This window comes from Pantoea sp. E956-1, assembly GCF_982223955.1.
Genome location: NZ_CEUYZP010000002.1, coordinates 283431 through 511978, shown reverse-complemented (window position 1 = coordinate 511978; position 228548 = coordinate 283431). Strand labels below are relative to the sequence as shown.

Genomic DNA, 228548 nt, shown 5'->3' with positions numbered 1-228548 from the left:
GTACCGAAATCATTCGAGGTGCTGCCCAGCGCCATCACCAGCTGGTCGTAGGCCACTTCACGCTGTGGCACCAGCACTTCGCCCTGCGCATTCAGCACTTCGGCCAGGCGGATTACTTTTCGGGTGCGATCGATATCGGTGAGCGAACCCAGCTGGAACTCAAAACCGTGATTGCGGGCATGAGCCAGATAGCTCAATGCATCAATGCCTTCGTCCATTGAGCCGGTCGCCACTTCGTGCAGCAGCGGCTTCCACAAGTGACTGTGGTTACGATCAACCAGGATAATCTCGGCCTTCTTTTTACGACCCAGTTTATGGCCCAGTTGCGTGGCCATTTCCAGGCCACCCGCTCCCCCTCCGACAATAACAATTTTCTTAACAGACGTAGTCAACAAAGACCCCCTCAAATTGTGAACCAAAAGTTAACCAAAGGTTAAATTAAACCTTAAGAAACATAGGGTTGGCGAAGTTAAAATCGCAATCTGCTGGGAGAATAGCATGGCGGGAAGAGGAGAACATAAGAATATTGATATACATCAAAGCGGGAAAATAAAACTCAGATAATTACGTAATAAAAACAGGCACCTTACGATGCCTTTTCTGCTTAACCTAATGTTTTAAAAGCTTTTATCCGCTTAAGATGTGGGGATATATTTTTGAATTTGTGCCCTTCCGTCTCATCCCAGACAATTTCATAAAACGGATGCAACTGCTCAGCAATGTGCTTGCTGTCAAGCGCCTCATCGTGACGGGAGAGAATGGTCAGACAGCGGTCACGATTACGCTCGCGAAAATCGCTGACGCACTTCGTTGCGATATCCTGATACTCCTCCGGCCGGTCGATCTTCCCTTCCATGTTCGCCTGCGGCGAAAGGTTGGGATTAAAAATCACCTGCCGGATTCCGCACAGAAATCCAATGCGCTCTGACCAGAAGCCGCCCAGTCCGACGCCGCAAATCAGCGGCCGGTCGTCGTCAGAAAGCGTCAGCATCTTATCGGTCTCTTTTAGCAGAAACTGCATGTCATGTTTCGGATGGCGGGTGCTGTAACTGATCAACCTGACATCAGGATCGATAAATTGCAGTTGCAGCACTTTTTCGTGATTGCCCGGACTGTTGGAATCAAAACCGTGCAGATAGATGATCATGATAATCCTCAAGGTAGTGATAGCGCCGGGCAGTCACTGCTTACCACGACGCCTTATGAGCCAGCCAGCGTTCCTGAAGCGCACTCAGTTGCTGAGCATTGTTTTTCCAGCGATGCGTTCCCCGCAGTTCATCGCGGGTAAACCTGCCCTGATGATACAGCTGTGTAACCCGCTCTGACCCGACCGGGATCAGGTTATCCAGTACACTGATGGCGCCCTGACGCTGATTGCAGACCAGAATCATGTCACAGCCCGCGGAAAGGGACTGCTGCGCCCGCTCAGGATAGCTGCCCATCACCGCTGCGCCCTCCATCGACAGATCGTCGGAGAAAATAACACCGTCAAAGCCCAGTTGCTCACGCAGCACGGTTTTAAGCCAGTATGGCGAACCACTGGCGGGCAGCGGATCAACTTCGGAGTAGATGACGTGTGCGGGCATGATGGCGTCCAGTGCCTGTTCGGTAATCAGCTTGCTGAAGATTGCCATGTCATGTTCACGCAGCGTCTTTTCGTCCCGCGGATCGCGTGGAGTCTCTTTATGCGAATCCGCACTCACCGCACCGTGACCCGGAAAATGTTTGCCGGTGGTCTTCATGCCGGCCTCGTGCATCCCCGCAATAAATCGGCGGGCGACGTCAAGGGCGATGGCCGGATCGGCATGGAAAGAACGGTCGCCAATCGCGGCACTGATATGACCAATATCGAGTACCGGCGCAAAGCTGATATCGATATCCATGGCGATCATCTCGGCCGCCATTTGCCATCCCGCCTGTTGCGCCAGTTCACCGGCGGTATCCAGGTCATGCAACGCAGCAAAAGATTGCATGGCAGGCAGTTGGGTGAAGCCGTCACGGAAACGCTGCACGCGACCGCCCTCCTGATCCACCGCCACCACCAGCCGGGTGTGAGAGGCGGCGCGGATCTGCCGCACCAGCTCTGTCAGCTGTGCGGGATCATGATAATTTCGGGCAAATAAAATTAAACCGCCCACCAGCGGATGCTGCAGGATGTCGCGCTCTTCGCCATCCAGTTCATAACCCTCGACGTCAAGCATCAGGGGGCCGGGTAAATCTGATCTCATATCATGAATCCTGTAGCGAAACGCACCTGCGTAACGCGATTAAATCTGTTGCCAGCTCTGTCGAGCCAGCTGTTGTAATGTGTCGTCGTCACGCTGACCGGCACGGAGCTGATACCAGCTGGCCATCAGTAACCGCAGCCAGGGCTGCCAGCGTCTGACCTGCTGCACCAGCGCGGTAAGCGGCAGCTGCATCGCCGCGGCATACTCAGCCAGCCAGTCGGCCTGGTGCTGCGGATCGCTGGCACAGAGAGTCGCCAGCTCCAGCGCCACGTCGCCATCGGCGGCATACTCCCAGTCGATCAGACGCAGACCTTCGGGACCTTGTATGACATTTCCGGCATGCAGATCCATGTGCAGCGGAGCCAGCCTCAGCGGCTGGGGTTCACCCTGCTGCGTCAGACGCCTGAGCGCCCGTAACCAGCGGTAATGCCGTTGTGGAGTGAGCTGCCAGTAGTGCCATAGCAGCGGCAGCAACTGCAGACGATAGCCGGTCAGCGGCTGCTGATGCAGTTGCTTTAGCAGTGCCACGATCTGTGGACGCTGCTGGCTGAAGCGCTGTTCATCCAGCGCATCACCTGCGCACCAGGTCAGGATGATCCCCTGACGATGGCCCGCCACGGGCTGGGGTGCCACTCCGCTGGCTCGCAATTTGCGTAACAGACGGAATTCGCGCTGCCGATCCACAAACGGAATAGCTGGTTGCGGTGCCGCCCGCGCGATATAGGTTCCGCGCGGGCTGACAATCTTCTGGCTGTGCCCGGTCAGACCGGCCAGCGGGATAAAGGATGTCTTTTCTGGTTCGCCGGTGACCTGCTGAATCATCCGCTGGAAAGCGGGATTAATTCTGTGCAATGCCGTTGCCGGACCAGATGATTTCGCCGGTCTGGACCAGCATCAGTTGCATTTGCAACGTCGGCGCTTTGACATCGCCACGCGCGTTGCTGTAGAGCACATACTGAGCATTAACGTTACGCGCCAGACCAATCGCTTTACTGCGCGAGTTCAGGCTGTCATCCGGCGATAATCCCAGCGTCTGCTTGGCCTGCGCCAGTTGATCAGCAGAAACCAGGGTGAATTTGCCGTTGTTATTCAGCGCATTCTGGATAGCCGCTGTGGCTTTCTCACTTTGCAGCGCACCGTTGGTGCTGTTTTTAATCCGATCCACCAGCAACACGCTCCCCGGCTCGGCGCTGGCGGCCTGTAACATCTGCGCCACCAGCGGCTGAACGCTGGCATCCCAGTTGATAGTGACCAGTTTCGGTGGCTGCGGCACTGGCTGCGGTTGCGGCACCGGTTCAGGTTGTGGAACGGGCTGTACCGGCTCCACAGGCTGGGTCGGTTCAACCGGTGCAGGCTGCTGCTGTTTCACGACACAGCCGGTCAGAATGAGCGCCATCAGGAGCGCTCCGGTACGATTAACACTGCGTATCACGTAAAAAATCCTTAAAGATAGAGATAAAGACGAACCTTGCTGGCCGTCAGGTTACCGAGTTGCGAGGTGGCGACAATGCTGCCCTGCGCCGGAACGGTAACGGTCTGCGCCGGTTCCTGCGGAGTGATTTCCAGCCCTTTGTCGTCATACCAGTAGTAACGATAGTGCACAACAACCGGTGTTTCGCGCTGATTATAGAGCACGCTGGTGGCACGCTTCAGTCCATCGTTCTCATCCAGCGTCGGTTCATCGGTAATGATCCCTGCCGACAGCACAGAGGACTCCATCACCAGAGACTGTGACGTATTGATCATCGGTTTTTCACTGCTGCAGGCCGTCAGGCAGAGCAGGATCGGCAGGCCAGTCAGCCAGGATCGCATAGCACGTTTCCGTTATCAGATCAGTTAGAGAGCATCGGTCCCAGCGGTTCACCGCCCAGCAGATGCATATGAATGTGATAAACCTCCTGACCACCATGTTGATTGCAGTTCACAATCAGACGATAACCATTTTGATCGATACCTTCCTGTCGGGCGATTTTCGCCGCGGTGGTAAACATACGTCCCAGCGCATGCTCATGCGCTGCTTCCGCCTCGTTGACCGTTGGGATCAGCACATTCGGCACGATTAAAATATGGGTCGGCGCTTTGGGCGAAATGTCGCGGAAGGCAGTGACCAGCTCATCCTGATAAACCACATCAGCGGGGATTTCGCGGCGGATAATTTTACTAAAAATGGTTTCTTCTGCCATGGTGCAATTCCTTTAGCTTTAGCCTGAGTCTTAATCAATCAGTATGCGGGAGAAATTTGTTTTCTTTCAACCTCAGTACCACTTTTCTTGCATTGTTCGCCTGCCTTTGCAGCAGCACCCTCTCTCTGTGACCAGAACGCCGTCCTGAATGCTGTCAACACACCTGCCACACCATAAAAATGAAACGCTGTTTTATAAATTAGAATTTCGCCACCCTTTTCTTTGTCTGTTTGCCACTTCAGCGCCAGCGCTTGCCAAATTGCGAAGGTTTAGCCGCCCCGTCAGTTCTACTTTGCTAACCAGTCCGGGTGAGATGACCGGCATCACCAGGGATAAACCGCCATAAACATCAAGGAGCATCAGACATGCGCTCACGTAAAATTGGTCTTGGCCACTATCTGGCTTACGGTTCCGGAGATTTTCTTGGAGCAGGCACCACGGCGCTGACCGCCGCCTGGTTGCTCTATTTTTACACTACCTTTTGTGGGTTAACCCCGATTCAGGCCACGCTGATCTTCGCCGCTGCGCGCGTGCTGGATGCGATAGTCAGCCCGCTGATGGGCTTTCTGACCGATAACTTCGGTTCGACCTGGCTGGGCAAACGCTTTGGCCGCCGCAAATTCTTTATCCTGCTCGGCATACCCTGTGTATTCAGTTATAGCCTGATGTGGGTCAGCGACATGAGTTTCTGGTGGTATCTCTGCACGTATCTGCTGTTTGATATCGTCTACACCATGATCCTGGTGCCGTATGAAACGCTGGTGCCGGAAATGACCGACGACTTCAAACAGAAAACCCGCTTCTCTGGTGCCCGCATCGGCCTGGCACAGCTGTCGGCCATTCTGGCTGCCTTTTTACCCGGTATTTTGCTGGGTATGCTGGGCAAAGATAATCCTCTCTCCTTCTTCTACGCCAGCCTGGTGTTCTCGGTAATCTGCGCGCTGGTGCTGACGCTGGTGTGGTGCTTTACCTGGGAGCGTCACCCGGATGACTTTTCCGCCGAGTCACGCCGTGCAGAGCAGGAAAAGCAGCAACTGACGCTGATGCAGAATCTCAAACGGCTCTATGTCGAGCTGGCTTCAACCTTACGCATCCGCATCTTCCGCCAGCACCTTGGCATGTACCTCGGCGGCTATATCGCCCAGGATGTGTTTAACGCCGTCTTTACCTGGTATGTGGTATTTGTGCTGATGCAGAGCGCTCAGGTTGCCTCCAGCCTGATGGGCACCATGGCGGTGCTGCAGTTTATTGCGGTGATGGCGATGATTCCGCTCTGCATCCGCATGGGACCCGCGCCCGCCTACCGTCTGGTGGCTGTGCTGTTTGGCCTTGCGGCGCTCTCCTACGCTGGACTGTGGTATGCCGGAATGAACGACAACATGTCACTGCTATTGGTGATCTCTGCCCTGGCAGGCTTGGGACGTGGCGGTATTAACTATGTGCCGTGGAATACCTATACCTATATTGCCGATGTGGATGAGGTGATCACCGGACAGCGCCGTGAAGGGATTTTTGCCGGCATCATGACCCTGACGCGTAAAGCGTCGCAGGCTGGCGCAGTCATGCTGGTCGGTATCGTGCTGCAGCTCTCTGGCTTTGTCTCTGGACAGGCGACCCAGGTACCCGGCGTCAGCCACACTATCCTGGCGATTCTCAGCGTCGGTACCGTGGCCGTGCTGGCCTGTGGCTTTATCGTGTCACTGCGCTTTAAGCTTAATCTGCAGACCCACACTGTGCTGCGCCAGGAAACGCTGAAGATGCGCGACGCGGGCCGCATCGTGCCGGAAAGCATCACGCCGGAAGCACGCGCAATTGTAGAAACGCTGGCTGGCATGCCTTACGAAAACCTTTGGGGCAATAACAACATTGGCTTCCTTAATCGTAATAAGCCAGCGCCGGAAAAATTGTCCGCACATCCCACTTTAAACCCTTCTTTAAACCCGACCTTAAAACGACAGGAATAAACCATGACTGTATTTCCCGTTAAACACAGCAAATTATTGTGCCAGCCCGAGCATCTGTTGCCACGCAGCGAACTGGTACAGCTGATTCAAAAGCTGACACAGAATCTGGTTAACATCACCGATGAGACAGGCGAATTTTTATTACGGCTGGACGATGGCCGGGTGATTGATACCAAAGGCTGGGCGGGTTGGGAATGGACACACGGCATCGGTCTGTATGGCATGCTGCACTACTATCAGCAGACCGGTGATCAGCAGACGCTGACCATTATTGATGAGTGGTTTACGCAGCGTCTGGCGGAAGGCACGCCGACCAAAAATGTGAATACCGTTTGTCCCTTTCTGACGCTGGCCTACCGTTACGAAGAGACCGGGAACCCGGCCTGGGTGCCGGTGCTGGAGCGCTGGGCAGAATGGGTCATGTATGAGATGCCGCGTACCGAACAGGGCGGCCTGCAGCACATTGTCTATAACAATGAAAACCCACAGCAACTCTGGGACGATACGCTGATGATGAGCGTGATGGCGCTGGCTAAAATTGGTCAGTTACTGAAGCGCGATGAGTGGATTGAAGAAGCGAGTTATCAGTTCCTGCTGCACACCCAATATCTGATGGATCGCAAAACCGGCTTATGGTTCCACGGCTGGAACTTTGACGGCCGCCATAACTTTGCTGATGCACGCTGGGCGCGCGGTAACAGCTGGGTGACGATTGTCATTCCCGACTTCCTGGAGATGATGAACTGGCCTGAGCATCACGCTACCCGCCGTTTCCTGCAGCAGGTGCTGGAGACTCAGGTTAAAGCGCTCAGGGAGTGTCAGCACAGCAGCGGATTGTGGCACACTCTGCTTGATGATCCGCACAGCTACCCGGAAGCCTCCGCTACCGCCGGGTTTGCCTATGGCATTCTGAAAGGGGTTCGCAAGCGTTATCTGCCCGTGGAGTATCGTGAGGTGGCAGAAAAAGCGCTGCGCGGCGTGATTGCCAATATTGATGATGATGGCGAGTTAAAACAGGTTTCCTTTGGAACCGCAATGGGCAAGGATCTGGATTACTACCGCACGGTTCCCCTGACCTCGATGCCCTATGGCCAGGCGATGGCCCTGCTCTGCCTGACAGAGTATCTGCGCGTTTACCTCTGAATCCAGGCCAAAAAAAAGCCCCGCTTAGCGGGGCTTTTTCATCGCTATAAATCATTACATGCTGCGGATGTAATCATCCATATCGGTTTTCAGGTTATCGGATTTAGTCCCGAAAATCGCCTGCACACCGGAACCGGCAACCACCACGCCACGGGCGCCGAGGTTTTTCAGTTCAGTCTGATCCACTTTCGCCACATCGGCGACGCTTACACGTAAACGGGTGATACAGGCATCCAGGTTAGTGATGTTCTCTTTACCACCAAACGCCGCCACCAGTTTGCCCGCCATCTCCGTACCGGTCGCGGTAGATTGCTCGCTGCTGCTGCTCTCTTCACGGCCAGGCGTTTTCAGATCCAGCTTCGCGATCAGTACACGGAATATCGTGTAGTAAACCAGACCATAGATGATACCAACAATCGGGAACAGCCAGATTTTACTGCTGTTGCCGCTCAGTACGATAAAGTCGATCAGACCGTGTGAGAAGCTGGTGCCATCACGCATCCCAAGCAGGATACAGATTGGGAATGCCAGACCCGCCAGCAGCGCATGGATCACATACAGGATCGGTGCCACGAACATGAATGAGAATTCAATCGGTTCGGTGATACCGGTCAGGAATGCGGTCAGCGCGGCGGAGATCATGATACCGCCCACTTTGGCGCGATTTTCAGGCTTCGCTGAGTGCCAGATAGCAATCGCTGCCGCTGGCAGACCGTACATTTTGAACAGGAAGCCGCCAGAGAGTTTACCTGCGGTCGGGTCACCCGCCATATAGCGCGGGATATCACCGTGGAACACCTGACCTGCCGCATTGGTGTATTCACCGATCTGCATCTGGAAAGGAACGTTCCAGATGTGATGGAGACCAAAAGGCACCAACGCGCGTTCAATTACGCCATAAATACCAAAGGCGACAACCGGGTTTTGATAGGCCGCCCACTGTGAGAACTCCTGAATCGCGGAACCTATCGGTGGCCAGATAAAGGAGAGCAGTACGCCGAGAATGATCGCTGCCAGACCGGAAATTATCGGTACAAACCGCTTACCGGCAAAGAAGCCCAGATATTCTGGCAGCTTAATGCGGTAGAAACGGTTGAACATGTAAGCGGCGATGGAGCCGGCGATAATACCGCCCAGTACCCCGGTGTCGGCGAGGTGTTTAGCCTCGATCTCCGCCGCAGGCACATGCAGTACCAGCGGGGCAACCACCGCCATGGTTTTCACCATGATGCCATAGGCAACAACCGCTGCCAGCGCCGAAACGCCGTCATTATTGGTAAAGCCCAGCGCCACACCAATAGCGAAAATCAGCGGCATGTTGGCGAACACCGATCCACCCGCTTCTGCCATCACATGCGAAACCACTGCAGGTAACCAGCTGAAATTGGCTGAACCGACTCCTAACAAAATACCGGCAATCGGCAGAACCGATACCGGCAGCATCAGCGATTTACCGACCTTTTGAAGGTTGGCAAAAGCATTTTTGAACATAGCGTGAAGCTCCTGAGTATGAGTGCATATTTGCGCAGAGCGCGTGGCAAAGAGGGAGGATTCTTTGCCGGGCTGGCGGTGACCGCCTTTTGATTTATTACGAAGGGTAAAATAAATCCCGATTTGTTACTTTGACGGGTATCACGTTTCGACAATCACAAGGGCGCACTTTACGAAATTTCTGACTGATCCGCACCAGTAATCGGCGATAAAAAGCTAACCCTGTCTGAAAAAACAGGGTCATATAAGCAGGTTACAGATTAATTACAGAGGCTGAAATAATAGCTGATCAGGCGCCCAGTTGGCTCATCGGAATATGAAACAGCGTGGAGAAGTTTTGGGTGGTGGTGGCTGCCAGCGTTTCTAAATCAACCCCTTTTAGTACAGCCAGATATTCGGCAACATCGCGCGTATAAGCGGGCTGATTCTCTTTACCACGGAAAGGCACCGGGGCCAGATAAGGCGAATCCGTTTCAACCAGCATCCGATCCAGCGGCACATAGCGTGCGGCTTCACGTAACTGCTCAGCATTGCGGAATGTGACGATGCCGGAAAAAGAGATGTAGAAGCCCATATCCAGCAGTTTAGCTGCGGTGGGCTGATCCTCAGTGAAGCAGTGCAGCACGCCGCCGCAACGTTCAACCTGCTCTTCACGCAGAATCGCCAGCGTATCTTCGCGGGCATCACGGGTGTGAACAATGATCGGTTTGTTCAGCGCAATACCGGTACGGATATGTTCGCGAAACGAGCGCTGCTGCTGATCTTTCGTTTCTGGCTGATAGTGATAATCCAGCCCGGTTTCACCCAGGGCCACCACCTGAGGATCGGCAGAGAGCCGACGAAACTCCTCAACATCATAGGCCTCTTCCTGATTCAGCGGATGCACACCGCAGGAGAGCGCTATATTTTTCCGTTCGCCGACCAGACTTTTAAGGGTATGAAAACCCGGCAGCGTGGTGGCGATTGCCAGCATAAATTTCACATCACGCGCCGCCGCTTTGGCGATCACATCATCCAGGTCACGATGGTTCTTTTCATAGTCCAGGCCATCAAGATGGCAATGGGAATCCACAATAAACATAATTACTCTCAGATAGGTTTAGCATACCTGCGCGGGCTTCTGTTTGTCCGCCCAGCTCAGAAGCTGATCGGTCAGCAATAATTCGCGATTTACCGATACCACATGCAGTAATTGCTCGCGACAGCGCATCCACTCCTGGAGGCTGCTGTTGAGCGCGCTGGCAGAAAAGTATCCGGCCAGCAACTGCACCACATCCTGACGATCGATATTACTCAGCCACTGACCTGCATGTTGCTGCCACTTCATTGCATCCAGCAGCAAAGAGAGCAGCCAGCCGATACGCGCTGCCGCGTCGTCGGCATTCAGCGCAGGCAGCAGTTGCAGGATGTCCTGCTGCAACGCAGCGGACAGCGCATCGCAGAGCTTCTGCCGGGCCTGCCACGGCCCGTTTTCCAGCAGGCTGAGCGCCGCACCCGGTGCACCTGCGCTCAGGCGCAGTGCCGCCAGCAGCATCTGTTCGTCTTGCGCAGCGTGCTTCTTCAGCCAGAGCAGACTTTGTCCCTCGTCCGGCGGCGTCAGATGCAGCGTCATGCAGCGGCTGCGTAACGTGGCCAGCAGCCGCGAGGGATCGCGGCTGCTGAGGAAGAACCAGCTGTTGGCTGGCGGCTCTTCCAGCGTTTTCAGCAAGGCGTTGGCCGCCGCTTCCGAAAGCTGCGCGGCATCCGGCAGCCAGACTACTTTCGCGCCGCCCTGCTGACCAAAGTGGTACATTTTTTCCGTAACCTGCCGCACCGCGTCGATGCCCAGGGTACTTTTGCCCTTCTCTGCCTCAAGCCGATACCAGTCAGGATGGGTATGGGCCTGCATCAGCTGGCAACCGTGGCACAGTCCGCAACTTTTCAGGCCATCCCGCTGCTGGCACATCAGCCAGCGGCTCATCCCCCAGACCAGCGCCTCATCGCCCATACCTGGCATCGCCTGGATCAACAACGCATGGTGAGCGCGATTCTCCTGATGCTGGCCAATCACCTGGCGATAAGGCTGATTCAGCCACGGATACCAGTTCATCACGCCTGCTCCGCCAGCCAGCCATCCAGCGCCGCCTTAAGCGACACTGTCACATCACCCAGGGATTGTGTGGCATCAATGGTAATGATAGTGGGATCCTCCGCTGCCAGCGCCAGATAGCGCGCGCGGGTGCGTTCAAAGAAGCGCAATGACTCCTGCTCAATGCGATCCAGCTCACCGCGCGCACGGGCGCGCTGCAGACCAATTTCAGGTGTTACATCAAGATAGAGCGTCAGATCGGGATGGAAATCGCCCAAAACGGTATCGCGTAGCGCCTGCATCAGATCGGCGTCAAGTCCACGTCCGCCCCCCTGATAAGCCTGAGAAGAGAGATCATGTCGGTCGCCGATCACCCAGGCACCGCGAGCCAGCGCCGGTTTAATGACTGTTTCCACCAGCTGAACCCGCGCCGCATAGAGCATGAGCAGTTCCGCTTTATCTGTGACCTGCTCGCCCTCAATACCCTGCTTAACCAGCACCCGCAGCTGTTCTGCCAGCGGCGTTCCGCCAGGCTCACGGGTAAAGACCAGATCGTGAATGCCACGGGCACGCAGCGTGGCGACGATGGCATCACGCGCGGTGGTTTTACCGGCGCCTTCCAGGCCTTCAATGACGATAAACTTACTGTTCATTTTTTTCCTTTAGCGTCTGCCGGTAAACCTGCACCGCCTTGTTATGGCTGGCAAGATTAGTCGTAAAGGTATGGCCGCCCTTGCCGTCCGCAACAAAGTAGAGATAGTTGGTTTTCTCGGGATGGGCCGCTGCCTGCAGGGAGGCTTTACCCGGCATGGCGATCGGACCAGGCGGCAGACCGTTAATGATATAGGTATTGTAAGCGCTGGCCGTTTCAAGATCTTTGCGGGTCAGCGTACCGTTATAGCTGTCGCCCATGCCATAGATGACGGTGGGATCGGTCTGTAACCGCATACCGGTGCGCAGGCGGTTGATAAACACCGAGGCAACGCGCGCGCGCTCTTCGCTGACGCCGGTCTCTTTCTCAATGATTGAGGCCATGGTCACCAGCTCCTGTGGGGTTTTATAGGGCAGATTATCCGCCCGTCCCTGCCACACCTCATCAATGGTTTTTTTCATCCGCTCATGAGCGCGCTGCAGCAGCGCCATATCGGTGGTGTTAGCCGTGTAGAGCCAGGTATCCGGGAAGAAGTTGCCCTCCAGCTGCTCAGGCTCCACTTTTAGTGCGCTGGCAAGGGTGGCGAACTGATCATCTTTCAGGGTATGCCGGATATAAGGCGCTTTGCGCAGCTCACTCAGCCACTCTTTCAGCCGCTGGCCTTCCACGAACCGCACCGGGAACTGCGCCTCTTTACCGCTGGCCAGCAGTTGTAGCAGTGAGCGCACCGTCATGGTCGGCTCAAGGCGATAGGTACCCGCCTTGAAGGTCGCCAGTTCAGGTTCCAGACGCAGCAGCGCGCCAAACCAGATACTGTGCGGAATAATCTTCTGCTCTTCCAGCTGCGCTTCAAGTGCGACCCGGCCCGTGCCGGCAGGCAGCGTGTAGATCGTTTCCTGCTGCAGAGTTAACGGGGTGGCCGCAAACCGCTTAACCTGCCAGTAACTCAGCACAGCCGCGAGACCCACGATCGCCAGCAGGCTGACGACGATTTTTTTGCTTCGAATCATGATGCATCCATTATCTTTTCACAGCTTGCGCGCAACTGATTAAACAGCGAGCGCTCAGTAAACTCTACCGCTTCTATCTGTCGGACCGGCAGGACCGGCATCAGCGCGTTACATATCACCACTTCATCGGCGGCCAGCAACTTCGCCGGTGCGCTTTTTATTACCTGGCAAGCCTGGCCTGCGGCAGCAAGTTGCGCCATCAGACTCCGCCGCATAATGCCATCCACGCCCGACGCTGACAGATCAGGCGTGAAAATTTGCGAGCCCCGACGCCAGAATAAATTGGCCGCACAGCATTCCACCACCCAACCTTCAGTGTCAAGCACCAGCGCCTCGTCGGCGTCTGTCTGGTCAAGATGAGCTCTGATCATCACCTGCTCCAGACGATTAAGGTGCTTGATTCCGGCAAACTGTGGATTACGTGCCAGACGGATCGGGCTGAGTCGGAGTGACGCGCCACGCTGCTGTAAATCGGCGTAGTGTTGCGGCCAGGGCGCCAGCGAGACGATCCGCGTGGGTTCACCACAGCCGCGCCGGCTGTAGCCCCGCCCGCCGCTGCCGGCACTGATAATCACTTTCAGCACCGCCTGGGTTTGTTGCTGCGCGGCCTGTCGCATTTCTGTCTCAAGCTGAAGCCAGTCGACGCCATCAATCCATAACCGCTCACAGCCCTGTCTGAGGCGCTGAATGTGGCTCTCCAGCAGCACGATTTTACCCTGACGCACGGCGGCGGTAGTAAAACAGCCATCCCCAAACTGCAGGCCACGGTCGCTGGCGGCCAGCGTCGATTGTTTTAACCCGTTAATCCACATGGTTCTCTCCTGAGCGTGACTCGTGATTTCAGCGCATTCTGCAGGATAAAAAAAGGCCCGCGATGCGGGCCTTTTTAGCAATCAACAACGATTACACTTTACGGAAGATCAACGAACCGTTGGTTCCGCCGAAACCGAAGGAGTTACACAGGGTGTACTCCAGACCGGGAACCTGACGCGCGGTGTGAGGCACGAAGTCGAGATCGCAGCCCTCATCCGGATTGTCGAGGTTAATGGTCGGTGGAACGGCCTGGTCGCGCAGCGCCAGAATCGAATAGATCGATTCAACCGCGCCTGCTGCACCCAGTAAGTGCCCGGTCATTGATTTGGTCGAACTCACCATCACGCTGCTGGCTGCTGCCCCAAAGACCGATTTCACCGCTCGCGCTTCCGCTTTATCACCCGCTGGCGTGGAGGTGCCGTGCGCGTTGACATAGCCGATCTGCTCTGGCGTAAGCTGAGCATCGCGCAATGCGTTGATCATTGCCGCCGCGGCGCCTGACCCATCTTCTGGTGGTGAAGTCATGTGATAGGCATCGCTGCTCATACCAAAACCTACGATTTCCGCGTAGATTTTCGCACCACGTTTCTTCGCATGTTCATACTCTTCGAGTACCACAATGCCAGCGCCGTCACCCAGCACAAAACCGTCACGATCCTTATCCCACGGGCGGCTGGCCGCTTGCGGGTTTTCATTACGGGTTGAGAGAGCACGTGCTGCACCAAAGCCACCCACGCCTAATGGCGTACTGGCTTTCTCTGTTCCACCCGCCAGCATCACATCAGCATCGTCATAGGCGATGATACGTGCGGCATGACCGATGTTATGCACACCAGAGGTACAGGCTGTCGCGATAGAGATGCTTGGACCTTTCAGGCCATACATGATGCTGAGATGACCCGCCACCATGTTAACGATGGTTGAAGGCACAAAGAATGGGCTGATTTTACGCGGGCCGCCGTTGACCAGTGAAGTATGATTCTCTTCAATCAGACCTAAACCACCGATGCCGGAGCCAATTGCTGCGCCCATACGGCTTGCATTTTCGTCGGTAACAACCAGACCACTGTCCTGCATGGCCTGCATACCGGCCACAATGCCGTACTGGATGAAGGCATCCATCTTGCGCTGATCTTTGCGCGAGATGTAGTCATCACAATTAAAATCTCTTACCAGACCTGCAAAACGCGTTGCATAAGCACTGGTATCAAAATGGTCGATCAGGGTAATGCCGCTCTGACCGGCAAGGAGAGCACTCCAGGTAGACTCTACGGTATTGCCGACAGGAGACAACATGCCAAGACCAGTCACAACTACACGACGCTTAGACACGTTCGTCCTCCAGGGAGGGGAAATAGGGAACTATGTGGGACAAACAAAAAAATCAGGCGGTCGAGCGACCGCCTGAAGATATTCATTAGCCTTTATGGCTATTGATATAGTCGATCGCTGCCTGAACGGTAGTGATTTTCTCAGCTTCTTCGTCTGGAATCTCAGTATCAAACTCTTCTTCCAGAGCCATCACCAGCTCAACGGTATCAAGAGAATCGGCACCCAGGTCTTCTACGAAAGATGCAGAGTTGGTGACTTCTTCCTCTTTCACACCCAGCTGCTCACTGATGATTTTCTTAACGCGTTGTTCGATATCGCTCATACTATTTAATTTCCTATCAAAACTCGCTTTCGCGATGGTTTTCGTAGTGTATAAAATGGTGAAAAAGATGCAACAAAATCCCGGCTGGTCGAACCACGATTTTGCGTTATTTTGCGGTTCTAACCGCAAATAAAGCAAATCATTTCGTGATTTATCAGACCATGTACATTCCGCCATTGACGTGCAGCGTTTCACCTGTGATGTAGGCTGCTTCGTCAGAGGCTAAAAATGCCACAGCATTGGCGATTTCCTGAGCATCGCCTAAGCGACCCGCAGGAACTTCCGCCAAAATACCGGAACGTTGATCTTCGTTCAGTGCCCGCGTCATGTCAGTCTCAATAAAGCCTGGAGCCACGACGTTGACGGTAATGCCACGTGACGCGATTTCGCGCGCCAGTGATTTGCTAAAGCCAATCAAACCCGCTTTTGCTGCCGCATAGTTTGCCTGGCCCGCATTACCCATGGTTCCAACAACGGAACCAATGGTGATGATACGGCCCACGCGCTTTTTCATCATGGCACGCAGGACCGCCTTGGAAAGGCGGAATACCGATGTGAGGTTGGTATCCAGGATGTCCTCCCACTCATCGTCCTTCATGCGCATGAGAAGATTATCACGCGTAATGCCTGCATTATTGACTAAAATATCCACTTCGCCAAATTCAGCACGAATATTCTCTAAAACAGTGCTGATTGAGTCAGCGTCAGTCACATTCAGTAACAGGCCTTTGCCCTTGTCGCCAAGGTAAGCACTGATGGCGTCGGTGCCACTCTGGCTGGTTGCAGTTCCTACCACTTTAGCACCGCGTGCCGCCAGTGTTTCTGCAATCGCACGACCAATGCCGCGACTCGCGCCGGTAACCAGCGCAACTTTACCTTCAAAGCTCATGATTTTCCTCTTATTCCTTACCGAGTGCAGCCGTCAGGGATGCAGTATCGTTAACGGCAGCCGCTGTCAGGCTATCGACAATACGTTTCGTCAGTCCGGTCAGGACCTTACCTGGCCCCATCTCCAGGAGCTGCGTCACGCCCTGTGCTGCCATCGCTTCCACGCTCTCGGTCCAGCGAACCGGGCTGTAGAGCTGACGGACCAGCGCATGGCGGATGGCTGCAGCGTCGGTTTCAGCTTTCACATCGACGTTGTTGATCACCGGTACCGCAGGCGCGTTAAAGGTGATGCTCTCCAGCGCCACCGCCAGTTTATCGGCCGCAGGCTTCATCAGTGCGCAGTGAGAAGGAACGCTGACCGGCAGTGGCAAGGCACGCTTAGCGCCCGCTGCTTTACAGGCGGCACCCGCACGTTCAACGGCTTCTTTGTTACCCGCAATGACCACCTGGCCCGGCGAGTTAAAGTTGACCGGTGAGACAACCTGGCCCTGCGCGCTCTCTTCACAGGCTTTGCGGATAGCCGCGTCATCCAGGCCAATAATCGCCTGCATCGCGCCAGTGCCTTCAGGCACCGCTTCCTGCATCAGTTTGCCGCGCAGTTCAACCAGCTTCACGGCATCAGCAAAGTTAAGCACACCCGCGCAAACCAGCGCTGAATATTCCCCCAGGCTGTGCCCAGCCATCAGGGCTGGCTGTTCACCGCCCTGCTGCTGCCAGACACGGTAGATGGCCACAGAGGCGGCTAACAGTGCAGGCTGAGTCTGCCAGGTTTTGTTTAGCTCTTCAGCCGGACCCTGACTCACTAATTGCCACAGATCATATCCCAGCGCGTCAGAGGCTTCACGGAAGGTCTCTTCTACCAGCGGATACGTTACCGCTAATTCAGTCAGCATGCCCACGGTCTGTGAACCCTGACCGGGAAAAACAAATGCAAGTTGCGTCATCTTTCGTTCCTGTCAATCAAAAGCGAACCAGCGCAGAACCCCAGGTGAATCCACCACCAAAGGCTTCCAGCAGAATAAGGTGTCCGGGTTTGATGCGGCCATCACGGACCGCTTCATCCAGTGCGCTTGGCACCGATGCGGCAGAGGTATTGCCATGACGATCCAGTGTGACGACCACTTTATCCATGGTCATGCCGAGTTTTTTCGCGGTGGCGCTGATAATACGCAGGTTCGCCTGATGCGGCACCAGCCAGTCCAGCATTTCACGATCGAGATTATTGGCCTGCAGCGTTTCATCAACGATGTGAGCCAGCTCGGTGACGGCAACCTTGAAGACTTCGTTGCCTGACATGGTGACATAAGCAGGCTGATCCTGATGCGCACGATCCTGATAAGGCAGCGTCAGCAGCTGTGCATAGCGACCATCAGCATGAAGATGGGTAGAGATAATCCCCTGCTCTTCGCTCTGACCCAGCACGACCGCGCCTGCACCATCACCAAACAGGATGATAGTGCCACGATCTTCCGGATCAAGGGCGCGTGCCAGGACATCAGCGCCAATCACCAGAGCATGCTTCACCGCGCCATTTTTGATGTATTGATCGGCCACGCTCAGTGCATAGGTGAAACCTGCACAGGCGGCAGCGAGGTCAAACGCCGCGCAGTCTTTGATCTCCAGCATTTGCTGGATCATGCAGGCAGAGCTGGGGAAGGCATGGCTGGAAGAGGTTGTGGCGACAATAATCAGCCCAACATCGTTCGCTTCAATGCCTGCCATTTCAAGGGCGCGTTGCGCCGCACTGAATCCCATCGTGGCGACGGTTTCGTCAGGCGCAGCAATACGGCGCTCGCGGATGCCGGTACGGGTAACAATCCACTCGTCCGACGTCTCCACCATTTTTTCCAGATCGGCATTGGTGCGGATCTGGCTTGGCAGATAACTGCCCGTACCGATAATTTTGGTATACATCTAGGCTTTGTCACTCCTGGCTAATACAGCATCAAGGCGCGCAGCAATTCGCTCGGGAATGTGCTGCCTCACCGCCTGCTCTGCCTGTTCTATCGCCACAGCGAAGGCGTGTTGATTTGCCGCACCGTGACTCTTGATCACTGTTCCGCGCAATCCTAACAGACAAGCGCCATTATACTGGTCAGGGTGGAGATGCCCGAAGCGCTTTGTCAGACGTTTCTGAATCCAGCGTCCCAGCAACTGAAGCCACCATGACCGTTTTTTACCTTCCCCTGATGATTTCAGCAGAGAAAGAAACATTCTTACCACGCCTTCCATCGTCTTCAGCGTGACGTTTCCGACAAAACCGTCGCAGACCATCACATCCGTTTTACCGGTGAGCAGTTCGTTACCTTCAAGGTAACCAATATAGTTGATTTGCGGTGATTCTCGCAGCACTGCCGCGGCGTCGCGGATCGTTTCCAGCCCTTTGGTCTCTTCATGACCAATATTGAGCAACGCGACACGGGGCCGTGCAATACCAAGCACATGCTCAGCCATTACCGACCCCATTACGGCAAACTGCACCAGCATTGCACTGTCTGAGCCCACATTTGCGCCCAGATCCAGCACCACGGTTTTACCCTGTTGCTGGTGCGGTAAAACGGACATCAACGCCGGACGTTTAATGCCATCCAGCGGTTTCAATAAGAGTGTCGACAGCCCCATCAGCGCACCGGTATTCCCGGCGCTGATGCAGGCCTGCGCACGTCCCTCTTTAACCATCTCCAGTGCCACACGCATTGAGCTGCCGCGACTGTTGCGGATGGCCTGAGCGGGCCGCGCATCACTTGCAATAACCGATTCGGCAGGGATGACCTGCAAACGCCCCATCAGGGAGGAATCCGCTTTGGCAAGCAATGGCATGAGAGTGTCGGGATGTCCGACCAGAAGAAGGAATAGTTCCGAATGAGAGGCCAGTGCCTGCAATGCTGCAGGCACTGTCACGCAGGGACCGAAGTCCCCGCCCATGGCATCAATCGCCAGGGTCAAACGTGTCAAGGTATCGCCTTGCTAAGCAAGAAACTTACTTAACGATAACCTTGCGACCGCGGTAGTAACCGTCCGCAGTGATGTGGTGACGCAGATGAGTTTCGCCAGAAACTTTATCTACTGACAGAGCAGCAGTGGTCAGCGCATCGTGCGAACGACGCATACCACGCTTAGAACGGGTGGGTTTATTCTGTTGTACGGCCATGGACCTTACTCCTATTACTTACGCTTTAAACTGGCTAATACGGCAAATGGATTTGGTTTCTCCACCTCTGCAGGCAGTTTACCAAAGACCATGTCCGCCTCGGACACTTCACAGTGTTCAGAATCGTGCACCGGAACGACCGGCAGCGCGAGAATAATTTCATCCTCGACAACCGCCAGCAGATCGATCTCACCAAACTCGTTGACATCGACCGGCTCGTACGCTTCCGGCAATGCCTCGGCCTGCTCTTCAGAAGAGACAGGGCTGAAGCAGTAACTCACTTTTACGTGATGAGGAAAGGTCTGGTTGCAGCGCTGGCAACGCAACGTCACTTGTACTTCAGCAGTACCCGTCAGTACTGCCAGACGTTGGTTATCAACCGCAAACGACATGGCACAATCCACATCACTGTCCACACTAACGACCGACTCGGCCACACGCTCCACCTGTACAGATGTGTAGACACCCTGATAATCAAGGCGCTTCTGAGCAGTGCGGACAGGGTCCAGCGTTAGGGGTAATTTTACCTTTTGCATAGGGCGCGCATATTAACTTTGTAATGTCATAGAGTCAAAGAAAAAGGCCGTTATACAGCATCTTTCAACCACTATTCGCATCCAGTGCGGCGCACAGTTTAAAATGACTGTCACCAATTCGCTATCACTATTGAAAAAAAATGACGCCATCGATTCTTTTAGCTTCAACCTCGCCCTTTCGGCAGGCATTACTGCATAAACTTGGCCTGCCTTTTATTACCGCCCCGCCTGAGGTTGATGAGTCACCTCAGCCCGATGAAACCGCTGACGCGCTGGTAACCCGTCTTGCCGTAGCTAAAGCGCAGGCGCTGGCAAAAACGTATCCCAGTCACTGGATAATCGGCTCCGACCAGGTTTGCGTGCTGGATGGCGCAATCGCCGGTAAGCCTCATACGGCTGAGAATGCGCGGGCGCAACTGCGTGCCGCCAGCGGTAAAGCCATAACCTTTTACACCGGCCTGGCGCTATTTCATCCGGTCAGTGGCACGCTGCTGCACTGCTGTGAGCCCTTTGTGGTTCATTTCCGCACGTTAACTGACGCTGAAATCAACGGCTATGTGGAAAAGGAGCAGCCGCTTCAGTGTGCTGGCAGTTTTAAAAGTGAAGGTCTGGGGATTTGTCTGTTTGATCGACTGGAGGGACGCGATCCCAATACGCTGGTCGGGCTGCCGTTGATCGCGCTCAATGAGATGTTGCAGCAGGCCGGCATCAATCCTTTAACGAACTGATGCCGGAGAGATTACGCTTTCAGTTGACGCAGCTTAAGCAGGCATTGCTTCAGGCCATCATCAAGTGGCGCTTCCACCCGCATGACTTCGCCGGTGCCGGGATGCGTAAAGGTCAGCGCCGCAGCATGCAGGAACAGGCGTTTTAAACCGGTTGCCGCCAGCTGACTGTCAAACTCACGTTCTCCGTAGCGATCGTCGAAGGCAATGGGATGCCCGGCATGCAGCGTATGGACGCGAATCTGATGGGTACGTCCGGTGACCGGGCTCGCTTTCACCAGCGTGGCAAACTCGAACCGCTCTTCTACTTTAAAGCGGGTTTCTGAGGCTTTGCCTTCGCTGCTGACGCGCACCACGCGCTCACCGCTCTGCAGGATGTTTTTCAGCAGCGGCGCCTGAACCACCTTCAGGTGTGACGGCCAGTTGCCACGCACCAGGGCCAGATAATCTTTCTGCATCCCCTTTTCACGCAGTTGCTCATGGAGGGAACGCAGCGCCGAACGCTTTTTTGCGACCAGCAGAATGCCGGAGGTGTCACGATCCAGGCGATGCACCAGCTCCAGAAAGCGTGCTTCCGGTCGCAGGGCACGTAACCCTTCAATGACCCCGAAGCTGAGTCCGCTACCGCCATGCACGGCTGTGCCGGAAGGCTTGTTCATCACCAGCAGCGACTCATCTTCAAACAGGATGGCATCGGCCAGTGAAGCCACTTTCGCCAGTTTGGGGGAAACGGCATCTTCATCGCGTTCCGCTACACGAACCGGCGGAATGCGCACTTCATCGCCCTCCTCCAGCTTATATTCTGGCTTGACGCGCTTTTTATTCACCCGCACCTCGCCTTTGCGAACGATGCGATAAATCATGCTTTTGGGCACACCCTTGAGCTGGGTGCGCAAAAAGTTGTCAATGCGTTGTCCGGCATTTTCAGCCGTGATGGCGACAAAATGTACGCCGGGATTCTCTGTTTTCATGGCGGCGATTCTAAATAGTGTCCCCTGATAGCGCCACCCCTTTTTCTGTGCTTAACTCTGGAGTTGATGTGACGGCAGGTCGCTTCTCTGCTGGCTTTTTCAGCAAAGCGCTGTTTTGTCCGACACATTAGCAATTTAAATGTAAAGAAACTTCACAAGCTGGCTAAAGTCGCCTTGCTATATGAAGGTTAGCAATGGAATAATGCTTGAGTTTCTTGCCTGTTGCATTTCAGGGCAGAAAAAGAGCGAAATTGTCATTTTGCCGGATTGAGCAGACACGCAGCAATGGCGTAAGACGTAATGCGAAATCAGGCACTTAGCGGGCTGCGGGTTGCGGCCTGGACAACAGTATGGGATGCACGGGTTTTCTTTATTCTCTCAGGCATTTCCACTATCTGGTGCTGTTTTCCCTTATGAAAAACAGGCCACCGACGTTATTTGCGCCCCTCGCGCGGTCGACAGCCGTGAGGTTGACGACATTGCACTAAGTCACGGGGCCATCGGTTGATACTCGTCCAGGATAACTATGCCCGCAGCTGTAATCACTCATGAAAGAATAACGAGTAAGTCACGATGAAAAGAATGTTAATAAACGCAACTCAGCAGGAGGAGTTGCGCGTTGCCCTGGTTGACGGTCAGCGTCTGTACGATCTGGATATTGAAAGTCCTGGACACGAGCAGAAAAAAGCCAACATTTACAAAGGTAAAATCACTCGCATTGAACCCAGCCTTGAAGCTGCGTTTGTCGATTACGGCGCAGAGCGTCACGGTTTCCTCCCGTTAAAAGAAATCTCCCGCGAATACTTCCCCTCCAGCTACAACGCGCATGGTCGTCCGAATATTAAAGACGTGCTGCGTGAAGGTCAGGAAGTCATTGTTCAGATCGATAAAGAAGAACGCGGCAATAAAGGCGCTGCGCTGACCACCTTTATCTCTCTGGCGGGCAGCTATCTGGTACTGATGCCGAATAACCCACGTGCAGGCGGTATCTCTCGCCGCATCGAAGGTGACGATCGTACCGAACTGAAAGAAGCCCTGTCGGCGCTGGAACTGCCGGAAGGCATGGGCCTGATTGTCCGTACTGCGGGCGTCGGTAAATCAGCCGAATCGCTGCAGTGGGATTTAAGCTTCCGTCTCAAACACTGGGAAGCGATCAAAAAAGCCGCTGAAAACCGCCCTGCTCCGTTCCTGATCCATCAGGAAAGTAACGTGATTGTGCGTGCCTTCCGCGACTATCTGCGTCAGGACATCGGTGAAATCCTTATCGATAACCCGAAAGTACTGGAACTGGCGCGTCAGCATATCGCTGCGCTGGGCCGTCCGGACTTCAGCAGCAAAATTAAGCTCTACACCGGTGAAATCCCGCTGTTCAGCCACTATCAGATCGAATCGCAAATCGAATCCGCTTTCCAGCGTGAAGTCCGCCTGCCTTCCGGTGGCTCGATTGTGATCGACAGTACCGAAGCGCTGACCGCTATCGATATCAACTCAGCACGTGCAACGCGCGGCGGTGATATCGAAGAGACGGCGTTCAACACCAACCTTGAAGCGGCCGATGAGATTGCTCGTCAGCTGCGTCTGCGTGACCTGGGCGGCCTGATCGTTATCGATTACATCGATATGACGCCGGTACGCCATCAGCGCGCGGTTGAGAATCGTCTGCGTGAAGCTGTCCGTCAGGACCGCGCCCGCATTCAGATCAGCCACATTTCACGTTTCGGCCTGCTGGAGATGTCCCGTCAGCGTCTGAGCCCGTCATTAGGTGAATCCAGTCATCACGTCTGCCCACGCTGTAGCGGCACCGGCACCATCCGTGATAACGAATCACTGGCGCTGTCGATCCTGCGTCTGATTGAAGAAGAAGCGCTGAAAGACAACACCAAAGAAGTTCACGCCATTGTTCCGGTTCAGGTGGCCTCTTACCTGCTGAATGAAAAACGTGAAGCGGTTAACGCTATTGAAACACGCCAGGGTGGCGTGCGGGCTATCATCGTTCCTGACGACAAGATGCAGACCCCACACTACTCCGTGCTGCGCGTGCGCAAAGGCGAAGAGACGCAGACCCTGAGCTATCATCTGCCGAAGCTGCATGAAGCCGAAATGGCGATGCCGTCGGAAGAGGAACACGCTGAACGTCGTCGTCCTGAGCAGCCTGCTCTGGCCGCGTTTGTGATGCCTGATGCGCCTCCGGCACCGGTAGAAGTTGAGCCAGAAGCGCAGCGCGCTGAAGCCCAGCCAGCCGCAAAAGCAGCACCCACTGTGGCTGCGCCTGCTACCGTCAGCACCGGCTTCTTTGGCCGTCTGCTTGGTGGCCTGAAAAAAATGTTCGCAGGCGAAGAAGCCCCTGCCGCCGCACCCGTGGCCACTGAGGTTGCAGAGCCGCAGAAAGCACCGGAAAGCGAGCAGGAAAACGGCAACGGCCGTGGCGAGCGCCGCAGCAACAATAACAACCGTCGTAACAATAATCGCCGTGAGCGTACGCCGCGTAACGGAGATAACGCGCAGTCGCGTGAAGGCCGTGAACCACGCGAAAGCCGTGAGCCGCGTGAAAACCGCGAACCTCGTGAAAGTCGTGAACCGCGCGAAAGTCGCGAGCCACGTGAGAATCGCGAGCCGCGCGAGGGCAACGATAATCGCCGCAATAAGCGTCAGTCCCAGTCTGGTGAAGTGCGTGAAGAGCGTCCGGCACTGAGCGAAGAAGCGCGCCAGCAGCGTGATGAGCAGCAGCAACAGCGCCGTGAACAGCGTGCTGAGCGTCAGCGTCGTCGTCAGGAAGAGAAACGCGCCGGTGAAGAAGCTGCCAAAGTGGCTGAGCAGCCGGTAGTGGTAGCCGACGTTCCGGACGTGACCGAGCCGCAGGATGATGAGCGCGTTCAGGTTATGCCGCGTCGCAAGCCGCGTCAGCTGAACCAGAAGGTGCGTGTTGATGATAACCGTCCACCTATGCCAGCCGAAGCCAGCGATTTTGCCCAGCCGGCTGAAATGCTTCAGCCTCAGCAGACAGACGTGGCTCAGCCGCAGCCTGAGTTCCAGGCACCGCAGGGTGAAGAGCAGGATGATAACGATAACCGTGATAACGCCAATATGCCGCGTCGTTCACGTCGTTCGCCTCGTCATCTGCGCGTCAGCGGACAGCGTCGTCGTCGTTACCGTGATGAGCGTTATCCGACTCAGTCAGCCATGCCGCTGGCCGCTGCAGCTGCATCACCAGAGATGGCATCCGGTAAAGTCTGGATCCGTTACCCGGTGAGCCAGGCCAGCGAAGAGCAGGTTCAGAATGTGACTCACGAGACGCCAGCGTACAACCGCGAAGAGACAGCAGACGCTGCCAGTGCGCTGCCCGTTGCTGCCGCAGTTGAATCTGTTGCTCAGGAAGCGCCAGTGCAACAGGCCGAGCCGCAGGCAGAAACGCCAGTGCCGGTCGTGAACACTGACGATACCCGTGCTATCGACGTGCCTGTTGACGAGCAGCCTTCCGTTGTTCCGGCGGCAGATGAAGCAAAAGCGGAAGCAGTAGCAGCCGAAGCCGTGCCTGCTGAGCCTGTCACTGAAACGCCGGTTGTGACACCAGCGGTTGAGACGGCACAGCCTGCAGCGGTTGCAGAAGAAGCACAGCCTGCAGAGGTTGCTGAGCAATCGGCTACCGACGTCAGCGAAGCGATCGCAGCAGAAGTTGAAGAAGTTCTGAATGCGCCGGTCGCTGCAGAAGCTGAAACAGTGCCTGTTCGTGAACCTCATGCTCCGGTAGCCGCACGCGATGTCGCCCCTGCAGCACCGGTGACTGCGGCCGAACCTGTTGTATCAGTGCCTGCAACGGCATCCGTGCCTGCAACTGCCTCAGTGCCGAATGACGGTACGCGCTGGAAGCATTTTGCCTCTGCGCCGATGACTAAAGCGCCTGCGCCAGTCTGGCAGTCAGAACCGGCACCGCACAGTGACTGGGTGCGTGCGCCCTATGAGTTCGACGGTCGCGGTTCTGCGGGTGGTCATAGCGCCACACATCATGCCACTGCCCCGGCGACCAAGCCGTAACGCATAAGCTGTTGTGAACTGAACCCCGGCCTGCAAGCCGGGGTTTTTTTATGCCTGCGATTCTGCCCGCCTGCTGACAGAGGATAATCAGCCTTCCCCTTCTCGTTTATCAGCACTCAGGAAAGTGCGTGTGGGGTGGCGTGTGTGAAAGCGTAAAGCGTGAAAGCAGGACTGCCATGCGAGCAGCCTGCGATGTAAATTAAGCCGGTTTAATTTCTATGGTTCCCGCCACCGGCTGAATCGCAGGCAAAAAAATCCCACCCTCCTTTAGCGGCAGGGTGGGAAAAAGTAAGCGTATCCGGTTAAAGTACGCTCAAAATTTCAGGTCAGACTACGAGTTCATCTGGAACAGCGACATCTTAGACATGTCGGTAAAGGTCTTATAAGACGCCTGTAATGCCGTCTGCTGCATGGTGTAGTTCGAAGCCGCTTCGGTTAAATCCACGTTAACCAGGTCACTCATCTGCGAGCTGTAAATCACACTACGGTCATCGCCCTGGGCATTCAGCGTATCGATCTCTGAAAGCTGAATACCAATCTCAGAACGCACGGTTAAGACATTATTCAGCGAGTTACCCAGGCCACGGTTGGTTTTATCCATCGCCGCCTGGAAGGTCTGTTTGGTTGCCGCGTCAGCATCATCCTGCGGCACTTTCAGTGCGGCAATGGCGCTATCCAGCATCGTAAACACGTTCGTTTCGCTGGCACTGCCATCCGGCTCTTTGGTGGCATTGCCGGAGATCGCCATAAAGACATTGTCACCGGTATGGCCCACGGTCATGGTACGGCTGGTGTCGACCTTCTGAGTGATCGCATCGGTGCCGCCTGCGTAGCCGACGCCGGTACCCGCCGCATCCACAAATGGCGGGCTGTCAGTTTTATAACCGGCAAAAATATAGCGGCCATTGGCATCCTGGCTGTTTGCCTGGTTCAGCAACTGGGCGCGGATACCCTCCAGCTGGGTAGCAATCGAACCACGGTCATCGTCGCTCAGCGTACCGGTTGAACCGTTGACGATCAGCCCTTGCGCCGCAATGATCCCATCGGTGACGCCTTTCAGCGTATTCTCTTCCAGTGACAGCCCCTGCTCGGCAAAGGTACGCGCCAGCTCATACTGCTTGCCCTGCTGCTGGGTTTGTGACAACACGACAGCACGAGAAGCGGCAATCGGATCGTCCGAAGGATTATTCACACGGCGACCGCTGGAAAGCTCCTGGCCTGATTTCAGCCAGGAGGCCTGTGAGTCAGTGATGCCGCGCACCTGCTGCTCAAAAATCATATTGGTACTGATTCGCATGTTATCTCCTGCCCTTAGCGAATATTGATCAATGCATTAAACACGGTGCTGGCAGTCTGCAGCACCTGCGCATTGGCCATGTAATATTGCTGATATTTGGTCAGGTTGGCGTACTCCTCATCGAGGTTTACCCCAGAGACCGATTGCTGGCGCTGGGTCAGCTGACTGACCACGCTTTTCTGAGTGGTGCTGGTGGTTTCCAGTGAACTGGTTTTGTTACCCACGCTGCTGACGATGGTGGCGTAGGCCTGAGACAGCGTGGCGTTGCCGCCGACCAGTTTCACATCCTGCAGATTCAGCAGTTTTTGCGCATTACGGTTATCACTCTCGCCGCCTGCTGCACCCGCGGCGGCGACCTGCGATTCACTGGTGATCGCGACTGACATATCGTTGATAGCGTTCTGGACCGGCTTCACAAGGAAACTGTCTTTGGCAGCAGGTGCAGGCGTGCCGGCGACGGTCAGTTTCAGGCCGTCAAAGCTCAGCGTGGTGTTGCCACTGGCATCGGTACCAGGCGTGATGGTAACAGCCGTACTGTCTGAGGCGCGGGTCGCGGTCCAGTTATTGCCGTCATAACTCACGGTGTAGTTGGACGCTTTCAGTGCACTGGTATCGGTCCACTCAGCGGTGACGGACGCGGCGGTGCTGTTTTTACTGTTGCCCACCACAATCGGGCTGCCGATATTAAAGAAATCGACGCCCTGATTGCCTTTGCTATCAAAGCCCTGCTTGTGGACATCGTTGAAGCTGGTGGTAAACGCCGCCGCTAACTGACCCAGCTGGTTCTGTGCCAGATCCAGATCCTGAGTACGGAACGCCAGCAGACCACCCAGCGAACCGGTGGTGATCAGCTTTTCCGGGATTTCGACGTTGCCCGCCTGTTTATCGACATAGCCGATGGTGGTGCGGGTCGGATCGCTGCTGGAGGGCATCGCCACCAGATCGTGAGATTTGTCGCCGTTCACCAGCGTCAGGCCATTGGCCATCGCGACCGTGTAACCGCCGCCATCCTGCTGCGATACCGTCACACCAACCACGTCATTCAGGGTGTTCACCAGCTGATCGCGCTTATCGAGCAGATCGTTAGGTGCAGCACCGTTTGCCGTGCTCAGTTTGCCAATCTGTTTATTCAGATCGGCAATCTGGCTGGTGAGGGTATTGACCTGCTTGATGCTGGAATCGACATCGGCATTGACGCTGTTCTGCATATTATTCAGGTATTGCGCTGACGTCTGGAACTGGCTGACCAGCCCCTGCGCATTGCTGAGCATCGACTGACGCGCCGACGGATCGTTGGCGTTGCTGACCACGTTCTGCAGGTTGGTAAAGAAGCCCTGCAGCGAGGTCGACAGGCTGGTAGTCGAGGTCGACAGCAGATCGTCAATGTTAGAAATCTGGCTGTGCTGGGTGCTTACCGCGCTGTAGTTCGCGCTGGAACCGCGCAGCTGTGTGGCAATAAATGCATCATATTCACGTTGTACACCGGTGATATTCACGCCGTTACCATAATAGCTATTGCCCTGCAGGGTACTGTTCGCCTGCGCCAGTACCGTGGTCTGACGTGAATAGCCCGCCACGGTGTAATTGGAAATGTTGTTACTGGTGGTGCTCAGAGCGGCCTGCGCGGCACTCAATCCGCTCATCGCGGAGTTAATTATGCTGGACATCTCGGTTCCTTACGTTCCCCGTCAACCGTGCGGGCAGACATCAGAGTGGGCGCCAGCAGGCGAAAACGCTTCTGGCTATAGGGATGTTATCGGCTTGCTAAAGTAAAACTTGAGGCGCAATGATCAGAACAGGTCACCCATATCCTGGCTGTACGCTTTGACGACTTTGTCGCCCAGACTTTTGAATTGCTGAATCATTCCCACCAGCTTTTGCGCATATTTTGGATCGGTGGCATAACCGGCCGCCTGTAAGGCCTGCGCTCCCTGCTCTGCGCTTGAGGCGTTCGTTACCGCCGCATAGCGAGGGTTTTTGGTCAGGAGTTTGACGTAGTCGGTCAGCGCCTCGAAATAGGAGTTATAGACGCGGAAGCTGGCACGCACTTTCTTCGCTTCACCCTGCTCATATTCGGTGGTCATGATATCGGTGGTGTCACCTTTCCAGTCGCCGCTGGCTTTAATCCCGAACACGTTGTAGCTCGGTTTGCCGTCGCGGGTGAGGATCTGACGCTGGCCCCATCCCGACTCCAGCGCAGCCTGCGCCAGAATCAGGTGATGAGGAATACCACTCTGCTGGCTGGCAGCCTGGGCCGGTTGCGTCAGCTGGGCGATAAACTCGCGGCTGTCACTGGGCAGACCCGTCGGTGAAGCGACCGGCGGCAGACGCGGCATTGCCTTACGCACAATCTGCTCCAGCTGCTGTGCGGGCAGTGGCGTTGCCCCGCTGGTGCTGAGAATAAAGCTGTTATCCAGCTTCATCGGCACCGTACCGGCTTTTTCATCCGGCGCGGTGGCGGGCTGCATCTGTTTGACGATGGTTTCCGCCAGGCCGAGGCCACGTTTCCCCATCTCCTGTGCAATCTGCTGGTCATACATAGAGGTAAAGAGTTTGGTCTGCTCGTTGCCCATAATGCCGTCCTGCGGCAACGCCTCGCGCATACTCTTCAGCATCATCTGTACAAACATCCCTTCGACCTGACGCGCCACCTGCAACGCTTGTCCTTTCGGATCGTTGCTGGCCTGGCGTTTCAGTTCATTCAGGGAACGGCTGTCGAAAGCCGAACTCGTCAGAGATTGCATATCAGCCATCAGATAATTTCCAGTTTGGCACGCAGACAGCCGGCACTCTGCATCGACTGCAGAATTGACATCAGTTCGATAGGTGACGCACCCAGCGCATTCAGCGCACGCACCACGTTGTTCAGGTTGGCGCTGGCGTTGACGCGTTGCAGCGCACCGCCGGTCTGGCGCAGATCGATCTGCGTCTGCGTCGTTGCCACCGTCTGACCACCGGCCAGTGGGGTATCAGGCTGACTGACGTTCTGCTGCTGGTTAACCGTCACCGACAGGTTGCCCTGCGCTACAGCACACTGATTCAGCGTCACTTCACGGTTCATGACCACCGAACCGGTACGGGAGTTGATGATGACTTTGGCATCTTCAACCGGAATCGACACATTAATGTTCTGGATCTCAGCCAGCAGACGCACCTGCGCACCATTATTAGGCGATACGCGGATCTGCACGGTACGGGCATCCAGCGGCTGCGCTGCGCCGTAACCGCCACGGGCGTTAATGGCATCAGCAATTCGCTGCGCCATCGAGAAATCTTCGCTGTTAAGCTGCAGGTTAATGGTGTTCTGCGTACCAAAGTTGCTCTGCAGTTCACGCTCAACGGTTGCACCGCCGGTGATACGGCCACCGTTCAGCTGGTTAACCTGAACACTGCTGCCGCCCGCTGACGCACCCGCGCCACCGACCAGGATATTACCCTGCGCCAGCGCATAAACCTGGTTATCGACCCCTTTCATCGGCGTCATTAACAGCGTGCCGCCGCGCAGGCTTTTGGCGTTACCCAGTGACGAGACCACCACATCCAGGTTCTGTCCCTGACGGGCAAACGAGGGCAGTTTTGCGGTGACCATGACGGCCGCCACGTTCTTCAGCTGCATGTTGGTCCCGGTGGGAACGGTAATACCAAGCTGCGACAGCATGTTGCTCACTGTCTGGGTAGTAAATGGCGTCTGGGTAGTCTGGTCACCGGTGCCATCCAGCCCCACAACCAGGCCGTAGCCCAGCAGCTGGTTATCACGAACGCCCTGTACCGTGGTTAAATCACGAATCAAATCGGCTTTTGCCAGCAGGCTGAAGCCTAGCAGCAGCGCCAGCCCGGCGCGTAACAGCGTTAACTTTTTCATTGAAACCTCTTACATCGGCGAGATGTTCAGGAAGAAACGCTGGAACCAACCCATGGTCTGCGCCTCATTGATGTAACCATTTCCGACGTACTCAATACGTGCATCGGCGACAGCGGTAGATAACACGGCGTTACTGGCGCTGATGGTGCGTGGGTTGACCACGCCCGAGAAGCGAATGAACTCCGTGCCCTGATTAATGGCGATCTGTTTTTCACCGACCACGTGCAGGTTGCCGTTTGACAACACCTGATCCACGGTGACGGTAATGGTGCCGGTAAAGGTGTTATTGGCGGATGCGCCGCCTTTACCTGCGAAATCATTTTTGCCTTCGGCGCTGAGGTTGGCTTTTTCACCACCTGCACCCACCAGGCCTGCCAGACCAGTCGGCACCGCGCTCACACCAAAGCTGTTGCTGCCATCGCGGCTGGCATTGGCTGAGGAGCTCTTGCTGGCGCTGACGTTTTCCTGCAGCGTAATGGTCAGGGTATCGCCAATGTTGCGTGGACGGCGATCTTCAAACAGCGGCTGATAGCCGTAGTTAAGCGGTGCGACGCCCTGGAATATAGAGCCGTTGACCACCGGTGGCGCGGACGGCATTGGTTGCGCTGTAGTTGCACCTTCGACCAGCGGGGTACGCGGGACCAGGGCACATCCGTTGAGAGTTAGCAGCAACGAGGCGACTAACCAATGTCCAGGCTTGAGAATCTGTTGCTTCGCCACGGCGTCACGACCTTATTAATGTCTGTCATTCAGGCCAGCACGCGCTGGCCCTGTTCGGGATTAAAGCTGAGTTAATTTCGCCAGCATCTGATCAGAGGTACTGATCGCCTTGCTGTTGATTTCGTAGGCGCGCTGCGTCTGAATCATGGTGACCAGTTCTTCCGCTACGTTAACGTTCGAGGTTTCGGTATAGCCCTGATAGAGCAGGCCCGCGCCGTTCTGGCCTGGCGTGCTGTCCGTCGGAGCGCCCGATGCCTGCGTTTCCTTGTAGAGGTTTTCACCCACGCTATCGAGACCGGCGTCATTCATAAAGGTGCTCAGGGTTAACTGACCGACCTGCGCGGCCTGAGCCTGGCCCTGCTGCGTCACGCTGACCACACCGTCACGCGACACCGTGATGCTGGTGGCGTTAGCCGGAATGGTAATGCCTGGCTGTACCGGGAAACCGGAGTTGGTCACCAGCTGGCCGTTCTGATCAACCTGAAACGCGCCGTCACGGGTATAAGCAGAGGTGCCATCCGGCATCTGAATCTGAAAATAACCCTGGCCGTTAATGGCGATATCTTTTGAGTTGCTGGTCTGCGACAGGTTGCCCTGCGTATGCAGACGTTCAGTGGTCACCGGACGTACACCAGTACCGATCTGCAAACCAGATGGCAGCGTTGTCTGTTCAGATGACTGGGTGCCCGGCTGGCGCATAGTCTGGTACATCAGATCTTCGAACACGGCACGCGAACGCTTAAAACCGTTGGTGCTGACGTTTGCCAGGTTGTTGGCAATGACGTCCATGTTCATCTGCTGCGCATCAAGACCGGTCTTAGCGATCCATAAAGAACGAATCATGTTGTTATCCTTGTGCCTTAGCCCATGCTCAGAAGCTGGTTGGCTTTTTGTTCATTTTCGTCGACGTTGGTGATGACTTTCATCTGCATCTCAAAACGTCGGGCGTTGGCGATCATATCGACCATGGTTTCTACCGGTTTGACGTTGCTGCCTTCCAGCACGCCAGGCATCACCTGCATAGTGGCATCAGCCTGCAGCGCGGCACCGCGGGTCGCCTGCGTCGACGCAGTAGGCCGGAACATGCCGTCATCACTGCGCTGCAGCTCCTGTCCGGTTGCCCTGACCAGCTTCAGTTTGCCCAGCTGAACCGTGGCGTTCGGCGAATCACCGGCATTCAGCCCGGTGATCGAGCCGTCGGCTGCAATGGTGATTTCAGTGCCCTGCGGGATCACAATCGGACCGCCATCGCCCATCACAGGATTGCCCTGAACCGTCAGCGTACCGGTCGGACTGATTTGCATATTGCCGTTGCGGGTATAGGCTTCGCTGCCGTCAGCGGTACGCACCGCCAGCCAGCCATCCTGCTGCACCGCTACATCGAGCGGACGCTCGGTGTAATCCATCGCGCCCTGACTCATGTCGGCGCCCGGTGTCGAGGCGGCGACCAGCGTACGGGTTGGCAGCGACCAGCCACTCACCGGCACAGCGCGCAGCGCATTCAGCTGCGCACGAAAACCCGGTGTAGAGGCGTTGGCGAGGTTGCTGGCGGTAACCGCCTGCTGATCCAGCGTCTGGCTGGCCGCGCCCATCGCGGTATATATCGCGTGATCCATATGGCAATCCTGTTAGCGAATTAACGTAAGTTAACCAGCGTGTTGAGAATCTGGTCCTGAGTTTTAATGGTCTGCGCATTCGCCTGATAGTTACGCTGCGCGACGATCATGTTCACCAGCTCTTTACTCATGTCGACGTTGGAAGATTCCAGTGCGCCAGCCGTCAGTGAACCAAAGGTGCCGGTATTCGCCAGACCGATTGCTGCCTGACCGGATGCACTTGACGCAGACCAGACGTTGTCGCCCTGAGACTGCAGACCTTCCGGGTTAGAGAAGCTCGCCAGGACAATCTGACCCAGCAGCTGGGTTTTCTGGTTTGAGTAGCTGCCGGTGATGGTGCCGTCATCATTGATCGCGTAGCTGGTCAGATCGCCAGGTGCATAACCATCCTGGGTCGGGCTGCCAAAGGTGGTGCTGCCGGTGTTCTGCTGCAGGCTGCCCAGCATGCTCAGGTTGATCGGCTGATTGGCGACTGCGCCATTCGCTCCGCCCACGTTCAGCGTCAGGCCGACGGTGCCATCGTTAGTCGTGCTGACGACAGCGCCGGTGGCATCCAGCTTAGAAACGCTGGTCAGCTTACCGCTGGTGTCAAACGCCATTCTGAAGTCACCCGCTGAACTGCCGGTGTTGCCATCAATGGTACGCACGGTCCAGCTGTTGCTGGTGGTGTCTTTCACGAAATACATGTCGAGCGCGTGATCATTACCCTGCGAGTCGAACACGGTTGCCGTGGTTTTCTTGTTGTAGCTGTCTGCGTTCGCCGTCGAGAAGGTGGTCACGGATGGTGTGGTATCCGTTGAGTTCAGGTTGGCAACCAGACCGGCGGTCGTGGTCGCGCGGGCTGGCATCTGCTCGGTAGGAATACGCAGTGCCACCGGGTTAGCACCTGCCTGGATAGTGGCCGGTGAACCGCTGGCCGGATAGCCGGTCACGTTCAGACCCTGGGTGTTGACCAGGTTACGGTTGGCATCCAGCGTTAACTGACCATTGCGTGAATAGAAGACGCCGCCGCTGCTGTCGGTCATACGGAAGAAACCGTTACCGCTCAGCGCAACATCCAGGCCACGGCTGGTCGTGGTGGTGGCGCCATCGTTAAAGTTCTGGATTACCGCAGCAACTTTGGTGCCGAGGCCGACGTTAGAACCGGCAAACATATCGGCAAACGCGATGGTGCTCGATTTAAAGCCCGCAGTGGCGGAGTTGGCAATGTTGTTACCGATGACATCAAGGTTACTTGAAGCAGCACCAAGGCCGCTGACCGCTTGGGAAAATGACATGTGTTTGTTTCCTGTCTACAGGTTAATCAGAGAATCTGACGTACGTCGTCAAGGGTGGCGGAGCCCATGGTGCCGAGATCCAGTTTTGTGGTGTTGTTCGCAGTACTCACCCCATTGACGTAGGCGTAGTTAAGCGGTTGTGCCACCAGTTGTGCGTTGCCATTGCTTGCAGCAATCGCAACGCTGTATTTACCATCCGGGGCGACAGAGCCATCTGTCAGCTTGCCGTCCCACGAGAAGGTGTGCACGCCAGCGCTCAGCGCGCCCAGATCGACGGTGTCGATCACCGTGCCACTGGCATCTTTAATGGTTGCCGATGTGCCGGTTGAGGCGGAGGCCAGCTCAACGCCAAATGGCGTTGTGGTGCCGTTGCCTACCAGAATCTGTCCGCCATTGACCATCACGCCATGCCCAATCAGCGTGGAGCTCTGCAGCGACTGGCTGGTGCTGATCTGGCCGGAGATCGATCCCAGCGTGGTATTCAGTTTTTCAATGCCGCTCAGGGTATTGATCTGTGCCAGCTGCGTGGTGAGCTGGCTGTTATCCATTGGATTGGTTGGATCCTGGTTCTTTAACTGCGTCACCAGCATGGTCAGGAACTGATTCTGCAGATCCTGCGCATTGTTGCCGGTGCCACTGGTGTTAGAAGAGCTAAGGACCGTGGGGTCCAGTCTTTCGTTAACGCCTACCGCGATAGCCATAATTTTTCTCCGTTATTGCCCGATCGTCAGGGTTTTCATCATCATCGACTTCACGGTGTTAAGCACTTCGACGTTGGCCTGGTAGCTGCGTGACGCCGACATGGTGTTGACGCTTTCAGAGACCACATCCACGTTCGGCATCTTCACGTAGCCTTTGGCATCTGCCATCGGATTGCCCGGGTCATAGACCAGCTTCGCGGGTGTAGGGTCATCCACGACTCTTGCCACTTTCACGCCGCCGGTCGCTGAGCCTGGCGCCGCATCGGTCTGGAAAACCACCTGCTTTGCCACGTAAGGCTTGCCATCGGGGCCGGTGACGCTGTCGGCGTTCGCCAGGTTACTGGCACTGACGTTTAATCGCTGTGATTGCGCGGTCATCGCTGAACCGGCAATGTCAAAAATATTCAGCAAGGCCATAATTATTGTCCTTGTAACACGCTCATCATGCCTTTGATCTGGCTACTGATGAGAGTGAGGTCGGTTTGGTATTTCAGGCTGTTATCCGCGAACTGCGTACGCTCACGGTCCATATCTACGGTGTTGCCGTCGGCAGAAGGCTGGTCAGGAATGCGATAAAGCATATCCATCGATGGCGCGCCGTTTGTCTGTGCTTCAATGTGGCGAGCTGACGTGACTTTTAACGCCATGCTGCTGCCTTCCGCACGACCATTGGACATCACCCGACTCAGCTCGCTGGCAAAGTCGATATCCCGGGCCTGATAACCAGGGGTATCGGCGTTGGCAATATTTGACGCCAGGATCTCCTGACGTTGAGCACGCAGGTTGAGGGCCTCCGTACCAAATTTCAGCGCCGCATCCAGTTTGTCGAGCATGTTTCCTCCGCGTATGAGAATTTCGAGTTCGCATCTTAATTTTAAAATGCAAGGGGTCATCGTCTGAATAAGGCCTCAAATGACCGCTATTTTGACAATTAAGGATTTTTCTTAAGGGGTACACTCGTCGCCATCATCAGTGAGGAAATGCACAATGCGTCGATATCTGACCCTGCTGACCAGTCTGCTGGTCGCGATCGCCCTGCCGGTTTCCGCCGGGGATCTCAATGCACAACTGAATCAATTTTTTAAAGCGCGTGACGCCCAGCATGCTGACGGCATGGTCGTGGTGGTACGCACACCGCAGGAACAGTGGCCAGCCTGTGAGGCGCCACAGTTCACCCTGCCCGGCAACAGCCGGTTGTGGGGCAATATGAGTGTGGCGGCAAACTGTGGTGAGAACCGCCGTTATATCCAGGTACAGGTACAGGTCACCGGTTCCTATCTGGTGGCGAACCGGCTGCTGAGCCAGGGCAGTAGCGTGAGCGAGAGCGATTTCACTCTGCAGACCGGCCGCCTTGATACTCTGCCCGCCCGCGCCCTGCTGAATGCAGACTCGGTCGCAGATGCTGTGGTGCTGCGCGATATCCAGCCAGGACAGCCGATTAATCCCTCCACGCTGCGTCAGCCGTGGCGTGTTAAGGCCGGTCAGAATGTGATGGTGATTGCCAGCGGTGACGGCTTTGACGCCAGCGGTGAGGGCAAGGCGCTGAATAACGCCGCCCGATCGCAGTCGGTCCGGGTCAGGATGGGAAATGGCCAGATTGTCAGCGGTAAGGTACGCGAGGATGGGAATATTCTTATAACGCTGTAAAGTGTTAAAGAAGACAGTAGTGCTGCCGATAGAAGAATCAACGAAGCGATAACGCTATTCTGATTCAGGTGGCAGACTTCCCCTGACCGTACAGGAGCCCGAACATGAGCATTGACAGAACGCAACCTCTGAAACCCGCCAGCACCGTACAGAGCCGCGACAACAGTGAGCCTGGCAACAACAAAGTGCGCCAGAGCGCCAGCCCGGTGGCAGCAGCCACGACCCCTGCAGCAGCCCAGGTCAGCCTGAGCAGCGCGCAGTCGCAGCTGATGCAGCCGAGCAGCAAAGATATTAACGTCGAGCGCGTTGAACAACTGAAAACCGCCATTCGTAATGGCGAACTGAAGATGGATACCGGCAAAATCGCCGATGCGCTGATTGCCGACACCAAGGCGTATTTAGAGGGTAATTAGTTCCCATGAGTAATTTGCAGACCACCTTAGATAAGATGCAGGACGTGCTGGCGTCGCTCTCAGCCGTGCTGGAAGAAGAGCAGCAGCAGCTGGCCGCAGGAAACATTAACAGCAATCTGCTGCAGCGCATTACCGAAGATAAAAGCGCACTGCTCAGTACGCTGAACTATCTGGATGAGATGCGCCGCACCGCTGAGCAGAGTCAGGCGACATCGGCACCTTATCGTGGTCAGAACGACATGGCGCGCCGCTGGGACACTATCCAGCAGCATAGCCGTCGTCTGCAGGATGCCAATGTTCATAACGGCCTGCTGCTGCAACACCAGATCCGCTACACCCAGGATGCGCTCAATGTGCTGAAGCCGCATCAGACCCAGGCCTTTTACGGCCCGGATGGGATGGGTAAAGGCCAGGCGACGTTAAGTCGCAAAGCCTGAACCGGATAGTAGCGAAAAAAATCCCGCCTGGTGCGTAATGCTGGTCAGTTAAGATTAGATTTGTAAAGGCTGTCTCGGTCAAACGTGGCAGCTTTTTTTCCGGGCGAGCGTGCCGCAGTGCGGGCCAGCGCACCTCTGCTGCTGCCGGGCCGTCCTCGCGCCGCTCACGCGGTTCCTTCGGCTTTGACGTCGTGCCGACGAACCGTTCGGGGCCCTGCCTGGCCGGCCCCGAACTGTCTACGCTTCCCGGCGTGGACTTCTGGCCCACCGTCACGCCTCAGCGCTGCGGATAGCCCTTTCAGCAGCAGAGGCGCTCAGGCCTTCACTCTCGTGCCCTTTTTAACAATACACACTGAAGTTTCAGAGCAGGCCGGTGCCGGGCAGGGGCAGGCAATCCGCAGCGCTGAACAGAATGAGTCTGCCAGGAGAGCCCGCAGGACGCGGGCGAAAGGCGGGGCGGCACAGGATGTGCCATCCCCGGCGGTCCGTCAGGCAGGCGAATGAAGTGAAGGGACCGCGCAGCGGCGCGAGGACCGCCAGCCCCTGTCCGGCACCAGACTGCGTTATCACCTGCCGCTTAACTGACTGGCATTACGCCTGATGCGGGATTTTTTTATGGCCTGATTTAGGCCCTCGGTTACGATTCGCTTTGAAATTGTGTTTTCACAGGGAGTTAAGTTTACTCATTGTGGCAAACCTTACACAGCGGTGCGACGCGCGTAGTCGCGCAGCCGGAAGCCCAGCAGCCCCAGCGCCAGGAAGTAGGCCCCGCCGCCCACACCACAGACCGCGGCCAGACGCAGCAGCCGCCACAGCATCGATCCCTGCTCCCAGTCTGGCATCCACTGCAGCATGGCAAACAGCGCGCCTGCCATCACCACTACGGCTATCAGCAGGCGGATCAGGAAACTGCTCCAGCCCGGCTGCGGCATAAAAATATTCTTCTTACGCAACTGCCAGTAGAGCAGCGACGCATTCAGACAGGCTGCCAGCCCAATCGACAGTGACAGACCGGCGTGTTTCAGCGGACCAATAAATGCCAGGTTCATCACCTGCGTCATGATCAGCGTGATAATCGCGATTTTAACCGGCGTTTTGATGTCCTGACGGGAATAGAAGCCTGGGGCCAGCACCTTGACCACGATCAGCCCCATCAGTCCGACGGAGTAGGCAATCAGGGCGCGCTGCGTCATCAGTGCATCAAAGGCGGTGAATTTGCCGTACTGGAACAACGCCACGGTCAGCGGGCCGGAGAGCATGCCCAGCGCCACCGCGCTGGGAAGCGCCAGCAGGAAACAGAGGCGCAGACCCCAGTCCATCAGCCGGGAATATTCATCATGGTTGCCGCTGGCAAAACTTTTGGCCAGCGACGGCAGCAGAATGGTGCCCAGCGCCACGCCCAGCACACCCGAGGGGAACTCCATCAGGCGGTCCGCGTAGTACATCCAGGAGACCGAACCTGAGACCAGAAACGAGGCGAAAATGGTGTTAATGATCAGCGAGATCTGACTGACAGAAACGCCCAGAATGGCTGGTCCCATCTGACGCATGACCCGCCAGACACCCGCATCACGCAGATTCAGGCGTGGCAGCACCAGCATCCCGAGTTTCTTCAGGTGTGGCAGCTGATAGCCGAGTTGCAGCACGCCGCCAGCCACGACGGCCCAGGCCAGCGCCATTACCGGTGGGTGGAAGTGCGGCGCGGCAAACAGCGCAAAGCCAATCATGCTGACGTTCAGCAGGGTCGGTGCAAAGGCCGGTACCGAGAAGCGGTTCCAGGTATTCAGCACTGCACCCGCCAGTGACGCCAGCGAAATCAACATAATGTAGGGAAAGGTCACCCGCAGCAGCGAGCTGGTGAGCGCAAACTTATCGGGACTGTCGGCAAAGCCGGGTGCCGTCACCATAATGACCCAGGGCGCAGCAATCATGCCCGCCACCGTGACCAGCGCCAGCGCCAGCGTCAGCAGGCCCGAGACGTAAGCCAGGAACAGTTTCGTCGCCTCTTCGCCCTGCTTGCTTTTATATTCAGCCAGAATGGGCACGAAGGCCTGAGAAAAGGCGCCTTCAGCAAAAATACGCCGCAGCAGATTGGGAAGCTTAAACGCAACAAAGAACGCATCGGTCGCCATTCCGGCGCCAAACACCCGCGCCACGATGGCATCACGGGCAAAGCCCAGTACGCGGGAAAACAGGGTCATAGAACTGACCGCTGCCAGCGATTTTAACAAATTCATAATTGACGGCGCATCCTGAAAAGAATCGGCAAAAAAGGAGAATTAGCGCGGGCACCCAGAAGATGCCCGGCGACAGTCTACTGCCACGGAGGGAAATGACCAGCACGGAGTGTTACAAGGCGTTATTCCTGCGTCGCCTCACGCCACAATTTTTCCACCACACGCTGCGCCATCAGCGCCTGCTCACCGCTGGTTTCAGGCTTCGTCTGATTTTGTACGCAGTCGATGAAATGGCGAGCCGCACCGCTGAAACCGCGCTGGGTCAGATGACTCTGCCACGCGGGCGGTGGCGTAATCAGCAGCCCGTCACGCCGTTCTTCCTGCCAGTCGCGCATTTCACTGATGTCGATGCACTTACTGTCACATACTGCGCTGACCCGCTCGCGCTGGCTGCCTGCGCGCCGGTGCATGCTGGTGGTAATCGACAAGCCCTCAACAGCGAAATGGTGCTCGGCATAGAGCATCTGCCCCTGTTCGTTGGTGTCGATGCGTCCCTGAACCTGGCGAAAGGGTTTCCCGCCCAGCCAGAGAGCGGTGTCCACCACATGCAGGTAGTCGTCGAGCAGAGTAAAGCGGAGATCCTGTGGCCCGACGCTGTCGCTACGGTGCTTTTCAATCCGCAGAGAAGCGGCGTCCGCCATCTCTGCCCGCAGCTGCTGATAGCGCGGGGCGAACCGACGGTTAAATGCCACCATCAGCTTACGCTGCCGTTTTTCCGCCAGCGCCACCAGCGCCTCAGCCTGCTCCAGGGTTTCAGCCAGCGGCTTATCGACGCAGACATCCTTTCCTGCCAGCAGCAGCGCCCTGACCACGTCATAGTGCGTGGCGGTGCTGCTGTGGACAAAGACCGCGTCGCAGGCAGCGGCTAATTCATTCAGCGAACCAAAACATGGCATGCGATAACTGTCACAGACCGGCCGGGCTTTGGCCTGGTTCGGGGAAAACGCCCCTGCCAGGGTCCAGTCCGTCGCCGCCGACAGCACCGGCAGCCAGGCTTTCTGCGCAATACCGCCTAATCCCACTACGCCAATACGTAAGGTCATCTCAGCTCTCCGGTTGCAGCAGTTGGGTGAGTTGTGTCTGAAGCGCTGCAACCTGCTGTTCCAGCGTTGCGACCCGCGCCGCCAGATCGCCCTGCTCTTCCGACGCGTCTGCGGCCTGCGACTGGTCTCGCTCATCGCCCAGCAGATGCATAAAGCGGCTTTCGCGCTTGCCAGCTTCACGCGGCAGGCGGATCACCTGAGCGCTGTCGTCGCGCTGCATCAATCCTTCCAGCGTGTGCTCAACTTCGCTGACATCACTGAACTCGTGCAGACGACCGCTGCGGGTACGCAGTTCGCCTGGCGTCTGGGGCCCGCGCAGTAACAGCAGCGTCAGCAGAGCGACTTCTGCGCTGTTTAGCTTTATCGTGCCAAACGCGGAGTTGCAGAAACGCTGCTCATATTTCACGACCCGCTGCCCGGCGGCGCTGCTGGCGGTAATCAGATGCCGTTTTTCCAGCTGATCGAGCTGATCCTGTACCTCACTTTCGCTCAGCTCCATCACCGGCTCGCGGTTCGATTTCTGGTTACAGGCAACCACCACGCCATTCAGTGACAGCGGATACTGTTCCGGCGTGGTGACCTGCTTCTCCAGCAGGCAGCCCAGCACACGCATCGCCTGCGCCGATAAAGTCATCTTCATGCTCACATCCTCAATATTATCCACGCCGGTCAGGCGTCCATTCCCGCAGGGTTAAGGCTGTCAGCACGTGATCCTGCCAGCGTCCGTCGATCAGCAGATAATCTTTCGCGTAACCCTCTTTCTCAAAACCGAGTCGCGCCAGCAGATCGCCGCTGCGCTGGTTGTGCGGCATGTAGTTAGCCATGATGCGGTGAATATGCTGCTGACGCTGCATATAGCGGATAGCCACCTGCAACGCTTCGAACATGAACCCCTGTCCCTGCCACTTTTCACCCAGAGAATAGCCGAGGTAACAGGCATGAAAGGATCCGCGCAGCACGTTGCTGAAGTTCGCCACCCCCCTCACTTCGGTTTCATTGTTGTCCATTAAAACGAAATAGAAGGCCGAACCCTGCTTATGCATGTCGGAAATCAGCCCGAGCCGCGCCTGCCAGCCTGAGGGATAGCAGTGACTGTCATCGCGCACCGGCTCCCAGGGTTTTAAAAAAAGGCGGTTTTCCGCGTAGTAATCTGCCATTCGCCAGGCATCACGCTCGTGAACCAGACGGACCACCAGTCGATCGGTGGTTAATCGCACCCTGGGCGCGGCAGAACGATAGCCAAACATCCTGACTCCTGAAATCAATGGCTGATAGAGATGAGCCGTCATAACCCGGCTTTCACTATAACCGCCGCCTGCGTTGCGGTAAAACGTTACAGCGGTCTGGCGATAAAGAGGTTGATTCTGCTCGGATAGCACAACGGATTACCAACAGTGCAGGCAGCTTCAGCAGCGGATCCTGCAGCGCGCCTGACAGCCAGGTTTGCCCTGTGAGGTAATCTCTTCCATACTTTTTATGAACCCGAAAACAGGGTGAGTCGATTCACTCTGTCAAACACTAAATCTGTAAAACCCGGGAGATCAGGATGAAGCTCTATATCTACGACCACTGCCCTTTCTGCGTTAAAGCGCGAATGATTTTTGGCCTGAAAAACAAGCCGGTTGAGCTGGTGGTCATGCTCAACGATGATGAAGAGACGCCGAAACGACTGATCGGACAGAAAATGGCACCCATTCTGCAGAAACAGGATGGCAGCGCGATGCCCGAGAGCATGGAGATCGTACACTATGTCGATCAACAGGATGGCGAGCCGCTGATCGTCGGCGCGCTGAATCCTGCGCTCGGCGACTGGCTGCGTCATATGAACAGCTATGTCAATAAACTGCTGCTGCCGCGCATTGCAGAGGCGGCGTTTGCCGAATTCGCGACGCCGGAGGCACGTGACTATTTCCGCAACAAAAAACAGGCGAGCATCGGTGATTTCGACACGCTGAAAAGTCATTCTGCCGGCCTGATTAAAAACGTCAGCGATGATCTGCGCAAGCTTGACAAACTAATCGTCCAGCCCAATGCGGTGAATGGCGAGCTGTCCGAAGATGATTTTAATCTCTTCCCGCTGCTGCGCTCTCTGACGCTGGTGGCTGGTATCGACTGGCCGAGCCGGGTCGCTGACTACCGCGATAACATGGCCAAACAGACCCAGGTGAATCTGCTCTCCTCCGTCGCTCACTGACCTCTCCCGATGAGAGACGCTGAGGCGTTTCTCATCTCTTTCCTGATGACACCCGCCACGCATTCAGGCAGGCTATGGCCTGTTTATTGGCTCTGATATTCAGGATAAAGATTGATGAAAAAGGCTTTTTTCGGGCTGACTGCCCTGTTGATCGCGCTGCTGGTGAGCGGCTGTAATCAACTGACGCAATACACCATCAGCGAACAGGAAGTAAACCAGGCGCTGCAGAAGCACAATAACTATGAGAAAGATATTGGCGTTTCCGGGCTGGTTAATGCGCACATCGTCCTGAACAACCTGACCAGTCAGATTGGCCGTGAAGAGCCAGGTAAAGTGACGCTCTCTGGCAACGCCAAAATCAACGTAACGTCACTGTTTGGTCCGCAACAGGCCGATATGCAACTGAAGATGCGTGCTCAGCCGGTCTATGACCAGCAGCAGGGTGCAATCTATCTGCGCGATCTGGAAATTGTTGATGCGCAGGTCGCTCCGGAAAAAATGGCCTCCATTATGAAAACGCTGACGCCTTACCTGAATCAGTCGCTGAAAAACTACTTTGATCAAAAGCCCGCTTACGTGCTCAGCGCTGACCGCAGTAAAGGCGAATCGCTGGCGAAGAAATTTGCCAAAGGACTGGAAGTGAAACCTGGCGAACTGGTTATTCCCTTTACGCAGTAACGCCGTTATCCGCGCCCCTGGCGCGGATTTTCTTTATCAGCATAAAAAGCAGGTGCAAACGGTTGCCTGAATCCTTATGCTTATACCCCGGCCAAAACACGCCTTTTGTTTCCCTTCTGCCGGAGCTTCACTGATGACAGCACAACCTCAGCAACTTACCCTGCGTCGCCCTGACGACTGGCATATTCATCTGCGCGACGATGAGATGCTTAACACGGTCCTGCCCTATACCAGCGCGGTGAATGGTCGTGCCATTGTGATGCCTAACCTGGTGCCGCCGGTGACCAGCGTGGCAGCGGGTGAAGCGTACCGCGATCGTATCCTGGCGGCGCTGCCCGCCGATCACGCCTTTACGCCGTTGATGACCTGCTATCTGACCGACTCGCTTGATCCTGATGAGCTTGAGCGCGGTTTCACCTCGGGTCTGTTTACCGCGGCTAAGCTCTATCCGGCGCACGCCACGACGAACTCCAGCCATGGCGTTACCGATATCGCCTCGATTGCCCGCGTGCTGGAGCGGATGCAGAAGCTCGGTATGCCGCTGCTGATCCACGGCGAAGTCACCGATGCGCATGTCGACATTTTTGATCGCGAAGCCCGGTTTATCGAAACGGTCATGATGCCGCTGCGCAGCCAGTTTCCGGCACTGAAAGTAGTGATGGAGCACATTACCACTCAGGACGCCGCGGAATATGTTGCCGCCGCCGATGAGACGCTGGGCGCGACCATTACCCCGCAGCATTTGATGTTTAACCGCAACCACATGCTGGTGGGCGGGATTCGTCCTCACCTCTACTGCCTGCCGATTCTTAAGCGCAACGTGCATCAGGAGGCGTTGCGCAAATTAGTGGCGAGTGGTCATCCGCGCGTCTTCCTCGGCACTGACACAGCACCGCATCTGCGTCATCTCAAAGAGGCCAGTTGCGGCTGCGCAGGCGTATTTAATGCGCCAGCGTCATTACCCGCTTACGCCACCGTTTTTGAAGAGCTGAACGCGCTGGAACATTTTGAAGCGTTCTGTTCAGAGAATGGCCCACGTTTTTACGGCCTGCCGCTGAATGAAGGGACGATTACCCTGGTGCGTGAGCCCTGGCAGGTGCCCGAGTCCATCGCGCTCGGCAGCCACTCACTGGTGCCGTTCCTGGCGGGTGAAACGCTGAACTGGCGCATCGCATAATTTTCCTTGCCTCCGGCCTGCTGATACTGTAAATATATACAGTATCTTAAACGGAGGCTGTTATGCGCGTTGAAATTACCGTATCAAATACCCGACCTCTTCCTGCTGGCGCGATAGAAGCGTTAAGCGATGAATTATCGCGCCGCATTGATGAACAGTTCCCTGACTCGACCAATCACGTCAAGGTACGTTATGCCAGTGCTAATAATCTCAGCGTGCTGGGCGGTGGAAAAGAGACGCGCGACCAGATCAGCGAAATCCTGCAGCAGACGTGGGAAAGCGCTGACGACTGGTTCATTACTGATTAACCGCCACTGTGCTTTTTTTCCGGGTGTCGCCACCCGGTTTTTTTATCTTTTCTCCCCTCTCGCACTTACCCCATCCTGCATCTAGACTCTTAATGATCAATGCCCTATCCTTGCGCTCGTCACGCATAACAGGAGGTGCGACACCATGACTACTGATAAACCGGAAGAGGCGATGACCTTTGGTGAGTTGTTAGCACTGATTGGTGATCAAAAGCGTCGTTTAACGGTGCTGGAAAATGCCTTTTCCAGTCTGATTTTCTGTCTTGACGATCGTGCCAGTCAGCTACTGGTACACAATCTGTCGCTGGAAGCCCAAAATCAAAACCATGATGAGCAGCTTCAGCAGCACTTTGCCCGTCTGGCAGAAACCCTGCAAAAACGCGGCGGCGGCGTAGTGCCAGAAACGCCGGCTCTCTGAGTTCCCGCTCACGCGGCATAGCCCGCTTTTTGCCTGTCTATTGACTGCTGATAAAAATGCCTGCCCGTCAGGCATTTTATTTTTTTACCCCCGTCTTTCAAACGCAAATATTCTGTGAGAAGCTGACTCACGGCATTTTTTAAACAGTGATGCCCCGGTTTACTGTTATAATTGTTTCGCTATTGGAATAAAAAAGCCGCATTGAACCTCATCATGCACTTCGTTTAACGAGTAATAAGGAGGTTATAATGGACAGAAGAAAAGATGTTATCCAGACTCACCCACTGGTGGGCTGGGATATCAGTACCGTTGATAGCTATGACGCCATGATGATCCGCCTGCACTCATTGTCGTCGCAGGATCAAAAAGAAGAAGAAGCGGATGTTGGCCCGACTTACTGGCTGACAACGGATGTGGCAAGGCAATTTATCTCGATCCTCGAAGCAGGCATCGCCAAGATAGAATCAGCTGAACAGATAGAACGACTCCTCAATAAGCATTAATTTCTGCCGCATCAAAGAGGCGCCCTCAGGGGTGCCTTTTTCGTTTCTGTTTCTGGTATGCTTTTGATTCTCTGTCTCTTAGAGCGTGGTTACCATGATTTATGATCTTATCGTCGTTGGCAGCGGTTCAGTGGGCGCGGCGGCAGGCTACTATGCCACTCAGGCGGGTTTATCGGTGTTAATGATCGACAGCGCCCATCCTCCCCATAATCAGGGCACACATCATGGCGAGAGCCGGCTGATTCGTCACGCTTATGGTGAAGGCGAACGCTATGTTCCCCTGGTTCTGCGGGCGCAAACGCTGTGGGATGAGCTGGAACAGCGTGCCGGTGAGCGCATCATGCATCGTAGCGGCGTACTTAACCTCGCTCCGAATCAGTCGCCGTTTATTCAGAACGTTATCGACAGCGCAACCCGCTGGCAGCTCAATATTGAGGTAATGCAGCCTGAAGACGTTCGCAGGCGCTGGCCACAAATCAACGTGCCTGAAGGTTATCTGGGCGTATTTGAGCCGCAGTCCGGCTATCTGAAATGTGAACAGGCGGTACGCAGCTGGATCCAGCTGGCGGAGCAGGCGGGCTGCGCGCAGCTGTTTAACTGCCCGGTTTCAGAGCTGGGTCGCGATGGCGATCTGCAGCAGGTCACTACCCTGGATGGCGTCTACCGGGGCCGCAAAATGTTGATCAGTGCAGGCACCTGGGTTGGCAAATTAGTGCCTGACCTGCCAGTTGCGCCCACTCGCAAGGTGTTCGCCTGGTATCAGGCAGATGGCCGCTACAGTGAGAATAATAAGTTTCCCGGTTTTACGGTGGAAATGGGCGATGGCAGCCAGTTTTATGGCTTCCCGGCGGATAATAATGCCCTGAAAGTAGGTCGTCATGATGGCGGTCAACTGATGCAGCAGCCGGAGGATAGTAAAGCTTTTGGCGCGGTGGCGGCCGATGGCAGTGAAGCTTTTGGTTTCCTCCGTCAGTTTTTACCTGGCGTCGGTGTCTGTCTGCATGGCGAAGCCTGCAGCTACGATTTTAGCCCGGATGAAGACTTTATTATTGATACTCTGCCAGGAGAACCTGACCGCCTGTTAATTACCGGGCTCAGCGGACACGGGTTTAAATTTGCCAGCGTATTGGGCGAACTGGCTGCAGAATTTGCCCAGCAAAAACCGTTCTCTTTTGATCTGACCCCCTTCCGCCTCTCACGTTTCTGACTCTGAAAAAGGGTGGTATCAGGTTGATGCCGCCCGATTCACAGACTTTGACAAAAACTGACTATTTCTGACATTAAGCCAGATTATATTTCGCCCTTATGGTTAATTCCGGCCCTTTTTAGTTGACGATCAGCGCGTCAGAAATAACTCATTCAGTAATATTGCGCATTTCACGCCCGGTTTATTCAACCTTTTCACAAAATAAAATTAAAGTTATAGAAGCGTAAGGATGATTGCTTTTATATTTCATAATGTGGATGCTTATTTCAGATTATTACTTCATGAAACCCCATTATGTTATTACGTAATTCATCTCATCAGTTTGGCCTGGTTGCCGTGCTGCTGCACTGGTCGATGGCGCTGGCGATTTATGCCATGTTTGCGCTGGGTTTATGGATGGTCGGCCTCGGCTATTACGATAGCTGGTATCACGACGCGCCTGAGATCCATAAAAGCATCGGCGTGATCCTGTTGCTGACGCTGATCATTCGCCTGCTGTGGCGCGTTATTTCACCGCCGCCAAAACCGCTTAGCAGTTATTCCCCGCTGGTACGCATCAGTTCGGTGGTGGCCCACCTGTTACTGTATACCCTGCTGCTGGCGATTCTGATCAGCGGCTATCTGATCTCCACCGCCGATGGCAAACCCATCTCAGTATTCAGCTGGTTCACCCTGCCCGCGCTGTTCAGCGGTGCTGGCGAACAGGCTGATCTTGCGGGCGACATTCACCTCTGGCTGGCCTGGACGGTTGTGGTCCTGTCACTGCTGCATGGTCTGGCTGCGGTAAAACATCACGTTATCGATCGCGATATCACCTTAAAACGGATGTCGGGTTTGCGTTTCACCTCTCCCTCTGAAAAGGATAAATAATATGTTTAAAAAGACCCTGCTGGCGATGACCGGTGCCAGTCTGCTGCTCGGCTCACTAACCGCCTCTGCCGCTGACTACAAAATCGATAAAGAGGGCCAGCACGCCTTTATTCAGTTCCGTATCCAGCATCTGGGTTACAGCTGGCTCTACGGCACCTTTAAGGATTTTGATGGCCGCTTCACCTTTGATGAGAAGAATCCTGCCGCAGATAAAGTCGACGTCACCATTAACACCAGCAGTATCGATACTAACCATGCTGAACGTGACAAGCACCTGCGCAGTGCGGACTTCCTGAACACCAGCAAAAACCCGCAGGCCACTTTTAAATCCACAGCGGTGAAAAAAGAGGGTGATGAGCTGAAGATTACGGGCGATCTTACACTGAATGGCGTGACCAAACCGGTAACGCTCGAGGCAAAAATGCTGGGTGAAGGTAAAGATCCGTGGGGCGGCTACCGCGCTGGCTTTGAGGCCGAAGGGGAAATTGCACTGAAAGATTTCAACATCACCAAAGATCTGGGGCCAGCTTCGCAGAAGGTTCAGCTGATGATCTCGGTTGAGGGTGTACGCCAGTAAAACAGCAAGCCGCCTGAAGCTGACTTCAGGCGGCCACGCTTATTTCTTCAGCGGCGAGGGAATGGTCATGTTTAACAGGCCACGCGACTTGTTAAAGATCTTGTTGCCATTTTCACGTCCTCCCCGACGCGCGCGCTGCTCTTCCGGTGAGAGCTTTGCCTCTTCCTGGCAGATCGGGCTACAGCAGTTCTCAAACTTCTCTGCGCAGCTCTTGCATTGAATAAACAGCAGATGACAACCGTCATTGACGCAATTAACGTGGGTATCACAGGGTTCGCCGCACTGATGACAGTTCGACAACACATCGTCAGAGATACGCTCACCCATCCGCTCATCAAAAACAAAGTTTTTGCCTTTGAAGCGTACCGGTAATCCCTGCTCACGGGCGCGTCGGGCATACTCGATGATGCCGCCCTCAATGTGATAGACATCCTCAAAGCCGTTATGCCGCATCCAGGCGCTGGCCTTTTCACAGCGGATCCCGCCGGTGCAATACATCACGATCTTTTTGTCTTTCTGATCCTGCAGCATCTCAACCGCCATCGGCAGCTGGTCGCGGAAGGTGTCAGCAGGCACTTCCAGCGCGTTGTCGAAGCGACCCACTTCATATTCGTAGTGGTTACGCATATCCACGAACAGGGCGTCAGGATCGTCCAGCATGGCGTTAACGTCTGCCGCTTTAAGATACTGACCTACATCACTGGCATCAAAACTGTCGTCTTCAATACCGTCCGCGACAATACGGTCGCGTACTTTCAGACGCAGCACCCAGAACGATTTTCCATCATCATCCAGCGCAATGTTCATCCGCAGGTTGTTCAGCGCCGGATCAAAGCCATATAGCCATTCTTTCATCTTTTCATACTGGCTGGCGGGCACGCTGATCTGCGCATTGATGCCTTCGTGGGCTACGTAGACGCGACCAAAGACCTTAAGAGCCGTCAGGCCAAGGTAAAGCGCGTCACGGAATGCTTTGGGATCGGCAATCTGGAAATATTTATAAAAAGAGACTGTGGTGCGCGGCTCGGTTTCAGCCAGCATGCGCGCCTTCAGCTCTTTATTGGAAACGAGGTTATGTAACACTGGCATGGTGTTCTTTCCTGTTATCAATAGAAGAAATTTAGCGCGCACATGATACCTGATTTCACCGGGATGCAAAGGCCAGTGACCCGATTGATCGCCTGTTGCCGTTTTTTCCAGCAACATTGGACTATTACCCTTTGTTCATTGATGGCACGTGCTGACAGTGATATTTAAGCGCACGTAAAAAACTGGCACAATGGCGTAAATCAACGAGATATCAGCACCGCACGGTGCGCGACGCAGGAAAATTAACCTTCACATGACTCAGTTGCCTCAGTTTTCACGAGAACTGCTTCACCCGCGCTATTGGCTGACCTGGCTGGGTGTCGCTTCTCTTTATCTTTTGGTGCTACTTCCTTATCCCCTGCTTTATGTTCTCGGCTGTAATATTGGCCGCATTGGGATGCGTTTTATGAAACACCGCGTCAGTATTTCCCGACGTAATCTGGAATTAAGTTTCCCTGATATGCCGGTAAATGAACGCGAAGCGATGGTCAAACACAATTTCGAATCGGTTGGTATGGGATTGATCGAAACCGGTATGGCGTGGTTCTGGCCTGACTGGCGCATCAATAAATGGCATACGCCGTCGGGGCTGGAGCATATTCAGCAGGCACGCGATAGCCAGCGCGGCGTATTGCTTATTGGCATGCACTTTCTGACACTGGAAATTGGTGCTCGTATGTTTGGTATCCATAACCCAGGCATTGGCGTCTATCGCCCTAATGACAACAAACTGATCGACTGGCTTCAGGTTAAAGGCCGGATGCGGTCAAATAAAAGCATGCTCGATCGTAAAGATCTAAAAGGAATGATCCGCGCACTGAAGCACGGAGATATTATCTGGTATGCACCCGATCACGATTATGGCCCGCGTAGCAGCGTCTTTGTGCCCTTCTTTGGCGTGGACAAAGCGGCAACAACGGTGGGAACCCATTTGCTGATCCGCACCGGTAAACCGGCTGTCATCCCTTTCGTACCGCGTCGTCTGCCTGGGGGTCGCGGCTATGAACTGATGATACTGCCTGACATCAGTAGCGAATTTACGCTGGAAAGTGATGTCGCAACCGCAACCAGAATGAATCAGGTTGTTGAAGAGGGTGTGCTGCTGGCGCCTGAACAGTACATGTGGCTCCACCGCCGCTTTAAAACACGCCCGGAGGGCGAACCTTCCCGTTATTAATCAGATTGCGCTAAATGGCCTTTGAGGACATTTAGCGCCTGCCCCACTCCCTGCTAAATAAATCAGTCACTCATCGCTGAGTAATCCCTTAAACGAACCCACAGGGCCATTTTTTAATGAGTCTCCGGATTGAGAATATAAACTCACTATGATTAAAGTTAAAGCGACTAAACAATACAAAGGCCGCCAGGCGGCATTGCGCCTTTTTCGCTTTTAATTAATTAATAATACAGTGAACTCTATTTAATTTTCTATGGCGCTGATTATTCTGCACGCCAGGCCTAATCCTATTTAGCCGGTCTTAATGATGTTTCACCGCTAATGAATTGGAGAAAATCAACTTACTTTACAAGCAATTGCCTTGATGATTTGGTTTATATTCCATTTTACATATTTTTAACAGCCCGATAGACCATTATGGCATTTGAAGTCATTAATGCTTATCGGTAATTTCGTTCGTAACAGTCAGACCTTTAACGGCTCTGGCCAAAATTATAAAAAATACAACACAGCAAACCTCTAACGGGACAGTTAATATGAACAAAGGTCTCTACTATTACGTTACAATCGGTACCGATCAGGAAAATTATCACTTTCTTCATCGTAAAGGCTGTAAACGGTTGCCTGATAAAGAAGAAGTCATATTTATCGGCACGTTATATAATTTGAGTCAGGCACTTTCCATCGCCAGAATTAATTTTAAAAAAGTTAAGCCCTGTATAAAATGTTGTATCCGTTACTCAGCACCCGTGATTCATGAGTCCGTTCAACCGGTTCTGCACTTTCCGCAAAAGATGATCTGACCCTGACTGGCGGGAAATGGTTTATTTCCCGCCAGTTGCACCGGCCTGCCCTTTCCCTCCTTCAGATTTCGTCTATCCTTCACTGAAATCAAATCAATCCATAGTCAGTGACCCGTAAAGGAGATGAGCGATGAGCATGTACAGTACTTTAGAGGAAGCCATCGATGCTGCACGTGAAGAGTTCCTCGCTAACCACCCAGAGTTTGAGGAAGGGGATGCGTCGATCAGCCAGTTTGGTCTGCAAAAGTATGTGATGCAGGATGGCGATATCATGTGGCAGGCTGAGTTCCTGGCGGAAGAAGGTGAAGCTGGCGAATGTCTGCCTTACCGAAGCGGTGAAGCGGCACAGGCCATTTTTGAGGCAGATTTTGACGAAGTCGAAGTGCGTCAGGAGTGGTTAGCAGAAAATACCCTGCACGAGTGGGATGACGGCGAGTTCCAGCTGGAGCCGCCGCTGGACACCGAAGAGGGTGAAGCTGCAGCACAAGAGTGGGAAGATGATAACAGCGATTCCGATCGCAGTTACTCGTAAGGACCGTGACTGGCATCCACCGGTAACAACAGGGTGTCAACCACCAGCGACAGCGGCAGGTCGAGGATCGTCAGGACCCGCCATCCGCTGTCGCGAACATCCCACTGTACGCCGGGATAGTACTGATTACCATGCCCCTGCCCGGGAATGGTACGACTGATAATACTGCCGCATCCGCTTAAGCAGAGCACAGCCGCGACGATAACACCCGCCTTTAAGTACCCTTTCACCACTCATATCCGCCATGAAGAAAAAGCCATTGAGATCGTCACGCGCTGCTCGCGGTGACTGCCAGCGATAAATTTATCAGCGAATCGCTGTTTTAATCCGATAAAAAAAGCGGCATCGCTGCCGCTTTTTCAGATTACGCGCTGTTTGCCAGCGCGTTGGGGTTGAGCGTGAGTTTCTGATAACTCTCCACCCACTGATGATACTTGTCCGCATCTTCCCACAGTCGGGTATGAACACGGGCCAGCACCACCGGATCGCTGATCAACTGCAGACGCTGTTCGCGACCCAGTTTATCCGGCGAATCGCTCAGCGCCTGATCCACACGACGGTCACGCGCATAGTCCAGTAACTGACTCTGCCTGTGGCGCGAGGTGGCCAGTGCCGTTGCCAGTGCGTTAAACGCAGGATGGAACAGAGCATGCATAAAGCCATTCTCCAGCGCGCGCTCACGGTTCAGCACCACATAGCGATCGGTATCCACCAGTTCCTGCGGCGGCGAGTACTCTTCCGGGATCAGGAACAGCTTCGCTTTCTTGCTCTTAATGCCCAGGGTTGATCGGCTCGACATGACCGAGACAAACGGCGACAGAATCAGTGAGAAGACAATCGGTGCCAGCCACCACAGGAAGTTAAGATCCAGCAGTCCCATACCAATCGCCCACACCAGACCCAATGCCATCTGCGAACCGTGACGTTTAAACGCCTCGCTCCACGGTGTTGCATCGTCATCACGCTGCGGTGAGTTCCAGACTACTTCCCAGCCGAGGAAGGCGCTGACCACAAACACCGTATGGAACAGCATACGCACCGGAGCCAGCAGCACTGAGAACAGCGTTTCCAGCACCAGTGATGCCAGCAGGCGCAGTGGGCCACCGTAGGCCTTCGATCCTTTAAACCAGATCAACACCACACTCAGCATCTTAGGCAGGAACAACAGCACCATAGTGGTTGAGAACAGCGCTATCGCCAGCTCCGGACGCCACTGCGGCCAGACCGGGAACAGCTGCCTTGGTTGCAGGAAGTAGGTCGGTTCCATCAGCGTATGCACCACCTGCAAGGCAGTGGAGAGCGCCAGGAACATAAACCACAGCGGAGCCGAGAGGTATGACATGACACCGGTCAGGAACACCGCACGGTGAACCGGGTGCATCCCTTTCACCAGGAACAGGCGGAAGTTCATCAGGTTGCCGTGACACCAGCGGCGGTCACGCTTAAGCTCATCCAGCAGGTTCGGTGGCAGCTCTTCATAGGAGCCCGGCAGGTCATAGGCAATCCAGACGCCCCAGCCGGCACGACGCATCAGCGCAGCTTCTACGAAGTCATGCGACATGATTGAACCCGCAAAGGAGCCCTCTCCCGGTAACGGTGCCAGGGCACAGTGCTCAATAAAGGGTTTCACGCGGATAATGGCGTTGTGACCCCAGTAGTGAGACTCGCCCAGCTGCCAGAAGTGCAGACCGGCGGTAAACAACGGACCGTAGACGCGGGTCGCAAACTGCTGACAGCGCGCATAAAGCGTATCCATACCCGATGCTTTCGGCGAAGACTGGATGATACCGGCATTCGGGTTGGCATCCATCATGCGCACCAGACCGGTGAGACACTCTCCGCTCATGACGCTATCGGCATCCAGTACAACCATGTAGCTGTAGTTGCTGCCCCAGCGACGGCAGAAGTCATCGATGTTTCCGCTTTTACGCTTCACGCGACGACGACGACGGCGATAGAAAATCTTGCCTGCCCCGCCAACATCCCGCACCAGTTCCATCCAGGCTTTCTGTTCGGCAATCGCGATATCCGCATCGTAACTGTCGCTGAGGATGTAGACGTCGAAGTGTTCAGCGTTACCGGTACGAACCACCGACTCCCAGGTCGCACGCAGACCGGCGTAGACACGCTCAACGTCTTCATTACAGATCGGCATAATCAGCGCGGTACGATGTTCCGGATTAAGCGGTTCATCTCCGACCGTTGAGTAAGAGATACTGTATTTGTCACGTCCAATCAGCAGTTGCAGGAAGCCCATCAGGGCCGTCCAGAAACCGGCAGAGACCCAGCAAAAGAGTATGGCGAACAGGAACAGGATGCCGGTCTGCAACAAATAAGGCAGGATCTGCATCACTGACTGCTGCCAGTTCTGATTGATCATCTCCATCGGATCCAGAAGCGTCCAGCCCTGATACGGCAGAATACTCTTCATGTACCAGGTGGCGACCACGGTCTGGAAAATGGTCAGGATCAGCAGAATGTAGCGTCGAATCGAACCGACATGACGCCACTTCTCCTCGGCACGCCGCTCTTCCGCATTGGCATAACGCGGCACCGATTTGTGTCCACGCAGTGAGTCCCAGGCACGGGCGACCGGGTTGGTGCGCCAGGCTTCCGGGAACATCAGTGAGCGTTTGACCTTCGGCATCGCCTTCAGCGTGGTGCGGTCGAGGTAATCTTTACCCAACTGCTGACCTTCGGCCAGCGAATCGGGCCAGGCCATTTCAACCCGCGATGAGACCGATTTTAACGGCGCATCGTCGGGACGGTCACTGGCTGCGACATCCCTGCCCAGCACATCATGGATGAAGTGGAACTCGCCGGCATTCTGCAATGAGACGCTCAGGCGGGCCTTCCCTGCCGCATCCAGCGGCAGAGATTCCACATAACGTTGAGGTGTAAAAGTCGATTTATTCATTGGCAGGTAACTGATAGCTCCAGGTTTCCGTCAATGTCTTGTCGCCGCTAACCAGGGCCGCACGCATTTCGGTGGACTGTTTGGCATCTTTCACACGCAGACGCAACACCAGACGCCAGCCTTTGGTGACCGGGTTATAACGTACGCTCTGCTCAACCACATCAGCATTTTTACCCACGCTGACCTGCGGTGCCACCTGACTGTTTTCCGCCATCTTGCTCATGTCTTTACCCACGAAGTCGATGGTGAAAGCCACGGTGCCATCCGGCTGACGCACCAGATTAGACTGCTTCACGTCACCCGCTGAACGCAGGGTATTTTTGACCCAGGCCGTATCATCGGAGTGCAGCTGGTTTTCGTCGCGCGAGAAGTGCAGACGATATTTGAAGTTCATCTCTTTGCCAGGCTCTGGCAGTGTCTCCGGCGTCCAGAACGCAACGATGTTGTCGTTGGTTTCATCTGCCGTCGGGATTTCAACCAGTTCAACCCGGCCTTTACCCCAGTCGCCTATTGGCTCAACCCATCCGCTTGGACGGAGGTCGTAGCGGTCATCAAGATCCTGATAGTTGTTAAAGTCACGCCCACGCTGCAGCAGACCAAACCCTTTCGGATTCTCGATGGTAAAGGTACTCACCGCCAGATGACGCGGGTTGTTCAGCGGACGCCAAATCCACTCCCCGTTGCCGTTGTGGATAGAGAGACCGTCAGAGTCGTGAAGTGCCGGACGGAAGTTGTTCACCGTCGATGGCTGGTTCTGACCAAACAGGAACATACTGGTCAGCGGTGCAATACCCAGTTTGCCGACGTTATCACGCAGGTAAACTTTTGACTGCACATCAACCGTTGAAGCGTCACCCGGATGCAGCACAAAGCGATACGCACCCGCCGCACGCGGCGAATCGAGCAGTGCGTAGATCACCAGCTGTTTGTCCTGTGGTTTAGGACGCTGAATCCAGAACTCTTTAAAGCGCGGGAACTCTTCACCGGACGGCAACGCCGTATCGATGGCAAGTCCACGCGCCGACAGGCCATAAACCTGACCGGCACCGATGACACGGAAATAGCTCGCGCCCAGGAAGCTGGCGATCTCATCGTTTTTACCCTTGTTGTTGAGTGGGTAAAGCACTTTGAAACCGGCAAAACCGAGGTTTTTTACCGCATCCGCGTCATGTTTTACATTACCGAAATTAAAATAATCGGGGTTGTATTTAATCTCGCGCACCGCGCTGGCGGTCACTTCATTGATCTGCACCGGGGTATCGAAATACATGCCCTGATGATAGAACTCCAGCTTGAACGGCGTGCGCAGTTTGCCCCAATACGCTTTATCGTGGTTAAACTGGATCTGCTGATAATCAGCAAATTTCATTTCACGAAATTGAGAGGGTAAATTGCTTTTAGGCGCTTCGAAGCTTTTCCCTGCCAACGCTTTGGCTTGTTTGGCAACATCGTCGATGTTAAACGCCCAACTGTTATTGGCGTACAACGCCAGCAGAACTGCAGTACCAATCCAGCGTACCTTCATCAGTCCGGCTTTATTTTTTTCTTTAGTCAGCACATCCCCCCCTTTCGTGTGCTTAAATCAAACCCGTTTATCTTAAAGGATTATTCGGTTTTCCGACAGCTTATGCGCAACATTGTTCCCGCATTTCGTCAGGCTCAACGCTACTTTTAGGACAATTAGACACTACGGATTCCACTGATAGTATACCTGGTTTATCCCAGGTAGAATTTTCACAGAGCATAATCCGGTTTCAGGGTGAAACCGGTCAAACGTACTAACGAACTGGAACTTTATGAGTACTGTAAAACCTGAACGTGAATACTTCCTCGACTCCATCCGCGCCTATCTGATGTTACTGGGGGTACCGTTTCACGTTTCCCTCATCTACTCCGCGCAGAAATGGGCAGTAAACAGTCATGAAGCGTCATTATGGCTGACGCTGCTGAATGATTTTATTCATGCGTTTCGTATGCAGGTGTTTTTTGTCATTTCTGGATACTTCTCCTACATGCTGTATCTGCGCTATCAGCCACGTCGCTTCCTGAAGGTGCGTCTTGAACGGGTAGGTATCCCGATGCTGACTGCCGTTCCGCTGCTGACGCTGCCGCAATTTTTTATGCTGAAAGAGTGGACTGATAAGCTGGCTGACTGGCCCCGTTTCACGCCCTATCAGAAATTTAATAACCTGATGTGGGAGCTGATTTCACACTTGTGGTTCCTGGTGGTGCTGGTGATGCTGACCACGCTGGGGATGGTGACGTTCCGCTGGCTGCGCGATCAGCATCGCACCATTGATTACACGCGGGTTGGCTGGGGTGCACTGACCGCTGGCGTGCTGGCGTGGGCGCTGATCTGGTGCGTGTTCCGCCGTCTGGTGTTTATTTACCAGCCTGCGTGGCTGATGGATGGCTTGTTTAGCATCATTGTCATGCAGACGCTCTTCTATCTGCCGTTCTTTATGCTGGGGGCGCTGGCGTGGAAACATCCGCCGCTGAAGCAGCTGTTTGTCCGCTTCAACCCGGTGATGTGGGTCGGTGCACTGCTGATGTTTGCGGCCTATTGCGCCAACCAGCGACTGAGCAGCGGTGAGGGTTGGTTGTATGAGCTGGATGCGATTATCTCAACGCTGATGGGTATTTGCATGCTGAACGTCTGCTTCTGCTTTGGTCATAAGCTGCTGAATTCACATTCGCCGCGCATTATGTATCTGGTCAATGCGTCACTGTTTATCTATCTGGTGCACCATCCGCTGACGCTGCTGTATGGCATTTACGTGACGCCGCGGATTGAAAACAACACGCTGGGCTTCTTCGTCGGTCTGCTGATGGTGTTTGGTATCGCGTTTCTGCTGTATGAGATTCACCTGCGCATCCCGCTGCTGCGGTTCCTTTTCTCGGGGAAATTTGAGCGTAAACAAGCACAATGACAGGCGATCAGTGACCTCGGGCCATAAGTGAGGTCAGGCTATAAATGATGTGTCTCACAGACAGCTTAAGAGTTTAAAGCGATGGGAGCATACGCCAGTAGCAAAGCATAGCGGGCCAGGGATGGCCCGCGCTGAGCCCGCCAGGGATGGCGGGTTTTGCGTCTTTGCGGAGGGCGTATGCTTCCTGAGCCAGCGCCTGTACCCAGGCAAGGTCCAGCTTACAGCAGCCACTCAATCGGCAGTCGCCACACCAGACGGACCTGCAGACGCTGCCACCAGGAGCAGCCCGGCTCGTGTTTATGCACAATCTGCTGCGGCTCATCCGGATACTCCAGCCAGTTTACCCTGCCCCACTTATCCAGCCGCAGCGTCCAGGCCCGATCGCGCATCGACTGGCTGAAACGCTGATGCGTCTCTCCGGCCAGCGCCGCACTCTCAATCACCAGTCCCATTTCCGTATTCAGCACCGCTGAACGGGGGTCGAAGTTAAACGAGCCGATAAACAGCGTCTGTTGATCTACTGAGAAGGTTTTGGCATGCAGACTGGAGCCGGAGTTACCGGTTAATCCCCGGTCGTGCGGGGCATCAGGCACGCCCGCCTGCGGTTTCAGCTCATAAAGCGAAATACCATGACGCAGCAGCTTTTTCCGCCACTTAGCGTAGCCAGCATGGACAATCGACACATCGTTAGCTGCCAGCGAATTGGTCAGAATGGCAATTTTTACCCCTTTGCGCTTCATTGCCAGCAGTTGAGCGACGCCTGCACGGGTCGGCACAAAATAGGCCGAGATGATGTCGAACTGCTTTTGTGGCGTGCCTATTACCTCCAGCATTCGCTGCGGCAGCAGGCTTCTGGCACGCGCTTTGCCTAATCCTTTACGCGGATCATCGCTCAGGAGGCGCGCTTTTGCCCAGGTCAGGGCCAGCGTGCCCTCTTCCAGCTCCTGCAACAGCGAAGAATTTTCCAGTCGCTGAAGATAGCGCTGCACCGGTTCACTGTGACGCCACTCTGCTGGCAGACTCACACTGTCCTCTTCCGGCGCCTCTTCATCCAGCACCTGCTGCAGCGGCGAGACCGGCTTACTGTGCCAATAGCGCTCAAAATCCTCGGCGACTTCTTTAACCACCGGGCCTATTGCCATCACGTCGAGATCGGCAAACAGCGGTTCATTACCGGTGCCGAAATATTCGTCGCCAACATTGCGCCCACCGACCACGGTCGTGACACCATCCACCGTAAAGCTTTTGTTGTGCATGCGGCGATTAAGACGGGCAAAATCGGTAAGGTAACCCAGCGCACGCAGGGTGCGAAACGAGAACGGGTTAAACAGCCGCACCTCAATGTTGGGATGGCGGTTGAGCTGGGACAGCGTGTCGTCCAGGCCCGGCGTATTGTTGTCATCCAGCAGCAGCCGCACTTTTACTCCGCGTCGGGCAGCTTCCAGCACGGCGCTGAACAGCAACCGGCCCGAGAGATCGTTTTGCCAGATGTAATACTGGATATCGAGTGAACGCTCCGCTTTTTGCATCAGCAGATAGCGGGCAGCAAAGGCATCCAGCCCGTCGCTAAGCTGATGGACGCCGCTCAGCCCCGGATGGCGCAGACATTCTGGCTCCAGCTGTGTTTCCAGCCAGCTGGACCGTTCCAATGGCTGGGAGAGCTCAAACGCTTCGGTCATGACATTTCCCTGTAAAATGCAGTTATTTTTATTATTCCCCGGTCCGGCCTCTGAGACTATTCCTCTGTTCCGACTCAGTAAGCGGTCACGGGCGTTTTTTAGTCTAGACTTAACCGGACGATCTGTGACCGGCATTAGTCCGGCAGGAGAGGAATATGTCTCATCAATCCCTTACAGATACCCGCCAGCGCTTCCATCCCAGCCTGTTTCGCAGCTTTTTTCAGGGCAGCTTCCCCTGCTCCACCGCCTGCCGTACGCCCGGAAAACGGCTGGATATGGTGATCAGCAGCGGACACGATATGCTGCTGGAAAAAGATTATGCCGCATTAGCTGAGCAGCATCTGCTCACCGCCCGCGACGGTGCGCGCTGGCATCTGATTGAAAAGATCCCTGGCCAGTATGACTGGCAGAGCTTTCTGCCAATGGTCGAGGCCGCGCGACGTCAGCAGATGGAGATCATCTGGGAACTGGCTCATTTTGGCTATCCCGATCATCTTAATATCTGGAAAGCCGAATTTGTTGACCATTTTAGTCGTTTCGCTCGCGCGATGGCACAACTGATGCGCGATCAGGGCATCGAACGCCCCTTCTTTACACCGGTTAATCAAATCTCATTCTGGTCATGGGCCGGGGCGGATGTGGCCTGGTTTAATCCTCATGCCGCGAATCGCGGTAAAGAGCTGAAGCGCCAGCTGGTCCGCGCCTCGCTCGCAGCAATACATGCCATTCGCGAGGTCTATCCGGAGGCGCGTTTTGTCCTGACTGACCCGCTGGTGCAGATCGCTCATCATCCTGATAATCCGGACAGCAAACCCTATGCCGATGCACAGCATCAGGCGCAGTTCGAAGCCTGGGATATGCTGGCCGGTCGCATCGATAAGGAGCTGGGCGGCAGTGAAGATTGCCTGGATATCCTCGGCCTGAACTACTATCCCGATAACCACTGGTTTTTCCCCGACCAGCCGATGTCGCTGGAAGATCCGGAGCGAGTACCGCTGCATATTCTGCTGGCGCAGTGCTGGCAGCGCTACCAGCGTCCGATGCTGATTGCTGAAACCGGCGCAGAGGGTGAAGCGCGTGCCCCCTGGCTGCAGGAGATCAGTGAAAACGTGGCGGTGGCGCTGGATCAGGGCATTGCAGTGGAGGGAATTTCGCTCTATCCGGTGGTGGAGTATCCGGCCTGGGCCGATGACCGGCGTTCGCCTGGCCCGCTGCTGGGATTAGCCGATCCCAATGGCAACCGTAATCTGCATGAACCGCTGGCACTGGTATTGCGCAGTCAGCAGATTAAGTTTGCGACGCGTAATCAGACGTGCTGAGAGGGTGGCTTTTTAGGGTAACAGGAGCGTACGTCGAGAGAGGGATCGGCAGGATGACGTACGTCGGTCAGCCAGACCATGGTAAACAGGAAGGTCACCCCGATCAGGCAGGCCGCCAGCAAACCGATAATTGCGATTAATTTGTCATCTCCGGAGTCCATCGCCTTCTCCTTATTCAATCCGTTGAATCCCTGTGCGTGTCAGCTCATCCAGAGCGTAATCATCAGGACAAAGATTATAAGCGTTACCGAGGTCACCGCAAGCACCACTATCGCAAAGTGCGCATCGTCAAGTGACTGGCGAATTGGCTCATCGTGATCGTCGGGTGGCAAGGGTAAAGACATAACTATCCTGTGAAAAACATGGGCCGCCGGGTTGTGATGCGGTGAGTGACAGTGTAGATGAAAGGCTGATTATCGTCCGGTTCTTTCGTCCGAAAAATAAACTGGCCCGTGCCAGCGCGGCACGGGCCTGAGATCAGACGCCGCGCCAGCGTTTGAAGATCAGTGAAGTATTAATGCCACCAAAGGCAAAGTTGTTGCTCTGGATATAGTCGGTTTCAAGCTCACGCGGCTCACCCATGATGTAATCCAGCTGGCCGCCATCTGCTGCCGGTTGCGTCAGGTTCAGGGTTGGCGCAAACCACCCTTCCCGCATCATCTCTATACTCATCCAGGCTTCCAGCGCCCCACAGGCACCCAGCGTATGGCCAAAATAGGACTTCAGTGAGGAGATCGGCGTCGTTTCGCCAAACACCGCCGCCGTCGCCAGACTTTCGGCCATATCACCCCGTTCAGTGGCGGTGCCGTGCGCATTTACATAACCAACGTCTGCGGCCGTGATACCGGCGCTTTGCAACGCCCGCTCGATGCAGATCTGCATGGTTTCCCGCTGCGGCTGAGTAATATGGGCGGCGTCGCAGTTGGTATGGAAACCGGTGAGCTCGGCGTAGATCGTTGCACCGCGTGCCAGCGCATGTTCCAGCGACTCAAGGATCAGCGTGCCCGCCCCTTCGCCAATAACCAGACCATCGCGCTGCTGATCGAAGGGGGCTGGCGTGGTGTGTGGCGCGTCATTACGCTGGCTGGTGGCAAACAGGGTGTCAAACACCGCGGCTTCCGACGGACAGAGCTCTTCTGCGCCGCCAGCCACCATCACTGTCTGATACCCGTGACGAATCGCTTCCCAGGCATAACCAATCGCCTGGCTGCCAGAGGTACAGGCGCTGGAGGTCGGGATGACCCGGCCGCGCAGGCCGAAAAAGAGCCCGGCATTGACGGCCGTGGTGTGCGGCATCATCTGCACATAGGTGGTGCCGGTGATATTGTTGGTGTGCTTTTCGGTCAGCATGGTGGCGAACTCGCTGACTGGCCCGGTGCTGCCGGTGGAAGAACCGTAGGCGATGCCCGTTTCTCCGCTGGTCAGCACCGGATGGTCAATCAGGCCCGCCTGGATCAGCGCCAGCTCGGTCGCGCGCGTTGCCAGCAGCGAAACGCGGCCCATGGCGCGGATACGCTTGCGGGTATAGTGCGCAGGCAGCACAAAGTCATCCACCGGTGCGCCGAGCAGCGTGTGCAGCCCGTCGTAGATCTGCCACTCCGGCATAAAGCGCACCGCATTGCGGCCCGCACGGATCCGTGCCGAAACCTCTGCCCAGGACTCACCAAAGGCGGTTACACCGCCCATACCGGTTACGACTACCCGCTGGATCACAGCATGCCTCCGTTTATAGAAATGACCTGACGCGTCACGTAGCCTGCGATATCGGACATCAGATAGCTCGCCAGTCCGGCGACCTCTTCAGCCGCGCCCATGCGCTTCATCGGCACGATCTTCATCGCTTCTTCAATCACCTGGGGTTCCAGCCCCTCCATACCGGTATCAATCAGGCCTGGCGCAATGCAGTTAACGGTGATTTTGCGTTTCGCCAGCTCAATCGCCAGCGCCTTAGTGGCACCAATAATGCCCGCTTTCGCCGCGCTGTAGTTCACCTGACCGCGATTGCCCATTATTCCCGACACCGACGAGAGCGTGATAATGCGGCCGCCGCGCCGCAGACCGATCATCGGCATCACGCAGGGCTGGATCACATTGTAAAAACTGTCGAGATTAGTGTGGATGACGCTGTCCCACTCCTGATCCGTCAGGGCAGGAAACGCCGCATCGCGGGTGATACCGGCGTTGCTTACCACGCCAAAATAGGCGCCATGCTGTTCAATATCCGCCTCCAGCGCAGCGCGGGTTGCCGCCCGATCGGCCACATCAAATCCCAGCACACGGCCGCTGCCGCCTGCGGTTTCGATCTGCTGCAGGCACTGCTCAGCGCCGGCGCGATCGCGGTTGAAATGGACGATAACCTGATAGCCATCCTGGGCGAGACGCAGCGCAATCGCGCGGCCAATCCCTTTACTGGCGCCCGTCACTAATACCGAATCTGTCATGGCTGATTTCCTTGCGACATCAATTGCTGTAATTCTGCTTCATTGGGCTGATACGTATTCAGACGACCGCTGGCAAGCCGCTGCGTGCCGTAACGAATGTCGCCCTCAAAGCTGCCCATGCGGTCATCGCGCATCAGCAGCGTCATTCGGATATCGAGCGTGACACGGGCGGGAAAGAGCGGCTGTTCTGCCCGCCAGCCGCGTCCGCCCAACAGCATGCCGGGCGGGATAAGGGTTGCGCCGCTCTGCTTTGCATGCCAGCCCGACCAGACGCCCACGGTCTGCGCCATCATCTCGACGCCAAACCAGGCAGGCAGTTCACCCTGAGGCGTCAGAAACGGTGTCAGTACGCCTCCGGCACAGGTCGACACCTGACAGTGAACCTGCTCATCATCAACGGCGATCAGCTGATCAAGCAGCAGCATCGGCGCAGCGTGCGGCAGCCAGCGTGCCGCGGGAGAATTAATAACCATGTTGGCGTCCCAGAATCAGACAGGTGTTGTTGCCGCCAAAGGCAAAGGAGTTAGAGGCAATGACAGGCCGTTGCAGCGCCTGCGGCTGTAATAACAATCCGCAATCAGGCAGCGTCTCATCCTGTGCCGTCTCACTGAAATCCTGCGCGGGCAGCGGCAGATTGTTTTGCAGGATCAGCGCACTGAGGGCGGCTTCACACACTCCCGCCGCGCCGAGCGTGTGACCGGTCAGATGTTTGGTCGAGCTGCACGGCACCGCATTGCCAAACAGGCGCTGAATCACGGCGGCTTCCATCTGGTCGTTAAGCGGCGTCGCGGTGCCGTGCAGATTGATATAACCCACCTGCTCTGGCAACAGGTTCGCCTGTTGCAGCGCCATACGCATCGCCCGTTCAGCACCCTCGCCCTGCGGATGAGGCGCGGACATATGCCAGGCGTCAGACGATTCGCCAGCCCCCAGTAGCGCCAGCGGCTGCGGTTCCCGCGTCAGCAGCATCAGTGCGGCCCCTTCGCCAATCGAAATACCGTCGCGATCGCGGCTGAAAGGGGCACAGCGACGTTCAGAGAGCGACTCCAGGCTGTCGAATCCGTTGATCGGCATCCGGCTCAGCGAGTCTGCACCGCCCACCAGCGCCACATCCACCAGCCCCGCCGCGATCAGCCGCTCACCACTGATAATGGCGCGGGCGCTGGAGGAGCAGGCGGTTGAAATGGTATAGGCCGGGCCATCCACGCGCAGATAATGAGCCAGGAAACGGGAGGGATCGCCCAGCTCCTGCATCTGATAGTGATAACCGGACTGACTGCCGCCAATCTGCTGATCGCCCTCATCCACGCCCGAGGTGCTGGTGCCCAGCACAATTGCCACTCTGCTGGCACCATAGCGCGCAATTGCCGCGTCGAGCGTCGGACGAATCTGCGCCAGCGCGGCCAGCAGCAGCTGGTTATTGCGAGTATTATGCGCGCTCAGGGCAGCAGGAACCGGTGGCAACTCGCCTTCAACCCTGCCGAGCCAGCAGGTGCGGTCACCGCTCAGCCAGCCCTGACGCAGCTGCATGCCGGGTGCCTCACCCATTTTCAGGCTGGCCGTAATCTGCTGAGGGTCATTACCCAGGGCATTCAGCATGCCAATGGCAGAAATGTAGATCATGAGGCGTCCAGATGTTGAATGCGGATCTGATAGCCAAACGCATGCTGCTGAATGCTGATGGGCTGTCGCTGATTACCGCGTTGCAGATAATCGATTTCGGTGACCAGCTGGTTATGGGCATCGATCAGCCGTCGCTTTAACCCCTGATCCTGCAGCGTCCAGCCAGGCGGCAGCTGTTTTTGCCACAGATCCCGTGGCCAGTAGCTGAGCATAATATCCGCCAGTACCTGACTGGCAGGTGGCATCTGCGGCAGCGGCATCAGCTGCTGGGTGTGAATACCGCTGGCATCGTAGCGCAGGCTGAACAGGCGAATACCCACCGAGGAGAGTCCGGCCAGATCAATTTGCTGTTCATCGGCGCTGAGCAGCACCAGCAGTGACTGACTCTGGCCTTTCACCTGTCCGGTCAGTAACTGCTGCTGCTGAAAGGCGGGACGGATGCCCGGCGGTGGCAGCGTCACCTTCACGCCCGGTTTCAGCCAGGCGGTGGGACGGCTGCTGTCGGGTGCAGGTCCGGCACAGGCGCTGAGCAGCAGAGCCGTCAGCAGAATAAGAACGGCGCGGATCATCGTTTACTCCTTGATCGGGTGGGTCGCATCGCCAGCGGCGACAGCAGGAAAGCGCTGAAGATGCCGCTGCATAACACTGTGCCAAAACTGGCAATCGCGCTGGTGCTGCTGAATACCAGCATACCCAGCGTCAGTAAGGTGGTAATCATCGCCAGCGACACCGCCAGCAACGAGGTCAGCGGCGTACCCTGCGGGTTGCTGAAAAAGAGCGTGTAATTAATGCCAATGCCCAGCACCAGAATCAGTGCCAGCAGCGCAAACAGATTCAGCGACGCGCCGATCCAGCCCAGCGTTGCCAGCGCCATCGCCAGCGACAGCACTGACGGCAGCGCGCTGCGTAAGCCCGCCTTTAACCCCAGTCGCAGGATAAAACTCAGGGTGATCAGCAGCAGCGCCAGCGCCAGTAACCCGCTCAGCAGGGTGCGCCAGAAGCTGAACAGCGAATCGTAACCTGATTTTCGGTCAATCCAGCTGACGCCCGGATGCTGTTTGGTCAGCTCCGCGAGTGCAGCGCTGTTTTTTACACCGCTGGTGGGGATCAAGACACCGCTGCGCCCGTCTGGCAGCGTCAGCCACAGCAGTCGCCAGCCTTCACTCAGCGGACTCGCCAGCCACGCCTCTGGTGTTACCGGCATCGGGGTCAGATCCGGTGCCGGTAACGTGATACCGGCCTGCTGCAGGCGGGCCGTAATATCCGGTGCTGCCTGTTTCAACAGCTGAAGATCCCGCTGTTGCTGCGCCAGCGACCTCAGCGGCAGCAGACGATAGTGCTGCAGCCAGCCCTGCTGCTGCGCCTGATGCAGATCCGGTGCCAGTTTTTCCAGCCGCTGCAGCGTCTGCTGCGCGTCATCGCCCCAGACCACAAACCAGGTCTGATCGGCGCGCTGTCCGGTCAGGGTTGCCAGCTGGCGATCCTGCTCCAGCAGATGCGCAGGTGCACTTTGCAGATGGGCGATGTCATCATCCACCTTTAACTGGGCGATACCGGCCAGCGCGAAGATCGCCATCGCCACCGGTAATCCGACGCGCAGCCCGCGCTGGCGACGCCAGGCGGCAAGCCAGCGCGCCAGCGGCACCATCAGCGGTACCGGACGCACCGGTAATCCGCGTACCAGCCACGGATAGATCAGAATCACCGTCAGACAGGAGGCCGTTAATCCGCTGGCGGCAAACACCGCCAGCTGCCGCAGCCCCGGAAAGGGTGCCAGCAGCATCAGCAGCCAGCCGATGGCGGTGGTTCCGAGCGCCAGCAGCAGCGTGCCGCGGATTTTTCGCAGGCTCTGCCACGGCGTCTGCTGATCGCCGTGAACCCTGCGCTCGGTGAGATAATAGAGCGTGTAATCCGCAGAGATCCCGACAATACTCAGGCTCATCACCAGCGTCATCAGATGCAGTTCACCGAAGCAAAGCAGCGTCATCACCGTGCCCGCCATCGCGCCGATGGCCACGGACGTGACCGTCAGCAACAGCGGGCGCAGTGAACGGAAGACCAGCAGCACCAGCAGGATGACGCCACCCAGCGTCACACTGCCCAGCGTTTTTACGTCATGCTGCGCACGCTGGCTGGCGTTGTCGCTGAAGAGCACCGTGCCGCGCGTCAGCAGTTTCGCCTGCGGCCAGCGGCTTTTAAGCTGTTGCTCCAGCGCGCTGAGCCGGGTCACCAGCGCATGACTTTGCTGCATACTGAAGGCATTGTTCGCCAGTTCGCCATGCAGAAAATACCACTGCTGACCCTGTGCATCTTTTACTGTCAGCCAGCCATCCTGCAGTGTCATGCGCCCGGCGTTCTGGGCCAGCGCAAGCTGTGAACCCCGCACCAGCATCAGAGGATCGCCCTGCAACTCTTTACTGCTGACGCCAGAGAAGGCCGAAAAGAGCTGCGCCAGCAGCCAGTCAGCCTGTGCCTCACCGCCGTTCTGCAACCGGCTGCGCGTCGCCTCATCAATCAGGCCGTTACGGTGTTGCCAGGCAAAACGGCCCCACTGCTGTTGCTGTTGCGCATCAAGATCGCCCTGCACCTGTTTCAGGTCAGGCAACGCACGCAGCTGCGCCAGCCACCAGGCGGCGACCTGCTGATCGTCCTGCTCGCCGGGTGAAACCAGCCACACCAGCTGGCGATCCAGCCGCTGCATAAAGCCCTGCTGCAGCGCAGGCGGTGCCGCCCCCAGATTCTGCTGCGGCAACAGCGCCAGCACACTGCTGTTGAGCTGGCTGCGCGGCAGCAGAAAGGCGAGCGCCGCCGCCAGCAGCAGACAGATAACCAGCCACAGGAGGGCCAGCAGCCGATCGTTACGGCCCGGCAAAACGCGCCTGCTCCTCGTCGCTTAACTGCGGCGGCTCAATCTGGGTGTTGCTGAGCTCTATTTGCGTTTTATCGCCCTGTTTATCATCCAGGTTGATGCTGTCCAGGTAGGCGCTGCCCGCCAGCGAGATACGGTTGAAGATTTTGTTGAGCGGCGCCGCTTTGGGCGTCAGCTCCAGCGTCCAGGCTCCGTTGCCGCGATCGCTGAAGGCCACGCTGAAGTTCTCGTTCAGCACTTTCTGGTCGGCCTGGAACAGCGCCCGCAAGAGATGGTTGAACTGGAACATCTGCGGGTTACTGTCGGCGGTGATCACCTGAGGCTTCTGGCCGCTAAGGCTCTGCACCATGCGTTTATCATCCAGCAGCAGCGTCATCACAAAGGGTGTCTGCTGATGCCACCATAAGCCCTGCTCGCGAGCGATCAGCATCTGCCCGTGCGAGACCAGCGGCTGACGCATGCCGGAAATGGTACGCGTCTGGATAAAGTCTGCCCGAATCACCGGCTGGCTGGCAAAACGCTGCTGCAGCTGATCCAGCGTGACCGCGCTGGCGGCACTGGCCCACAGCAGCAGGCTGGTAAGCACAATTTTCAGCATCCTTTCACTCCTAAACGTTCCAGTAAAATATCGGGTGAAACAAAGCACAACGCCTGACTCTCCTGCTCCACCGCCACCTGCAGAGTATGCGCTTTGGTGGTGATCTGGCCGGCAGCATTTCGCACTTCATAGTCGATGCGCAGACGGTTCTCATATTCCGTGATCCGGGCGCTGACGCGAATTGTCTCTTCGCAGCGCAGTGGCTGGCGGTATTTGACCCGGGTATCGACCACCGGCCAGACGTAGCCGCTGGCGGCCATCTCGGCATAGCTGTAGTTAATGCTGCGCAGCAGGGCTTCACGCGCCACTTCGAAAAAGCGGAAATAGTTGCCGTGCCAGACCACGCCCATGGGATCGCAGTCGTGGAATGAGACGGTCAGCACGACTTCAGCATGATGTTCAGTCATGGTCAGACTCCTTGTGGTGCGCCTGTTGATCAGGCAGCGTCCAGAAATCGAAAAAGTTAAACCAGTCGAGCGGCGCCAGCATTGCGTAATGGGCCAGCCGCGCTGCGTAACGATCCACCGCCTGTTGCAGCGCCTGCTGACGTTGCGCACGCGGCAGCAGCAGCGGATCGGCGAAGGGCTCACAGTGGATACGCAGTTTACCCTGTTGCTGCAGGGCGAACATCAGCAGCACCGGACAGCGCAACGCGGCCGCCAGTATAAACGGCCCCTGAGGAAAGGGTGCGACACGGCCCAGAAAGTCACTCCAGATCACCCGCCGCTCGCCGCCGCGCTGCGGATTGACCGCAGTGCGATCCCCGACAATCGCTACCCATTCGCCCGCATCCAGCTTCTGTTGCAGCAGGATAGCGGTCTCCGGCCCGATATCGCTCACCGGCATCAGATTCACCCCCGCCTGCGGGGCGATGGTTTCCAGCACCGCCCGAAAACGCCGGGCATTATCGGTAAACACCAGCGCATTAATCACCAGCCCGCTGACCTGCTGCGCCATCGCGCGACAGGCTTCAATGTCGCCAAGATGGGAAGCGAGAATCAGCTTGCCCTGAGGTGTGGGTGTGCGGATCACCGCTTCTGCGCCTGGCGCAAAATCGATATCACGTCCCCAGCGCAGATCGCCGCGCCAGCTGGCCACTTTATCCAGCATTGCCCCGGCGAACCGCAGGAAATGGCGGTAGCTGTTAAGCCGTGGCGGTAACGCAATCTGCTGCTGCTGCGCGGCGGTAGTGACCTGCGCCAGCCACTGCCGGGACGCGCGTCGCGCGCGCTGACCGCTCAGCCAGTAGACCGCTACTACCGGCCAGAGTAGCAGCGTAAAGGGCAGCCGCCCGCCGTAGCGATAGACCGCCAGCATAAAGCGTAATCCCCCCTGTCCGCGCCGCTCGGTTTCCACAGACCAGTGCGTCGGCGGTTTGCGCATCGCCAGCAGACGAGGAATGCGCGGCAGCATGCTGAAAAACAGCCGGGTATGCATCCAGGAGATGCGCAGGTTGTCGTAGAGCGCATCGAAGTGTGACAGCCCGCTGGCCGGATAGGTGACACGGGTCGGGATAAAGCGACTGCGGGTTCCCTGCCAGTAGAGTCGCACCATGATCTCGGTATCAAAATCCATGCGCTGACCGATGGCCCGGCGATCGCACAGCGCCAGCGTCGCGGCCAGGGGATAGACGCGGAAGCCGCACATGCTGTCGCGGATCGACAGCGACAGCGTTTCAATCCAGACCCAGAAATGAGTGATGTAACGACCATAAAGGCGTGATTTGGGGATCGAGTCATCATAGAGCGGCTGACCAGAGATCAGCGCATCGGGATATCGCTCCGCTTCCGCCAGCATCAGCGGCAGATCTTCCGCCTGATGCTGGCCGTCCGCGTCGAGCTGCACTGCATGGGTGAAGCCGCGTGCCGCCGCCACCCGCAGTCCATGGATCACCGCCGCACCTTTACCCTGATTGCTGTTGAGTCGCAGCAGGCTGAGCTGCGGGGCGTGCAGCGTCGCCAGCTGAAGCTGAGTGGCCGCATCGCTGCCATCATCCACCACGATTACCGGCAGATTAAAGGGCGCCAGCCGCGCCAGCACCGACGCCATCATCGCGCCGTGGTTGTAGCAGGGGATCACCACGCAGGGTGAAAACGGGGCGCTTAACACAGTGCGATCTTCCCGCTGCTGGCGGTCTGCTCGCCGTCGTCCTTCAGCAGGCTGTAACGGAAACTCAGACGCGATTTTTCAGCGTCCCAGTCAAGACGCAGTTGCAATAGCGAGTCGGGTAATACCGGCTGCTGAAATTTAATGTTATCAACGGCGGCAAACTGTTTGCCGGGCGCGAGCAGTGACACGCCGTAGTGCATCACCCAGTCGAGCTGAGCCACACCGGGCAGAATGGGCAGCTCCGGAAAGTGACCCTGAAACCAGAAGAGTCCGGCCTCAACCTGCAGGGTCAGCGTGACGCTGTCAGGCTGCAGATCCCGGCTGCGTTCAATCGGCAACATGAAAAAGTTCCTCTATTTGCGGCCAGGCGCGTTTGCTTTGGGTGGTGACCGGAATGGTGGCGACAATCCGCCAGTAGCGCGGCATCGCCAGCGGTTCCAGCCAGCGCTGCAACTGGCGTTTCCACTGCTGCCTGCGCTGATGCAGAGCCGCCTCATCCAGCGCGCTGTTCAGCGACAGCACGACGCCAATCGCCTGACGCTCATGACGCGTGACCACCAGCGCCACGGCATCCCCGATTTCCGGCAGGTCGATCAGACGGCGCTCTATCTCGCTTAATGAGATGCGCTTATCACCGATTTTTACGATGCGATCGTGGCGTCCTGCCAGCTGAAATCCGCCGTCCGGCTGTATAGTCAGCCGATCGTCCAGCGGCAGGCCGCTGTCACCGGCAATCAGCGGCGACCAGACCTGCCAGCGTTCAGGCGTGATCTGCTCCAGCCTGACCTCCGGAAAGCAGCGCCACGACGTGTCGGCCCGATCACACTGACGCCAGGCCAGAATGCCGGTTTCGGTGCTGCCGTAGATTTCACTGACCTGACAGCCAAAACGCTGCCAGACCTGCTCCGCATCCGACCCGCGCAGTACGCCACCGGCAGAGACAATCAGTTCACAGGCGGGCGCATTCAGTGTGCTGTCCAGCCGCGATAAAAAGGCCGGGCTGCTGATAAAGGCATAGCGACAGTCACGCGGAAGCTGGGCCAGCTGTTCGCCGTAAAACAGCGGCTGGGCGGAAAACGGCAACCTGAGCATCATCGGCAGGAAAAGTCGAAACGATAAACCGTAAAGATGCTGATGGCTGACCGAGGCGATGACCCGGCACCCCCGCAACTTTTCGCCCCACAGGGTACTGAGCCAGCGACTCTCCTGCTCCATCACCGCCAGCGACTTCACCACCTGACGCGGCGCGCCAGTCGATCCCGAGGTGAAAAGCACCAGTTCTGAAGACGCCGGCAGCGGCGGCAGTTGTCCCAGCGCGTCTGCGTCGTCGCACATCAGCAGTGGCAGGCTGACCGCCAGCGGTATGTCGCACAGCACGCCATCCAGCTGGTCCTGCATCTCATCCAGCAGGGCGGCGCGGCTGTGACCCGGCATCACCGGCGTTTTACCGGCATACCAGCATGCCAGAAGCGCCACACAAAACCGGTAGCTGTCATCACAGCAAAGTGCCCAGTGCGTGCCCGGCTGAGCCGCTACTCGCTGGCTCAGCGCCAGCACCTGACGATGCATCGTGCTGAGCATCAGCGGTTGATCGCCACGCCAGGCGACCTCGCGATCGTCTCCCGTCAGCCAGTCGGCCACCATCATGCTTTTCGCCTCACGCGCTGACGCACCAGCCATTCAGCCCCCATCAGCGCGGCGATTAACAGATAACTTATGCCGCCGTTCCACAGCGTCCAGAGCCGCAGATCGCCATTCAGACACGTATAGAGCGCCATGCTGCCGTTGCCGATAAAAAACAGGCACCAGATTTGGGTGACGCGGCGGGTATAGCGCAGTGCCGCAGGGGGAAGCACGGGCTCACGCAACCGGGCGATGCGTTCCACCAGCGGCATCGCGCTCCAGAGTGAGGCGCCAAACACCAGCAGCATCGCCAGATTGACCGCCACCGGATACCACAGCAGCAGATGCTGAGTGCGTAATAGCTGGCTGCTGACACAGAGCAATGCACCGAGCAGCGCCAGCCAGCCCATGACCGCGCCCATGGCGTTTTGCTGACGACGCAGCTGCAGCCAGCGCAGGCCAAACAGCAGCGCCAGCAGCCAGAAAAGTCCCTGCCAGCGTGGCTGCGTCAGCGCCAGCCAGACCAGCAGTGGCCAGGCCAGCAGCGTAAGCAGATTCAGCAGGCGAAGCATAGCAGCAGGCACGGCGGGATCAGGCGTCTTCGCGCATCAGTTGTTCCACGGCGTCCACCACATCCTGCACGGTGCGCACCGCGCGGAAGGTTTCCGGTTTAATTTTACGGCCGGTACGTTTTTGCAGATGAACCACCATATCAACGGCGTCTATGCTGTCGAGTTCGAGATCTTCATACAGACGTGCCTCGGGATGGATATCCTCAGGCGCAATTTCAAACAGGCTGGTCAGCAGCGAAGCCACTTCCTGATAGATCTGTTCTTTGTTCATCATAAGGTTGTCTCCGCTTTCAGCCGCGCTGTTGGTTGACGAACGCAGCCAGCGTCGCAACAGAGAAAAAGTGGGCGCGCAGGGTTTCACTCTCAGCGGACAGCGCTACGCCGTAGCGATTTTTCACTGCCAGGCCAAGTTCCAGTGCATCAATCGAGTCCAGGCCCAGCCCGTCGCCAAACAGTGCAGCGTCGGTCTCTATATCATCGGGACTGAGATCTTCAAGGTTCAGCGTGTCGATAATCATCTGTTTGATATCGTTAATTAATGAATCCATACCGGTTTTCGTCTTACCTGTTCTGGGGGACCAGCGCCTGCTGTAAATGGCGGGTCAGGCGACGCGCGGCCAGTGGCTGCGCATCGGGATTGCTTTCACAAAATGACTGACTGTCGATTCGCGTTTGTACACGCACGGTAAACAGCGGTTTAACCGGCGGAATCTGATACCAGCGGCTCTGTTTATCGAGCATACGCTGGCTACAGGTGATGTGAACCACGCGCAGATCGCATCCGGCGCGCACCGCGATATTGGCTGCCCCGCGCTGTAGCGTCAGTGGATGTCCGTAGCGGGTGCGGGTGCCTTCCGGAAAGATCAGGATATTGTCGCCGCGCGCCAGTCGCTGCTGACTGTCCGGCAACAACGTCTCCGCTTCACTGTTGATCAGATAGTCCGCGGCGCGGATCACCCCACGCATAAAAGGGTTCTTTTGCAGATCGGCTTTAACCAGACAATCCATCTCCGGCAGTACCGACGCGATCATTACGTAGTCGATCAGTGACGGATGATTGGCGACAATCAGGCATCCACGATCCTGTTGCAGAAGCTCTGCGCCTTCAATGCGGTAGTCATAGACCCCGGTCATCCGGCAGAAACGCAGAAAGCAGCGGAAGCTAAAGGCGATAGCGCGTCGGGCCAGCAGTCGGCGGCGCAGCGAATCGCGCTGTACCAGTAGCAGCAGGTTGAAGCCAATCAGCGACAGCAGCAGTCCGCCGAGGCCAAACAGCGTAAAACTCACCGCCGTCATCACCAGCCGCCAGCAATAGTTCATCCGGCTGCCGGTGTCGTGCGCCGGTTGTGAACAATCAGCCATGATGTCTCTCCCAGTGCCATGTCAGGCGTTCGCCCGGCAGGCTGAAGGTGGGCGATTCCGCCAGCCACTGCTGCAGAAAGCGCAGACTCTGCGGTAACCCTGTGTCTGCCCTCGCCTCTCTGCCAGCAAGGCCAGTGCAGTGCAACTGGTCGCCTGGGCGCAGCAGCAGCGCCACCGCATAGGGGAAATTCACACGCTGTTCCGGCAGCCAGGGCAGATAATAGTCAGGCACGATGCCGTCGAAATCGACCAGCAGTACCTGCTGATAACCCGCCTGATGCAACGCGCTGACTTCAATCAATCCCTGCTGAAACGAGTCGATGCCTGCCGCTATCGAGGTGGAGACCAGTGGCGCTTTGGCCGCAATGGTCAGGCTGCCAACCGCCGAATTGTGAACCGACATGGCAAAATCTGTGGGTGACATTGACTGCTTATCGGCCAGCGTGGTGAGGATACGCAGATTACGTTCCAGCTCACCGTGACGACTGGTGAACACGATAGCGTCAACCTGCTGACGCGCAATCAGCGCCAGCCCACACTCTACCGCCGCACGACTGCCGCCGCTCAGACGACGTGCTGTCATCATCGGTAAAAATTGCGGCTTCGCCATCGCCTCTTTAGGGTCTATGACGGTGCCCTGTTGCGCCCAGTGCTGCCAGCCCTCGCCCTCGTGTAATCCCGGAGCCAGAGCCTGCCAGTCGACCAGTGAGTAAGCGAGTCTCATCTCAACACTCTTTTTGTCATATGTGTGGCGTCGGCGTTCATCGGGGCGTCACCCCGGCCCTCTTCAAAAAAAGTGCGTCCGGGAAACCCTCTGCCGATTCCGCATCAGGCCTTCACGGTAGAGGGTTACTCAGTGGTTCAGCAATAGCGGCTCATCTGATTTGTCGGCCGGTTGCCGGAGATCTTTATGCTTTGATCGTCTGTCGACATCTCATTGCGACAGGACACGCATTACTGAGCGGCCAGGGCCGAGAGTCGTAACTGAATATCCTGATCGAGATTGGCAATCCAGCGGTTGTAGTTATTGTGGATCTCGCCCTGCCCCGCTTTCAGGTTCTCACTGCTGACATAATCGATGCGGTAGTTCTGGCTGGTATACGTGATGCGAATAGTCGCGACGAAATCACGCTGGGCCAGACGACCATTGATCACGCCAGGCGAAACGGGAGTCATCACCCATTTCCGGCCAATACCTGCTTCAATGATCGCCAGTTTCATCTGGTTGTCGCTGTAACGCTGAGTGAGCGTTTGATTCACGTTATGAATCGGCGCAGTGCGCGCACAGCCGGTTAATAACGCAGCGACCAGGGCCAGAGTAAAAACTGTTTTTATATTCATGGTGAATCCCTTCATTTATTTTTTATATCAGTAAGTTAAACGGATAGTGCGCCTCGCGCAGGCTAAGCTTTCAGTGCGATTTTCAGTCTGGCTGGCTTAAAACCCGCGCATGATACCACCGAATGTAAAGACAGGTAAGCAGAAGTATGCATAGGTTTTAGAGGGTTATTCAGGGGATTAAAGCGGGGGAATAGGCGCAGTCGCCGCGGCAACTCAGAGGCCGATCCCGGCCGCATAAACTCTGGCTGCGGCTGGATCGGTCTGAGGATTACTGCGTGGAGGCGGGTGTCCAGCCACCGCCCAGCGCGCGATAGAGATCGATCTGCGCCAGCAGCAGGTTATTTTTGACAGTCACCCGATTCAGCTGCGTTGAAAACAGGGTGCGCTGCGCATCGAGTTCATCCAGATAGGAGGCGTAGCCGTTCTGATAGCGATTGCGGGCAATGCGCAGCGCCTCCGTCACATAGGCTTCCTGCTTTTGCAGCTCCTGAAGTTGTGCCTCACGCTGCCTGATAGCGTCTATTGCATCGTTAACTTCCGAAAAGGCGTTGCGCACCACTTTTTCATAGCCATACAGTGCCTGATTTCGCGTCGCCATTGAGACATCCACCTGCGCCGTCAGCGCTTCACGGTTCAGCAGCGGTGCCAGGATGCTGCCGCCCACGCTCCAGAGCCGGAACGGATCATCCGCGAGCTGGTGCAGCACCGAACTCTGCAGAGTGCCGGTCGCGGTGAGGTTCAGTCCCGGCAGCAGCTTAGCCCGCGACGATGCCAGACTGGCATCTGCGGCCAGTAACTGACGCTGCGCCTGCACAATATCCGGACGGCGATTAAGCAGCTCTGATGGCAGCAGCGACGGCATCCGCTGCGGTGAAATCTGGTCAAACTGCTGACGACGGGCGATGCTGCGCGGGTTCATACCGACCAGCAGGCTCAGCGCATTCTCCTGCTGAGTGATCTGGTGCTGCAACTGGGGCATCTGCGCTTTGGCCGACTGATATTCCGAGGCGGCCTGCATCCACTCCAGCCTGGAGGTGTAGCCGGTTTCAAACTGACGCTGTGCCAGCTTCAGCGAATTGTTGCGGGTCGCCAGCGTCGCCTCTGTGACCCGCAACTGCTCATCCAGCGCGCACAGGTTGAGATAACCTGACGCCACCGAACTGGCGATGGTGAGCTCGGCGGCAGAAGCGGCGGCCTGCTGCGCCGCTAAACTCGCCTGCGATGCCGTGATGCTGCTGCTGCGTGCGCCCCAGAGATCAACCTCGTAGTTCGCCTGTAATAAGCCCTGAAAAATATCGGTTTCATACGGCTGGCCCGTCACTGACGAGAGCGTACGCTCCCGGGTCGCGGCCACACCGGCGCTCAGGGTCGGAAAATTATCGCCCTGCGTGGCGCGCAGCTGGGCGCGATACTGGTCAACCCGGGATCGCGCCGTGAGGATATCAGGGTTATTGCGCAGTGCCTGCGTCACCAGCCGGTTGAGATTTTCATCATGAAAAGCGCGCCACCACTCCGCTTCCGGCGCAGCAGATGGCCCGACACTATTGCGCCACGCGTCGGGGATCGGCAGAGAGGCCGGTGCCTTTTCAACCTGGGTGGCGCAGCCTGTCAGAAGGAGTGCCAGTGCACTTATCATTAAGCCACGCCGCATCATGGCGCGCCCTCACCAGCGGGTTGTGCGGCGGTGTCGATGTTTACTTCAACCGACATACCCGGGCGTAACTGATGCATATTCTGGTCATTGATGCGGATGCGAACCGGAATGCGCTGCGCAATTTTAACGAAGTTACCGGTGGCGTTGTCGGGCGAAATCGCGCTGAACTCTGAGCCTGCAGCCGGAGAGATAAATTCAACCTGACCCGTAAAGCGTTTGCCATCCAGCGCATCGACCCGAATCGTCACCGGCAGGCCAGGACGAATATTTGCCAGTTGCGTCTCTTTAAGATTCGCGATAATCCATTTGTGATTGGTCACTACCGAGGTCAGGCGCGTACCTGCCGTGACATAGGCGCCGGTGCGCACCGCCAGTTGACCGAGCTGGCCATCATCAGGCGCGGTAATCCGGGTATTCGCCAGATCGATCTCCGCCAGCTCCAGCGCGGCGCGGGCGCTGTCGACATCGCCTTTCAGCGCGTCGCGGTTAACAATGACGGTTTGCAGATTCTGTTGGGCGACGGCGATCTGCGCCGCAGCCTGACGCACCTGCGCCTGCGCCTGGGCGTTTGCGGCTCGGGCGGCGTCGCGCTCGCGGACCGACAGGGATCCATCCGCCGTGAGATTTTCGACGCGCTTCAGATCGAAGCCGCTTTTCAGCGCCTGTGCTTTAGCATTCTCCAGCGCCGCTTTATTGCTCTGGATGGTCGCTTCTGCGCTGCGCCGCTGCTGCTGGTTATTGTTCAGCGCCGCCTGTTTCATCGCCAGTTGTGCCTGCGCCTGATGCACCCGCTGGCGATAGATACGATCGTCAATCGTCATCAGCAACTGTCCTTTTTTCACCGGCTGCAGATCGATCACCTCGACTGAGGTGAGATAGCCATTGACCTGCGGACTGATAAAGGTCACCTGGCCGCGCACATAAGCATTCTCGGTACTTTGTATTGCGCTGGTGAAGGGCCAGAGTTGCCAGGCGTAAAGAATAACCAGTACACCAATCACCACAATGCCGCTGCCTGCGGCGATAGAAAGAATACGGCGGCGATTCGCGCGTTCGCGTTCCGCCGCCTGAAGCTCATCCTGCTGACTCATTGTTTCTCCGTTGATTCCTGTAATGCGGCCAGCTGTTGCTGCTCACGCAGGTTAAATTGCGCCTGACGCCAGTCAAGATAACGACGACGGGTCAAACGCCAGATCACCCACATCAGGGTGACCAGTGCCAGCGCAGCGGTTAACAGGTAGGTGTCGTTATAGGCGAGCACGTTGGCCTGCAGCGTGGCAATCGTCTGAAGCTGGCTGGTGCTTTGCGCACCGCGCAGAACGTCGTCACCCACCAGCGAATTAAATAGCGCATTGTACTGGCTGAGCCGTTCGGTGACGTTGGGATCGAGCAATGAGAGCTGATCGCCCAGCAGGCTGGAGTGATATTTTTCCCGCCAGACCTGAAACGTGCCAAGAATAGCAGAACCGATTAGCCCGCCGAGGTTCTGACTCATGCCAAACAGCACCACAAAACTTACCAGATTTTTCGGCTGAGTCACCACGCTGCCAATGCCCATCAGCATCGCAGGCGCCATGAAAAAGGCGCTGCTGAAGCCCAGCAGAAACTGGCTGAAATACATATTGCTGGCGCGGGTCAGCGGGCTGGATTGCGCATCCATCAGCGAGGCGATAATCATCACCACCAGCGAGGTGACAATCGGCCAGTTGAGATGATTGGGCTTGATAGTCAGCGCACTGGCGGCGATGCCCGCAATAACCCCGGCCATGATCGCCAGTGCCAGACCGCGCATCTGATCGTTCTGCAAGCCAATCTGCTGCAGAAAGCCGATTGCGCCGGTGTTCTGTTCCGCCAGTACGATGCGGATCATGATCATCACAATGCCCAGCCGTACCATCATGCCGCTGCTGAGCCAGCGGGTATTGATCAGCGGGTTGCGCCGGTTATGCTCAATGACGATCGCAGCGACAATCAGCGTCAGGGCGAGCGCGGTACAGATACCGAGCCACGGCGTGGTGAACCACCACTCAATACGGCCCAGCGTCAGTACGCCGCACAGCAGCGCCATACCGGGTGCCAGCAGGATAAAGGTGACGAAATCCATCTTTTCAAAGGTTTTGATGCGATCGCCCGGTGGCAATTTCACCAGCAGTACCCCGCCCAGCGCAATCAGCGCCAGACCGAGTTCAAACAGATAGAGACCGCGCCACTCGTTGAGCTGCAGCAATTCCGAAGAGAACAGGCGGGCCAGCGGGATAGCCAGTTGCGATACCGTCAGGCCAATTACCAGCGCTTTCAGGCGATGTTTCGCAGGCCAGGCCTGTACCTGATAGTAGATGCCCAGAGAGCTGAGCGCCGCAGCCACCATACCGTGAGCGGTGCGCACAATGATCGCCGAACTGAGATCGTTGGCGAAGAGATGGAAAAACGCCACCAGTACATACAGCACCAGAAACGCCTCGGTAAAGACACGCAGGCCAAACTGCTGACGGAATTTCACCAACAGCAGATTAATAGAGATGTTGCCCATCACGTAGACCGCAGGCAGCCAGGCAATCTCATTCGACCAGGCACCAAAGGTACCCTGCAGGTTGACCAGATTCGCCGTGACCAGCGCGTTACTCAGCGCACCGGTCAGCGAGATGAGTAAACCGATCAGGCCAAACGCCAGGCGTTTTGGCATCGGATGCAGCGGCGTCGAGGGCGATCCCGGCAGCATCGGTTTTTCGTGCGGCAACCACTCGCGTGCAGCGTAGGGATTTCGCTTTGCCACTGCTACATACTTCCCATGCGGCTCAGGAGTTGTTGCAATACGCGCTCGGTCACGGCCAGATCCTGAGGGTCAATATCGGCCAGCATTTCAGTACGGAGTGCGTCAGCCTCGGTTTTCACTTTGGCGAACGCTTCGTTACCCTTTTCAGTCAACACCAGATGACGCTTACGTCGATCTTCTGGCGGCTGTACCCGCATCAGCAGTGACTGTTTCACCAGCCGATCCACCAGCGGTACCATGCTGGCATCTTCCAGCCCCAGCAGCTGTGCCAGCTCGGTCTGGGTCATGCGTTGCGGCTCACTGGCAATCAGCCCGATGGCCATCCAGCTGCTCATGCTTAAGCCGCTATCTTTAAGGTGACGATCCACCGCCAGGCGCCAGGCATGTGCGGTCAGATGCAATAAGTGGGTAAAGGTACGCGTGTGCTGAGACAAATGTTAGCAGCCTAATAGTAAGAGTTCTAATTGAGTGGTGGCGTTATTATACGCAAAGCGAAACGCCAATGAAAAGCGCCGGTTCTGTTAAAAATTAGTGGATCGCGGCAGAATGTCCAGAGGCCGCAACCGGGAGCCGGATAACATGAAACAGGCATCAGCAAACTGGGTCGATCTGCGCCGTGACGCCGTCAGCGGTATTGAGGCGCTACGCGCCCATTTTACCGGACACGCCTATGATCCTCACTGGCACGACAGTTATCTGATTGGCGTGACCGAGCAAGGTGTACAGCAGTTTCATTCGCGGCGCAAACAGCATCAGAGCCGTCCGGGGACGGTCTTTATGCTTGAGCCGGAGGAACTGCATGATGGCGATGCCATCAACGACAGCGGTTTCACCTACCGGATGCTCTATCTTTCGCCGCAGCAGATTGCCCGATACCTGGCACCTGAGCAGGCTGATAGCTCCTCACCGCGCGAGCTACGTTTTGCCGCCACGCTGCGCGACGATCGCTCGCTGGCTTATGTCGTCTGGCATGCGTTTGATGCGCTGTGGCACAACCACCCCGCCATCATCAAAGAAGCGGCGCTGGACCGGATGTTTGGTCAGCTCACTCCGCACCGGCAGTGGTCGCTGCCCGCTCAGCCCCCGGATAAAGATGCCCGGCTGGCGCTGCAGGCGCGTGACTGGCTGATTGCCCATCATGCCGATAATCCCGGCCTGGAGCAGATGGCGCAGCACCTGCAGGTGAATCGCTTCCGGTTATCGCGTCTGTTCCAGGCTCACTGGGGTTTGCCGCCCCACGCCTGGCTGGTGCAGTGGCGGCTGAGCCAGGCGCGTCGTCAGCTGGCGCAGGGCCAGTCCGTCGCCGATGTGGCAGCCGCGCTGGGTTTTGCCGATCAAAGTCACCTTGGCCGCTGGTTTAAACGCGCCTGCCAGCTTTCCCCGGCACGTTATCAGCGCGCCTGCACAAATCTTCCAGACCTGAGTTAAGCCAGTTGCCACAATGCGCTTTTTTAATCAGGAGAAGCGCAATGCAAGACCCACGCTGTGTGATGATACTCAATGCCGCTCTGCCGCCAGGCAAAGCCACCAATGCTGCCGCCGTGATGGCATTAACCCTGGGACAGCGACATCCGGCGCTGGTTGGCGACACCCTGGAGGATGCTGAGAGGCGCCCTTCTCCCGGTTTGATCACCACCGGGATTCCGGTACTGGCTGCGACTGATGAACAGCTCAGTGCATTGCGGGAACAGTGCGAACAGGCTGAATACGATCTGGTGCTGTTTCCGGAAGAGGGCCAGACCACCACCGATTATCAGGCGCTGAGCGCCGTCCTGCGACAGCAACCACGTCAGCAATGGCGTCTGCTGGGCGTCGCCATCGTCGGCGATAAAAAAGCCCTGCGAAAGCTGACGGCAAAACTGGCGCTATTCAGCTGATTATTTTGCGGGAAGCGGGTCAACAGCTTCCCGTTTTTTCCCTTCTGCCCCACAGCGCCGCTGTTTGTACAGGTTATTTGTACAGATTTCGCTTCGGAATAGTCCTTATAACCTACTGATAACTGAAGAATGGCACAAATTGTTAAAGAATCCATTTGTACAGATTGGGTTTCATTGTATAAGTTTACTGCCACGAGTTGTCATGCGACTCTGTAACGAATGATGCATTTGCGTCGCCTCTGAAGGTGTCAGTGGATTTCCACCTTCAGAGGTTATTTTTTTCTGTTCAATTTGTGACACTGGTACCATCGCATCTGTCCATGCGGTGGTTTTTTTGATCGCTTTTGTCCTGACATCCGAACCGGAATCGGGCTGTTCTGAAGGGCTTACACATGCAATATATTCTTCCCCGGACCAATCAGGAAATTGCTGATTATTTTAACCCTGCCGCCAATAAACCCGCCAGCGAGATGGAGATGCTGGGTATCCTGGTTGCAGAAATTTTGCAGTCCGGCATGCCAGTGAACAATAAAGCGATTATCTCAAAGCTTATTCATCGGCTGGAGCTGGAAAGCGACAGGGAATTACTGGATATCTACCGACAGCTGCTTGAACTGGTGGTCCATAAAACCCCGGACGATTTTTCACTGTAACATCGATTCCATGGAAGGAGTCGCCCGCCTTTTTCTGGTATCTTCGCCGGTCGCCCGGTAGTATCTGCCCCTCACTTTTTATCCTGATCTTCCCGCCCCTCGCGCGGGAGCAAAATAACTAAAGAGCCTGCAATCTTCTATGACTCAAACCAATGATGTTGCCACAACCGACGTTGTGGCGGGCGATATCAGTGTAGGGCGCGTTCTCCGTTCCCCTGCGCTACTGACCCGAGAATGTTTGGCCGGGGTGATTACTGCGCTGGCGCTGATCCCTGAAGTGATCTCCTTTTCCGTTATTGCCGGTGTAGACCCGAAAGTCAGCCTCATCGCCTCGGTGGTGCTCTGTCTGACCCTGTCGATACTGGGCGGACGCCCGGCGATGGTAACAGCGGCTGCGGGTTCAGTGGCGCTGGTTATCGGGCCGATGGTTCATCTGCACGGCGTGGAATATATTCTGCCTGCGGTGGTAATGGGCGGCGTCATTCAGATTCTGTTTGGTGTGGCCGGCCTGGCGCGCATGATGCGTTATATTCCCCGTTCGGTGATGCTGGGATTTGTGAATGCGCTGGGCGTGCTGATTTTCTTTGCTCAGGTGCCGCACGTCTGGGGACAGTCATCACTGGTGTGGCTCTTCTTTGCCGTCACTCTGGCTATCGTGCTGGTGTTACCGCGTCTGATAAAAAGTGTTCCTTCACCGCTGGTTGCCATTGTGGTAGTGACTGCCGTCGCGCTGTTAATGGGCTATCGCATGCCGAACGTAGGCGATGAAGGGCCGATGAGTCCCGGTCTGCCCGGTTTTAACAGCCTGCTGGTGCCGCTTAACCTGCAGACCCTGCAGATTATCTGGCCCACGGCCCTGAGCATCGCCTTTGTCGGGCTAATGGAGTCACTGCTGACTGCCAAACTGGTTGATGATCTGACCGATACCCCCTCCAGTAAGCGTCGAGAATCATGGGGCCTGGGTGTGGCGAATATTCTGGCGGGATTTTATGGTGGTATCGCCGGGTGCGCGATGATAGGTCAGACCATCGTCAATGTTGAGCTGGGCCGGGCGCGCAGTCGCGTCTCCACCGTGGCCGCCGGTCTGGTGCTGCTGTTACTGGTGACCGGACTGAGCAGGATTATGGCGCAAATCCCGATGGTGGTACTGGCCGGGATCATGATGGTGGTGGCTGTAAAAACCGTTAACTGGCATAGCCTGCAACCCGCTACGATGAAACGTATGCCGTGGTCAGAGACGCTGATTATGGTGCTCACGGTAGCGGTGACGGTCTGGACAGGCAATCTGGCACTGGGCGTTCTGGCTGGGGTGATCCTGGCTATGCTGCTATTTGCCCGCCGTATTGCGCACGTTATTCATGCGGAGCGTCAGCTGAGCGAAAATGGCGAGTCGGTGCGCTATGTGGTGCGCGGCCCGCTGTTTTTCGCCAGCAGCAACGATCTGTTCGAGCATTTCGATTATGCCCATGACCCTAAAAAGGTCACTATCGATTTAACGCATGCGCAAATCTGGGATGCGTCCAGCGTCGCGGCGCTGGATGGCATTGAGTATCGCTATCAGCGTTATGGCGCAGAGGTAACCATTGAGGGGCTGGATCCACGCAGCACGGACTTCCATCAGCGCCTGACCGGTAATTTCGGCTAAAAACGCCGTTCTGCTGCCTCTCCGGCAGCAGAACTCACTCAGCCTGTTGCCGCCGCGCGCGGTAGCGGCCAACCATGGTAATCAGCGCCTGGTAGATTAAACCGGCGTAGAGACTTGTCAGAATCGCCAGACCCGGCTCTTTGCCCTGCTGATGCCATGACATAAACCACATGAATACGCCCCACAGTACAGAGAACACCAGCCACCCGCGGACGAACTTCATCATGCCATTCATAACGACTCCTCTTAAATGAAGCGCTACCTTAGCGCGCTCCGGCCTGAAACGCATTGCCAGCATGCACGAGTTGCGAAGCGTCTCAAATAATCGTCGACAATTTGCCATGCATGTTGATGATTTTGTCCTGTCCGGGCGATTTTGTTGCGATTCTCTATACTCAACGTTCCGCTTACCTGATCGGGGAATGATGATGAAACGTACTGCTTATCTGTTATCCACACTGGCTCTTCTCGCCACGCTTACGGCGTGTGCACCGCCACCACCGGGCAGAGATGCCCCACCACCGCCACCACCTGGCGGGCAGCAGCCGGTGGGCGCACCCGGCGGCAGCGGCCCGGCAGGACAACCGCAGGCCTGACAATATTCTGCCAGCCTGCGTTGCGGGCTGGTTAATGCCGGAAGGCGCAGCCGCAGGCTGACATCTCACCCGGCAGCACTTTGCCTGCGTGAGAGTGACGCTGCTGTAATTGCCCCTGCTCTTCAGCACTGCTGTTGCCTGCCTGCTGTCCCAGCCAGCGATCCAGCGCGCGGCCAGCGATCTGCCGGATGTCAGGTGACCAGCTGGTAAGATGCCAGGTTGAACTGCGGGCTTCCTCACTATCGCCAAAACCTGCCACTGCCAGATGGATGCCCTGGCCAAAATCCCGAATAGCCTGCATCGCACCAAAAGCCATCAGGTCGCTTTCACAGAAGAGTGCCTGGATACGTTCAGCAGCACGTGTCTTTTTCAGGTAAGACATCATCGCCTGATAAGCGCAGTCACGATCATCACTACCCACAGTCAGTTCGGCGTTCAGCGCCATGCCCGCCCCCAGCAGAGAGGTGCGATAGCCCTGTTTTTGCGCCAGTTCGCCTGGCTGAGCCTGCATAAAGCCAAACCGCTGATGTCCCTGTTTAAGCAATAATTCCGCTGTCACCTCACCCGCCCGCAGTGCATCCGCCTGCAGTTCAGGCTCAGCGTCAATCTGAAGCACCGGCAAATTGCAGGCATCAGTAACGCGGTTACCGGGGAGTAATAGCAAACCACGCAGCCCGAGCGGTGTAGCCTGCCGGATAAGAGCGGTCAGTGTGGCTTCAGTTTCGGCACTCAGTAGCAGCGTGATAACACCGCGCGCGTTAAGCTGCCGCATCACTTCGTCCAGCATTTTTTGTTGATACGGATTGAGCAACTGGCTGGCGACAACACCGATAACCGGGGGGGCCGCCGGTTCAGTTAAGTCAGGTGTGAAAGGTGTAATCATTGGCGTTAATTCTCTGCGACGGCAAACAATAGCCACTACGATACGGTAAACCACAACGTTTCAACAGGTTACAGAGTTCGACCCAGGCCGCAAAAATGAGTGAAATCGGATGTAATTGGGATGGATCGGCAGAACACCAAAAGGGATAAGGCTGGCATTTACGTAGATGCAGGAGAGGGACCGGGCAGCAGGAGTTGAACCCGCATCGTCAACTCATCAAGAGTTGCAGTAATACCTTTATACCATGCCCGAATGGCGTGCCTGTAAAAGCCGCGCTGTGTGAACAAGAAGCGTAGTACGACTCTCTGACCAGGCAAGCGCAAGCGGCAGGTATTTTTGCAACCGTCGTATGAAATCAAAAAAGAGGTGCCGCCGCCTGTAGGCATTGATTATTCAGCTAACCTTAAGTTTCAGGCAGCCTGTTCCGACCGGGACTTATGGCCAACATTATGCAGAGGTCAAGACTATGCCTTCAGGACAATTTTACGTGGTTGATCAACCCGAACTGAATTTTACCGCCAATTATCATATTGATACGGTCAATGATAAACCCTACCCCTCGCGGATGGTACTGGAGATCCGTAAGCAGTCACAGCCGACCGACGCCTTTGATGATATCAGCATCGGCCATGAAGTGACCTTTGTCTCTTCCAGCGGCGAGGCGCAACGAATGGTGCTGGTGAGTGATACTGATGATGAGCTGGTGTTCAGCTCCCGGGGCTGATGCCAGCTTATACCGCTAAACGGAGGTTGCACTAGTCGTATCCGCCAGATAGCAGGCACAAAAAAACCGCCCTTGGGCGGTTACGACATTACTGCATATTGCTTCTATTTTATTAGATTTTCTTCGGCAGAAATATGGTGCCCGGGGCGGGACCTGAACCCGGTAAATGCTGCCATTAGGCTTCAGCACTCGCCAGAACTCCGCCAGGCAGCAATCCAGCCACCGTAAGTAATCTTCATCCCCTTTCCACTGATTATCTCAACCTAGCGGCTTTACTTTGAAATACGGCGTGTCAGTAACAATCAGGTCAACTGAATCGTCTGCCATGGTTTTAAGCACGCGCAAACAATCGGCCTTGAACAATACAAGACCGGGAGCGGAGACTTTGTGCATTTCGCTAGTTCTATTTAATAGGGTGGGAAGAAACAATAGAGCTATCCTGATGACGGCCCTTAAATAGTTTAAGGCGCGATTTAATGACTAGCGATCATCTAAACAAAAAAGCCCCAGCAATGCTGAGACTCATTTATTGTGGTTGCCTGGCTAGAGGCCCGCCACTATCTGATAAGATATACGCCAGTTTTATGCAAAGTCAAAATTTTTAACTTTGAAAATTCTCAGCTCTTTAGTAAACCGTAGATAGTACTAAATCACGGTGACTTATCGGAGTTGATGTTATGGATAACTATCTGGACAAGAAAAGATTTAACAGTTATTACCTGCTTCAGGCAAATGACGCTGCTCACTATTTGCGGATGACTGCGCGCAGACTTTCATCTCAGCATCTCAAGAACCTTATCTCTCATATGAATTTCAATAATGAAATAGATCGCTTTATTGGAGCGCAGATTCAGGGGGTTAAGGGAGCAAAAAATGAGCATGAATGTAAGCTCTGCCTGTATAATTTACAGGAAGAAAAAAAATTACTTCACCAGCAGGATGCGGCTATCAGGACAGGTACAACTAAAATAGTTGTATCTGCTGAATTGGTAAATAATCACCTCGATACGTGGGGTTATTTTATTAATGGCGTTAGTATTATATTGGCAACCGGACAAGTCCTGGCAGGTGGGAGCATAGTATCTGCATCAATCTTTACCGGGAATATTGTCGGGGTTATTGCTGGGGCATCTCTGGTGCTGCATGGATTAAATAACATTCAGGAAAGTGCCTTCAACATCATCAATAATCGCGATAACACCTCCGGATTTCTTCGTGATGCGTATAGTGCCACTGCAGAATTTCTGGGACTTGAAGCTAAAACAGGAAGCATTGCCTTTAGCTCTATGGATCTAATGCTGTCAGGCTACGGGTCAGGTCGGATGGTATTGAAGCCTGATGCCTGGCGACTTTTTCGCTTTATACCAACTGACTATATTCGTAGTATAAAGACAATGGGTGCGCCTGCATTGGCGATTGAGGTGCTGGGTGACGGGCTGACGATCAAGTCTATTTATGAAAAATCATAATGGTGCCTGGCGTTAAAATTTAATTCTCTTTCTATTTACAATCAACTTAGCTCCTAATCTCATGGGAGCTATCATCATAAATATGATAACTGCTATTATGTACGCGATACAGTATGCATAAAAATATTCAATATCTTTTCTATAAAACTCCATAACGCCTATTGCTGTAGTCAAAGCAATCAGCAAAGCCATACCCAAAAATACACGAACAAGCCGCTTGCACGTTTCTGGAACACTCATTCCTTCCCGTTGAGCCAGCCCCGATATATAGGTTATATCCCGTTTTGTCAGACTATCAGTGTTTATATTATCCATAACTTACGCCCTCTTCGTTTCAACAATGGCAATATTAACCCGAATACGTTGCGCGATGTAGTATTTTTTGACGCCAACCAACTTCCGAAAGGAGTATCGCAGCCTTACGGAAGAAGTTAAAATAAAATCAGAATTATGCCCGAGCGATCATCTGAAAAGTTAAATCAGCGTAATTTTCTTCAATTTCACTCTTCGCCACCAGCTTATCAAAGAATGGTTTCCAGTTCCGCGAACAGGACGACTGCGTAAAGTCTGGCACCAGCACGTTGATAGCTCTGAATACAGTGCTGGATGGAATACGACGATACCCACGCCCGGTGCAGCGCTCACACTTTTTATCGACCGGCGCACCACAGCGAGCAGATTCCGACATGTCCCGCACGCGCCCTGTTCCGTTACAGCGGCAGCGTGCAGATTCCCGACCCTTCCCATCACAGTGATCGCATTTCTCTCTGACCAGCTCAGATTTAATTCGAGGCGGTATTTTTTCCTCACCATCCACCGAGCTGATATAGCCCGGATACTTAACAACGTCACGAATCACTTCTCGGATTCCGGTCCCTTTACAAAGTCGGCATGGTGCCGTTGATAATGCTCAACGAACATATTCATCAAATGCAAGTTTCGACAGAATGACCAGGCAGTTTTTCAACTTTGGCCCAGCCGCTTTACGGAGCATTTTCGGTGCAGTCAGGTGGCCATTAGTGAACGTCCCGTGAACTTTAACTAAGACACGCTTCGCCAGGTTCGCGAAGACAGAAATTGAAATTAAACATCGATAGGCCGTGACCTGTCACGGCTCAGCAGACCTGTTGCAGCAGGTTATGTGGAGAGAACGAGATGTCTGATATTGAAAACGTGATAATTTCTGATGCCGATATCGAAAAAATAATCGGCTATAAAATCCCCTCAAAACAATGCCAGTGCCTGAAACAAGCGGGTATATTTTTTGCGGTCCGCCGTGATGGTCGCCCCAGAACTACATGGCAGCATTTCAACGATCCTATTTCATCAAGAAAAGCCCCGGAAACTAATCAACATGAACCCAACTTTGGAGCGTTGGATTAATGGCACGCGTTCGCAAAAACGCTGCAGGTGCCTGGATGCTGCCACGCGTTTGTCGCGGTAAGTCAGCTTATGAGTTCCAGCCCAAAAACGGGGGTGCTATACGCCTCTGTGCGCTGGATGCTGCCCAGTCTTCTGTATGATGGGCAGCATATGAGGCGCTGATAAATGAGATACCTGATGACAGGCTGCTGGCGTCACTGGCTGAGCGTTTTTTCAGATCGGCTGATTTTTCGAATTAGCACGCGAAACACAGCGGGACTACCTGAAATATTCAAAAAATGTTTTAGCTGTTTTCGGGGCATTGCCATCTGATGCAATCCGGCCTGAGCACGTCAGAAAGTACATGGACAAACGCGGATTAAAAAGCCGGGTGCAGGCCAACCGGGAAAAAGCGTTTATGTACCGCTGGGGCTAAGAGCGTGGCATGTTCAAAGGTAATCCCACCAAAGGAGTTAAGAAGTTCAAGGAGGCGTCCAGGGATCGGTATGTGACCGATGCGGAGTACCAAGCTCTCTATTCATGCGCGCCTGATGTGGTGAAGATCGCTATGGAATTAGCCTACCTCACCTGCTCCCGTCAGGGTGATATTCTCGCAATGAAAAAGAGCCAGATCATGGATGAGGGCATACTGATCAAACAGAGTAAAACCAGTGTTGCTCAGATCAAGGCGTGGTCGCCACGGTTTGCAGCAGCAATCAAAATGGCTGCCGAATTGCCGCTCAAACCAGGGATGAGCAGTATTTTCATCATCCACCAGCCTAATGGTTCTGGCTACACCCGGGACGGGTTTAATAGCCGCTGGAGTGCTGCACGTGAAGCGGCAAAGCTCAAATTTCCAGAACTACTTTTTGATTTCACTTTTCATGATTTGAAGGCAAAGGGTGTGTCTGATCTGGAGGGGGATTTGTACGAGAAGAGAGCCATTACGGGGCATAAAAACGTGGAGCAGACTGCGACTTATGACAGAAAAATAGTGGTGGTTTCCGTAGTTGGCGGACAGGTGAAAGAGAAATAATATTAGGAGTGGATATTAGGAAGCTGAATTCAGGCACAAAAAAACCGCCTCTGAGGGGCGGTCATACGACACTGCTTATCATTGATTTTATTGGTAATTCGATATGGTGCCCGGGGCGGGACTTGAACCCGCACAGCCTTACAGCCGAGGGATTTTAAATCCCTTGTGTCTACCGATTTCACCACCCGGGCAGGGTGTAACTGGAGGCGCGTCCCGGAGTCGAACCGAGGTACACGGATTTGCAATCCGCTGCATAGCCACTCTGCCAACGCGCCTTAAACTGATGTGCCGTCAGGTTAACCTGACCTGCGAATCTGGAGCGGGAAACGAGACTCGAACTCGCGACCCCGACCTTGGCAAGGTCGTGCTCTACCAACTGAGCTATTCCCGCAATTCAGCAATTTCGTCGAACCTGCTGATTTTATTTATCTTCTGGCAGCCTGGCTGCCGTTCGATGCGATGCATTCTACTTAGATGACGCAATGAGTCAATAAAATTATCCTCACAGCGCGTCCGTTTGCTGCTTTTTAAATCGTATCGATCACGGTTCGAGCAGATCGCCGCGCGCGGCGCTTAAATACTGGAACATAGACCAGAAAGTCAGCACGGCAGCAATGTATAACGCTACCACACCTATCGCCACGACAGTGGCATCAGGACGCCACAGCAAGGCAAACAGTGAGAACATCTGGGCAGTGGTTTTCACTTTACCAATCCAGGAAACCGACACGCTGCTGCGTTTACCAATCTCCGCCATCCATTCACGCAACGCAGAGATAATGATCTCGCGTGCAATCATGGTGGCAGCGGGCAGCGTAATCCACCAGGCGTGGAAATGTTCAGCCACCAGCACCAGCGCAATGGCCACCATCACTTTATCCGCTACCGGATCGAGAAACGCACCAAAGCGTGTCGTCTGCTTCCAGCGGCGCGCCAGAAAGCCATCAAACCAGTCGGTGATGGCAGCAAAAACAAAAATCAGTGCAGTCGCCAGCGGCGCCCAGGTGAACGGCAGATAGAAAGCCAGCACAAAGAACGGGATGAGCACGACTCGAAACAGGGTGAGACACGTCGGGATGTTTAATTGCATATGCCGGTAACTGTCTGGATATAGGTAGAATTTAGCCTATGTTCCTACATTGCCCCCCCCGTTTCAATGCTAGTGTTTCAACGAGTAGTATATTTTTTCTGCCAGGGCATGTGAGATACCGGGTACATTGGCAATCTCCTCCACCGACGCATTCATCAGCGGTTGCAGGCCCCCCATGTACTTGAGCAGTTGCTGACGCCGTTTCGGCCCCACCCCTTCGATGCTTTCCAGTGCGCTGGTGTTCTTTACTTTGGCCCGTTTTTTACGGTGGCCTGAAATGGCATGATTGTGAGCGTCATCACGAATATGCTGGATCACATGCAGCGCAGGTGCATCGGGTGGCAACGAAACGCCCTCACCTTCCGCTTCAAAGAACAGCGTCTCCAGTCCGGCTTTACGATCGCTGCCTTTCGCTACGCCGAGTAAAATTGGCCGGCTTTTGTCCCAGGGTACATCCAGTTCCGCGAAGACCTGCTTCGCCTGAGACAGCTGGCCCTTACCGCCATCGATCAGAATCACATCCGGGATCTTATCTTCTTCAATCGCTTTACCATAGCGGCGGCGTAGCACCTGATTCATGGCGGCGTAGTCATCACCCGGCGTAATGCCGCTGATGTTGTAGCGACGATAATCGGCACGCAGCGGGCCATTCTGGTCGAACACCACGCAGGAGGCGATGGTCTGCTCACCCATGGTATGACTGATATCGAAACACTCCATGCGTTTAATTTTGTCCAGCTCAAGAAACTCCGCCAGCGCCATCAACCGCTGATGAATCGTGGAGTGCTGTGACAGCCGCGTGGTTAACGCCGTCGCGGCGTTGGTGCGCGCCAGTTTGAGATAACGGGCGCGATCCCCACGCGGCTTGCTCTGGATACTCACCCGACGCCCGGCCAGTTCACTGAGCGACTCAGCCAGCAGTTCACGCTCTGGCAAGGTGAAGTCCAGCAGAATATCGCCAGGCAGCGTGCGTGCCTCACTGCCCTGCAGGTAGAACTGCCCGACAAAGGTCTGAACGACCTCAGCCAGATCGGTATCGACGGGCACTTTCGGGAAGTAGCTGCGGCTGCCCAACACTTTGCCCTGACGGATAAACAGCACGTGGAGACAGGCCATGCCCGCTTCATAAGCCACCCCCATCACATCAAGGTCATCACCCTGATTCGAGACAAACTGCTTTTCGGTGATCCGTCGCACAGCCTGAATCTGGTCGCGCATGCGTGCCGCCTCTTCAAAGCGCAGGCCCGTGCTCGCCTCTTCCATCCGTTTGACCAGTTGGTTGAGAACCTGATCGTCTTTACCCGCCAGGAACAGACGTACGTAATCGGTCTGCTGTGCATATTCCTCCTCACTGACCAGCCCCGCGACACAGGGACCCAGACAGCGGCCAATCTGATATTGCAGACAGGGCCGGGAGCGATTGCGGTAGACGCTGTTTTCGCACTGGCGGATAGGGAAGACTTTTTGCAGCAGCCCCAGCGTTTCACGCACCGCATAGCCGTTGGGGAACGGGCCAAAGTATTCGCCTTTGGCATGCTTTGCACCACGGTGCATCGCCAGTCGCGGATGGGTATCGCTGCTAAGAAAGATGTAGGGGTAAGATTTATCGTCGCGCAGCAGCACGTTGTAGCGCGGCTGGTAGAGCTTGATGTAGTTATGCTCAAGCAGCAGCGCTTCGGTTTCGGTGTGGGTTACGGTGACATCGATGTGCTGGATATTGCTGACCAGCGCTTCGGTTTTGCGGCTGCCGACCTGAGCGCGGAAGTAGCTGGTGAGACGCTTCTTCAGGTCTTTGGCTTTGCCTACATAGATGACGGTGCCTGAGGCGTCATACATGCGGTAAACACCGGGCTTGCTGGTTACCGTACTCAGAAAGGCTTTGGAATCAAAAACGTCATTCACTACTGATTAACGGCTCCGCATTATAGAGGCCATGTCGAATGGCCAGATGCGTTAACTCTACGTCGCCACTGATATTCAGCTTACTGAACATCCGGTAGCGGTAGCTGTTAACGGTTTTAGGACTGAGATTTAACTGCTCGGAAATTTCCGTCACCTTTTGTCCACGGGTGATCATCAGCATAATCTGCAATTCCCTTTCCGACAAACAGCTAAAGGGGGATTCCGCTTTTTGTGGCTCTATCTGGCTCAGCGCCATCTGCTGTGCGATATCTGAAGCGATGTAGCGCTGTCCGGCATTGACCGAGCGAATCGCATTGATCACCTCCTGCGGCGCAGCTCCTTTACTGAGGTAGCCTGCAGCCCCCGCCTGCATCACTTTCGCAGGCAGCGGATTTTCCGTGTGAATGGTCAGCATGATGATTTTGATATCGGGATTGTAACGCACGATTTTGCGCGTCGCCTCCAGTCCACCAATACCCGGCATGTTCATATCCATGAGGATTACATCAACCTGATTGGCACGACACCACTTAGCCGCATCCTCGCCACAATTGACTTCTCCGACCACGGCCAGACCTTTGACATCCTCCAGGATGCGACGGATTCCGGCACGGACAAGTTCATGGTCATCAACAAGAAGCACACTGATCAACGGGGAAACTCCAGAGGCTAAAAAAAGAGGAAGCAGTTAACTCATGCAAGCGATAATCATACCCGCTTTTACCTCAAAAGCACATCAACAAAGCAAAACAGTCGCCGCTTTACATACCGCTTTTCAGCCCCATCCAGCCAGCAATAACAGAGATTTCTTACAACTGACAGACATGCTGAATAATCCGTAAACTCTTACTATTTCATGACATTAACACCAGACCTCGCTGCCCCTTACGGCTACAGAGACTTGTCATCTCTGGCCCGGAGAGACCTGTAATTACTCTCAACGATTGATTAGTTACACTGGACATACCAGCGTTTTATACCGAAGCGAACCGGCTGGATCAGCAACTTGCTGCCCCTGTGATATACTCACGCACTGCTGTTCGGACAGATTGCCGACACGTTGTCATTCACCAAGGAGAAACGCATGAGCGATGAAGATTTTGCAACTTCGCAGGAAGCCCGGAAACTAGCGGATGAAATCGCGGGTCTGAAGATGATGATCACCCTGATCCTGAAAGGTATGGGCCAGGCTGATGCCGGTAAAGTGATTATCAATATGGAACGCTATGTACAGACGCTAGGTGACAAGCCTCAGGCGGAAGTATTCAGCAATACCATTAAACAGATTAAAACGGCCTACCGTCAGTAAGCTTTTTTGCCCCCAGCGGCGGGGGCAAATTAATTAACTGTGTGCCTGCCAGTTGACCGAAACGCCCAGCGTAGGCAACACCTCTTCCGGACTAAAGCGACGTGTTCCCCGATACTTCTCAGCCAGCGCTGGCTGAACCACCGGAATACGGATCGCAAACAGATTATCCTCTGACAGAATAAGTCCCGGCGTCAGCGGCTCGTACACCACGTGATGCTGCTCAAACATCTTCTCCAGCATCGGCGTTGCCGAACTGATGATGTATTCCATTCCATGCAATTCCGCCAGCTGCACGGCGTGCCACAGAATATTCAGTGGCAGTTCCGCATCCACATCCAGCCGTGCCGAAAAGCGCGACATCTCCCACACTTTCTCATGGCTGAAAGGTAGCACGATGCCTTCACTCAGCTCAGGTTCGAACCAGGGCATCAGACGTGCGCAGCCGCTGATGCCCTCACGCGCATTCCATGCGATCAGCCAGGTGACATCTGAACGATCGTAGCGATCATATTCCTGTCCTGGCGTGCTAAGGCGTGGCGGAATTGACCACCCTTCGCCGCGCGCAAAGACGCTGTATCGGTAGCTGCCGAGCTCGGCAAGCAAAGAGGATGGCATATCCTTTAATTGCGTTTGCACTATTTTCATCATGCGCCTCTGACATCCCCATGTTTGCAATGATTTCTTTGCGCCAGCCTGGCAAAGTCCCGGCGCAGGGTAGACAACAGACTTGTACAAAGGAACTGCTAAATGTAGCAGTTGCTTTATGTTCAAATCAGTCCAATTGCCGCTGCATAGCAGGCAATCTGCGTTTTATTGGAAACATTGAAACGCTTTTGCATATTTTTTTGGTGAAAGTTAACGGTATGTTCAGAGATGGATAAAATAAGTGAAATTTCGACCGCCGTTTTTCCTTCGGCTGTCCATTTCAAAATTTCCAGCTCGCGCTGACTAAACCCTTTTTTTAGTACCATCATTGCATCATCGCTAAAGCGTTCCAGCGTATCCAGACCTAGTTCCGCTAAAAGGTGTAGTTTCGCCTCCAGCTCAGCATGGCAGAGCTGGACAGAAATGGGCTGTTGCGACGATATAGATAATATACCAATGACGCGATTTGGTGCCATTGCAGAGCAAGAAAATCCGCTCTGCAGCCCATATTCTCTTGCCTCATGCCACAGATTGCCGGCGTCAGCAAAGAGTTCCTGCGTCCACGCCATCCCCCTGCCCGGTCGCTGACACAACCTGAGCACCGGATCGACAGCGTAATAATTCTGCTTCTCATAGCGTTTTACCCATAATCTGGGATAGGTGCTATGTAAATGAATGCGTGGTCGGCTAAATGGCACCGGGTGCTGAATCAAAAAGGCAAAATAATCGAAGCCTAATGATTCCGTAAATTGTTGCAGTAACGGCTTCAATTCAGAAGAAACCGTTAATGCCTGAAATTGTTCTTTCGCCTCACGTCGCCAGGCGAAATAATTTTCAGTGCTCATATTGCCTCAGCGTTAATTTCACTCGCCCTTCCGGTATTATTCATTCGGATTCATCGGATAAAATAAATTAACAGAGGAAAATTAATTTATCGTTTGGGATGAATCTGTCGCAATCTACAGCGCTTTAACCCTTCACCGTTGGAGCGGAGTGAAAAAGTGTTCCTGCCTTTACAAGGTGAGGACGATCACAGCAATTTCAATCACCCCGGAAGAATAAGATTTTTCTGATAGGATTTCAATCCCTGACATCAACTGCAATTTAATTTCAGGCCTGAAAATTCTGCTGAAAATAGTGAATCGCGGTGTTTATTGTTAAGTAAATAATGCGTAAACAAAGCGTTAATTAGTGCCTTACAAGCGAAGCGGCAACGACAGTTTTCTGACATATTTTTCCGCAGAAAATAAGAATAGTTCTGCCACTGTAGCTTTTATGGCGGGCTACGTCAGACGACCCCGGAGCAACTGCGCCGCTCGATGAGACAGCTCATCAGTTCGCTGCCTGCATGCTGCGCTTCCCGTCTACAGACCAGCCTCGCTGTCCAGTGGGTATCTGTCACCGTACCGGTGCTCTGTTTAATAAAGACATTCTGCTCCCTCCTATCCGACGATCGTCTGTATCGGTCGATTCGCAACCTGCTGTGGTTTATCCACCTATCTGATTACAGGTTCCTGAATCAAGGACAGGCCGTCCGTGAAAATGACCTTTAGTTAATCTGCTGCTGAGCATACTGCCTGGCGAAGATCACTAATTGTGGCGCAGCACGTTCAACGCTGGCTCTGTTTTAATCAGTTAAATCACTTTACCGATTGTCACGCAACTAAATCATCTGAAAATAAATTTGCTGGAAAAAATTTCATCATTATTCATTGAGGCAATCTTTATTTATGCGATAAATTTCCCTTATTTCTTCAGGCGCAATCGTGAAAAAATTTCATCATACGGCCTGAAAAAGTGGAGCCTATGATGCTGAGAATGTGCACAATGGATTTATCCCGCCGGCATCACCTTATACATAACACTGGCACTCAAATCGGGTTCTTCATGCGTATCATGATCCGTTGTCAGGCTATTTCCATGCTGGATCAGGTTCAACGATGATAACGGGATTAGTTTTACTGGCACCATAAGAACATTTCTTAATCAGACACGGTATTAATCCTGTCTGATGATTTATCGGCAGTAGCCTGCGCCACGCATACCCAGATGAAAATGTGAGGCGTGAGCGGCGTTATAGTCCGGCCCCAGCGCATTGCCGAATACCTCACAGCCGCCACGCCACAGCGTATGAAGCATTGCCGCCTTTTCTTCTGGCTGTTGCCAGTGACGACTGACCTCAAGCCGCTGGCCATCAGCCAGCTGAAAGCCTGTCACATCCCAGGCATCGGCGGTGGCATGTTCACTGAGCCGCCCCTGGGCACGATGATAAATATTACGGCAGGCGTAACTGCCGACATGCGTAATTCGTACCAGTGGACTGTGCAACTCTCTGGCGGTCTGTTCACGACTGCGCAGAGCATACATGGTGCTGGCGACGGCCATAGGGCAGCTGGCCAGAAAGCTGCTGCTGAGGCTGACCGGGCCAAATTTCTGAACCCGCAGCGGATGACTGAGCGGACAGTGACCCGTGACGTCCGGACGCTCGCTGAAGCTGACCCAGCCCGCCTGTTGAGCGCGGCGCATCACCGCCAGACATGCGTCGGGATCGCTGGCCAGCCTTTTCATCTTAATCTGCGTCATCCACCCCGGCGGATCGGTGACAGAGAGTGGCGTAAAGGGATTGAACTGCGGCGGCAGATGCTGCTTAAGCCAGGGTAAGCTGACCCATGCCAGCGCAAGCAACAGCAAAAACAGGATAAGCGTGCGCATAGTCCCTCTCGCAGCGTGATGATTAGCAAACAAAAAGTGTAGAACCCCATCGCCCTTCACGCCGCCTGACTGACATAACGTGAGGAATAATTACCCAGGCTGACGAAGGTTTGAACAAAATCGCGCTTTATTGCCGCTTCCGGGACGGCTGGCATCACAAATGGTAAAAAAGCGTTACCCGATTCCGGCTCTCTTCCTCTATCTTATGCCGACTTGCCCTCAGGCAGACGCCTTGACTAACAGCCAGCAGAGCTGAACACAACATCACGACAGGAAAGACAATTCTATGGTTGATCAATCTAAAGAAACCGCATCCACCCACGAAACGCCCGATAAACTCCAGCGCAATCTCCACAATCGCCACATCCAGCTGATCGCCATTGGCGGCGCTATCGGTACCGGCCTGTTTATGGGCTCTGGTAAAACCATTAGCCTGGCTGGCCCTTCGATCATTTTCGTTTATATGATCATCGGTTTTATGCTGTTCTTTGTGATGCGCGCTATGGGAGAACTGCTGCTCTCCAACCTTGAGTACAAATCCTTTAGCGATTTTGCCGCCGATCTGCTTGGCCCGTGGGCCGGCTACTTTACCGGCTGGACCTACTGGTTCTGTTGGGTGGTAACCGGCATTGCCGATGTGGTGGCAATCAGCGCCTATTTCCAGCTCTGGTTTCCGGGCTTCTCAATCTGGATGAGCGCCCTGCTCTGCGTGGTGGTTTTTCTGGCGCTCAACATTGCCACCGTCAAGCTGTTTGGCGAGATGGAGTTCTGGTTCGCGATCATTAAAATCGTCGCCATTGTGGCGCTGATCGTAACCGGGATTGTGCTGGTATCGATTCACTACCCCTCACCGGGCGGCGGCACAGCGTCACTCAGCAACATCTGGGATCACGGCGGCATGTTCCCGAAAGGCCTCAGTGGTTTCTTTGCCGGCTTCCAGATTGCGGTGTTTGCCTTTGTCGGCATTGAACTGGTAGGCACGGCAGCGGCTGAAACACACAATCCGCATAAAGTGTTACCGCGCGCGATTAATGCAATTCCATTGCGAGTCATTATGTTTTACGTGCTGGCGCTGATGGTGATTATGGCGGTATCGCCCTGGACCCAGGTGATGGCCGATCGCAGTCCGTTTGTTGAGATGTTCGTTCTGATTGGTCTGCCTGCTGCTGCGAGTATCGTTAACTTCGTGGTGCTGACTTCTGCTGCCTCCTCAGCCAACAGCGGCATCTTCTCCACCAGCCGTATGCTCTATGGCCTGTCGCAGCAGGGTGTGGCCAGCCGCGCCTTTGGCCGACTCTCTGCCCGTGCGGTGCCGACTACCGGCTTGTTTTTCTCCTGCCTGTGCCTGCTGATTGGTGTGGCGTTGATCTACCTGATCCCGGATGTGATGAAGGTCTTCACGCTGGTGACCACCGTCTCGGCCATCCTGTTTATGTTCGTCTGGACCATCATTCTGTGCAGCTATCTGGCCTACCGTAAAAAGCATCCGCAGCGCCATGCGGAGTCGGCATTTAAGATGCCGCTGGGCAAATTCATGTGCTGGGTCTGCATGGCATTCTTCGCCTTTGTGCTGGTGCTGCTGACGCTGCAGGAAGATACGCGCCAGGCGCTGATGGTTACGCCACTCTGGTTTGCCCTGCTGGGTGTGGGCTGGATGCTGCGTAATCGTCGTAGCCGCTAATCGGTAATATCATGAACAAAGCCCGGTCATCTGACCGGGCTTTTTTTTACAGGCGATCGCCCAGCGCAGAGAAAATGGCGGATAAAGAGGGGCGTTCATAAGGTAAGCGCTGCGGCCGGGGATCGGGTTGCTGAGGCGTGCCCAGACCAAAGGTGAAGGTATACTTATCGCCTTCACCCATGCGCAGGTCGGCAATTGTCGTCTGCCCGTCCTGCTCACGCAGGGCGTAGAAGCCGTGGCTGAACCAGGCGACACGTTCTGCATACCAGCTGCCCCGAAAGGCGTCGAACAGTTCAGGATGACGTGGGTACCACGCTACCTGCAGTGGCCGTGAGGGCGACAATAGCGACCAGTAAACTTCGCCATAGCGATCCGGCGTCATAATCACGCTACGCCATACCAGCGTATTAAAGGCCGTGGGCGTCACCAGCAGTTTATTGTCCGGAATACCCTGCTCCGCCAGTGATGCTCTGATCTGCCAGCCTGCGACGCCCTGAATCACCACGCTCCAGACCAGATAAAGAGTACTCAGCGTCAGCCCGAGCCGGTTTCCGCGCAGCCCTTTATCACTGCGCCGCCAGAGCGCAACGCCCAGGCCTATCAGCAGCGGCAGCGTATAGAGTGGATCGATGATGTAGATACTGCCGATGGCATAAGGATAATCGGTGATCGGCAGGCCAAGCTGGGTGCCATACACCGTCATCAAATCGAGCAGCGGATGAGTAATCAGCGCCAGCCAGATGGCAGGCCACCATGCTGCCCACTTCACCCGCTGACGAAACAGCCCCGCCACCAGCCATGCAATCAGTGGCGAGAGCAGAGTGAGCCAGAGCAGCGCATGCGTTTCAGTGCGATGCAGGGTCATGTTGCGTATCGCATCGCCATGATCAAGAAAGACATCGAGATCGGGTAAGGTGCCGCAGACACCCCCCACCAGCGCGGCCTGCCAGACCGGTACCCGACGTCCCATCACTGCGACACTGACTGAGGCACCCAGCACCAGCTGCGAAACAGAATCCATTGATTAACTCCGTACCTGAACCGTGAATGTATCCTGCATTAGCGTACGCGAATCCCTTCGATGATCATGCGCTGAACGTTATCAACGGCCTGATCGAAAAACACCGGATCGCTGAGCGTCTGGCCCGTAACGGCCTCGACCTGAGTGGCAAAATCGGCGTAATGCTGCGTGGTGGCCCACAGCATAAAGATCAGATGCTGCGGCTGTACGCCCGCCAGGCGTCCTTCATCAATCCAGCGTTCAATAATCGCCGCTTTGTCATCCACCAGCTGCTTAAGATCCCCTGCCAGCTCCCCTTTCAGAAGCGGAGCACCCTGTAGCATCTCCAGACAGAAAAGCCGGGAAGCCTGAGGATGATCGCGCGACACTTCCAGCTTAAGCCGGATGTAGCGCCGAATCGCGACCAGCGGATCCTGATCGTGCGCCAGCGCGCGCAACGGGGCCAGCCAGACATCCAGAATCTGCTTAAGCACCGCCACATAGAGCACTTCTTTAGAGGGAAAATAGTAGAGCAGATTGGTTTTAGAGACATCGGCCCGCTCGGCCACCTTATCGAGGCTGGTGCCGTGAATGCCAAACTGTGAGAAGAAGGTTAATGCCGCTTCCAGTATGGCGGCCCGCTTCGCTGCGACCGCACGCGAACGACGCGTTGGCTTTTTTTCATCGGTATTCACACATTTACCTCATCCTTCTGGTGTCAGCGCATCATAGCAAAGGGATTCATCGCTGCCCAATCCGCGCCCTGCACCTTTTTTGCTCAGCCTGCATGGAAAACGTGCAGTGAATTTTGACCAGACGGTCTGAAATGGACCAGTCACTCCACTTACCTCTTTTGGGTTAATTTTAACTTACTGTTATTTAAAACAATAAAAAATGTGGCACACCGTTTGCAGAATTGTGACTGAGCGCGGCCCACACGGACGATGCAGGATGCAGTGCAGCGCGTGAAACACCTTTCCCCCATCGCAACGAGGTTTCACATGAAGATAGGCGTCTTTATTCCGATTGGTAACAATGGCTGGCTGATTTCGTCCAATGCACCGCAGTACATGCCGACCTTTGAACTGAACAAAGCGATCGTGCTGAAAGCAGAGCATTACCATTTCGATTTTGCGCTCTCGATGATCAAACTGCGCGGCTTCGGCGGAAAAACCGAGTTCTGGGATCATAATCTCGAATCGTTCACTCTGATGGCTGGCCTGGCCGCCGTGACATCGCGCATTGAGATCTACGCTACCGCCGCCACCCTCACGCTGCCTCCGGCGATTGTGGCGCGCATGGCCTCCACCATTGATTCCATTTCAGGCGGTCGCTTTGGCGTCAACCTGGTGACCGGCTGGCAGAAGCCGGAATATGAACAGATGGGAATGTGGCCTGGCGATGAGTACTTCAGCAGCCGCTACGCTTACCTGACCGAATACGTTACCGTGCTGCGCGATCTGTGGGGCACCGGAAAATCGGACTTTAAAGGTGAGTTCTTCACCATGAACGACTGCCGCGTGAGTCCGCAGCCGCAGCGCCCGATGAAGGTGATCTGCGCCGGACAGAGCGATGCCGGTATGGCCTTCTCTGCTCAGCACGCCGATTACAACTTCTGCTTTGGTAAAGGGGTTAACACGCCTGCCGCGTTCAGCTCTACCTCGATTCGTATGAAGCAGGCCGCTGAAAAAGCGGGCCGCGATGTCGGCTCCTATGTGCTGTTTATGATCATCGCTGCTGAAACGGACGAAGAAGCGCGGACGAAGTGGGAACACTACAAAGCCGGTGCGGATGAAGAGGCGCTCTCCTGGCTCACCACCCAGAGTCAGCAGGACACCAAATCGGGCAGCGACACCAATGTGCGCCAGATGGCGGATCCGACCTCGGCAGTCAATATCAATATGGGTACCCTGGTGGGATCTTATGCCAGTGTGGCGCGGATGCTGGATGAGGTCGCGCAGGTCGAAGGCACCCACGGCGTGCTGCTGACGTTTGATGACTTCCTGCAGGGTATCGAGAACTTCGGGCAGCACATTCAGCCGCTGATGGCCTGTCGCAGCGCCCTGCTCGACGCACAGCAGGAGGTGGCATGATGGCTACCGTTTATTGTGCTCACACACCGGATGTTCACCAGGTTGAACTGCCGGCGCGGCCAGAACCGATCGCCTTTCCGCCTGGCCAGACCGCGCTGATTGTCGTGGATATGCAGAACGCCTACGCCACTGAAGGCGGCTATCTCGATCTGGCGGGCTTCGATGTTTCTGCCACAAAGCCGGTGATTGCGAAAATCCATCAGGCAGTGACGGCGGCCCGTGCGGCAGGCGTTCAGATCATCTGGTTCCAGAACGGCTGGGACAGTGACTATGTTGAAGCGGGTGACGCCGGTTCCCCCAATTTCCACAAATCGAATGCGCTGAAAACCATGCGCAAACGACCTGAACTGCAGGGGTCGCTGCTGTCGAAAGGCGGCTGGGATTACGCGCTGGTCGATGAACTGGTTCCGCAACCCGGTGACATCGTGCTGCCTAAATCGCGTTACAGCGGCTTCTATAACACTCCGCTCGACAGCATGCTGCGCAGTCGCGGGATCCGGCATCTGATGTTTACTGGTATCGCCACCAACGTCTGCGTTGAATCAACGCTGCGCGACGGCTTCTTTCTGGAGTACTTCGGCGTGGTGCTGGAAGACGCCACGTATCAGGCCGGCCCGCCCTTTGCTCAGCAGGCTGCCCTGTTCAATATCGAAACCTTTTTTGGCTGGGTATCGGATGTCGATACCTTCTGCGAAAGCCTGAATGCCCGCTAATTCACGATAAGGACAACGCTATGCCGAAAAGTATCATTGTTCCGCCAGGCACCTCCACCCCCATCGCCCCGTTCGTTCCCGGCACGCTGGCAGATGGCGTGGTCTATGTCTCCGGTACGCTGCCGTTTGATGCTGACAACAACGTGGTGTATGTGGGTGATGCCGCAGCGCAGACCCGCCACGTGCTGGAAACCATCAAAACGGTGATTGAGACCGCCGGTGGCAGCATGGCCGATGTGACATTTAATTCGATTTTTATCACCGACTGGTCGAACTACGCCGCGGTGAATCAGGTTTACGCCGAATACTTTCCCGGCGAAAAACCGGCGCGCTTCTGTATTCAGTGCGGTCTGGTCAAGCCTGACGCGCTGATTGAGATCGCCAGCGTGGCGCACATCGGCAAAGCGGAGGTCTGATGCAGCTGGATATTCTGGGTCTGCAAAATCCCGATGCACCGACGCTGGTGCTCTCATCCGGTCTCGGCGGTGTGGCGGGTTTCTGGCAGCCGCAGCTGGCTGCGCTAACGGCACGCTATCGGGTGGTGATCTATGACCAGCGCGGCACCGGTCGCAGCGCTGACAGCCTGCCGGAAGGCTACAGCATGGCAATGATGGCGTCGGAACTGGCCGCCGCGCTGGCACAGCACGGCATCCTGCGCTTCAGCCTGATCGGTCACGCGCTGGGCGGTCTGATGGGGATGCAGCTGGCGCTGGATTATCCGGAACGGATCGAACGGATCGCGGTGATCAATGGCTGGCTGACACTGCATCCCCATACCCGTCGCTGCTTTCAGGTGCGTCAGGACCTGCTGCTCAACGTCGGCGTCGAGGCATTTGTCCGTGCTCAGCCGCTGTTTCTCTATCCTGCGGAATGGATGGCCGAGCATCAGACGCGGCTGGAGCAGGAAGATAGCCATCACGTCGCACATTTTCAGGGAATGGAAAATCTGATGCGGCGGCTGCACGCCCTGATGAGCGCCGACTTCAGCGCGCGAGCTGCTGCCATTCCACAACCGGTGCTGGTGATCGCCAGCCAGGACGATCTGCTGGTGCCGTGGAGCTGCTCAACTGAGCTGGCCGCGACCCTGCCCAATGTTACTGAAAAGATGATGGCTTGGGGCGGCCACGCCATGAGCGTCACCGCCCCCGAAAACTTTAATGCCCTGCTGCTGCAGTGGCTGGATCAGACTGATGACGTGCAGCCGCTGCAGCGCGTCGTCGGATAACCTTTTCGCGGAGAACACGATGAGCCTGGATACCCTTACCCCTGCCGTTGAGAAAACTGAATTTCGTCATGCAATGTCGCGGCTGGGTGCTGCGGTCAACATCATTACCACTGAAGGCCCGGCCGGACGCGCAGGCTTTACGGCCTCGGCGGTGTGCAGCGTCACGGATTCGCCGCCGACGCTGCTGGTCTGCCTTAACCGCTCTGCCTCGGTTTACCCGGTGTTCCGCGAAAACATGCAGCTCTGCGTCAATACGCTGGCGGCGGGCCATGAAACGCTCTCCAGTCTGTTCGGCGGTAAAACGCCAATGGCTGATCGTTTTATGGCCGCTGAGTGGTCAACAGCCGTGACCGGCTCACCGGTACTGAGCGGCGCCGTCGCGTCCTTTGACTGTCGCATTACTCAGATTGTCAGCGTCGGTACGCATGACACGCTGTTCTGCGAAGTCGTGGGCCTGGTGCGCAATGACGACACTCACGGTCTGGCGTGGTTTGACCGGGGATACCATCCCCTGTTGCGGCAGGATGCCTGTTAACGTTTCCCTGAATCCCACCGGCATTCATAACGCTCTGGAGTAGACGATGGCACGATCCTGGTTTCCGCAATGGCAAAAGAAGTCGGCATTAACAGAAAACGGTATTATCGCCCCGGATGAAACCCTGCCTCTGGGGCAGACGCTGGTGCTGGGTTTACAGCATGCGGTGGCGATGTTTGGCGCAACGGTGCTGATGCCCCTGCTGATGGGGCTGGATCCCAATCTGGCCATTCTGGTCTCGGGTATGGGCACGCTGCTGTTCTTCTTTATCACCGGCGGTCGGGTGCCCAGCTATCTCGGGTCGAGCGCTGCCTTTGTCGGCGTGGTGATTGCGGTAACCGGCTTCAGCGGTCAGGGACTGAACCCCAATCTCAGCGTGGCGCTGGGCGGCGTGATCGCCTGCGGCCTGCTCTACACGCTGATTGGTCTGGTGGTGATGAAGTCCGGCACGCGCTGGATTGAAAACCTGATGCCGCCGGTCGTGACCGGTGCGGTGGTCATGGCAATCGGACTGAATCTGGCCCCGATTGCGGTTCACAGCGTCTCCGCCTCGTCATTCGACAGCTGGGTTGCGGTGATGACCGTGCTCTGCATTGGTCTGGTGGCGGTGTTTACCCACGGAATGATTCAGCGACTGCTGATTCTGGTCGGCCTGATTCTGGCCTGGGCGATCTATGCGCTGCTGACCAACGTTCTGAGGCTGGGTAAGCCGGTCGATTTTACCCTGCTGTCACAGGCCGCCTGGTTTGGCCTGCCGCACACCACCGCACCCACCTTTGATTTGCAGGCGATGGTGCTCATCGCCCCGGTGGCGATCATCCTGGTAGCTGAAAACCTCGGGCATCTGAAAGCGGTGGCGGGCATGACCGGACGGAATCTCGATCCTTACATGGGACGCGCTTTTGTTGGCGATGGCCTGGCCACCATGCTCTCCGGCTCGATAGGCGGCAGTGGCGTTACCACCTATGCCGAAAATATCGGGGTGATGGCGGTGACCAAAGTCTACTCTACGCTGGCGTTTGTCGCCGCGGCTGTCATCGCCATCCTCGCCGGTTTCTCGCCGAAGTTTGGTGCGCTGATCCACACCATTCCGGCCCCGGTGATTGGCGGCGCATCCATTGTGGTGTTCGGGCTGATTGCGGTAGCAGGTGCCCGCATCTGGGTGCAGAACCATGTTGATTTAGGCCAGAACAGTAACCTGATCATGGTGGCGACCACACTGGTGCTCGGTGCCGGTGATTTCGCGCTGAAAATCGGTTCTTTCACACTGGGGGGTATCGGTACCGCCACCTTTGGCGCGATTATCCTCAATGCTATTCTGCGCCGACGCAGTGCGGCAAAGCAGGACAAGCCCCTGGCGCGACAGCAGGGTTAACTACTCCAGCGGTGTGGCAGCAGGCCGCACCGTTTTTTTTCGTTTCAGCCGCAACTCACTGACGATCACCCCGCAGACGATCAGCGCCCCACCCAGCAACGCCAGCGCAGGCAGGCGCTCACCCGCAATACGCCCCACGACGCCGGCCCAGACCGGTTCTCCGGCATATATCACCGTAGCGCGGGTGGGCGAAACGCTGCGCTGCGCCCAGTTCATGGTGACCTGAATCAGGGCGCTGGCCGCCCCCAGCCCCAGCGCGCTGAGCAGCAGCGGCGTTGAGATGGCAGGCACCGTTTCCCCATTGGGGATCATCAGACCAAAGGCGCACAGCGACGCCACCGCCAGCTGGATCAGGGTCACACGGCGCACATCAACCTTACCGGCATAGCGGCTGATTAAGATGATCTCGGCGGCGATCGCCAGGGTACTGAGCAGCGTGGCTATTTCACCCGCATTCAGAGTGATGCGACCATCCTGCGGCCCGGCCACCAGCAACAGGCCGGTAAACGCCAGTACAATCCCCAGCCACGACATCAATCCCGGCGGACGGCGTAGAAACAGCCATTGCAGCAACGGCACAACAGGGACATAGAGCGCGGTGAGAAAGGCGGACTGGCTGCTGGAGATGGTCTGCATTCCCCAGGTCTGAAGACCATAGCCCCCGGCGATCGACAGGCCAATTAGCGCGCCTGCTTTCACCTCCAGCCAGGTCATGCCTGTCAGATAGCGGCGGAAAAAGAGCGCCAGCAGCAGCGCGGCGGTGGCAAAACGCAGGCCGACAAAGAAGAACGGGCCGGAGTGCTGCATTGCACGATGCACCACCAGAAAGGTGCCGCCCCAGATCATGGTTATGAAAAGTAAAACCAGCTCCTGCCGTGTCAGGCGCAGGGTTAAACCGCGGAGTGTGTCCGACATAATTCACCTGATAATGTGTCCGGACAACATTGTGGGGAGAGCGGGGAGGAAAAGCAACGACGATAACCGCCGGTCTCAACCGGCGGCAGTATGGGGTTATGCGTCCGGTTTTTTAGGACTGCTGCGTCCCCCCTTCTCACCCGCGCGTGCGGCGCGCTGCGGATCATTTTTAAAATTACCGCCGCTGTTTTTCCCCCCTTTACGTCCCGCTTCTGCGGCACGTTCACGGTTTTCAGCAAAATTTCCAGAACCCCCACGATGCGTTGTCATGATTTGCTCCTGTCGCGTAGTGCGATAAGTAAGAATTAAAAACAGAGGGCTGATGACCCGAATCCCGAATTCAACCCATGGTTAAATAATAGCCAGATTTTACTTTGCCTCTTCCGACAGTCACATTTAGCAACAGAGTAATCACCAGAAATTTGGCTAAACAACGAATACTCTGCCGACTTACAACCGATTAGCTGCTGATTTATTGCCCGACTTCTCCGCTTCGGCTTCGGCATCGCCTGCGTAAAACGAAAGCTCTTCTATACTTTTTCTGGACGTCGAAATCACCTGGAGAGATCAATGGCCAAGATTCTGGTGCTCTACTACTCGATGTACGGACATATTGAAACAATGGCGAACGCAGTTGCAGAAGGCGCTCGTCGGGTTCCCGGCGCGGAAGTGGATATCCTGCGGGTACCAGAAACGATGGAAGCCGATCGCTTTGCACAGGTGGGCGGCAAAACCGATCAGCGGGCGGCAGAAGCCACGCCCGAGGTGTTGCCACACTATGACGCAATTATTGTTGGCACGCCGACCCGCTTCGGCAACATGGCCGGACAGATGCGGACATTCTGGGATCGCACGGGTGGTCTTTGGGCGTCTGGTGCGCTGTTTGGCAAGGTTGCCAGCGTCTTTACCTCAACCGGTACCGGCGGCGGTCAGGAACAGACGATTACGTCAGTCTGGACCACCCTGGCGCATCACGGCATGGTAATTGTGCCAATCGGCTATGGAACCAAAGAGTTGTTCGATATTTCTCAGGTTCGCGGTGGCACGCCTTATGGCGCCACCACACTGGCGGGCGGCGATGGTTCGCGTCAGCCTACGGAAGCAGAACTCAACATCGCCCGTTTTCAGGGTGAACATGTTGCCGGACTGACAGTCAAACTGCAGGACTGATTTAATCAAAGGAGAAAAGTATGTCTACTGAACAATCGAAAGCACATCACGTTGGCGAATGGGCCAGTCTGCGTCATACCTCCCCTGAAATTGCTGAGGCCATCTTCGAAGTGGCCAATTACGATGAAAAACTGGCAGAAGAGATCTGGCGTCAGCAAGGCAGTGATGACGTGCTGATCCGCGCCTTTGAAAAAACCGATAAAGATCTCCTGACCTGGGATGACAAGCCCGTAGAACGTAAGAACGTCTGATTCAGGGGCGGGATTTTCCCGCCCTTAATTTTTTAGATCACCAAGGAGTACGCTATGTCTTCCTATCAAAGCATTAATCCCGCAAACAACCAGTTGCTGAAAAGCTGGCCATCACACGATGAAGCCGCCGTCAGCCATGCCCTCGAAGTGGCCGATCGCCTTTTCCATTCCTCATGGAGCAAAGGTGATATTCAGCCGCGTCTGCAGGTCCTGAAAAAACTGGCTGACCTGATTGATAGCCGCGCGGAAGAACTGGCTACCATCGCCAGTAAAGAGATGGGTAAACTGATTGGTCAGAGCCGCGGTGAAGTGCAAATCTGTTCGCAGATTGCCCGCTACTACGCAGAGAATGCGGAACGTATTCTGCAGCCGCAGTCCTATCCCAGCGAGCTGGGCGAAGCCTGGGTTGAGTATCACCCGATTGGCGTTTTAGTCGCCGTCGAGCCGTGGAACTTCCCTTACTATCAGCTGATGCGCGTGCTGGCACCTAATCTGGCGCTGGGTAACCCGGTGCTGGCAAAACATGCCAATATCGTGCCGCACTGTGCCGATGTCTTTGAAAAACTGGTTCGTGAAGCGGGTGCGCCTGAAGGGGCCTGGACTAACCTGTTCATCTCCACCGATCAGGTCGCCGATCTGATTGCTGATGACCGGGTGCAGGGTGTCGCCCTGACCGGTTCCGAGCGTGCTGGCAGCGCCGTGGCTGAGCAGGCCGGTAAGCATCTTAAGAAATCAACGCTGGAACTGGGCGGCAATGACGTGTTTGTGGTGCTGGATGACGCCGATCTCGACGAAGCGGTCCGTCAGGGCGTGCAGGCGCGCCTCAGCAACTGCGGTCAGGTCTGTACCGCCGCAAAACGTTTTATCCTGCATGAGAAGATTGCCGATCGCTTTATCAGCCAGTTCAGCGCCGCGCTAAGTTCTGCCACGCTGGGCGATCCGCTGGATGAGAAGACCACCCTTGGCCCACTCTCTTCCGCTGACGCGCGTGACCGCCTGGTGAAACAGGTAGACGAAGCCGTCGCCAATGGCGCAAAACGGGTCACGGGCGGCAAAGCCGTTGAAGGTGCAGGTTGCTATTATCAGCCAACCATTCTCACCGGCATTACCCCGGATAATCCTGCTTATTATCAGGAGTTCTTCGGGCCTGTGGCGCAGGTTTATGTCGTGGGTGACGACAACGCGGCTGTGGCGCTGGCGAATGATTCTCACTACGGCCTGGGCGGCTCGGTCTGGACGCGTGATATTGCACGCGGTCGCAAACTGGCCTCCGCCATTGAAACCGGCATGGTGTTTATCAACTCCCAGAGTGACACCTCAGCGGAACTGCCCTTTGGTGGCGTGAAACGTTCAGGTTATGGTCGTGAGCTGTCTGATCTGGGCATCAAAGAGTTTGCTAACCAGAAACTGGTAGTCGTGGCGGGTTAATCACCTTGCTGCCATAAAAAAACCCCGTCTCGACGGGGTTTTTTATTATCGGCCGGTTAGCGCGATTACTGTGTCGCCACAGCCGCTGACTTTGATTCGTCGTTGTGCGCTGTTGCAGGCGTTTTCGGGGCGTTAGCCTGGTCAGCCGTGGCTTTATCGTCACTGGCTGATTTCGCTGCCGCGTTATCCGCTTTCGCTTTCTCAGCGGCAGCTTTATCGGCGGCTGCCTTATCTGCTTTTGCCTTCTCAGCGGCGGCTTTATCGGCTGCTGCCTTATCTGCTTTTGCCTTCTCAGCGGCGGCTTTATCGGCGGCTGCCTTATCTGCTTTTGCCTTCTCAGCGGCGGCTTTATCGGCTGCAACTTTGTCTGCTTCAGCTTTCTCTTTAGTCGCTGTTGCTTTGTCAGCCTCTGCCTTATCCGCGGCAGCATCATGGGTTGCTGCGGCTTTCGCACTGTCGTCGTCAGACTGTGCTGCCGGTTGCGGTGCCGCTGCTGGCTGCATTGGCGTGCCCTGCAGCGCAGTATTCAGCGTCTGAGAGAACTGCTCCCAGCTGCAATAGCCGTTGGCATCGGTCTCACAACCCGCCAGCTGCAGTGTCACGCGCTTTGGTGGGTTCTTCAGGCTCAGCACGTCCGCATTGCGCAGCTGATCGGCGGTCTGATAGACATACTCGACTTTAAGCAGGTCTTTATCATTTTTCGCATCATGCCAGCGTTCGAAAACAACCTGACCGCCAATCGGCGTTTTTTCGTAGGTATCAGGCAGCTCATAAGGCTTAACCTGCAACGCGCTCAGCAGCGAGGCGATGTTCGAGTCATGGCCGACCATCAGCGTGATTTTAGGCGCGTTGGCTTTATCCTGATCTACTAACTGACTGCGGATGTAATCCACCAGCGGTGCCGCCACCTCACGGGAAATGTCCGGGCTGGTAAACAGCGCATCCTGGTAACCATTTTTAATCGCTGACAGCTCTTTCCACTGCTCAGGCGTTTTGATCTGACCCCATGCAACCTGATCCAGCGGGAAACCTTCGTAATATTGCAGCGTAAACGCATCCATCAGGGAGTTACCCACTTTCAGCGGGCCACTGACGTTCGGTTCTTTACCGTTTTCAGCGCTAAAGGTGTTCTGGCCGCTGCTAAGATCACACTGCTTTTTATTGTTGCAGGCAGGCGATGCTTTGTAGTCGACAATCTTTTCCAGGCGCTGGAAGGCAGGCTTCAGCGACAGTTTTTCATTCGCAGCAGCCATCGCGGTCAGTGCTTTCTTGTTGAATGCGTCACTGCCGTCTGTGATGACAGGATTAAAGATAGGATCCATGGAACCCATTTCATCCTGATGAGTGACAGCGACGTCACAACCCGGGAAGGCGCCATTAACAAAGAACTGGGCGGTGGCCACGGTGCGCTGCAGGCTGTTGGCGTACACAAAGACGTTCTTGTTGTCAGGACAGCTGCCGTTCTTCACCAGGCCCTGCTGTGCCAGCCACTGACGGGTGTAGTTACCCATGTAGACTTCCAGCACCCCGCCTTTAGTGGTCAGCTGTCCGCCGGGAACATCCCACTGCGGCCAGCTCTTTTTGGTCGCCTGCGCCAGCACGCTGCCATTATCAGCCAGCGGTGCACGCAGATTGTGGCGACTTAACATCAGCACCTGTTGCAGCTGCATATCACTCTCAGCAGCAAATGCTACCGTTCCGACCGGCAATGCAGCGAGCACTGACAATGCGCAAAGACTCAGTTTCTTGATCATTGTGCCTATTCCATTCATTCAGTAAAGAAACACTCTGGCTATCAACCGATTAGCTCGCCTCAGAGCGATGTAATCAACAGTGTAACTCAGCTCGCCTCAGAAAAGCGCCAGATGTTTGCAAAAACGGTGAGTGGACTATAGCAGAGATGCACCGGAGAGATGAATGCGCAGCCACGCGTCACAGAGAGAGTCACGCTTTTTTCGGACAGGAAGAAGAAACAGTAAGGGCAGAAACGAAACAGGCCAGCACTAAGTGCTGGCCTGTAAAATGTGGCGGAGGAGGAGAGATTCGAACTCTCGGATGGTTTCCCATCGGCGGTTTTCAAGACCGCTGCCTTAAGCCGCTCGGCCACCCCTCCGTTTTAAAACTGTACTACATTGGCAAAATAGGTATTTTTGCCGCTTTATTGCCCAGGGCAGATAAAGTGGCGGAGGAGGAGAGATTCGAACTCTCGGATGGTTTCCCATCGGCGGTTTTCAAGACCGCTGCCTTAAGCCGCTCGGCCACCCCTCCGCAATGACGCGCACTATAAACACCCCGTTTAGGGATGTAAAGCACCTATCTGTCTATTCGCCTGAAAAACAGCCAGATTGTGATTTTTCGGTGTCAAAATCGCCACTCTGCTCAAACAATTAGCAGTTTAGCGCGTAAAGAAGGGTAAAACGCCTTTTCCCTCTTTAATGGCCTGCGTATTCTCGGCACATATTTGGTGTTCTGCTTAAAGGAGCGCAACATGGAAAGAATTGTCACCTCATCGCAGTCCTCACTGCTGTCTACGCACAGAGTTCTGCGCAATACCTATTTTCTTCTCGGACTGACCCTGGCCTTCTCGGCCGTTACGGCTACCGCCAGCACCCTGCTGGCCCTGCCTGCACCGGGTTTAATCCTGATGCTGGTTGGCTTCTATGGCTTGATGTTTTTAACCTACCGTCTGGCTAACAGCCCGATGGGCATCCTGGCCGCTTTTGCCTTTACCGGCTTCCTGGGTTATTGCCTGGGGCCTATCCTGAGCTCATTCTTAACCGCAGGCATGGGTGACGTGATAGCGCTGGCGCTGGGCGGCACGGCGCTGGTGTTCTTCTGCTGTTCGGCTTACGTGCTGACCACCCGTCGTGATATGTCCTTCCTCGGCGGCATGATGATGGCAGGTTTCGTCGTGTTGCTGGTTGCTGTCGTAGCCAATATTTTCCTGCAGCTGCCTGCATTGCATCTGGCCATCAGCGCCCTGTTCATTCTGTTTTCAGCCGGTGCGATTTTGTGGGAAACCAGCAACATCATTCACGGTGGCGAAACCAACTACATCCGGGCGACGGTCAGCCTCTATGTTTCGCTCTATAACATCTTTGTCAGCCTGCTGAGCCTGCTGGGATTTGCCCGCAGTAACTAATCCGCAGTGACAGTAGCCTTTAAAACCCCGCTTCGGCGGGGTTTTTGCTTTTACTGCCCGCCAGGTTTGATAAACTGCGCCGTCATTTACTAAGAGGATGTCACGTGAATTTTAACGGTAACGAAATCGCCGTCGATGCCGAAGGCTATCTGAAGCATCCCGGCGACTGGAGTGAAGCACTGGCTGTCCACATCGCCGAGCAGGAAGGCCTGACCCTGACCGAAGCACACTGGGAAGTGGTCCATTTTGTGCGCGCCTTTTATCTGGAATATAACACCTCCCCTGCCGTGCGAATGCTGGTGAAGGCGATGGCGCAGAAATATGGCGAAGAGAAAGGCAATAGCCGCTATCTGTTCCGCCTGTTCCCTGAAGGGCCGGCTAAACAGGCGACGAAAATCGCCGGCCTGCCTAAACCGGCGAAATGTCTGTAATTAACCGGTCGTAAAATCGCGGGGCGGCTCTGCAGGCTGGTGCGGCTCCACCAGCACCTTATCAACGCGCGCGCTGCGTGGCCCGCCCGCTTTAAGCCAGGCGATCAGCGCATCGACCTGCTCCGCCTCACCCCAGGCCAGCACCTCGACACTGCCGTCATCCAGATTCCGCGCGTAGCCCAGTACACCCAGCGTCCTGGCTTCTGCCTGAGTACTGTAACGAAACCCGACGCCCTGGACGCGGCCATGAACCCATGCTTTAAAACAGGCTGCTGACATTATTCTCTCCTGCTGCTGTTCGTTGCAATTTCCCGTTATCCACCGGACAATGGCGCCTCATTTTTTCAGGTAAGCATAGCAAACTATGACAGTCAGATTGATTCTCGCAAAGGGACGTGAAAAGTCCTTGCTCCGTCGCCATCCCTGGGTCTTTTCAGGTGCCGTTGCACGTCTGGAAGGTAAAGCGCAACTGGGTGAAACCATAGACGTTTGTGACAGCAACGGTAAATGGCTGGCTCGCGCCGCTTATTCACCCGAGTCGCAGATCCGCGCCCGCGTCTGGAGCTGGCAGGCCGATGAATCCATCGATATCGCCTTCTTTGTCCGCCGGTTTGAACAGGCGCAGCAGTGGCGCGAATGGCTGGCGGCCCGCGATGGTCTGGACAGCTATCGCCTGATCGCCGGTGAATCTGATGGTTTACCGGGCGTTACCATCGACCGCTTTGGCAACTTTTTAGTGATGCAGCTGCTCTCAGCAGGCGCAGAATATCAGCGAGCACCAATCATCACCGCCCTGCAGCAGTGTTTCCCTGGCTGCGCCATCTATGACCGTTCTGACGTCGCCGTGCGTAAGAAAGAGGGTCTGGCGCTGACGCAGGGCACCGTTACCGGTGAACTGCCGCCGCCGCTGCTGCCGATTACCGAACATGGCATGAAGCTGTTGGTGGATATTCAGGGCGGTCACAAAACCGGCTATTACCTTGATCAGCGTGACAGCCGTCTCGCCACGCGTCGTTACGCGCAGGACGCCAGCGTCCTTAACTGCTTCTCTTACACCGGTGGATTCGCGGTTTCTGCCCTGATGGGTGGCTGTAAAGAAGTGATAAGCGTGGATACCTCACAGGAAGCGCTGGACGTTGCCCGTCAGAACGTTGAACTGAATGAGCTGGATCTCTCCCGCGCACGCTTTGAGCGTGATGATGTTTTCAAACTGCTGCGCCGTTATCGTGACAGTGGCGAGAAATTCGATCTGATCATTATGGATCCGCCAAAGTTCGTCGAAAACAAAAGCCAGTTGATGGGTGCCTGTCGCGGCTATAAAGACATTAATATGCTCGCCATTCAGTTACTGAATCCAGGCGGCATATTAATGACCTTCTCCTGCTCCGGTCTGATGGCCACCGATCTGTTCCAGAAGATCATCGCCGATGCCGCGCTGGATGCGGGCCGCGAAGTACAGTTTATCGAACAGTTCCGCCAGGCTGCGGATCATCCGGTGATCGCCAGCTATCCGGAAGGACTCTATCTGAAAGGTTTCGCCTGCCGCGTCATGTGACTTGAAAATTCTGCTCCTGCCCCCATATTGGTAAGAGAGCTTTTTTTTCGGAGGTCACAATGATTGCCAGTAAATTTGGTATTGGTCAGCAGGTTCGTCATCGTCTGTCCGGCGTACTGGGCGTTATCGTCGATGTCGATCCTGAAGACTCGTTAGATGAGCCTAAAATTGAAGATGTTGGCGCGGAAGAGAAAATGCGCACCGCGCCCTGGTATCATGTGGTGATGGAAGATGAGGAAGGCGATCAGGTACATACCTATGTTGCTGAGATTCAGCTTTCCGGCGAAACCAGCATTGAACACCCTGAGCAGCCTTCAATGGATGAGCTGGCAGCATCGGTACGTCAGCAATTACAGGCACCTCATCTGCGACACTAATCTGTGGCGGCACGCTCTGCCGCCACACTCATCATTTCTGACGCGTTATTCCCAGACGCGGAATTTCAATCTTCGGGCAGCGATCCATAATTACCGTCATGCCCGCATCCTGTGCCAGTACCGCCGCCTGCTCATTAATCACACCCAGCTGCAGCCATAATGTTTTTGCCCCCACGGCGATAGCCTCCTGGGCCACGCCCCACGCGGCTTCAGAATTGCGGAAAACATCCACCATATCAATGTTGCCCGATACATCCGCCAGGCTGGCATACCCCTGCTGCCCCAGCAGCGTTTTCCCTGCCAGTTTCGGGCTGACCGGGATCACCTCGTACCCCTGATCGAGCAGATATTTCATCACACCGTAACTGGGACGTTCGGGGCGATCGCTTGCTCCGACTAAGGCGATACGTTGGGTGCGCGTCAGCACTTCACGAATTGTCTGATCGTTCATATTTATCTCCTTTCAGGCCAGTGTTGAGTGTAGATTGGCGGGCCCTCTAGCGGGTAAGTCCTCAGCGAAATTAATTGAACCCGCGCACGAATAAATATGTTTAAATGTAAATTAACTGCCATAATGTAAGAATTTGCTACACACCATCCTTTGTGTCTTCAGTTACCGGAGTTGAAATGAAGCTGTCGCTGGCTGTAACGGGGTTACTTACTCTCCTCGTTTCGGCGTCCTGTTCTGCCATCACATTAAAGCTTGATCCACAAATTGATCTGCTGGTGCTGGATGGTCGAAAAATTTCAGGCTCCCTCCTCAAAGGCGCAGACAGCCTGGAGCTGGACCGCGGTCAGCATCAGTTTCTGTTTCGGGTAGAGCAGCAGCGCAAAGGTCAGAAAGAGGACGTCATCGCTTATCAGTCGGTGCCGATGATCGTCACGTTCACCGCGGTTGCCAAAACCATTACCATCCGGTTGCCTGCGCTGGAGACAAAACGCGAGCGTTATCATTTTGACCGCAGCCTGAACTTTCAGCTGGTGGATGAAAAAGGCACGGAGATTACCAGCGTGCGCGATCACCTGCCGGTCACCACATCCGCAGATATGGAAAAAGCGATGCTGAATTATAATCGCACCCGCCAGATTGCCTCTGTGCCCCGGTTTGCAAATACCACTTCTGCTACGCCCTCTTCTGTCCGGCTTACCGCCGATCTGGACTGGACCACTCAGGCCGAACTGCCTTCGCTGCACCGCTGGTTTCACCGCTTCGATGAAGCCACGCGTCAGCAACTTCTGACGCTGGTCAAAATGCTACGTACGAGTTGATAGAGTCGAAAGGCCAGAGGTACACTCGTGCTCTCTCTTCTTGCGCATGAGCCTTACCAGGACGCCTTTATGGAACAGACTGTTCGTACCCTTAGCACTACAAAACATATCGCGCTGGTCGCCCACGACCACTGCAAAGCCGCCCTGCTTGACTGGGTGAAACAAAACCAGCCCGCGCTGGAATCGCACATCCTCTATGCTACCGGCACTACCGGGAATCTGATCAATCGCGATACCGGTCTGAATGTGACAGCCATGCTGAGCGGCCCGATGGGCGGCGATCAGCAGGTGGGTGCGCTGATTTCGGAAGGGAAGATCGATGCACTGATTTTTTTCTGGGATCCGCTCAACGCAGTGCCGCACGATCCGGATGTCAAAGCGCTGCTGCGTCTGGCTACCGTATGGAATATCCCGGTAGCCACTAACCGCTCCACGGCTGACTTTATCATTCAGTCGCCACTGTTTGCACAAAGCGTTGAGATTATGATCCCCGACTATCAGCGCTATCTGGCCGATCGTCTGAAGTAACTCAGGCTTTACGCAGCACCGGCACACCCAGCTCACGGAAGTGATCGACAAACGGTGACGGCGCTGCCTTATCGAACATCAGAAAAACCTGCTGACGCGCGCGCGTCAGTGCCACATAAGCCAGACGGCGCTCTTCTGCATCCGGGAACGCTTCTGGCTGCGGTAACAAGCCCTGTTCAATAATCGACTCGCGCGCTTCTGCCGGGAACCCCTCTTTACCCTGCTGTAATCCCAGCAAAATGACGTAATCTGCCTGCTGACCTTTGCTGGCATGAATCGTCATAAATTCCAGATTGAGCTTCGGCCAGCGGGTTCTGGCTTTATCCAGTAAATCCGGCCGCAGATAGTGATAACGCGCCAGCAGCAGAATTCGCTCATCAGGCTTCGCGTAACCGCTGAGTTTGTTCAGCAAGGCTTCCAGCTGATCCTGCGCCAGCAGCGAAATCGACTTTTTATTGCCTCTGGTAATGCTGTTCAGCGGTTTTGCCAGCTGCTGCGGATTCTGTTGTATAAACCGGTTGGCAATGTCGCCAATGCGATCGTTAAAACGGTAGGTTGTGTCCAGTACGCAGCGGTCTCCCTCACCAAAATAGTGATGGAATGCCGTCGTCAGCGTCATCTCCGCCCCGCTAAAGCGGTAGATAGCCTGCCAGTCATCACCAACAGCAAACAGTGCGGTACGCTTATTCTGCTGGCGTAATGCGCTCAGCAACGCGGCACGCTGAGGCGAGATATCCTGGAATTCATCCACCAGAATGTGTTTCCACGGACTGATAAACCGTCCTTTTTCCAGAATGGCAATCGCCTGGTGAATCAGACCCGAAAAATCGACCGCGCCCTCCTCTTTTAATGCGCTCTTCCACGCTTTCAGCAACGGTGCCATTAGTTTGATGCGCTTACTGAAGAGATCGCGGATTTCTTCGGGCACGTCGGCGATCATCGCTGCCTGCGCACCGCCATGCATGCGCATCAGACCGAGCCAGCGCTCCAGCCGTGACGCCAGCCGGTTTGCCAGCCTGTCGTCTTCCCAGAATGGCCCATCAGGCAACTCCCACGCCAGTTCATCACGCAGCCACTGACGCCAGCCGTTTGCCTGTGCCTTCTTCTCATGACACTGCTGCCGCCACTGCTGAATCAACAGCGTGCGACGCGCATCGGCATCACTCTCAAGTTTGCTGATAACCGGCTGCTTATTACTGCCTTCACGAATAATATGCAGCGCCAGCGAATGGAAGGTCCGCGCCTGGATCTCACTGGCGGAGAGCCGCGACTGGATACGTGCGTTCATCTCTTCAGCCGCCTGTCGGCCAAATGCCAGTAACAGGATTTGATCGGCGCTGGCCAGCTTGCGCTGCATTAACCAGCCTGCACGCGCCACCAGCACCGAGGTTTTACCGCTGCCCGCGCCTGCCAGCACCAGCAGAGAATTCTCACCATTGACCACCGCCTCACATTGCGATTGATTAAGTGGCGTGCTCTCGACACTGGCAAAAAAATCCTGATAGCGGGTGAGCATGGCGGCCGTCCAGTCGCGGTTTCGCTGCCGCAACGCCGTTTCGCCCTGCTCCAGCCAGCGCTGACAGAATTGCCAGTTATCCCGGCAGTCAGCAAAATCTTTTAAGCGTGAGAGCGGCATCGGCAACGCATCGAACTGTTTGAGGATGTTGGTTTTCAGCGCCTGCAACTCGTGCCGGTTCAGCCAGCGATCCTGCGCGCCAAACGCCTCGATTTCGTCGCGTAGCGCCTGCAGCACCTCGCGGCACACTGCACTCATCTCCAGACTCCAGCTTTGCCAGGCCTGCAGCAGATAGTGGTGAAAGCGCTGCGTTTCCTGCCATTCCGTGCCATGCAGGCGGACCACTTTTTCATCGGCCAGCAAAAACTCCAGCTCGCCCCACACCAGCCCGCGCTTGCAGGCGATATCCAGTAACTGGTTAAAGGGGATCAGATACTCATGCTTATCGCCGCTGACTTCGACGCCTGCTGCCATCAAACGGACACGATTATAAGGATGCTGGGCAAGCCGTTTGCCCATCGAGGTTGCTTTCAGTTCCACGCCGACACCAACGTCAGAGAATAGGATTAGGGGGAGTTTACCTGTCAGACCCTTAGCGCTCCAGCCTTAAAACAGGCTAAACTTGGCGTCACATCTTGCGGAATGCAAAAGGAAAAGAAGATCATGCGCACCGTTTTAAATATTCTTAATTTTGTTCTGGGCGGTTTTTTCACCACCCTGAGCTGGCTGTTTGCCACGTTAATCAGCATCGTGCTGATTTTTACCCTGCCGCTGACCCGCTCCTGCTGGGAAATCACCAAACTCTCGCTGCTGCCGTTTGGCAACGAGGCGGTGCATGTTGACGTGCTGCGTCCGGAAAGTAAGAGTCATGTTCTGAATACCGGCGGCACCTTTCTGAATATCTTCTGGCTGATTTTCTTCGGCTGGTGGCTCTGCCTTTCGCATATCTCCGTGGGAATTGTGCAGTGCATCAGTATCATCGGTATTCCGGTAGGGATTGCGAACTTTAAGATCGCCGCTATCGCGCTCTGGCCGGTTGGCCGTCGGGTGGTGTCAGTGGAAGAGGCGCGCGCCGCGCGCGAAGCCAATGCCCGCCGCGACTAATATGATGTCGGATGCCGTGCCAGGCTGGCGCAAATATCTGTTTAACAGTACATGGCGCTATCTGCTGCGGATCCTGTTTGCACTGAGTGGCTGCGCCGCCATTCCCTGGTGGCTGCATCAGATTGAGTGGACGATCCCTCTGACGCTGGGCGTGGTCGCTGCTGCGCTGGCCGATCTCGATGATCGCCTGGCCGGTCGCCTGAAGAATCTGCTGATTACCCTGCTCTGCTTCTGCATCGCCTCGGTTTCAGTCGAATTACTGTTTCCCTATCCGTTCGCCTTTATTATCGGGCTGGCAATCTCGACCTGGGGCTTTATTCTGCTGGGCGCCCTTGGTCAGCGCTATGCGACTATCGCTTTTGGTGCTCTGCTGATTGCGGTCTATACCATGCTTGGCATCGGACTGTTCAGCCAGTGGTATATGCAGCCGATGCTGCTGCTGGTCGGCGCGCTGTGGTACAACCTGCTGACACTGCTGGGTCATCTGATGTTTCCGGTCCGGCCGGTGCAGGAACAGCTGGCCGGGAGTTTTTCACAACTGGCGCGTTACCTTGATGCCAAAGCGAATCTTTTCGATCCGGATGCGGGCGATCAGGATGATGCCGCGTTTATCGATGCGGCGATGGTCAACAGCCAGTTAGTGGCGCAACTTAATCTGACCAAGACCACACTGCAGAGTCGTCTGCGCGGCGATCGCGGGTCGCGCGGCACCCGCCGCAGCCTGCACTACTATTTTGTGGCGCAGGATATTCATGAACGGGCCAGCTCTTCCCATCTGCAATATCATCTGCTGCGCGGCGACTGGCGCTATAACGAAATTCTGTTTCGCTTTCAGCGTCTGTTGAATATGCAGGCTCAGGCCTGTCGCCAGCTGGCGCATTGTATTCTTATGCGTCAAAGATGGGTGCATGACAGCCGTTTTGAGCGTGCATTTGAACGATTACAGAAAGCGATAGAACGTCTGGAGCAACATGATCCTGACGCTACGCATACCCGTGCGCTTTTCTGGCTGCTGCGCAACCTGCGCGCCATTGACGCACAGCTTGCTTCGATCGAATCAGAACAGACGCTGGCCGGTGAAGATCCTCAGCACAGCGACAATCTGCTGTCACGCGAAGGATTGAGTGGCTGGAGTGATATCCGGCTGCGCTTCAGCCGCCATCTCTCTCCCTCCTCGGCGCTGTTCCGGCATGCGGTTCGCATGTCCGTGGTGCTCTGTATTGGATACGGTTTTATTCAGGTAACCGGGCTGGAGCGGGGATACTGGATTTTGCTGACCAGCCTGTTTGTCTGTCAGCCCAACTACAATGCAACGCAGCGACGACTGGCCTTGCGCATCGGCGGAACGCTGGCGGGGATTGCGATTGGTCTGCCCGTTTTATGGCTGGTGCCGTCGATTGAAGGTCAGTTAATCCTGATAGTGATTACCGGCGTACTGTTCTTCGCTTTCAGGCAGGTGCAGTATGCACAGGCTACGCTGTTTATCACTCTGCTCGTGCTGCTTTGCTTTAACCTGTTAGGTGAAGGGTTTGAAGTTGCCCTGCCGCGGGTAGTGGATACTTTACTGGGCTGTGGTCTGGCCTGGCTGGCTGTCGCGTTTATCTGGCCTGACTGGCGTTTTCGTCAGTTACCTGCCGTGGCAGAACGAACGCTGAAAGCGAATTGCCGCTATCTGGATGCGATCATGGAGCAATATCATCAGGGCAAAGATAACCGTCTTGCCTATCGCATTGCACGCCGTGATGCGCATAACGCGGATGCTGAACTGGCGTCAGTGGTCTCCAACATGAGCAGTGAAAGCCGCACCAGCCAGAAGCTGCGCGATTCGGCTTTTCAACTGCTTTGCTCCAACCATTCGTTTCTGAGTTACATTTCTGCGCTGGGCGCCCACCGCGATAAAATTACCGCACCCGAGCTGCTGACATTGCTGGATGATACGGTTTGCTATGTTGAGGATGTGTTGCAGACGGAAGTTGTCAGCGATGAGCACGTTGAAACGATGCGCCATCAACTGGCTCAGCGAATCAGCCAGCTGGCCGCAGATGCGGATACGCGTGCGCCGCTGGTGCTCCAGCAACTCGGTCTGCTGGTGGCATTGATGCCCGATGTGGCTCGCCTGCGCCGCACGCTAATCACTGATTAGCCTTCGCCGCTTCTGAGATTGGGGTTTGATAAAAGCGTGCGCTGGAACCATGCATTCAGCTCCGCCCGTGTCGCCTGCGGCAACGCGGCAGCATGGTGGCCTGTGATGGCACCCTGCAGCGCAAGTAACGTCTGGAATCCAACGTGCTGATTGATCGCTTTTAGCTTCAGCCAGCACTGTTTGGCTCCCATCTGATAGAGATGATTGACGCTCATGACACCCGCCTCATAGAGCATCATCTCCATACGTACGCTGAGATTAGGCAGATCTTTTAACCGCGGAGAGGATTGTCTGTCCTGCAACTCCAGCTGCGCCGTTTCTAAAGAGGCGGCGGAGAGCGCCAGAAGATGATCAGGATCGCGCCATAACACCTCATCGACCCGAAAGTAATTGAGGCTCACCAGTTTGCCCCGTTTGCGAAAAATCAGAGGTTGTAGTGGACGATCTGTAATGTATTCCCGCAGAGGTTCACTGGCCCGCAGATAGAGCTCGTCTTTATTAATTAAGGCAAAAACCACACTTTCAACAGCCAGGGCATAGCCACCAAACTGGGTGCGGGACTCTATTGTTCCCAATGCGGCCAGACGCGCTCTGGAGCGCTCTACAACCGGATTCACCTTTTTCATTGCACCACCTCCATGTAAGAAATATATCGTAAATTACCTTGAGTATCAGGTAATTAGAAGATAAAAAAAAGCGTCAACGGGTTCAATGAATAAATAGCGTTTCAACTAATCTTGTCGCGATTTTGCGAGGCGTTTTCCGAAATTTGGGTTGATCTTTATCCAGGATGACAGTACTGTATATTCATACAGTCCACTGCTGGTGATTAACTTATGCGAACACAACATCCTAATAATGCACGCTATGCTCATCATTATGCGTCCTCTTCCGTTCCGGCCTCTCAGGGCGGTGGAATTACTGAGTTACGCTACAGCGAACAGCCCGGTATGATGCAGATGTTGCTGTTGCCATTATTGCAGCAGCTGAGTCAGCAATCGCGCTGGCAGTTGTGGTTAACACCAGCACATAAACTGAATCGCACCTGGCTACAGGAATCAGGATTACCACTGGATAAAAGTATGCATATCGCCGATTCTGAACGTCTGAATGCGGTTGAAGCGATGGTCAAAGCATTACGTACGGGAAATTACAGTGTCGTTTTGGCATGGATTCCCTACGATCTTGACGAAGATGAGCGACGTCAACTTGAAAATGCGGCCGCAGAGGGTGAAGCGCTGGGTTTGATTTTGCGTGCAAGTGGGATATCTGGGGCATCAGAAGCGCCTCTCAGACCGCAAACTGCGATAAAAATTCAGTCGGATTTGTTTCATTAAGTAAAAATCAGAAGTTTCCCAAGCTATTTTTCTTATCTGTCGCTGCTAAGCCACTGATTCTGTTAGTTCGAGCGTTGACAATGGCTTAGCAAGATTTTTGGGCTTTTTGCCGCGACAATACTACCAGTCTAATTGTTAGAAATTGTGTATAAATCGCTGTTTTTTTACATAAGCGCCTCACATCATACTTGTAAGTTTCCAATCTCGTTGTAGACTTTAGCTCGCCAGGGTGCTCAATAACCTCCGTTTTTTGCGGTAGAGTCATAAGCGAGCGTTTTGACCCGGCGAAGGATTTAAACCAAGAGCAACCTTTTTGCTCATTGCCTATTTGGATGATAACGAGGCGCAAAATGAAAAAGACAGCTATCGCAATTGCAGTGGCACTGGCTGGCTTCGCTACCGTAGCGCAGGCCGCTCCGAAAGATGACACCTGGTACACCGGTGCTAAACTGGGCTGGTCTCAGTATCACGACACTGGTTACTACGGTAACGGTTACGAGAACAATGACGGTCCAACTCATGAAAGCCAGCTGGGTGCAGGTGCATTCGTTGGTTACCAGGCGAATCCATACCTGGGCTTCGAGCTGGGCTATGACTGGCTGGGTCGCATGCCTAACAAAGGCAACGTGACTAACGGCGCATTCAAAGCACAGGGCGTTCAGCTGGCTGCTAAACTGAGCTACCCAATCTATGACGATCTGGACGTGTATACTCGTCTGGGCGGCATGGTATGGCGTGCAGACTCAACGCAGACTAACCCAACTACTGGCCGCATCAGCGACCACGACACCGGCGTATCTCCGCTGGCTGCTGTTGGTGTTGAATATGCGCTGACCAAAAACTGGGCTACCCGCCTGGATTACCAGTGGGTTAACAACATCGGTGATGCACAGACCGTTGGTACTCGTCCAGACAACGGCATGCTGAGCGTAGGCGTTTCATACCGCTTCGGTCAGGATGACGTCGCTGCTCCGGCGCCAGCTCCGGCTCCAGCACCAGCTCCAGTTGTTGAAACCAAGCGTTTCACTCTGAAGTCTGACGTTCTGTTCACCTTCAACAAATCTACCCTGAAGCCAGAAGGCCAGCAGGCTCTGGATCAGCTGTACAGCCAGCTGAGCTCAATGGATCCTAAAGATGGTTCCGTTGTCGTACTGGGCTTCACCGATCGCATCGGTTCAGAGCAGTACAACCAGAAACTGTCTGAGAAACGTGCTCAGTCAGTCGTAGATTACCTGGTATCTAAAGGTATTCCTTCTAACAAGATCTCTGCACGTGGCATGGGTGAATCTAACCCAGTTACCGGCAACACCTGTGACAGCGTGAAAGGCCGTAATGCCCTGATCGACTGCCTGGCGCCGGACCGTCGTGTAGAAATCGACGTTAAAGGTATCAAAGACGTTGTAACTCAGCCACAGGCTTAAGTTTACACGTAATAAAAAACCCCGCTAAGGCGGGGTTTTTTTATGCCGGTAATAAAACCGGACTGAAGGATAAAAGCTCTGATTGCCCTGCCCGATTATTCGCTCTCTGAACCAGAGTTACCCAGAATCGCCTGCAAATCCTGCTTCAGACTCGACATCTGAGTGGCATATTTCTCTTTACGTTCTGCATCTTCTATCAGCTGAACAATCGTTTCAGAGAGCGTGCAGCCGCGCCGCTGTGCCAGACCTGCCAGTCGCTGCCAGACCAGATACTCCAGGTCTATCGATTTTTTTCGCGTATGCTGATGTTCAGCGTTGAAATGGCGTTTTCGTCGGGCACGGATGGTCTGCTTCAGTCGGTTATCAAGATCAGCGTGAATATGTTCCGCGATCCATTCATTTACTGTAACCGGATTATTTTCCATTGCCAGCAGCTTATCCACTGCTGCCTGCGCCGCGCTTAACTCAAGGTGACGCGTGATCAGTTCACCTTCCCGATGTTTTTTCACCAGGTATTTCCACTTCCATCCACATTCAAGATTTTCGAGTTGCTGGTATTTCATCGGAATCTCATCGTGATCACGTAACGAACTAAGAATAACAGCTTTTTTCCCGGATGCAGCAACGAAAAACATGCTGTCACCATCACATCTTCAACAGGAAGTCTGCAGTGCTTAACAAGGGTGAATCCTGTATAATCTCGCTTTTCTTAAAACAGACAAATGCGATTATTTTGACCAGCACTCAACTTACGTGGCAGACCTTACAGCCAGATAGCGCGCAATACCAATCCGTTTTCTCCCGAATTGCTGATGAAGAAACTGATGCTCTGGCAACGGTACAGCCCCGGTTGCTGAATGCACTGGCGCATTTACACCATCAGACGCAGGGGTTCCCGTTACTGCTGGTTCGTAGCCAGGAGAATCGCGATTATCTGACATTCATTGCCCAGGCCGCAGAGCGGTTTATGGCCGACAGTACCACTCTATTCGGCGGTGATTACCATATCATGGCCGACAACGTCACGCTCCAGCCCCCCTCCGATCCTCAACGCCCGTTCACCAGTCAGGGTGGTATTCACTTTGCTGAATGGATTGAGATGGAGCAGTTATTTGGTTGCGTGCGCCAGTATAAAGATCGCATCCAGCTGGAACCGGGCCTGATCCATCGTGCTAATGGCGGTACGCTGCTGCTTTCACTGCGTAGCCTGATGACGCAGCCGATTCTCTGGTTGCGCCTGAAAAAGTGTATTGAGCAGGGTTATGTTGAGTGGACATCTCAGGATGAACGCCGACCGCTGCCAGTTTCGATTCCTCCTTTGCCGCTCAATCTGAAACTGGTCCTGTGTGGCGATCGGGAAGCGCTGGCAGATTTTCAGGAGCTTGATCCTGAAGCTCACGAAATGGCCATCTATACTGAATTTGAAGAGAATATTCAGATTCTGGATGAAGATGACATGCTTGCCTGGTGTCGCTGGAACCTCGAACTGGCGCAACAGGCGGGTCTGCCCCAGCCGGAAGCGGACTTCTGGCCAGAGCTGATCAAAGAAGGCGTCCGCTACAGCGGCGATCAGGAAACGCTGCCACTCTGCCCCCGCTGGCTTCAACGCCAGATGCGCGAATCGGCCCTGATGGGCGATGAACTGAACGCTGAAGCGCTGCGTGATGCGCTGGAAGCGCGTTTGTGGCGCGAGAATTATCTCAATGAGCGGATGCGTGACGAGATCCTGCTGCGACAGATTCTGATTGAAACCGAGGGCGAAGTTGTCGGTCAGATTAATGGCCTGTCGGTCGTTGAATATCCTGGCCATCCCCGTGCCTGGGGCGATCCATCGCGTATTACCTGCGTGGTACATCCCGGCGATGGTGAATTCATGGATATCGAGCGCAAAGCGGAGCTGGGCGGTAATATTCATGCCAAAGGCATGATGATTATGCAGGCTTACCTGATTGCCGAGCTGGAACTCGATCAGCAACTGCCCTTCTCGGCCTCAATGGTCTTTGAGCAATCTTACTCCGAGGTGGATGGTGACAGTGCTTCACTGGCTGAACTCTGTGCCTTAATCAGCGCGCTGGCTAATCAGCCCATCAATCAGCAAATTGCGGTGACCGGCTCGGTTGATCAGTTCGGCAATGTACAACCGGTGGGCGGACTGAATGAAAAAATCGAAGGTTTCTTTGATATCTGCCATCAGCGAGAACTGACAGGTCAGCAGGGTGTGATTATTCCCGCCAGTAATGTCCGTCATCTCAGTCTTAGCCAGGCGGTTGTCAGTGCAGTTGAACAGGGTCATTTCCATATCTGGGCAATTGACCGTGCCGATGAAGCGCTACCGCTGCTGACCGGTAAAATCTGGAGTACCGAGGATGGCCTGGGCGATTGCCTGCTGAATACCATCCAGGAACGCATTAGCCTGTTCAACCAGCCGGACGGTCCGCAACGTCCCTGGGCGCTGCGCTGGCTTAACTGGTTTAACCACCGTTAATCCGATTTGCTCAGCGTACAACTGTTCGCTAATATTCGTGATTCACTAAAACAAGGCTTATTGAAAACATGGTAGATAAACGCGAATCCTATACCAATGAAGATCTGATTCTGTCAGGTCGTGGTGAACTGTTTGGCGAAAATGGTCCGCCGCTTCCATCCGGCAACATGCTGATGATGGACCGCGTGGTCAAAATGACCGAAGACGGCGGCAAATACGATAAAGGCTTTGTTGAAGCGGAGCTGGATATCAATCCTGATCTCTGGTTCTTCGGCTGTCACTTTATTGGCGATCCGGTGATGCCGGGTTGTCTGGGCCTTGATGCCATGTGGCAGCTGGTTGGTTTCTATCTGGGCTGGCTGGGCGGCGAAGGTAAAGGTCGTGCGCTGGGCGTGGGTGAAGTGAAATTCACCGGTCAGGTCCTGCCAGATGCGAAAAAAGTGACTTACCGCATTCACTTCAAACGCGTTATTAACCGCAAACTGGTTATGGGCGTGGCAGATGGTGAAGTGCTGGTTGACGGTAATCTGATTTATACCGCCAGCGATCTTAAAGTCGGCCTGTTTAAAGATACTGCCGCGTTCTAAGCGTTTCCCGCTGGAAACAAAAACCTCCGCGCATGGCGGAGGTTATATTCCCTTTTCAGTGACATCCGGTTATGCAGCTACCGACCTGTCCTCCATGGCTTGTCGCCAACCTCCCAACCAGTGAGACTTAGCGTCAATCAACTGATACGGACACATCTCTTTTGAGCGTCCAGTAATGCCTGCCTGATAACCACGTGAATGGGCGCGTTCGAGGCGGTCTCGTTTCTGTCTCTTCATACTCCGTGTCCCTCATGTAAGGTCTGTGGAATCTGGTGGAAAGAAAAGTGGTGAATTAATGTTCAACCACCCTTATGTTCTACCCCCTGCGCACCCAAAGATCAATGCCCAATCTTCATGCCAGTGTCATAAATGTGACCTTAATCGGTAAAAATAACCCCGTTTTGTGATGAATCCGACAACACTATCTTTCTGATTAAGCTAATAAAAAAGCCCCTGACCCCTGTCGAAAAAGCACGACAAGCGGTCAGGGGCTTAGCTTATTTATTCACATCAATCTTAATTTAACGCAACCACACTATTGGCAATCTTCTGCGCCGTCTGTTGCCAGCCCGCCGCCAGCGTTCTGACCATCGCATCGTAGCCATCTTCGGTCTGCGGCAGTACCAGGTTAAACGCCTGTTTGGTCAGCCGGCCCTGATGTTCCAGCGTCCATTCGCCACTGACGATTGCTTTGCCATCATAGCGTCCCTGGAAGCCTGTCACGGTCACATTCAGCGTATCGTGCTGCGCGCCTAAAGGTGAACCTGCTACCAGCCGGCCTGGCAGCGCCTTGCTCAGGTTCGTGATCAATGTCTGCTGCAACTGCTGATCGAGCGGGCTGGCCCAGAGATTATTCGCGGCGATAACGTATTTAACATCGCTGGTCTGATAAACCAGCCCGTTGCCTGCCAGATAGTCCGGCACCGTCACCTGCTGCACCCACAACATCGGTTGCGCTTCATTCAACTGGCTGCTGCTGACCTGCATGGAAGCCGCCCCGGAGGGCAGCTGATACCAGGTATTGTCAACGCTGCTACTGCACGCACTCAACACCAGCGCGGCACAAAGTATCAATCCTTTATTCACTGTTTCGCCCTCTTCGGCTGGGGATCCTGTCCCGGTTTTGCCTCAAATACCAGCGCATTGCTCTTAGTGTTAAGCGTTCTTAACACCGGCTGGAGTTCACGCAGAACCTTATCCAGGCGCTGCATATCCCCCACCAGCTTGCTGTAGGCTGGTGAACCTGGCTGCAGGCCCTTCATGCTGCGGTTCAGCTCGCGCAATGTCTGCTGCAGGTCTTCCGGCAGCGTTTTCATAGCCGGACTGGCGGTGACTTTGTTGATGTTGTCGATGGTGCGTTGCAGATCACGCATCGTTTTCTGGCTCTCTTTCAGCGTACCTGTCGCTTCATTGACCATACCGTTCAGTGGCAGACTGTTGATTTTATCCAGCGCCGCCATCAGCTTCTGCTGTATCTGGCTCAGGCCACCGCTAACCGTTGGGATCACTTCATAGCCAGAGACTTTCTGCGGACCTTTGTAAGGCGGCGCATTGTCATAAAAGTCGAGATCGACATAGAGCGCACCCGACAACAGGCTGCCGGTTTTCAGCGTCGCACGCAGGCCACGTTTTTTACCATCCTGCAGATGCTGTTGCAGATCGAAGTTCTCACCCAGTCGGCTGATAAAGCGATCCGGCTCGATGCGAATCAGCACCGGCACGCGGTAATCATTATTCAGCGCCTGGTCCAGACCGGCTTTCATCAATGGCGCTTCTGAGACGGTACCCAGACGAATACCACGGAACTCAACCGGCGCACCCGCCTGCAGACCACGGATGGAGTCGGTGAAGAACATCAGGTAATCAATATGGTTGGTGTAGAGCGAGTCCTGAATGCTGCGCTGATCGTCAAACAGATGATAATCAGACTGATTCTTCGCAGGCTGACCCAGCTCCCAGCCATCCGGCACGTCAAAACTGACGCCGCCACTGAACAGCGTGGTCAGCGATCCCATTTCCACCCGCATTCCTGAAGCGGACATATCCACGGCGATGCCGCTGTCCTTCCAGAAGCGAACGTTGGTTGTAATCAGGCGATCGTAAGGCGCAGCGACGAACAGCTGATAAGTCATCATGCGTTTTTCGGTATCAAACGCACTGGTCTCGACCGTACCGACGCGATAGCCGCGGAACAGCACCGGATCCCCCGGATTGAGTTGACCCGCTTTCTTGCTGTCCAGCACGATGCGGATACCTTTGGCATCCGGTGGCGCTAACGGCGGCGCATCCAGCAGCTTAAACTGCTCGGGTGCCTGGCTTTTAGTGCCAGGCTGCAATTCGATATAGGCACCGGATAACAGAGTACCGAGACCGCTGATCCCTTCGCGACCCACCTGCGGTTTCACTACCCAGAAAACGCTGTCGCTGTGCAACAGTTTTCCCATGCCGGCATTCAGGCGCGCTTTGATTTCCACATGGTGGAGATCGTCGCTTAACACCGCGCTTTCCACCACACCGACATCCACGCTACGGCTTTTAATCGTGGTTTTACCCGCAACAATGCCTTCGGCGTTTTCGGTGATGAGGGTGACTTCCGGCCCCTGGTGGCTGAAGTGATAGAAGAGGATCCATCCGCCGATTAACAGCGTAACGATGGGGACAATCCAGACCGGCGACCAGCGCTTAATCTGTTCAACCTTTGCATGGCCGTGGTTAGTTTCCGTCAAGGCGCGACTCCTTCATATTGTTTTCGCGTACACGATCCCAGGTTAATCGCGGGTCAAAGGTCATGGCAGCAATCATGGTGATAATCACCACCATTGCAAACAATACTGCCCCCCACGCGGGATAAACATTCATCAATTGCCCCATACGCACCAGCGCAGAGAGCACGGCAATCACAAACACATCGATCATTGACCAGCGGCCAACAAATTCGACCACTTCATAAATTTTGTGCATCCTGTGGCTGTCACGCTGTCCGCGTCCGCTGGCATCCCAGCAAAGCCAGCCAATCGCCAGCATTTTCAGCGTAGGCACCATGATACTGGCAATAAAGATCACCAGCGCCACCGGATAGGAACCATCGCCCCACAGCACAATCACTCCCGCCATAATATTGGAAGGGTAGGCTGTGCCGAGGGTTTCCGTCACCATGATCGGCAACAGGTTGGCCGGGATATAAAGCAGTATTGAGGTGAACAACAGCGCCAGCGTCCACTGCAGACTATGTTTACGCCGTGCCTCGGCTGTGACGCCGCAGCGAGTACATTTATGCTCTGCTTCGGGCAGGATAGCGGTACAGCAGGGACAGGAGCGCAGGCCCTGCTCTAAACCACTGATGCCCACTTCGGGCGGATGGGGCAGCGCCGGTCGGGGTGACAGACTGTCCCACAAGCCGCGCCGATCAACGCACTGAAAGGCCCGCAACTGTAACAGACAGAACAATACCCACGGCCAGAAGCTGGTCTCAAGGCCGATCTCGCCATAAGCCATCAGCTTGACGAAGCTGACCAGCACGCCCGCCATAAAGATTTCTGACATGCCCCAGTTACGCAGCTGAAACAGGATGCGTGCCAGACCGATTTTGAGGTGCGTCGGCAAGGGTACAGGATTGACCAGCAGGATAATGGTAACCATGCAGAAGGCCGGAACCGCCTGCACAAAGAGAAGGAACAGCGTCGCCAGACTGCTGTAATCTTCCGTCACCATCACCTGAGGGATCTGCGCCAGGGTGATCTGGCTGGTCAGCCCGGCCACCTTCATTGAGACAAAAGGAAACAGATTCGCCAGCAGCAGCATAAATAGCGCTGCCAGCGCATAGCCCGTTGGCCGTTTACGCGGTTCGTGCCAGTTGGCCGTCAGGGAGGTGTGGCAGCGCGGGCATGACGCACGGCTGCCAACGGGAATGTCCGGCAGCTTAATCATTAAATCGCATTGTGGACAGAGCATCCACGCGTTACTTTTCACTGCTGAACACATCCGTTAACCCTGCCCTACGCGCCGTTTTTCAGTGACTCTAGCTCTTCCCAGCGCGCAAAAGCGGTTTCCAGCTCCTGCTCAGCCTGAGCCAGATTATCCAGCACCGGTTGCGTCTGATCGTGTGCCTGACTGAAGAAGTCCGGGTGACTCATCTTCGCCTGCAGTTCACCGATACGCGCTTCCAGCTGCTCCAGTTTTTGCGGCAGCTGTTCCAGCTCACGCGCCAGATTGTAGCTGAGTTTATTCACGCTACGCTTCGCATCACCCTTCTCTGCTGCAGGCTTAGAGGCGTTGCCCGTCGCTTTCGCCGGTGCTGCCGCCTTGTGCTGCCGGTAGGCGGCGCGCTGCTGCTGAGCATCGTGATAACCACCAACAAAGGTACCAATCTCACCGTTGCCTTCAAAAATCCAGCACTCGGTAACAGTGTTATCGACGAACTGACGATCGTGGCTCACCAGTAAGACGGTGCCCTGATAACCATCAATCAGCTCTTCCAGAAGTTCCAGCGTTTCGACGTCGAGGTCGTTGGTCGGTTCATCCAGAATCATCAGGTTGCTGGGACGCAGGAACAGGCGTGCCAGCAGCAGACGGTTACGCTCACCGCCCGAAAGGGCGCGCACCGGCGTCATGGCACGTTTCGGGTGGAACAGGAAGTCCTGCAGATAGCCCAGCACGTGGCGCGGTTTGCCGTTGACCAGCACTTCCTGCTTGCCTTCGGCCAGGTTGTCCATCACGGTGCGATCCGGATCCAGTTCAGCGCGATGCTGATCAAAGTAGGCCACTTCCAGCTTGGTGCCGGAATGCACACGGCCATGATCGGCTTTCAGTTGCTGCAGCATCAGGCGCAGTAAGGTGGTTTTCCCGCAGCCGTTCGGTCCGATCAGCGCAATTTTATCGCCGCGCTGCACCTGGGTTGAGAAATCCTTCACCAGCACTTTGCCATCGACGGCGTAGTCGACATTTTCCAGCTCAAAGACAATCTTGCCGGAACGGGACGCTTCGCCCACCTGCATATTGGCTTTGCCCATCACTTCGCGGCGTTCTGAATGTTCACGACGCAGCGCTTTCAGCGCACGCACACGGCCTTCATTACGGGTACGACGGGCTTTGATGCCCTGACGGATCCACACCTCTTCCTGCGCCAGTTTGCGGTCGAATTCGGCGTTCTGCATCTCTTCAACGCGCAACGCTTCCTCTTTGCCTTCCAGATAGAGATCGTAGTTGCCAGGCCAGGAGACCAGCTTGCCACGGTCCAGATCGACAATGCGCGTCGCCATGTTGCGGATAAACGAACGGTCATGGGAAATAAAGATGATGCTGCCGGTGAAGTTCTTCAGGAACGTTTCCAGCCAGTCGATGGTTTCGATATCGAGGTGGTTGGTTGGCTCATCCAGCATCAGGACGCGCGGGTTACTCACCAGCGCACGGCCCAGCGCCGCTTTGCGCAGCCAGCCGCCCGAGAGCGACGACAGCTCGGTATCGGGCTGCAGACCAATCTGCTCCAGCACATCATGGATGCGGCTCTCCAGCTGCCACAGATTCTGATGGTCAAGAATGCTCTGCAGACGCGCCATCTCGTTGAGGTTTTTATCGCTGGGATCTTCCATTACCACATGGGAAATGGCGTGATAGGCTTTCAGATGCTCAGCCTGCTCTTCAACGCCCTCGGCCACGAAGTCATACACCGAACCGGTAATATTGCGCGGTGGATCCTGTTGCAGACGCGCCACGACCAGATCGGTTTCATAAATAATGCGGCCATCATCCAGTGGCTGTTCGCCATTGATGATTTTCATCAGCGTGGATTTACCCGCACCGTTACGGCCCACCAGACAGACGCGTTCGTTCTCTTCGATGTGCAGTTCGGTATTGTCTAACAGCGGCGCATCGCTGAAGGAGAGATAAGCGCCGTGGATACTGATTAATGACATGTAATCTTATTCCTTACCGGCGTGAGTGATCAGCCAGCAGTTGTGAATTTGACGGTTACGCGCGAAGTCCTGCGACTGCGTTTTCTGGGTAATATCCTGCGCCTGCAGGCCCAGTGCTTTCAGGCCATCCATGTCCATTTTGAAACCACGTTTGTTATTGGAGAACATGATGGTGCCGCCGCGACGCAGCAGGCGCTTCAGGTTGCGCATCAGCATCATATGATCGCGCTGAACGTCGAAGCTCTCTTCCATACGTTTGGAGTTGGAGAAGGTTGGCGGATCGATAAAGATCAGGTCAAAATTCTCGTCACTCTCATTCAGCCAGCTCAGGCAGTCCGCCTGCATCAGACGGTGCTGACGACCGGTCAGTCCGTTAAGACGCAGGTTGCGCTCCGCCCACTCCAGATAGGTACGCGACATATCTACCGTGGTGGTTGAACGCGCGCCACCCAGACCGGCATGCACACTGGCGGTGCCGGTATAGGCAAACAGGTTCAGGAAATCTTTGCCCTGACTCATCTGGCCCAGCATTTTACGGGCAATGCGGTGATCGAGGAACAGGCCGGTATCGAGATAGTCGGTCAGATTCACCCAGAAACGCGCATTAAACTCTTTAACTTCGAAATAGTCGCCCTTCTCGCTGAGCTTCTGATACTGCGCTTTGCCTTTCTGGCGTTCACGCGTTTTCATAATCAGACGATCGGCAGGCAGTTGCAGCACACTCAGCGTCGCGCTGATAACATCGAACAGACGCTGACGCGCTTTATCAGGATCGATGGTTTTTGGTGGCGCGTACTCCTGAATAATTACCCAGTCACCATAGCGATCGACAGCAACGTTGTAGTCTGGCAGATCGGCATCGTAAATGCGGTAGCATTCAATGCCTTCCTGACGCGCCCACTTCTCCAGTTTTTTCACGTTTTTACGCAGGCGGTTAGCGTAATCTTCCGCAATCTGTCCGGCGCTTTCATGACTGTTAACCGCCAGCTTATAGTTTTTCTGCACGCAATCCAGCGGACCGTTCTTCGCTTTAAACTGGCGATCGGCACGCAATTGCAGGCAGCTCAGCAGTTCTGGCGAGGCGCTGAACAGCGACAGGTTCCAGCCGCCAAAATGCTGCTTCATCAGACGACCGAGCTGGCTGTGCAGCGCAATCAAGGCTGGCTCGCTTTCCAGACGCTCACCATAAGGAGGATTACTCAGCACCGTGCCGTGAACCGCCGGATCGACCGGATTAGTCAGCTTCAGCAGATCCTGCTGGCCGAAGGTGAAAAGTTCAAAGACGCCAGCGCGGCGGGCATTCGCCTGCGCCCACTCCAGCACCCGACTATTATTGTCGTAGCCAAAGAAGCGCGCCTGGGTGGCGGCCGTACCAGCACGGGCACGCTCCTGCGCCTCGGCCTTCACGTCCTGCCAAAGCGCAGCGTTAAACTGGTTCCATGCGGTAAAGCCCCAGTGCTTGCGCAGCAGGCCAGGCGCACGGTCGCAGGCGATTAGCGCAGCTTCAATCAGCAGCGTACCGGAACCACACATCGGGTCGATCAGCGGTGTGGACGGCTCCCAGCCTGAACGCAGCACAATCGCCGCCGCCAGGGTCTCTTTTAACGGAGCCTGACCGGTCTGCTGGCGATAACCGCGCTGATGCAGCGAGGTGCCGCTGAGATCCAGCGCAATGCTGGCGCGATCATCATTCAGCCAGACGTTGACACGGATATCCGCCTGCTCACGATCGACGTTCGGCCGTTCGAGATTCTGGCGGGTAAAGCTGTCCACGATGGCATCTTTCACTTTCAGCGCGCCGAACTGGCTGTTACGGATCGAATCGTTAGTGCCGCTGAAATGGACGACAAAGGTTTTGTCGCTGCCAAACATCGTCGGCCAGTCCACGCTCTGCACACCCAGATAGAGATCGAGATCGCTGTAGACGCCAAACTCTCCCAGCGGCAACAGGATGCGTGATGCTAAACGACTCCACATCAGGCTTTGGTACAGGGTGCGATCGTCGGCTTCGTAATGAACGCCTCCCTGCACCACTTGCAAATCCTGCGCGCCCAGCGCGTCCAGCTCACTTTTTAACAGCTCTTCGAGCCCACGCGCCGTGCTGGCAAACAGAGAATTCATATCGTCACTTTTTAACTCTTGAGAAAATTGTCGCGCATTATAGCGAATCGGAGACCTATGTCATAAAGTTAGCTTCTTTTGTGTCGCGCGTCGGGTTCAAGGAGAACACCATGATCACGCTTTCCCGCTTATTTATTCATCCTGTGAAGTCAATGCGGGGATTAGCATTATCCCACTCGCTGGTCACTGACAGCGGACTGGCGTTTGATCGTCTGTTCATGGTGACCGAACCTGATGGCACCTTTATTACCGCCCGGCAGTACCCTGAGATGGTGCGCTTTACGCCCGCGATTCTGCCGGATGGTCTGCTGCTGGCTGCCCCGGATGGCAGTCAGTCCCTGATCCGCTTCAGCGATTTCGATGAGCAGGATCATCCCACCGAAGTCTGGGGTAATCATTTTACCGCGCGCATAGCGCCGCGTGCGATTAATCAATGGCTGAGCCAGTTCTTCCCGCGTGAAGTTCAGCTGCGCTGGGTCGGGCCGCAGCCCAGCCGCCGGGTCAAAAAGTTTGATCATATTCCGCTAAGCTTTGCCGATGGCTTTCCGTTTTTGCTCATTAACAACGCGTCGCTGCATGATCTGCAACAGCGCTGCCCGGCCAGCGTCCGAGCGGAACAGTTTCGCCCGAATCTGGTAGTCAGTGGCGCTGCCGCGTGGGATGAAGATAGCTGGGCGGAGATTCAGATTGGCGACGTGATATTTGAGGTGCCTAAGCCATGCAGTCGCTGCGTGCTCACCACGGTCAGCACCGAGACCGGCGTTAAGCATCCTGCCGGTCATCCGCTGACCACGCTGCAGACCTTCCGCACTGCACAGGATGGCAGTGGTGATATTGATTTCGGTCTGAACTTAGTGGCGCGCAACAGTGGCGTAGTGCGCGCCGGTGATGAAATGATCATCCTGAAACGCCATACACCCCGCAGCTATGGTGCCGGTGACGTGGTCGAAACGTTAAAACCGCAGCAGCAGGCACCTGATGCCGTGACCATTACTTTTCAGGGGCATGCATTCACCGGGGATAATCAGCAGGTATTACTGGATCAGCTGGAGATGCAGGGCTTCCGGATCCCCTACTCCTGTCGGGCGGGACTGTGCGGCAGCTGCAAGTTGAGTCTGGTCGCGGGTGAAGTGAAGGCGCTGAAACAGAGTGCCCTGCGTCAGGACGGCACGCTGTTAAGCTGCAGCTGTATTCCGGCTGGTGATGTCGAATTAAGGTAATCAGACTGCGCGGGCGTAGCGCGGTGCGACATCCTGATACAGGGGCTGCAGGCGATCGTTCATCACCTTAATGGCATCACCCAGCACCATGTTTTTTCCGGCCAGGGTCAATCCCGGCTGCGCCAGCAGGCAGAGCGCCGCGTTATCGCCACTCTCAACCACCAGCAGACGCGCCTGCGTTCCCTCTTGTGCCAGCGTAACCTGTACCATTTCACCGGGACGGGGCTGCATTGCCGGGACATAAGAGGTGAAATGCCAGCTTTTCGGCATCAGTGGCTTGAGGAAGCGTGCAGCGACCAGCGCATTTAACACCAGTTCAGCGCGATGGCTGCCACTGAGTTTGCACTGACGGCAGGTCTCTTCAAAGGTGTAATAAAGGGCGGCATCATCGACACAAAAACCCGATTCAGTGAAAGCATCCGGCGTGAGCATTTTGCGGGAATAACGGGAACGAAAAAGCATACCGTCTGCCAGGTCGAGCATCATTCGGTCGTGGCTGCTGTCAAAATACCAACGCCAGTTATCATCGGGTTTAATTTTCATCGTGTGCCCTGTATTTACCGCTGCGCCAAAAATCACGCAGAATTCAGCGAAAAAAGAAACATAAGGAAAAGCTGAAAAAGCGTGCAACAGGACAAAATATAAACGAGCCGAGGGGATAAATAAACCCCCCGGTCAATCATTGTGAGAATTGTCTTAGAGATGGGTGACGATATCTTTAATTAAACCTGGTCCCTGATAAATAAAGCCTGAATAAATCTGAACCAGTGTTGCCCCGGCGGCGATTTTTTCACGCGCTGCCGTCAGAGAATCGATCCCGCCTACGCCAATAATCGGCAACCGTCCCTGCAGTTCCTGAGAGAGGCGCTGGATCACCGCCGTACTGCGCGACTGAACTGGCCGTCCACTTAACCCACCCGCTTCCTCAGCATGCTTAAGACCGCTTACAAGCGAACGATCGAGCGTGGTATTGCTGGCAATCACGCCATCAATCTGATGACGAATTAAACTGTCCGCGACCTGAATTAACTCTTCTTCAGAGAGATCGGGCGCAATTTTTACGGCCAGCGGAACATATTTAAGATGACGCTGTTCCAGCTCTTTTTGTTTCTGTTTGATGGAAGAAAGCAGATCATCCAGCGCCTCGCCATATTGCAGCGAACGCAAACCTGGGGTGTTAGGGGAAGAAATATTGATGGCGATATAACCGGCGTGGGCATAGACCTTCTCCATGCAGATCAGATAATCATCTTTGCCCTGCTCGACCGGCGTATCTTTATTTTTACCGATATTGATCCCCAGCACGCCGTTAAAACGCGCTTTCTTCACGTTCTCAACCAGGTGATCAACACCGAGATTATTAAATCCCATCCGATTGATAATTCCGCCCGCTTCGACCAGACGAAACATGCGCGGTTTATCATTTCCTGCCTGAGCGCGTGGTGTGACGGTACCGACTTCAACAAAACCAAAGCCCATCGCCGCAAACGCATCAATACACTCTGCGTTCTTATCCAGACCCGCTGCCAGGCCCAGGGCATTCTTAAAGGTCAGTCCCATACAGGTGACCGGACGCGACGGCAGATTCTGGCGATAAAACATCTCCAGCGGCGTGCCATTCATAAAACGCAGTTGCTGAAAGGTGAGTTCGTGTGCGCGTTCGGGGTCGAGTTTAAACAGCGCCGGTCGGACGATAGGATAAAACATGCACTCTCCTGAAGGACGGAAGCGATCGTGGAAGTCGGTGCACGGGAAAATGTGCGCCAGAATGGTAAAGTGCTCTGGCGCAAAAGTAAATCGAACAGCAGGGATGCATCAAACTATCTGAAAATGCTTTGATCTTACGCGGCGGAATCGTTTACGGGGTGATTTTTCACCTCAGAGGGAAACAGATATTCCCGCAGGATGCCGTGACGTTGCATGATGCCAAAAATACCAAGGCAGACAAACGCTTCAGCCCCGACCATCGACCATGCGGCACCAATGGCACCAAACTTCCACGCCAGGAAACAGCACAGCGGCACGTTAACCACACCAGCGGCCATCATCACCCACATACGCTGGCGGGCCAGACCATGTGGGATCAGAATCTGCAAGCCAGCCGGATAGGCAATATTGCCAAACAGGAAGCAGAGCACAAAGACGCGCAGCACATCCGCCGACGGGATAAAGTCTTTTCCCAGTAAGATTGAGACCACCAGGTCAGCAAAAAACCAGGTAAAGATCACAATTGACAGACTCAGGGAGAACGACAGCAGCAGGCTTTTGCGTGTCGCTGCAATCGCGGCCCGTTTATCCCGGCCGAACAGGTGACTGACGCGCGGGAAGAAGGCGCTGCCGATCTGCTCCGGCACAGAGTTAGCCGCTTTACGCAGGCGATCGGCGCCGTTGTAAATCCCGACCATGTAAGTAGAAGCAAAGGAGGCGAGAATCACCACGTTGACGCTGTTGAAAAGGTTAGCTCCGGCAATGGCGATAAACACGTCCATGCTGTCGGTGATGCGCTGTTTGATTTCGCGAGGTTCAAAGCGATAACGGCCAATGACTTTCATCTCCAGCACGAACTTCAGCGTAATCGCCGCACTGATAATGGAGACCGCGCCAGGGATCAGGGCCGCCAGCCAGGTGTCCTGCGGAGATTTCACCAGCAAAAAGGTCAGCGGAATCGCACAAAAGTTACCGAAGGTGGCGATCATCGCCGTCTTACCCAGCTTCTCAAAGCCCTGCATCAGCCAGCCAAATGAAAACAACGAGCCGACCAGCGTGGTGCAGTTCGCCAGAATAATGAAGAACAGAGGGTGCCAGGAGGGATTGAACCAGGTCGCGGTCAGCAGCGTGCCGCTGGTGACCACCAGCAGCATCAGCTTGGCGTTAAACGTTGACCAGAAGAGCTGACTGACGCGTTCTTTGTCATCACGATGGTGAGCAATATCTTTGGTCGTAAAGACATTGAATCCCCAGTCGGAGATGGTGCTGCAATAGAGGACGCAGGCGATCGCCAGCGCCAGCGTACCCATCTGCTCTACGCCCAGAACGCGGGCAAGGTAGGGCAGCGTTGCGAGCGGAAACAGAAACGACGCGCCGCGATAAGCCAGCAGCGAGAAAATATTAATAACCAGACTTTTATCGAGTACTTTTGCCATGACGCAACAACCTTATACACATTGCATGTCTCACCTTCTCATTTCGCTAAGGCATAAACAATATCGCTTCACATTTTTCAGAATCAGGCTGTTTTTCAGAATCAGGCTGCGTTTTTCAGCTCTTTTTTAACCTTGTAATGCTGTAGCGCTATAAACAGTTCAGGACGATTAAACAATAACCATTCTTTAAAGTTCTCTTTTTTTACATTACGTCCCATAAAGCGAATAGCATTAAGTACATATTCCGGCACAGGGGTAAGATTATAGAGCGACAAATAAATCATCAGGCGAAACGAGTGCACTAAATAGGCTTTTTCCAGCGTATCGCGCCACGCTGATTTAACCTGAGAACCGGTTAACGTATTGTAGGCGTGCATAAAGGCGTCATAACGCTGATAGAAAAACTCATTACTTTTGGTACTGTTTGTCAGTGAACCGTTGCGGATACGCTGTTTATAATAGACCTGATGACTGACCCAGGCCTGCCGGCTTTTCATAAAGCAGGAAAGGGTAAAATTGTGGTCTTCATGAACGCGTTTAACAAAGCGTAATTTATGTTGTTCAATAACGCGTTTGCTGATGACATAGCTCCAGGCCGCCGAGGTATAGCTGCCGTTACGCAGCAGGCCCAATAAGACTTCCTGCGGTTTTTGCTGGCCAAAATATTCATGTCTGACTTTTGGCGATGTGATGTCAATCTGACCATCACGGTAGACGCAGGAGTTAAAACAGAACAGGTCCGTCTCAGGGTGTTTTTCCGCCACCATCGCCAGTTCGGCCACCAGCCCATCCGCTACGACGTCGTCCGGGTCACAGAAAAAGAGAAACTTGCCCTGCGCCTGCGCAATACCCACATCCCGTGCATGACCGGCTCCCCCATTTTCAGTGGTAATTATTTTCACCTGAGAAAGATGCGCATAATTCTGTTCAAGTAAGGCTAATGTTCCATCGGTGGATCCATCATTCACAATGAGTATTTCATTGGGCGCTTTAACCTGACGTAATAATGAATCGACGCACTCCACAATATATTTTTCAACATTGTAGGTGGGAATAATTACTGATAACAACGTGTCAGACATAGCAATTCTCTGCTGTTAGAAAAAAGACAATACGATTCACCCGCCAGATGCAGGGCATGACCAGAGGTAAAACGTCGAAAAGGGTGACGCGCTAATATTATGATGGCTTTCATTTAGCCTGATTATCTTAAACCGGTAAGGCGAAAAAAGACCAGTCGTAAAAATTCTCTTAACGTTTCACGGGAGAATCACTGTTAACGAAAGTGCATCTATAGCCCGGGTTAATGTTAAAACCGTTGATGATCGATTTAAAATAGCCCTGTAAAGCAGACGTAACCAGATTCAGGAATCTGTAAGCGAACATCTGAAACGATGTATAAATTCAGCATTCCTTCATTTTTATTACAGTTTTCTTTCTGCAACTAATCCTAATCTCTGGCAGTCGTTTACCGCAGACAAGCTGATTCTGTGCTGCTTTGCCACGCTGTTTTGCCAGCCGTTTCGCTTTATTGTCGTGCCACTCTCAGGAAAAATGATTAAGCAATCAGACGAAAGATATTTTTTCTTCTTAATCGGCTCATTTTGACGATCTCGTATCATCACCCTTAATGAATTATCCCGCTGCCAGCGCTTAATTTAAGAATTATCGGAAGCGGTCAGCCTCCCTTCTGCCGCTACGGCTTCTATTTGCAGATTTCACCCTTACTTTGCCGGATAAATCATTTAAGCCCGCTCCCCTGCTCTGACAGTATGAAGACATAAGTTCTCAACATTTGATAATCAATAACTTTTAGTTATAAGGAGTAATGATGCGAGTTATTACGCTGGCAGGCAGCCCACGATTTCCCTCCCGCTCAACCTCACTGCTGACGCTGTGTCAGCACAAGCTGGAGGCACGTGGCGTTGAAGTCATTCCGTGGAATATTCACAACTTTCAGCCTGACGATCTGATCAATGCGCGTTTTGATGCGCCCGCGCTACTGGCGCTGCGTGACGATCTGGCGTCGGCAGATGGCGTAATTGTTGCGACACCTGTCTATAAAGCGTCGTTTTCGGGTGCGCTGAAGACCCTGCTCGATCTGCTGCCTGAGCGCGCACTGGAACACAAAGTGGTATTGCCGCTGGCCAGCGGCGGCAGTGCTGGCCATATGCTGGCGCTGGACTATGCCCTGAAACCGGTGCTCAACGCCTTAAAGGCGCAGGAGATCCTGCAAGGCGTTTATGCCGAGGATCACCAGATCAGCCATTACGACCGTCAGCCCGAACTGCAGGATTCACTGTCACAGCGCCTGGATGAAGCCGTCTCCGCCTTCTGGCTGGCGCTGACCCGTCACCATCATCCTGTTGCGCAAGCGGTATAAGGAAGCAATCGATGAAACAGAGATTAGGAAAGTGGCTGGTGGCCGGACTTCTGCTGGCCGGCCTCCAGGTACAGGCCGCCGAATCCGATCCAACTGAGATTCGCATCGGCTATCAGAAAGGTTCGGTCAGCATGGTGCTGGCAAAGTCACATCAGTTACTGGAAAAACGATTTCCTCATACCCGGATTAAGTGGATCGAGTTTCCTGCAGGTCCGCAAATGCTGGAAGCGCTGAACATCAACAGTATCGACCTGGGCAGTACCGGCGACCTTCCCCCGCTGTTTGCCCAGGCCGCGGGCGCGGATCTGCTTTATGTCGGCGCGGAACCGCCCAAACCTAAAGCGGAAGTGATTCTGGTGCCAAAAAGTAGCCCCCTGAAACAGGTTGCGGATCTGAAAGGCAAGAAAGTGGCTTTCCAGAAAGGCTCCAGCTCTCACAACTTACTGCTGCGCGCCTTACAGCAGGCGGGTCTGACCTTTAAAGACATCACGCCGGTCTATCTCACCCCCGCCGATGCGCGCGCCGCCTTCCAGCAGGGTGACGTTGATGCCTGGGCAATCTGGGATCCTTACTATTCATCAGTGCTGCTGCAGGGGAATTCGCGCCTGCTGATTGATGGCAGCTCCCTTAACCTGACCGGCTCCTTCTATTTAGCGACCCGCAGCTACGCCGAAGCCCATGGCGCGTTTATTCAGCAGGTGCTCGACACCTTCAGTTCTGCTGACGCGCTGACAATCAGCCAGCGTCAGCAGAGCACCACGTTACTGGCGCAGGCGATGGGCTTGCCCGAACCGGTTATCGCCAGCTACCTCAGCCATCGGCCACCTACCCGGATTTCGCCGGTCAGTGCCGAAACCGCAGCCGCCCAGCAGCGCACCGCTGATCTGTTCTATGCCAATCATCTCTTGCCAGTAAAAGTGACGATTCAGGATCGCATCTGGCATCCGCATACCGTGACGCAATAAGGAGCAACAATGAGCGTATCCATTTTCTGGTTCCTGCCGACGCATGGCGACGGCCACTATCTTGGTACTGCCGAAGGGGCGCGACCGGTTGATCACGCCTATCTGCAACAGGTGGCGCAGGCCGCTGACCGCCTCGGCTTTGGCGGCGTACTGATCCCCACCGGCCGCTCCTGCGAAGATGCCTGGCTGGTTGCCGCCTCGCTGATTCCGGTGACGCAGCGCCTGCGATTCCTGGTGGCGCTGCGTCCTGGGGTGATTTCACCGACCCAGGCAGCACGTCAGGCCGCCACGCTGGACCGTCTTTCTAACGGACGTGCGCTGTTTAATCTGGTGACCGGCGGCGATCCGGAAGAGCTGGCGGGCGACGGCGTGTTTCTCGATCACCGCGAGCGTTACGCGGAATCCGCCGAGTTTACCCGCGTCTGGCGTCGGGTGCTGGAAGGCGAAACCGTCGATTATGAAGGCAAGCACGTGAAGGTTCGCGGTGCGCGTCTGATGTTTAAACCGGTGCAGCAGCCTCGTCCCCCGCTGTGGTTTGGCGGCTCTTCTGAACCCGCCCAGGAGCTGGCGGCCGAACAGGTCGATGTTTACCTCACCTGGGGCGAACCCCCTGCGCAGGTTAAAGAGAAGATTGAGCAGGTGCGCGCGAAAGCGGCAGCCCAGGGACGCACCGTCCGGTTCGGCATCCGTCTGCATGTGATCGTGCGTGAAACCAATGAAGAGGCCTGGCAGGCCGCCGACAAACTGATTGCCAATGTGGATGACGCCACCATCGCCAAAGCGCAGGCGGCGTTCCAGCGGGCAGATTCTGTGGGGCAGCGCCGGATGGCCGCACTGCATGGCGGTCGCCGCGACAAGCTCGAAATCAGCCCTAACCTGTGGGCAGGCGTCGGCCTGGTGCGCAGCGGAGCCGGGACCGCGCTGGTCGGCGATGGCCCGACCGTGGCCGCACGCATCAAAGAGTATGAGGCGCTGGGCATTGAGACCTTCATCCTGTCGGGTTATCCGCACCTGGAAGAGGCTTATCGCGTCGGCGAACTGCTGTTCCCGCATCTTGATCTGCAGGTTCCACTGGTGCCCCAGCCGCGCGTGGTTCAGGCACACGGTGAAGCGGTAGCCAACGATTTTACCCCTGAGAAAAAAGTCGCCCGGGGCTGAGGAGAGCATGATGACCAGAACCCGAAAACGCCTTGCTGATACGCTGGTGCCCTGGCTGCTGCCGACGCTGCTGATCGTGGTGTGGCAGACTGCCTCGCAAGCCGGCTGGTTGTCGACCCGCATTCTGCCCGCACCGGAGAAAATTGTAACCACCTTCTGGCAGCTGACTGCCAGTGGTGAACTCTGGCAGCACCTGGCGATCAGTAGCTGGCGGGCGCTGATCGGCTTCAGTATCGGCGGTTCTATCGGCCTGCTGCTCGGGCTGATTACCGGCACCTCCAGAACCGGTGAACGACTGCTGGATACCTCGGTACAGATGCTGCGCAATGTGCCGCATCTGGCGCTGATCCCGCTGGTGATCCTCTGGTTCGGTATCGATGAGTCCGCCAAAATCTTTCTGGTGGCGCTGGGTACACTGTTCCCGATCTACCTGAATACCTATCACGGCATCCGCAACATCGATCGCGGGCTGGTTGAGATGGCGCGCAGCTATGGCCTTTCCGGCTGGAGCCTGTTTATTCAGGTGATCCTGCCCGGCGCGCTGCCCAATATCATGGTCGGCGTGCGTTTCGCGCTGGGCCTGATGTGGCTGACGCTGATTGTCGCAGAGACCATCTCTGCCAACGCGGGTATCGGCTATCTGGCCATGAACGCGCGTGAATTCCTGCAGACCGATGTGGTGGTGGTCGCCATTATTCTTTATGCCCTGCTCGGCAAACTGGCGGATGTCGCCGCGTTGTTGCTTGAACGCGTCTGGCTGCGCTGGCATCCCGCTTATCAACTGAAGGAGGAGAACGCATGAGTCAGACTCTCTCACCGGCGCGCCTGAACACCGGCACGCCGGTTGGCGTTAACGGCGTCAGTAAACAGTATGGCAGCCGCACCATTCTCAATAAGATTGACCTGCATATTCCCTCAGGTCAGTTTGTGGCGGTTGTGGGTCGCAGCGGCTGTGGCAAAAGCACGCTGCTGCGCCTGCTGGCCGGTCTCGAACAGAGCTCCAGCGGTGAACTGCTGACAGGCAATGCGCCGCTGCAGTCGGCACACGAAGATACCCGCCTGATGTTTCAGGATGCGCGACTGCTGCCGTGGAAAAAAGTGATCGATAACGTCGGGCTGGGTCTGCGTGGACGCGAATGGCGCAGCGCGGCGCTGGATGCACTGGCGGCGGTAGGCCTCGCCGATCGGGCAGATGAGTGGCCGGCCGCCCTCTCCGGCGGTCAGAAACAGCGTGTCGCACTGGCCAGAGCATTGATTCACCGGCCCGGTTTACTGCTGCTGGATGAACCGCTGGGCGCGCTGGATGCCCTGACACGCATTGAAATGCAGGGATTGATTGAGTCCCTGTGGCAGCAGCATCACTTTACCGTGCTGCTGGTTACGCATGATGTGAGTGAAGCGGTGGTGATGGCAGATCGGGTGCTGTTGATCGAAGAGGGTCAGATCGGGCTGGATCTGCTGGTGGATTTGCCCCGTCCCCGCCGTCGCGGATCGGCGCGGCTGGCAGAGCTGGAAGCGGAGGTACTGGATCGGGTCATGCAGCGTACGGAGCGACCGCAGACGGTTCGTTACGCGCAGCAGCGCTAAAAAAGGGGAGTGTCTCAGACGCTCCCCTTTTTCATTATCAGGCGTTCAGTGCCCGGGTAATTTTCTCGTAGAGGTCGCCAGAGAGTTTATCCAGCTCCAGCAGCTGCTCCAGCGCCTGGCGCATCATCGCCTGACGGCCTTCGTCATAACGTTTCAGGCGAATCAGCGGCTCCACCATCCGTGCCGCAACCTGCGGATTGCGGGTGTTGAGGTCGGTAAGCATCTCCACCAGGAACTTATACCCGCTGCCATCCCTGGCATGGAAGGCGGCCGGGTTAGCCGAGGCAAAGGCACCCACCAGCGAGCGAACACGGTTCGGATTACTCATGGTGAAGGAGCGATGATTCAGAAGCTGACGCACGTTGCGCATTACGTTAGCGGCCGGACTGGTCGCCTGCAGCACAAACCATTTGTCCATCACCAGACCATCCTGATGCCAGCGCTCATCGTAAGCTGCCAGCAGCGCATCACGGCACGGTAACTGTGCCGCAACAGCAGCAGAAAGCGCCGCCAGCGCATCGGTCATGTTGGTCGCCTGGTGATACTGGGTCTGCACCAGTTTATCCGCCAGCTGCGCATCGCTGAAGGCGAGATAGGTCAGGCAGATATTTTTCAGGCTGCGCTGACCAATCGCGTCATGCTCCACGCGGTATTCAGGCTGCTGATTGGCGTTGTAGATCGCAAAGAACTCATCGGCCAGTTCGCGTGCCAGCGTGCGTTGCAGCGCGTCACGCACCAGCGCAATCGCCTGCGGATCGATAGTATCAAACAGCTCGGCAATCTCATTTTCCGACGGCAGCGTCAGGATCAGCGCGGTCAGCGCCGGGTCACAATCGGTATCCAGCAGCACCGCGCGGAAGGCGTCGGCCACATGCAGCGGCAGTGACAGATGCTGACCCTGCTGATAGCGGGCGACATTCAGACGGATATAGGTCGCCAGCAGGCTCTGAGCCGCATCCCAGCGGGAGAAGTCGTTGCGTGCATGACGCATCAGGAAGGTGAGCTGAGCATCACTCCATTTGTAATCGAGCTTCACCGGGGCAGAGAATTCACGCAGCAGCGACGGCACCGGCTGGAAGTAGACGTTATCGAAAATAAAGGTCTGGAACTCCTCGGTGACATTCAGCACATGATGCACCGGATGACCATTATTCTGCAGCGGGATCACCTTGCCTTCGCCATCATAGAGTTCAATATCCAGTGGGATATGCAGCGGCAGCTTCTCTTTCTGATCGGCAGTCGCAGGCGTGTGCTGCGTAACGTGCAGCGTATACTGCTCCAGCTCCGGGTTGTAATCGTCGCGCACCGTCAGCACTGGCGTACCGGACTGGCTGTACCAGCGGCGGAACTGCGACAGGTCAACATTTGAGGCATCTTCCATCGCCTGAACAAAATCATCACAGGTGGCGGCGCTGCCGTCGTGGCGATCAAAATAGAGCTTCATGCCCTTCTGGAAGTTCTCTTCACCCAGCAGGGTGTGCATCATACGGATCACTTCTGACCCTTTTTCATACACCGTCAGGGTATAGAAGTTGTTCATCTCGATGACCTGATCCGGACGGATCGGGTGTGCCATCGGGCTGGCATCTTCGGCGAACTGTGCACCGCGTACGATCCGCACGTTATCAATGCGGTTCACCGCGCGTGAACCCAGATCAGAGCTGAACTCCTGATCGCGGAACACCGTCAGTCCCTCTTTCAGGCTGAGCTGGAACCAGTCGCGACAGGTCACGCGGTTACCGGTCCAGTTATGGAAATATTCGTGACCGATAACCGCTTCAATGCCCAGGTAATCTTTGTCCGTCGCCGTTTCCGCTTTAGCCAGCACATATTTGGCATTGAAGACGTTAAGACCTTTGTTCTCCATGGCACCCATGTTGAAGAAGTCCACCGCCACGATCATAAAGATGTCGAGGTCATACTCCAGACCGAAACGCTCTTCATCCCACTTCATGCTGTTTTTCAGCGAGGTCATCGCCCAGTCGGCCCGGTCGAGGTTACCGCGATCGACGAAGATCTCCAGCGCCACATCACGTCCTGAACGGGTGGTGAAGCTGTCGCGCAGCACGTCGAAATCGCCCGCCACCAGCGCAAACAGGTAGCAGGGTTTCGGGAACGGATCCTGCCACTTCACCCAGCTGCGACCCTGCTCATCCCGGCCGCTGTCAATGCGGTTACCGTTGGAGAGCAGGAAAGGATAGCGTTCACCGTCGGCATAAATGGTGGTGGTAAAGCGCGCCAGCACGTCGGGGCGATCGAGATACCAGGTAATATGACGGAAGCCTTCAGCCTCACATTGGGTGCAGAGCGCCTCGCCCGATTTGTACAGCCCTTCCAGCGCGGTGTTCTGGTCCGGGTGAATATCGTTAATAATTTTCAGGGTGAAGCTGTCCGGCAGCTGGCTGATGACCAGTGCGCCCTCTTCTTCACGGAAGGCCGTCCAGGCTTGCCCGTCGACCTCCAGCGCAATCAGCGTTAACGCTTCGCCGTCCAGTCGCAGCTCAGCCTGGCTGTCGCCCAGTCGTTTAACCTGGCTGATGGCCGTTACGCGGGTGGTGGACGCATCCAGTTCAAAAGTTAAATCGATATCGGTAATGGTGTACTCAGGCGCACGGTAGTCGTGGCGATACTTGATTTGGGGCTGTTGCGTCATATTGCGTCTCGCGTTGTTATAAGTTTACCGGCAAAGTCTAAGCTTGTTACTACAAGCTTGCCACGCACAATGCACCTAAAGGGTGAAATGGCTACACTTTGTTAACAAAGGCACAGATTGGCCTCGACCCGCCCGTCTGAAATATGCTGTGATCGGCTTCAGATAGTGAATTATACTTTTGCGTCTTTATGACTGTGTACAACACCGGGCTCTGCGCCACCGAACAGGATGCTGAAACGCGCCATGACAGGACATGCTTCCCCGATACTGACCTCGCTGCTGGATACGGACGCCTATAAGCTCCATATGCAGCAGGCCGTTTTCCACCGCTATCATGACATAACGGTGGCGGCGGAGTTTCGCTGCCGCGGCGACGAACTGCTGGGTCTCTACGCTGACGAAATTCGTGACGCGATAACCGCCATGCAACACCTGGCGCTGACTGATGATGAAGCGACCTGGTTGTCTCACCTTCCCTTCTTCCGGCAGGATTACCTCAGCTGGTTACGCCAGTTCCGCTATAACCCGGATCAGGTTGAGGTGCGCAATCATCATGGCAAGCTGGAACTCCGTATTCAGGGGCCGTGGCGAGAAGTGATCATGTGGGAGGTGCCGCTGCTGGCGCTGATCAGTGAGATTGTGCATCGTCATCGCACGCCGCAGGTCACTACTCAGCAGGCACTTGACCACTTACATCAGAAACTCGGCGACTTTAAAGCCCAGGTGGCTGACCTTGATATGTCACGCTTCCGCCTGATGGATTTTGGCACCCGTCGTCGCTATTCGCAGGATGTGCAGCAGTCGATCGTCTCAACGCTGAAACAGGATTTTCCGTGGCTGATTGGCACCAGTAATTATGATCTGGCGCGCCGTCTGTCACTGACGCCGGTGGGTACTCAGGCGCACGAGTGGTTCCAGGCCTTCCAGCAGATCAGTCCGGTACTGGCCAACAGCCAGCGCGCGGCGCTGCAGGCGTGGCTGGATGAGTATGACGATAAGCTGGGCATCGCCCTGACCGATTGCATCGCCATGGACGCCTTTCTGCGCGATTTTGGTCCGGTGTTTGCCCGCCGCTACCAGGGACTGCGCCACGACTCCGGCGATCCGGTCGAATGGGGCGAGAAAGCGCTCGCCCACTACCAGAAGCTGGGTATCGATCCGCAAAGCAAACATCTGGTCTTTTCTGACAACCTGAATCTCGACAAAGCGCTGGCGCTTTACCGCCACTTTGGCCAGCGGACGAACGTCGTGTTCGGCATCGGTACCCGCCTCACCTGCGATATTCCGGGCGTGACGCCACTGAACATCGTTATCAAACTGGTGCAGTGCAATGGCAAGCCGGTAGCGAAACTCTCAGACAGTCCGGGCAAAACTATCTGCCAGGATAAAGCCTTTGTCAGAGCCCTGCGTAAAGCTTTTGATCTGCCGCTGGTGAAAAAAGCGAGTTAATCCTCTTCTTATCGGGGCGTTGATGCGCCCCGCCTCTGCTGTAATAAATCTGCTTTCCCCCTGAATTTTGCTTGTTTCCTGAAGGCTCGCAAGTAACATAGCAAAACCCCGGATGGGGCAACTTTTTACTCACTTCTTCTATATAGAGAGATATTTATGAGCGTAGTGCCTGTAGCGGACGTACTGCACGGTCGCGTCGCGGTTGACAGTGAAGTCACCGTACGTGGTTGGGTGCGTACCCGAAGAGATTCCAAAGCCGGTCTTTCCTTCATCGCTGTCTATGACGGCTCCTGCTTTAATCCCGTTCAGGCTGTCGTCAATAATTCTCTGGATAATTATCAGGATGAAGTGCTGCGTCTGACCACGGGCTGTTCCGTTATCGTCACCGGTAAAGTGGTGGCCTCGCCGGGTCAGGGCCAGGCGTTTGAGATTCAGGCGACCCACCTTGAAGTCGTGGGCTGGGTGGAAGATCCCGACAGCTACCCGATGGCGGCGAAACGCCACAGTATCGAGTATCTGCGCGAAGTGGCTCACCTGCGTCCGCGCACCAACCTGATTGGCGCGGTCGCCCGCGTTCGCCACACCCTGGCGCAGGCGCTGCATCGCTTCTTCCATGAAAATGGCTATTTCTGGGTCTCGACGCCGCTGATTACCGCCTCCGATACCGAAGGTGCCGGCGAAATGTTCCGTGTCTCTACGCTGGATATGGAAAACCTGCCGCGTAACGATCAGGGCAAAGTTGACTTCAGCGAAGATTTCTTTGGTAAAGAGGCGTTCCTGACCGTTTCAGGTCAGCTGAATGGCGAAACCTATGCCAGCGCCCTGTCGAAGATCTACACCTTCGGTCCGACGTTCCGCGCAGAGAACTCCAACACCAGCCGCCATCTGGCGGAATTCTGGATGCTGGAGCCGGAAATTGCGTTTGCGTCACTGGATGATGCCGCTGCACTGGCCGAATCAATGCTGAAGTATGTCTTCAACGCGGTGCTGGAAGAGCGTGCCGATGACATGGCCTTCTTTGCTGAGCGGGTAGATAAAGAAGCGGTTGAGCGCCTGCAGCGTTTCATCACCACCGATTTCGCGCAGGTGGATTACACCGATGCGGTTGAGATCCTGATGAACTGCGGTCAGACCTTCGAAAACCCGGTTTCCTGGGGTATTGACCTCTCCTCTGAACATGAGCGTTACCTGGCGGAGAAACACTTTAAAGCGCCGGTGGTGGTGAAAAACTATCCGAAAGACATTAAAGCGTTCTATATGCGCCTGAATGACGATGGCAAAACCGTGGCGGCGATGGATGTTCTGGCGCCAGGCATTGGTGAGATCATTGGCGGTTCACAGCGTGAAGAACGTCTGGATGTCCTGGATGCGCGTCTGGAAGAGATGGGTCTGAATAAAGAAGATTACTGGTGGTATCGTGACCTGCGTCGCTACGGTACCGTGCCACATTCTGGCTTTGGATTAGGCTTTGAACGTTTAATCGCCTATGTCACCGGCGTACAAAATGTCAGGGACGTAATCCCCTTCCCGCGCACCCCACGCAACGCGAGTTTCTGATATTCGGCATTAAATATAAGAAATTCATATATATAACGAGGTCGGCACTGCCGGCCTTTTTTTATTTTTGTAAATTTTGAGTTCTCTCACAAAGTTCCGTGTTTTTTACATTTTGTAATACATATTTTCTTACTGAAACAAGATTACGAGTTTAGTAGCATTTAAGCGCTAGAATTACGGCGGGTGGGATGGAAAGATGCGTGCAGACACAGGAAGACACCAAACTTCGTTCAGGGTTCTGTAAAGATTTCCTGACGGCAGTGGCAGGTGTACAAATAACTCCAATGAGGGTAATGAATAATGATGAAGCGCAATATTCTTGCAGTGGTTATCCCTGCTCTGTTAGCCGCCGGCGCAGCAAACGCTGCAGAAATCTATAACAAAGACGGCAACAAACTGGACCTGTACGGTAAAGTCGATGCACGTCACCAGTTCTCTGACGACGATGGCAGTGATGGCGATGAGTCTTATGTTCGCTTCGGCTTCAAAGGCGAGACCCAGATTAATGACCAGCTGACCGGTTACGGCCAGTGGGAATATAACATTCAGGCGAACAACTCTGAAGGCGATGACGCACAAAGCGGCAACAAAACCCGTCTGGGCTTTGCCGGTCTGAAATTCGGTGATGCAGGTTCAATCGACTACGGCCGTAACTACGGTCTGGTTTACGATGCAATTGGCTGGACCGATATGCTGCCAGTATTTGGTGGCGACTGGGGCGGCTCAGACAGCTTTATGAACGGTCGTAGCACTGGCCTGCTGACCTACCGCAACACCAACTTCTTCGGTCTGGTTGATGGCTGGGACTTTGCTGCTCAGTATCAGGGTAAAAACGAACGTACCGCAATCGATCGTGCTAACGGTGACGGCTATGCATTCTCAACTTCATATACCTTACCAATTGGTGTAGGCATTGTTGGTGCGTATAGCAGCAGCGACCGTACAAATTCGCAGGCAGCGGGTGTTGCTGTGAATGGTAACGTAGTTGGTCAGGGCAAACGTGCTGAGAACTGGGCAACCGCGCTGAAATATGATGCGAACAACGTTTACCTGGCAGCGATGTACGGTGAGGGCCGTAACTCTTCCGTTATCGGCATCCCTGTAGCTAACACTACCGACTCAGTGACTGCATTTGCCAATAAGAGCCAGACTATTGAATTAGTTGCTCAATACCAGTTCGACTTCGGTCTGCGTCCATCCGTTGCATACGTGCAGCAGAAAGGCAAAGATATCGAAGGTATCGGCGATGCTGACCTGTACAAATACATCGACGTTGGCGCGACTTACTACTTCAACAAAAACATGTCTACCTATGTTGATTACAAAATCAACCAACTGGATGACAACAACCCACTGGGTCTGAACACAGACGACGTGGTTGGTGTTGGCCTGGTTTACCAGTTCTAATCCTGCTTAAACATGTTGAAAAACGGGGCTACGGCCCCGTTTTTTTATGGCTGCCATTCCCAACAGGTGCGTTTTTCCCCGCGCCGTTACCCCGCTTTAATCACTACCTTTCCTCGTCGCGCAATCCACGCTGCAAAATGTATGAATTTGTCTCGCAAACGGTTGGCATTTGCCTGGCCGGACGCTAACCTGAGAGCTCTTTTCGCTAAAGTTCACGCTAATGGACCTGACACATGTTTGAATCGATCTCTGCTGCACCCGCCGATCCTATTCTTGGGCTGGCCGATCTGTTTCGTGCTGACGACCGCCCGGAAAAAATCAATCTGGGTATCGGCGTCTATAAAGACGAAACCGGCAAGACCCCGGTGCTGACCAGTGTTAAAAAAGCTGAGCAATATCTGCTGGAAAATGAAACCACCAAAAACTATCTCAGCATTGATGGTCTGGCTGATTTCGCCCGCTGCACGCAGGCCCTGCTGTTCGGCAACCAGAGTCCGCTAATCACCGCTGGCCGCGCTCGCACGGCTCAGACACCGGGTGGTACCGGTGCGCTTCGCGTTGCAGCCGATTTCCTCGCCACGCAAACATCGGTAAAGCGGGTCTGGATCAGCAATCCGAGCTGGCCGAATCACAACAATGTGTTTAACGCTGCCGGTCTTGAAGTCTGTGAATACCACTATTATGACGCGGCAAACCATACGCTCGATTTCGATGGCATGGTGGCGTCACTTAAACAGGTTCAGCCAGGCGACGTGGTGTTGTTCCACGGCTGCTGCCATAACCCGACCGGTATCGACCCGACCGCTGAGCAGTGGCAACAGCTGGCGGAGCTGTCACAGGCCAACGGCTGGCTGCCGTTGTTCGATTTCGCTTACCAGGGTTTTGCCCGTGGTCTGGAGGAAGATGCAGAAGGCCTGCGTATTTTTGCCGCCTCGCATCAGGAACTTATCGTCGCCAGCTCTTACTCCAAGAATTTTGGCCTGTATAACGAGCGTGTCGGTGCCATCACGCTGGTTGCCGCCGAAGCGAGCGTGGCAGATACCGCGTTCAGTCAGGTGAAGTACACCATTCGCGCCAACTACTCCAATCCGCCGGCACATGGCGCCGCCATCGTCGCCACCATTCTGGGCAACGATACCCTGCGTACCATCTGGGAGCAGGAGCTGTCGGATATGCGTCAGCGCATCCAGCGCATGCGCCAGCTCTTCGTAAATACCCTGGCGGAAAAAGGCGCACAGCGCGACTTCAGCTTTATTATTAAGCAGAACGGTATGTTCTCGTTCAGCGGCTTAACCAAAGACCAGGTCATTCGCCTGCGTGAAGAGTTTGGCGTCTACGCGGTGAACTCAGGTCGGGTGAATGTGGCGGGCATGACGCCAGACAATATGTCGGCGCTGTGCGAAGCGATTGTCGCCGTACTGTAAGCAGGAAGAGTGAACAGAAAAATGGGCCTGCTGGCCCATTTTTTATTGCAGAAAAGGATTGCTGATGCGTTCATGCCCCAGCGAAGAAATCGGGCCGTGACCGGGCAGAAAAGTGACATCATCGCCCAGCGGCAGCAGTTTCGTGCGGATAGCATCGATTAACTGCTGATGATCGCCCTGCGGGAAGTCTGTGCGTCCAACGCCGCCATTAAAAATCACGTCACCTGAGATCAGTAACCGTCCTGAACGATCAAAGAACACCACGTGGCCAGGTGAATGGCCCGGACAGTGCAGGACTTCCAGCGTGGTCAGCCCTACCTGTACGCTCTCCCCCTCTTCCAGCCAGCGATCAGGGGTAAAAGGCGCGCACTCATCAAGTCCGAACATCCGGCTCTGGGTAGGCAGTGCTTCCAGCCAGAATGCATCACGTTTTTGCGGCCCGACAATCGGGATCTGCCAGAAGGCAGCCAGTTCAACGGCAGCCCCGACGTGATCAAGGTGTCCATGGGTCAGCAGAATCAGGGCAGGTTTGAGTCTGAGCTGTTCCAGCGTCTCTTTGATCAGATCGGCATCGCCGCCTGGATCGACCAGCGCGGCTTCACGAGTAGACTCGCACCAGATAACTGAACAGTTCTGGGCAAACGCGGTAACAGGAATAATGTGGTAATTCATAACGCTCCATGACCGGCTCACGCAGCGTTGCCGGTGTCATTACCAGTGCCTGATCGGCCCGGTATCAATATGTACAAAGTTACTGCGGGGATAATATCCTACACCACCCGCACGCAGAGATAACGCCGCTTTGCGTACATTGGCCAGAGAAACCCCTTCGATATGAAAATCCATTGCCTGGCCTTTGGTGTGATAGCTGTGCTTTGCCACCCCAGGACCGCTCTCACGTAACATGTTGTTGGTTGCCAGTGAACGGTAGCCCGAAACCAGCTGTATCGGTTTACGCATTCCCAGCAGCGCCTGCAGGCGGAAGATTTGATCAAACAGGTGTGGATCGATGCTTTTCACTTTATTGGCGCGATAGTCCCGGAAAAAGTGATTTAATCGTGACAACTCATCCTTGTCGTAACTCTTACCATTAAAAAACTCAGTTTTAAGGGTTTCACCGGTATGAAGATTATTAAGCATCAATACACGCGGGCGAGAGGTAGAGAGCGAGGCCCTTGCAGAAGCGGGTAATAATGCCAGACCGGCGGCGGCGCTACCGCACAGCAGTAGTTTGCGACGAAAAGAATCAATAGTAGACATGTAACGATTTACCTGAGAGTGAAGCCATAGAAATGTGCAAAAAGCGCACAGCCCGAACCATAACTTTCTCTCAGTAGAGCGTCAACCCATCTGCGTTCTGTTTGCGTGACGATCCCGCCAGGGATCGTCATTTGATAAGATTTATGTGAGTAACCGGCACGCCGCTAACGATTTAAAATCAATCACTAGAGCAGCAGTTGCTCAGCCCGACTCAGTGCCTGACTGCCCGAACGGGCGGTGTCATCATAATTGTAAATATCTGTGCGGAACTGTGGTTTGCCATCATCAGCGACCCACGCCGTCAGATAATAGAGATTGACCGGGATGCGATGGCGAATGGGCACGTATCGGGTGTCACCCTCTTTTAACGTGCTGGAGATGCGGGCATCGTTCCAGCCAGCATCCTGCAGTAATAAACCTGCCAGTTCGGACGCTTTATTTACCCGGACGCAGCCTGAGCTGAGCGCGCGGATATCACGCTGGAACAGGTTATGGTTCGGCGTGTCGTGCAGATAGATCGCATCTGAGCTGGGCATATTAAATTTATAGCGGCCCAGCGCATTCGCCACACCCGGTGCCTGAATCAACCGATAGGGGAACGATGAAGCGGTGACCATGCGCCAGTCGATCATGCTGGGATCGATCACTTCAGCATCAGCGCTCCAGCCCGACAGCAGGGTATAACCGTGCTTATAGAGATAGGTTGGATCCTGCTTCACTTTCGGAATGATATCTTTACGCACCAGCGTCGTCGGCACATTCCACGGCGGATTCAGCACCACATTATTCAGTGCGCTGCGCATCAACGGTGTTTTGCGATCGGGACGCCCGACGATGACCCTGGATGAGAGGATCTTGTTGCCGTTGTTGTAATAAATCAGCGAGTAGTTGGCGATGTTCACCATGATGCCATTGTGCATATCGTCCGGCAGCAGGCGTAGTCGCTGAATGTTCAGCGCCAGCAATGAAGCGCGCATCTGCGGAGAGACGTTAAGCCACTGCCGCGTTCTGGCCCCGATAGCACCGTCGCCATCCAGTCCCTGCCACTGCTGGAAACGCTTCACACCCGCCACCAGCGTCTCGTCATAGACATTGGCGGTGTTCCCTTCCAGCGTCTGACTCTGAACGTTACCCGGCGATTGCAGTGAAGGCGCAGACAGATCGGTGACTGGCGCGGCAGAAGGGCTGACCGCAACCGGCTGGTCGCTGTGGGTCACTGGTGAGGCGGCCACCGGCACCGCATCCTCATCCGGTGCAGGCGCATTAACCTGCGACGTTAACATGCCGCTGCGCTGCAGGATTTCACGCAGCGCCGGCACATCGTCACTGACCTGTCCCGGACGCAGCGTTTCACTGCTTTTCAGCTGCGGCCAGGGCTGCTTATCGCCTAGCAGGGTTTTCAGCGCGGCGTGCATCGGCTGATACTGCGGGTGCTGCGGCTGCAGTGACGCAATAAACGTGTTGCCCGATCCTGCATTGACCGCATTCTGCCACTGATTCACGACCGCCACCGACGGCTGCGTCAGCCGGTAGGGAACATTGCTGTAAAGCCAGATTTCACCCTGCGTCGGCACATTCGAAACAAATTGCAGATAGCCCAGCATCGCATCGGACAGCGCGACATCCCGGGCAAAGCCGGTGATCGCCGGGTTAGTCAGACGCTCAATCCAGCGCGTGAACTGAGGCTGAACCCCGGAAAGTGCCACTTCAGCCAGCTGCTGCTGAAATTTTTGCACCGCCTGGGGATCCTGCCAGAGCGGTTGCATATGGCGGGATGCATAGAGCGTCGCCAGCGGTGCCAGATAAAACGGCTGATCGGCGCTGGAAAACGCCTGCCGGATGCGTTGCTGACTTTCGGAGACGGAGGTGACCGCCTGCATTGTCCCGGGCAAAGCGGCGATGACAGCGGCCTGCGGTAGCGTAAATGGAACAACGGTTAGCGCCAGCGCTAACAATGATAGAACGCGATGATGATTTAATTTTTTTACCAGCAACATCCCTGCCCCCTTGTTTTTCAACTTCGCAGTGTTCCCTGTATCCACTGCGACCGCGCTGTGACTCATCATGTGAGTATACAAACAAAAACGGCATTTGCCTCATGCGACAAATGCCGTAACCAGATTAACGAATGGTTCAGTTTTTGACTACGTTTCCGCCTGCGAATTTTCAGCGGTTAAATCGGGCAGCGCATCTGCGTCGCTTCCCGCCCGCACCGGCGAAGGATCGGCAGCAAAACCACGCAGACCGACCACATGCACATGTTCGGTGTTATTAAACACCTTACGCACCAGTTTGTAGGTCGTGCCTTTTTCCGGACTGATATTCTCCGGTGCTGCAATCACCAGCTGCATCTCCAGTCGCTCACACAGTTCGAACAGCGTGGCGATGGAGCGGGCATCCAGACGGGCCGCTTCATCAAGGAACAGCAGTCGGCATGGCGAAATATCTTTGCCGCGCAGACGACGAGACTCTTCTTCCCAGCTCTGCACTACCATCACCAGAATGGACATACCGGTACCGATCGCTTCACCGGTTGAGAGCGCCCCGCTCTCTGCGCGCAGCCAGCCATCGGAACCGCGGTTGACTTCCACTTCCATCTCCAGATAGTTGCGGTAGTCCAGCAGCTCCTCACCGATGGTCTGCGGCGTACGCTGCCCCATATCGATGTGCGGATTAAGACGCTGATAGAGCTTCGCCAGCGCCTCCGAGAAGGTCAGGCGATTGCTGTTAAAGAGATCCTGATGCTGCTCGTGCTCTTCCGACAGCGTATCCAGCAGCATAGCGTGGGTTTCACGCACGTTCACGTTGAGCCGCACGCTGCGTACCTGACCAAAGCTGACGGTCTGCAGACCCTGGTTGAGCTGGCGGATGCGGTTCTGTTCACGTTGGATCGTTTTACGGATGATGTTGGCCGCACTGCGCGAACTGATTGCCAGCATCTGCTCACGCGCCGTCAGCTCTTCCGTCAGACGGTTCAGTTCGATTTCCATCTGCTCAATCGCTTCGACCGGATCGTCAGTACGAATAATATCCTGACGAATACGCTCGCGCAGATGCTGATAAACCGCAATAAAGAACTGAATTTTACGTTCCGGACGTTTTGGATCTTCCGACAGTCGCAGCACGTCACGCAGATGTTCGTTGTCCGCCACCGCCAGACGCAGCGCACCCAGCGCTTTATCCGACATAGAGCGCAGCTCATCGCCGCTCAGGTAGGCCAGTTCACGGCGATGCAGACGACGCTCAACGCCATTCTCTTTTACCAGACGCAATACGGTACACCAGCCCGCTTTGGCGCTGACCACCTGTTCGCGCACCTGATGATACTGACGCTCCAGCTGACGCAGTCGCTTCTGCAGGTTATCCATCTCCGCTTCGCAGAAGGTGAGCTGTTTCTCCAGCTGATTGCGGCGGGCGCGATTGTGGCTCAGTGCCGTGTAGAGTTCGTCACGGCGAACACGCGCGCGTTCTTCCGCGCTGCTGTCAGCCTGGACGCCAATATCCTGCATCTCCTGCTGCAGCTCTTTCAGCATGTCGCGTTTGGCGTCATAGGCGCTTTTCAGCGAGGCCAGCACCTGGGAGTATTGCGTCAGCTGCGCCTGATGTTCACGCAGGCGATCACGACTGCGACTGCGTTCGCCCTCAGCCTGTTCCAGACGCTGGCGCAGCTTATCGCTGAGGTCGCTGTTGCCATTGAGCATGCTGGCCGAGTCGTCGTAGCTGAAGTGGGCGCGACGCTGCACCACCTCTGTCAGGGCAAAGGCCTGCTGACGCGCGTTGCGCTGCTGCTGCTGCGCCTGCTGATAATCCGCCTGTAACTGCTCATGCTGTTCCGGATCGCTCTGCAACACGGCGATAATCGGTTCCAGTTTCGCCAGCTTAGCGCCATGCTGATGCAGGAAGCGCGCCGCTTCCTGTGCAGCATCGACCTGCTCGCGGATCTCTTCACAGCGATCGCCCAGCGTGTCGTCCAGCAGCAGATTGATACGTGGCAGCAGCCGGTTTAACTGTGATACGCCCTCTTTGGCCAGCTCATACTGCTGACGCTGCTGCTGATTGTTGCTCTCATGCTGATTCAGCGCGCGTTCCAGCTCACCCCGGCGTGCACCGAGCTGACGGATCTGCGCTTCCGGATCGGCGTCAAAGGCGACAGCCAGATGACTGCCGATGAAGCGGCTGAACGACTGATGCAGACGCTGCGTTTTCTGCACGTCGAACGACAGCGTGGCGTAGCGTTCTGCCAGCTTGTCGCGCTCAAGGTGCAGCAGCTCCAGCTGATTCTCACGCGCCGCGCGGCCAAACAGCGGTATTTTCGGGAAGCGGGAGTAGCGCCACTGACGCTCTGCCACCTTCACCACCACCGCATTCTGCAGTTCATCGACGCTGAAGACGCTGTCATCGAACGACTGCGGATCACCCTCGATCAGGTAGAGATCTTCCGGACACTCTTCCAGACCATCCAGCAACTCACGAACGCGGGAGAGATCCGGCACCACAATCGCATGACGTGACGGACCGTAGAGCGCCGAGAAGTAAGGCGCATCATCCAGCGTCACATCATCGTAAATCTCTGACAGCAACACGCCGCCAAACCGTTCGGCAAGCTGGGTCAGGCGCGCATCTTCGGCACCGCCCGGCTGGCTGAGCCGTTCAATCTGCTGCTCGATATCACGTTTACGCGCCGCCACTTCGTCGCGCTCGACGGTGGTTTCACGCTCACGCTCCAGCAGCTGCTGCATATATTCGGTCACGTCCTGGCTGCTGTTCAGCGCCTGGCCGGTCTGTTCGCTAAGCTGGGTCAGGATCTCCTGCGCCGCCAGCCAGTGTGGCGCACGGGCGGTCAGGCTGGTGATGCGTTCACGCAGCTGCTCCAGCTCCTGGCGCATCATCATGCGCTGCTCACCGGCGTCGGAGACGCTGCTGTTCAGCTGTTCAATCTGCGCTTCAAGCTCCTGCTGCAGGCCTGCCAGCGCATCCGCTTCATAATGCTGCCCCTGACGCTTGCAGAATTCCGCCAGCAGACGCTCCGCCTCATGCTGTTCGCGCAGACGCTGTTCCAGCTCATTAAGGCGCAGACGCAGAGAAGAGAGCTGTTCGGCGTGATGACGCTGGTTGCTGGCATCACGCAGCAGTTCGCGGCCGGTTTGCCAGGCGTCCTGACGGGTCACGTCACCGGCAATGCTGGTGACCAGCGCCAGCGCCTGTTCAAACTGACTGTGCGCCGCTTCCGCTACGCTCAGCTTCTGCTCCAGGCGCAGCAACCGTTCTGTCGCCTCTTCCTCTTTGGCCTGGAAGCTTTCCTGCCATTCAGCCGCATTGTCAATGCTCAGATCGGGCAGCTGGCAGAGCGTGCGGGCGCGTTCCAGCGCCTGCAATGCCTGCTGATACTGGATGGCGCGGGTTTGCTGCACGTCGAGCGCCTGCTGGAAGTCGGCCAGCTGGCTTTTCAGCTCATCCACTTCAAGTTCAGCCGCTTCGGCCCGCGCTTCATTCTCTTCCTGAATTTCACGCGCTTCTGCGACCACTTCGGTCTGCTCTTCCAGCCGCAGCGTCAGATCTTCGATATCCGCATCGTAGCGCTCAATCTTCTCCTGCTGACGCATCGCCGTCTGTACCAGGTTCAGGTGATCGCTGGCGGCCTGATAATCGACTTCAAGATCGTTTTCTGCACCACTGTGCTCGGCCAGTTCGCGCGCCATCTCAACATGACGATACTGCTCGGTGGCGAGCTGCTTACGGCTGCTGAATAACTCATTGCGCAGCTGTAACGCGCTGTCGAGGTGTCCCCGACGCTCGTTGGCGTGGCGCATATAGTCAGCCGAAACGTAGCTGGTCGCCTCGGAGATCAGATGCTTGAAGAGATCGCGGTCAGACTGGGTAACGCGGATCGCCTCCAGCGTCATGCGGTTCTCGCGCAGCGCGGCCTCCATATCCTGGAATGCTTTGCGCACGCCACTGTTTTCTGGCAGCAGGTAATCACGCAGCGATCGGGTGATGGCGCTGGAGATACCGCCATACAGCGAGGCTTCAATCAGACGATAAAACTTGCTGCGATCGCTGGCAGAGCGCAGACGACGCGGCACCACGCCAAGATCAAACAGCATGGCGTGATAATCGGTGACTGAGTTATAGGCGCGGAATTGTACCCCTTCCTGCGCCTCAACCCGCTCTTTGACTTCGTTCAGCGGTAATACGCGTGCCTGACGGCTGTTGAGCACTTCCGTCAGCATATCGGTTGGGTTGGTGTCGGTGGGCAGGCCATGGATACTGAATGGCTTGATATCGACCTTTTTATCACGTCCGGCGACCTGTTGCAGACGGACACCGACCACGACACGCTGATGGCGTGAGTTCACCACATCGAGCATGGAGTAGCAGACGCCGGCCCGCAGTTTACCGTGCAGACCCTTGTCACGGGATCCTGAAGTCGCGCCCGCTTCGGTGGTGTTACGGAAGTGCAGCAACGTTAAATCGGGGATCAGCGCGGTGACAAATGCCGCCATCGTGGTGGACTTACCCGCACCGTTACCGCCTGACAGCGTGGTCACTAATTCATCGAGATCAAAGGTACGGGCAAAAAAGCCGTTCCAGTTGATCAGCGTAAGCGAACGAAACTTTCCGCGCTCAATCATGCCTGTTCTTCCTCTGCGTTCTCACTCGCGTCACCTTCCTGCCCTTCACCTTCATCGGTGTCGACCGGTGCTGTCGCGTTTTCCAGTAGCATGGCTTCGCCATCACGAATCAGACGAAGCTGCGCTTCACGGGCATCATCACCGCCGCGCACGTCGGCACCAAAGCGGAACACCGATTCCGTGATGCGGAACTTGCTGCTGTCGTTGCCGAAAAACCACACCATGCCAAGACGGCGCAGGCGGCTCAGAGAGGCGCGCACTTTCTCCTGCAGTTTGGTGCGATCCAGATCCGAACCGGTTGAACGCTGGTTGACCAGCTTCAGCAGGCGGTTCTCATCGGCCAGAGAGAGCAGTTCGTCGTAAAGCTCCTGCTGGGTGAAGATTCCTTCATTGGCCAGTCGTTCCGGGCTGAGATAGAGATAGCAGAGAATTTTCCCGACCATCATGTCCAGCTCAGAGAGCACGGAACGCGGAATCAGCGTGGTTGAACGCGGACGCAGATAGAAAAAGCCCTCCGGCGCACGGATTAACTCAACGTTATAGCGGCTGTAAAACTCTTCGAGAAACGACTGGTAGTCCATCAGAAAAGCGTGATTATCCAGCTCTTCGATACCGATATGGCGTCCGGCGCGTAACTGGCTGTCCAGCGCGGGAAAAATCGGGTTGGCCAGTGCCTGTGCCAGCTTAACTGGCATCACTTGTTCAATATTTGTCGATGACATGTGCCTGCACCTTGGCTCCGTAATCATTGATGGCTTGCCATTCCACAGGCAAACCGGCTAAATCAGCTTCCGCTACGCCAAGGCGCACCGCCTGATCCACCACAATACGCGCCAGATCGAAATGGCGGGCTCGGGGATACTGGGCCAGGTAGTCGCGCATCACTGACGCGAGGTTGAGCGGTTTTTGTTGCGATTTGTAGACCTGCAGCGCTTCTTCAATCATCGCTGCCAGCTGTTCGCGGATTTCGTTGATCTCTTCGTACTCCATCTCCGGCGGCAGTTCGCCCATCACTTCGTCGTTACGCAGCGTCAGCGCCTCATCACGCATGTCATACAGGCGGTCGGCGTTGGCATGGGTCAGCGCCCAGGGCGCGTCGAAGTAATTCTGCACCGAGACCCGCAAACGCTGCGCAAAGACGCGGTTTTTATCCATGTCGATGGCGGTACGAATAAATTTATGGACGTGGCGGTCATAGCCGATCCAGAGGTCAATCGCCTGCTGGCCCCAGCTGGTAATACGGTCGAGTTTGCTTTGCAGATCAAACACCAGCTTATCGACGAAGCCCAGATCGGGACTGTCCAGCGTGGCATCCTGAATGCGCAGCAGATTTTCCTGAAGTTTGTCGCCCGCGGCTTCCAGCGTATCCTGCAGTTCACGCAGCGTCCCTGAGGTTTCAGAAAGCAGCATTTCACAGCTGGAGATGGCCGCGCGCCAGTCTTTGTTCAGCAGTTCGGCGATATCATTTTTAACCGCCTGCTGCTGTTCATCCATCAGACGCTGGGTCATATCGATGCTGTCGAAGATCTCCGCCACGGAATATTTCAGCGGCGCGAAAACATTGCGGTGCCAGTGAAACTCATCGCCGTTTTCCTGCGCGGCATCGGCTGCCCGCTTAAGCTCATTGGCCACAATCGACAGCTGCATCGACAGGCGCAGGGTCGAGAACTCACGCTGGCGGATGTAATAGTCGGTGATGCCGATCGCCAGCGGCGTCAGGCGATAGATAGCATTGCCTTCCGTGAGTTCACTGGTAAAACGGTTGAGCAGGCGCTGTCGCACCATGTCGTTGATGGCGTTGTTGGCACGAACCAACACGGTTTCATGGGTTTGTTCGAAAGCTTTACTGACGTGACGGAAAGCATCAATCAGATCGCCTTCGCTCATTTCGCCATCCATCCGCTCACCGTTGAGGGTGGCGATAGCCAGCAAAAAGGCCAGACGTTCCACTGGCAGCGCAAGGGAAAAGTCATTTTTGCGCGCCCAGGAGACCAGTTCAGGTACCGTCTGGGAAAATTCACTCATAATTCGTCCTTCTGCCCGGGTTTACGCGCGGTCACGTGGATGTAGCGCCCTAAGCTCAAAAAGGGTTCCTGACGGCAGTAACGCCGCTCCATCTCAATAATTTCGTCGTCGCTTTTTGGCTCGCCCTTCGGCGGCTTCATGTAGTCACTGAACACCCGGATCCCGGCACGCTGCTCAATCACAAAGCCACACGCCTCCAGCCAGCGATAGACCTGCTCGGGGTCGCGCGGATAGTCAGGCGACAGCGTTCGCTTTTTGCGTTTGGTCAGGTTGGTGCGCAGATAGCCAAAGTTACCCAGCGTTAAGGTGCGCAATGTCAGGCCGTGCAGATTGTAAAACATCAGCGACATGACGCCCCCCGGACGCAGCAGATCGAACAGCGCTTTCAGTACCGTCTCTGGTTCAGCGACCCACTCAAGCACAGCGTGGAACAATACCAGATCCACCGGCTTATCCAAATGTTCACCCACCTGCTGAGCGCTAATTTGTCTGAATTGCATGTTGTGGCTCACACCCTGCGCCGCCGCATTTTCCGCGGCCCGGCGCAGCATCTCGCTGGAAAGGTCGCACAGCAGAACCTGATGGCCCTGCGCAGCAAGCCCGCTGGAAACCTGACCGACACCGCCGCCAGCATCCAGCACCGACAGCGGGTGCGGTGACAGATCGGGCACTATCTTCTCCAGCTCATCCCAGAGGATGGCCTGGCGTATCTTCCCTTTAGTGGTGCCGTAAATATTTTGCGAAAATTTATCCGCGAGATCGTCAAAGTTACGATCCTGCATGGCATGCGCTCCGGTATGCTGCGGTGAGACTTGTGCTATTTTGTCACAGGCACCAGAAGAATGAACCTTTCATCCCCATCTTCCCTTCCGGGTGCTCTATTTTCGGACAACAGGACTCTTTTTTGATGTTATTTACCCTTAAAAAAGTTATCGGCGGGCTGCTTTTACCCCTGCCGTTTCTGCTTTTGCTGATGGCGCTTGGCATTTTACTGCTTTGGTTTACTGGCTGGCAGAAAAGCGGCAAAACCGTGATCTCCGTCAGCTGGCTGTTACTGCTGCTGCTGAGCCTGCAACCGCTGGCTGATCGTCTGCTTTTGCCACTCGATAGCCGCTATCCGACCTGGAACGGCTCAGAGAAGGTGGACTACATTGTGGTGCTGGGTGGAGGCTACACCTTTAACCCGGCGTGGGCACCCAGCTCGAACCTGCTGAATAACAGTCTGCCGCGCGTGGCAGAAGGCGTTCGTCAGTGGCAGCGGAATCCGCAGTCGACGCTGATTTTTACCGGCGCAGCGGGTGGCACCAATCCAAAGAGTAGCGCCTGGGTAGCGGCACAGGTGGCGGAGAGTCTGGGCGTTCCGCGTGAACATATTCAGATTCTCGACCAGCCCCGTGACACCGCAGACGAAGCGCAGGCAGTTAAAACCGTGGTGGGCGATCGCCCGTTTCTGCTGGTCACATCCGCGAATCATATGCCGCGGGCAATACGCTTTTTCCACGCGGTCGGGTTGAAGCCGATGGCCGCTCCCGCGAATCAGCTGGCGATTACGTCACCGCTGAATGGATGGGAACGGGCGATCCCCTCATCGATCTGGCTGAGTCACAGCGAACGTGCGGTCTACGAAACACTTGGCACACTATTGCAATAGCTGAAAGGCAAGGAATCGGACTCAGCCGAGCCAGGGAAGTAATTGCGCACGTGCATGGTCAAAACGCACACGATTAAACGTGCCGGTCTGTACCAGATGATCAATGCAGTCCCACAGTTGATAAACCCACCGACGCCAGACAAAACCTTCTGAAACTGGCGCCCGTTGCAGGTAATTGTGCAGCAGCGCCGTTTCGGCAGGCGAGGTATCCAGATGGATAAGATCGTATTCACGGGGTGCCCAGAGGATGGTGCCAGGCTGTGTCATCGCGATTAACTGGTCACTGCGGCTATCTTTCAGCATGCTCTGCAGCTGCACGTTGCCGTGAACCATCACACAGGGATCGTCGAAGCCGCGAAACAGATGCGCCAGTCGTGCCCGGCAGCGAAACAGAATCTGGCGATCTTCCAGCGTAAAGGCTGGCGGACGCAGATAGCACAGGGTCGCCCATAGCACCTCAACCCGTTGTGCATACCAGGCGGGCCAGCTGTTCTGCTGCGTGCTGTCCACTGTACCGACCAGGCCATGGCTGTCGAGCCGGTGCCAGGCCAGCACGCCCTCGACCACCTGTTCGCAAAACTGTTGCCAGCGCTGAGCATCCCGCGCAGGCGCTTCCGCCGTCACGCCATTCAGTCGCGCCAGCAGGAGCATTTCATGCACCGGCGGCTGCTGGCTCATCACCAGACCATAGACTGCCGGCACTGCAATCAGACCGGCCTGGCCCAGCAGCGCCAGCTTTCTGGCTTCCATCGCGGCCCGGCCCTGATGACGAAAATATTTCGCCACCACCGGCATAGGGCGCCCGTCCCGATCGTATAACGCATAGAGCCGGGTGGGTGGATGTTCACTGATCATTTCGAGGCGGCTGATGGTTTCACCCAGCGCCAGCGTGAGTTCCGATTTAAGCTGTTCCATGCGGCATCCTCCTCAGATGAGTATCACAATATCCTGAAGGAAGTGTTGGAGATAAGTTTAGCGGCGGATCAAGAACGTTGCGCTGAAACGGGGAGACAGGCTCCCCGTTTGTCAGGCCTGCATGGCATCACGAACGCGTTGCAAATCGTCTGGCGTATCCACACCCACACTGGGAATGGTTTTCGCGACGGCGACATGAATTTTTTCGCCGTACCATAAAACCCGCAGTTGCTCGAGCAGCTCAATCTGTTCCAGAGGACAAGGCGCCCAGGCGACATAGCGGCGAATAAAACCAGCACGGTAGGCGTAGATGCCAATGTGGCGCAGCAGCGTATCACCGATCTGCTCGCGCGATGCGGCGTACCGTTCACGATCCCAGGGGATGGTCGCCCGTGAAAAATAGAGCGCGTAGCCATTCACATCCATGACGACCTTCACCGCATTCGGATTAAAGGCTTCTTCAACATCGGTGATCGGCACCGCCAGCGTCGCCATCCCGGCCGCCGACCCCGCCAGATTGGTCGCCACCTGGCGCACAATCTCAGCCGGAATCATCGGCTCGTCGCCCTGCACGTTTACGATGATTTCATCATCGGCAAACTGATATTTTTCGATCACTTCCGCCAGCCGCTCAGTGCCAGACTGGTGATCGGCGCGCGTCATGCAGACTTCGCCGCCTGCCGCTTCTACTGCCTGCGCCACGTCGGGATGATCGGTGGCAACAATGACCCGGCTGGCACCCGATTCACGGGCCCGCTCCATTACATGCACGACCATCGGTTTACCGTGGATATCGAGCAGCGGCTTGCCAGGTAAGCGGGTTGACGCATAACGCGCAGGAATGATAGCGGTGAAACTCATGGATGAATCTCTTCAACTGACAGCGTGCGGGCTTCGGTTTCCAGCAGCACCGGAATGCCGTCCCTGACCGGGAAGGCCAGGCCGTCGGGTTTGCAGATCAGCTCCTGTTGAGCATTGTTGAAGTAGAGTTTGCCATTGCAAACCGGGCAGGCAACGATTTCGAGTAAACGATGATCCATATGTCCTCCATCAGGGACCGAATGCTTAAGGATTCAAGCATACCATAGCGCGGCTCGTGCGGGATGGGGTAAAACGCCATCCCGCAGCGGCTGCCGCAAAATTGATTAATCCAGCGTCCACAGGGCTGGCCACTGATCGTTAAGCGCGTCGGGTGCCTGCAGGATAGCGACGCTTTCAGCACCCTGCCACGCCGCAAAACTTTCAATTGCACGCCGGATATCCACCAAAAATCGCGCCGTAACGCGGGTCTTCTCCTCCAGCCAGATATTTTTAATCTCAAGCTGTTTTGCCTGACGCAGCATGCGGGCATCCAGTCGCCCTTTTATCTGACCACGATGGAGGATGGGCAAAACAAAGTAGCCAAATTTGCGTTTTTCCTCCGGGGTATAGCATTCAATACGATAGTCAAAATTGAACAGCTCCCGCGCGCGCTTGCGATCCCAGACCACCGGATCAAACGGCGACAGCAGCGCGCTGTGCGTCGCCTGCAGCGGCGTCTCCAGTAACGGCAAAGAGTCGCGATGCAGCCACATTGCGCCCAGTCCCTCTGTATTGACGGCGACCAGATCGCTCGCAGCCTGGGCGTCAGCGATAAAGTCATTCACGGGTGCCCGCTTCAGGCGGTAGTAATCCGCCAGCCAGGCCGCGCGGAAAACCCCTAAGCTGCGGGCGCTGTTCATCAGCATCTGACGGGTTGCCTCCGCTTCACTGATGCCATGTATCGCATCCTGCCAGTCGGGCATTACGCGGCTGCGCAGATCGTAGACACGCTGAAAATTACGGCGTTCGGTGACCATCAGCTCACCGGCACTGAACAGATTTTCCAGATGACGTTTGTGCGGTTTCCATGCCCACCAGCCTGACTTCGGGTTATCGGCGTGGGTAAAATCGGCGGCGCGTACCGGGCCATTGTCTCTGATCTGCTGCAGTAATCCGGCAATGGCCTGCTGGTGCTCAGCGACCCATTGCGCATTGTATTTCCAGCCCAGACGTTCCGGCGACAGCATGCGATGACGAAGAAGTCTGTAATCGGCACGGGGAATAAAGCAGGCTTCGTGCGCCCAGTACTCAAAGAGTTCGCCCTGGGCCAGAGCCTGTTCCAGCCATGCCTGAGGATAGTTCCCCAGGCGACTGAACAGCACCAGATAAGGACTGCGGGCCACTACATGAATGGTATCGATTTGCAGCAGCGACATGCGGGAAATGCAGTTAATCAGATCCTGATAAACAGCGCGTTTTGCCGGAGCTCGCAGCAGGCCCTGCGCGGCGAGATGAATGTGGCGTGCTTGCTGTAACGAAAGTGAATGCGTACTGTTCATCCTCTTCCTTATCAGGCTTCACCTGAACGGGGGCGGGTATCAGGAAATATGGCGGCAGAGTTGTTCAATGTCGTCCAGTAACGGCGTCACGGCGTTACCGGTTAAATGGGCATCGACCGGCAGATACCACCAGTCAGGCTGGGCAAAGTGACGGCATTTCACCGCATCCTTTTCGGTCATCAACAGTTGCTGACCCGCCTGGAGTAATCGGGTCAGTTCATCTTTGCTGTAGGCGTGATGATCGGCAAAGGCGATCTCTGCGACCGGCGTTATACCCTGCTGTTTCAGCGTGGTGAAAAAACGCGGGGGATGACCAATACCGCCCATGGCGACTACCGCACCCAGTTGCTCAGCCGGGCAGGTTTCACCGGTGAGCAGATTGGTGGCCAGCCCGGGCTGAAGTTGCATGGCAATCTCGTCGGGCTGTGCATCGCCGCCGTTAATGATCACGGCATCGACCTGCTGCAGACGATCGGCACGTTCACGCATCGGTCCGGCAGGCAACCACCAGCCATTACCAAAACGACGGACCCCATCAACCACGACGATCTCGCGATCGCGCTGCAGGGCGTAATGTTGCAGGCCATCATCCGTGATGATCACATCCAGCGAACCCTGTTTCAGTAACGCCTCAATCGCCCGGCGCCGTTGAGGCGCGACCGCGACCGGTGTTCCGGTGCGCTGGGCGATCAATACCGGCTCATCCCCGGCCTGTTCGGTGGGGGTCTGCGCCGTGACCAGCAAGGGATAGTGGTCCGCCTTGCCGCCATATCCTCGGGAGACCACGCCAGCGCGCAGGCCGCGCTGCTGTAACGCCTCGACCAGCCAGATGACCACCGGCGTCTTTCCATTCCCGCCAGCAGTCAGGTTACCTACCACCACGACCGGCAGAGGCGCACGCCAGCTTTTACGCCAGCCACGCCTGTAACTGAAGCGTATCAGGGCCGTGATCGCACCATACAGCAGGCTGAATGGCCATAGCAGTAGCCATAGCGGTGAGCGACCACTCCAGATACGTTCAATCATTGGCCGAATTGCATCTTGTGCAGCTGTGCATAGGCGCCGCGTTCTGCTAACAGCACCTGATGCGTACCGCGTTCAACAATCTGGCCATCTTCAATTACCACGATTTCATCCGCTTTCTCAATGGTAGAGAGTCGGTGCGCAATCACCAGCGAGGTACGGTTCTTCTGCAACTCATCCAGGGCAGACTGAATCGCGCGTTCTGACTCGGTATCCAGCGCCGAGGTGGCTTCATCGAGGATCAGGATCGGGCAATCACGTAACAGCGCACGGGCAATGGCAATACGCTGACGCTGACCGCCAGATAACAGCACGCCATTCTCGCCAATCATCGTATCCAGGCCTTTATCCATTTTATTGATAAAGTCCATGGCATGCGCCATGGTGGCCGCCTGCTCGATCTCTTCACGGCTGTATTGCTCACTGCGGGCATACGCGATGTTATTGGCAATGGTGTCGTTGAAGAGATGCACATTCTGCGACACCAGCGCCACCTGATTACGCAGCGAACGCAGGCTATACTCACGCAGATCATGACCATCCAGCAGGATTTCGCCCTGCTGGATGTCATAAAAGCGGGTCAGCAGGCTCGCCATCGTAGACTTACCGGAACCGGAACGGCCCACCAGCGCCACCGTTTTTCCTGCCGGCAGCGACAGATTGATATTACGCAGTGCCGGAATTTCACGACCAGGGTAGGTAAAGGTCACCTCACGGAATTCAATATCCCCTTTAGCGCGGGTGATTTCGCGCGTACCGTTATCCACTTCCTGCTCACTATCCAGAATAGAGAAGAGTGTCTGACAGGCCGCCATCCCACGCTGGAACTGGGCGTTGACATTGGTCAGAGACTTCAGCGGGCGCATCAGGGCAATCATCGAGGAGAAGACCACGGTGATGGTACCGGCTGTCAGGGTATCCATGACGCTGGGGAAGCTGGCGGCATAGAGCACAAAAGCCAGTGCCAGCGACGCGATCAGCTGAATAATCGGATCGGAAATGGAGGAGGCTGAAACCAGCTTCATTCCCTGCTGACGCATCCGGTTACTGACGCGGGAAAAGCGCTCCGATTCAATGTCCTGTCCGCCAAAAATCAGCACTTCTTTGTGCCCTTTCAGCATCTGCTCGGCGCTGGTTGTCACCTGCCCCATCGTGTTCTGCATACTTTTACTGATGGTGCGGAAGCGCTTAGAGACGGTGCGGATAGCAAAGGAGACGATAGGTGCCAGTACAATCAGGATCAGCGACAGCTGCCAGCTGTAGTAGAACATCATGATAAACAGGCCAATAATGGAAGCCCCTTCACGCACGACGGTGACCAGCGCGCCCGAAGAAGAGGAGGCGACCTGCTCAGAATCGTAAGTAATGCGTGACAACAGGGTGCCGGTTGACTGCTGGTCGAAAAACGAAACCGGCATGCCCATCATATGGCTGAACAGACGACGGCGGATGTTCATCACGACGTTGCCAGAGACCCAGGAGATGCAGTAGCTGGAGATATAACTGGTGACGCCGCGTACCAGCATCAGGCCAATAACCACTAACGGCAGCCACAGCATCACCGATCTGTCAGCTTTACCAAAACCATCATCCAGTAACGGTTTCAACAGTGAGAGCATTAAGGCGTCGCCCGCAGCATTAATAATCAGGGCGACTGAGGCCGCAATTAATCCCGCTTTATTAGGCGCGATCATCGGCCAGAGTCGGCGAAACGTCTGCCACGTAGAGAGATCTTTATCTTGATGCATTATTTATTCACGCTGTTGGAAATAGCCGGCCATTCTACCTGGATTCGCGTTTGACGCCAAACCACTGATGGTACCAACGGGGCATTAATTGATCCCGCAAGGTGGAAACCTGCACTCTGCCCTGTTCTATTCTGATACTGATTTGTCCTGACTGGCCCGTATCCAGCCAGTGAAAACCAGCCGTTTGATAGTTTTCCAGCACATTTTTCGCGGGCATACGCCATGCATTGTAGCGTGCCAGCGAGGCGATAGCGGTGTGGCCTGCGGCTTTTCGCAGCAGCAATGAGGTCGACGACGTTCGGCTACCGTGGTGCGGGACCTGCAGGATATCGACCTTCAGCCCCTGCTTCTCCAGCGCCACCAGCTGGCGTTCCGCTTTCGCTTCAATGTCACCGGTTAACATCAGACGAACCTGACCATCATCAACGATCACCACACAGGAGTCATTATTCCCGCCCGGCAGGGGTGACGTCAGCGGCCAGACCACCCGAAAGTGGAGTTTCCGCCAGCGCCACTGCGTGCCCCGTACGCAGGGTAAGTGGGCTTCATCAGCCAGCGCACTTCTGACTTCAACCGCTGGCCAGCGTTGAGTAATCGCCTCCAGCCCGCCAGTATGATCCAGATGTTTATGACTCAGGATGACCTGTTTTAACCGTAACTGCCTGCGCTCCAGCCACGGAATGATCACCCGACTTCCCGCATTATCGTTCTGCCAGCGCGGGCCGGTATCATACATTACCGCCTCGTCGCCCTGGCTGATCACCAGACTCAGACCGTGGCCAATATCCAGCATATCGATTCGCCAGCCCTGCTCCTGATTTGGCTGGCGACTCAGTATCATTGCCAGCGTTAAGGCGCCGCTGCTTAACGGCAGAGAGAAAAAGAGTTGCGCACGCCAGAGAATCAGACCGCCCCATACCATGACCGTAAACCAGGTTGTACCACTCAGCGGCCACCAGCCTGGTGGCAGCAACGTCAGGCAATGAAACAGGGCACGTAATGAGAGATCGGCCGCTCCCCAGAAGAAGCCGGATAAATGCGCTACCGGCAGCAGCAGGGCGAGCGTCACCAGAGGCATGGTAATAAACGAGACGACCGGAATCGCGACAACATTTGCCACCAGCGCAGTCAGGCTGATGCCGTTAAAAATCGCCACCTGCAACGGCACCATTAAAATCATCATGCCCGCCTGTAAATGCAGCAACTGTACCGGAATCCAGCGCCGTTGCTGACGGAACGACGCGGGCAGCGGGAACCAGTGATACCAGACCAGCAGCATGCCGACAGCCAGTACCGAGAGCCAGAAGCTGTCAGAGAGCACGGTCAGCGGGTCGGTTACCAGCAGCAACGCAATACAGAACGTCCAGACCTGCCAGCTATTCAGCTGAACACCCGCAAACCGTGTTATCGCCCATAGCGTCAGGGCAAGCAGTGAACGCTCAGCGGGAGGCTGTGCACCGGAAAGCCAGGTATAGATTGCAGCAAACAGCCAGCTCACGATGAGAGGAAAAACATAGCTGATATAACGGGCTGGCAAGATAAATTGCACCCCACGCGCAATCATCCAGCCGGTGCTGGCTGCCAGGGCGATATGCATACCCGATATCGCCATCAGATGAGCGGTACCGGTATCCCGCAGTAGCTGACGCGTCTGCTGGCTCATCTCATCCCGAATGCCAAAAGCCAGTGCCTCCAGCGTTGCACGTGCAGGCATTGCACGGGTCCTTTCACGATGCCATAAAATAAATCGCCAGCGGCTATCACAGCGATCGCTTACCACTGCCTGTTTAAGGATTCGTCCCTGAAGCGGCGTATTATTAGCCAGTGCAAAACGCTGCGCATCGAAATCACCCTCATTAAGGCGGGCATGTACCGGTCGCAGACGCAGTTTCATCGTCCAGCGTTGTCCTGGACAGTAGATCTCCGGATCAGCATCAAACCAGAGCCAGGCAAAGCGAGGCGGAAAAATCATCCTGCCCTCCTCTTTCAGCAGACGAACCCGGATTTGCTTCCGCTCTTTCCGCAGTTCACTAATCTGAAGGGTGTAGGTGGCAGGACGCGCCGAGAACTTTTCGATATCCCGTACCATCAGACGGGCGTCGTTACAGGCCCATGCCAGAAACAGCAGAGTAATACTGGTCAGACGGACGGGTTGGTAAGGGCAATGCAGCAGAGCCAGTCCGGTGAGGAGGAAGCCCCCCATCACCTCACCGGAAGGCAGCCGGGCAATCAGCAGTAGTGGTAACGTTGCAACGATCGCCAGTCGCGCCAGAACGGTCCATGTCAGCATAATCGTATCCATTGATTCAGTTCGATTATTCTGGGCAAAGGCGGTGAAAATAACAGCGGATAATCAGGCAGGCTTGAGCGGTCTCGCAAAGAGAGTGCGGCGTTGCAGTGTTGATGACACCTATCTGGATGTCAGGTCTGAGCCTGAATCGCAGGCAAAAAAAAACGACATCCGGAGATGTCGTTTATCTGGTTCGGTATCAGCTTAGCCGTAGATATTTGCGCGATCGCGCAGTTCTTTGCCTGGCTTAAAGTGGGGAACGTATTTACCTTCCAGATCCACTTTGTCACCCGTTTTCGGGTTACGTCCAGTACGCGGAGCGCGATAGTGCAAAGAAAAGCTGCCGAATCCCCGGATTTCGATGCGTTCGCCCTGTGCCAGCGTAGTGGCCATGTGCTCAAGCATCTCTTTTACCGCATCCTCAACGACTTTCGCCGGTATATGAGTATGCTGTCCCGCCAGTCTTTCGATCAGTTCTGACTTGGTCATGTAACCTCCGGTTTATCCCTGTGGGAATGTATGACAGCTTTTACCGAAACCGGGTGGTTGCCCACCCGGTGCTTCAGGCCGATTACTCGCCTTTAGCCGCTTTGAACGCTTCAGCCATAGCGCTAGAGAAATTGCCTTCTTCCTGTTTGGTGTTAACAGTATTGATAGCTTCTTTCTCATCAGCCTGGTCTTTCGCACGGACAGACAGGCTTACGACACGGTTTTTACGATCAACGCCGGTGAACTTAGCTTCAACGTCGTCGCCAACGTTCAGAACCAGAGTTGCATCTTCAATGCGGTCCAGTGAAGCTTCAGAAGCGCGCAGGTAACCCTCAACGCCGTCTGCTAATTCAACTGTAGCACCCTTAGCATCAACTGCAGTCACTTTACCGGTGACGATGGCACCTTTCTTGTTCAAAGTGATGTAGTTGTTGAACGGATCTTCTGCCAGCTGTTTAACGCCCAGAGAGATACGCTCGCGCTCTGCATCAACCTGCAGTACAACGGCAGCGATTTCGTCGCCTTTTTTGTACTCACGAACGGCTTCTTCGCCAGTCGCGTTCCAGGAGATGTCAGACAGGTGAACCAGACCGTCGATGCCGCCATCCAGGCCGATGAAGATACCGAAGTCAGTGATTGACTTGATTTTACCTTCAACACGATCGCCTTTGTTGTGCGTCTCAGCGAACAGCTGCCATGGGTTAGATTTACACTGCTTCAGACCCAGGGAGATACGACGACGCTCTTCATCAATGTCCAGAACCATAACTTCAACCACATCGCCTACGTTAACAACTTTAGACGGATGGATGTTTTTGTTGGTCCAGTCCATTTCAGACACGTGTACCAGACCTTCAACGCCTTCTTCGATTTCCACGAAGCAGCCGTAATCAGTCAGGTTGGTAACACGACCGGTCAGGCGGGTGCCTTCCGGATAGCGTTTAGCGATAGCAACCCATGGATCTTCGCCCAGCTGCTTCAGACCCAGAGAAACACGGGTACGCTCGCGGTCGAACTTCAGCACCTTAACGGTGATTTCGTCGCCCACGTTGACGATTTCGCTTGGATGCTTAACGCGTTTCCATGCCATGTCAGTGATGTGCAGCAGGCCATCAACGCCGCCCAGATCAACGAATGCACCGTAGTCAGTCAGGTTCTTAACGATACCTTTGACTTCCATGCCTTCCTGCAGGTTTTCCAGCAGCTGATCGCGCTCTGCGCTGTTTTCGGATTCGATAACCGCACGACGTGAAACCACGACGTTGTTGCGTTTCTGATCCAGCTTGATCACTTTGAATTCAAGCTCTTTGCCTTCCAGGTGCAGCGTATCGCGCACCGGACGCACATCTACCAGTGAACCTGGCAGGAACGCACGGATACCGTTGAGCTCAACTGTGAAGCCGCCTTTAACTTTGCCGTTGATAACACCGGTAACAGTTTCAGCGTCTTCGTAAGCTTTCTCCAGCGTGATCCATGCTTCATGGCGCTTAGCTTTCTCACGGGACAGCAGGGTTTCACCGAAGCCGTCTTCCACTGCATCCAGAGCAACATCAACTTCGTCGCCTACCTGGATTTCCAGTTCGCCGGCTGCGTTCTTGAACTGCTCTGCAGGAATTGCAGATTCAGATTTCAGACCCGCATCAACCAGAACGACATCTTTGTCGATAGAAACGACGATGCCACGAACGATAGAACCCGGGCGGGTTTCGATTGTTTTTAAGGATTCTTCAAATAGTTGAGCAAAAGATTCAGTCATATTGATAATCTTCAGGATTCTTCAATTTAACGTCCATCTGACTTCATGTCGGATGGGGTTGTTTCACATGCCCGGCACCGGATCCATGGTACAGGGTGGTAGATTCAGTTAAGCCGTAATACCCAGCTTTTCGCGGGCATATTGTAGCGCTTTTTCAATGACCTGGTCGATAGACATCTCAGTAGAGTCCAGAACCAATGCATCGCCAGCGGCTACTAAAGGCGCAATTGCGCGGTTACGATCGCGGTCGTCGCGTTCTTTTATCTCGGCTAAAAGGCGGTCAAAGTTAACATTAAAGCCATTATCCTGCAACTGTAGCATACGGCGCTGAGCACGCTCTTCCGGGCTGGCATCAAGGAAAATTTTCACTGGCGCATCCGGGAAAACCACGGTGCCCATATCACGACCATCAGCAATCAGGCCCGGCATCTCGCGGAAACCGCGCTGGCGGCGCAATAACGCTTCGCGTACCCGGGGAAAAGCGGCGACACGTGAGGCGGTGTTGCTGACCTCCTGAGTACGGATTTCTCCGGTGACATCTTCACCTTCAAGGATGACCTGCATTTCACCATTTTGTGACACAAAGCGCACATCCAGGTGAGCGGCAATCGGCACCAGCGCTTCTTCAGATTCAATCTCCACCTGATGATGCAACGCGGCTAACGCCAGCACGCGATAAATAGCACCGGAGTCCAGCAGATGCCATTGCAGCGATTCCGCCATCGCTTTGCACAGGGTTCCCTTTCCCGCTCCACTTGGCCCATCAATAGTTATGACCGGGGCAGTTACTGTCATTATTCCCTCCTGTTGCTGCGTGCTTCCTGACCTTTCGGTCACCATTAATGACTAGCATTATACGCTGCCTAGCACGGCTTGGTTACCCTTTCGCACTGATCGGGTTCGTAATCTTAGTCAATTCAGAGGATCTCTGGCCTGTTACAGCCAGATAAAATCAGGGGAGTTCCGGTGCGAAACCGCACCGGAAAGGGAGATATCAGGCGCTCTGGCTGATTTTAGCCAGCTGAACGAAATAGTCCGGAAAGGTTTTTGCCGTACAGCCAGGATCGAGAATGGTCACCGGGGTATCAGAAAGTGCAACCAGAGAGAAACACATCGCCATACGGTGGTCATTGTAGGTGCCAATATCCGCATGAATCAGCGTCGCTGGCGGCGTAATACGGATGTAGTCATGACCCTCTTCAACTTCCGCGCCAACTTTACGCAGCTCTGTGGCCATTGCGCTCAGTCGATCGGTCTCTTTTACCCGCCAGTTATAAATATTGCGTAACCGGGTGGTGCCCTCTGCAAATAGCGCCGTCGTAGCGATGGTCATTGCAGCATCCGGAATATGGTTCATGTCCATATCGACTGCCTGCAGTTTACCGGCCGTGCAGGCAATATAATCATCGCCCCACTCAATCGTCGCGCCCATCTTTTCCAGCACGTCAGCAAACCGGATGTCACCCTGCACACTCTGGCGTCCAATCCCGGTGACACGAACCGTTCCGCCTTTTATAGCGGCAGCAGCCAGGAAATAGGAAGCGGAGGAGGCATCGCCTTCAACCAGGAAATCACCCGGCGACTGATACTGTTGCTGTCCCTTGATCAGGAAGCGCTGATAGTTCTGATTCTCAACGTCGACGCCAAAGCACTGCATCAGATTGAGGGTAATATCGATGTAAGGTTTCGACACCAAATCACCTTTGATGGTGATGCAGGTATCCTGCTGTGCCAGCGGCGCGGTCATCAGCAGCGCTGTCAGGAACTGGCTGGAAACGCTGCCATCCACACTGACTTCCCCCCCGATAAAACCACCGCGTAAACGCAGCGGCGGGTAGTTTTCGTTTTCCAGGTACTCAATGGTTGCTCCGCCCTGACGAAGTGCGTCAACCAGATGCCCGATGGGTCGCTCTTTCATGCGGGGTTCACCGGTCAGTTCGATATCGTGCTGGCCCAGACAAAGCGCCGCGGCCAGCGGACGCATTGCGGTTCCGGCATTGCCCAGAAACAGCGACAGCGGTTGAGAGGCGTGCAGTGGCCCGGCATTTCCCGTCACTTCACACTCGGTGCGATCGCGGGAAAGCGTATAGTTTACGCCAAGCGCGGTCAGCGCATTCAGCATGTGCTTAACGTCGTCGCTGTCGAGCAGGTTGGTGAGACGGGTTGTACCTTTAGCCAGAGCAGCCAACAGCAATGCACGATTGGAAACGCTCTTTGAGCCGGGCAGATTTACCGTGCCGTTGACGCGCGCAATCGGTTGGAGAGTCAGGGAGTCCTGCATGTGAAACGAAATCCTCAAAAATACAGAGACCTCGCCGTGTGACGAGGTCTGGCATCAGCATCAGTGCTGATATCTTAATAATCAGCCGTGACGGCGTTCAAAATCGACCATGAAATCGGTCAGGGCCTTCACACCTTCCAGCGGCATCGCATTATAAATAGAGGCGCGCATACCGCCCACTACACGATGGCCTTTAAGCGCGTGTAATCCCGCTTTAAACGACTCCTCCAGGAACAGCGCATCGAGTGATGCATCAGCCAGCTGGAAAGGAATGTTCATGCGTGAGCGGTTTTCTGTCGCCACATCATTACGATAGAAGCCACTGTGGTCGATTACGCCATAAAGCAGGTCAGATTTTGCCTGATTAATACGATCAATTTCAGCCACACCGCCCTTCTCTTTCAGCCATTTAAACACCAGACCTGATAGATACCACGCAAAAGTCGGCGGGGTGTTAAACATCGAATCGTTATCGGCCAGCACTTTGTAATCGAGGATTGAAGGCACGGAGGTATGCGCCTGACCCAGCAGATCTTCGCGAACGACAACCAGCGTTAATCCGGCCGGGCCCACATTTTTCTGCGCACCCGCATAGATTACACCGTAACGACTCACATCGATCGGGCGTGACAGAATGGTAGATGAGAAATCAGCAACAACGGTTTTACTGCCAAAGTCGGGCTGTTCGTCAATCGCGATGCCATCAATGGTTTCATTCGGGCAGAAATGCAGGTAAGCGGATGTCTCACTTACTTCCCATTCGCGCATCGGCAGGATGGCACGTTTACCGTCGCGCGTTGTTTTGACATCCAGCGTACGTGGGGAACAATACTTTTCCGCTTCTTTTATTGCGCTTTGCGCCCAGTAACCGCCATCAACGTAGTCGGCACTGGTTGCTTTACCCAGCAGATTTCCCGGTACGGCAGCGAACTGCGCACGTGCCCCGCCATGACAGAATAAAACTTTGTAATTGGACGGTATTTTCAGCAGATCACGGAAGTCCTGCTCCGCTTCTTCAGCCACCTGAATAAACTCTTTACTGCGGTGGCTGATCTCCATTACAGAGGTACCCAGACCGCGCCAGTTCGTCAGTTCCTGTTCTGCACGACGAAGCACTTCAACCGGTAGCATCGCCGGGCCAGAGCTAAAATTATAAACTTGCGTCATTTCCCCTCACCACTGTCATATCGAACGGTTATGAATAACCATCCGGTTTTATCACTGCATTCTGATAGCTGCAATCATAAATCAGGGCGCGGTCACATTTTCTGAATCCGGCTCGCCGGAGGTTATGTTACCAATGCAAACCTGCGCGGAATTTTGTGAGGCTACGTCCAGCGCCATTAATCCGCGTTTGGCCTGAGAGCGGAAGTGATGAAAAGTAAGCCGGTAAAAATGTTCCGCCCTGATAGCGGTCTGTTACCAAAATCCGTATCATTGCGCGCTTTACGCACCCTATGACAACTGAGAGAGCGGCACTATGACGCAAACATTTATCCCGGGCAAAGATGCCGCACTGGAAGACTCCATTGCGCGTTTCCAGAACAAGCTGCAGGATCTTGGCTTTAACATTGAAGAAGCGTCCTGGCTGAATCCTGTCCCCCATGTCTGGTCAGTGCATATCCGCGACCGCGATTGCCCGCTCTGTTTTACCAACGGCAAGGGCGCCAGTAAAAAAGCGGCGCTGGCCTCCGCGCTGGGCGAGTATTTCGAGCGTCTCTCAACTAACTATTTTTTTGCTGACTTCTGGCTGGGAAAAAAGATCGCTAACGGCGATTTTGTTCACTATCCCAATGAAAAATGGTTTGCGTTACCTGATGATGAGTCCTTACCTGAAGGTATTCTGGATCCGCGCCTGCGCGCATTTTACGATCCCGACAATGCACTGACGGCTTCCGGCCTGATTGATCTGCAATCTGGCAATGCTGAGCGCGGTATCTGCGCCCTGCCGTTTACCCGTCAGTCCGACCAGCAGACTGTCTATATCCCGATGAATATTATCGGCAACCTCTATGTCTCAAACGGCATGTCGGCAGGTAATACCGCGAATGAAGCACGTGTTCAGGGCCTGTCCGAAGTGTTTGAGCGCTACATTAAAAACCGCATTATTGCTGAAGCGATCAGCCTGCCTGCGATTCCTGATGAGGTGATGCAGCGTTACCCTGAAGTGATCGAAGCGATTGCCCGCCTTGAAGCGGAAGGCTTCCCGATTTTCGCTTATGACGCCTCTCTCGGCGGTAAATATCCGGTTATCTGCGTGGTGCTGTTTAACCCAACCAACGGAACCTGTTTTGCCTCATTTGGTGCTCACCCTGATTTCGGTGTGGCGCTGGAGCGTACTGTTACCGAGTTGCTGCAGGGCCGAAGCCTCAAAGATCTGGATGTGTTTACCCCACCGACCTTTGATGACGAAGAAGTGGCTGAGCATGCCAACCTTGAAACACACTTCATCGATTCAAGCGGCCTGATCTCCTGGGATATGTTTAAAGAAACTGCGGATTATCCTTTTGTCGACTGGTCATTCGCGGGCAGCACCGAACAGGAATTCGCCACGCTGATGGCAATCTTCGCCTCGGAAGATCAGGAAGTCTATATTGCAGACTACGAGCATCTGGGTGTCTATGCCTGCCGCATCATCGTGCCAGGCATGTCTGATATCTACCCGGCAGAAGATCTGTTCCTGGCGAACAACAGCATGGGAGCGGGCATGCGTGAAACCCTGCTGGCCCTGCCTGACAGCAACTGGAATCCGGAAGAGTATCTGGATCTGATTGGACAGCTTGATGATGAAGGCTTTGACGACTTCACTCGCGTTCGTGAGCTGCTGGGTCTGGCGACCGGTAAAGACAATGGCTGGTACACGCTGCGTGTTGGCGAATTAAAAGCGATGCTGGCGCTGGCGGGGGGCGATCTGGATCAGGCATTGATCTGGACAGAATGGACAATGGAATTTAACAGCTCAATCTTTACGCCAGAGCGCGCTAACTACTATCGTTGCCTGCAGACTCTGCTGTTATTAGCGATGGAAGATGAGCGCGATCCGCTGCAGTACCATCACGCTTTCATGCGTATGTATGGAGAGCGCGCAATGGAAGCAGCCTCAGCCGCCATCAGTGGTGAGAATCCGTTTAACGGCCTTCAGGCTGTTGATGATGAGCTGCAAGCCTTCCCGGCCCATCAGTCTCTGCTTGCTGCCTACGAAAAACTGCAGACCGCTAAGCGTCACTACTGGAAAAACGCGTAAGCCATAACGCGTCAGACTGGAAGCAGACGGCTAAACATGGCACTGGAATTATCTGGTGCCATAATTCTCTACTTATTCTATGAAACATTAGCCGCATTAAAATTCCTTCCCATTACATCACATCAATTTAGTTAACATATAATCCATTAATTAATAACAAAGTCCGTACTAAAAGCGTGACTCATTAATTCACATTAAAATATTTTTGTATTTTTAAAATATATTTAATCTTTTTATTTCAGTTACTTAACTCATTATTTTTTTATTGGCCCGCTATCCACTGGTTAGCGCTTCGGCAAACATGATCCATATCAATTACTGACCTATACTCCTTTGTTAGTATTTTTTCAGACAACTTCAGGAGTAAGTTAGTGTGAAAACTGACAACCCTTTTAATCTTTTATTACCCGCCGCAATGGCGAAAGTGGCCGAAGACGCGGGTATCTATAAAGCAACCAAACATCCCTTTACCACCTTCTTTCTGGCAATAAACGCTGGCGTATTTATCTCAATCGCATTCGTTTTTTATATTACAGCGACCACCGGTAGCGGCGCGATGCCCTATGGCATAGCCAAACTGATTGGCGGTATCTGCTTTTCACTCGGCTTAATGCTGGTCGTGGTATGCGGTGCCGACCTTTTTACCTCTACTGTATTAATCGTTGTCGCCAAAGCCAGTGGCCGCATCAGCTGGGGACAGCTGGCCCGCAACTGGATTAACGTCTACGCCGGTAACCTTGCAGGTGCACTCTTCTTTGTCGCCCTGATGTGGTTTGCCGGACAGCACATGGTCGCGAATGGCGCCTGGGGATTAAATGTCCTGCAAACCGCCGACCACAAGATGCATCACACCTTCATAGAAGCGGTTTGTCTGGGTACATTGGCCAATCTGCTGGTCTGTCTCGCCGTCTGGATGAGTTACTCAGGCCGCACCCTGACCGATAAGCTGGTGGTGATGATTCTGCCTGTTGCGATGTTTGTCGCCAGCGGTTTCGAACACAGTATCGCCAACATGTTTCTTATCCCCTATGCCATTGCTATTCGTGACTTCGCGACACCTGAATTCTGGCAGGCAGCAGGCACCACGGCGGCACAGTTTCACTCGCTGACTCTCAGTAACTTTATTATCGACAACCTGATTCCCGTGACGATCGGAAACATTATCGGCGGCGGCGTTCTGGTTGGGTTGACCTACTGGGTTATCTATCTCCGTAAAGGTGACCAGGTTCATTAAACGCATTTTTGACGGCACAGGAAGTTGGCTGTGCCCGACCGTAAAGTCTCCTCATATAAGGCAGGTATATTATGACCGAACTTAATGCAAAACTGGCTTCAGCATGGGAAGGATTTGCTGAAGGCGAATGGCAGAATAGCGTCAATGTGCGCGACTTCATTCAGAAAAACTACACCCCATATGAAGGTGACGAGTCATTCCTGGCGGGTGCCACCGAAGCGACCACCAAACTGTGGGAAAGCGTGCTGGAAGGCATCAAAATTGAGAACCGTACCCACGCGCCAGTCGACTTCGATACCGATCTCGCCTCAACCATTACCTCGCACGACGCGGGTTACATCATCAAGCCACTGGAAAAAATTGTTGGTCTGCAGACTGAAGCGCCATTAAAACGCGCCATCATTCCTTATGGCGGCATCAAAATGGTCGAAGGGTCATGCAAAGTGTATGGCCGTGAACTCGACCCTTCACTGAAAAAAATCTTCACCGAATACCGCAAAACGCACAACCAGGGCGTGTTCGATGTTTATACCCCGGACATTTTGCGCTGCCGTAAATCAGGTATCCTGACCGGCCTTCCAGATGCTTATGGCCGTGGCCGTATTATCGGTGACTATCGTCGTGTGGCGCTGTACGGCATCGATTTCCTGATGGCGGATAAATTCGCTCAGTTCGCCTCACTACAGGCAGATTTAGAGAATGGCGTTAATCTGGAAGCGACCATTCGTCTGCGTGAAGAGATTTCTGATCAGCATCGTGCGCTGGCCCAGATCAAAGAGATGGCAGCAAAATATGGGCATGACATCTCCGGTCCGGCTACCAATGCGGTTGAAGCTGTACAGTGGACTTATTATGGCTACCTGGCTGCCGTTAAATCACAAAACGGTGCTGCCATGTCATTTGGCCGTGTCTCAACCTTCCTTGATGTTTACATCGAACGTGACCTTAAAGCCGGTAAACTGACTGAAGAGCAGGCTCAGGAACTGATTGACCATCTGGTGATGAAACTGCGTATGGTTCGCTTTCTGCGTACACCTGAATATGATGAGCTGTTCTCAGGTGACCCAATCTGGGCAACCGAATCCCTGGCAGGTATGGGCGTTGATGGCCGTACCCTGGTCTCAAAAAGTACGTTCCGCTTCCTGAATACCCTCTACACCATGGGGCCTTCACCTGAGCCGAACATGACCATCCTGTGGTCAGAAAAACTGCCGATTAATTTCAAAAAATATGCCGCTAAAGTCTCTATCGATACCTCATCTTTGCAGTATGAGAACGATGACCTGATGCGTGCTGATTTCGACAATGATGACTACGCAATCGCCTGTTGCGTGAGCCCGATGATTGTCGGCAAACAGATGCAGTTCTTTGGCGCACGTGCCAACCTGGCGAAAACGCTGCTTTACGCAATCAACGGCGGCGTGGATGAAAAGCTGAAAATGCAGGTTGGACCGAAAGGCGACAAAATCAGCGACGACGTGCTGGATTTCGACACCGTCATGGAGCGTATGGATCACTTCATGGACTGGCTGGCAAAACAGTATGTGACTTCGCTGAACATCATTCACTACATGCATGACAAGTATAGCTACGAAGCGGCACTGATGGCCTTACATGATCGGGATGTCTATCGCACCATGGCCTGTGGTATCGCGGGTCTCTCCGTCGCTGCAGATTCACTTTCTGCCATTAAATATGCCAAAGTGAAACCGATCCGTGACGAAGATGGTCTGGCCATCGACTTCGATATCGAAGGCGAATATCCGCAGTTCGGTAACAACGACTCACGGGTAGATGACCTGGCCTGCGATCTGGTTGAACGCTTCATGAAGAAAATTCAGCAGCTGAACACCTATCGTAATGCCGTGCCGACTCAGTCTGTTCTGACCATTACCTCGAACGTGGTTTATGGTAAGAAAACCGGTAACACACCCGATGGACGTCGCGCTGGCGCACCGTTTGGACCAGGTGCTAACCCGATGCATGGTCGTGACCAGAAAGGTGCGGTTGCCTCACTGACTTCCGTCGCGAAACTGCCGTTTGCCTATGCGAAAGATGGTATCTCCTACACCTTCTCAATCGTACCCAACGCACTGGGTAAAGATGATAACGTGCGGAAAACCAACCTTGCCGGTCTGATGGATGGTTACTTCCATCACGAAGCGAGCATCGAAGGCGGTCAGCACCTCAACGTCAACGTAATGAACCGTGAAATGCTGCTGGACGCGATGGAGCATCCAGAGAAATACCCGCAGCTGACCATTCGCGTTTCCGGTTACGCTGTACGCTTTAACTCACTGACTAAAGAGCAGCAGCAGGATGTGATTACCCGAACCTTCACTCAGTCGCTGTAATTACTGCTCAACCCGATAAAAAAGGCTCCTCGCGGAGCCTTTTAATTAAAAGTCTGTTCTGGTGGTCATCTCCATCAAGGTTCCCACCAGAATCGATTTCCTGCCCTGAGCGCAACAGAGATTGCGCCGTCTGTCCCGGCAGACTCACTGGAGAAAACATCGCAATGTCAGTTAACGGTCGTATCCACTCATTTGAATCCTGCGGCACCGTCGATGGTCCCGGTATCCGTTTTATCACCTTCTTCCAGGGCTGCCTGATGCGCTGCCTCTACTGTCACAATCGCGACACCTGGGATACCCACGGTGGCAAAGAGATCAGCGTCGAAGCGCTGATGGCGGATGTGCTCTCCTATCGCCATTTTATGAATGCCTCTGGCGGCGGCGTCACGGCCTCAGGCGGTGAAGCCATTCTCCAGGCTGAATTTGTGCGCGACTGGTTCCGGGCCTGCAAGGCCGAAGGTATTCATACCTGTCTCGACACCAACGGCTTCGTACGCCGCTATGATCCGGTGATCGATGAACTGCTCGACGTTACCGACTTAGTGATGCTCGACCTGAAACAGATGAATGATGACGTGCATCAGATTCTGGTGGGTGTCTCGAATCACCGTACGCTGGACTTTGCCCGTTACCTGCAGAAAAAAGGCAAACGCACATGGATCCGTTTTGTCGTGGTGCCCGGCTATTCCGACGATGATGACACCGCGCATCGGCTGGGGGAATTCACGCGTGACATGGAAAACGTTGAGAAAATTGAATTGCTGCCCTATCACGAGCTGGGTAAGCATAAATGGATTGCGATGGGTGAAGAGTACAAGCTGGACGGGGTGAAACCACCGGGCAAAGAGACAATGGAGCGCGTGAAAAACATTCTCGCCAGCTATGGCCACGAAGTGATGTACTAAAGAATCTGCCACAAAAAAGGGAGCTTAACGCTCCCTTTTTGCTGTTCAGCGATCAGGCATGTGCCACTGGCGTAGCCTGATGATTCGCTTTGCGCAGCAGCATCACCAGATAAATCAGCGCCACAGCAGCGATCATCACGAACAGTAGCTGGTCAGAATAATTCTGCATCAGAACAGAGGTCATTGCCGGTCCAGCCAGACTGCCCACGGTATAACTCATCAGCAGCGCCTGATTCATCGCAACCAGTTCATGATGTGCAACCGTCTCGCACGCCCAGGACATCGCCACCGGATAGAGTGTGAAGCCCGCCAGTCCCAGAACAAAAAGCGCTGGGGCCATCGCGGCATTGGTTAACATGGCCATCGCACCCAGGATAACCACAAAGACCTGGACTCGCAGTACCAGCATGCGACCAAAACGATCGGCCAGACGGCCAATTGGCCACTGGCCAACAATGCCTGCGCTGACCAGCAACGCCATCCAGTAACCCACATTGGCATCACTCATTCCCTGATGTGACAGGTAAAGCGGCATCAGGCCATAAAGCGAGCCCAGAAGGATGCCAGAGATAATACAGCCATTGATGCCCAGACGTGAGCTACGGCGACGCAGCATCGGCCAGATGCGGGCCGGCGCGGCTTCTGTCGCTTCACCGGTGGCGGAGACGCGAGTAAAGACCAGCGGCAGCACGGCGCAGAAGACCAGCGATGTCACCCACGGAATCACGCTGAGTAATTCCGTAGACAGTTTGCTGACCAGCAACTGGCCTGTCACAGTGCCGATGTAATAGACAACCATGTAGGCCGCCAGCAGCTGTCCCCGATTACGAACCGTTCCGCTGCACAGCAGTGCGCTCTCAACCACCACCCACATCAGCGCACAGCCGACACCTGCGATGAAACGCATTGAGCTCCATGCCCAGAAACCCGACATCATTGCCAGGCACAGGGTCGCGACGGCAAACATCACGGTAGCCAGGTAGTAGCTGCGATTAAACCCGTACTGCCTGATTAACCAGCCAGCCAGCAGCGTTCCTGCGAGGTTACCGGTGTAATAGGAGGAGCTTACGATGCCCACCTGCCAGGTTGTCAGTAAATCATGCGTCAGCCACAGTGGAACGAGCGTATTCAGCACGGCAATTGCGACCGTCATTAACATCAGGCCGCAAAGCAGCAATATCACGGGGCGTGACCAGGTTGACATAGGGGATAGAAACCAGAGCAAATGAAGGAAATTGCGCGCAGTTTGCCACTGGCTTTTTTAAAGTCAATGGGCGGATTTTGACGGCAGCACATTTTGCTGCGCGACAATTTAATTTACTAATCTTCAGTGGGTTACAATTGTAAAAAGCGTCAGGTCACTAAATGCTATCTCTATGAAAAACTAGGTTTTTAGCCATTCCGACCTGGCTGATATCGATAACGTTTATTTGTGATCAAATTGAGGCCTGACAGAACAGTTTTTCCGGAGCAATAACATAAAAAAACCCGGCCATGGCCGGGTTCAGAGAGTCACTGTTGCTTAGCCGATAATTTCGACGCCATTCATATAGGGGCGTAAAATCTCAGGCACAGAGATGCGGCCATCTTCCTGCTGATAATTTTCCAGCACCGCGACCAGGGTACGGCCTACGGCCAGCCCTGAGCCATTCAGGGTATGAACCAGACGCGGTTTCTTATCCTGTTTGTTGCGGCAACGCGCCTGCATACGACGCGCCTGGAAATCACCCATGTTGGAACAGGATGAAATTTCACGATAGGTATTCTGCGCCGGTAACCAGACTTCCAGATCGTAAGTTTTAGTCGATCCAAAGCCCATATCGCCGGTGCAGAGTAAAACCTTACGATAGGGCAGGTTCAGCAGCTGCAGCACTTTCTCAGCGTGCCCGGTCAGCTCTTCCAGTGCATCCATTGACTGCTCCGGAGTAACGATCTGCACCATCTCAACTTTGTCGAACTGGTGCATACGGATCAGGCCACGCGTGTCACGACCGTAAGAACCCGCTTCAGAACGGAAGCACGGCGTATGCGCGGTCAGTTTAACCGGCAGGCTATCCTCTTCGAGGATCTCATCGCGCACCAGGTTAGTCAGCGGCACTTCCGCAGTAGGAATCAACGCATAGTTGCTGCTGTCTGACTCCTCTTCCAGCGGACGGGTGTGGAACAGGTCTTCGCCAAACTTAGGCAGCTGTCCGGTACCGTAAAGCGTTTCGTGGTTAACCAGATATGGCACATAGGTTTCAAGGTAACCATGCTGCTCGGTGTGCAGGTCAATCATAAACTGACTCAGTGCACGGTGCAGGCGGGCAATTTGCCCCTGCATGACCACAAAGCGTGAACCGGTCAGTTTCACGGCGGACGCAAAATCCAGGCCTTTAGCCGCTTCACCCAGCTCAACGTGATCTTTAACCTGGAAGCTGAACTCGCGCGGTGTACCCCAGCGGCTCACTTCCTGGTTTTCGCTGTCATCTTTGCCCAGCGGCACTTCATCGGCCGGAATGTTCGGCAGTGCCAGCGAGAAGTCACGGATTTGATTCTGCAGTTCATCCAGTTCTGCTTTTGCGGCATCCAGGCGTTCGCCCAGCGCGTTCACTTCCTGACGCAGCGGCTCGATGTCTTCCCCACGTGCTTTGGCCTGACCGATGGATTTGGATCGGGAGTTACGCTCTGCCTGCAGATTTTCTGTTTCCACCTGCAGCACTTTGCGACGCTCTTCAAGCGAACGCAGCGTTTCCACATCCAGTTTGTATCCCCGGCGTGCCAGTTTTTCTGCGACTGCGTCTGGCTCGTTACGCAGCAGATTGGGATCGAGCATGCTTATCCTGTGTATAAAAAGTTGGTTGAAAGAAGGGACGCATTCCAGTGGAATGCGTTGAAAACATTGCCCACATTACCGTAACGTCTGTTTCAGCGGTAGCGTTTTGTCGGGCTATTTTGATCCTGCTCAGCCAGCCAGCTTAGCTTTTCACCAATCTTACCCTCAAGCCCGCGCTGGGTTGGGGTGTAATAGCGCGCGCTGGCCAGTTCCTGCGGAAAATAGACTTCACCAGCAGCATAGGCGTTGGTTTCGTCATGGGCATAACGGTACGCTTTACCCAGGCCCATCTCTTTCATCAGCTTAGTCGGGGCATTGCGCAGATGTTCCGGCACATCGTAATCGGGATGGTCGCGCGCATCACGCATAGCGGCTTTAAACGCGTTGTAAACCGCATTACTTTTAGGCGCGCAAGCCAGATAAACAATGGCCTGGGCAATCGCGCGCTCCCCTTCTGCCGGCCCGACGCGCGTGAAGCAATCCCAGGCCGCAATCGCTACCTGCATACCGCGCGGATCGGCATTGCCGACATCTTCGGAGGCGATTGCCAGCAACCGACGAGCCACATAGAGCGGATCGCCGCCCGCCGTGATAATGCGTGCATACCAGTAGAGCGCCGCATCCGGTGCGGAGCCGCGTACCGATTTGTGCAGGGCGGAAATCAGATCGTAAAAACGATCGCCTTTATTATCAAACCGCGCGGATCGCTCACCAGAGACTTCGTTAAGCAGCTGCGACGTCAGTTCTCGCTGACCTGATGCGGTGATTTCGGCCATATCAGCCATCATCTCCAGCGTATTCAGCGCCCGACGTGCATCACCATTAACCAGTTCAGCGATCATCCTGCGTGTGTTGTCCGGCAGCACGATGTCACTGTCGCCATAACCTCGCGCTTTATCCTGCATCGCCTGGTCCAGCACCTGCTCAATATCTTCCAGAGTCAGTGATTTCAGCAGGTAAACGCGGGCGCGTGACAGCAATGCGGAGTTAAGTTCAAAAGAGGGGTTTTCAGTGGTCGCACCAATAAAGGTAATGGTGCCATCTTCGATATGGGGCAGAAAGGCATCCTGCTGGCTCTTGTTGAACCGATGAACCTCATCCACAAACAGGATAGTGCGCCGCCCGGCATGTTTATTCTGACGGGCCCGCTCAATCGCCTCACGGATCTCTTTTACGCCAGAGGTGACGGCCGAAATACGCTCCACATCGGCGTTACCGTAATGGGCAATGATCTCAGCCAGCGTGGTCTTGCCGGTCCCGGGAGGTCCCCACAGGATCATTGAATGCAGGTGCCCTGCTTCAATCGCGCGCGGCAGAGGTTTGCCTGCGCCCAGCAGATGTTGCTGGCCAATGTACTGTTTCAATGTTTCTGGCCGCATACGCGCGGCCAGAGGTTTGAAATTTTCGGTGGAAAAATCCAGGGACAGGTTACTCACCGTGACCTCACTGACGTTGGTCGTCCACCGTCACGCCTTTTGGCGGTGTGAACGTGAATTTATCCGGACTGATAGCGCCATTCTGCTGGCTTTTCAGCTGGTAATCGCTGCGCTGGCCATCCTGTTCAATAGCGCTGAAGCGGTTAATGGTCCCGCTGGACGTTACCTGGATGGTGAACTGTTTCAGGTTGCCGTCACTGTTCTTCGGTGTCAGTTCAAAATTGTCACCCTGCTGTTTGATATTGTACTGCTTCCAGTCATTTGACTGGTTGCGGGCAATCAGCATAAAGGGCGTGTTACTGGTCGCATTCTGCAACAGGCTGACTGTTGCCTGCTCAACAAACGGGTTGTAGAACCACAGCGATTTACCGTCGGAGATGATAATGCTTTCGTCCGGCGCGGTCATATGCCAGTTAAACAGGCTGGGACGTTTTACCCACAATTCACCTTCACCGTCCTGCACATTCGCGCCGCTGCTGTCGGTCACTTTTTGGGTGAAGCTGGCGTGGAAGCTGCTGACCTTGTTCAGGCGCTGTTGCAGATCACTGGAAGCATCAGCCAGAACGCTGGCTGAAGAAAAGGTGGCCAACAGGCCCAGAGCGATTACGCGTAATTTCATCTGCTTCAATTCCTTATTTAAACGTTCCCATCGATAACTGCATTAAGCCTGGTCGCCGTTCCGCCATCAGAACAGGAGAAAAAACCGAAAGCTGATTCAGATATGGGGGTTAACCGCATAAAAACAATGAGCCAGTCGGAACTGGCTCAGTGAGTCGTGTTTCAAAACATGTAGCTGCTACATATCATGTGGCGGTGGCGACAGCACTTCACGGTTACCATTGTGACCAGGTGAAGAGACAATACCCTGCGCTTCCATCTGTTCAATGATACGTGCCGCGCGGTTATAACCGATGCGGAACTGCCGCTGAACGCCTGAAATCGACGCACGGCGCTTATCAACGACAAAGCCGACCGCCTGATCGAACAGTGGATCGAGCTCTTCATCACTGTCGATACCACCGGCACTTTCACTCTCTTCACCCGCCGTAATGCTGTCGATATATTGCGGGCGCCCACGCGCTTTCCAGTCCTGAACCACTGCATGCACTTCCTGGTCACGAACAAACGCTCCGTGAACACGAATCGGCAGCGAGGAGTTCGGCGGCATGTAGAGCATGTCACCCATACCCAGCAATGACTCCGCGCCGCCCTGATCGAGAATGGTACGTGAGTCAATTTTGCTGGAAACGGTAAAGGCGATACGCGTCGGAATATTCGCTTTGATCAGGCCGGTAATAACATCCACAGACGGACGCTGTGTCGCCAGTACCAGATGGATGCCGGCAGCACGGGCTTTCTGTGCCAGGCGCGCAATCAGCTCTTCCACCTTTTTACCGACGGCCATGATCAGGTCAGCAAACTCATCGACCATTACCACGATGTAAGGCAGCTTCTCCAGAACCGGCGGCGTCATATCCATGCTGTCGCCCGGCTTCCAGAACGGATCGGGAATCGGACGACCCATCGCTTCGGCCTGTTCCACTTTTTCGTTGTAGCCCGCCAGATTACGCACGCCCAGCGCCGACATCAGCTTGTAGCGACGCTCCATTTCACCGACGCTCCAGCGCAGCGCATTGGCTGCATCCTTCATGTCTGTGACAACTTCGGTCAGCAGGTGCGGAATACCTTCATAGACCGACAGCTCCAGCATTTTCGGGTCGATCATGATGAAGCGAACTTCTTCTGGCGTCGCCTTATACAGCATGCTGATAATCATGGCGTTCACGCCCACAGATTTACCGGAACCGGTGGTACCGGCGACCAGTAAGTGAGGCATTTTCGCCAGATCGGCCACTACTGGCTGACCGGCAATGTCTTTACCCAGCACGACGGCCAGCGGTGAAGGATTGTCGCGGAATTTAGGGCAATCCAGCACTTCACGCAGATAGACGGTCTGACGATGTTTGTTTGGCAGTTCCAGACCCACGTAGGGTTTGCCTGGAATCACTTCCACCACACGAACCGCTACCGTCGACAGTGAACGCGCCAGATCGCGCGACAGGTTAGAGATACGCGCCGCTTTCACGCCCGGCGCCAGGTCGAGTTCGAAACGGGTGATAACCGGGCCTGGCGAGATGCCGACTACCTCCGCTTTGACGCGATAATCGCCTAAGCGCGACTCCACCAGACGGGCAGTCTGCTCCAGCGAGAACATATCAACCGGCTCTTCCTCTTCAGGTGGTGCGGTCAGCAGATCCAGCGAAGGCAGTGGCGTGGAAGGTTTCTCCAGCGGCTGCTCGTGACGCATCAGGAATGGATGAATCAGGCTGTCATGCAGTGAGGGTTTCGCCTCTTCCACCGGCTGAACCGGCGCTGCCGCTGGTGTGCCATAGGCAGGCGCAGCGTAAGCCGGAGCCTGAGGAGCCGCGGGGGCACCATAAGCGGGCGCAGGGGTTGCCGCAGGCGCAGCATAGTCCGGTTCAGACGATGCTGCCGGCGCGCTATAGGCAGGCTCTGCCGGGGCAAAGCTGGCTGGTGCAGGAACCTGAGCCGGAGCCTGAGGTCTTGAAACCTCACTCACCTGCTGCCAGGGTTCGTGCGAAACCGCCGGGGCTTCAGGTTCTGGCGTCGCCGCAATGGTAAACAGCGGTTCAGAAGGACCGTCATCCACCAGATCTTTCATCGGTGAAAAATCAAACGCTGAAGCGGTATCAATATTGAATACCGGCTCTTTTTTCACTTCTGGCTCATAGCGCTGCTGTTGCTGCTCGGCGAACTGACGCGCCAGTGCATCCTGCTGCTGTGCACCCTGTTCATCTTCCTCGTCCTGCTGCCAGCTGGTGCCGTAGCGCTGCTGCTGTTCAGACTGGAAGGCCTGACGCAGTTCAGCCTGCTGCAGCGCCTCTTCAGCATCCGGAGCAGCGGAAACGGAGCCAGCACTGACCGGTTCGGTCTCTTCCGTTTTCGCTTTCTCTTCTGCCATGCGCTGAGAAGGCAGCTTAATGCCATAAGAGGCCAGCTCACGACGGGTTGGCAGTTTTACCGGGTTAGGACGCGGCAGTGCCGGGCCAATACCCTGTTTAACCTGCGGATTGAGATTGGTTTCAGGAGCTAAATCAAAAACAGGCGCAGTACGCGTTGTTGCCTGGGCTGCCGCTGCTGCAGATGCCGCTGCTGCAGATGCCGCAGGGATGACCGACGTATCCCGCCAGTTACCCATTTTAGGTTCATCATCGTCGTAAGCATTGAACGACGGCGTAACCGGAGCGTCGTCTGGCATTTCAAAGTGATAAAGCGGTGGTGAGTCTGCGGGTGCAGAAGCACTCTGCGCCGGCGTCGGGGAATTCGCCACACTCTGCGGAGCTGGCGCGCTCTGTGCGTACGCAGGCGCAGGTTGTGCAGACGGCGATGCAGGGATGGATGTCGCTGATGCGGCAGGCGCCGAAGCTGTAACCGCAGCAGCAGCAGGTGCAGCAACAGATGCAGGCGTTACTGTGGCTGCCGGGGCGAAGGTCACCTCGGCGGCTTCAGCGGTAGCCGCGACTGCCGCACTGGTGGCTGCTGCAGCTTTAGCCAGCAGCGGATCCTGCTGTGACGCCGCAGGCTCAGCAGCTGCACGTGGGGCAGAAAGCAGCACATCATCATCCTGATCGGCGGCATGAAGCTCAGGCACATCCGCGTATTCACGCGCATCCCGCTCGTCATCCTCTTCCTGCCAGGGTTCATCATGACGTGAGCGATTGCTGGCAAACGTCAGCACGCCCATGACTACGCCACCAATTCTTTCTGCAATGGTGAGCCATGACCAGCCGGTGTAAAGGGTAATACCCGCCGCCCAGACGCAAAGCAGCATCAGCGTGCCGCCCGCCGGACTGAACCAGGGTGCAATAGCATTACTGACCAGGCTGCCAATCACACCGCCCGAGGCAAAGTACCAGATATCATCGGCGTTCAGCGCCGCCATACCACAAGTCGTCACCACCAGCGCAAGGACGCCAATTAAGCGCAGCCCGACGGCAAAGTAGTCAAAATAGTCCTGGCTGTCGCGCTGACGGAAAGCAATCCAGCACAGACCCAGGATGACGGGCGGAATGGCATACGCCATCACACCAAAGATGAAGAGTAAGGTGTCAGCCAGCCAGGCACCGACGCTGCCGCCGATGTTGTGGATAGGTTCATGCCAGGCCGTTTGCGACCAGCTCGGGTCGGAAGGGTTAAAACTGACCAGAGAAACCATCAGGTAGATGGCAAACAGCGCCACCAGAATGAGCATTGCTTCCAGCAGACGACGTCCACTGCTCATCGATTGTAACGAAACGTCTTTATCTTCTGTGTATTCCTGGCTCAAGAGGACTCTCCAGGTGCCTGTAAAGTAAGAAGCAACAGCGTCGGGCGAGCCCGACGCTGATCCTGTATGAATGCACAGGAGTGTACCGAAATCTCACAGGTTTTGCACCTGCCCCGCATCAGCGAGTTTTGATCACCAGTCGATTGCTCTGTTTAACCTCTTCCATCACCACATACGTACGCGTGTCGTTTACGCCCGGCAGCCGCAACAGGGTTTCACCCAGCAGCTTACGGTAGGCAGACATGTCAGGTACGCGCGTTTTCAGCAGGTAGTCGAAATCGCCGGAAACGAGATGACACTCTTGAGTTTCTTCAAGTTTTTGCACAGCGGCGTTAAATTGCTCAAACACATCCGGTGCACCACGATTCAGAGTAATCTCAACGAATACCAGCAGAGATGCATCCAGATAGTGCGGGTTCAACTGCGCGGTATAGCCAAGAATAAATCCCTGACGTTCGAGACGACGCACACGCTCAAGACAGGGCGTAGGCGATAAGCCTACGCGTTTGGAAAGCTCTACGTTTGAAATGCGACCATCTTTCTGAAGTTCATTCAGAATATTCCTGTCAATTCTGTCGAGATCTTTCCCGGGGCGCTTCTTATTGTCTACCATTATTATTGTCTCTCTTAATTCCTTCCCTTTACCTGCCACGCCCTGAAAATGCTCATTGTTCGGGGCATTTCTGAAGTGAGCTAACAGAGCCTGTGTTCTGACACCTATCGATATGACGCATGTTGTCTGTCCACATCATGCGTCATTATCCATATCAGGCTGCTTTTATTCGGCGTTACCTGCAAAACGGGCGATGAAAACCTGCTTTGTTCCGATAAATGTTATTCGCTTCTGATAATGTTTTCGCAAAAGCGCAGGCGATTGTCAAAGTAAAATCACCAAATTCAGGACAAGATGCCAGACAGTTAGCTGTGTATCTGTTTTTAAATGACTATTTTTCCACTATTGCACCCCTCTGACCCGAGTTTTGCCCCCTTTTGGCGCATTGGCCAGGCAAAACCGTCGCTCATCGTCTACGCCGTTTGCAGCTATCGTTAACAAAATTGCCGAAGCCTTGTCATTGTCGCCGGATATTCCCTACAATCGCAGGCTATGTCAGCCGAATGAAACTGAGGAACGCATGAGTACGGCCAAACACAGTAAGTTACTCATTCTGGGCTCTGGCCCAGCGGGTTATACCGCAGCCGTTTATGCTGCACGCGCCAACCTGAACCCGGTACTGATCACGGGTCTGGAAAAAGGCGGACAGCTGACCACCACCACCGAGGTGGAGAACTGGCCGGGCGACCCGCACGATCTGACAGGTCCATCGCTGATGGAGCGGATGCATGAGCATGCCGAAAAATTTAACACTGAGATCATTTTCGATCACATTCACACCGTCGATTTGCAGAACCGTCCGTTCCGCCTCACAGGCGACAGCGGCGAATACACGGCAGATGCCCTGATCATCGCCACCGGTGCGTCAGCGCGTTACCTGGGTCTGCCCTCTGAAGAGGCTTTCAAAGGCAAAGGCGTCTCTGCCTGTGCAACCTGTGACGGCTTTTTCTATCGCAACCAGAAAGTCGCGGTGATTGGCGGTGGCAACACGGCTGTGGAAGAGGCGCTCTACCTGGCGAATATTGCGGCTGAAGTGCACCTGATTCACCGTCGTGACAGCTTCCGCGCAGAGAAGATCCTGATCGACCGCCTGATGGAAAAAGTGCGCAATGGCAATATCGTGCTGCACACTCATCGCACACTGGAAGAAGTCGTTGGTGATCAGATGGGCGTTACCGGTCTGACGCTGCGTTCTACCCAGAACAGTGATGAGACAGAAGCGCTGGAGGTGGCGGGTCTCTTTGTTGCTATCGGACACAGCCCGAATACGGCCATTTTTGAGGGTCAGCTGGCGCTGGAGAACGGTTACATCAAAGTTCAGTCAGGTCTGCACGGCAACGCCACCCAGACCAGCATCCCTGGCGTCTTTGCGGCAGGCGATGTGATGGACCATATCTATCGTCAGGCGATCACCTCTGCGGGCACCGGCTGTATGGCCGCGTTAGATGCTGAGCGTTTTCTTGACGGACTGGTTAAAAACGATCAGTAAGTTGTTAACCCTCTGATCTCAAATGTTCCAGGCGACGGTTTTTCCGTCGCCTTTTTTATTGCTCTCATGCTAGATTCTTGCGCCTGAAGAGATGGAAATGTCTTTCCATTTTCACCCGTCATCGACATTCATCATGGTCTCGCATGGACAAATCGCGGCAGCAGCATCTTACTCGCTGGCTTCGTCAGCAACGTCATTTCGCCGGTCGCTGGTTGCGCCTCAACACGCTGCTGGGTATGGCAAGTGCACTTCTGATCATTGCCCAGGCGGGTTTACTGGCCTCGCTGCTTCAGGCTCTGATTAGTGACCATCAGCCGCGTGAAGCCCTGACGGTCAGCATCCTGCTGTTACTGCTCTGCTTTGTGCTCCGCGCCCTGATTAACTATGCCCGCGAACTGACCGGTTATCGTGCCGGGCAGGCTATCCGTCAGGCTTTACGTCAGCAGGTATTAGACCGGTTGTCTGATCTGGGGCCGGCGTGGATTCAGGGAAAGCCAGCCGGCAGCTGGGCGACGCTGCTGCTGGAGCAGATCGAAGAGATGCAGGAATACTACGCGCGCTATCTGCCACAGATGACCCTGGCGGTGCTGATTCCCTGCTGCATTCTGCTGACTATTTTTCCGCTCAACTGGACGGCGGGTCTGATCCTGTTTGCCACCGCGCCACTGATTCCGCTGTTTATGGCGCTGGTCGGGATGGGTGCGGCCGAGGCCAACCGCCGGAACTTCCTGGTGCTGGCGCGCCTGAGTGGTAACTTTCTTGACCGCCTGCGCGGCAGAGAGACGCTGCGTCTGTTTCATCGTGGCGCAGCGGAGCAGCAGGCGGTTGCCGCCGCCACCACCGATTTTCGCCAGCGCACTATGGAAGTGCTGCGCTTAGCGTTTCTTTCCTCCGCCGTGCTGGAGTTTTTTGCCTCGTTAGCGATTGCCGTGGTGGCCGTTTACTTTGGTTTCTCCTATCTGGGCGAATTGCATTTCGGTGACTACGGCCAGGGCGTGACGCTGTTTGCTGGCTTTCTGGTGCTGATCCTTGCCCCGGAGTTTTTCCAGCCGCTGCGCGATCTCGGCGCTTTCTATCATGCCAAAGCCCAGGCTGTAGGCGGTGCCGATGCCCTTGAAGCCTTTATGCAGGCAACACCCACCACCGCGCCGCAGGAAGGTCAGTTGCCTTTCACTGCCGATCGATCAATCGCACTTACCGCCGAAGATCTGCGTGTCTGTGCGCCTGATGGTCAGGAATTGTGCGGCCCGCTCTCTTTCACTATCGCCTCTGGCGAACAGATTGCACTGGTCGGTCAAAGCGGGGCCGGTAAAACGGCCCTGATGAATGCCCTGCTCGGCTTTCTGCCTTATCAGGGCTCGCTCAAAGCGAATGGCGTTGAACTCCGCGATATACAACGAAGTGACTGGCATAAACAACTCAGCTGGGTAGGACAGAATCCTCAGTTACCGGCCGCCACCTTGCGCGACAACATCGTGATGAATGCGGCCTGGGATGACGAGCGTTTTGCGGCGCTGCTGGAGTCGTGCGGCATTAATGAGTTTCTGCCTCGACTGCCCCAGGGCATTGACACCCAGCCCGGCGATGGCGGTAATCAGCTGTCGGTGGGTCAGGCGCAGCGGGTCGCGGTCGCGCGCGCACTCTATAAATCCTCGCATTTTTTGCTGCTCGATGAACCCGCAGCCAGCCTGGATGCGCTCAGTGAACGTCATGTGATGCTGGCGCTGAACCAGGCGGCAGCCCGCCAGACCACGCTGATGATAACCCATCAGATTGATACGCTAAGTCACTGGCAGACTCTCTGGGTAATGGAAGCCGGTAAGCTGGTGCAACAGGGTAACTGGCAGCAGCTGTCGCAACAGCCGGGTGCTTTCAGTGAGATGCTGAAGCATCGTCAACAGGAGATTCGCTGATGTCTGCCTTGCGTCCTTTTCTTCGTCTCTGGCTGCGCCACCCTTATCGCCTGGCGCTGGGCATCGTGCTGGCGATTGTTACCCTGCTGGCCAGTATCGGTCTGCTGACGCTTTCAGGCTGGTTTCTGGCCGCCTCGTCAGTGGCAGGCGTAGCCGGTCTCTATACCTTCAACTATATGCTGCCTGCGGCAGGTGTGCGTGGCGCCGCCATCATTCGCACTGCCGCACGCTATGCTGAACGTCTGGTCAGCCACGATGCGACATTCAGGGTTCTTCAGCATCTGCGTGTCCACACCTTCAGTCGGCTGATGGCCCTTTCGCCAGGCCAGCTTTCGCGGTTCCGGCAGGCTGACCTGCTCAACCGCTTCGTGGCCGATGTCGATACGCTGGATCACCTCTATCTGCGCGTCATCTCGCCGTTGATCGGCGCACTGGTGGTGATTGTCGTGGTTACCTTTGGAATGAGTTTCATCGATGTTCAGCTGGCATTGACGCTGGGCGGCATCATGCTGAGTACGCTGGTGGTGATGCCAGCGCTGTTTTATCGTCTAGGATCACCTGCAGGCATCGCCATTGCCCGCGGCCGCGCGCGCTGGCGCTTACAGCTAATGCAGTGGCTGACCTCTCAGGCTGAACTCACCCTGTACGGTGCCTCGCGGGGCTGGCGTCAGCAACTTGATGAAGATGAACAGCGCTGGCAGCAGGCTCAGAGCCAGCAACAGCGCTTGCAGGCTGCGGCACAAAGCCTGCTGCTGCTGATTAGCGGCGTAACCGTCACACTGTTGCTCTGGCTTAGTGCGGCGACAATCAGCCAGCAGCATTTGCCCGGCTCGCTGATTGCACTGGTGGTGTTTTGCGCGCTGGCGGCATTCGAGGCGCTGGCACCGGTTGCAGGGGCCTTTCTGCCCATGTCGCAGGTGAACAATGCCGCTCAGCGGGTCAATGACATTATCGATCAGGCACCCGCTATCCCCTTTCCGGCAGCTTCAGACGCCCGGCCAGGACGTCTCGCGGTCGATATCGATCAGCTCGACTTCAGCTATCCCGACCGCCCGGATAAAGTGCTGAACCGCTGTAGCCTTAAGGTGGCTGCTGGTGAACACATTGCACTGCTGGGGCCGACTGGCTGCGGCAAATCCACTCTGCTGGCGCTGTTGACCCGTGGCTGGGATAGTCAGCACGGTGTTATCAGCCTGAATGACCTGCCAATCACCGCATGGTCAGAGCCAGCGCTGCGTCAGCGCATCAGTGTCGTGACTCAGCGGGTTCATCTCTTCAGTCAGAGCCTGCGCGATAACTTACTGCTGGCCTGTCCCGATGCTACTGATGAGCAGTTACGTCGCGTGCTGAATGACGTCGGCCTGCAGCGCCTGCTTGAGAGTCCGGAAGAATTAAACGCCTGGATGGGAGAAGGCGGTCGCCCGCTGTCAGGCGGCGAACTGCGTCGACTGGCGCTGGCGCGTGCATTACTGCATGACGGCGATCTCTGGCTGCTGGATGAACCCACCGAAGGGCTGGATGCCACCACCGAACAGCATATTCTTACCCTGCTGCAGCGGCTGACCGCTGGCAAGACCGTAATAATGGTCACCCACCGGCTCAGCGGACTGGAGCAGATGGATCGCATCTGCGTGATGGATAATGGCGTAATTGTTGAACAGGGAAGTCATGCCGAATTAATCTCAAAAGCAGGTCGCTACTGGCGTTTCCGGCAACGGATTGCGCTATAGTCTTAGCGAAATGCTGATAGGTAACATAACGCGATGAGACTGGTACAACTGTCACGGGAATCTTTGCAATTTCCCCCACCGGAAATGGCGCTGCGCGAGCCAAACGGCCTGCTGGCCATGGGAGGTGACCTCTCCCCCGCCCGGTTACTTAACGCATATCAGCGCGGCATTTTTCCGTGGTTTTCTTCTGGCGACCCGATTCTCTGGTGGTCGCCCGATCCTCGCGCAGTCCTGCTGCCTGAGCAGTTTCATCTCAGCCGGAGCATGAAGCGTTTTCACAGCCGTTCGCCCTATCGGGTGACGATGAATGAGTCGTTTGCCGAGGTGCTCGAGGGTTGTGCCACCGGTCGCGAGGAAGGCACCTGGATTACCTTTGAAATGAAGCGCGCCTGGTTGCGATTGTATGAACTGGGCCACGCCCATTCCATTGAGGTGTGGAACGAACATCAGCTGGCAGGAGGCCTGTATGGGCTGGCGATGGGGCAAATCTTCTGCGGCGAATCAATGTTCAGCCGTCAGCAGAATGCGTCAAAAACCGCACTTTGGGTGTTTTGTCAGCATTTCATCAGACATCAGGGCCGTCTGGTGGATTGTCAGGTACTTAACCCTCATACGGCCTCTTTGGGGGCGCAGGAGATCCCGCGCGCCGACTATCTGCAATATGTACAAAGCCTTGCATGCCAGCCTGTCAGCGATGGCTGCTGGCAGACACAAACCCTTTTTTAGTCGCACAGAGATGTTTTGCACACATAAAGGCGTATTAAGTGGTATAATGGTCGAGTTTGGTATGTCGTCCGCGCTTCGCAATAACGAGCCGGAATTGCCAGGCTGGGAATCTCAACGCACTCTCGGAACTGTTTTCAATCGTGCGCGTGTAACCGGTTGATACAGATTCTTAGCCCGCTAATCCCCCGCAGACGTCACATAAACACCCTAATTTTACCGGATGCGCGCGACTGACGTGCACCCCGGCAAAGCGTTGGCAAAATCGCCGACGGTTCTTTACATAAATCGTTGAATTGGGCATTATCTTGCCGGTTCAACTGAAAGGTAGTACACCCAGAGGATTCGATGGCCAAAGAAGACAATATTGAAATGCAAGGTACCGTACTGGATACGTTACCTAACACCATGTTCCGCGTAGAACTTGAGAACGGACACGTGGTTACTGCTCATATCTCCGGTAAAATGCGCAAAAACTATATCCGCATCCTGACGGGTGACAAAGTGACCGTTGAGCTGACCCCGTACGACCTGAGCAAAGGCCGCATTGTCTTCCGTAGTCGCTAATTTGCAGTAATCTCATCGCCCTGCAATTTGCAGCGAAAAAAAGGCCGGATTTTAATCCGGCCTTTTTCACATCTGCAGCAGGTGATTAATGCACAGTGCCTTCGGTTTTGCGTTTTTCAGCACTCAGGAAGTGATAGGTCAGTTCACCTTTCTCACGATCCAGCGCCACTGACACCGAGCCGCCATCCACCAGCGAACCAAACAGCAGTTCATTGGCTAACGGTTTCTTCAGGCTGTCCTGCACGGTGCGCGCCATCGGACGAGCGCCCATCGCTTTGTCGTAGCCTTTCTCAGCAAGCCAGTCGCGTGCTTCATCGCTGACTTCCAGCGACACGCCTTTGGCATCCAGCTGCGCCTGCAACTCGACAATGAACTTGTCGACCACCTGATGGATCACCTCTGGTGACAGGTGACTGAACCAGATAATGTTGTCGAGACGGTTACGAAACTCTGGAGAAAACATCTTTTTGATCTCTTCCATGGCATCGGTGCTGTTGTCCTGATGAATCAGGCCAATCGACTTACGTTCGGTCTCGCGGACACCGGCGTTGGTGGTCATGACCAGCACCACGTTGCGGAAGTCCGCTTTGCGACCATTGTTGTCGGTCAGCATACCGTTATCCATCACCTGCAGCAGCAGGTTGAAGACATCCGGGTGTGCTTTTTCTATCTCATCCAGCAACACCACCGCATGAGGATGCTTAATCACCGCATCCGTCAGCAGGCCGCCCTGATCAAAACCGACGTAACCCGGAGGCGCACCAATCAAACGGCTGACGGTGTGACGCTCCATATACTCGGACATATCAAAGCGCAGCAGTTCAATACCCAGCGCTTTCGCCAGCTGCACGGTGACTTCCGTTTTACCAACACCGGTAGGCCCGGCAAACAGGAAGGAACCGACCGGCTTACGATCCTGACCCAGACCTGCACGGCTCATTTTGATCGCTTCCGTCAGCGCCTCAATGGCGTTGTCCTGGCCAAACACCAGCATCTTCAGACGATCGCCCAGATTTTTCAGCGTATCGCGGTCGCTTGCTGACACGCTTTGCTCAGGAATACGGGCAATACGGGCCACCACAGTCTCAATGTCAGAGACGTTGATGGTTTTCTTGCGCTTACTGGCTGGCATCAGGCGCGCTCGCGCACCCGCTTCATCAATCACATCAATCGCCTTGTCAGGCAGATGACGGTCGTTGATATATTTCACCGCCAGTTCCACCGCTGCGCGCACCGCTTTCGCGGTATAGCGCACATCGTGATGCGCTTCGTATTTGGTCTTCAGGCCATTCAGGATCTGCACGGTCTCTTCAGATGAAGGCTCCGTGATATCAATCTTCTGGAAGCGACGTGCCAGGGCACGATCTTTTTCAAAGATGTTGCTGAATTCCTGATAGGTGGTGGAACCCATTACCCGAATCTTGCCAGAGGAAAGCAGAGGTTTGATCAGGTTCGCAGCATCGACCTGGCCGCCGGACGCGGCACCCGCACCGATAATGGTATGGATCTCATCGATAAACAGAATGCTGTGTTCGTCCTGCTCCAGCTGCTTCAGCAGCGCTTTGAAACGTTTTTCAAAGTCACCACGGTACTTGGTGCCGGCTAATAACGAACCGATATCCAGCGAGTAGATCGTGCAGTCTTTCATCACTTCCGGTACATCGCCCTGCTCTATGCGCCAGGCGAGACCTTCAGCAATGGCGGTTTTACCCACACCCGACTCACCCACCAGCAGCGGGTTATTTTTACGGCGACGGCATAGCACCTGAACGGTACGTTCCAGCTCTTTATCGCGACCAATCAGTGGATCAATACCACCGACGCGAGCAAGCTGATTAAGATTGGTGGTGAAGTTTTCCATACGCTCCTCCCCGCCTGCCTGCTCTTCGTTAACCGGATTTTCTGCGCCTGGCGCCTGGCCGGGCTCATCTTTGCGCGTACCGTGAGAGATGAAGTTCACCACATCAAGGCGGCTCACTTCATGTTTGCGAAGCAGATAGGCCGCTTGCGACTCCTGCTCGCTGAAAATGGCGACCAGCACATTCGCACCGGAGACTTCGCTGCGACCGGATGACTGGACATGGAAAACCGCACGCTGCAGGACGCGCTGGAAGCTGAGCGTGGGTTGTGTATCACGCTCCTCTTCGCTGGCAGGCAGCACGGGCGTGGTTTGTTCGATGAAGGCTTCGAGTTCCTGCCGCAGAGCCACAATGTCCACCGTACAGGCTTCCAGTGCCTCTCTGGCCGACGGGTTACTGAGCAACGCCAGTAACAGATGCTCGACGGTCATAAACTCATGACGGTGCTCACGCGCTCTGGCGAAAGCCATATTTAAACTGAGTTCCAGTTCTTGATTGAGCATTAGGCACCTCCCCCAATTATCGCCCTTACCTGTTTCCTATATGGAGACGGGTTCAGGCCTTTTCCAGCGTACACAGCAACGGATGATGGTTTTCCCGTGCATAGTTGTTCACCTGGGCCGCTTTTGTTTCGGCGACTTCTGCAGTAAATACACCACAGATCGCCTTGCCGTGATAGTGAACTTTCAACATCAGCTGCGTTGCACGTTCAACATCATAAGAAAAGAACTTTTGTACAACGTCAATAACAAATTCCATAGGTGTATAATCGTCATTATTCAGAATGACTTTATACATAGAAGGCGGCTTTAACCCTTCACGTACTTTATCGTCGGCCAGATGTTCAAAGTTAAGCCAGTCGTTTGTGTTTGCCATAGTGTTCCGTTGAGATTTTGCTTTTAGCCTTTAAGTGGCTACATATTGAGAGTTTAACATGCCTGTCAAGCCGCAGGCCGCTGCTGAAAATTTATTCAGAAATTCCCGTGCGCGACCTGTATCACAAAATTTGCAATAGCGTTAACTGCTTCAAATTTTGATGATTTTTTCCCCACCTGGCCCGGTGGTTTGCTTGACGTCAGCCGCGCTTTCTCTACATTCTACCTGCACAGGCTGATTGAGTTTTAATCAAATCCGACTCACAGCTTCAATGACCTCACCTACTTATAAAATGTCTTGCGAGGGAAGTAAAAGCATGGAGACGGGCACAGTTAAATGGTTCAATAATTCCAAAGGCTTTGGCTTTATCTGTCCTATCGGCGGTGGTGAAGATATTTTTGCGCACTACTCCACCATTCAGATGGAAGGCTACCGCACGCTGAAGGCAGGCCAGCAGGTTCAGTTCGATGTCCACGAAGGCCCGAAAGGTAATCACGCCAGCCTGATCGTGCCGGTCGAGGTGCAGGCTGTGGCCTGACACGCATTTCCTTTCTGAACAGAGACTCAAAAATGCCAGCCAGTGACGCTGGCATTTTCATATTCGATATGACCTCAGTCCGCCTGGCCCTGCGCCAGTCCAATCACCCGGGCAAACATCTGCCGCATCAACGGTGGGATGGCCTCTTCACCACGTTCCGCCGCCGACGTAGCCACTGCGATTGCCAGTTCCGGCTTGGAGCTCTGGTGAATCGCTTTAGTAATAATACGCCTGGAACTCATCGGAACGTTTAACGGCAGGTGCGCCATCTGGTGATAGACATCCTGAAAACCGTGCTGATAGAGAAAATTTTCCATATCCAGCGCCGGTAACTGCGTAAGAAAACGTGGCTCCGGTTCACCCGGCTGTAACTGCGTGCGTGCCGTGCTGGCATATTTATTCCCCGCCTGATCACCGTCAGTCAGGACATGCCAGGCGATACCCATGCGCCGGGCAAACTTCAGTAGCGGTTTTAACCCCGACTGCGCAAACTCGATCACCTTTACCCCTTCAGCGGCGAAGTTGTAACCGCACTGCTGCGCCAGCTCATTCATGATCCAGACTTCGGTTTCCCCCTCCACCAGCAGCCAGCAACGGGCGAAGAGCGCCGCAGGCCGGTTGACCCGAATATGGAATCCGATGCGCCGGCTCTCTTCGGCACTCAGTCCCTCCGGACCGATGCGCCAGGCCGCGACACGCGAGGGTTCACGCACCAGACGGCAGACATTTTCGACCGGCACCTGAGAGAGCAGTTCCGGCGAATTAGTGGTAGCGATTTTTTGCAACGGCAGCAGCCTCAGCAGATTCCATGTTACCGACAGCATAATCGGATGCAGCCGGGTTTCCGGATCTTCAATCAGCAGCAGCGGGCGGGCACCGGCGGCCAGCGGGACATCACCTCTTGCTTCTATCAGCAGGGTAAACATCTGCAACAGGATCAGCTGACGGCTGCGGGAGTCGGTTCCGGCAATCAGTTGATTCAGGTGATCCAGCGCCCGCCATCCCTGTTCCCCCTCGCGCGTCTGCGGATCCCGTAGCCTGACCTCGTTGCCCGCATCAGGCGGCTGCACCAGAAAGTAGTGCTGCATCAGTTGCTGCATGGTCTTCAGCCCCTGCCGCAGTACCTCATCGCTGAGCTGTTGCGGATGGTGCTCCAGATCGCGCGCCAGCGTCTCCATACCCGCCAGTAGCTCAGGATGTGCGGCGGGCAGCGGCGCACTGTTCCGCGTCCGCTTGCTGAAACGCGCATCGCGCAATCGCAGCACCGGATAACGCTTCAGCAACAGGTCGATTGCCGCCGCACAGTTCTGCTCAGGCAACAGCTGATAGTTCAGGTCAACAAAACGGCGGCGGGTTTCGATACCGCCGTCACGCCAGGTGGCGCTGACGCTATAACAGAGCCGACGCTGGCCCTGAGCATCAGGCTGCCAGAAAGTCGAGAGCACTGCTTCCGGGTCGCTACCGTCATCACGAAAGTGGAACACGACTGAAAGTCGACGCATCGTGTCGGTCACATCGCCCGGGGTGAAATGGAAATCAGCCTCAGTAAAAACATAAGCTGGTTCGTGAGGCGAAAGTAACAGGCTCAGGGCATCCAGCAGGCTGGATTTGCCCCAGGCATTTTCACCAATCAGCAGATTGGTCTGGGTTAAAGGCAGTGAGAGCTTATTGATGCCGCGGAAACCGCGAATGTCGATATGTTCCAGAATCATAGGCGTCCATCCTCAGGTTATAAACAGCATGGTTGTCGCCAGCGAGCCGGTCAAGCCGCTTTCTCAGGGTTTACTCCGTTACGCTTTTTCGCTAGCGTGTGGCCTCTTCCCCCATGGATGGCCCATATCGCTATGTACTCCGGACTCCTGATTATTCTGCTGCCGCTGATCGCCGGCTGGCTGCTACCGTTCCGTCAAACCGCAACCCTGCGCCGGGTCAATCAGCTGCTGGGCTGGATGGTTTACGTCATTCTGTTCTTTATGGGCATCAGCCTGGCCTTTCTCGACAACCTGAGCAGCAATCTGCTGGCGGTATTTTACACCGCGCTGGTCGCGGCATTCTGCATTCTGCTATGCAACCTGCTGGCGCTGCGCGGGCTGGAAAAATATGCCCCCTGGCAGCATGCGCATCGGCAGGAGAAACTGCCCTCGCGGCTGCATATGGCACTGGACTCCCTGAAGCTGTGCGGCGTGGTTATCATCGGTTTTCTGCTTGGCCTGACCCAGTGGCCTCTGCTGCACCACGCCTCGACGGCCAGCGAATATGCGCTGATTTTCCTGCTGTTTCTGGTGGGCATTCAGCTGCGGGGCAGCGGCATGACGCTGCGTCAGATTATCCTGAACCGTCGTGGCATGCTGGTCGCCAGCGTGGTGCTGGTCAGCGCGCTTATCGGCGGCATGATTGCGGCGTTGCTGCTGGGCGTGTCGCTGAAAACCGGTCTGGCGTTAGCCAGCGGTTTTGGCTGGTACTCTCTCTCCGGCATTCTGATGACCGAAGCTTATGGTCCGGTCATCGGCAGCGCCGCCTTCTTCAACGACCTGATACGTGAACTGGTGGCAATCATGCTCATTCCGGCGTTGATTGGCCGTCATCGCTCCAGCGCACTGGGCCTGTGCGGCGCCACCTCAATGGACTTTACCCTGCCGGTGCTGCAGCGGGCGGGCGGTAATGAGATCGTTCCGGCCGCCATTGTGCACGGCTTTGTGATGAGCCTGCTGGCCCCGATTCTCATCGCCCTCTTCTCCGCCTGAGTCCTGTCTGATATGCGCTGAGCTCTGCCAGCGCATTTTTTCACGCCTGCTTTTCTGCCGTGTCGTCTACGCTTCTTTTTTCGGTTCTGGTCACGTCACTCTTCAGGGCGGGCCGACAAAGGAGAAGAGCATGAAACAAACCGTCGCGGCGCTGGTCGCCAAAACGCTGGAAAGCGCGGGCGTAAAACGCATCTGGGGCGTCACCGGGGATTCACTTAACGGCCTGAGCGACAGTCTTAATCGCATGGGCACCATTGAATGGATGCCGACGCGCCATGAAGAAGTCGCCGCATTCGCAGCGGGCGCGGAAGCGCACATCAGCGGTGAACTGGCGGTCTGCGCCGGCTCCTGCGGGCCAGGCAACTTACATCTCATCAACGGTTTGTTCGACTGCCATCGCAACCGCGTCCCGGTTCTGGCAATTGCGGCACATATTCCCTCCAGCGAAATCGGCAGCGGCTATTTTCAGGAAACCCATCCGCAGGAGCTGTTCCGCGAATGCAGCCACTACTGCGAACTGGTTTCGAACCCTGAGCAGCTACCGCAGGTGCTGGGCATCGCGATGCGTAAAGCGATTCTGAATCGTGGCGTCTCGGTGGTGGTGCTGCCTGGGGATGTCGCGCTGAAACTGGCGCCAGAAAGCGCCAGCGCGGAATGGTATCCACCACAGTTGCCGCAGGTCCTGCCACAGCCCGCCGAACTGGCGCAGCTGGCGCAGACGCTGAACGAAGCCAGCGATATTACGCTGCTGTGCGGCAGTGGCTGCGCCGGAGCGCATCAGGAGGTGGTAGCGCTGGCAGAAGCGCTGAAAGCCCCTATCGTCCATGCGCTGCGCGGCAAAGAACACATCGAATATGACAACCCTTATGATGTCGGCATGACCGGTCTGATCGGTTTCTCATCCGGTTTTCACGCCATGATGAATGCCGGGACGCTGGTGTTGCTGGGCACGCAGTTCCCCTATCGCGCCTTCTATCCGGAAAAGGCAAAAATCATCCAGATCGACATCAATCCAGGCAGCCTTGGGTCACATTGTCACGTCGATCAGGCCTATGTCGGCGATGTAAAAAGCACACTGCAGGCGCTGCTGCCGCAACTGACGCACAAAAGCGATCGCAGCCATCTCGACAGCGCGGTTAAGCACTATGTCGAGGCACGTAAAAGTCTGGACGAACTGGCGCAGCCCAATGACAAGCAGCCGATCCATCCGCAATATCTGGCACAGCAGATCAGCCACTACGCCAGTGATGACGCCATCTTTACCTGCGATGTCGGGACACCGACCGTCTGGGCGGCGCGCTATCTGAAGATGAACGGCAGACGTCGCCTGCTGGGTTCGTTTAACCACGGCTCAATGGCGAACGCGATGCCACAGGCGCTGGGCGCGCAGTCGATCGATCGCAATCGTCAGGTAGTGGCACTGTGTGGCGACGGCGGCTTCAGCATGCTGATGGGGGATTTTATCTCGCTGGCGCAACTGAAAATGCCGGTCAAACTGGTGATCTTTAACAACAGCGTGCTGGGGTTTGTGGCGATGGAGATGAAAGCGGGTGGCTATCTCACCGATGGCACCGAGCTGGAGAATCCTGACTTTGCCGCTATCGCCGAGGCCTGCGGTATCCGGGGTATCCGGGTCGAAAAGGCATCTGATCTCAATGGCGCGCTGGAGCAGGCGTTTGCCCACGATGGCCCGGTGCTGGTGGATGTCATTACCGCCAAAGAGGAACTGGCGATGCCGCCGGAGATCAAAATGGAGCAGGCTAAAGGCTTCAGTCTCTACATGCTGCGCGCCATCATGAATGGTCGCGGTGATGAGGTGGTAGAACTGGCGAAAACCAACTGGCTGCGGTAAAACAGGGGTTCTATCCAGGCGGGCGCGATGCCCGCCTTTTTTTTCTTTCGCCACGTTCAGGAGCATAGGGTGATCGATTTACGCAGTGATACCGTAACCCGGCCCAGCGCCGCCATGTTAAGCGCGATGATGTCTGCCGAAACCGGTGATGACGTCTACCGTGACGACCCCACCGTCAATGCGCTGGAGGCGGAAGCCGCACGGCTGAGCGGCAAAGCAGCGGCGCTGTTTTTCCCGACCGGCACCCAGGCGAACCTGGTGGCGCTACTCAGCCATTGCGAACGCGGCGATGAATATATCGTGGGTCAGCAGGCGCACAACTACAAATATGAAGCGGGCGGTGCCGCGGTGCTGGGCAGTATTCAGCCGCAACCAGTGCTGGCCGCCGACGATGGTACGCTGCCGCTCGACGTCGTAGCGGCCGCCATCAAGCCGGACGATATTCACTTTGCCCGCACCCGCCTGCTGAGTCTGGAGAACACGCATCACGGTAAGGTGCTGCCGCTGGCGTATCTGGAACAGGCATGGACGTTTACCCGCGAGCACCAGCTGGCGCTGCACATTGATGGCGCACGCATTTTCAATGCGGTGGTCGCGCAACAGACCACGCTGGCAGCGATTGCCCGCTACTGCGATACCCTGACCATCTGTCTCTCTAAAGGTCTGGGCACGCCTGTCGGTTCTCTGCTGTGTGGCGACACGGCGCTAATTGAGCGCGCACGTCGCTGGCGTAAAATGACCGGCGGCGGCATGCGCCAGGCCGGTATTCTGGCGGCGGCGGGTCTCTATGCGTTAGAACACAACGTGGCGCGGCTGCAGGAGGATCATGATAATGCGGCCTGGCTGGGACAGCAGTTGCATGAGCTGGGCGTTCAGGTCATCGATCAGCAGACCAACATGCTGTTTGTGGCGGTGCCGGAAGCCCAGGTCAAACCATTAGGTGAATGGATGAAGGCGCGCGGGGTGTTAATCAGCGCAGGAACCCGCACCCGGCTGGTCACCCATCTGGATGCAGATCGTGCGGCGCTGGCGCAGGTCGTCGCCCACTGGAAGGCGTTTTTACACCAATAATCCGCTATTGCGCCGCGCCATATTTATCCAGTAGCGCGGCGGCTATCGCGGCGGTTTCTGCATCGGGCTGCCCGCGATAATCCGCAGGCCGGAAATGCATCTGAAACGCGGCGATCACCCTCTGCTGTTCACGATCGCTCATCCCTGCCGTCACCGGATAGCCGTAGCGCTGCAGACTTTCCAGTAGTGGCTCCACAGGCACCGCCGCGTGCGGATCCTGACCCGCTAAATGAAACGCGACCTGCCGGGCATCGGGCCAGGCACCCATTCCGTGCCGGGCCAGCTGTTGCCACGGAAAGAGTGGGCCGGGATCCTGCTTACGCTGCGGCGCGATATCACTGTGACCGACGATGTTTTCCGGTGCGATGCCGTAGCGCTGTGCAATATCGCGCAGCAGCGCCTCCAGCGTGGTGATCTGCGCGGCGATAAACGGCTGCCATTCAAGACCCGTCAGGGTCCGGCGATAACCCTGGTTCACCAGTTCGATACCAATCGATGTGTCATTGATGCGGCTGGCTCCGCGCCAGAAGCTTGGCCCGGCATGCCAGGCGAGCTGCTGCTCCGGCACCAGTTGCCAGATAACGCCTTTCCCGGCGCGCTGTGGCGGCTGGCGGGGGATAAGATAGTGGGCGCTGACTTCCCGATCGGTCAGGGTCGCCAGCGACGAAGAAAAATCTTCGGCGGTGTAGTGGATCACTATCACCTTAACCCGCGGTCGCGCGCCCTGCGCCGGATGCCGCAGATCGGCCCAGTAGCCGTCACGGGATTCTATCCCGGACTGGCAGCCCGCCAGCAGCAGCGCCAGTATCAGCCACAGCCACCGTTTCAACGAATGATCACCGCCGTGCCGCTGACGCTCACCATCAGCATGCTGCCATCTTTGCCGACCGTTTCGTAATCAATATCGATACCGACTACTGCGTTGGCGCCCAGCGCTTTTGCCTGCTCCTCCAGCTCTTCAAACGCGATCTCTCGCGCTTTACGCAACTCTTTCTCGTAAGCACCGGAGCGGCCACCGACCACATCACGGATGCCGGCAAAAAAATCACGGAAGATGTTGGCACCCAGAATCGCTTCACCGGTGACGACGCCGCAATATTCGCTGATGCTGTGACCTTCCAGCGTTGGGGTTGTTGAAAATTTCATCGCATTCTCCTTGTTGAAAACCAGGCTAAGGCTCTTTCGACTAAAAAGCACGGCTATACTCTATGCTAAAAAGGGCACCTTGCCAGAGAACCATAAGGAAATCGAGATGAGAAACAACGCGTTTGCGCTAATGATCCCGGCGGCCCTGCTGCTCAGCGCCTGTACCACCGTTGAGCCAGTGATTAAGGATAATGGCCCACGTACCGCACCGTGCATTGAAGGCGGTCCTGACCAGGTGGCCCAGCAGTTTTACGACCTGCGTATCGAACAGCCTACGCAGGGTCTGCCCGACAGCAACACCCTGGCAAAATATCGCCCTTACCTGAGTGATGCGCTGTACCACTCATTGCAGGCGGCCAGCGGCAGCAATGCAGGCGCACAGTGGCGCAATGGTGATCTCTTCTCCAGCCTGTCACAGGGTCCGACCGCTGCCAGCGTTGCTGATGCCTCCACCATTCCGAACCGCGATGCACGCAACATCCCGCTGCGGGTCGATCTGAGCCGCGACGGCAAGCAGTGGCAGGATGAAGTGCTGATGATCCATCAGGGCAGTTGCTGGGTGGTGGATGATGTGCGCTACATGGCCAACCCTGCGCATGCCGAGGGTGGCAGCCTGAGCCAGATGCTTGAGAAATCGAAAAAATAACCTCAGGCTTAACCGTCAAGAGAAGCGCAGTCGCCCCCGGGCGCTGCGCTTTTTTTATTTCCGCCGCCCGGCCCGCTGCAGCGGGCTGACGCCAGGCAGCGCATGATATTGTGCTAAGCTTTTGCAGTTACCCTGCTGTTTTACAAATTTTAACCCGCCTTATTTGCATAACTATTCTGGTGACGTTAAAATCCGCGACACTAATAGCTATTCAAATCTGGCGCATGAGTATTCAACTAAACGCAATAAACTGCTTCTACGGTGCTCATCAGGCGCTGTTCGACATTAACCTTGAGTGTCCGCAAGGCGAGACCCTGGTACTGCTGGGTCCCAGCGGTGCGGGTAAGAGTTCGCTGCTGCGGGTGCTTAACCTGCTGGAGCAACCCCGTTCAGGTCAGTTGCAGATTGCCGGTAATCAGTTCGACTTCAGCCAGAAACCCTCCGATGCGGCGATTCGTGAACTGCGTCAGAACGTCGGTATGGTGTTTCAGCAGTACAATCTCTGGCCGCACCTTACCGTGCTGCAGAACCTGATTGAAGCGCCCTGCCGGGTACTGGGCCTCAGCAAAAGCGACGCCCGCGCCCGCGCCGACAAGCTGCTTGACCGGCTGCGCCTGACGCCCTACAGCGATCGCTTTCCGCTGCATCTCTCCGGTGGTCAGCAGCAGCGTGTGGCGATTGCCCGCGCGCTGATGATGGAGCCGCAGGTGCTGCTGTTTGATGAGCCGACTGCCGCGCTGGACCCTGAAATTACCGCACAGATTGTCAGTATCATTCGCGAACTGGCCCAGACCCGCATTACCCAGGTGATTGTGACCCATGAAGTGGAGGTGGCACGTAAAACGGCCAGCCGCGTCGTCTATATGGAGAACGGTCATATTGTGGAACAGGGCGATGCCAGCCGCTTTACACAGCCGCAAACCGAGGCGTTTGCTCACTATCTTTCGCACTAAGTCAGGATGCTAAAAATGAAAAAAATGGTACTTGCTGCACTGCTTGCTGGTTTTAGCCTGAGCGCTACGGCGGCACAGACGATTCGTTTTGCGACCGAAGCCTCTTATCCTCCTTTTGAATTTGTGGATGCGGACAACAAGATTCAGGGCTTTGATGTCGATCTGGCCAATGCGCTGTGTAAAGAGATTGACGCAACCTGCACCTTCACCAATCAGGCGTTCGACAGCCTGATCCCGAGTCTGAAATTCCGTCGCTTTGATGCGGTGATGGCGGGCATGGATATCACGCCAGATCGTGAAAAACAGGTCCTGTTCACCAAGCCTTACTACGACAACTCCGCGCTGTTTGTTGCCCAGAAAGGCAAAGTCGCCAGCGTCGAAGCGCTGAAAGGCAAGCGGGTTGGCGTCCAGAACGGCACCACCCATCAGAAATACCTGACTGAGAAACACAGCGAAATCACCACCGTTCCTTACGACAGCTATCAGAATGCGGTGCTGGATTTGAAAAATGGCCGTATTGATGCTGTGTTCGGTGACACCGCAGTCGTCAACGAGTGGCTGAAGCAGAATGCCGCGCTGGCTGCCGTCGGCGACAAAGTCACGGACAAAGCCTACTTTGGTACCGGCCTGGGCATTGCGGTACGTACCGGCAACACCGATCTGCAGACCAGATTCAATGGCGCGCTGGATAAGATCAAAGCAGACGGCACGTATAAAACCATCTACAGCAAATGGTTCCAGCAGTAATCTCTGATGAATGAAATGATGACCCTCGCAAGCGCCGCCGGCATGACCGTCGGCCTTGCTGTTTGTGCTCTCATCGCTGGCCTGGTGCTGGCGATGATTTTCGCTGGCTGGGAGTCACTGCGCCTGAGACCGCTGGCGTGGATTGGCACCGGCCTGGTGACGCTGATCCGCGGCCTGCCGGAAATTCTGGTGGTGCTGTTTATCTATTTTGGCGCCTCACAGCTGCTGCTCACCCTCTCTGACGGCTTCACCCTGAATTTCGGCCTGTTTCAGTTACCGATTCAGGTAGAAATTGAAAACTTCGACGTCAGTCCGTTCCTGTGCGGTGTGATAGCGCTGGCGATGCTGTATGCCGCCTACGCCTCGCAGACGCTGCGCGGCGCGCTGAAAGCGGTGCCGATGGGCCAGTGGGAGTCGGGTCAGGCGCTGGGCATGAAAAAATCGGCCATCTTTCTCCGGCTGATTATGCCGCAGATGTGGCGTCACGCCCTGCCCGGTCTGGGCAATCAGTGGCTGGTGCTGCTGAAAGATACCGCGCTGGTCTCGCTGATTAGCGTCAACGATCTGATGCTGCAAACCAAAAGTATCGCCACCCGCACGCAGGAGCCGTTTACCTGGTTCCTGGTAGCGGCCGCTATCTACTTAGTGATCACGCTCTTCAGCCAGGCGGTGTTACGCCGCATCGAAATGCGCACCACCCGCTTTGAACGGGGGAACAGCTAATGCTGGCCTATCTGCCTGAACTCCTGAAAGGGTTGCATACCAGCCTGACGCTGACGGCAGCCTCGCTGGTCGTGGCCCTGCTGCTGGCGCTGCTCTTCACCGTGGTGCTGTCGCTGAAAACGCCGGTGTTCAACCCGCTGATCAAAGGCTTTATTACGCTGTTTACCGGCACACCGCTGCTGGTGCAGATCTTCCTGATCTATTACGGTCCGGGACAGTTTCCCTCGATCCAGCAGATCCCCTGGCTGTGGCATTTACTGTCGCAGCCCTGGCTGTGCGCGATGCTGGCGCTGTCCCTGAACAGCGCGGCTTACACCACGCAGCTGTTTTACGGTGCGGTGCGTGCGATTCCTTCCGGACAGTGGCAATCGTGTGCCGCGCTCGGCATGAGCCGCAAAGATACCCTGCGCATTCTGCTGCCGTATGCATTTAAACGCGCCCTCTCCTCCTACTCCAATGAAGTGGTGCTGGTGTTCAAAGGCACGTCGCTGGCCTACACCATCACCCTGATGGAAGTCATGGGCCACGGCCAGTTGCTCTATGGCCGCACCTACGACATCACGGTCTATGCCGCGGCGGGTCTGGTTTATCTCTGCGTTAACGGTTTGCTCACGCTGATGATGCGGCTGATCGAAAAGCGCGCCCTGGCTTTTGAACGACGTAACTGATATCCGGGCGAGGCTCCTCGCCCTTTTCGCCTGAAAAATCACGCTAATTGCATGAAAATTCATTTTATGGCAGGGTATTGCCTTCTCTGGCTGACCACATCACAGGATCATAAAATGAAAAAATGGATTGTTGCCGCGGCGCTGGCTTCGCTGGCACTTACCGCCCAGGCAGCGGAAAAGATTCGCTTCGCCGCCTCAGCGACTTATCCGCCGTTTGAATCCCTGGACCGGGAAAATAACCTGGTGGGATTTGATATCGACCTGGCCAAAGCGCTGTGCCAGCAGATGAAAGCGGAGTGTACCTTTACCAACAATGCCTTCGACAGCCTGATCCCGTCACTGAAGTTCCGCCGCTATGACGCGGTGATTTCCGGCATGGACATCACCACTGAGCGCAGCAAGCAGGTCGATTTTACCCAGCCTTATTATGCTAACTCCGCCATCGTGATCGCCCGTAAAGGCCAGTTCAGCAGCTTTGCTGAGCTTAAGGGCAAGCGCATTGGCGTGGAAAACGGCACCACTCACCAGAAGTACCTGCAGGATAAGCATCAGGACGTGAAAGTGGTGGCATATGACAGCTATCAGAATGCGATTCTGGATATGAAGAGTGGCCGGCTGGATGGCGTGTTTGGCGACAGCGCGGTGGTGAATCAGTGGCTGAAGACCAATGCGGATCTCGCCACTGTCGGTGAACATGTTACGGATGCGGACTACTTTGGCACCGGTCTCGGCATTGCCGTGCGTAAAGGCAATACGGCGCTTCGCGATCAGTTCAATCAGGCACTGAACGAACTGAAAGCCAACGGCAGCTGGCAGCAGCTTAATCAGAAGTGGTTCCCGGAGTAATTACCGGCTGAGGCTGCCTCTGCCGATGCTTTCCCGGACTGGTGCTGACGGCGGCTTAACAGCGTCAGCACTTCAAAATGGGCGGTGTGGGGAAACATATCGAACAGTTGCACCTTCGTCACCTCATAGGCACTGAGTCGGGCAATATCCTGCGCCATGGTCTGCGGATTGCAGCTTGAATAGAGCAGATAATCCGGGGCCATCTGGCTGAGATAGTCACACAGCGCCTCACCAATCCCACGACGCGGTGGATTAACCAGCACCAGCTGCGGTACCGCGTCGCGTCCGGTCGCAAACGCCGTAGAATCCAGCGCCGCAAACTGCACGTTTTCCAGCCCCAGCATCTCAGCGGAACGCCGGGCGCATTTTATCGCCTCGGCGCTGATCTCAATGCCCGTCAGTTCCATCTCCGCTGTCGCGCAGTGCAGACCAAAACCGCCTACGCCGCAGAAGAGATCCCACATACTGTTGACCGGCAGCGCCCTGACCCAGTTGCGCGCGGTGGCATAGAGTGCGCTGGCAACCTGCGGGTTGGTCTGGAAGAAGCTTTGCGGGCGGATCCACAGCGGCACGCCGTTGAAATTCTCTGCCAGCGACTGCGCGGGCGTCAGCGCAATCTCCTCTTCTCCCTCCAGAATCGCCATATGCACGGGCTGAATATTGGCAGAGATCACCGCCAGCTGCGGCAACTGCTGTTGCAGCCACGGCAATGCGACGCGCAGCTGTTCCAGTTTCGCGGTTGAACGCAGGACAAAGCGCAGCATCACGCCGCCCTGCTGGCTTTCGGTTATCAGCAGGAATTTGAGTTCGCCGCGTTTGCGCGCCACGTTATAGGGCGTCAGTCCGGCACGGGCAATAAAGGGCTTAAGTGCAGCGAAAACCGGCTGGAAGCTGGCGGGATAGAGTGGACAATCGCACAGATCGACAGCTTCACCATCACGATGGATTAATCCCAGCACCGGACGCTCGACGCTGCCACTTACCACCATTTTGGCTTTATTACGAAATGCCTGCTGCGGTGAGGTGACCGGCGGCAACCAGGCCGCGACCGGCTGCTCAGCCAGTAACTGTTCCAGCATCGACTGTTTGTCGTTCAGCTGAGTGGGATAGGGTTTTTCCAGCCACTGACAGGAGCGGCAACGGTTAGCGTCATAAAGCGCGCAGTGCATGGTAAAGCCTTAACGATCGGGTCGGGCGGAGCGCGATTGTATCATCGCTTCCTGAAAAAAGCGCGGCTGCTGGCAGGCAGAAACAGCAGCAGGAGCACCAGCAGATCGGGGATTTTCTGCGACAGGGTATGGTGAATAATCTGGACGTTGTTGTCGCCATCAATGCTGAAAATCTCAGGGTAGATCCAGCCCAGCGAGGCGACCAGCATATAGCTGAGCACAATCACCTGCGTCGCCACATAGCCCCAGCGTCCACGGTTACTGCCGCGCATCAGGGTAAAGGCGCAGCGCAGTTCGAACAGGAAGATCAGCTGGCTGGCGACAAAGATGAGTGTCGCGTCCCAGGACTGGGCGCTGCGGTGAACAAAGTTGGCGAGTTCACTGTAACCCAGCTCATTTGCCAGCATCAGGACGCTCAGGCAGCGGGTCGCAATAATAGCAATACCCGCAACCGTCACCGGAACCGGCGCAATTGAAAGCGTGGCACTGCTTTTGAAGATTTCTGACATTGTCCCTGACTCCACCTGATCGAAAAACGGGCCGGTCAGACCGGCCCGTTCATATAGTGGCAAAGGTTACGGATTTCAGCCACGTTTAGCTTTCTGAATATCGCTTAAACGTTGTTTTTCTTCGTGTGCCATCACCCGCCAGGCGATAAAACCGACTAAACCCACCACAAACAGGATCAGCGAAGCCAGCGCATTGATTTCCGGGTTAACGCCGCGTCGCACAGTGGCGAAGATCGCCATCGGCAATGTAGTGGCACCCGGCCCGGTCACGAAGCTGGCGATCACCAGATCGTCGAGTGACAGGGTAAACGCCAGCAGCCAGCCGGTCACAATAGCCGGTGCAATCATGGGCACGGTAATCACGAAAAAGACTTTCAGCGGCGTAGCGCCTAAATCCATCGCCGCCTCTTCGATGGAGCGGTCCAGCTCACGCAGACGCGAGTTAATCACCACGGCCACATAGGCGGTACAGAAGGTGACGTGGGCCAGCCAGATGGTCAGCATGCCGCGCTCGCTCGGCCAGCCAAAGGCGTTGCCCATTGCCACAAACAGCAGCAGCAGCGACAGGCCAGTGATGACGTCGGGCATCACCAGCGGCGCGGTCAGCATAAAGGCAAAACCGTTGTGGCCGCGGAAGCGACCAAAACGCACGATAATCACCGCCGCCAGCGTGCCCAGCACCACCGCCATGGTGGCGGAGAGACCGGCAATGCTCAGACTCAGCAGCACGGCGTCAATCATCGCGCTGTCCTGGAAGAGCACCCTGTACCAGTGGAACGAGAAACTCTCCCACACCGTCACCAGCGGTGAGCTGTTGAAGGAGTAAACCACCAGCAGCAGCATCGGCGCATAGAGGAACAGGAAGCAGCAAACCAGAATCCCGGTACGCCAGGGTGAGCGAATGGTGGGCAAATTATTCATGCCTTCTCTCCCATTTCACGGTTTTGATGCTTGTGGAACCAGATGATCGGCAGAATCAGGATCAGCAGAATGATAACCGCCAGCGCGGAGGCCACCGGCCAGTCACGGTTGTTAAAGAACTCCTGCCACAGGATACGGCCAATCATGATGCTGTCCGGCCCACCCAGCAGTTCAGGAATTACGTACTCCCCCACCGCCGGGATAAACACCAGCATCGATCCAGCGATAATGCCCCCTTTGGTCAGCGGGACAATCACGCTGAAAAAGGTCTTTAGCGGACGCGCGCCCAGATCCAGTGAGGCTTCCACCAGCGAGTAATCAATGCGGGTCAGCGCGGTGTAGATCGGCAGCACCATAAACGGCAGGTAGCAGTAGACGATACCGATATAGACCGCTGTATTGGTGTAGAGGATCACCAGCGGATGATCGATCACCCCCAGCCACAGCAGGAACCGGTTCAGAATACCGTTGTTGTTAAGCAGCCCCATCCAGGCGTAGACGCGCACCAGAAATGAGGTCCACGACGGCAGGATCACCAGCAGCAGCAGAATAGTGCGCATAGAGGGCTTGCTGTGCGCCACGGCCCACGCGAGCGGGTAGCCAATCAGCAGACAGATCACCGTGGAGATCGCCGCCACTTTCAGCGACTGCAGATAGGCATCGACGTAGAGCGGATCGTCGGTCAGCGTCAGGTAGTTGCCGAAATTGAGCACAATGCTGAACTGATCATCAGCCCAGCTCACCAGCTCGGTGTAGGGGGGAATCGCACGCGCAATGTCCGCGAAGCTGATTTTCAGTACCGTCAGAAACGGCAGCAGAAACAACAGCACCAGCCAGACATAAGGCAAGGCGATCACCAGCTTGCGGCCATGCTGCATTTTTATCCGCGTGGCCCAGCGTTGCAGCGGCGTGCCGACCAGTCGGGCAGGCGCTTTAGCGCGTTGGAAAATCTGGCTCATAGCCGCTCCTTAAACCGTCAACACCACGCAGCTGTCGCATTCCCAGCAGAGGCGGACTTCATCACCCCAGGTCGGCAACCCTTTGCGGTAGCGATGTGCGTTTTGCAACTGTGCGCTGATCATCTGTCCGCTGTGCAGACGGACATGGAAGATAGAAAGGTCGCCGAGATAAGCGATGTGGACCACTTCACCCACCGCAAAGTTGCAGCCGTCGGCAGGCACCTCATCGCACAGCATCACTTTTTCCGGGCGCAGCGCGACATGGACCGGCACGTTATCCACCACCGAGACATCGGAGTCGACTTTCAGCGGATGCATCAGGCCGGGACTGTCAATCACCAGGCCATCCGCCTGACGTTCACGCAGTAAGCCTTCGAAAACGTTAACCGAACCGATAAATTCCGCGCTGTAGCGGCTGGTAGGATGCTCGTAGATCTCCTCCGGTTCACCAATCTGCACGAACTTGCCGCGATTCATAATCGCGATACGGCCCGCCATGGTCATCGCCTCTTCCTGATCGTGCGTCACCATCACGCAGGTCGCGCCAACACGCTCCAGAATATCGACCACTTCCAGCTGCATCCTGTCGCGCAGTTTCTTGTCCAGTGCCCCCATCGGCTCATCCAGCAGCAGCAGTTTTGGCCGTTTCGCCAGGCTGCGGGCCAGCGCCACACGCTGACGCTGACCACCGGAGAGCTGGTGCGGTTTGCGTTTAGCAAACTCCTGCATATGCACCAGCGCCAGCATCTCTGCTACCCGGCTGGTGATCTCCCCTTTCGGCAGCCGATCCTGTTTCAGACCAAAGGCGATATTCTGCTCCACCGTCATGTGGGGAAACAGCGCGTAGGACTGGAACATCATGTTGATCGGGCGCTGATAGGGAGCAACGTGGGACAGATCCTGACCATCCAGCACAATCTGCCCGCTGGTTGGCGGCTCAAAACCGGCCAGCATGCGCAGCAGCGTTGATTTACCACAGCCCGATGCGCCCAGCAGGGCAAAGATCTCACCTTTATAAATAGTCAGGCTGACATCATCCACGGCGTGTTGCCCGTCAAAGGATTTGGTCAGATTGCGAATTTCCAGCAGTGGCGTTAACGCCTTTGCGGTTTTATTTTGAGGACGGGGAATGGCATCGTTCACAAAGGTTCTCTCCGGAGCCAGGCGGAACATGGCGACAAAATATGCCGCTAAAAATGGCACAACAGAGGCCGACACCGCGCCTCTGTTGCTGATACATGACAGGTCAATCCGTTAAGGACGAATTACTTACCACTTTTTACTTTAGTCCATGCGCGCGTACGCACACGATCCAGTTTTGGATCCTGGACTTTCAGCACAAACAATTTCGACATCGCTTCAGGCGTCGGGAAGATACCCGGGTTGTTGCGGACATCGGCATTGATCAGCGGCAGCGACGCTTTGTTGCCGTTGGCGTAGTTCATTTTGTTGGAGACATCGGCGATCACTTTCGGATCCATGATGTAGTTCAGCCAGGCGTAAGCGCCATCGAGGTTTTTCGCATCTTTCGGGATCGCCATCATATCGAAGAAGGCCAGTGCGCCCTCTTTTGGAACGCTGTAACCCAGATGCACGCCGTTTTTCGCTGCATCAGCACGGTTTTTCGCCTGCAGAATATCGCCCGACCAGCCAATGGCGACGCAGATATTACCGTTGGCCAGATCGTTGATGTACTGCGACGAATGGAAGTAGCGGATATTCGGACGCAGTTTCAGCAGCAGGTCAGTGGCCGCGCCGGAATACTCTTTGGCATCAGAGGTGTTAGGATCTTTGCCCAGGTAGTTGAGCACCGTGGCGAAAATCTCTTCTGGCGCATCCAGGAAGGAGACGCCGCAGCTTTTCAGCTTCTCCAGGTTTTCCGGCTTCAGCACCAGATCCCAGCTGTTGACCGGCGCATCAGCGCCCAGTGCGGCTTTGACCTTGTCGACGTTGTAGCCGATACCGGTGGTGCCCCACAGATAAGGAATGGCATATTTGTTACCCGGATCGTGCTGCGCCACTTTTTCCATCAGCGCCGGATCGAGGTTTTTGTAGTTAGGCAGTTTGCTCTTATCCAGCGGCTGGAATACCCCGGACTGCAGCTGACGCGCCAGGAAGCTGGAGGATGGCACCACCACATCATAACCGGTGCTGCCCGCCATCAGTTTGCCTTCCAGGACTTCGTTGGAGTCAAACACATCGTAGACCACTTTGATGCCGGACTGCTTTTCAAAGTTCGGCACGGTGTCTGGCGAAATATAATCGGACCAGTTGTAGACGTGCAGCGTTTTATCTTCCGCCATGCTGCTGGCCGATGCGGCCATCAGCGCAGCAGCTACCACAGCTGACAGCCATTTCTGACGTGAGTTGAACATATTTTTCCATCCTCCTGAGCGGGTCATTACAACGCTGCAAACCAGAGATCCCTGCATTGCGTTCTGTACAAGACGTCAGTGACACAATGAATCATTATTCAGCGGGAGTTTAATAGCAAAAACCTATAGCTGAGGCGCAGTTACGCGCCTGTTACAGCCCCGCAAGCATAGCCCCCCCGGTCAGGCTTCACCAGACCCCAGCGTAAAAAACGCCTGAAACCGATATTTTATGCATGTTTGAGCTATGAGGTTCGGCTTTGATGGCATAAACCACGACAAATATCTGGCGTTAAAGGGCAAAATGCAGAATAAAAAATTATCGCGGCAGCGGATGGCGGGCATAAAAAAGCCGTCTCAGGGACGGCTTAGTGTGTGACCATGTCGGGCTTAGTGCAGCACAGAATGAACGCTGGTCACCGGAACGTGCTCTTCTTCTTCGCCCACAATCAACAGATTGTTGGCAAAGGCTTCCAGGATCACCATTGAGATCTGCTCTTCACTCTGTTTCATAAAGTGCGAGAACTGACCAAAGGTTAACCCGGCGGTAGTTATCATTGACTGACAGACAATGAGTTTCGGCAGATTATCATCCTGAATGTCGATAAATGCTTTCACCGTCAGCGAACTGGCATTGATCTGCGACAAATCGCCAACCAGTGGAATCAGCGCCGTCGGCTTCACTTCAGCCAGCGCCGAAAACAGAATGACGTTGTCGACCAGATCGATTTTGGCGTCAAACACCCCATCGAAGTTTTGCATGTGCGGCAGATGAAGTGCCTGACAGGCATCGCATTCGAACCAGGTGATATTTTGCTGATCCAGCCAGCGACGCAGCAGGTCGATATCCGGAACGACAAGAGAATCCATCGTAAAATCCCAGTGGGGTGATAAACAGGCGACTTAGCTTACGGAAAAATGCGCGACGATGCCATGAAAACCGCTGAAAAGCGCGTGTCAGCCAGCGGTTTTAGGACGGAGCCCGGGGATGGCCTGCTGCTCAATCCGCGCAATCATCAGGGCGGCGATGTTAAGGTCACTGCTGGTTTCAATGCCTTCAAGACCGGGCGAGGCGTTAACTTCCATCACCAGCGGGCCGCGATGGGCGCGCAGAATATCGACGCCCGCCACTTCGAGCCCGAGTGTGGCCGCCGCTTTCACGGCGATCTGCCGTTCCTGTGGCGTAATGACGACCGGATAAGCTTTGCCGCCGCGATGCAGATTAGAGCGAAAGTCGCCCTCTTTCGCTACCCGCTCAATCGCTGCCACCACCTGATTGCCAATCACCAGACAACGAACATCACGACCCTGCGCTTCTTTAATAAACTCCTGCACCAGGATATGGGCATTCAGGCCGCGAAAGGCATCGATAACGCTTTCCGCCGCCTGCCGCGTTTCCGCCAGCACCACGCCAATGCCCTGGGTACCCTCCACCAGCTTGACCACCAGCGGCGCACCGCCGACAAGGGCGATCAGATCAGCGGTGTCATCGGGTGAGGAGGCAAAGCCGGTGACTGGCATATCGATGCCTTCCCGTGCCAGCAGCTGCAGCGAGCGCAATTTGTCACGGGTGCGGGTAATGGCGGCAGACTCATTCAGCGGATAGCTGCCACACATCTCAAACTGTCGCAGCACGGCCGTGCCATAAAAGGTGATAGGGTTGCCGATACGCGGGATAACCGCATCGAAATGGCCCAGCGGTTCACCACAGTAGTGAACCGCCGGTGAGGCGGGATTAATATTCATATAGCAGGAGAGCGGATCGATGATTTGTACCTCGTGGCCGCGCGCGGCGGCCTCCTCACGCAGTCGCCAGCTGGAGTAGAGCGTCTCATCACGTGACAGGATAGCTATCTTCATCGCTGCTCTCCCTTGCTGATTTAACGCGTGGCCCAGCCCTGCTGATGCAGATAATCGAGCATAAACGGACGCGTCTCTTTAATGATCAGGCGCTGGATCAGTTCACTCCAGGTTTCGCTGCGCTGGTTGCTGTCGCGCTGCTGATAATAGAGCTCTGTGCGGCTATCGTATTCGGACAGTACCGCCGGATCCAGCGGCTGATAGCGGTTCTCATGCACCAGCATCGCGTGCGGCATACGCGGTTTGACGTCCGGCTTTGACTCCGGATGACCCAGGCAAAAACCAAACAGCGGCAGGACAAATTTCGGCAGGCCCAGCAGTTCGGTCACTTCCGCGATACTGTTACGGATTCCGCCGATAAAGACGCCGCCCAGATCCAGCGATTCCGCTGCGACCATAGCATTCTGACCCATCAGCGCGGTATCGACGCAGCCCAGCAGCAACTGCTCGGCACGACCCAGCTGCGCATCAGGGCAAATCTGCAGATGGCGATTAAAGTCAGCGCAGAAGATCCAGAACTCAGGCGCATCCGCGACCCAGGTCTGTCCGCCCGTCAGCGTCACCAGCTTGTCGCGCAGCGCTTTGTCGGTGATACGGATAATGGAAGAACACTGTAAAAAACTGGATGTGGACGCCGATTGCGCCGCAGTAATAATCGCTTCACGCTGTGCTTCGCTGACCGGCTGGTCAGTAAAGGCGCGGATTGAACGGTGGCTGCACAGTAAATCAATGGTCGGTGTCATAAAGTCTCCAGCAATATTATCTTTTTTTGTCTATCTGATTGAACAGCTGTGGTGCTATCGCTTTCGCGGTGCGCCACATTAACAGCCAGGCAGCAGGCAGCATCAGAATCACGCCAGCGATGAACAGCACAGTCGCCAGCGTTTTTACATCCGCCAGGAATGGCAGCGTAAGCCAGTGGTTGATCAGCAGCAGCGCGCCCAGGATTAACAGGCCGCCAGCCGCCTCCAGCACCACCACAAACCGGGGTAATCTGGCCACACTCTGCATAAGATCCTCCTGCCTTAGTGGCTGACTGAGCGTCAATTATGGTCAACAACCCAAAAATTGCGCGGGATACATGGGCTGCCGGCGCGAAAAGCCTCTGATTCAGAGGCTTCCTGACCGGGCGGCAATAGCGTGCGGGCATCAGACTAACAGGCAAATCCTGCTTTCCTTAAGCGATACGAGCGGGCATCATGGTCGCCATTCTCTGTTTCATTGTGTGATACACATCACATAATAGTCGCTGCAAGGAGTTCTCAATGATTGCTGTTATTTTTGGTCGTCCGGGCTGTCCCTACTGTGTGCGTGCCCATGAACTGGCCGACAAACTGACCGCTGAGCGTGATGATTTTAGCTACCAGTATGTCGATATTAACGCAGAAGGCATTACTAAAGCCGACCTGGAAGCGAGCGCCGGTAAACCGGTCAGCACCGTGCCACAGATTTTCGTCGACGAAAAACATATCGGTGGCTACACCGAGTTTGCGGCCTGGACCAAAGAGAATCTGGGATTTGCCGCGTAATTACAGATAGCCGGAATGAAAAAGGCGAGCCAGGATTTACCTGTCTCGCCTTTTTGCGCTCTGCCTGATACCCGTCACCCGGCACGGTTTAATTGAGTGACGCCATCACAATCTGCATCAACCGCACCAGCAAGGCACCGCAACCCGCCCAGAACAGCGCGCTGAGGCTCCATGCACCGACGAAGAGTGCGCTGCTGTGGATAAACAGGCTGTTATTCAGCAGCAATGCTGCCAGTAACGTTCCCCATAGCCCCATCAACAGGGTGCTTTTTAACGGGCTTTCCACCTGCACCAATGCCATCACAATACCGGGCAACATAAAGAGCAGTAATTCGGGCTGACCGCGAAGCGGGCCGGGACCGACCTGCCAGAAATGACAGGTAAACACAAATACCAGACTATATAACACCACGCCGCACAGGCGGGTAGTCCAGAGATAAGAACGCTGCGGCATACCACCCCACTGATTAAAAGTAACCCCGACAATAACCTGCTGATAACCCTGATGCGTTCAGATGGAAATAAAAAGAAACAGTTCGCTGTGGCAACGAATGAAAACAGCCAATGGCTGTGAAAGATATTTGTGATTAGAATAGCGCCGCGATAAAGGTTCCATTTGCAGTGTTGATACAACAGTTCCTCAACGGCCTGCTCACGATAGCGAAAAACAGGCTACTCTTCAATAGGTTACATGTAAACAAGAAGTTAAACAGTGAATATTAACGTCGCAGGATTGTTAAGCGGAAATGACATTTTGTTATTGTTTGTCGTTTTAGCGCTCGGCCTCTGTCTGGGTAAGTTGCGCCTGGGCTCGGTTCAGCTGGGAAATTCGATTGGCGTATTAGTGGTTTCGCTCTTATTAGGCCAGCAGCACTTTACGATCAATACCGATGCATTGAGTCTGGGATTTATGCTGTTTATTTTTTGTGTCGGCGTCGAAGCCGGTCCCAACTTTTTTTCTATTTTCTTTCGCGACGGCAAAAACTATTTCATGCTCGCCATCGTCATGGTGGTCAGCGCGCTGCTGCTTGCGCTGGGGCTGGGCAAACTCTTTGGCTGGGATATCGGTCTTACCGCTGGCATGCTGGCCGGATCGATGACCTCAACGCCGGTGCTGGTCGGGGCGGGCGATACCCTGCGGCAAAGCATCAGCGATCCGAAGCAGCTTGGACTGATGCAGGATCAGCTGAGCCTCGGTTATGCCGTGACCTATCTGATCGGCCTGGTCAGTCTGATTTTCGGCGCACGTTATCTGCCCCGTCTGCAACATCAGGATCTGCCCACCTGCGCCCAGCAGATCGCCCGGGAACGCGGTCTGGATGCCGACAGCCAGCGCAAAGTCTTCCTGCCGGTGATCCGTGCCTATCGCGTCGGTCCGGAACTGGTGGCGTGGAGTGGCGGCAAAAACCTGCGTGAGCTGGGTATCTATCGCCAGACCGGTTGCTATATTGAGCGCATCCGCCGCAACGGTATTCTCGCCAGTCCAGACGGTGA

Annotated in this window: 221 protein-coding genes, 6 tRNA genes and 2 pseudogenes (2 of these 229 cut by a window edge); 85 read left to right on the top strand and 144 right to left on the bottom strand. The window is 55.3% G+C overall.

What is annotated here, in order from left to right:
* The 7 genes from AC0T7J_RS09950 to hinT form a co-directional block, all read right to left on the bottom strand.
* A protein-coding gene (locus AC0T7J_RS09950; protein ID WP_074399296.1) for an NAD(P)/FAD-dependent oxidoreductase crosses the window boundary here: on the bottom strand, window positions 1-392 show its beginning. 913 nt of this gene lie to the left of the window's left edge; only the first 392 of its 1305 coding nucleotides appear in the window; the start codon lies at window positions 390-392; the stop codon falls past the left edge of the window.
* A gap of 212 nt (window positions 393-604) precedes the next feature.
* The gene (gene ycfP, locus AC0T7J_RS09945) at window positions 605-1147 is read right to left on the bottom strand and encodes an alpha/beta hydrolase YcfP (RefSeq protein ID WP_473793797.1); all 543 of its coding nucleotides are present in this window, start codon (window positions 1145-1147) and stop codon (window positions 605-607) included.
* Between the two features lie 40 nt (window positions 1148-1187).
* A complete protein-coding gene (gene nagZ, locus AC0T7J_RS09940) occupies window positions 1188-2228 on the bottom strand; it encodes a beta-N-acetylhexosaminidase (RefSeq protein ID WP_473793795.1) in 1041 nt (346 codons plus the stop codon).
* 39 nt (window positions 2229-2267) lie between these two features.
* Window positions 2268-3050 (bottom strand): thiamine kinase, encoded by a 783-nt coding sequence (gene thiK, locus AC0T7J_RS09935; protein ID WP_473793984.1) that lies wholly within the window; start codon window positions 3048-3050, stop codon window positions 2268-2270.
* Window positions 3051-3066: 16 nt separating this feature from the next.
* Window positions 3067-3660, bottom strand: coding sequence for a penicillin-binding protein activator LpoB (lpoB, locus tag AC0T7J_RS09930; RefSeq protein WP_161733749.1), 594 nt, complete (start codon window positions 3658-3660; stop codon window positions 3067-3069).
* An 11-nt stretch (window positions 3661-3671) separates the two neighbouring features.
* Window positions 3672-4040 carry a YcfL family putative periplasmic lipoprotein gene (locus AC0T7J_RS09925; protein WP_033732268.1) on the bottom strand — a complete coding sequence of 123 codons (369 nt, stop codon included), beginning with the start codon at window positions 4038-4040 and terminating at the stop codon, window positions 3672-3674.
* Window positions 4041-4060: 20 nt separating this feature from the next.
* Complete coding sequence (gene hinT / locus AC0T7J_RS09920) at window positions 4061-4411, bottom strand: purine nucleoside phosphoramidase (protein WP_009090851.1); 351 nt, start codon at window positions 4409-4411, stop codon at window positions 4061-4063.
* Window positions 4412-4776: 365 nt separating this feature from the next.
* On the opposite strand from hinT, the gene AC0T7J_RS09915 reads away from it, so the two are divergent.
* Both AC0T7J_RS09915 and bglB read left to right on the top strand, forming a co-directional pair.
* Complete coding sequence (locus AC0T7J_RS09915; protein ID WP_031592476.1) at window positions 4777-6375, top strand: MFS transporter; 1599 nt, start codon at window positions 4777-4779, stop codon at window positions 6373-6375.
* 3 nt (window positions 6376-6378) lie between these two features.
* The gene (gene bglB / locus AC0T7J_RS09910) at window positions 6379-7518 is read left to right on the top strand and encodes a beta-galactosidase BglB (RefSeq protein WP_473793791.1); all 1140 of its coding nucleotides are present in this window, start codon (window positions 6379-6381) and stop codon (window positions 7516-7518) included.
* Window positions 7519-7572: 54 nt separating this feature from the next.
* Here the strand turns inward: bglB and ptsG are convergent, their stop codons facing one another.
* The 14 genes from ptsG to yceD all read right to left on the bottom strand — a co-directional run bounded on the left by ptsG (window position 7573) and on the right by yceD (window position 19781).
* Window positions 7573-9009, bottom strand: a complete 1437-nt coding sequence (gene ptsG, locus AC0T7J_RS09905; protein ID WP_473793789.1) for a PTS glucose transporter subunit IIBC — start codon at window positions 9007-9009, stop codon at window positions 7573-7575.
* Between the two features lie 289 nt (window positions 9010-9298).
* Entirely contained in the window at window positions 9299-10090 is a 792-nt protein-coding gene (locus AC0T7J_RS09900; protein ID WP_033757273.1) for a metal-dependent hydrolase, read from the bottom strand.
* A gap of 18 nt (window positions 10091-10108) precedes the next feature.
* A complete protein-coding gene (holB, locus tag AC0T7J_RS09895; RefSeq protein WP_473793982.1) occupies window positions 10109-11098 on the bottom strand; it encodes a DNA polymerase III subunit delta' in 990 nt (329 codons plus the stop codon).
* Window positions 11098-11730, bottom strand: coding sequence for a dTMP kinase (gene tmk / locus AC0T7J_RS09890; RefSeq protein WP_473793787.1), 633 nt, complete (start codon window positions 11728-11730; stop codon window positions 11098-11100). Before tmk ends, holB begins: the two co-directional genes overlap by 1 nt.
* Complete coding sequence (gene yceG, locus AC0T7J_RS09885; protein ID WP_031592470.1) at window positions 11720-12739, bottom strand: cell division protein YceG; 1020 nt, start codon at window positions 12737-12739, stop codon at window positions 11720-11722. Before yceG ends, tmk begins: the two co-directional genes overlap by 11 nt.
* On the bottom strand, window positions 12736-13551 hold the full coding sequence (gene pabC, locus AC0T7J_RS09880; protein ID WP_473793786.1) for an aminodeoxychorismate lyase: 816 nt from the start codon (window positions 13549-13551) through the stop codon (window positions 12736-12738). The genes yceG and pabC overlap by 4 nt, the downstream gene beginning before the upstream one ends.
* Before the next feature lie 91 nt (window positions 13552-13642).
* The gene (gene fabF / locus AC0T7J_RS09875) at window positions 13643-14884 is read right to left on the bottom strand and encodes a beta-ketoacyl-ACP synthase II (protein WP_473793784.1); all 1242 of its coding nucleotides are present in this window, start codon (window positions 14882-14884) and stop codon (window positions 13643-13645) included.
* A gap of 85 nt (window positions 14885-14969) precedes the next feature.
* On the bottom strand, window positions 14970-15206 hold the full coding sequence (acpP, locus tag AC0T7J_RS09870; protein ID WP_003849865.1) for an acyl carrier protein: 237 nt from the start codon (window positions 15204-15206) through the stop codon (window positions 14970-14972).
* A gap of 154 nt (window positions 15207-15360) precedes the next feature.
* Window positions 15361-16095, bottom strand: a complete 735-nt coding sequence (gene fabG, locus AC0T7J_RS09865; protein WP_473793782.1) for a 3-oxoacyl-ACP reductase FabG — start codon at window positions 16093-16095, stop codon at window positions 15361-15363.
* Window positions 16096-16105: 10 nt separating this feature from the next.
* A complete protein-coding gene (fabD, locus tag AC0T7J_RS09860; protein WP_473793780.1) occupies window positions 16106-17038 on the bottom strand; it encodes an ACP S-malonyltransferase in 933 nt (310 codons plus the stop codon).
* A 16-nt stretch (window positions 17039-17054) separates the two neighbouring features.
* Complete coding sequence (locus AC0T7J_RS09855; protein ID WP_031592468.1) at window positions 17055-18008, bottom strand: beta-ketoacyl-ACP synthase III; 954 nt, start codon at window positions 18006-18008, stop codon at window positions 17055-17057.
* Window positions 18009-19049, bottom strand: a complete 1041-nt coding sequence (plsX, locus tag AC0T7J_RS09850; RefSeq protein WP_473793778.1) for a phosphate acyltransferase PlsX — start codon at window positions 19047-19049, stop codon at window positions 18009-18011.
* Between the two features lie 25 nt (window positions 19050-19074).
* Window positions 19075-19245 (bottom strand): 50S ribosomal protein L32, encoded by a 171-nt coding sequence (gene rpmF / locus AC0T7J_RS09845; RefSeq protein WP_003849870.1) that lies wholly within the window; start codon window positions 19243-19245, stop codon window positions 19075-19077.
* Window positions 19246-19259: 14 nt separating this feature from the next.
* Window positions 19260-19781, bottom strand: coding sequence for a 23S rRNA accumulation protein YceD (gene yceD, locus AC0T7J_RS09840; RefSeq protein ID WP_010246346.1), 522 nt, complete (start codon window positions 19779-19781; stop codon window positions 19260-19262).
* A 140-nt stretch (window positions 19782-19921) separates the two neighbouring features.
* Here yceD and AC0T7J_RS09835 point away from each other — a divergent pair, with 140 nt between their 5' ends.
* The gene (locus AC0T7J_RS09835; protein ID WP_473793775.1) at window positions 19922-20509 is read left to right on the top strand and encodes a Maf family protein; all 588 of its coding nucleotides are present in this window, start codon (window positions 19922-19924) and stop codon (window positions 20507-20509) included.
* 11 nt (window positions 20510-20520) lie between these two features.
* On the opposite strand, the gene rluC is transcribed toward AC0T7J_RS09835, so the two are convergent.
* The gene (rluC, locus tag AC0T7J_RS09830) at window positions 20521-21477 is read right to left on the bottom strand and encodes a 23S rRNA pseudouridine(955/2504/2580) synthase RluC (protein ID WP_010246350.1); all 957 of its coding nucleotides are present in this window, start codon (window positions 21475-21477) and stop codon (window positions 20521-20523) included.
* A gap of 573 nt (window positions 21478-22050) precedes the next feature.
* Here rluC and rne point away from each other — a divergent pair.
* Window positions 22051-25509, top strand: a complete 3459-nt coding sequence (gene rne, locus AC0T7J_RS09825; RefSeq protein WP_473793773.1) for a ribonuclease E — start codon at window positions 22051-22053, stop codon at window positions 25507-25509.
* Window positions 25510-25840: 331 nt separating this feature from the next.
* Here the strand turns inward: rne and flgL are convergent, their stop codons facing one another.
* The 11 genes from flgL to flgB form a co-directional block, all read right to left on the bottom strand.
* Window positions 25841-26806: a flagellar hook-associated protein FlgL gene (flgL, locus tag AC0T7J_RS09820; RefSeq protein ID WP_473793771.1), complete on the bottom strand. Its 966-nt coding sequence runs from the start codon at window positions 26804-26806 to the stop codon at window positions 25841-25843.
* A 14-nt stretch (window positions 26807-26820) separates the two neighbouring features.
* Entirely contained in the window at window positions 26821-28473 is a 1653-nt protein-coding gene (flgK, locus tag AC0T7J_RS09815) for a flagellar hook-associated protein FlgK (RefSeq protein WP_473793769.1), read from the bottom strand.
* Between the two features lie 123 nt (window positions 28474-28596).
* On the bottom strand, window positions 28597-29559 hold the full coding sequence (gene flgJ, locus AC0T7J_RS09810; protein ID WP_473793767.1) for a flagellar assembly peptidoglycan hydrolase FlgJ: 963 nt from the start codon (window positions 29557-29559) through the stop codon (window positions 28597-28599).
* Window positions 29559-30668 (bottom strand): flagellar basal body P-ring protein FlgI, encoded by a 1110-nt coding sequence (locus tag AC0T7J_RS09805; RefSeq protein ID WP_031592460.1) that lies wholly within the window; start codon window positions 30666-30668, stop codon window positions 29559-29561. The genes flgJ and AC0T7J_RS09805 overlap by 1 nt, the downstream gene beginning before the upstream one ends.
* Window positions 30669-30677: 9 nt before the next feature.
* The gene (locus AC0T7J_RS09800) at window positions 30678-31388 is read right to left on the bottom strand and encodes a flagellar basal body L-ring protein FlgH (protein WP_029518984.1); all 711 of its coding nucleotides are present in this window, start codon (window positions 31386-31388) and stop codon (window positions 30678-30680) included.
* A 60-nt stretch (window positions 31389-31448) separates the two neighbouring features.
* Window positions 31449-32231, bottom strand: coding sequence for a flagellar basal-body rod protein FlgG (gene flgG, locus AC0T7J_RS09795; RefSeq protein WP_003849881.1), 783 nt, complete (start codon window positions 32229-32231; stop codon window positions 31449-31451).
* Window positions 32232-32248: 17 nt separating this feature from the next.
* Complete coding sequence (locus AC0T7J_RS09790; RefSeq protein WP_010669843.1) at window positions 32249-33004, bottom strand: flagellar basal body rod protein FlgF; 756 nt, start codon at window positions 33002-33004, stop codon at window positions 32249-32251.
* A 20-nt stretch (window positions 33005-33024) separates the two neighbouring features.
* The gene (gene flgE, locus AC0T7J_RS09785) at window positions 33025-34281 is read right to left on the bottom strand and encodes a flagellar hook protein FlgE (RefSeq protein ID WP_473793764.1); all 1257 of its coding nucleotides are present in this window, start codon (window positions 34279-34281) and stop codon (window positions 33025-33027) included.
* Between the two features lie 26 nt (window positions 34282-34307).
* Complete coding sequence (flgD, locus tag AC0T7J_RS09780) at window positions 34308-34982, bottom strand: flagellar hook assembly protein FlgD (protein WP_031592458.1); 675 nt, start codon at window positions 34980-34982, stop codon at window positions 34308-34310.
* Window positions 34983-34994: 12 nt separating this feature from the next.
* Window positions 34995-35399 (bottom strand): flagellar basal body rod protein FlgC, encoded by a 405-nt coding sequence (gene flgC, locus AC0T7J_RS09775; protein WP_013357440.1) that lies wholly within the window; start codon window positions 35397-35399, stop codon window positions 34995-34997.
* Window positions 35400-35401: 2 nt separating this feature from the next.
* The gene (gene flgB / locus AC0T7J_RS09770; protein ID WP_003849889.1) at window positions 35402-35815 is read right to left on the bottom strand and encodes a flagellar basal body rod protein FlgB; all 414 of its coding nucleotides are present in this window, start codon (window positions 35813-35815) and stop codon (window positions 35402-35404) included.
* Between the two features lie 154 nt (window positions 35816-35969).
* Between flgB and flgA the strand changes: the two genes are divergently transcribed.
* The 3 genes from flgA to flgN all read left to right on the top strand — a co-directional run bounded on the left by flgA (window position 35970) and on the right by flgN (window position 37479).
* The gene (gene flgA, locus AC0T7J_RS09765) at window positions 35970-36629 is read left to right on the top strand and encodes a flagellar basal body P-ring formation chaperone FlgA (protein ID WP_010246373.1); all 660 of its coding nucleotides are present in this window, start codon (window positions 35970-35972) and stop codon (window positions 36627-36629) included.
* A 104-nt stretch (window positions 36630-36733) separates the two neighbouring features.
* A complete protein-coding gene (gene flgM / locus AC0T7J_RS09760; protein ID WP_473793760.1) occupies window positions 36734-37042 on the top strand; it encodes a flagellar biosynthesis anti-sigma factor FlgM in 309 nt (102 codons plus the stop codon).
* 5 nt (window positions 37043-37047) lie between these two features.
* Entirely contained in the window at window positions 37048-37479 is a 432-nt protein-coding gene (gene flgN, locus AC0T7J_RS09755) for a flagellar export chaperone FlgN (protein WP_473793758.1), read from the top strand.
* A gap of 698 nt (window positions 37480-38177) precedes the next feature.
* On the opposite strand, the gene murJ is transcribed toward flgN, so the two are convergent.
* The 4 genes from murJ to rimJ all read right to left on the bottom strand — a co-directional run bounded on the left by murJ (window position 38178) and on the right by rimJ (window position 42006).
* Window positions 38178-39716, bottom strand: coding sequence for a murein biosynthesis integral membrane protein MurJ (murJ, locus tag AC0T7J_RS09750; RefSeq protein WP_473793756.1), 1539 nt, complete (start codon window positions 39714-39716; stop codon window positions 38178-38180).
* 122 nt (window positions 39717-39838) lie between these two features.
* Window positions 39839-40759, bottom strand: a complete 921-nt coding sequence (locus AC0T7J_RS09745) for a Gfo/Idh/MocA family protein (RefSeq protein ID WP_473793754.1) — start codon at window positions 40757-40759, stop codon at window positions 39839-39841.
* 1 nt (window position 40760) lies between these two features.
* Entirely contained in the window at window positions 40761-41399 is a 639-nt protein-coding gene (locus tag AC0T7J_RS09740) for a YceH family protein (RefSeq protein ID WP_473793752.1), read from the bottom strand.
* A gap of 16 nt (window positions 41400-41415) precedes the next feature.
* Window positions 41416-42006 carry a ribosomal protein S5-alanine N-acetyltransferase gene (gene rimJ / locus AC0T7J_RS09735; protein WP_473793750.1) on the bottom strand — a complete coding sequence of 197 codons (591 nt, stop codon included), beginning with the start codon at window positions 42004-42006 and terminating at the stop codon, window positions 41416-41418.
* Between the two features lie 299 nt (window positions 42007-42305).
* Between rimJ and grxB the strand changes: the two genes are divergently transcribed.
* The 9 genes from grxB (at window position 42306) to AC0T7J_RS09690 (ending at window position 48691) form a co-directional block, all read left to right on the top strand.
* Window positions 42306-42953, top strand: coding sequence for a glutaredoxin 2 (grxB, locus tag AC0T7J_RS09730; protein WP_473793748.1), 648 nt, complete (start codon window positions 42306-42308; stop codon window positions 42951-42953).
* A gap of 114 nt (window positions 42954-43067) precedes the next feature.
* On the top strand, window positions 43068-43631 hold the full coding sequence (locus tag AC0T7J_RS09725) for a lipoprotein (protein ID WP_010246390.1): 564 nt from the start codon (window positions 43068-43070) through the stop codon (window positions 43629-43631).
* Between the two features lie 133 nt (window positions 43632-43764).
* Window positions 43765-44808 (top strand): dihydroorotase, encoded by a 1044-nt coding sequence (gene pyrC, locus AC0T7J_RS09720; protein WP_473793746.1) that lies wholly within the window; start codon window positions 43765-43767, stop codon window positions 44806-44808.
* A 62-nt stretch (window positions 44809-44870) separates the two neighbouring features.
* Complete coding sequence (gene dinI, locus AC0T7J_RS09715; protein WP_003849907.1) at window positions 44871-45116, top strand: DNA damage-inducible protein I; 246 nt, start codon at window positions 44871-44873, stop codon at window positions 45114-45116.
* Between the two features lie 145 nt (window positions 45117-45261).
* On the top strand, window positions 45262-45534 hold the full coding sequence (locus AC0T7J_RS09710; protein ID WP_010246397.1) for a hypothetical protein: 273 nt from the start codon (window positions 45262-45264) through the stop codon (window positions 45532-45534).
* 248 nt (window positions 45535-45782) lie between these two features.
* A complete protein-coding gene (bssS, locus tag AC0T7J_RS09705) occupies window positions 45783-46037 on the top strand; it encodes a biofilm formation regulator BssS (RefSeq protein WP_003849911.1) in 255 nt (84 codons plus the stop codon).
* Window positions 46038-46131: 94 nt separating this feature from the next.
* A complete protein-coding gene (solA, locus tag AC0T7J_RS09700) occupies window positions 46132-47244 on the top strand; it encodes an N-methyl-L-tryptophan oxidase (protein ID WP_473793742.1) in 1113 nt (370 codons plus the stop codon).
* A 294-nt stretch (window positions 47245-47538) separates the two neighbouring features.
* Window positions 47539-48114 carry a cytochrome b gene (locus AC0T7J_RS09695; RefSeq protein WP_473793740.1) on the top strand — a complete coding sequence of 192 codons (576 nt, stop codon included), beginning with the start codon at window positions 47539-47541 and terminating at the stop codon, window positions 48112-48114.
* 1 nt (window position 48115) lies between these two features.
* Window positions 48116-48691 (top strand): YceI family protein, encoded by a 576-nt coding sequence (locus AC0T7J_RS09690; RefSeq protein ID WP_010669831.1) that lies wholly within the window; start codon window positions 48116-48118, stop codon window positions 48689-48691.
* Between the two features lie 39 nt (window positions 48692-48730).
* Here the strand turns inward: AC0T7J_RS09690 and trhO are convergent, their stop codons facing one another.
* A complete protein-coding gene (trhO, locus tag AC0T7J_RS09685) occupies window positions 48731-49780 on the bottom strand; it encodes an oxygen-dependent tRNA uridine(34) hydroxylase TrhO (protein WP_473793738.1) in 1050 nt (349 codons plus the stop codon).
* 253 nt (window positions 49781-50033) lie between these two features.
* Here trhO and AC0T7J_RS09680 point away from each other — a divergent pair, with 253 nt between their 5' ends.
* The 3 genes from AC0T7J_RS09680 (at window position 50034) to AC0T7J_RS09670 (ending at window position 52292) form a co-directional block, all read left to right on the top strand.
* On the top strand, window positions 50034-50957 hold the full coding sequence (locus AC0T7J_RS09680) for a Kdo(2)-lipid IV(A) acyltransferase (RefSeq protein ID WP_473793736.1): 924 nt from the start codon (window positions 50034-50036) through the stop codon (window positions 50955-50957).
* A 536-nt stretch (window positions 50958-51493) separates the two neighbouring features.
* Entirely contained in the window at window positions 51494-51760 is a 267-nt protein-coding gene (locus AC0T7J_RS09675; RefSeq protein WP_473793734.1) for a hypothetical protein, read from the top strand.
* Window positions 51761-51890: 130 nt separating this feature from the next.
* Complete coding sequence (locus AC0T7J_RS09670; RefSeq protein ID WP_473793732.1) at window positions 51891-52292, top strand: MysB family protein; 402 nt, start codon at window positions 51891-51893, stop codon at window positions 52290-52292.
* Here AC0T7J_RS09670 and AC0T7J_RS09665 read toward each other — a convergent pair.
* From AC0T7J_RS09665 to AC0T7J_RS09655, 3 genes are all read right to left on the bottom strand, one after another.
* Entirely contained in the window at window positions 52283-52522 is a 240-nt protein-coding gene (locus AC0T7J_RS09665) for a YceK/YidQ family lipoprotein (RefSeq protein ID WP_473793730.1), read from the bottom strand. The genes AC0T7J_RS09670 and AC0T7J_RS09665 overlap by 10 nt on opposite strands.
* A 134-nt stretch (window positions 52523-52656) precedes the next feature.
* Window positions 52657-55209 (bottom strand): glucans biosynthesis glucosyltransferase MdoH, encoded by a 2553-nt coding sequence (mdoH, locus tag AC0T7J_RS09660; RefSeq protein WP_473793728.1) that lies wholly within the window; start codon window positions 55207-55209, stop codon window positions 52657-52659.
* Entirely contained in the window at window positions 55202-56737 is a 1536-nt protein-coding gene (locus tag AC0T7J_RS09655) for a glucan biosynthesis protein G (RefSeq protein WP_181815149.1), read from the bottom strand. Before AC0T7J_RS09655 ends, mdoH begins: the two co-directional genes overlap by 8 nt.
* 268 nt (window positions 56738-57005) lie before the next feature.
* Here AC0T7J_RS09655 and mdoC point away from each other — a divergent pair, with 268 nt between their 5' ends.
* On the top strand, window positions 57006-58139 hold the full coding sequence (gene mdoC / locus AC0T7J_RS09650; RefSeq protein ID WP_473793727.1) for a glucans biosynthesis protein MdoC: 1134 nt from the start codon (window positions 57006-57008) through the stop codon (window positions 58137-58139).
* A 218-nt stretch (window positions 58140-58357) separates the two neighbouring features.
* Here mdoC and AC0T7J_RS09645 read toward each other — a convergent pair whose 3' ends face one another.
* Complete coding sequence (locus AC0T7J_RS09645; RefSeq protein WP_473793725.1) at window positions 58358-59818, bottom strand: phospholipase D family protein; 1461 nt, start codon at window positions 59816-59818, stop codon at window positions 58358-58360.
* Window positions 59819-59973: 155 nt separating this feature from the next.
* Here AC0T7J_RS09645 and AC0T7J_RS09640 point away from each other — a divergent pair, with 155 nt between their 5' ends.
* Window positions 59974-61137 (top strand): glycoside hydrolase family 1 protein, encoded by a 1164-nt coding sequence (locus tag AC0T7J_RS09640; protein WP_473793723.1) that lies wholly within the window; start codon window positions 59974-59976, stop codon window positions 61135-61137.
* On the opposite strand, the gene AC0T7J_RS09635 is transcribed toward AC0T7J_RS09640, so the two are convergent.
* From AC0T7J_RS09635 to AC0T7J_RS09525, 23 genes are all read right to left on the bottom strand, one after another.
* Window positions 61125-61298: a hypothetical protein gene (locus tag AC0T7J_RS09635; RefSeq protein WP_010246427.1), complete on the bottom strand. Its 174-nt coding sequence runs from the start codon at window positions 61296-61298 to the stop codon at window positions 61125-61127. The two genes, AC0T7J_RS09640 and AC0T7J_RS09635, sit on opposite strands and share 13 nt — an antisense overlap.
* Before the next feature lie 39 nt (window positions 61299-61337).
* Window positions 61338-61481, bottom strand: a complete 144-nt coding sequence (locus tag AC0T7J_RS09630; RefSeq protein ID WP_010246429.1) for a hypothetical protein — start codon at window positions 61479-61481, stop codon at window positions 61338-61340.
* Window positions 61482-61614: 133 nt separating this feature from the next.
* Window positions 61615-62850, bottom strand: a complete 1236-nt coding sequence (locus AC0T7J_RS09625; RefSeq protein ID WP_473793720.1) for a beta-ketoacyl-ACP synthase — start codon at window positions 62848-62850, stop codon at window positions 61615-61617.
* Window positions 62847-63578: a 3-ketoacyl-ACP reductase FabG2 gene (locus tag AC0T7J_RS09620; protein ID WP_473793718.1), complete on the bottom strand. Its 732-nt coding sequence runs from the start codon at window positions 63576-63578 to the stop codon at window positions 62847-62849. The genes AC0T7J_RS09625 and AC0T7J_RS09620 overlap by 4 nt, the downstream gene beginning before the upstream one ends.
* The gene (locus AC0T7J_RS09615) at window positions 63575-64051 is read right to left on the bottom strand and encodes a hotdog family protein (RefSeq protein ID WP_473793716.1); all 477 of its coding nucleotides are present in this window, start codon (window positions 64049-64051) and stop codon (window positions 63575-63577) included. Before AC0T7J_RS09615 ends, AC0T7J_RS09620 begins: the two co-directional genes overlap by 4 nt.
* A complete protein-coding gene (locus tag AC0T7J_RS09610) occupies window positions 64041-65201 on the bottom strand; it encodes a beta-ketoacyl-[acyl-carrier-protein] synthase family protein (RefSeq protein WP_473793714.1) in 1161 nt (386 codons plus the stop codon). The genes AC0T7J_RS09615 and AC0T7J_RS09610 overlap by 11 nt, the downstream gene beginning before the upstream one ends.
* Entirely contained in the window at window positions 65198-65770 is a 573-nt protein-coding gene (locus AC0T7J_RS09605; RefSeq protein ID WP_473793712.1) for a DUF3261 domain-containing protein, read from the bottom strand. Before AC0T7J_RS09605 ends, AC0T7J_RS09610 begins: the two co-directional genes overlap by 4 nt.
* Entirely contained in the window at window positions 65767-68073 is a 2307-nt protein-coding gene (locus tag AC0T7J_RS09600) for an MMPL family transporter (RefSeq protein ID WP_473793710.1), read from the bottom strand. The genes AC0T7J_RS09605 and AC0T7J_RS09600 overlap by 4 nt, the downstream gene beginning before the upstream one ends.
* Entirely contained in the window at window positions 68060-68668 is a 609-nt protein-coding gene (locus AC0T7J_RS09595) for a LolA family protein (RefSeq protein ID WP_473793708.1), read from the bottom strand. The genes AC0T7J_RS09600 and AC0T7J_RS09595 overlap by 14 nt, the downstream gene beginning before the upstream one ends.
* Window positions 68662-69075: an acyl-CoA thioesterase gene (locus AC0T7J_RS09590; RefSeq protein WP_031594668.1), complete on the bottom strand. Its 414-nt coding sequence runs from the start codon at window positions 69073-69075 to the stop codon at window positions 68662-68664. Before AC0T7J_RS09590 ends, AC0T7J_RS09595 begins: the two co-directional genes overlap by 7 nt.
* Window positions 69068-70777 (bottom strand): glycosyltransferase family 2 protein, encoded by a 1710-nt coding sequence (locus AC0T7J_RS09585; RefSeq protein ID WP_473793706.1) that lies wholly within the window; start codon window positions 70775-70777, stop codon window positions 69068-69070. Before AC0T7J_RS09585 ends, AC0T7J_RS09590 begins: the two co-directional genes overlap by 8 nt.
* A complete protein-coding gene (locus AC0T7J_RS09580) occupies window positions 70771-71118 on the bottom strand; it encodes a 3-hydroxyacyl-ACP dehydratase FabZ family protein (RefSeq protein WP_473793704.1) in 348 nt (115 codons plus the stop codon). The genes AC0T7J_RS09585 and AC0T7J_RS09580 overlap by 7 nt, the downstream gene beginning before the upstream one ends.
* A complete protein-coding gene (locus AC0T7J_RS09575) occupies window positions 71105-72424 on the bottom strand; it encodes an AMP-binding protein (protein WP_473793980.1) in 1320 nt (439 codons plus the stop codon). Before AC0T7J_RS09575 ends, AC0T7J_RS09580 begins: the two co-directional genes overlap by 14 nt.
* Window positions 72421-72984, bottom strand: a complete 564-nt coding sequence (locus tag AC0T7J_RS09570; protein WP_473793702.1) for a COG4648 family protein — start codon at window positions 72982-72984, stop codon at window positions 72421-72423. Before AC0T7J_RS09570 ends, AC0T7J_RS09575 begins: the two co-directional genes overlap by 4 nt.
* Before the next feature lie 7 nt (window positions 72985-72991).
* Window positions 72992-73246 carry an acyl carrier protein gene (locus tag AC0T7J_RS09565; RefSeq protein WP_010246453.1) on the bottom strand — a complete coding sequence of 85 codons (255 nt, stop codon included), beginning with the start codon at window positions 73244-73246 and terminating at the stop codon, window positions 72992-72994.
* Window positions 73247-73262: 16 nt separating this feature from the next.
* Window positions 73263-73520 carry a phosphopantetheine-binding protein gene (locus AC0T7J_RS09560; RefSeq protein WP_010669816.1) on the bottom strand — a complete coding sequence of 86 codons (258 nt, stop codon included), beginning with the start codon at window positions 73518-73520 and terminating at the stop codon, window positions 73263-73265.
* Window positions 73521-73533: 13 nt separating this feature from the next.
* A complete protein-coding gene (locus tag AC0T7J_RS09555) occupies window positions 73534-74334 on the bottom strand; it encodes a lysophospholipid acyltransferase family protein (protein WP_473793700.1) in 801 nt (266 codons plus the stop codon).
* Window positions 74327-75058 carry a beta-ketoacyl synthase chain length factor gene (locus AC0T7J_RS09550; protein WP_473793698.1) on the bottom strand — a complete coding sequence of 244 codons (732 nt, stop codon included), beginning with the start codon at window positions 75056-75058 and terminating at the stop codon, window positions 74327-74329. Before AC0T7J_RS09550 ends, AC0T7J_RS09555 begins: the two co-directional genes overlap by 8 nt.
* Window positions 75059-75288: 230 nt before the next feature.
* Window positions 75289-75675: a hypothetical protein gene (locus AC0T7J_RS09545; RefSeq protein WP_473793696.1), complete on the bottom strand. Its 387-nt coding sequence runs from the start codon at window positions 75673-75675 to the stop codon at window positions 75289-75291.
* Between the two features lie 268 nt (window positions 75676-75943).
* A complete protein-coding gene (locus AC0T7J_RS09540; RefSeq protein WP_473793695.1) occupies window positions 75944-77329 on the bottom strand; it encodes an efflux transporter outer membrane subunit in 1386 nt (461 codons plus the stop codon).
* Entirely contained in the window at window positions 77326-78420 is a 1095-nt protein-coding gene (locus AC0T7J_RS09535) for an HlyD family secretion protein (RefSeq protein ID WP_473793694.1), read from the bottom strand. Before AC0T7J_RS09535 ends, AC0T7J_RS09540 begins: the two co-directional genes overlap by 4 nt.
* A complete protein-coding gene (locus tag AC0T7J_RS09530) occupies window positions 78417-80102 on the bottom strand; it encodes an MFS transporter (protein ID WP_473793692.1) in 1686 nt (561 codons plus the stop codon). Before AC0T7J_RS09530 ends, AC0T7J_RS09535 begins: the two co-directional genes overlap by 4 nt.
* 2 nt (window positions 80103-80104) lie before the next feature.
* On the bottom strand, window positions 80105-80536 hold the full coding sequence (locus tag AC0T7J_RS09525) for a MarR family winged helix-turn-helix transcriptional regulator (RefSeq protein WP_031594525.1): 432 nt from the start codon (window positions 80534-80536) through the stop codon (window positions 80105-80107).
* A gap of 145 nt (window positions 80537-80681) precedes the next feature.
* Here AC0T7J_RS09525 and AC0T7J_RS09520 point away from each other — a divergent pair, with 145 nt between their 5' ends.
* The 4 genes from AC0T7J_RS09520 to AC0T7J_RS09505 all read left to right on the top strand — a co-directional run bounded on the left by AC0T7J_RS09520 (window position 80682) and on the right by AC0T7J_RS09505 (window position 84277).
* Window positions 80682-81530 (top strand): AraC family transcriptional regulator, encoded by an 849-nt coding sequence (locus tag AC0T7J_RS09520; protein WP_473793690.1) that lies wholly within the window; start codon window positions 80682-80684, stop codon window positions 81528-81530.
* Window positions 81531-81571: 41 nt separating this feature from the next.
* Window positions 81572-81979 (top strand): DUF2000 domain-containing protein, encoded by a 408-nt coding sequence (locus AC0T7J_RS09515; protein WP_010246471.1) that lies wholly within the window; start codon window positions 81572-81574, stop codon window positions 81977-81979.
* Between the two features lie 392 nt (window positions 81980-82371).
* Window positions 82372-82632, top strand: coding sequence for a biofilm/acid-resistance regulator YmgB/AriR (locus AC0T7J_RS09510; protein WP_010246474.1), 261 nt, complete (start codon window positions 82372-82374; stop codon window positions 82630-82632).
* Window positions 82633-82771: 139 nt separating this feature from the next.
* Complete coding sequence (locus AC0T7J_RS09505; protein ID WP_473793687.1) at window positions 82772-84277, top strand: SulP family inorganic anion transporter; 1506 nt, start codon at window positions 82772-82774, stop codon at window positions 84275-84277.
* Between the two features lie 34 nt (window positions 84278-84311).
* Here AC0T7J_RS09505 and AC0T7J_RS09500 read toward each other — a convergent pair whose 3' ends face one another.
* Window positions 84312-84512 (bottom strand): DUF6404 family protein, encoded by a 201-nt coding sequence (locus tag AC0T7J_RS09500; RefSeq protein ID WP_010669807.1) that lies wholly within the window; start codon window positions 84510-84512, stop codon window positions 84312-84314.
* 193 nt (window positions 84513-84705) lie between these two features.
* On the opposite strand from AC0T7J_RS09500, the gene AC0T7J_RS09495 reads away from it, so the two are divergent.
* The gene (locus tag AC0T7J_RS09495; protein ID WP_473793685.1) at window positions 84706-84873 is read left to right on the top strand and encodes a hypothetical protein; all 168 of its coding nucleotides are present in this window, start codon (window positions 84706-84708) and stop codon (window positions 84871-84873) included.
* Between the two features lie 31 nt (window positions 84874-84904).
* On the opposite strand, the gene AC0T7J_RS09490 is transcribed toward AC0T7J_RS09495, so the two are convergent.
* Complete coding sequence (locus AC0T7J_RS09490) at window positions 84905-85756, bottom strand: substrate-binding domain-containing protein (protein WP_473793684.1); 852 nt, start codon at window positions 85754-85756, stop codon at window positions 84905-84907.
* A gap of 179 nt (window positions 85757-85935) precedes the next feature.
* Window positions 85936-86008, bottom strand: a tRNA-Ile gene (locus tag AC0T7J_RS09485).
* 235 nt (window positions 86009-86243) lie between these two features.
* Between AC0T7J_RS09485 and AC0T7J_RS09480 the strand changes: the two genes are divergently transcribed.
* On the top strand, window positions 86244-86480 hold the full coding sequence (locus AC0T7J_RS09480; RefSeq protein WP_223565690.1) for a hypothetical protein: 237 nt from the start codon (window positions 86244-86246) through the stop codon (window positions 86478-86480).
* A gap of 162 nt (window positions 86481-86642) precedes the next feature.
* Here the strand turns inward: AC0T7J_RS09480 and AC0T7J_RS09475 are convergent.
* Window positions 86643-86873, bottom strand: a pseudogene (locus AC0T7J_RS09475) (DNA methyltransferase); the annotation flags it as partial.
* 284 nt (window positions 86874-87157) lie between these two features.
* Between AC0T7J_RS09475 and AC0T7J_RS09470 the strand changes: the two are divergent.
* The gene (locus AC0T7J_RS09470) at window positions 87158-87949 is read left to right on the top strand and encodes a DUF4225 domain-containing protein (RefSeq protein WP_473793683.1); all 792 of its coding nucleotides are present in this window, start codon (window positions 87158-87160) and stop codon (window positions 87947-87949) included.
* 12 nt (window positions 87950-87961) lie between these two features.
* Here the strand turns inward: AC0T7J_RS09470 and AC0T7J_RS09465 are convergent, their stop codons facing one another.
* Window positions 87962-88264 carry a hypothetical protein gene (locus AC0T7J_RS09465; protein ID WP_473793682.1) on the bottom strand — a complete coding sequence of 101 codons (303 nt, stop codon included), beginning with the start codon at window positions 88262-88264 and terminating at the stop codon, window positions 87962-87964.
* Between the two features lie 133 nt (window positions 88265-88397).
* Window positions 88398-88808 (bottom strand): antitermination protein Q, encoded by a 411-nt coding sequence (locus AC0T7J_RS09460; RefSeq protein WP_473793680.1) that lies wholly within the window; start codon window positions 88806-88808, stop codon window positions 88398-88400.
* 296 nt (window positions 88809-89104) lie between these two features.
* Here AC0T7J_RS09460 and AC0T7J_RS09455 point away from each other — a divergent pair, with 296 nt between their 5' ends.
* Both AC0T7J_RS09455 and AC0T7J_RS09450 read left to right on the top strand, forming a co-directional pair.
* Window positions 89105-89332: a DUF4224 domain-containing protein gene (locus AC0T7J_RS09455; RefSeq protein ID WP_473793679.1), complete on the top strand. Its 228-nt coding sequence runs from the start codon at window positions 89105-89107 to the stop codon at window positions 89330-89332.
* Window positions 89332-90347: pseudogene (locus AC0T7J_RS09450) on the top strand (tyrosine-type recombinase/integrase). Before AC0T7J_RS09455 ends, AC0T7J_RS09450 begins: the two are co-directional and overlap by 1 nt.
* A gap of 104 nt (window positions 90348-90451) precedes the next feature.
* On the opposite strand, the gene AC0T7J_RS09445 reads toward AC0T7J_RS09450, so the two are convergent.
* The 6 genes from AC0T7J_RS09445 to uvrY all read right to left on the bottom strand — a co-directional run bounded on the left by AC0T7J_RS09445 (window position 90452) and on the right by uvrY (window position 93991).
* Window positions 90452-90538: transfer RNA gene (locus tag AC0T7J_RS09445), tRNA-Leu, on the bottom strand.
* 10 nt (window positions 90539-90548) lie between these two features.
* Window positions 90549-90622 (bottom strand) — tRNA-Cys (locus AC0T7J_RS09440).
* A gap of 40 nt (window positions 90623-90662) precedes the next feature.
* Window positions 90663-90738 (bottom strand) — tRNA-Gly (locus tag AC0T7J_RS09435).
* Window positions 90739-90888: 150 nt separating this feature from the next.
* The gene (gene pgsA, locus AC0T7J_RS09430; RefSeq protein ID WP_473793677.1) at window positions 90889-91437 is read right to left on the bottom strand and encodes a CDP-diacylglycerol--glycerol-3-phosphate 3-phosphatidyltransferase; all 549 of its coding nucleotides are present in this window, start codon (window positions 91435-91437) and stop codon (window positions 90889-90891) included.
* A 69-nt stretch (window positions 91438-91506) separates the two neighbouring features.
* On the bottom strand, window positions 91507-93339 hold the full coding sequence (gene uvrC / locus AC0T7J_RS09425) for an excinuclease ABC subunit UvrC (RefSeq protein WP_473793675.1): 1833 nt from the start codon (window positions 93337-93339) through the stop codon (window positions 91507-91509).
* Entirely contained in the window at window positions 93332-93991 is a 660-nt protein-coding gene (uvrY, locus tag AC0T7J_RS09420) for a UvrY/SirA/GacA family response regulator transcription factor (protein ID WP_010246608.1), read from the bottom strand. The genes uvrC and uvrY overlap by 8 nt, the downstream gene beginning before the upstream one ends.
* A gap of 432 nt (window positions 93992-94423) precedes the next feature.
* On the opposite strand from uvrY, the gene AC0T7J_RS09415 reads away from it, so the two are divergent.
* The gene (locus AC0T7J_RS09415; protein WP_003849983.1) at window positions 94424-94648 is read left to right on the top strand and encodes a DUF2594 family protein; all 225 of its coding nucleotides are present in this window, start codon (window positions 94424-94426) and stop codon (window positions 94646-94648) included.
* 33 nt (window positions 94649-94681) lie between these two features.
* Here the strand turns inward: AC0T7J_RS09415 and AC0T7J_RS09410 are convergent, their stop codons facing one another.
* The 3 genes from AC0T7J_RS09410 to AC0T7J_RS09400 all read right to left on the bottom strand — a co-directional run bounded on the left by AC0T7J_RS09410 (window position 94682) and on the right by AC0T7J_RS09400 (window position 98005).
* Window positions 94682-95293: an acyl-homoserine-lactone synthase gene (locus AC0T7J_RS09410; protein WP_473793978.1), complete on the bottom strand. Its 612-nt coding sequence runs from the start codon at window positions 95291-95293 to the stop codon at window positions 94682-94684.
* 122 nt (window positions 95294-95415) lie between these two features.
* The gene (sdiA, locus tag AC0T7J_RS09405) at window positions 95416-96138 is read right to left on the bottom strand and encodes a transcriptional regulator SdiA (protein WP_473793673.1); all 723 of its coding nucleotides are present in this window, start codon (window positions 96136-96138) and stop codon (window positions 95416-95418) included.
* 1171 nt (window positions 96139-97309) lie between these two features.
* A complete protein-coding gene (locus AC0T7J_RS09400; protein WP_473793672.1) occupies window positions 97310-98005 on the bottom strand; it encodes an extensin-like domain-containing protein in 696 nt (231 codons plus the stop codon).
* A 286-nt stretch (window positions 98006-98291) separates the two neighbouring features.
* Here AC0T7J_RS09400 and cycA point away from each other — a divergent pair, with 286 nt between their 5' ends.
* Complete coding sequence (gene cycA, locus AC0T7J_RS09395; RefSeq protein WP_473793670.1) at window positions 98292-99686, top strand: D-serine/D-alanine/glycine transporter; 1395 nt, start codon at window positions 98292-98294, stop codon at window positions 99684-99686.
* A 46-nt stretch (window positions 99687-99732) separates the two neighbouring features.
* Here cycA and AC0T7J_RS09390 read toward each other — a convergent pair whose 3' ends face one another.
* Window positions 99733-100707, bottom strand: a complete 975-nt coding sequence (locus AC0T7J_RS09390; RefSeq protein ID WP_473793668.1) for a metal-dependent hydrolase — start codon at window positions 100705-100707, stop codon at window positions 99733-99735.
* Between the two features lie 38 nt (window positions 100708-100745).
* Window positions 100746-101381, bottom strand: coding sequence for an HTH-type transcriptional regulator RutR (gene rutR / locus AC0T7J_RS09385; protein ID WP_473793666.1), 636 nt, complete (start codon window positions 101379-101381; stop codon window positions 100746-100748).
* Between the two features lie 306 nt (window positions 101382-101687).
* Between rutR and rutA the strand changes: the two genes are divergently transcribed.
* Genes rutA through rutG form a run of 6 tightly spaced genes read left to right on the top strand, consistent with a single transcriptional unit; the run spans window position 101688 to window position 106627 of the window.
* Window positions 101688-102779 carry a pyrimidine utilization protein A gene (gene rutA / locus AC0T7J_RS09380; RefSeq protein WP_473793664.1) on the top strand — a complete coding sequence of 364 codons (1092 nt, stop codon included), beginning with the start codon at window positions 101688-101690 and terminating at the stop codon, window positions 102777-102779.
* Entirely contained in the window at window positions 102779-103492 is a 714-nt protein-coding gene (gene rutB, locus AC0T7J_RS09375; RefSeq protein ID WP_473793976.1) for a pyrimidine utilization protein B, read from the top strand. Before rutA ends, rutB begins: the two co-directional genes overlap by 1 nt.
* A gap of 20 nt (window positions 103493-103512) precedes the next feature.
* The gene (gene rutC, locus AC0T7J_RS09370; RefSeq protein ID WP_473793663.1) at window positions 103513-103908 is read left to right on the top strand and encodes a pyrimidine utilization protein C; all 396 of its coding nucleotides are present in this window, start codon (window positions 103513-103515) and stop codon (window positions 103906-103908) included.
* Window positions 103908-104717, top strand: a complete 810-nt coding sequence (gene rutD, locus AC0T7J_RS09365; protein WP_473793661.1) for a pyrimidine utilization protein D — start codon at window positions 103908-103910, stop codon at window positions 104715-104717. Before rutC ends, rutD begins: the two co-directional genes overlap by 1 nt.
* 19 nt (window positions 104718-104736) lie before the next feature.
* On the top strand, window positions 104737-105252 hold the full coding sequence (gene rutF, locus AC0T7J_RS09360; RefSeq protein WP_473793659.1) for an NADH-dependent FMN reductase RutF: 516 nt from the start codon (window positions 104737-104739) through the stop codon (window positions 105250-105252).
* A 46-nt stretch (window positions 105253-105298) separates the two neighbouring features.
* The gene (gene rutG, locus AC0T7J_RS09355) at window positions 105299-106627 is read left to right on the top strand and encodes a pyrimidine utilization transport protein G (RefSeq protein ID WP_473793657.1); all 1329 of its coding nucleotides are present in this window, start codon (window positions 105299-105301) and stop codon (window positions 106625-106627) included.
* Here the strand turns inward: rutG and AC0T7J_RS09350 are convergent, their stop codons facing one another.
* Window positions 106628-107542, bottom strand: a complete 915-nt coding sequence (locus tag AC0T7J_RS09350; RefSeq protein WP_473793655.1) for a DMT family transporter — start codon at window positions 107540-107542, stop codon at window positions 106628-106630.
* 96 nt (window positions 107543-107638) lie between these two features.
* Window positions 107639-107812 (bottom strand): con-10 family general stress protein, encoded by a 174-nt coding sequence (locus AC0T7J_RS09345; RefSeq protein WP_010246636.1) that lies wholly within the window; start codon window positions 107810-107812, stop codon window positions 107639-107641.
* 300 nt (window positions 107813-108112) lie between these two features.
* On the opposite strand from AC0T7J_RS09345, the gene wrbA reads away from it, so the two are divergent.
* The 3 genes from wrbA to AC0T7J_RS09330 are packed head-to-tail and all read left to right on the top strand — an operon-like array spanning window position 108113 to window position 110391.
* A complete protein-coding gene (wrbA, locus tag AC0T7J_RS09340) occupies window positions 108113-108712 on the top strand; it encodes an NAD(P)H:quinone oxidoreductase (protein WP_473793652.1) in 600 nt (199 codons plus the stop codon).
* 20 nt (window positions 108713-108732) lie between these two features.
* Window positions 108733-108963, top strand: a complete 231-nt coding sequence (locus AC0T7J_RS09335; RefSeq protein ID WP_010669794.1) for a YccJ family protein — start codon at window positions 108733-108735, stop codon at window positions 108961-108963.
* Between the two features lie 54 nt (window positions 108964-109017).
* Window positions 109018-110391 (top strand): NAD-dependent succinate-semialdehyde dehydrogenase, encoded by a 1374-nt coding sequence (locus AC0T7J_RS09330; protein WP_473793650.1) that lies wholly within the window; start codon window positions 109018-109020, stop codon window positions 110389-110391.
* Between the two features lie 65 nt (window positions 110392-110456).
* Here AC0T7J_RS09330 and agp read toward each other — a convergent pair whose 3' ends face one another.
* From agp to AC0T7J_RS09315, 3 genes are all read right to left on the bottom strand, one after another.
* Window positions 110457-112145 carry a bifunctional glucose-1-phosphatase/inositol phosphatase gene (gene agp / locus AC0T7J_RS09325; RefSeq protein ID WP_473793648.1) on the bottom strand — a complete coding sequence of 563 codons (1689 nt, stop codon included), beginning with the start codon at window positions 112143-112145 and terminating at the stop codon, window positions 110457-110459.
* A 271-nt stretch (window positions 112146-112416) separates the two neighbouring features.
* A tRNA-Ser gene (locus AC0T7J_RS09320) sits at window positions 112417-112504 on the bottom strand.
* A gap of 67 nt (window positions 112505-112571) precedes the next feature.
* Window positions 112572-112659 (bottom strand) — tRNA-Ser (locus AC0T7J_RS09315).
* A 220-nt stretch (window positions 112660-112879) separates the two neighbouring features.
* Here AC0T7J_RS09315 and yccA point away from each other — a divergent pair.
* Both yccA and AC0T7J_RS09305 read left to right on the top strand, forming a co-directional pair.
* Window positions 112880-113533, top strand: coding sequence for an FtsH protease modulator YccA (gene yccA / locus AC0T7J_RS09310; protein WP_003850014.1), 654 nt, complete (start codon window positions 112880-112882; stop codon window positions 113531-113533).
* A gap of 104 nt (window positions 113534-113637) precedes the next feature.
* Entirely contained in the window at window positions 113638-113964 is a 327-nt protein-coding gene (locus AC0T7J_RS09305; RefSeq protein WP_010669791.1) for a TusE/DsrC/DsvC family sulfur relay protein, read from the top strand.
* Here the strand turns inward: AC0T7J_RS09305 and yccX are convergent, their stop codons facing one another.
* Entirely contained in the window at window positions 113965-114243 is a 279-nt protein-coding gene (gene yccX, locus AC0T7J_RS09300; protein WP_473793645.1) for an acylphosphatase, read from the bottom strand.
* 85 nt (window positions 114244-114328) lie between these two features.
* Here yccX and rlmI point away from each other — a divergent pair, with 85 nt between their 5' ends.
* Both rlmI and hspQ read left to right on the top strand, forming a co-directional pair.
* Window positions 114329-115519, top strand: a complete 1191-nt coding sequence (gene rlmI, locus AC0T7J_RS09295; RefSeq protein WP_473793644.1) for a 23S rRNA (cytosine(1962)-C(5))-methyltransferase RlmI — start codon at window positions 114329-114331, stop codon at window positions 115517-115519.
* 59 nt (window positions 115520-115578) lie between these two features.
* Window positions 115579-115896, top strand: a complete 318-nt coding sequence (hspQ, locus tag AC0T7J_RS09290) for a heat shock protein HspQ (protein WP_473793642.1) — start codon at window positions 115579-115581, stop codon at window positions 115894-115896.
* A 31-nt stretch (window positions 115897-115927) separates the two neighbouring features.
* Here the strand turns inward: hspQ and AC0T7J_RS09285 are convergent, their stop codons facing one another.
* Entirely contained in the window at window positions 115928-116347 is a 420-nt protein-coding gene (locus tag AC0T7J_RS09285; RefSeq protein WP_473793640.1) for a CoA-binding protein, read from the bottom strand.
* 176 nt (window positions 116348-116523) lie between these two features.
* Between AC0T7J_RS09285 and AC0T7J_RS09280 the strand changes: the two genes are divergently transcribed.
* On the top strand, window positions 116524-117165 hold the full coding sequence (locus AC0T7J_RS09280) for a YccT family protein (protein ID WP_473793638.1): 642 nt from the start codon (window positions 116524-116526) through the stop codon (window positions 117163-117165).
* A 69-nt stretch (window positions 117166-117234) separates the two neighbouring features.
* Complete coding sequence (mgsA, locus tag AC0T7J_RS09275; RefSeq protein ID WP_473793637.1) at window positions 117235-117693, top strand: methylglyoxal synthase; 459 nt, start codon at window positions 117235-117237, stop codon at window positions 117691-117693.
* Window position 117694: 1 nt separating this feature from the next.
* On the opposite strand, the gene helD is transcribed toward mgsA, so the two are convergent.
* Complete coding sequence (gene helD / locus AC0T7J_RS09270; protein ID WP_473793635.1) at window positions 117695-119749, bottom strand: DNA helicase IV; 2055 nt, start codon at window positions 119747-119749, stop codon at window positions 117695-117697.
* 123 nt (window positions 119750-119872) lie between these two features.
* Here helD and AC0T7J_RS09265 point away from each other — a divergent pair, with 123 nt between their 5' ends.
* Complete coding sequence (locus AC0T7J_RS09265; RefSeq protein WP_473793633.1) at window positions 119873-120313, top strand: YccF domain-containing protein; 441 nt, start codon at window positions 119873-119875, stop codon at window positions 120311-120313.
* A 1-nt stretch (window position 120314) separates the two neighbouring features.
* Entirely contained in the window at window positions 120315-122456 is a 2142-nt protein-coding gene (gene yccS, locus AC0T7J_RS09260) for a YccS family putative transporter (RefSeq protein ID WP_473793632.1), read from the top strand.
* Here yccS and AC0T7J_RS09255 read toward each other — a convergent pair.
* Window positions 122453-123082, bottom strand: a complete 630-nt coding sequence (locus AC0T7J_RS09255; protein WP_473793631.1) for a TfoX/Sxy family DNA transformation protein — start codon at window positions 123080-123082, stop codon at window positions 122453-122455. The two genes, yccS and AC0T7J_RS09255, sit on opposite strands and share 4 nt — an antisense overlap.
* A gap of 210 nt (window positions 123083-123292) precedes the next feature.
* On the opposite strand from AC0T7J_RS09255, the gene sulA reads away from it, so the two are divergent.
* Window positions 123293-123793, top strand: a complete 501-nt coding sequence (gene sulA / locus AC0T7J_RS09250; RefSeq protein ID WP_473793630.1) for an SOS-induced cell division inhibitor SulA — start codon at window positions 123293-123295, stop codon at window positions 123791-123793.
* 350 nt (window positions 123794-124143) lie between these two features.
* Window positions 124144-125214, top strand: coding sequence for a porin OmpA (ompA, locus tag AC0T7J_RS09245; RefSeq protein WP_010255028.1), 1071 nt, complete (start codon window positions 124144-124146; stop codon window positions 125212-125214).
* Window positions 125215-125309: 95 nt separating this feature from the next.
* Here the strand turns inward: ompA and matP are convergent, their stop codons facing one another.
* Window positions 125310-125777 (bottom strand): macrodomain Ter protein MatP, encoded by a 468-nt coding sequence (matP, locus tag AC0T7J_RS09240; RefSeq protein WP_138919647.1) that lies wholly within the window; start codon window positions 125775-125777, stop codon window positions 125310-125312.
* A gap of 53 nt (window positions 125778-125830) precedes the next feature.
* Between matP and AC0T7J_RS09235 the strand changes: the two genes are divergently transcribed.
* Window positions 125831-127699: an AAA family ATPase gene (locus AC0T7J_RS09235; protein ID WP_473793627.1), complete on the top strand. Its 1869-nt coding sequence runs from the start codon at window positions 125831-125833 to the stop codon at window positions 127697-127699.
* A gap of 68 nt (window positions 127700-127767) precedes the next feature.
* Complete coding sequence (fabA, locus tag AC0T7J_RS09230) at window positions 127768-128286, top strand: bifunctional 3-hydroxydecanoyl-ACP dehydratase/trans-2-decenoyl-ACP isomerase (protein ID WP_473793625.1); 519 nt, start codon at window positions 127768-127770, stop codon at window positions 128284-128286.
* A gap of 69 nt (window positions 128287-128355) precedes the next feature.
* Here fabA and rmf read toward each other — a convergent pair whose 3' ends face one another.
* The 6 genes from rmf to rlmKL all read right to left on the bottom strand — a co-directional run bounded on the left by rmf (window position 128356) and on the right by rlmKL (window position 136319).
* Window positions 128356-128523, bottom strand: coding sequence for a ribosome modulation factor (gene rmf / locus AC0T7J_RS09225; RefSeq protein ID WP_008925875.1), 168 nt, complete (start codon window positions 128521-128523; stop codon window positions 128356-128358).
* Window positions 128524-128802: 279 nt separating this feature from the next.
* Window positions 128803-129372, bottom strand: a complete 570-nt coding sequence (pqiC, locus tag AC0T7J_RS09220; RefSeq protein ID WP_033757190.1) for a membrane integrity-associated transporter subunit PqiC — start codon at window positions 129370-129372, stop codon at window positions 128803-128805.
* On the bottom strand, window positions 129369-131012 hold the full coding sequence (gene pqiB, locus AC0T7J_RS09215; RefSeq protein ID WP_031592838.1) for an intermembrane transport protein PqiB: 1644 nt from the start codon (window positions 131010-131012) through the stop codon (window positions 129369-129371). Before pqiB ends, pqiC begins: the two co-directional genes overlap by 4 nt.
* Window positions 130999-132267, bottom strand: a complete 1269-nt coding sequence (gene pqiA / locus AC0T7J_RS09210) for a membrane integrity-associated transporter subunit PqiA (protein ID WP_473793622.1) — start codon at window positions 132265-132267, stop codon at window positions 130999-131001. Before pqiA ends, pqiB begins: the two co-directional genes overlap by 14 nt.
* A gap of 14 nt (window positions 132268-132281) precedes the next feature.
* Complete coding sequence (locus tag AC0T7J_RS09205) at window positions 132282-134198, bottom strand: ABC transporter ATP-binding protein (protein WP_473793621.1); 1917 nt, start codon at window positions 134196-134198, stop codon at window positions 132282-132284.
* 6 nt (window positions 134199-134204) lie between these two features.
* Window positions 134205-136319, bottom strand: a complete 2115-nt coding sequence (rlmKL, locus tag AC0T7J_RS09200; protein ID WP_473793619.1) for a bifunctional 23S rRNA (guanine(2069)-N(7))-methyltransferase RlmK/23S rRNA (guanine(2445)-N(2))-methyltransferase RlmL — start codon at window positions 136317-136319, stop codon at window positions 134205-134207.
* 110 nt (window positions 136320-136429) lie between these two features.
* Between rlmKL and AC0T7J_RS09195 the strand changes: the two genes are divergently transcribed.
* The gene (locus AC0T7J_RS09195) at window positions 136430-137539 is read left to right on the top strand and encodes a YcbX family protein (protein ID WP_473793618.1); all 1110 of its coding nucleotides are present in this window, start codon (window positions 136430-136432) and stop codon (window positions 137537-137539) included.
* Here AC0T7J_RS09195 and AC0T7J_RS09190 read toward each other — a convergent pair whose 3' ends face one another.
* The 4 genes from AC0T7J_RS09190 to AC0T7J_RS09175 all read right to left on the bottom strand — a co-directional run bounded on the left by AC0T7J_RS09190 (window position 137540) and on the right by AC0T7J_RS09175 (window position 141764).
* Complete coding sequence (locus tag AC0T7J_RS09190) at window positions 137540-138082, bottom strand: cell division protein ZapC (protein WP_473793616.1); 543 nt, start codon at window positions 138080-138082, stop codon at window positions 137540-137542.
* Window positions 138083-138235: 153 nt separating this feature from the next.
* Entirely contained in the window at window positions 138236-139246 is a 1011-nt protein-coding gene (pyrD, locus tag AC0T7J_RS09185; RefSeq protein WP_010255000.1) for a quinone-dependent dihydroorotate dehydrogenase, read from the bottom strand.
* A 134-nt stretch (window positions 139247-139380) separates the two neighbouring features.
* A complete protein-coding gene (locus tag AC0T7J_RS09180; RefSeq protein WP_086905833.1) occupies window positions 139381-140682 on the bottom strand; it encodes a flippase in 1302 nt (433 codons plus the stop codon).
* Between the two features lie 101 nt (window positions 140683-140783).
* Window positions 140784-141764 (bottom strand): glycosyltransferase family 2 protein, encoded by a 981-nt coding sequence (locus AC0T7J_RS09175; RefSeq protein WP_473793614.1) that lies wholly within the window; start codon window positions 141762-141764, stop codon window positions 140784-140786.
* A gap of 749 nt (window positions 141765-142513) precedes the next feature.
* Between AC0T7J_RS09175 and ssuE the strand changes: the two genes are divergently transcribed.
* From ssuE to ssuB, 5 genes are read left to right on the top strand one after another with little or no spacing between them, the layout of a single operon-like run.
* Window positions 142514-143065 (top strand): NADPH-dependent FMN reductase, encoded by a 552-nt coding sequence (gene ssuE / locus AC0T7J_RS09170; RefSeq protein ID WP_473793974.1) that lies wholly within the window; start codon window positions 142514-142516, stop codon window positions 143063-143065.
* A gap of 11 nt (window positions 143066-143076) precedes the next feature.
* On the top strand, window positions 143077-144030 hold the full coding sequence (locus AC0T7J_RS09165; protein ID WP_473793613.1) for an aliphatic sulfonate ABC transporter substrate-binding protein: 954 nt from the start codon (window positions 143077-143079) through the stop codon (window positions 144028-144030).
* Window positions 144031-144039: 9 nt separating this feature from the next.
* The gene (gene ssuD, locus AC0T7J_RS09160) at window positions 144040-145188 is read left to right on the top strand and encodes an FMNH2-dependent alkanesulfonate monooxygenase (protein WP_109653155.1); all 1149 of its coding nucleotides are present in this window, start codon (window positions 144040-144042) and stop codon (window positions 145186-145188) included.
* 10 nt (window positions 145189-145198) lie between these two features.
* Entirely contained in the window at window positions 145199-145990 is a 792-nt protein-coding gene (ssuC, locus tag AC0T7J_RS09155) for an aliphatic sulfonate ABC transporter permease SsuC (protein ID WP_473793972.1), read from the top strand.
* Window positions 145987-146775, top strand: coding sequence for an aliphatic sulfonates ABC transporter ATP-binding protein (gene ssuB, locus AC0T7J_RS09150; RefSeq protein WP_473793611.1), 789 nt, complete (start codon window positions 145987-145989; stop codon window positions 146773-146775). The genes ssuC and ssuB overlap by 4 nt, the downstream gene beginning before the upstream one ends.
* 37 nt (window positions 146776-146812) lie before the next feature.
* Here the strand turns inward: ssuB and pepN are convergent, their stop codons facing one another.
* On the bottom strand, window positions 146813-149428 hold the full coding sequence (gene pepN, locus AC0T7J_RS09145) for an aminopeptidase N (protein ID WP_473793609.1): 2616 nt from the start codon (window positions 149426-149428) through the stop codon (window positions 146813-146815).
* A gap of 243 nt (window positions 149429-149671) precedes the next feature.
* Between pepN and pncB the strand changes: the two genes are divergently transcribed.
* From pncB to AC0T7J_RS09125, 4 genes are all read left to right on the top strand, one after another.
* Window positions 149672-150877, top strand: coding sequence for a nicotinate phosphoribosyltransferase (pncB, locus tag AC0T7J_RS09140; protein ID WP_010254983.1), 1206 nt, complete (start codon window positions 149672-149674; stop codon window positions 150875-150877).
* 156 nt (window positions 150878-151033) lie between these two features.
* Window positions 151034-152434, top strand: coding sequence for an asparagine--tRNA ligase (asnS, locus tag AC0T7J_RS09135; protein ID WP_473793607.1), 1401 nt, complete (start codon window positions 151034-151036; stop codon window positions 152432-152434).
* Window positions 152435-152734: 300 nt separating this feature from the next.
* Window positions 152735-153841, top strand: coding sequence for a porin OmpF (gene ompF / locus AC0T7J_RS09130; protein WP_473793605.1), 1107 nt, complete (start codon window positions 152735-152737; stop codon window positions 153839-153841).
* Window positions 153842-154074: 233 nt separating this feature from the next.
* The gene (locus tag AC0T7J_RS09125; RefSeq protein WP_182686146.1) at window positions 154075-155265 is read left to right on the top strand and encodes an amino acid aminotransferase; all 1191 of its coding nucleotides are present in this window, start codon (window positions 154075-154077) and stop codon (window positions 155263-155265) included.
* Window positions 155266-155307: 42 nt separating this feature from the next.
* On the opposite strand, the gene AC0T7J_RS09120 is transcribed toward AC0T7J_RS09125, so the two are convergent.
* The 7 genes from AC0T7J_RS09120 to cmoM all read right to left on the bottom strand — a co-directional run bounded on the left by AC0T7J_RS09120 (window position 155308) and on the right by cmoM (window position 165964).
* The gene (locus AC0T7J_RS09120) at window positions 155308-155937 is read right to left on the bottom strand and encodes an MBL fold metallo-hydrolase (RefSeq protein WP_473793604.1); all 630 of its coding nucleotides are present in this window, start codon (window positions 155935-155937) and stop codon (window positions 155308-155310) included.
* 39 nt (window positions 155938-155976) lie between these two features.
* On the bottom strand, window positions 155977-156525 hold the full coding sequence (gene mepK / locus AC0T7J_RS09115) for a peptidoglycan L,D-endopeptidase MepK (protein WP_010254972.1): 549 nt from the start codon (window positions 156523-156525) through the stop codon (window positions 155977-155979).
* A gap of 185 nt (window positions 156526-156710) precedes the next feature.
* A complete protein-coding gene (gene ldtD / locus AC0T7J_RS09110; protein WP_473793602.1) occupies window positions 156711-158522 on the bottom strand; it encodes a L,D-transpeptidase in 1812 nt (603 codons plus the stop codon).
* 147 nt (window positions 158523-158669) lie between these two features.
* Complete coding sequence (mukB, locus tag AC0T7J_RS09105) at window positions 158670-163157, bottom strand: chromosome partition protein MukB (protein ID WP_473793600.1); 4488 nt, start codon at window positions 163155-163157, stop codon at window positions 158670-158672.
* Window positions 163154-163879, bottom strand: coding sequence for a chromosome partition protein MukE (mukE, locus tag AC0T7J_RS09100; RefSeq protein ID WP_022625940.1), 726 nt, complete (start codon window positions 163877-163879; stop codon window positions 163154-163156). Before mukE ends, mukB begins: the two co-directional genes overlap by 4 nt.
* Entirely contained in the window at window positions 163860-165182 is a 1323-nt protein-coding gene (gene mukF / locus AC0T7J_RS09095; RefSeq protein ID WP_473793598.1) for a chromosome partition protein MukF, read from the bottom strand. The genes mukE and mukF overlap by 20 nt, the downstream gene beginning before the upstream one ends.
* Window positions 165179-165964 carry a tRNA uridine 5-oxyacetic acid(34) methyltransferase CmoM gene (gene cmoM, locus AC0T7J_RS09090; protein WP_473793596.1) on the bottom strand — a complete coding sequence of 262 codons (786 nt, stop codon included), beginning with the start codon at window positions 165962-165964 and terminating at the stop codon, window positions 165179-165181. The genes mukF and cmoM overlap by 4 nt, the downstream gene beginning before the upstream one ends.
* Before the next feature lie 125 nt (window positions 165965-166089).
* Here cmoM and elyC point away from each other — a divergent pair, with 125 nt between their 5' ends.
* The gene (gene elyC, locus AC0T7J_RS09085) at window positions 166090-166833 is read left to right on the top strand and encodes an envelope biogenesis factor ElyC (protein WP_473793971.1); all 744 of its coding nucleotides are present in this window, start codon (window positions 166090-166092) and stop codon (window positions 166831-166833) included.
* A gap of 21 nt (window positions 166834-166854) precedes the next feature.
* On the opposite strand, the gene AC0T7J_RS09080 is transcribed toward elyC, so the two are convergent.
* The 12 genes from AC0T7J_RS09080 to serC all read right to left on the bottom strand — a co-directional run bounded on the left by AC0T7J_RS09080 (window position 166855) and on the right by serC (window position 180862).
* Window positions 166855-167748: a fructosamine kinase family protein gene (locus tag AC0T7J_RS09080; RefSeq protein WP_473793594.1), complete on the bottom strand. Its 894-nt coding sequence runs from the start codon at window positions 167746-167748 to the stop codon at window positions 166855-166857.
* 111 nt (window positions 167749-167859) lie between these two features.
* Entirely contained in the window at window positions 167860-168609 is a 750-nt protein-coding gene (kdsB, locus tag AC0T7J_RS09075) for a 3-deoxy-manno-octulosonate cytidylyltransferase (RefSeq protein WP_010254955.1), read from the bottom strand.
* A complete protein-coding gene (locus AC0T7J_RS09070) occupies window positions 168606-168788 on the bottom strand; it encodes a Trm112 family protein (RefSeq protein ID WP_003849374.1) in 183 nt (60 codons plus the stop codon). Before AC0T7J_RS09070 ends, kdsB begins: the two co-directional genes overlap by 4 nt.
* 105 nt (window positions 168789-168893) lie before the next feature.
* Entirely contained in the window at window positions 168894-170108 is a 1215-nt protein-coding gene (locus AC0T7J_RS09065) for a winged helix-turn-helix domain-containing protein (RefSeq protein ID WP_473793592.1), read from the bottom strand.
* A gap of 39 nt (window positions 170109-170147) precedes the next feature.
* Window positions 170148-171134 (bottom strand): tetraacyldisaccharide 4'-kinase, encoded by a 987-nt coding sequence (gene lpxK / locus AC0T7J_RS09060; RefSeq protein ID WP_473793590.1) that lies wholly within the window; start codon window positions 171132-171134, stop codon window positions 170148-170150.
* Window positions 171131-172879, bottom strand: coding sequence for a lipid A ABC transporter ATP-binding protein/permease MsbA (gene msbA, locus AC0T7J_RS09055; RefSeq protein WP_473793588.1), 1749 nt, complete (start codon window positions 172877-172879; stop codon window positions 171131-171133). Before msbA ends, lpxK begins: the two co-directional genes overlap by 4 nt.
* A gap of 34 nt (window positions 172880-172913) precedes the next feature.
* The gene (locus tag AC0T7J_RS09050; RefSeq protein ID WP_473793586.1) at window positions 172914-175169 is read right to left on the bottom strand and encodes a DNA internalization-related competence protein ComEC/Rec2; all 2256 of its coding nucleotides are present in this window, start codon (window positions 175167-175169) and stop codon (window positions 172914-172916) included.
* Between the two features lie 204 nt (window positions 175170-175373).
* Window positions 175374-175658 carry an integration host factor subunit beta gene (ihfB, locus tag AC0T7J_RS09045; RefSeq protein ID WP_003849360.1) on the bottom strand — a complete coding sequence of 95 codons (285 nt, stop codon included), beginning with the start codon at window positions 175656-175658 and terminating at the stop codon, window positions 175374-175376.
* Window positions 175659-175740: 82 nt separating this feature from the next.
* Complete coding sequence (gene rpsA, locus AC0T7J_RS09040; protein WP_003849352.1) at window positions 175741-177414, bottom strand: 30S ribosomal protein S1; 1674 nt, start codon at window positions 177412-177414, stop codon at window positions 175741-175743.
* Window positions 177415-177522: 108 nt separating this feature from the next.
* Window positions 177523-178209, bottom strand: a complete 687-nt coding sequence (gene cmk, locus AC0T7J_RS09035; protein ID WP_010254946.1) for a (d)CMP kinase — start codon at window positions 178207-178209, stop codon at window positions 177523-177525.
* A gap of 199 nt (window positions 178210-178408) precedes the next feature.
* Window positions 178409-179695, bottom strand: coding sequence for a 3-phosphoshikimate 1-carboxyvinyltransferase (aroA, locus tag AC0T7J_RS09030; protein WP_473793583.1), 1287 nt, complete (start codon window positions 179693-179695; stop codon window positions 178409-178411).
* A gap of 81 nt (window positions 179696-179776) precedes the next feature.
* Entirely contained in the window at window positions 179777-180862 is a 1086-nt protein-coding gene (gene serC, locus AC0T7J_RS09025; RefSeq protein ID WP_473793581.1) for a 3-phosphoserine/phosphohydroxythreonine transaminase, read from the bottom strand.
* 313 nt (window positions 180863-181175) lie between these two features.
* Between serC and ycaO the strand changes: the two genes are divergently transcribed.
* From ycaO to pflA, 4 genes are all read left to right on the top strand, one after another.
* The gene (gene ycaO / locus AC0T7J_RS09020; RefSeq protein ID WP_473793579.1) at window positions 181176-182939 is read left to right on the top strand and encodes a 30S ribosomal protein S12 methylthiotransferase accessory factor YcaO; all 1764 of its coding nucleotides are present in this window, start codon (window positions 181176-181178) and stop codon (window positions 182937-182939) included.
* Window positions 182940-183312: 373 nt separating this feature from the next.
* Window positions 183313-184173 carry a formate transporter FocA gene (gene focA, locus AC0T7J_RS09015; protein WP_010254939.1) on the top strand — a complete coding sequence of 287 codons (861 nt, stop codon included), beginning with the start codon at window positions 183313-183315 and terminating at the stop codon, window positions 184171-184173.
* A 71-nt stretch (window positions 184174-184244) separates the two neighbouring features.
* Window positions 184245-186527: a formate C-acetyltransferase gene (pflB, locus tag AC0T7J_RS09010; protein ID WP_473793577.1), complete on the top strand. Its 2283-nt coding sequence runs from the start codon at window positions 184245-184247 to the stop codon at window positions 186525-186527.
* Between the two features lie 164 nt (window positions 186528-186691).
* On the top strand, window positions 186692-187432 hold the full coding sequence (gene pflA, locus AC0T7J_RS09005) for a pyruvate formate lyase 1-activating protein (RefSeq protein WP_275219782.1): 741 nt from the start codon (window positions 186692-186694) through the stop codon (window positions 187430-187432).
* Window positions 187433-187484: 52 nt separating this feature from the next.
* Here pflA and AC0T7J_RS09000 read toward each other — a convergent pair whose 3' ends face one another.
* The 6 genes from AC0T7J_RS09000 to lrp all read right to left on the bottom strand — a co-directional run bounded on the left by AC0T7J_RS09000 (window position 187485) and on the right by lrp (window position 196644).
* Window positions 187485-188636 carry an MFS transporter gene (locus AC0T7J_RS09000; RefSeq protein ID WP_473793575.1) on the bottom strand — a complete coding sequence of 384 codons (1152 nt, stop codon included), beginning with the start codon at window positions 188634-188636 and terminating at the stop codon, window positions 187485-187487.
* Between the two features lie 318 nt (window positions 188637-188954).
* Window positions 188955-190247 (bottom strand): serine--tRNA ligase, encoded by a 1293-nt coding sequence (gene serS / locus AC0T7J_RS08995; protein WP_473793573.1) that lies wholly within the window; start codon window positions 190245-190247, stop codon window positions 188955-188957.
* Window positions 190248-190339: 92 nt separating this feature from the next.
* Entirely contained in the window at window positions 190340-191683 is a 1344-nt protein-coding gene (locus AC0T7J_RS08990) for a replication-associated recombination protein A (protein ID WP_473793571.1), read from the bottom strand.
* 7 nt (window positions 191684-191690) lie between these two features.
* Window positions 191691-192302 (bottom strand): outer membrane lipoprotein periplasmic chaperone LolA, encoded by a 612-nt coding sequence (gene lolA, locus AC0T7J_RS08985; protein ID WP_003849334.1) that lies wholly within the window; start codon window positions 192300-192302, stop codon window positions 191691-191693.
* Between the two features lie 177 nt (window positions 192303-192479).
* The gene (locus tag AC0T7J_RS08980; RefSeq protein WP_473793568.1) at window positions 192480-196031 is read right to left on the bottom strand and encodes a DNA translocase FtsK 4TM domain-containing protein; all 3552 of its coding nucleotides are present in this window, start codon (window positions 196029-196031) and stop codon (window positions 192480-192482) included.
* Between the two features lie 118 nt (window positions 196032-196149).
* Complete coding sequence (lrp, locus tag AC0T7J_RS08975; protein ID WP_006118610.1) at window positions 196150-196644, bottom strand: leucine-responsive transcriptional regulator Lrp; 495 nt, start codon at window positions 196642-196644, stop codon at window positions 196150-196152.
* Between the two features lie 520 nt (window positions 196645-197164).
* Between lrp and trxB the strand changes: the two genes are divergently transcribed.
* From trxB to infA, 5 genes are all read left to right on the top strand, one after another.
* Complete coding sequence (gene trxB / locus AC0T7J_RS08970; protein WP_003849329.1) at window positions 197165-198133, top strand: thioredoxin-disulfide reductase; 969 nt, start codon at window positions 197165-197167, stop codon at window positions 198131-198133.
* A 143-nt stretch (window positions 198134-198276) separates the two neighbouring features.
* Window positions 198277-200046 (top strand): heme ABC transporter permease/ATP-binding protein CydD, encoded by a 1770-nt coding sequence (cydD, locus tag AC0T7J_RS08965; protein ID WP_473793566.1) that lies wholly within the window; start codon window positions 198277-198279, stop codon window positions 200044-200046.
* Entirely contained in the window at window positions 200046-201776 is a 1731-nt protein-coding gene (gene cydC / locus AC0T7J_RS08960) for a heme ABC transporter ATP-binding protein/permease CydC (RefSeq protein WP_473793565.1), read from the top strand. The genes cydD and cydC overlap by 1 nt, the downstream gene beginning before the upstream one ends.
* A gap of 33 nt (window positions 201777-201809) precedes the next feature.
* A complete protein-coding gene (aat, locus tag AC0T7J_RS08955; protein ID WP_473793563.1) occupies window positions 201810-202502 on the top strand; it encodes a leucyl/phenylalanyl-tRNA--protein transferase in 693 nt (230 codons plus the stop codon).
* A 345-nt stretch (window positions 202503-202847) separates the two neighbouring features.
* Window positions 202848-203066, top strand: coding sequence for a translation initiation factor IF-1 (infA, locus tag AC0T7J_RS08950; protein ID WP_002211347.1), 219 nt, complete (start codon window positions 202848-202850; stop codon window positions 203064-203066).
* A gap of 85 nt (window positions 203067-203151) precedes the next feature.
* Here infA and clpA read toward each other — a convergent pair whose 3' ends face one another.
* Window positions 203152-205428, bottom strand: a complete 2277-nt coding sequence (gene clpA, locus AC0T7J_RS08945) for an ATP-dependent Clp protease ATP-binding subunit ClpA (RefSeq protein WP_031593147.1) — start codon at window positions 205426-205428, stop codon at window positions 203152-203154.
* Between the two features lie 52 nt (window positions 205429-205480).
* Complete coding sequence (gene clpS, locus AC0T7J_RS08940) at window positions 205481-205801, bottom strand: ATP-dependent Clp protease adapter ClpS (protein WP_473793560.1); 321 nt, start codon at window positions 205799-205801, stop codon at window positions 205481-205483.
* A gap of 316 nt (window positions 205802-206117) precedes the next feature.
* Between clpS and cspD the strand changes: the two genes are divergently transcribed.
* Window positions 206118-206339, top strand: a complete 222-nt coding sequence (gene cspD / locus AC0T7J_RS08935; protein WP_010254451.1) for a cold shock-like protein CspD — start codon at window positions 206118-206120, stop codon at window positions 206337-206339.
* A 74-nt stretch (window positions 206340-206413) separates the two neighbouring features.
* Here cspD and AC0T7J_RS08930 read toward each other — a convergent pair whose 3' ends face one another.
* Window positions 206414-208051: a DUF2813 domain-containing protein gene (locus tag AC0T7J_RS08930; RefSeq protein ID WP_473793558.1), complete on the bottom strand. Its 1638-nt coding sequence runs from the start codon at window positions 208049-208051 to the stop codon at window positions 206414-206416.
* 132 nt (window positions 208052-208183) lie between these two features.
* On the opposite strand from AC0T7J_RS08930, the gene AC0T7J_RS08925 reads away from it, so the two are divergent.
* From AC0T7J_RS08925 to ltaE, 3 genes are all read left to right on the top strand, one after another.
* On the top strand, window positions 208184-209083 hold the full coding sequence (locus AC0T7J_RS08925) for a LysO family transporter (RefSeq protein ID WP_473793557.1): 900 nt from the start codon (window positions 208184-208186) through the stop codon (window positions 209081-209083).
* A gap of 130 nt (window positions 209084-209213) precedes the next feature.
* A complete protein-coding gene (poxB, locus tag AC0T7J_RS08920; protein ID WP_033757117.1) occupies window positions 209214-210935 on the top strand; it encodes a ubiquinone-dependent pyruvate dehydrogenase in 1722 nt (573 codons plus the stop codon).
* 69 nt (window positions 210936-211004) lie between these two features.
* Window positions 211005-212006, top strand: coding sequence for a low-specificity L-threonine aldolase (gene ltaE, locus AC0T7J_RS08915; protein WP_143990587.1), 1002 nt, complete (start codon window positions 211005-211007; stop codon window positions 212004-212006).
* A 4-nt stretch (window positions 212007-212010) separates the two neighbouring features.
* Here the strand turns inward: ltaE and AC0T7J_RS08910 are convergent, their stop codons facing one another.
* Together AC0T7J_RS08910 and AC0T7J_RS08905 are read right to left on the bottom strand one after the other, a co-directional pair.
* A complete protein-coding gene (locus tag AC0T7J_RS08910; protein ID WP_473793555.1) occupies window positions 212011-212835 on the bottom strand; it encodes an N-acetylmuramoyl-L-alanine amidase in 825 nt (274 codons plus the stop codon).
* Window positions 212832-213152 (bottom strand): heavy metal-binding domain-containing protein, encoded by a 321-nt coding sequence (locus AC0T7J_RS08905; RefSeq protein WP_003849304.1) that lies wholly within the window; start codon window positions 213150-213152, stop codon window positions 212832-212834. Before AC0T7J_RS08905 ends, AC0T7J_RS08910 begins: the two co-directional genes overlap by 4 nt.
* 106 nt (window positions 213153-213258) lie before the next feature.
* Between AC0T7J_RS08905 and AC0T7J_RS08900 the strand changes: the two genes are divergently transcribed.
* From AC0T7J_RS08900 to AC0T7J_RS08875, 6 genes are all read left to right on the top strand, one after another.
* A complete protein-coding gene (locus AC0T7J_RS08900) occupies window positions 213259-213798 on the top strand; it encodes a lipoprotein (RefSeq protein ID WP_010254434.1) in 540 nt (179 codons plus the stop codon).
* Window positions 213799-214022: 224 nt separating this feature from the next.
* Complete coding sequence (gene artP, locus AC0T7J_RS08895; RefSeq protein ID WP_010254433.1) at window positions 214023-214751, top strand: arginine ABC transporter ATP-binding protein ArtP; 729 nt, start codon at window positions 214023-214025, stop codon at window positions 214749-214751.
* 15 nt (window positions 214752-214766) lie between these two features.
* Window positions 214767-215498: an arginine ABC transporter substrate-binding protein gene (gene artJ, locus AC0T7J_RS08890; RefSeq protein ID WP_473793552.1), complete on the top strand. Its 732-nt coding sequence runs from the start codon at window positions 214767-214769 to the stop codon at window positions 215496-215498.
* Window positions 215499-215504: 6 nt separating this feature from the next.
* Entirely contained in the window at window positions 215505-216221 is a 717-nt protein-coding gene (artQ, locus tag AC0T7J_RS08885) for an arginine ABC transporter permease ArtQ (protein ID WP_473793550.1), read from the top strand.
* Entirely contained in the window at window positions 216221-216889 is a 669-nt protein-coding gene (gene artM, locus AC0T7J_RS08880) for an arginine ABC transporter permease ArtM (protein WP_473793548.1), read from the top strand. The genes artQ and artM overlap by 1 nt, the downstream gene beginning before the upstream one ends.
* A gap of 114 nt (window positions 216890-217003) precedes the next feature.
* A complete protein-coding gene (locus AC0T7J_RS08875; RefSeq protein WP_473793546.1) occupies window positions 217004-217735 on the top strand; it encodes an arginine ABC transporter substrate-binding protein in 732 nt (243 codons plus the stop codon).
* Here the strand turns inward: AC0T7J_RS08875 and rlmC are convergent.
* The 10 genes from rlmC to AC0T7J_RS08825 form a co-directional block, all read right to left on the bottom strand.
* Complete coding sequence (gene rlmC / locus AC0T7J_RS08870) at window positions 217714-218904, bottom strand: 23S rRNA (uracil(747)-C(5))-methyltransferase RlmC (RefSeq protein ID WP_473793545.1); 1191 nt, start codon at window positions 218902-218904, stop codon at window positions 217714-217716. The two genes, AC0T7J_RS08875 and rlmC, sit on opposite strands and share 22 nt — an antisense overlap.
* 41 nt (window positions 218905-218945) lie before the next feature.
* Window positions 218946-219413, bottom strand: coding sequence for a YbjO family protein (locus AC0T7J_RS08865; RefSeq protein ID WP_010254423.1), 468 nt, complete (start codon window positions 219411-219413; stop codon window positions 218946-218948).
* A gap of 75 nt (window positions 219414-219488) precedes the next feature.
* A complete protein-coding gene (gene potI / locus AC0T7J_RS08860) occupies window positions 219489-220334 on the bottom strand; it encodes a putrescine ABC transporter permease PotI (RefSeq protein ID WP_010254422.1) in 846 nt (281 codons plus the stop codon).
* Complete coding sequence (potH, locus tag AC0T7J_RS08855) at window positions 220331-221293, bottom strand: putrescine ABC transporter permease PotH (protein WP_010254421.1); 963 nt, start codon at window positions 221291-221293, stop codon at window positions 220331-220333. The genes potI and potH overlap by 4 nt, the downstream gene beginning before the upstream one ends.
* A 9-nt stretch (window positions 221294-221302) precedes the next feature.
* Complete coding sequence (potG, locus tag AC0T7J_RS08850; RefSeq protein ID WP_010254420.1) at window positions 221303-222436, bottom strand: putrescine ABC transporter ATP-binding subunit PotG; 1134 nt, start codon at window positions 222434-222436, stop codon at window positions 221303-221305.
* A 122-nt stretch (window positions 222437-222558) separates the two neighbouring features.
* Window positions 222559-223668 carry a spermidine/putrescine ABC transporter substrate-binding protein PotF gene (potF, locus tag AC0T7J_RS08845; protein WP_010254418.1) on the bottom strand — a complete coding sequence of 370 codons (1110 nt, stop codon included), beginning with the start codon at window positions 223666-223668 and terminating at the stop codon, window positions 222559-222561.
* 387 nt (window positions 223669-224055) lie between these two features.
* Window positions 224056-224535: a YbjN domain-containing protein gene (locus tag AC0T7J_RS08840; protein ID WP_022625960.1), complete on the bottom strand. Its 480-nt coding sequence runs from the start codon at window positions 224533-224535 to the stop codon at window positions 224056-224058.
* 87 nt (window positions 224536-224622) lie between these two features.
* Complete coding sequence (gene rimK, locus AC0T7J_RS08835; protein WP_473793542.1) at window positions 224623-225525, bottom strand: 30S ribosomal protein S6--L-glutamate ligase; 903 nt, start codon at window positions 225523-225525, stop codon at window positions 224623-224625.
* A 20-nt stretch (window positions 225526-225545) separates the two neighbouring features.
* Window positions 225546-226268 carry an oxygen-insensitive NADPH nitroreductase gene (nfsA, locus tag AC0T7J_RS08830; protein WP_473793540.1) on the bottom strand — a complete coding sequence of 241 codons (723 nt, stop codon included), beginning with the start codon at window positions 226266-226268 and terminating at the stop codon, window positions 225546-225548.
* 16 nt (window positions 226269-226284) lie between these two features.
* Window positions 226285-226536 carry a DUF1418 family protein gene (locus AC0T7J_RS08825; RefSeq protein WP_473793538.1) on the bottom strand — a complete coding sequence of 84 codons (252 nt, stop codon included), beginning with the start codon at window positions 226534-226536 and terminating at the stop codon, window positions 226285-226287.
* Between the two features lie 254 nt (window positions 226537-226790).
* On the opposite strand from AC0T7J_RS08825, the gene AC0T7J_RS08820 reads away from it, so the two are divergent.
* Entirely contained in the window at window positions 226791-227054 is a 264-nt protein-coding gene (locus AC0T7J_RS08820) for a GrxA family glutaredoxin (protein ID WP_010254413.1), read from the top strand.
* Window positions 227055-227142: 88 nt separating this feature from the next.
* Here the strand turns inward: AC0T7J_RS08820 and ybjM are convergent, their stop codons facing one another.
* Window positions 227143-227508 carry an inner membrane protein YbjM gene (gene ybjM, locus AC0T7J_RS08815; protein ID WP_473793537.1) on the bottom strand — a complete coding sequence of 122 codons (366 nt, stop codon included), beginning with the start codon at window positions 227506-227508 and terminating at the stop codon, window positions 227143-227145.
* A 258-nt stretch (window positions 227509-227766) separates the two neighbouring features.
* Between ybjM and AC0T7J_RS08810 the strand changes: the two genes are divergently transcribed.
* Window positions 227767-228548, top strand: the 5' portion of a protein-coding gene (locus AC0T7J_RS08810) for an aspartate:alanine antiporter (protein ID WP_031593167.1). The gene runs 907 nt beyond the window's last position; the window shows 782 of its 1689 coding nt (coding positions 1-782); its start codon is at window positions 227767-227769; its stop codon lies beyond the right edge, outside the window.

Bases quoted from the DNA above. Each gene is read 5' to 3' on its own strand.
- ycfP (WP_473793797.1), bottom strand. From the start codon at position 1,147: ATGATCATCTATCTGCACGGTTTTGATTCCAACAGTCCGGGCAATCAC.
- nagZ (WP_473793795.1), bottom strand. From the start codon at position 2,228: ATGAGATCAGATTTACCCGGCCCCCTGATGCTTGACGTCGAGGGTTAT.
- thiK (WP_473793984.1), bottom strand. From the start codon at position 3,050: ATGATTCAGCAGGTCACCGGCGAACCAGAAAAGACATCCTTTATCCCG.
- AC0T7J_RS09925 (WP_033732268.1), bottom strand. From the start codon at position 4,040: ATGCGATCCTGGCTGACTGGCCTGCCGATCCTGCTCTGCCTGACGGCC.
- hinT (WP_009090851.1), bottom strand. From the start codon at position 4,411: ATGGCAGAAGAAACCATTTTTAGTAAAATTATCCGCCGCGAAATCCCC.
- AC0T7J_RS09915 (WP_031592476.1), top strand. From the start codon at position 4,777: ATGCGCTCACGTAAAATTGGTCTTGGCCACTATCTGGCTTACGGTTCC.
- bglB (WP_473793791.1), top strand. From the start codon at position 6,379: ATGACTGTATTTCCCGTTAAACACAGCAAATTATTGTGCCAGCCCGAG.
- ptsG (WP_473793789.1), bottom strand. From the start codon at position 9,009: ATGTTCAAAAATGCTTTTGCCAACCTTCAAAAGGTCGGTAAATCGCTG.
- AC0T7J_RS09900 (WP_033757273.1), bottom strand. From the start codon at position 10,090: ATGTTTATTGTGGATTCCCATTGCCATCTTGATGGCCTGGACTATGAA.
- holB (WP_473793982.1), bottom strand. From the start codon at position 11,098: ATGAACTGGTATCCGTGGCTGAATCAGCCTTATCGCCAGGTGATTGGC.
- tmk (WP_473793787.1), bottom strand. From the start codon at position 11,730: ATGAACAGTAAGTTTATCGTCATTGAAGGCCTGGAAGGCGCCGGTAAA.
- yceG (WP_031592470.1), bottom strand. From the start codon at position 12,739: ATGATTCGAAGCAAAAAAATCGTCGTCAGCCTGCTGGCGATCGTGGGT.
- pabC (WP_473793786.1), bottom strand. From the start codon at position 13,551: ATGTGGATTAACGGGTTAAAACAATCGACGCTGGCCGCCAGCGACCGT.
- acpP (WP_003849865.1), bottom strand. From the start codon at position 15,206: ATGAGCGATATCGAACAACGCGTTAAGAAAATCATCAGTGAGCAGCTG.
- fabG (WP_473793782.1), bottom strand. From the start codon at position 16,095: ATGAGCTTTGAAGGTAAAGTTGCGCTGGTTACCGGCGCGAGTCGCGGC.
- fabD (WP_473793780.1), bottom strand. From the start codon at position 17,038: ATGACGCAACTTGCATTTGTTTTTCCCGGTCAGGGTTCACAGACCGTG.
- AC0T7J_RS09855 (WP_031592468.1), bottom strand. From the start codon at position 18,008: ATGTATACCAAAATTATCGGTACGGGCAGTTATCTGCCAAGCCAGATC.
- rpmF (WP_003849870.1), bottom strand. From the start codon at position 19,245: ATGGCCGTACAACAGAATAAACCCACCCGTTCTAAGCGTGGTATGCGT.
- yceD (WP_010246346.1), bottom strand. From the start codon at position 19,781: ATGCAAAAGGTAAAATTACCCCTAACGCTGGACCCTGTCCGCACTGCT.
- AC0T7J_RS09835 (WP_473793775.1), top strand. From the start codon at position 19,922: ATGACGCCATCGATTCTTTTAGCTTCAACCTCGCCCTTTCGGCAGGCA.
- rluC (WP_010246350.1), bottom strand. From the start codon at position 21,477: ATGAAAACAGAGAATCCCGGCGTACATTTTGTCGCCATCACGGCTGAA.
- rne (WP_473793773.1), top strand. From the start codon at position 22,051: ATGAAAAGAATGTTAATAAACGCAACTCAGCAGGAGGAGTTGCGCGTT.
- flgL (WP_473793771.1), bottom strand. From the start codon at position 26,806: ATGCGAATCAGTACCAATATGATTTTTGAGCAGCAGGTGCGCGGCATC.
- flgK (WP_473793769.1), bottom strand. From the start codon at position 28,473: ATGTCCAGCATAATTAACTCCGCGATGAGCGGATTGAGTGCCGCGCAG.
- flgJ (WP_473793767.1), bottom strand. From the start codon at position 29,559: ATGGCTGATATGCAATCTCTGACGAGTTCGGCTTTCGACAGCCGTTCC.
- AC0T7J_RS09805 (WP_031592460.1), bottom strand. From the start codon at position 30,668: ATGAAAAAGTTAACGCTGTTACGCGCCGGGCTGGCGCTGCTGCTAGGC.
- flgG (WP_003849881.1), bottom strand. From the start codon at position 32,231: ATGATTCGTTCTTTATGGATCGCTAAGACCGGTCTTGATGCGCAGCAG.
- AC0T7J_RS09790 (WP_010669843.1), bottom strand. From the start codon at position 33,004: ATGGATCACGCGATATATACCGCGATGGGCGCGGCCAGCCAGACGCTG.
- flgE (WP_473793764.1), bottom strand. From the start codon at position 34,281: ATGTCATTTTCCCAAGCGGTCAGCGGCCTTGGTGCTGCTTCAAGTAAC.
- flgD (WP_031592458.1), bottom strand. From the start codon at position 34,982: ATGGCTATCGCGGTAGGCGTTAACGAAAGACTGGACCCCACGGTCCTT.
- flgC (WP_013357440.1), bottom strand. From the start codon at position 35,399: ATGGCCTTGCTGAATATTTTTGACATTGCCGGTTCAGCGATGACCGCG.
- flgB (WP_003849889.1), bottom strand. From the start codon at position 35,815: ATGCTCGACAAACTGGATGCGGCGCTGAAATTTGGTACGGAGGCCCTC.
- flgA (WP_010246373.1), top strand. From the start codon at position 35,970: ATGCGTCGATATCTGACCCTGCTGACCAGTCTGCTGGTCGCGATCGCC.
- flgM (WP_473793760.1), top strand. From the start codon at position 36,734: ATGAGCATTGACAGAACGCAACCTCTGAAACCCGCCAGCACCGTACAG.
- flgN (WP_473793758.1), top strand. From the start codon at position 37,048: ATGAGTAATTTGCAGACCACCTTAGATAAGATGCAGGACGTGCTGGCG.
- murJ (WP_473793756.1), bottom strand. From the start codon at position 39,716: ATGAATTTGTTAAAATCGCTGGCAGCGGTCAGTTCTATGACCCTGTTT.
- AC0T7J_RS09745 (WP_473793754.1), bottom strand. From the start codon at position 40,759: ATGACCTTACGTATTGGCGTAGTGGGATTAGGCGGTATTGCGCAGAAA.
- AC0T7J_RS09740 (WP_473793752.1), bottom strand. From the start codon at position 41,399: ATGAAGATGACTTTATCGGCGCAGGCGATGCGTGTGCTGGGCTGCCTG.
- rimJ (WP_473793750.1), bottom strand. From the start codon at position 42,006: ATGTTTGGCTATCGTTCTGCCGCGCCCAGGGTGCGATTAACCACCGAT.
- grxB (WP_473793748.1), top strand. From the start codon at position 42,306: ATGAAGCTCTATATCTACGACCACTGCCCTTTCTGCGTTAAAGCGCGA.
- AC0T7J_RS09725 (WP_010246390.1), top strand. From the start codon at position 43,068: ATGAAAAAGGCTTTTTTCGGGCTGACTGCCCTGTTGATCGCGCTGCTG.
- pyrC (WP_473793746.1), top strand. From the start codon at position 43,765: ATGACAGCACAACCTCAGCAACTTACCCTGCGTCGCCCTGACGACTGG.
- dinI (WP_003849907.1), top strand. From the start codon at position 44,871: ATGCGCGTTGAAATTACCGTATCAAATACCCGACCTCTTCCTGCTGGC.
- AC0T7J_RS09710 (WP_010246397.1), top strand. From the start codon at position 45,262: ATGACTACTGATAAACCGGAAGAGGCGATGACCTTTGGTGAGTTGTTA.
- bssS (WP_003849911.1), top strand. From the start codon at position 45,783: ATGGACAGAAGAAAAGATGTTATCCAGACTCACCCACTGGTGGGCTGG.
- solA (WP_473793742.1), top strand. From the start codon at position 46,132: ATGATTTATGATCTTATCGTCGTTGGCAGCGGTTCAGTGGGCGCGGCG.
- AC0T7J_RS09695 (WP_473793740.1), top strand. From the start codon at position 47,539: ATGTTATTACGTAATTCATCTCATCAGTTTGGCCTGGTTGCCGTGCTG.
- AC0T7J_RS09690 (WP_010669831.1), top strand. From the start codon at position 48,116: ATGTTTAAAAAGACCCTGCTGGCGATGACCGGTGCCAGTCTGCTGCTC.
- trhO (WP_473793738.1), bottom strand. From the start codon at position 49,780: ATGCCAGTGTTACATAACCTCGTTTCCAATAAAGAGCTGAAGGCGCGC.
- AC0T7J_RS09680 (WP_473793736.1), top strand. From the start codon at position 50,034: ATGACTCAGTTGCCTCAGTTTTCACGAGAACTGCTTCACCCGCGCTAT.
- AC0T7J_RS09675 (WP_473793734.1), top strand. From the start codon at position 51,494: ATGAACAAAGGTCTCTACTATTACGTTACAATCGGTACCGATCAGGAA.
- AC0T7J_RS09670 (WP_473793732.1), top strand. From the start codon at position 51,891: ATGAGCATGTACAGTACTTTAGAGGAAGCCATCGATGCTGCACGTGAA.
- mdoH (WP_473793728.1), bottom strand. From the start codon at position 55,209: ATGAATAAATCGACTTTTACACCTCAACGTTATGTGGAATCTCTGCCG.
- mdoC (WP_473793727.1), top strand. From the start codon at position 57,006: ATGAGTACTGTAAAACCTGAACGTGAATACTTCCTCGACTCCATCCGC.
- AC0T7J_RS09645 (WP_473793725.1), bottom strand. From the start codon at position 59,818: ATGACCGAAGCGTTTGAGCTCTCCCAGCCATTGGAACGGTCCAGCTGG.
- AC0T7J_RS09640 (WP_473793723.1), top strand. From the start codon at position 59,974: ATGTCTCATCAATCCCTTACAGATACCCGCCAGCGCTTCCATCCCAGC.
- AC0T7J_RS09635 (WP_010246427.1), bottom strand. From the start codon at position 61,298: ATGGACTCCGGAGATGACAAATTAATCGCAATTATCGGTTTGCTGGCG.
- AC0T7J_RS09630 (WP_010246429.1), bottom strand. From the start codon at position 61,481: ATGTCTTTACCCTTGCCACCCGACGATCACGATGAGCCAATTCGCCAG.
- AC0T7J_RS09620 (WP_473793718.1), bottom strand. From the start codon at position 63,578: ATGACAGATTCGGTATTAGTGACGGGCGCCAGTAAAGGGATTGGCCGC.
- AC0T7J_RS09615 (WP_473793716.1), bottom strand. From the start codon at position 64,051: ATGGTTATTAATTCTCCCGCGGCACGCTGGCTGCCGCACGCTGCGCCG.
- AC0T7J_RS09610 (WP_473793714.1), bottom strand. From the start codon at position 65,201: ATGATCTACATTTCTGCCATTGGCATGCTGAATGCCCTGGGTAATGAC.
- AC0T7J_RS09605 (WP_473793712.1), bottom strand. From the start codon at position 65,770: ATGATCCGCGCCGTTCTTATTCTGCTGACGGCTCTGCTGCTCAGCGCC.
- AC0T7J_RS09595 (WP_473793708.1), bottom strand. From the start codon at position 68,668: ATGCTGAAAATTGTGCTTACCAGCCTGCTGCTGTGGGCCAGTGCCGCC.
- AC0T7J_RS09590 (WP_031594668.1), bottom strand. From the start codon at position 69,075: ATGACTGAACATCATGCTGAAGTCGTGCTGACCGTCTCATTCCACGAC.
- AC0T7J_RS09580 (WP_473793704.1), bottom strand. From the start codon at position 71,118: ATGTTGCCGATTGAACGCAGCCGGGATCTGCAGCCTGACAGCGTCACG.
- AC0T7J_RS09575 (WP_473793980.1), bottom strand. From the start codon at position 72,424: ATGATGGTGGCCGACTGGCTGACGGGAGACGATCGCGAGGTCGCCTGG.
- AC0T7J_RS09565 (WP_010246453.1), bottom strand. From the start codon at position 73,246: ATGATGAACAAAGAACAGATCTATCAGGAAGTGGCTTCGCTGCTGACC.
- AC0T7J_RS09560 (WP_010669816.1), bottom strand. From the start codon at position 73,520: ATGGATTCATTAATTAACGATATCAAACAGATGATTATCGACACGCTG.
- AC0T7J_RS09555 (WP_473793700.1), bottom strand. From the start codon at position 74,334: ATGGCTGATTGTTCACAACCGGCGCACGACACCGGCAGCCGGATGAAC.
- AC0T7J_RS09550 (WP_473793698.1), bottom strand. From the start codon at position 75,058: ATGAGACTCGCTTACTCACTGGTCGACTGGCAGGCTCTGGCTCCGGGA.
- AC0T7J_RS09545 (WP_473793696.1), bottom strand. From the start codon at position 75,675: ATGAATATAAAAACAGTTTTTACTCTGGCCCTGGTCGCTGCGTTATTA.
- AC0T7J_RS09540 (WP_473793695.1), bottom strand. From the start codon at position 77,329: ATGATGCGGCGTGGCTTAATGATAAGTGCACTGGCACTCCTTCTGACA.
- AC0T7J_RS09535 (WP_473793694.1), bottom strand. From the start codon at position 78,420: ATGAGTCAGCAGGATGAGCTTCAGGCGGCGGAACGCGAACGCGCGAAT.
- AC0T7J_RS09520 (WP_473793690.1), top strand. From the start codon at position 80,682: ATGAAACAGGCATCAGCAAACTGGGTCGATCTGCGCCGTGACGCCGTC.
- AC0T7J_RS09515 (WP_010246471.1), top strand. From the start codon at position 81,572: ATGCAAGACCCACGCTGTGTGATGATACTCAATGCCGCTCTGCCGCCA.
- AC0T7J_RS09510 (WP_010246474.1), top strand. From the start codon at position 82,372: ATGCAATATATTCTTCCCCGGACCAATCAGGAAATTGCTGATTATTTT.
- AC0T7J_RS09505 (WP_473793687.1), top strand. From the start codon at position 82,772: ATGACTCAAACCAATGATGTTGCCACAACCGACGTTGTGGCGGGCGAT.
- AC0T7J_RS09500 (WP_010669807.1), bottom strand. From the start codon at position 84,512: ATGAATGGCATGATGAAGTTCGTCCGCGGGTGGCTGGTGTTCTCTGTA.
- AC0T7J_RS09495 (WP_473793685.1), top strand. From the start codon at position 84,706: ATGAAACGTACTGCTTATCTGTTATCCACACTGGCTCTTCTCGCCACG.
- AC0T7J_RS09490 (WP_473793684.1), bottom strand. From the start codon at position 85,756: ATGATTACACCTTTCACACCTGACTTAACTGAACCGGCGGCCCCCCCG.
- AC0T7J_RS09470 (WP_473793683.1), top strand. From the start codon at position 87,158: ATGGATAACTATCTGGACAAGAAAAGATTTAACAGTTATTACCTGCTT.
- AC0T7J_RS09465 (WP_473793682.1), bottom strand. From the start codon at position 88,264: ATGGATAATATAAACACTGATAGTCTGACAAAACGGGATATAACCTAT.
- AC0T7J_RS09455 (WP_473793679.1), top strand. From the start codon at position 89,105: ATGTCTGATATTGAAAACGTGATAATTTCTGATGCCGATATCGAAAAA.
- pgsA (WP_473793677.1), bottom strand. From the start codon at position 91,437: ATGCAATTAAACATCCCGACGTGTCTCACCCTGTTTCGAGTCGTGCTC.
- AC0T7J_RS09415 (WP_003849983.1), top strand. From the start codon at position 94,424: ATGAGCGATGAAGATTTTGCAACTTCGCAGGAAGCCCGGAAACTAGCG.
- AC0T7J_RS09410 (WP_473793978.1), bottom strand. From the start codon at position 95,293: ATGAAAATAGTGCAAACGCAATTAAAGGATATGCCATCCTCTTTGCTT.
- sdiA (WP_473793673.1), bottom strand. From the start codon at position 96,138: ATGAGCACTGAAAATTATTTCGCCTGGCGACGTGAGGCGAAAGAACAA.
- AC0T7J_RS09400 (WP_473793672.1), bottom strand. From the start codon at position 98,005: ATGCGCACGCTTATCCTGTTTTTGCTGTTGCTTGCGCTGGCATGGGTC.
- cycA (WP_473793670.1), top strand. From the start codon at position 98,292: ATGGTTGATCAATCTAAAGAAACCGCATCCACCCACGAAACGCCCGAT.
- AC0T7J_RS09390 (WP_473793668.1), bottom strand. From the start codon at position 100,707: ATGGATTCTGTTTCGCAGCTGGTGCTGGGTGCCTCAGTCAGTGTCGCA.
- rutA (WP_473793664.1), top strand. From the start codon at position 101,688: ATGAAGATAGGCGTCTTTATTCCGATTGGTAACAATGGCTGGCTGATT.
- rutB (WP_473793976.1), top strand. From the start codon at position 102,779: ATGGCTACCGTTTATTGTGCTCACACACCGGATGTTCACCAGGTTGAA.
- rutC (WP_473793663.1), top strand. From the start codon at position 103,513: ATGCCGAAAAGTATCATTGTTCCGCCAGGCACCTCCACCCCCATCGCC.
- rutD (WP_473793661.1), top strand. From the start codon at position 103,908: ATGCAGCTGGATATTCTGGGTCTGCAAAATCCCGATGCACCGACGCTG.
- rutF (WP_473793659.1), top strand. From the start codon at position 104,737: ATGAGCCTGGATACCCTTACCCCTGCCGTTGAGAAAACTGAATTTCGT.
- rutG (WP_473793657.1), top strand. From the start codon at position 105,299: ATGGCACGATCCTGGTTTCCGCAATGGCAAAAGAAGTCGGCATTAACA.
- AC0T7J_RS09350 (WP_473793655.1), bottom strand. From the start codon at position 107,542: ATGTCGGACACACTCCGCGGTTTAACCCTGCGCCTGACACGGCAGGAG.
- AC0T7J_RS09345 (WP_010246636.1), bottom strand. From the start codon at position 107,812: ATGACAACGCATCGTGGGGGTTCTGGAAATTTTGCTGAAAACCGTGAA.
- wrbA (WP_473793652.1), top strand. From the start codon at position 108,113: ATGGCCAAGATTCTGGTGCTCTACTACTCGATGTACGGACATATTGAA.
- AC0T7J_RS09335 (WP_010669794.1), top strand. From the start codon at position 108,733: ATGTCTACTGAACAATCGAAAGCACATCACGTTGGCGAATGGGCCAGT.
- AC0T7J_RS09330 (WP_473793650.1), top strand. From the start codon at position 109,018: ATGTCTTCCTATCAAAGCATTAATCCCGCAAACAACCAGTTGCTGAAA.
- agp (WP_473793648.1), bottom strand. From the start codon at position 112,145: ATGATCAAGAAACTGAGTCTTTGCGCATTGTCAGTGCTCGCTGCATTG.
- yccA (WP_003850014.1), top strand. From the start codon at position 112,880: ATGGAAAGAATTGTCACCTCATCGCAGTCCTCACTGCTGTCTACGCAC.
- yccX (WP_473793645.1), bottom strand. From the start codon at position 114,243: ATGTCAGCAGCCTGTTTTAAAGCATGGGTTCATGGCCGCGTCCAGGGC.
- rlmI (WP_473793644.1), top strand. From the start codon at position 114,329: ATGACAGTCAGATTGATTCTCGCAAAGGGACGTGAAAAGTCCTTGCTC.
- hspQ (WP_473793642.1), top strand. From the start codon at position 115,579: ATGATTGCCAGTAAATTTGGTATTGGTCAGCAGGTTCGTCATCGTCTG.
- AC0T7J_RS09285 (WP_473793640.1), bottom strand. From the start codon at position 116,347: ATGAACGATCAGACAATTCGTGAAGTGCTGACGCGCACCCAACGTATC.
- AC0T7J_RS09280 (WP_473793638.1), top strand. From the start codon at position 116,524: ATGAAGCTGTCGCTGGCTGTAACGGGGTTACTTACTCTCCTCGTTTCG.
- mgsA (WP_473793637.1), top strand. From the start codon at position 117,235: ATGGAACAGACTGTTCGTACCCTTAGCACTACAAAACATATCGCGCTG.
- AC0T7J_RS09265 (WP_473793633.1), top strand. From the start codon at position 119,873: ATGCGCACCGTTTTAAATATTCTTAATTTTGTTCTGGGCGGTTTTTTC.
- yccS (WP_473793632.1), top strand. From the start codon at position 120,315: ATGATGTCGGATGCCGTGCCAGGCTGGCGCAAATATCTGTTTAACAGT.
- AC0T7J_RS09255 (WP_473793631.1), bottom strand. From the start codon at position 123,082: ATGAAAAAGGTGAATCCGGTTGTAGAGCGCTCCAGAGCGCGTCTGGCC.
- sulA (WP_473793630.1), top strand. From the start codon at position 123,293: ATGCGAACACAACATCCTAATAATGCACGCTATGCTCATCATTATGCG.
- ompA (WP_010255028.1), top strand. From the start codon at position 124,144: ATGAAAAAGACAGCTATCGCAATTGCAGTGGCACTGGCTGGCTTCGCT.
- matP (WP_138919647.1), bottom strand. From the start codon at position 125,777: ATGAAATACCAGCAACTCGAAAATCTTGAATGTGGATGGAAGTGGAAA.
- AC0T7J_RS09235 (WP_473793627.1), top strand. From the start codon at position 125,831: ATGCAGCAACGAAAAACATGCTGTCACCATCACATCTTCAACAGGAAG.
- fabA (WP_473793625.1), top strand. From the start codon at position 127,768: ATGGTAGATAAACGCGAATCCTATACCAATGAAGATCTGATTCTGTCA.
- rmf (WP_008925875.1), bottom strand. From the start codon at position 128,523: ATGAAGAGACAGAAACGAGACCGCCTCGAACGCGCCCATTCACGTGGT.
- pqiA (WP_473793622.1), bottom strand. From the start codon at position 132,267: ATGTGTTCAGCAGTGAAAAGTAACGCGTGGATGCTCTGTCCACAATGC.
- AC0T7J_RS09205 (WP_473793621.1), bottom strand. From the start codon at position 134,198: ATGTCATTAATCAGTATCCACGGCGCTTATCTCTCCTTCAGCGATGCG.
- rlmKL (WP_473793619.1), bottom strand. From the start codon at position 136,319: ATGAATTCTCTGTTTGCCAGCACGGCGCGTGGGCTCGAAGAGCTGTTA.
- AC0T7J_RS09195 (WP_473793618.1), top strand. From the start codon at position 136,430: ATGATCACGCTTTCCCGCTTATTTATTCATCCTGTGAAGTCAATGCGG.
- AC0T7J_RS09190 (WP_473793616.1), bottom strand. From the start codon at position 138,082: ATGAAAATTAAACCCGATGATAACTGGCGTTGGTATTTTGACAGCAGC.
- pyrD (WP_010255000.1), bottom strand. From the start codon at position 139,246: ATGTTTTATCCTATCGTCCGACCGGCGCTGTTTAAACTCGACCCCGAA.
- AC0T7J_RS09180 (WP_086905833.1), bottom strand. From the start codon at position 140,682: ATGGCAAAAGTACTCGATAAAAGTCTGGTTATTAATATTTTCTCGCTG.
- AC0T7J_RS09175 (WP_473793614.1), bottom strand. From the start codon at position 141,764: ATGTCTGACACGTTGTTATCAGTAATTATTCCCACCTACAATGTTGAA.
- ssuE (WP_473793974.1), top strand. From the start codon at position 142,514: ATGCGAGTTATTACGCTGGCAGGCAGCCCACGATTTCCCTCCCGCTCA.
- AC0T7J_RS09165 (WP_473793613.1), top strand. From the start codon at position 143,077: ATGAAACAGAGATTAGGAAAGTGGCTGGTGGCCGGACTTCTGCTGGCC.
- ssuD (WP_109653155.1), top strand. From the start codon at position 144,040: ATGAGCGTATCCATTTTCTGGTTCCTGCCGACGCATGGCGACGGCCAC.
- ssuC (WP_473793972.1), top strand. From the start codon at position 145,199: ATGACCAGAACCCGAAAACGCCTTGCTGATACGCTGGTGCCCTGGCTG.
- ssuB (WP_473793611.1), top strand. From the start codon at position 145,987: ATGAGTCAGACTCTCTCACCGGCGCGCCTGAACACCGGCACGCCGGTT.
- pepN (WP_473793609.1), bottom strand. From the start codon at position 149,428: ATGACGCAACAGCCCCAAATCAAGTATCGCCACGACTACCGTGCGCCT.
- pncB (WP_010254983.1), top strand. From the start codon at position 149,672: ATGACAGGACATGCTTCCCCGATACTGACCTCGCTGCTGGATACGGAC.
- asnS (WP_473793607.1), top strand. From the start codon at position 151,034: ATGAGCGTAGTGCCTGTAGCGGACGTACTGCACGGTCGCGTCGCGGTT.
- ompF (WP_473793605.1), top strand. From the start codon at position 152,735: ATGATGAAGCGCAATATTCTTGCAGTGGTTATCCCTGCTCTGTTAGCC.
- AC0T7J_RS09125 (WP_182686146.1), top strand. From the start codon at position 154,075: ATGTTTGAATCGATCTCTGCTGCACCCGCCGATCCTATTCTTGGGCTG.
- AC0T7J_RS09120 (WP_473793604.1), bottom strand. From the start codon at position 155,937: ATGAATTACCACATTATTCCTGTTACCGCGTTTGCCCAGAACTGTTCA.
- mepK (WP_010254972.1), bottom strand. From the start codon at position 156,525: ATGTCTACTATTGATTCTTTTCGTCGCAAACTACTGCTGTGCGGTAGC.
- ldtD (WP_473793602.1), bottom strand. From the start codon at position 158,522: ATGTTGCTGGTAAAAAAATTAAATCATCATCGCGTTCTATCATTGTTA.
- mukB (WP_473793600.1), bottom strand. From the start codon at position 163,157: ATGATTGAGCGCGGAAAGTTTCGTTCGCTTACGCTGATCAACTGGAAC.
- mukE (WP_022625940.1), bottom strand. From the start codon at position 163,879: ATGTCATCGACAAATATTGAACAAGTGATGCCAGTTAAGCTGGCACAG.
- mukF (WP_473793598.1), bottom strand. From the start codon at position 165,182: ATGAGTGAATTTTCCCAGACGGTACCTGAACTGGTCTCCTGGGCGCGC.
- cmoM (WP_473793596.1), bottom strand. From the start codon at position 165,964: ATGCAGGATCGTAACTTTGACGATCTCGCGGATAAATTTTCGCAAAAT.
- elyC (WP_473793971.1), top strand. From the start codon at position 166,090: ATGTTATTTACCCTTAAAAAAGTTATCGGCGGGCTGCTTTTACCCCTG.
- AC0T7J_RS09080 (WP_473793594.1), bottom strand. From the start codon at position 167,748: ATGGAACAGCTTAAATCGGAACTCACGCTGGCGCTGGGTGAAACCATC.
- kdsB (WP_010254955.1), bottom strand. From the start codon at position 168,609: ATGAGTTTCACCGCTATCATTCCTGCGCGTTATGCGTCAACCCGCTTA.
- AC0T7J_RS09070 (WP_003849374.1), bottom strand. From the start codon at position 168,788: ATGGATCATCGTTTACTCGAAATCGTTGCCTGCCCGGTTTGCAATGGC.
- AC0T7J_RS09065 (WP_473793592.1), bottom strand. From the start codon at position 170,108: ATGAACAGTACGCATTCACTTTCGTTACAGCAAGCACGCCACATTCAT.
- lpxK (WP_473793590.1), bottom strand. From the start codon at position 171,134: ATGATTGAACGTATCTGGAGTGGTCGCTCACCGCTATGGCTACTGCTA.
- msbA (WP_473793588.1), bottom strand. From the start codon at position 172,879: ATGCATCAAGATAAAGATCTCTCTACGTGGCAGACGTTTCGCCGACTC.
- AC0T7J_RS09050 (WP_473793586.1), bottom strand. From the start codon at position 175,169: ATGCTGACATGGACCGTTCTGGCGCGACTGGCGATCGTTGCAACGTTA.
- ihfB (WP_003849360.1), bottom strand. From the start codon at position 175,658: ATGACCAAGTCAGAACTGATCGAAAGACTGGCGGGACAGCATACTCAT.
- rpsA (WP_003849352.1), bottom strand. From the start codon at position 177,414: ATGACTGAATCTTTTGCTCAACTATTTGAAGAATCCTTAAAAACAATC.
- cmk (WP_010254946.1), bottom strand. From the start codon at position 178,209: ATGACAGTAACTGCCCCGGTCATAACTATTGATGGGCCAAGTGGAGCG.
- aroA (WP_473793583.1), bottom strand. From the start codon at position 179,695: ATGCAGGACTCCCTGACTCTCCAACCGATTGCGCGCGTCAACGGCACG.
- serC (WP_473793581.1), bottom strand. From the start codon at position 180,862: ATGACGCAAGTTTATAATTTTAGCTCTGGCCCGGCGATGCTACCGGTT.
- ycaO (WP_473793579.1), top strand. From the start codon at position 181,176: ATGACGCAAACATTTATCCCGGGCAAAGATGCCGCACTGGAAGACTCC.
- pflB (WP_473793577.1), top strand. From the start codon at position 184,245: ATGACCGAACTTAATGCAAAACTGGCTTCAGCATGGGAAGGATTTGCT.
- pflA (WP_275219782.1), top strand. From the start codon at position 186,692: ATGTCAGTTAACGGTCGTATCCACTCATTTGAATCCTGCGGCACCGTC.
- AC0T7J_RS09000 (WP_473793575.1), bottom strand. From the start codon at position 188,636: ATGTCAACCTGGTCACGCCCCGTGATATTGCTGCTTTGCGGCCTGATG.
- serS (WP_473793573.1), bottom strand. From the start codon at position 190,247: ATGCTCGATCCCAATCTGCTGCGTAACGAGCCAGACGCAGTCGCAGAA.
- lolA (WP_003849334.1), bottom strand. From the start codon at position 192,302: ATGAAATTACGCGTAATCGCTCTGGGCCTGTTGGCCACCTTTTCTTCA.
- lrp (WP_006118610.1), bottom strand. From the start codon at position 196,644: ATGGTAGACAATAAGAAGCGCCCCGGGAAAGATCTCGACAGAATTGAC.
- trxB (WP_003849329.1), top strand. From the start codon at position 197,165: ATGAGTACGGCCAAACACAGTAAGTTACTCATTCTGGGCTCTGGCCCA.
- cydD (WP_473793566.1), top strand. From the start codon at position 198,277: ATGGACAAATCGCGGCAGCAGCATCTTACTCGCTGGCTTCGTCAGCAA.
- cydC (WP_473793565.1), top strand. From the start codon at position 200,046: ATGTCTGCCTTGCGTCCTTTTCTTCGTCTCTGGCTGCGCCACCCTTAT.
- aat (WP_473793563.1), top strand. From the start codon at position 201,810: ATGAGACTGGTACAACTGTCACGGGAATCTTTGCAATTTCCCCCACCG.
- infA (WP_002211347.1), top strand. From the start codon at position 202,848: ATGGCCAAAGAAGACAATATTGAAATGCAAGGTACCGTACTGGATACG.
- clpA (WP_031593147.1), bottom strand. From the start codon at position 205,428: ATGCTCAATCAAGAACTGGAACTCAGTTTAAATATGGCTTTCGCCAGA.
- clpS (WP_473793560.1), bottom strand. From the start codon at position 205,801: ATGGCAAACACAAACGACTGGCTTAACTTTGAACATCTGGCCGACGAT.
- cspD (WP_010254451.1), top strand. From the start codon at position 206,118: ATGGAGACGGGCACAGTTAAATGGTTCAATAATTCCAAAGGCTTTGGC.
- AC0T7J_RS08930 (WP_473793558.1), bottom strand. From the start codon at position 208,051: ATGATTCTGGAACATATCGACATTCGCGGTTTCCGCGGCATCAATAAG.
- AC0T7J_RS08925 (WP_473793557.1), top strand. From the start codon at position 208,184: ATGTACTCCGGACTCCTGATTATTCTGCTGCCGCTGATCGCCGGCTGG.
- poxB (WP_033757117.1), top strand. From the start codon at position 209,214: ATGAAACAAACCGTCGCGGCGCTGGTCGCCAAAACGCTGGAAAGCGCG.
- AC0T7J_RS08905 (WP_003849304.1), bottom strand. From the start codon at position 213,152: ATGAAATTTTCAACAACCCCAACGCTGGAAGGTCACAGCATCAGCGAA.
- AC0T7J_RS08900 (WP_010254434.1), top strand. From the start codon at position 213,259: ATGAGAAACAACGCGTTTGCGCTAATGATCCCGGCGGCCCTGCTGCTC.
- artP (WP_010254433.1), top strand. From the start codon at position 214,023: ATGAGTATTCAACTAAACGCAATAAACTGCTTCTACGGTGCTCATCAG.
- artJ (WP_473793552.1), top strand. From the start codon at position 214,767: ATGAAAAAAATGGTACTTGCTGCACTGCTTGCTGGTTTTAGCCTGAGC.
- artQ (WP_473793550.1), top strand. From the start codon at position 215,505: ATGAATGAAATGATGACCCTCGCAAGCGCCGCCGGCATGACCGTCGGC.
- artM (WP_473793548.1), top strand. From the start codon at position 216,221: ATGCTGGCCTATCTGCCTGAACTCCTGAAAGGGTTGCATACCAGCCTG.
- AC0T7J_RS08875 (WP_473793546.1), top strand. From the start codon at position 217,004: ATGAAAAAATGGATTGTTGCCGCGGCGCTGGCTTCGCTGGCACTTACC.
- rlmC (WP_473793545.1), bottom strand. From the start codon at position 218,904: ATGCACTGCGCGCTTTATGACGCTAACCGTTGCCGCTCCTGTCAGTGG.
- AC0T7J_RS08865 (WP_010254423.1), bottom strand. From the start codon at position 219,413: ATGTCAGAAATCTTCAAAAGCAGTGCCACGCTTTCAATTGCGCCGGTT.
- potI (WP_010254422.1), bottom strand. From the start codon at position 220,334: ATGAATAATTTGCCCACCATTCGCTCACCCTGGCGTACCGGGATTCTG.
- potH (WP_010254421.1), bottom strand. From the start codon at position 221,293: ATGAGCCAGATTTTCCAACGCGCTAAAGCGCCTGCCCGACTGGTCGGC.
- potF (WP_010254418.1), bottom strand. From the start codon at position 223,668: ATGTTCAACTCACGTCAGAAATGGCTGTCAGCTGTGGTAGCTGCTGCG.
- AC0T7J_RS08840 (WP_022625960.1), bottom strand. From the start codon at position 224,535: ATGGATTCTCTTGTCGTTCCGGATATCGACCTGCTGCGTCGCTGGCTG.
- rimK (WP_473793542.1), bottom strand. From the start codon at position 225,525: ATGAAGATAGCTATCCTGTCACGTGATGAGACGCTCTACTCCAGCTGG.
- nfsA (WP_473793540.1), bottom strand. From the start codon at position 226,268: ATGACACCGACCATTGATTTACTGTGCAGCCACCGTTCAATCCGCGCC.
- AC0T7J_RS08825 (WP_473793538.1), bottom strand. From the start codon at position 226,536: ATGCAGAGTGTGGCCAGATTACCCCGGTTTGTGGTGGTGCTGGAGGCG.
- AC0T7J_RS08820 (WP_010254413.1), top strand. From the start codon at position 226,791: ATGATTGCTGTTATTTTTGGTCGTCCGGGCTGTCCCTACTGTGTGCGT.
- ybjM (WP_473793537.1), bottom strand. From the start codon at position 227,508: ATGCCGCAGCGTTCTTATCTCTGGACTACCCGCCTGTGCGGCGTGGTG.